The sequence below is a fragment of the Flagellimonas oceani genome, from assembly GCF_011068285.1.
In the GTDB taxonomy this organism is placed as follows: domain Bacteria; phylum Bacteroidota; class Bacteroidia; order Flavobacteriales; family Flavobacteriaceae; genus Flagellimonas; species Flagellimonas oceani.
The window spans coordinates 1296886-1527571 of the sequence record NZ_CP049616.1 but is presented as its reverse complement, the minus strand read 5'-3'; the positions used below and the strand labels follow the sequence as shown (position 1 = coordinate 1527571).

225 protein-coding genes and 2 tRNA genes (2 of these 227 running past the window's edge) are annotated in these 230686 nt (G+C 42.3%); 110 read left to right on the top strand and 117 right to left on the bottom strand.

Annotated elements, in window-relative coordinates; all coding sequences use genetic code 11:
• On the top strand, window positions 1-155 hold the 3' portion of the coding sequence (locus tag GVT53_RS07070) for a TonB-dependent receptor (protein WP_166247984.1). It extends 1297 nt beyond the left edge of the window; 155 of the gene's 1452 nt are visible here — the last part of the coding sequence; the start codon falls outside the window, past its left edge; it ends in the stop codon at window positions 153-155.
• 33 nt (window positions 156-188) lie between these two features.
• On the opposite strand, the gene bcp is transcribed toward GVT53_RS07070, so the two are convergent.
• Window positions 189-641 carry a thioredoxin-dependent thiol peroxidase gene (gene bcp / locus GVT53_RS07065; protein ID WP_166247983.1) on the bottom strand — a complete coding sequence of 151 codons (453 nt, stop codon included), beginning with the start codon at window positions 639-641 and terminating at the stop codon, window positions 189-191.
• A 55-nt stretch (window positions 642-696) separates the two neighbouring features.
• On the opposite strand from bcp, the gene GVT53_RS07060 reads away from it, so the two are divergent.
• Complete coding sequence (locus GVT53_RS07060) at window positions 697-1359, top strand: endonuclease III domain-containing protein (RefSeq protein WP_166247982.1); 663 nt, start codon at window positions 697-699, stop codon at window positions 1357-1359.
• A gap of 253 nt (window positions 1360-1612) precedes the next feature.
• Here GVT53_RS07060 and GVT53_RS07055 read toward each other — a convergent pair whose 3' ends face one another.
• Window positions 1613-2197 (bottom strand): RNA polymerase sigma factor, encoded by a 585-nt coding sequence (locus tag GVT53_RS07055; protein WP_166247981.1) that lies wholly within the window; start codon window positions 2195-2197, stop codon window positions 1613-1615.
• A gap of 253 nt (window positions 2198-2450) precedes the next feature.
• Here GVT53_RS07055 and uvrA point away from each other — a divergent pair, with 253 nt between their 5' ends.
• From uvrA to GVT53_RS07015, 8 genes are all read left to right on the top strand, one after another.
• The gene (gene uvrA, locus GVT53_RS07050) at window positions 2451-5228 is read left to right on the top strand and encodes an excinuclease ABC subunit UvrA (protein WP_166247980.1); all 2778 of its coding nucleotides are present in this window, start codon (window positions 2451-2453) and stop codon (window positions 5226-5228) included.
• A gap of 188 nt (window positions 5229-5416) precedes the next feature.
• Entirely contained in the window at window positions 5417-12877 is a 7461-nt protein-coding gene (locus tag GVT53_RS07045; protein ID WP_166247979.1) for a gliding motility-associated C-terminal domain-containing protein, read from the top strand.
• A 21-nt stretch (window positions 12878-12898) separates the two neighbouring features.
• Window positions 12899-13861: a PorP/SprF family type IX secretion system membrane protein gene (locus GVT53_RS07040; protein WP_166247978.1), complete on the top strand. Its 963-nt coding sequence runs from the start codon at window positions 12899-12901 to the stop codon at window positions 13859-13861.
• An 11-nt stretch (window positions 13862-13872) separates the two neighbouring features.
• On the top strand, window positions 13873-15810 hold the full coding sequence (locus GVT53_RS07035; protein ID WP_166247977.1) for an OmpA family protein: 1938 nt from the start codon (window positions 13873-13875) through the stop codon (window positions 15808-15810).
• Window positions 15811-16290: 480 nt separating this feature from the next.
• A complete protein-coding gene (locus GVT53_RS07030; protein ID WP_166247976.1) occupies window positions 16291-18360 on the top strand; it encodes a gliding motility-associated C-terminal domain-containing protein in 2070 nt (689 codons plus the stop codon).
• A 58-nt stretch (window positions 18361-18418) separates the two neighbouring features.
• Window positions 18419-19360 carry a PorP/SprF family type IX secretion system membrane protein gene (locus GVT53_RS07025; RefSeq protein ID WP_240905219.1) on the top strand — a complete coding sequence of 314 codons (942 nt, stop codon included), beginning with the start codon at window positions 18419-18421 and terminating at the stop codon, window positions 19358-19360.
• Window positions 19361-19370: 10 nt separating this feature from the next.
• Window positions 19371-21284 carry an OmpA family protein gene (locus GVT53_RS07020; RefSeq protein WP_166247975.1) on the top strand — a complete coding sequence of 638 codons (1914 nt, stop codon included), beginning with the start codon at window positions 19371-19373 and terminating at the stop codon, window positions 21282-21284.
• Between the two features lie 116 nt (window positions 21285-21400).
• On the top strand, window positions 21401-22615 hold the full coding sequence (locus tag GVT53_RS07015) for a hypothetical protein (RefSeq protein WP_166247974.1): 1215 nt from the start codon (window positions 21401-21403) through the stop codon (window positions 22613-22615).
• Window positions 22616-22666: 51 nt separating this feature from the next.
• On the opposite strand, the gene GVT53_RS07010 is transcribed toward GVT53_RS07015, so the two are convergent.
• Genes GVT53_RS07010 through GVT53_RS06995 form a run of 4 tightly spaced genes read right to left on the bottom strand, consistent with a single transcriptional unit; the run spans window position 22667 to window position 28112 of the window.
• Complete coding sequence (locus GVT53_RS07010) at window positions 22667-24127, bottom strand: lipopolysaccharide biosynthesis protein (protein ID WP_166247973.1); 1461 nt, start codon at window positions 24125-24127, stop codon at window positions 22667-22669.
• Complete coding sequence (locus tag GVT53_RS07005) at window positions 24127-25395, bottom strand: glycosyltransferase (RefSeq protein ID WP_166247972.1); 1269 nt, start codon at window positions 25393-25395, stop codon at window positions 24127-24129. Before GVT53_RS07005 ends, GVT53_RS07010 begins: the two co-directional genes overlap by 1 nt.
• A complete protein-coding gene (locus GVT53_RS07000; RefSeq protein ID WP_166247971.1) occupies window positions 25395-27827 on the bottom strand; it encodes a YfhO family protein in 2433 nt (810 codons plus the stop codon). Before GVT53_RS07000 ends, GVT53_RS07005 begins: the two co-directional genes overlap by 1 nt.
• Before the next feature lie 24 nt (window positions 27828-27851).
• Window positions 27852-28112: a DUF4834 family protein gene (locus GVT53_RS06995; RefSeq protein ID WP_166247970.1), complete on the bottom strand. Its 261-nt coding sequence runs from the start codon at window positions 28110-28112 to the stop codon at window positions 27852-27854.
• A gap of 100 nt (window positions 28113-28212) precedes the next feature.
• Here GVT53_RS06995 and GVT53_RS06990 point away from each other — a divergent pair, with 100 nt between their 5' ends.
• The 15 genes from GVT53_RS06990 to GVT53_RS06920 all read left to right on the top strand — a co-directional run bounded on the left by GVT53_RS06990 (window position 28213) and on the right by GVT53_RS06920 (window position 39390).
• Window positions 28213-29181 (top strand): transporter, encoded by a 969-nt coding sequence (locus GVT53_RS06990; RefSeq protein ID WP_166247969.1) that lies wholly within the window; start codon window positions 28213-28215, stop codon window positions 29179-29181.
• Between the two features lie 66 nt (window positions 29182-29247).
• On the top strand, window positions 29248-30366 hold the full coding sequence (locus GVT53_RS06985) for a GNAT family N-acetyltransferase (RefSeq protein ID WP_166247968.1): 1119 nt from the start codon (window positions 29248-29250) through the stop codon (window positions 30364-30366).
• A gap of 243 nt (window positions 30367-30609) precedes the next feature.
• Window positions 30610-31404, top strand: coding sequence for a hypothetical protein (locus GVT53_RS06980; RefSeq protein ID WP_166247967.1), 795 nt, complete (start codon window positions 30610-30612; stop codon window positions 31402-31404).
• Between the two features lie 196 nt (window positions 31405-31600).
• On the top strand, window positions 31601-32095 hold the full coding sequence (locus tag GVT53_RS06975; RefSeq protein WP_166247966.1) for a hypothetical protein: 495 nt from the start codon (window positions 31601-31603) through the stop codon (window positions 32093-32095).
• A 147-nt stretch (window positions 32096-32242) separates the two neighbouring features.
• Window positions 32243-32710 (top strand): nuclear transport factor 2 family protein, encoded by a 468-nt coding sequence (locus GVT53_RS06970; protein ID WP_166247965.1) that lies wholly within the window; start codon window positions 32243-32245, stop codon window positions 32708-32710.
• Window positions 32711-32879: 169 nt separating this feature from the next.
• The gene (locus tag GVT53_RS06965) at window positions 32880-33563 is read left to right on the top strand and encodes an aspartate/glutamate racemase family protein (RefSeq protein WP_166247964.1); all 684 of its coding nucleotides are present in this window, start codon (window positions 32880-32882) and stop codon (window positions 33561-33563) included.
• 138 nt (window positions 33564-33701) lie between these two features.
• Window positions 33702-34034 (top strand): nuclear transport factor 2 family protein, encoded by a 333-nt coding sequence (locus GVT53_RS06960; RefSeq protein WP_240905173.1) that lies wholly within the window; start codon window positions 33702-33704, stop codon window positions 34032-34034.
• An 11-nt stretch (window positions 34035-34045) separates the two neighbouring features.
• The gene (locus GVT53_RS06955; protein ID WP_166247962.1) at window positions 34046-34438 is read left to right on the top strand and encodes a DUF1801 domain-containing protein; all 393 of its coding nucleotides are present in this window, start codon (window positions 34046-34048) and stop codon (window positions 34436-34438) included.
• Window position 34439: 1 nt separating this feature from the next.
• Complete coding sequence (locus tag GVT53_RS06950; RefSeq protein WP_166247961.1) at window positions 34440-34808, top strand: DUF2200 domain-containing protein; 369 nt, start codon at window positions 34440-34442, stop codon at window positions 34806-34808.
• Between the two features lie 48 nt (window positions 34809-34856).
• On the top strand, window positions 34857-35480 hold the full coding sequence (locus GVT53_RS06945) for a hypothetical protein (RefSeq protein WP_166247960.1): 624 nt from the start codon (window positions 34857-34859) through the stop codon (window positions 35478-35480).
• Between the two features lie 223 nt (window positions 35481-35703).
• Window positions 35704-35916 (top strand): hypothetical protein, encoded by a 213-nt coding sequence (locus tag GVT53_RS06940; RefSeq protein ID WP_166247959.1) that lies wholly within the window; start codon window positions 35704-35706, stop codon window positions 35914-35916.
• 9 nt (window positions 35917-35925) lie between these two features.
• A complete protein-coding gene (locus GVT53_RS06935) occupies window positions 35926-36537 on the top strand; it encodes a Crp/Fnr family transcriptional regulator (protein ID WP_240905172.1) in 612 nt (203 codons plus the stop codon).
• A 74-nt stretch (window positions 36538-36611) separates the two neighbouring features.
• Entirely contained in the window at window positions 36612-37907 is a 1296-nt protein-coding gene (locus GVT53_RS06930) for a M20 metallopeptidase family protein (RefSeq protein WP_166247958.1), read from the top strand.
• Between the two features lie 52 nt (window positions 37908-37959).
• A complete protein-coding gene (locus tag GVT53_RS06925) occupies window positions 37960-38451 on the top strand; it encodes a hypothetical protein (protein ID WP_166247957.1) in 492 nt (163 codons plus the stop codon).
• Window positions 38452-38562: 111 nt separating this feature from the next.
• Window positions 38563-39390, top strand: a complete 828-nt coding sequence (locus GVT53_RS06920; RefSeq protein ID WP_166247956.1) for a hypothetical protein — start codon at window positions 38563-38565, stop codon at window positions 39388-39390.
• Window positions 39391-39416: 26 nt separating this feature from the next.
• Here GVT53_RS06920 and GVT53_RS06915 read toward each other — a convergent pair whose 3' ends face one another.
• From GVT53_RS06915 to GVT53_RS06905, 3 genes are all read right to left on the bottom strand, one after another.
• Window positions 39417-40676 (bottom strand): cysteate-C-fatty acyltransferase, encoded by a 1260-nt coding sequence (locus GVT53_RS06915; protein ID WP_166247955.1) that lies wholly within the window; start codon window positions 40674-40676, stop codon window positions 39417-39419.
• Between the two features lie 124 nt (window positions 40677-40800).
• Window positions 40801-41841: a cysteate synthase gene (locus GVT53_RS06910; RefSeq protein WP_166247954.1), complete on the bottom strand. Its 1041-nt coding sequence runs from the start codon at window positions 41839-41841 to the stop codon at window positions 40801-40803.
• Between the two features lie 72 nt (window positions 41842-41913).
• On the bottom strand, window positions 41914-44052 hold the full coding sequence (locus tag GVT53_RS06905; protein WP_166247953.1) for a S9 family peptidase: 2139 nt from the start codon (window positions 44050-44052) through the stop codon (window positions 41914-41916).
• 103 nt (window positions 44053-44155) lie between these two features.
• On the opposite strand from GVT53_RS06905, the gene GVT53_RS06900 reads away from it, so the two are divergent.
• On the top strand, window positions 44156-44482 hold the full coding sequence (locus GVT53_RS06900) for a YbaB/EbfC family nucleoid-associated protein (RefSeq protein ID WP_166247952.1): 327 nt from the start codon (window positions 44156-44158) through the stop codon (window positions 44480-44482).
• A gap of 53 nt (window positions 44483-44535) precedes the next feature.
• Here GVT53_RS06900 and GVT53_RS06895 read toward each other — a convergent pair whose 3' ends face one another.
• Complete coding sequence (locus GVT53_RS06895; RefSeq protein ID WP_166247951.1) at window positions 44536-45561, bottom strand: threonine aldolase family protein; 1026 nt, start codon at window positions 45559-45561, stop codon at window positions 44536-44538.
• A gap of 8 nt (window positions 45562-45569) precedes the next feature.
• Window positions 45570-47972, bottom strand: a complete 2403-nt coding sequence (locus tag GVT53_RS06890; RefSeq protein ID WP_166247950.1) for a zinc-dependent metalloprotease — start codon at window positions 47970-47972, stop codon at window positions 45570-45572.
• A gap of 212 nt (window positions 47973-48184) precedes the next feature.
• Between GVT53_RS06890 and prfB the strand changes: the two genes are divergently transcribed.
• The 4 genes from prfB (at window position 48185) to GVT53_RS06870 (ending at window position 52808) form a co-directional block, all read left to right on the top strand.
• A protein-coding gene (gene prfB / locus GVT53_RS06885) for a peptide chain release factor 2 (RefSeq protein ID WP_166247949.1) occupies window positions 48185-49286 on the top strand; the annotation gives its coding sequence in 2 pieces (ribosomal slippage) (window positions 48185-48247 and window positions 48249-49286; 1101 coding nt in all).
• A gap of 10 nt (window positions 49287-49296) precedes the next feature.
• Complete coding sequence (arsC, locus tag GVT53_RS06880) at window positions 49297-49638, top strand: arsenate reductase (glutaredoxin) (RefSeq protein ID WP_166247948.1); 342 nt, start codon at window positions 49297-49299, stop codon at window positions 49636-49638.
• Window positions 49639-49707: 69 nt separating this feature from the next.
• Window positions 49708-50190: a hypothetical protein gene (locus GVT53_RS06875; RefSeq protein WP_166247947.1), complete on the top strand. Its 483-nt coding sequence runs from the start codon at window positions 49708-49710 to the stop codon at window positions 50188-50190.
• A gap of 101 nt (window positions 50191-50291) precedes the next feature.
• A complete protein-coding gene (locus tag GVT53_RS06870; protein ID WP_166247946.1) occupies window positions 50292-52808 on the top strand; it encodes a TonB-dependent receptor in 2517 nt (838 codons plus the stop codon).
• 186 nt (window positions 52809-52994) lie between these two features.
• Here the strand turns inward: GVT53_RS06870 and GVT53_RS06865 are convergent, their stop codons facing one another.
• Window positions 52995-53168 (bottom strand): hypothetical protein, encoded by a 174-nt coding sequence (locus tag GVT53_RS06865; RefSeq protein WP_166247945.1) that lies wholly within the window; start codon window positions 53166-53168, stop codon window positions 52995-52997.
• A 140-nt stretch (window positions 53169-53308) separates the two neighbouring features.
• Between GVT53_RS06865 and fumC the strand changes: the two genes are divergently transcribed.
• Window positions 53309-54706: a class II fumarate hydratase gene (gene fumC, locus GVT53_RS06860; protein WP_166247944.1), complete on the top strand. Its 1398-nt coding sequence runs from the start codon at window positions 53309-53311 to the stop codon at window positions 54704-54706.
• A gap of 250 nt (window positions 54707-54956) precedes the next feature.
• Here fumC and GVT53_RS06855 read toward each other — a convergent pair whose 3' ends face one another.
• Window positions 54957-55847, bottom strand: a complete 891-nt coding sequence (locus GVT53_RS06855; protein WP_166247943.1) for a hypothetical protein — start codon at window positions 55845-55847, stop codon at window positions 54957-54959.
• Between the two features lie 168 nt (window positions 55848-56015).
• Between GVT53_RS06855 and GVT53_RS06850 the strand changes: the two genes are divergently transcribed.
• Both GVT53_RS06850 and GVT53_RS06845 read left to right on the top strand, forming a co-directional pair.
• Window positions 56016-56813 (top strand): MBL fold metallo-hydrolase, encoded by a 798-nt coding sequence (locus tag GVT53_RS06850; RefSeq protein ID WP_166247942.1) that lies wholly within the window; start codon window positions 56016-56018, stop codon window positions 56811-56813.
• A 69-nt stretch (window positions 56814-56882) separates the two neighbouring features.
• Window positions 56883-57560 (top strand): hypothetical protein, encoded by a 678-nt coding sequence (locus tag GVT53_RS06845; protein ID WP_166247941.1) that lies wholly within the window; start codon window positions 56883-56885, stop codon window positions 57558-57560.
• 14 nt (window positions 57561-57574) lie between these two features.
• Here GVT53_RS06845 and ettA read toward each other — a convergent pair whose 3' ends face one another.
• The 3 genes from ettA to GVT53_RS06830 form a co-directional block, all read right to left on the bottom strand.
• Window positions 57575-59266, bottom strand: a complete 1692-nt coding sequence (ettA, locus tag GVT53_RS06840) for an energy-dependent translational throttle protein EttA (protein ID WP_166247940.1) — start codon at window positions 59264-59266, stop codon at window positions 57575-57577.
• A gap of 33 nt (window positions 59267-59299) precedes the next feature.
• Window positions 59300-59482, bottom strand: coding sequence for a CAL67264 family membrane protein (locus tag GVT53_RS06835; RefSeq protein ID WP_166247939.1), 183 nt, complete (start codon window positions 59480-59482; stop codon window positions 59300-59302).
• A gap of 66 nt (window positions 59483-59548) precedes the next feature.
• The gene (locus GVT53_RS06830; protein WP_166247938.1) at window positions 59549-60532 is read right to left on the bottom strand and encodes a Gfo/Idh/MocA family protein; all 984 of its coding nucleotides are present in this window, start codon (window positions 60530-60532) and stop codon (window positions 59549-59551) included.
• Between the two features lie 62 nt (window positions 60533-60594).
• On the opposite strand from GVT53_RS06830, the gene GVT53_RS06825 reads away from it, so the two are divergent.
• The gene (locus tag GVT53_RS06825; protein WP_166247937.1) at window positions 60595-62223 is read left to right on the top strand and encodes an acyl-CoA carboxylase subunit beta; all 1629 of its coding nucleotides are present in this window, start codon (window positions 60595-60597) and stop codon (window positions 62221-62223) included.
• A 4-nt stretch (window positions 62224-62227) separates the two neighbouring features.
• Here the strand turns inward: GVT53_RS06825 and GVT53_RS06820 are convergent, their stop codons facing one another.
• From GVT53_RS06820 to GVT53_RS06760, 13 genes are all read right to left on the bottom strand, one after another.
• A complete protein-coding gene (locus GVT53_RS06820; RefSeq protein WP_166247936.1) occupies window positions 62228-63574 on the bottom strand; it encodes a M24 family metallopeptidase in 1347 nt (448 codons plus the stop codon).
• A 32-nt stretch (window positions 63575-63606) separates the two neighbouring features.
• Window positions 63607-64680: an AMP-binding protein gene (locus GVT53_RS06815; protein ID WP_166247935.1), complete on the bottom strand. Its 1074-nt coding sequence runs from the start codon at window positions 64678-64680 to the stop codon at window positions 63607-63609.
• A complete protein-coding gene (locus tag GVT53_RS06810) occupies window positions 64658-65620 on the bottom strand; it encodes a CPBP family intramembrane glutamic endopeptidase (protein ID WP_166247934.1) in 963 nt (320 codons plus the stop codon). Before GVT53_RS06810 ends, GVT53_RS06815 begins: the two co-directional genes overlap by 23 nt.
• Window positions 65611-66663 (bottom strand): o-succinylbenzoate synthase, encoded by a 1053-nt coding sequence (locus tag GVT53_RS06805; RefSeq protein WP_166247933.1) that lies wholly within the window; start codon window positions 66661-66663, stop codon window positions 65611-65613. Before GVT53_RS06805 ends, GVT53_RS06810 begins: the two co-directional genes overlap by 10 nt.
• A gap of 56 nt (window positions 66664-66719) precedes the next feature.
• Window positions 66720-68681, bottom strand: coding sequence for a sensor histidine kinase (locus GVT53_RS06800; protein WP_166247932.1), 1962 nt, complete (start codon window positions 68679-68681; stop codon window positions 66720-66722).
• 554 nt (window positions 68682-69235) lie between these two features.
• Complete coding sequence (locus tag GVT53_RS06795) at window positions 69236-69991, bottom strand: LytR/AlgR family response regulator transcription factor (protein WP_166247931.1); 756 nt, start codon at window positions 69989-69991, stop codon at window positions 69236-69238.
• Window positions 69992-70023: 32 nt separating this feature from the next.
• A complete protein-coding gene (gene menA, locus GVT53_RS06790; protein ID WP_166247930.1) occupies window positions 70024-70932 on the bottom strand; it encodes a 1,4-dihydroxy-2-naphthoate octaprenyltransferase in 909 nt (302 codons plus the stop codon).
• Window positions 70933-70934: 2 nt separating this feature from the next.
• A complete protein-coding gene (locus GVT53_RS06785) occupies window positions 70935-71534 on the bottom strand; it encodes an SPOR domain-containing protein (RefSeq protein WP_166247929.1) in 600 nt (199 codons plus the stop codon).
• A gap of 146 nt (window positions 71535-71680) precedes the next feature.
• Complete coding sequence (locus GVT53_RS06780) at window positions 71681-72514, bottom strand: CvfB family protein (protein WP_166247928.1); 834 nt, start codon at window positions 72512-72514, stop codon at window positions 71681-71683.
• A 78-nt stretch (window positions 72515-72592) separates the two neighbouring features.
• A complete protein-coding gene (locus GVT53_RS06775; protein ID WP_166247927.1) occupies window positions 72593-72934 on the bottom strand; it encodes a DUF2853 family protein in 342 nt (113 codons plus the stop codon).
• A 38-nt stretch (window positions 72935-72972) separates the two neighbouring features.
• The gene (gene menD, locus GVT53_RS06770) at window positions 72973-74709 is read right to left on the bottom strand and encodes a 2-succinyl-5-enolpyruvyl-6-hydroxy-3-cyclohexene-1-carboxylic-acid synthase (RefSeq protein WP_166247926.1); all 1737 of its coding nucleotides are present in this window, start codon (window positions 74707-74709) and stop codon (window positions 72973-72975) included.
• Window positions 74710-74764: 55 nt separating this feature from the next.
• Window positions 74765-75826, bottom strand: a complete 1062-nt coding sequence (locus GVT53_RS06765) for a chorismate-binding protein (protein ID WP_240905170.1) — start codon at window positions 75824-75826, stop codon at window positions 74765-74767.
• Window positions 75807-76229 (bottom strand): PaaI family thioesterase, encoded by a 423-nt coding sequence (locus GVT53_RS06760; RefSeq protein WP_166247925.1) that lies wholly within the window; start codon window positions 76227-76229, stop codon window positions 75807-75809. The genes GVT53_RS06765 and GVT53_RS06760 overlap by 20 nt, the downstream gene beginning before the upstream one ends.
• A gap of 62 nt (window positions 76230-76291) precedes the next feature.
• Here GVT53_RS06760 and GVT53_RS06755 point away from each other — a divergent pair, with 62 nt between their 5' ends.
• On the top strand, window positions 76292-76936 hold the full coding sequence (locus tag GVT53_RS06755) for an alpha/beta hydrolase (protein WP_166247924.1): 645 nt from the start codon (window positions 76292-76294) through the stop codon (window positions 76934-76936).
• Between the two features lies 1 nt (window position 76937).
• Here GVT53_RS06755 and GVT53_RS06750 read toward each other — a convergent pair whose 3' ends face one another.
• Both GVT53_RS06750 and GVT53_RS06745 read right to left on the bottom strand, forming a co-directional pair.
• Complete coding sequence (locus GVT53_RS06750) at window positions 76938-77870, bottom strand: hypothetical protein (protein WP_166247923.1); 933 nt, start codon at window positions 77868-77870, stop codon at window positions 76938-76940.
• Between the two features lie 77 nt (window positions 77871-77947).
• Entirely contained in the window at window positions 77948-79204 is a 1257-nt protein-coding gene (locus tag GVT53_RS06745; RefSeq protein WP_166247922.1) for an NAD(P)/FAD-dependent oxidoreductase, read from the bottom strand.
• Window positions 79205-79334: 130 nt separating this feature from the next.
• Between GVT53_RS06745 and GVT53_RS06740 the strand changes: the two genes are divergently transcribed.
• Window positions 79335-80885 (top strand): M28 family peptidase, encoded by a 1551-nt coding sequence (locus tag GVT53_RS06740; RefSeq protein WP_166247921.1) that lies wholly within the window; start codon window positions 79335-79337, stop codon window positions 80883-80885.
• A 103-nt stretch (window positions 80886-80988) separates the two neighbouring features.
• On the opposite strand, the gene GVT53_RS06735 is transcribed toward GVT53_RS06740, so the two are convergent.
• Window positions 80989-81064: transfer RNA gene (locus tag GVT53_RS06735), tRNA-His, on the bottom strand.
• Window positions 81065-81326: 262 nt separating this feature from the next.
• Here GVT53_RS06735 and GVT53_RS06730 point away from each other — a divergent pair.
• A complete protein-coding gene (locus tag GVT53_RS06730) occupies window positions 81327-83420 on the top strand; it encodes a tetratricopeptide repeat-containing sensor histidine kinase (protein ID WP_166247920.1) in 2094 nt (697 codons plus the stop codon).
• Here the strand turns inward: GVT53_RS06730 and bshB1 are convergent.
• Genes bshB1 through GVT53_RS06705 form a run of 5 tightly spaced genes read right to left on the bottom strand, consistent with a single transcriptional unit; the run spans window position 83417 to window position 87314 of the window.
• Entirely contained in the window at window positions 83417-84139 is a 723-nt protein-coding gene (gene bshB1, locus GVT53_RS06725; RefSeq protein ID WP_166247919.1) for a bacillithiol biosynthesis deacetylase BshB1, read from the bottom strand. The two genes, GVT53_RS06730 and bshB1, sit on opposite strands and share 4 nt — an antisense overlap.
• A 6-nt stretch (window positions 84140-84145) precedes the next feature.
• Window positions 84146-85315 carry a trans-sulfuration enzyme family protein gene (locus tag GVT53_RS06720; RefSeq protein WP_166247918.1) on the bottom strand — a complete coding sequence of 390 codons (1170 nt, stop codon included), beginning with the start codon at window positions 85313-85315 and terminating at the stop codon, window positions 84146-84148.
• 18 nt (window positions 85316-85333) lie between these two features.
• The gene (locus GVT53_RS06715) at window positions 85334-85636 is read right to left on the bottom strand and encodes a type II toxin-antitoxin system RelE/ParE family toxin (RefSeq protein ID WP_166247917.1); all 303 of its coding nucleotides are present in this window, start codon (window positions 85634-85636) and stop codon (window positions 85334-85336) included.
• On the bottom strand, window positions 85620-85853 hold the full coding sequence (locus GVT53_RS06710) for a hypothetical protein (RefSeq protein ID WP_166247916.1): 234 nt from the start codon (window positions 85851-85853) through the stop codon (window positions 85620-85622). Before GVT53_RS06710 ends, GVT53_RS06715 begins: the two co-directional genes overlap by 17 nt.
• Before the next feature lie 51 nt (window positions 85854-85904).
• Entirely contained in the window at window positions 85905-87314 is a 1410-nt protein-coding gene (locus tag GVT53_RS06705) for an MATE family efflux transporter (protein WP_166247915.1), read from the bottom strand.
• A 247-nt stretch (window positions 87315-87561) separates the two neighbouring features.
• Here GVT53_RS06705 and GVT53_RS06700 point away from each other — a divergent pair, with 247 nt between their 5' ends.
• A complete protein-coding gene (locus GVT53_RS06700) occupies window positions 87562-88842 on the top strand; it encodes a M14 family metallopeptidase (protein WP_240905168.1) in 1281 nt (426 codons plus the stop codon).
• A 1-nt stretch (window position 88843) separates the two neighbouring features.
• Here the strand turns inward: GVT53_RS06700 and GVT53_RS06695 are convergent, their stop codons facing one another.
• Entirely contained in the window at window positions 88844-92008 is a 3165-nt protein-coding gene (locus tag GVT53_RS06695) for a cytochrome c biogenesis protein (RefSeq protein ID WP_166247913.1), read from the bottom strand.
• 133 nt (window positions 92009-92141) lie between these two features.
• Between GVT53_RS06695 and GVT53_RS06690 the strand changes: the two genes are divergently transcribed.
• From GVT53_RS06690 to GVT53_RS06665, 6 genes are all read left to right on the top strand, one after another.
• Window positions 92142-92903, top strand: coding sequence for a Rossmann-like and DUF2520 domain-containing protein (locus GVT53_RS06690; protein WP_166247912.1), 762 nt, complete (start codon window positions 92142-92144; stop codon window positions 92901-92903).
• Window positions 92887-93414: a KdsC family phosphatase gene (locus GVT53_RS06685; RefSeq protein WP_166247911.1), complete on the top strand. Its 528-nt coding sequence runs from the start codon at window positions 92887-92889 to the stop codon at window positions 93412-93414. The genes GVT53_RS06690 and GVT53_RS06685 overlap by 17 nt, the downstream gene beginning before the upstream one ends.
• Window positions 93407-94006 (top strand): Maf family nucleotide pyrophosphatase, encoded by a 600-nt coding sequence (locus GVT53_RS06680; protein WP_166247910.1) that lies wholly within the window; start codon window positions 93407-93409, stop codon window positions 94004-94006. The genes GVT53_RS06685 and GVT53_RS06680 overlap by 8 nt, the downstream gene beginning before the upstream one ends.
• Window positions 94007-94041: 35 nt before the next feature.
• Window positions 94042-94986 carry a septum formation inhibitor Maf gene (locus tag GVT53_RS06675; protein ID WP_166247909.1) on the top strand — a complete coding sequence of 315 codons (945 nt, stop codon included), beginning with the start codon at window positions 94042-94044 and terminating at the stop codon, window positions 94984-94986.
• Between the two features lie 99 nt (window positions 94987-95085).
• Window positions 95086-97617, top strand: coding sequence for a PIG-L family deacetylase (locus tag GVT53_RS06670; RefSeq protein WP_166247908.1), 2532 nt, complete (start codon window positions 95086-95088; stop codon window positions 97615-97617).
• A 111-nt stretch (window positions 97618-97728) separates the two neighbouring features.
• Window positions 97729-99435, top strand: coding sequence for a sodium:solute symporter family transporter (locus tag GVT53_RS06665; protein WP_166247907.1), 1707 nt, complete (start codon window positions 97729-97731; stop codon window positions 99433-99435).
• Between the two features lie 51 nt (window positions 99436-99486).
• On the opposite strand, the gene GVT53_RS06660 is transcribed toward GVT53_RS06665, so the two are convergent.
• Window positions 99487-100341 (bottom strand): DUF2911 domain-containing protein, encoded by an 855-nt coding sequence (locus GVT53_RS06660; RefSeq protein ID WP_166247906.1) that lies wholly within the window; start codon window positions 100339-100341, stop codon window positions 99487-99489.
• Window positions 100342-100515: 174 nt separating this feature from the next.
• On the opposite strand from GVT53_RS06660, the gene GVT53_RS06655 reads away from it, so the two are divergent.
• From GVT53_RS06655 to GVT53_RS06635, 5 genes are all read left to right on the top strand, one after another.
• The gene (locus GVT53_RS06655; RefSeq protein ID WP_166247905.1) at window positions 100516-101013 is read left to right on the top strand and encodes an SRPBCC family protein; all 498 of its coding nucleotides are present in this window, start codon (window positions 100516-100518) and stop codon (window positions 101011-101013) included.
• Between the two features lies 1 nt (window position 101014).
• Entirely contained in the window at window positions 101015-101710 is a 696-nt protein-coding gene (locus tag GVT53_RS06650) for an SDR family NAD(P)-dependent oxidoreductase (RefSeq protein WP_166247904.1), read from the top strand.
• Entirely contained in the window at window positions 101707-103020 is a 1314-nt protein-coding gene (locus GVT53_RS06645; protein ID WP_166247903.1) for a cryptochrome/photolyase family protein, read from the top strand. The genes GVT53_RS06650 and GVT53_RS06645 overlap by 4 nt, the downstream gene beginning before the upstream one ends.
• A 96-nt stretch (window positions 103021-103116) precedes the next feature.
• Complete coding sequence (locus tag GVT53_RS06640) at window positions 103117-104544, top strand: amidohydrolase (protein ID WP_166247902.1); 1428 nt, start codon at window positions 103117-103119, stop codon at window positions 104542-104544.
• A 67-nt stretch (window positions 104545-104611) separates the two neighbouring features.
• Complete coding sequence (locus tag GVT53_RS06635) at window positions 104612-105616, top strand: pirin family protein (protein ID WP_166247901.1); 1005 nt, start codon at window positions 104612-104614, stop codon at window positions 105614-105616.
• 6 nt (window positions 105617-105622) lie between these two features.
• On the opposite strand, the gene murA is transcribed toward GVT53_RS06635, so the two are convergent.
• From murA to GVT53_RS06620, 3 genes are all read right to left on the bottom strand, one after another.
• Window positions 105623-106930 (bottom strand): UDP-N-acetylglucosamine 1-carboxyvinyltransferase, encoded by a 1308-nt coding sequence (gene murA / locus GVT53_RS06630; protein ID WP_166247900.1) that lies wholly within the window; start codon window positions 106928-106930, stop codon window positions 105623-105625.
• A 15-nt stretch (window positions 106931-106945) separates the two neighbouring features.
• Complete coding sequence (locus GVT53_RS06625) at window positions 106946-107593, bottom strand: DUF4290 domain-containing protein (RefSeq protein ID WP_166247899.1); 648 nt, start codon at window positions 107591-107593, stop codon at window positions 106946-106948.
• An 81-nt stretch (window positions 107594-107674) separates the two neighbouring features.
• The gene (locus tag GVT53_RS06620; protein ID WP_166247898.1) at window positions 107675-107962 is read right to left on the bottom strand and encodes a DUF493 family protein; all 288 of its coding nucleotides are present in this window, start codon (window positions 107960-107962) and stop codon (window positions 107675-107677) included.
• A gap of 87 nt (window positions 107963-108049) precedes the next feature.
• Here GVT53_RS06620 and GVT53_RS06615 point away from each other — a divergent pair, with 87 nt between their 5' ends.
• The 5 genes from GVT53_RS06615 (at window position 108050) to GVT53_RS06595 (ending at window position 112578) form a co-directional block, all read left to right on the top strand.
• Window positions 108050-108613 (top strand): AAA family ATPase, encoded by a 564-nt coding sequence (locus GVT53_RS06615; protein ID WP_166247897.1) that lies wholly within the window; start codon window positions 108050-108052, stop codon window positions 108611-108613.
• The gene (locus tag GVT53_RS06610; protein ID WP_166247896.1) at window positions 108613-110505 is read left to right on the top strand and encodes a RecQ family ATP-dependent DNA helicase; all 1893 of its coding nucleotides are present in this window, start codon (window positions 108613-108615) and stop codon (window positions 110503-110505) included. The genes GVT53_RS06615 and GVT53_RS06610 overlap by 1 nt, the downstream gene beginning before the upstream one ends.
• Entirely contained in the window at window positions 110486-111448 is a 963-nt protein-coding gene (fmt, locus tag GVT53_RS06605) for a methionyl-tRNA formyltransferase (RefSeq protein ID WP_166247895.1), read from the top strand. The genes GVT53_RS06610 and fmt overlap by 20 nt, the downstream gene beginning before the upstream one ends.
• A gap of 176 nt (window positions 111449-111624) precedes the next feature.
• The gene (locus tag GVT53_RS06600; protein ID WP_014034238.1) at window positions 111625-111897 is read left to right on the top strand and encodes an HU family DNA-binding protein; all 273 of its coding nucleotides are present in this window, start codon (window positions 111625-111627) and stop codon (window positions 111895-111897) included.
• A gap of 120 nt (window positions 111898-112017) precedes the next feature.
• Window positions 112018-112578, top strand: coding sequence for a YqgE/AlgH family protein (locus GVT53_RS06595; RefSeq protein ID WP_166247894.1), 561 nt, complete (start codon window positions 112018-112020; stop codon window positions 112576-112578).
• Here GVT53_RS06595 and GVT53_RS06590 read toward each other — a convergent pair.
• Both GVT53_RS06590 and GVT53_RS06585 read right to left on the bottom strand, forming a co-directional pair.
• A complete protein-coding gene (locus tag GVT53_RS06590; protein WP_166247893.1) occupies window positions 112575-113420 on the bottom strand; it encodes an aminotransferase class IV in 846 nt (281 codons plus the stop codon). The two genes, GVT53_RS06595 and GVT53_RS06590, sit on opposite strands and share 4 nt — an antisense overlap.
• 54 nt (window positions 113421-113474) lie before the next feature.
• Entirely contained in the window at window positions 113475-113858 is a 384-nt protein-coding gene (locus tag GVT53_RS06585; protein ID WP_166247892.1) for an START-like domain-containing protein, read from the bottom strand.
• A 209-nt stretch (window positions 113859-114067) separates the two neighbouring features.
• On the opposite strand from GVT53_RS06585, the gene GVT53_RS06580 reads away from it, so the two are divergent.
• Window positions 114068-114141: transfer RNA gene (locus GVT53_RS06580), tRNA-Met, on the top strand.
• Window positions 114142-114227: 86 nt separating this feature from the next.
• On the opposite strand, the gene GVT53_RS06575 is transcribed toward GVT53_RS06580, so the two are convergent.
• The 8 genes from GVT53_RS06575 to GVT53_RS06540 are packed head-to-tail and all read right to left on the bottom strand — an operon-like array spanning window position 114228 to window position 118764.
• Complete coding sequence (locus GVT53_RS06575; protein WP_116183674.1) at window positions 114228-114479, bottom strand: hypothetical protein; 252 nt, start codon at window positions 114477-114479, stop codon at window positions 114228-114230.
• A complete protein-coding gene (locus tag GVT53_RS06570; protein ID WP_116183675.1) occupies window positions 114476-114802 on the bottom strand; it encodes a hypothetical protein in 327 nt (108 codons plus the stop codon). Before GVT53_RS06570 ends, GVT53_RS06575 begins: the two co-directional genes overlap by 4 nt.
• A 5-nt stretch (window positions 114803-114807) precedes the next feature.
• Window positions 114808-115461, bottom strand: a complete 654-nt coding sequence (locus tag GVT53_RS06565) for a hypothetical protein (protein ID WP_116183676.1) — start codon at window positions 115459-115461, stop codon at window positions 114808-114810.
• Between the two features lie 37 nt (window positions 115462-115498).
• Window positions 115499-116278 (bottom strand): PRTRC system ThiF family protein, encoded by a 780-nt coding sequence (locus tag GVT53_RS06560; protein WP_116183677.1) that lies wholly within the window; start codon window positions 116276-116278, stop codon window positions 115499-115501.
• On the bottom strand, window positions 116268-116975 hold the full coding sequence (locus GVT53_RS06555) for a hypothetical protein (RefSeq protein ID WP_116183678.1): 708 nt from the start codon (window positions 116973-116975) through the stop codon (window positions 116268-116270). The genes GVT53_RS06560 and GVT53_RS06555 overlap by 11 nt, the downstream gene beginning before the upstream one ends.
• Window positions 116976-116977: 2 nt before the next feature.
• On the bottom strand, window positions 116978-118021 hold the full coding sequence (locus tag GVT53_RS06550) for a hypothetical protein (protein WP_116183679.1): 1044 nt from the start codon (window positions 118019-118021) through the stop codon (window positions 116978-116980).
• 36 nt (window positions 118022-118057) lie between these two features.
• Entirely contained in the window at window positions 118058-118279 is a 222-nt protein-coding gene (locus tag GVT53_RS06545; protein WP_116183680.1) for a PRTRC system protein C, read from the bottom strand.
• Entirely contained in the window at window positions 118276-118764 is a 489-nt protein-coding gene (locus GVT53_RS06540; RefSeq protein WP_116183681.1) for a PRTRC system protein E, read from the bottom strand. Before GVT53_RS06540 ends, GVT53_RS06545 begins: the two co-directional genes overlap by 4 nt.
• Window positions 118765-119079: 315 nt before the next feature.
• Between GVT53_RS06540 and GVT53_RS06535 the strand changes: the two genes are divergently transcribed.
• The 3 genes from GVT53_RS06535 to GVT53_RS06525 are packed head-to-tail and all read left to right on the top strand — an operon-like array spanning window position 119080 to window position 121605.
• Window positions 119080-119964 carry a DUF488 domain-containing protein gene (locus GVT53_RS06535; protein WP_116183682.1) on the top strand — a complete coding sequence of 295 codons (885 nt, stop codon included), beginning with the start codon at window positions 119080-119082 and terminating at the stop codon, window positions 119962-119964.
• Between the two features lie 4 nt (window positions 119965-119968).
• A complete protein-coding gene (locus GVT53_RS06530; RefSeq protein WP_067030397.1) occupies window positions 119969-120790 on the top strand; it encodes a hypothetical protein in 822 nt (273 codons plus the stop codon).
• An 11-nt stretch (window positions 120791-120801) separates the two neighbouring features.
• Window positions 120802-121605 (top strand): HNH endonuclease, encoded by an 804-nt coding sequence (locus GVT53_RS06525; protein WP_116183683.1) that lies wholly within the window; start codon window positions 120802-120804, stop codon window positions 121603-121605.
• A 152-nt stretch (window positions 121606-121757) separates the two neighbouring features.
• Here the strand turns inward: GVT53_RS06525 and GVT53_RS06520 are convergent, their stop codons facing one another.
• From GVT53_RS06520 to GVT53_RS06505, 4 genes are read right to left on the bottom strand one after another with little or no spacing between them, the layout of a single operon-like run.
• Window positions 121758-126662, bottom strand: a complete 4905-nt coding sequence (locus tag GVT53_RS06520) for a helicase-related protein (RefSeq protein WP_067030391.1) — start codon at window positions 126660-126662, stop codon at window positions 121758-121760.
• Between the two features lie 40 nt (window positions 126663-126702).
• On the bottom strand, window positions 126703-127152 hold the full coding sequence (locus GVT53_RS06515) for a hypothetical protein (RefSeq protein WP_141673213.1): 450 nt from the start codon (window positions 127150-127152) through the stop codon (window positions 126703-126705).
• 1 nt (window position 127153) lies between these two features.
• Window positions 127154-128428 carry a hypothetical protein gene (locus GVT53_RS06510; RefSeq protein ID WP_116183684.1) on the bottom strand — a complete coding sequence of 425 codons (1275 nt, stop codon included), beginning with the start codon at window positions 128426-128428 and terminating at the stop codon, window positions 127154-127156.
• Window positions 128415-129254, bottom strand: a complete 840-nt coding sequence (locus GVT53_RS06505) for a M23 family metallopeptidase (protein WP_067030381.1) — start codon at window positions 129252-129254, stop codon at window positions 128415-128417. The genes GVT53_RS06510 and GVT53_RS06505 overlap by 14 nt, the downstream gene beginning before the upstream one ends.
• 60 nt (window positions 129255-129314) lie before the next feature.
• On the opposite strand from GVT53_RS06505, the gene GVT53_RS06500 reads away from it, so the two are divergent.
• The 9 genes from GVT53_RS06500 to GVT53_RS06460 all read left to right on the top strand — a co-directional run bounded on the left by GVT53_RS06500 (window position 129315) and on the right by GVT53_RS06460 (window position 137941).
• On the top strand, window positions 129315-130541 hold the full coding sequence (locus GVT53_RS06500) for a hypothetical protein (RefSeq protein WP_147296615.1): 1227 nt from the start codon (window positions 129315-129317) through the stop codon (window positions 130539-130541).
• 123 nt (window positions 130542-130664) lie between these two features.
• Window positions 130665-131486 carry a hypothetical protein gene (locus GVT53_RS06495; protein ID WP_166247891.1) on the top strand — a complete coding sequence of 274 codons (822 nt, stop codon included), beginning with the start codon at window positions 130665-130667 and terminating at the stop codon, window positions 131484-131486.
• Window positions 131487-131561: 75 nt separating this feature from the next.
• On the top strand, window positions 131562-133118 hold the full coding sequence (locus tag GVT53_RS06490) for a hypothetical protein (RefSeq protein ID WP_067030373.1): 1557 nt from the start codon (window positions 131562-131564) through the stop codon (window positions 133116-133118).
• Window positions 133115-133372, top strand: a complete 258-nt coding sequence (locus GVT53_RS06485) for a hypothetical protein (protein ID WP_067030369.1) — start codon at window positions 133115-133117, stop codon at window positions 133370-133372. Before GVT53_RS06490 ends, GVT53_RS06485 begins: the two co-directional genes overlap by 4 nt.
• A 35-nt stretch (window positions 133373-133407) precedes the next feature.
• Window positions 133408-135939: a type IV secretory system conjugative DNA transfer family protein gene (locus tag GVT53_RS06480; RefSeq protein ID WP_166247890.1), complete on the top strand. Its 2532-nt coding sequence runs from the start codon at window positions 133408-133410 to the stop codon at window positions 135937-135939.
• An 85-nt stretch (window positions 135940-136024) separates the two neighbouring features.
• A complete protein-coding gene (locus GVT53_RS06475) occupies window positions 136025-136423 on the top strand; it encodes a helix-turn-helix domain-containing protein (RefSeq protein ID WP_067030363.1) in 399 nt (132 codons plus the stop codon).
• 42 nt (window positions 136424-136465) lie between these two features.
• Window positions 136466-136963: an ORF6N domain-containing protein gene (locus GVT53_RS06470; protein WP_067030360.1), complete on the top strand. Its 498-nt coding sequence runs from the start codon at window positions 136466-136468 to the stop codon at window positions 136961-136963.
• A gap of 101 nt (window positions 136964-137064) precedes the next feature.
• Entirely contained in the window at window positions 137065-137472 is a 408-nt protein-coding gene (locus GVT53_RS06465; protein WP_141673212.1) for a hypothetical protein, read from the top strand.
• Between the two features lie 181 nt (window positions 137473-137653).
• Window positions 137654-137941, top strand: coding sequence for a hypothetical protein (locus GVT53_RS06460; RefSeq protein WP_067030354.1), 288 nt, complete (start codon window positions 137654-137656; stop codon window positions 137939-137941).
• A gap of 43 nt (window positions 137942-137984) precedes the next feature.
• Here GVT53_RS06460 and GVT53_RS06455 read toward each other — a convergent pair whose 3' ends face one another.
• Entirely contained in the window at window positions 137985-140282 is a 2298-nt protein-coding gene (locus GVT53_RS06455) for a relaxase/mobilization nuclease domain-containing protein (RefSeq protein WP_067030351.1), read from the bottom strand.
• On the bottom strand, window positions 140283-140669 hold the full coding sequence (locus tag GVT53_RS06450; protein ID WP_116183697.1) for a plasmid mobilization relaxosome protein MobC: 387 nt from the start codon (window positions 140667-140669) through the stop codon (window positions 140283-140285).
• A gap of 260 nt (window positions 140670-140929) precedes the next feature.
• Here GVT53_RS06450 and GVT53_RS06445 point away from each other — a divergent pair, with 260 nt between their 5' ends.
• From GVT53_RS06445 to GVT53_RS06380, 14 genes are all read left to right on the top strand, one after another.
• Window positions 140930-141136, top strand: a complete 207-nt coding sequence (locus tag GVT53_RS06445) for a hypothetical protein (RefSeq protein WP_116183698.1) — start codon at window positions 140930-140932, stop codon at window positions 141134-141136.
• Window positions 141137-141482: 346 nt separating this feature from the next.
• Window positions 141483-142163, top strand: a complete 681-nt coding sequence (locus tag GVT53_RS06440; RefSeq protein WP_067030418.1) for a ParA family protein — start codon at window positions 141483-141485, stop codon at window positions 142161-142163.
• A 9-nt stretch (window positions 142164-142172) separates the two neighbouring features.
• Window positions 142173-142637, top strand: a complete 465-nt coding sequence (locus tag GVT53_RS06435; protein WP_067030415.1) for a hypothetical protein — start codon at window positions 142173-142175, stop codon at window positions 142635-142637.
• A 6-nt stretch (window positions 142638-142643) separates the two neighbouring features.
• Window positions 142644-142994 (top strand): hypothetical protein, encoded by a 351-nt coding sequence (locus tag GVT53_RS06430; RefSeq protein WP_147296617.1) that lies wholly within the window; start codon window positions 142644-142646, stop codon window positions 142992-142994.
• Window positions 142927-143286 (top strand): hypothetical protein, encoded by a 360-nt coding sequence (locus GVT53_RS06425; RefSeq protein ID WP_166247889.1) that lies wholly within the window; start codon window positions 142927-142929, stop codon window positions 143284-143286. The genes GVT53_RS06430 and GVT53_RS06425 overlap by 68 nt, the downstream gene beginning before the upstream one ends.
• Before the next feature lie 13 nt (window positions 143287-143299).
• Entirely contained in the window at window positions 143300-143623 is a 324-nt protein-coding gene (locus tag GVT53_RS06420; protein WP_116183701.1) for a DUF4133 domain-containing protein, read from the top strand.
• Window positions 143608-146142 (top strand): TraG family conjugative transposon ATPase, encoded by a 2535-nt coding sequence (locus GVT53_RS06415; RefSeq protein WP_116183702.1) that lies wholly within the window; start codon window positions 143608-143610, stop codon window positions 146140-146142. The genes GVT53_RS06420 and GVT53_RS06415 overlap by 16 nt, the downstream gene beginning before the upstream one ends.
• A 10-nt stretch (window positions 146143-146152) precedes the next feature.
• Complete coding sequence (locus tag GVT53_RS06410) at window positions 146153-146770, top strand: hypothetical protein (protein ID WP_116183703.1); 618 nt, start codon at window positions 146153-146155, stop codon at window positions 146768-146770.
• Between the two features lie 9 nt (window positions 146771-146779).
• Window positions 146780-147691: a TraJ family protein gene (locus GVT53_RS06405; protein WP_116183704.1), complete on the top strand. Its 912-nt coding sequence runs from the start codon at window positions 146780-146782 to the stop codon at window positions 147689-147691.
• A gap of 46 nt (window positions 147692-147737) precedes the next feature.
• Window positions 147738-148355 carry a hypothetical protein gene (locus GVT53_RS06400; RefSeq protein ID WP_067037738.1) on the top strand — a complete coding sequence of 206 codons (618 nt, stop codon included), beginning with the start codon at window positions 147738-147740 and terminating at the stop codon, window positions 148353-148355.
• 10 nt (window positions 148356-148365) lie between these two features.
• On the top strand, window positions 148366-149370 hold the full coding sequence (gene traM / locus GVT53_RS06395; protein ID WP_067037736.1) for a conjugative transposon protein TraM: 1005 nt from the start codon (window positions 148366-148368) through the stop codon (window positions 149368-149370).
• A gap of 4 nt (window positions 149371-149374) precedes the next feature.
• A complete protein-coding gene (locus tag GVT53_RS06390; RefSeq protein ID WP_067037734.1) occupies window positions 149375-150337 on the top strand; it encodes a DUF4138 domain-containing protein in 963 nt (320 codons plus the stop codon).
• 2 nt (window positions 150338-150339) lie between these two features.
• Window positions 150340-150879 carry a conjugal transfer protein TraO gene (locus GVT53_RS06385; protein ID WP_067037733.1) on the top strand — a complete coding sequence of 180 codons (540 nt, stop codon included), beginning with the start codon at window positions 150340-150342 and terminating at the stop codon, window positions 150877-150879.
• Between the two features lie 12 nt (window positions 150880-150891).
• Window positions 150892-153933: a TraQ conjugal transfer family protein gene (locus GVT53_RS06380; protein WP_067037730.1), complete on the top strand. Its 3042-nt coding sequence runs from the start codon at window positions 150892-150894 to the stop codon at window positions 153931-153933.
• A 40-nt stretch (window positions 153934-153973) separates the two neighbouring features.
• Here the strand turns inward: GVT53_RS06380 and GVT53_RS06375 are convergent, their stop codons facing one another.
• Window positions 153974-154459 (bottom strand): hypothetical protein, encoded by a 486-nt coding sequence (locus GVT53_RS06375; RefSeq protein WP_067037728.1) that lies wholly within the window; start codon window positions 154457-154459, stop codon window positions 153974-153976.
• Window positions 154460-154896: 437 nt separating this feature from the next.
• Here GVT53_RS06375 and GVT53_RS06370 point away from each other — a divergent pair, with 437 nt between their 5' ends.
• Complete coding sequence (locus GVT53_RS06370) at window positions 154897-156435, top strand: Fic family protein (protein ID WP_067037726.1); 1539 nt, start codon at window positions 154897-154899, stop codon at window positions 156433-156435.
• Window positions 156436-156557: 122 nt separating this feature from the next.
• Here the strand turns inward: GVT53_RS06370 and GVT53_RS06365 are convergent, their stop codons facing one another.
• The 32 genes from GVT53_RS06365 to GVT53_RS06210 all read right to left on the bottom strand — a co-directional run bounded on the left by GVT53_RS06365 (window position 156558) and on the right by GVT53_RS06210 (window position 188390).
• Window positions 156558-157313: a M90 family metallopeptidase gene (locus tag GVT53_RS06365; RefSeq protein ID WP_404828015.1), complete on the bottom strand. Its 756-nt coding sequence runs from the start codon at window positions 157311-157313 to the stop codon at window positions 156558-156560.
• Between the two features lie 109 nt (window positions 157314-157422).
• Window positions 157423-158067 (bottom strand): GNAT family N-acetyltransferase, encoded by a 645-nt coding sequence (locus GVT53_RS06360; RefSeq protein ID WP_116183705.1) that lies wholly within the window; start codon window positions 158065-158067, stop codon window positions 157423-157425.
• Window positions 158068-158149: 82 nt separating this feature from the next.
• The gene (locus GVT53_RS06355; RefSeq protein WP_067037721.1) at window positions 158150-158368 is read right to left on the bottom strand and encodes a heavy-metal-associated domain-containing protein; all 219 of its coding nucleotides are present in this window, start codon (window positions 158366-158368) and stop codon (window positions 158150-158152) included.
• A gap of 24 nt (window positions 158369-158392) precedes the next feature.
• Entirely contained in the window at window positions 158393-160651 is a 2259-nt protein-coding gene (locus tag GVT53_RS06350; RefSeq protein WP_116183706.1) for a heavy metal translocating P-type ATPase, read from the bottom strand.
• A 101-nt stretch (window positions 160652-160752) separates the two neighbouring features.
• Window positions 160753-161913 (bottom strand): hypothetical protein, encoded by a 1161-nt coding sequence (locus GVT53_RS06345; protein WP_116183707.1) that lies wholly within the window; start codon window positions 161911-161913, stop codon window positions 160753-160755.
• A 44-nt stretch (window positions 161914-161957) separates the two neighbouring features.
• Window positions 161958-163247, bottom strand: coding sequence for a PQQ-dependent sugar dehydrogenase (locus tag GVT53_RS06340; RefSeq protein WP_067032977.1), 1290 nt, complete (start codon window positions 163245-163247; stop codon window positions 161958-161960).
• A gap of 54 nt (window positions 163248-163301) precedes the next feature.
• Window positions 163302-164639: an MBL fold metallo-hydrolase gene (locus GVT53_RS06335; RefSeq protein WP_067032972.1), complete on the bottom strand. Its 1338-nt coding sequence runs from the start codon at window positions 164637-164639 to the stop codon at window positions 163302-163304.
• A gap of 119 nt (window positions 164640-164758) precedes the next feature.
• Window positions 164759-165319 (bottom strand): DUF305 domain-containing protein, encoded by a 561-nt coding sequence (locus tag GVT53_RS06330; RefSeq protein WP_067032975.1) that lies wholly within the window; start codon window positions 165317-165319, stop codon window positions 164759-164761.
• A gap of 97 nt (window positions 165320-165416) precedes the next feature.
• Window positions 165417-165632 carry a heavy-metal-associated domain-containing protein gene (locus tag GVT53_RS06325; protein WP_067033717.1) on the bottom strand — a complete coding sequence of 72 codons (216 nt, stop codon included), beginning with the start codon at window positions 165630-165632 and terminating at the stop codon, window positions 165417-165419.
• 373 nt (window positions 165633-166005) lie between these two features.
• Window positions 166006-166572: a helix-turn-helix domain-containing protein gene (locus GVT53_RS06320; protein ID WP_067033721.1), complete on the bottom strand. Its 567-nt coding sequence runs from the start codon at window positions 166570-166572 to the stop codon at window positions 166006-166008.
• Window positions 166573-166868: 296 nt separating this feature from the next.
• A complete protein-coding gene (locus GVT53_RS06315; RefSeq protein ID WP_067033724.1) occupies window positions 166869-168689 on the bottom strand; it encodes an efflux RND transporter periplasmic adaptor subunit in 1821 nt (606 codons plus the stop codon).
• 37 nt (window positions 168690-168726) lie between these two features.
• Complete coding sequence (locus GVT53_RS06310) at window positions 168727-168870, bottom strand: hypothetical protein (RefSeq protein ID WP_162987835.1); 144 nt, start codon at window positions 168868-168870, stop codon at window positions 168727-168729.
• Window positions 168871-168900: 30 nt separating this feature from the next.
• A complete protein-coding gene (locus GVT53_RS06305; protein ID WP_067033727.1) occupies window positions 168901-169605 on the bottom strand; it encodes a PepSY domain-containing protein in 705 nt (234 codons plus the stop codon).
• A 25-nt stretch (window positions 169606-169630) separates the two neighbouring features.
• Window positions 169631-170857 (bottom strand): permease, encoded by a 1227-nt coding sequence (locus tag GVT53_RS06300; RefSeq protein ID WP_067033730.1) that lies wholly within the window; start codon window positions 170855-170857, stop codon window positions 169631-169633.
• Window positions 170858-170942: 85 nt separating this feature from the next.
• Window positions 170943-171521, bottom strand: coding sequence for a DUF2911 domain-containing protein (locus GVT53_RS06295; RefSeq protein ID WP_166247887.1), 579 nt, complete (start codon window positions 171519-171521; stop codon window positions 170943-170945).
• A gap of 6 nt (window positions 171522-171527) precedes the next feature.
• Window positions 171528-172004, bottom strand: coding sequence for a YybH family protein (locus GVT53_RS06290; protein WP_067033736.1), 477 nt, complete (start codon window positions 172002-172004; stop codon window positions 171528-171530).
• An 18-nt stretch (window positions 172005-172022) separates the two neighbouring features.
• On the bottom strand, window positions 172023-172571 hold the full coding sequence (locus GVT53_RS06285) for an ion channel (RefSeq protein ID WP_067033738.1): 549 nt from the start codon (window positions 172569-172571) through the stop codon (window positions 172023-172025).
• Between the two features lie 2 nt (window positions 172572-172573).
• Window positions 172574-174073: an FMN-binding glutamate synthase family protein gene (locus tag GVT53_RS06280; RefSeq protein WP_067033740.1), complete on the bottom strand. Its 1500-nt coding sequence runs from the start codon at window positions 174071-174073 to the stop codon at window positions 172574-172576.
• Window positions 174074-174083: 10 nt separating this feature from the next.
• Complete coding sequence (locus GVT53_RS06275; protein ID WP_067033778.1) at window positions 174084-174758, bottom strand: DUF2231 domain-containing protein; 675 nt, start codon at window positions 174756-174758, stop codon at window positions 174084-174086.
• A 321-nt stretch (window positions 174759-175079) separates the two neighbouring features.
• Window positions 175080-175619 carry a hypothetical protein gene (locus tag GVT53_RS06270; protein ID WP_067033742.1) on the bottom strand — a complete coding sequence of 180 codons (540 nt, stop codon included), beginning with the start codon at window positions 175617-175619 and terminating at the stop codon, window positions 175080-175082.
• 147 nt (window positions 175620-175766) lie between these two features.
• Window positions 175767-176288 (bottom strand): DUF3347 domain-containing protein, encoded by a 522-nt coding sequence (locus GVT53_RS06265; protein ID WP_067033744.1) that lies wholly within the window; start codon window positions 176286-176288, stop codon window positions 175767-175769.
• A gap of 16 nt (window positions 176289-176304) precedes the next feature.
• Window positions 176305-176760, bottom strand: coding sequence for a heme-binding domain-containing protein (locus GVT53_RS06260; protein ID WP_067033748.1), 456 nt, complete (start codon window positions 176758-176760; stop codon window positions 176305-176307).
• Window positions 176761-177390, bottom strand: coding sequence for a DUF3347 domain-containing protein (locus GVT53_RS06255; RefSeq protein ID WP_067033751.1), 630 nt, complete (start codon window positions 177388-177390; stop codon window positions 176761-176763).
• A 21-nt stretch (window positions 177391-177411) separates the two neighbouring features.
• Window positions 177412-177885 carry a DUF302 domain-containing protein gene (locus GVT53_RS06250; protein ID WP_067033754.1) on the bottom strand — a complete coding sequence of 158 codons (474 nt, stop codon included), beginning with the start codon at window positions 177883-177885 and terminating at the stop codon, window positions 177412-177414.
• Window positions 177886-177896: 11 nt separating this feature from the next.
• Window positions 177897-178283: a DUF302 domain-containing protein gene (locus GVT53_RS06245; protein WP_067033756.1), complete on the bottom strand. Its 387-nt coding sequence runs from the start codon at window positions 178281-178283 to the stop codon at window positions 177897-177899.
• Window positions 178284-178287: 4 nt separating this feature from the next.
• The gene (locus GVT53_RS21030) at window positions 178288-178377 is read right to left on the bottom strand and encodes an SHOCT domain-containing protein (protein WP_240905217.1); all 90 of its coding nucleotides are present in this window, start codon (window positions 178375-178377) and stop codon (window positions 178288-178290) included.
• Window positions 178378-178536: 159 nt separating this feature from the next.
• The gene (locus tag GVT53_RS06235; RefSeq protein WP_232520874.1) at window positions 178537-179094 is read right to left on the bottom strand and encodes a DUF4175 domain-containing protein; all 558 of its coding nucleotides are present in this window, start codon (window positions 179092-179094) and stop codon (window positions 178537-178539) included.
• A gap of 19 nt (window positions 179095-179113) precedes the next feature.
• On the bottom strand, window positions 179114-180439 hold the full coding sequence (locus GVT53_RS06230) for an APC family permease (protein WP_067033762.1): 1326 nt from the start codon (window positions 180437-180439) through the stop codon (window positions 179114-179116).
• Between the two features lie 3 nt (window positions 180440-180442).
• A complete protein-coding gene (locus GVT53_RS06225; RefSeq protein WP_067033765.1) occupies window positions 180443-182818 on the bottom strand; it encodes a multicopper oxidase domain-containing protein in 2376 nt (791 codons plus the stop codon).
• 72 nt (window positions 182819-182890) lie between these two features.
• Window positions 182891-184108 (bottom strand): TolC family protein, encoded by a 1218-nt coding sequence (locus tag GVT53_RS06220; protein WP_067033769.1) that lies wholly within the window; start codon window positions 184106-184108, stop codon window positions 182891-182893.
• Window positions 184105-187869 carry an efflux RND transporter permease subunit gene (locus tag GVT53_RS06215; protein ID WP_067033771.1) on the bottom strand — a complete coding sequence of 1255 codons (3765 nt, stop codon included), beginning with the start codon at window positions 187867-187869 and terminating at the stop codon, window positions 184105-184107. The genes GVT53_RS06220 and GVT53_RS06215 overlap by 4 nt, the downstream gene beginning before the upstream one ends.
• Before the next feature lie 104 nt (window positions 187870-187973).
• Window positions 187974-188390: an HYC_CC_PP family protein gene (locus GVT53_RS06210; RefSeq protein ID WP_067033774.1), complete on the bottom strand. Its 417-nt coding sequence runs from the start codon at window positions 188388-188390 to the stop codon at window positions 187974-187976.
• Between the two features lie 274 nt (window positions 188391-188664).
• Here GVT53_RS06210 and GVT53_RS06205 point away from each other — a divergent pair, with 274 nt between their 5' ends.
• From GVT53_RS06205 to GVT53_RS06070, 28 genes are all read left to right on the top strand, one after another.
• Complete coding sequence (locus GVT53_RS06205) at window positions 188665-189084, top strand: HYC_CC_PP family protein (protein ID WP_067030421.1); 420 nt, start codon at window positions 188665-188667, stop codon at window positions 189082-189084.
• Window positions 189085-189250: 166 nt separating this feature from the next.
• Window positions 189251-189832, top strand: coding sequence for a helix-turn-helix domain-containing protein (locus tag GVT53_RS06200; protein ID WP_067030424.1), 582 nt, complete (start codon window positions 189251-189253; stop codon window positions 189830-189832).
• A gap of 264 nt (window positions 189833-190096) precedes the next feature.
• Entirely contained in the window at window positions 190097-190501 is a 405-nt protein-coding gene (locus GVT53_RS06195; RefSeq protein ID WP_309474604.1) for a hypothetical protein, read from the top strand.
• Window positions 190502-190525: 24 nt separating this feature from the next.
• On the top strand, window positions 190526-190768 hold the full coding sequence (locus GVT53_RS20930; protein ID WP_067035924.1) for a hypothetical protein: 243 nt from the start codon (window positions 190526-190528) through the stop codon (window positions 190766-190768).
• Window positions 190769-190782: 14 nt separating this feature from the next.
• Window positions 190783-190998: a heavy-metal-associated domain-containing protein gene (locus tag GVT53_RS06185; protein WP_067035921.1), complete on the top strand. Its 216-nt coding sequence runs from the start codon at window positions 190783-190785 to the stop codon at window positions 190996-190998.
• 25 nt (window positions 190999-191023) lie between these two features.
• Entirely contained in the window at window positions 191024-191242 is a 219-nt protein-coding gene (locus tag GVT53_RS06180) for an SHOCT domain-containing protein (protein ID WP_067035918.1), read from the top strand.
• Window positions 191243-191257: 15 nt separating this feature from the next.
• Window positions 191258-191530, top strand: coding sequence for a DUF5676 family membrane protein (locus GVT53_RS06175; RefSeq protein ID WP_067035915.1), 273 nt, complete (start codon window positions 191258-191260; stop codon window positions 191528-191530).
• On the top strand, window positions 191531-192235 hold the full coding sequence (locus GVT53_RS06170; RefSeq protein WP_067035912.1) for a lycopene cyclase domain-containing protein: 705 nt from the start codon (window positions 191531-191533) through the stop codon (window positions 192233-192235). It abuts the gene before it with no gap.
• Window positions 192236-192288: 53 nt separating this feature from the next.
• Window positions 192289-192765 (top strand): universal stress protein, encoded by a 477-nt coding sequence (locus tag GVT53_RS06165; RefSeq protein WP_067035909.1) that lies wholly within the window; start codon window positions 192289-192291, stop codon window positions 192763-192765.
• Window positions 192766-192787: 22 nt separating this feature from the next.
• Window positions 192788-194140: an NAD(P)/FAD-dependent oxidoreductase gene (locus GVT53_RS06160; protein WP_067035907.1), complete on the top strand. Its 1353-nt coding sequence runs from the start codon at window positions 192788-192790 to the stop codon at window positions 194138-194140.
• Between the two features lie 27 nt (window positions 194141-194167).
• Window positions 194168-195184, top strand: a complete 1017-nt coding sequence (locus GVT53_RS06155) for a type II glyceraldehyde-3-phosphate dehydrogenase (RefSeq protein WP_067035904.1) — start codon at window positions 194168-194170, stop codon at window positions 195182-195184.
• A gap of 8 nt (window positions 195185-195192) precedes the next feature.
• Window positions 195193-196254 carry a class I fructose-bisphosphate aldolase gene (locus GVT53_RS06150; protein WP_067035901.1) on the top strand — a complete coding sequence of 354 codons (1062 nt, stop codon included), beginning with the start codon at window positions 195193-195195 and terminating at the stop codon, window positions 196252-196254.
• 13 nt (window positions 196255-196267) lie between these two features.
• Window positions 196268-197617 (top strand): dicarboxylate/amino acid:cation symporter, encoded by a 1350-nt coding sequence (locus tag GVT53_RS06145; RefSeq protein ID WP_067035898.1) that lies wholly within the window; start codon window positions 196268-196270, stop codon window positions 197615-197617.
• Window positions 197614-198585 carry an ATP-dependent 6-phosphofructokinase gene (locus GVT53_RS06140; RefSeq protein WP_067035894.1) on the top strand — a complete coding sequence of 324 codons (972 nt, stop codon included), beginning with the start codon at window positions 197614-197616 and terminating at the stop codon, window positions 198583-198585. Before GVT53_RS06145 ends, GVT53_RS06140 begins: the two co-directional genes overlap by 4 nt.
• A gap of 13 nt (window positions 198586-198598) precedes the next feature.
• The gene (locus tag GVT53_RS06135; protein WP_067035891.1) at window positions 198599-199594 is read left to right on the top strand and encodes a 2-hydroxyacid dehydrogenase; all 996 of its coding nucleotides are present in this window, start codon (window positions 198599-198601) and stop codon (window positions 199592-199594) included.
• 58 nt (window positions 199595-199652) lie between these two features.
• On the top strand, window positions 199653-200483 hold the full coding sequence (locus GVT53_RS06130; protein ID WP_067035888.1) for a universal stress protein: 831 nt from the start codon (window positions 199653-199655) through the stop codon (window positions 200481-200483).
• Between the two features lie 3 nt (window positions 200484-200486).
• Window positions 200487-201329, top strand: a complete 843-nt coding sequence (locus GVT53_RS06125; RefSeq protein ID WP_067035885.1) for an ATP cone domain-containing protein — start codon at window positions 200487-200489, stop codon at window positions 201327-201329.
• 36 nt (window positions 201330-201365) lie between these two features.
• On the top strand, window positions 201366-201620 hold the full coding sequence (locus GVT53_RS06120; protein WP_067035882.1) for a hypothetical protein: 255 nt from the start codon (window positions 201366-201368) through the stop codon (window positions 201618-201620).
• Window positions 201621-201633: 13 nt separating this feature from the next.
• The gene (locus GVT53_RS06115) at window positions 201634-203025 is read left to right on the top strand and encodes an MBL fold metallo-hydrolase RNA specificity domain-containing protein (RefSeq protein ID WP_067035879.1); all 1392 of its coding nucleotides are present in this window, start codon (window positions 201634-201636) and stop codon (window positions 203023-203025) included.
• A gap of 69 nt (window positions 203026-203094) precedes the next feature.
• Entirely contained in the window at window positions 203095-204597 is a 1503-nt protein-coding gene (locus GVT53_RS06110) for a thymidine phosphorylase family protein (protein ID WP_067035877.1), read from the top strand.
• 11 nt (window positions 204598-204608) lie between these two features.
• Window positions 204609-205502: a ribose-phosphate pyrophosphokinase gene (locus GVT53_RS06105; protein WP_067035874.1), complete on the top strand. Its 894-nt coding sequence runs from the start codon at window positions 204609-204611 to the stop codon at window positions 205500-205502.
• Between the two features lie 32 nt (window positions 205503-205534).
• Window positions 205535-206152 carry a hypothetical protein gene (locus GVT53_RS06100; RefSeq protein ID WP_237685876.1) on the top strand — a complete coding sequence of 206 codons (618 nt, stop codon included), beginning with the start codon at window positions 205535-205537 and terminating at the stop codon, window positions 206150-206152.
• A 3-nt stretch (window positions 206153-206155) separates the two neighbouring features.
• Complete coding sequence (locus GVT53_RS06095) at window positions 206156-206449, top strand: phosphoribosylpyrophosphate synthetase (protein ID WP_067035869.1); 294 nt, start codon at window positions 206156-206158, stop codon at window positions 206447-206449.
• Window positions 206450-206466: 17 nt separating this feature from the next.
• Complete coding sequence (locus tag GVT53_RS06090) at window positions 206467-208617, top strand: copper-translocating P-type ATPase (protein ID WP_176712428.1); 2151 nt, start codon at window positions 206467-206469, stop codon at window positions 208615-208617.
• Window positions 208617-209876 carry an MFS transporter gene (locus GVT53_RS06085; protein ID WP_067035866.1) on the top strand — a complete coding sequence of 420 codons (1260 nt, stop codon included), beginning with the start codon at window positions 208617-208619 and terminating at the stop codon, window positions 209874-209876. The genes GVT53_RS06090 and GVT53_RS06085 overlap by 1 nt, the downstream gene beginning before the upstream one ends.
• A gap of 2 nt (window positions 209877-209878) precedes the next feature.
• Entirely contained in the window at window positions 209879-211072 is a 1194-nt protein-coding gene (locus GVT53_RS06080; protein WP_067035864.1) for a phospholipase D-like domain-containing protein, read from the top strand.
• 174 nt (window positions 211073-211246) lie between these two features.
• A complete protein-coding gene (locus GVT53_RS06075) occupies window positions 211247-211699 on the top strand; it encodes a pyridoxamine 5'-phosphate oxidase family protein (protein ID WP_067035861.1) in 453 nt (150 codons plus the stop codon).
• A 199-nt stretch (window positions 211700-211898) separates the two neighbouring features.
• Window positions 211899-212405, top strand: a complete 507-nt coding sequence (locus GVT53_RS06070) for a hypothetical protein (RefSeq protein WP_116183710.1) — start codon at window positions 211899-211901, stop codon at window positions 212403-212405.
• Between the two features lie 25 nt (window positions 212406-212430).
• Here GVT53_RS06070 and GVT53_RS06065 read toward each other — a convergent pair whose 3' ends face one another.
• The 26 genes from GVT53_RS06065 to GVT53_RS05945 all read right to left on the bottom strand — a co-directional run.
• The gene (locus tag GVT53_RS06065) at window positions 212431-213249 is read right to left on the bottom strand and encodes an NHL repeat-containing protein (protein WP_067028995.1); all 819 of its coding nucleotides are present in this window, start codon (window positions 213247-213249) and stop codon (window positions 212431-212433) included.
• Window positions 213239-213580 carry a mercuric transporter MerT family protein gene (locus GVT53_RS06060; RefSeq protein ID WP_166247886.1) on the bottom strand — a complete coding sequence of 114 codons (342 nt, stop codon included), beginning with the start codon at window positions 213578-213580 and terminating at the stop codon, window positions 213239-213241. The genes GVT53_RS06065 and GVT53_RS06060 overlap by 11 nt, the downstream gene beginning before the upstream one ends.
• A 5-nt stretch (window positions 213581-213585) precedes the next feature.
• The gene (locus GVT53_RS06055; RefSeq protein WP_067028999.1) at window positions 213586-214071 is read right to left on the bottom strand and encodes a heavy-metal-associated domain-containing protein; all 486 of its coding nucleotides are present in this window, start codon (window positions 214069-214071) and stop codon (window positions 213586-213588) included.
• Window positions 214072-214096: 25 nt separating this feature from the next.
• Window positions 214097-214966 (bottom strand): hypothetical protein, encoded by an 870-nt coding sequence (locus GVT53_RS06050; RefSeq protein ID WP_083157918.1) that lies wholly within the window; start codon window positions 214964-214966, stop codon window positions 214097-214099.
• A gap of 17 nt (window positions 214967-214983) precedes the next feature.
• Window positions 214984-215253 (bottom strand): thioredoxin family protein, encoded by a 270-nt coding sequence (locus GVT53_RS06045; protein WP_116183711.1) that lies wholly within the window; start codon window positions 215251-215253, stop codon window positions 214984-214986.
• Between the two features lie 154 nt (window positions 215254-215407).
• Window positions 215408-215770, bottom strand: coding sequence for a metal-sensitive transcriptional regulator (locus tag GVT53_RS06040; protein ID WP_067036917.1), 363 nt, complete (start codon window positions 215768-215770; stop codon window positions 215408-215410).
• Between the two features lie 66 nt (window positions 215771-215836).
• Window positions 215837-216052, bottom strand: coding sequence for a GDCCVxC domain-containing (seleno)protein (locus GVT53_RS21025; RefSeq protein ID WP_083158132.1), 216 nt, complete (start codon window positions 216050-216052; stop codon window positions 215837-215839).
• A 1-nt stretch (window position 216053) separates the two neighbouring features.
• On the bottom strand, window positions 216054-216677 hold the full coding sequence (locus GVT53_RS06030; protein ID WP_067036919.1) for a class I SAM-dependent methyltransferase: 624 nt from the start codon (window positions 216675-216677) through the stop codon (window positions 216054-216056).
• 16 nt (window positions 216678-216693) lie between these two features.
• Window positions 216694-218040 carry a dihydrolipoyl dehydrogenase family protein gene (locus GVT53_RS06025; protein WP_067036921.1) on the bottom strand — a complete coding sequence of 449 codons (1347 nt, stop codon included), beginning with the start codon at window positions 218038-218040 and terminating at the stop codon, window positions 216694-216696.
• Window positions 218041-218664 carry a mercuric transport protein MerTP gene (gene merTP / locus GVT53_RS06020; RefSeq protein WP_067036923.1) on the bottom strand — a complete coding sequence of 208 codons (624 nt, stop codon included), beginning with the start codon at window positions 218662-218664 and terminating at the stop codon, window positions 218041-218043.
• Window position 218665: 1 nt separating this feature from the next.
• Window positions 218666-219037: an ArsR/SmtB family transcription factor gene (locus tag GVT53_RS06015; RefSeq protein ID WP_067036925.1), complete on the bottom strand. Its 372-nt coding sequence runs from the start codon at window positions 219035-219037 to the stop codon at window positions 218666-218668.
• Window positions 219038-219183: 146 nt separating this feature from the next.
• Window positions 219184-220416: a hypothetical protein gene (locus GVT53_RS06010; protein WP_116183712.1), complete on the bottom strand. Its 1233-nt coding sequence runs from the start codon at window positions 220414-220416 to the stop codon at window positions 219184-219186.
• Entirely contained in the window at window positions 220388-220828 is a 441-nt protein-coding gene (locus GVT53_RS06005) for a QcrA and Rieske domain-containing protein (protein ID WP_067036929.1), read from the bottom strand. Before GVT53_RS06005 ends, GVT53_RS06010 begins: the two co-directional genes overlap by 29 nt.
• Window positions 220829-222028, bottom strand: coding sequence for a di-heme oxidoredictase family protein (locus GVT53_RS06000; protein ID WP_083158133.1), 1200 nt, complete (start codon window positions 222026-222028; stop codon window positions 220829-220831).
• Window positions 222029-222390: 362 nt separating this feature from the next.
• A complete protein-coding gene (locus tag GVT53_RS05995) occupies window positions 222391-223233 on the bottom strand; it encodes a universal stress protein (protein WP_067036932.1) in 843 nt (280 codons plus the stop codon).
• Window positions 223234-223508: 275 nt separating this feature from the next.
• Window positions 223509-223685 (bottom strand): hypothetical protein, encoded by a 177-nt coding sequence (locus tag GVT53_RS05990; RefSeq protein WP_162987829.1) that lies wholly within the window; start codon window positions 223683-223685, stop codon window positions 223509-223511.
• Between the two features lie 14 nt (window positions 223686-223699).
• A complete protein-coding gene (locus GVT53_RS05985) occupies window positions 223700-223873 on the bottom strand; it encodes a hypothetical protein (protein ID WP_166247885.1) in 174 nt (57 codons plus the stop codon).
• Window positions 223870-224874 carry a sodium:calcium antiporter gene (locus GVT53_RS05980; RefSeq protein WP_067036935.1) on the bottom strand — a complete coding sequence of 335 codons (1005 nt, stop codon included), beginning with the start codon at window positions 224872-224874 and terminating at the stop codon, window positions 223870-223872. Before GVT53_RS05980 ends, GVT53_RS05985 begins: the two co-directional genes overlap by 4 nt.
• Entirely contained in the window at window positions 224871-225782 is a 912-nt protein-coding gene (locus tag GVT53_RS05975; RefSeq protein WP_083158134.1) for a cation diffusion facilitator family transporter, read from the bottom strand. Before GVT53_RS05975 ends, GVT53_RS05980 begins: the two co-directional genes overlap by 4 nt.
• 36 nt (window positions 225783-225818) lie before the next feature.
• Window positions 225819-226619: a cation efflux transmembrane domain-containing protein gene (locus GVT53_RS05970; protein WP_067036940.1), complete on the bottom strand. Its 801-nt coding sequence runs from the start codon at window positions 226617-226619 to the stop codon at window positions 225819-225821.
• A gap of 43 nt (window positions 226620-226662) precedes the next feature.
• Entirely contained in the window at window positions 226663-226875 is a 213-nt protein-coding gene (locus GVT53_RS05965) for a hypothetical protein (RefSeq protein ID WP_229702480.1), read from the bottom strand.
• A gap of 34 nt (window positions 226876-226909) precedes the next feature.
• Window positions 226910-227038 (bottom strand): hypothetical protein, encoded by a 129-nt coding sequence (locus GVT53_RS21150; RefSeq protein WP_258537667.1) that lies wholly within the window; start codon window positions 227036-227038, stop codon window positions 226910-226912.
• A 124-nt stretch (window positions 227039-227162) separates the two neighbouring features.
• Window positions 227163-227546: a Fur family transcriptional regulator gene (locus GVT53_RS05960; protein ID WP_470299724.1), complete on the bottom strand. Its 384-nt coding sequence runs from the start codon at window positions 227544-227546 to the stop codon at window positions 227163-227165.
• Between the two features lie 89 nt (window positions 227547-227635).
• Window positions 227636-229624, bottom strand: coding sequence for a heavy metal translocating P-type ATPase (locus tag GVT53_RS05955; RefSeq protein ID WP_067035970.1), 1989 nt, complete (start codon window positions 229622-229624; stop codon window positions 227636-227638).
• Window positions 229625-229650: 26 nt separating this feature from the next.
• Entirely contained in the window at window positions 229651-230007 is a 357-nt protein-coding gene (locus GVT53_RS05950) for a SpoIIAA family protein (RefSeq protein ID WP_067035997.1), read from the bottom strand.
• A gap of 90 nt (window positions 230008-230097) precedes the next feature.
• Window positions 230098-230686, bottom strand: the 3' portion of a protein-coding gene (locus GVT53_RS05945; RefSeq protein ID WP_067035972.1) for an AlbA family DNA-binding domain-containing protein. Its footprint extends 182 nt past the window's final position; only the last 589 of its 771 coding nucleotides appear in the window; the start codon falls outside the window, past its right edge — the gene reads right to left on this strand; it ends in the stop codon at window positions 230098-230100.

Below are 230686 nucleotides of genomic sequence, written 5' to 3'. Positions count from 1 at the left end.
ATGATCCGGATGTATTGCATATCTTCTCAAGGGATGTGCTCAAGAAAATCATCAATAAAGATGAAGGTTGGGAAAAGGAATTGCCCGAGGGTATCGCAGAAACTATAAAAGAGAAGAACTTGTTCACCAGAAAAGTTCTGGAAGAGAAAGAATAAAAAAAGGCGCTACATCAGCGCCTTTTTTAGTTTTTATGCCAGTATCTGTGCAGCGTGATCTTTGGTCTTTACTTTTTCGATGACATTTTCCACTTTTCCCTCTTCATCAATAACAAAAGTGGTTCGGTGGATGCCATCATATTCCCTGCCCATAAATTTTTTGGGTCCCCATACCCCAAAGGTGTTGATCACCGTATGGTCTTCATCCGCCAATAACGGAAAAGGAAATTCATATTTGTTCTTAAAATTGGATTGTTTCTTCTCGGAATCAGCACTAACGCCCAAAAGTTCATAACCTTCACCTTGCAACTCCTTATAATTGTCCCTTAAGTTACAAGCTTCAGCGGTGCAACCCGGTGTATTTGCTTTGGGATAGAAAAATACGACCAACTTTTTTCCTTTGTAGTCACTTAGATTAATTGTGTTGCCGTCTTGGTCTTTTGCTGAAAAATCAGGTACTTTATCACCTACTTTTAACATATTCATGTGCGTTGCTCTTGAATTAATTGTTTAATATTTACTTTATCAAAGTTAAACAACTATGACCAAACAAGAAAAGGTTGAATTCACCATCAAAACCTTGGATGAACTCTATCCAACCATTCCTATACCGCTGGACCACAAAGATCCGTACACGCTATTGATCGCAGTGTTGCTATCGGCCCAGAGTACCGATGTCAGGGTCAATCAAATCACACCTTTATTATTTGAAAAGGCCGACAATCCCTTTGATATGGTAAAACTTACGGAAGAGGAAATTCGGGAAATCATCAAGCCAGTAGGCCTGTCCCCTATGAAATCCAAAGGAATTTATGGACTTTCAAAAATTTTGATAGAAAAATATAATGGCGAAGTTCCGAGAAACATCTCCTTGTTGGAAGAATTGCCCGCTGTGGGACATAAAACTGCCAGTGTTGTGGTTTCCCAAGCCTTTGGAATCCCTGCCTTTCCTGTGGACACCCATATTCATCGGTTGATGTACCGTTGGGGGTTCAGTAATGGAAAAAATGTGATCCAAACGGAACGTGATGCCAAACGCTTGTTTCCAGAGGATATTTGGAACCGACTGCACCTTCAAATTATCTGGTATGGCCGGGAATATTCGCCGGCAAGGGGCTGGGACTTGGAAAAGGACGTTATTACCAAGACGATAGGTAGAAAAACCGTGATCAATGACTATTATAAAAACAAAAAGAGCCGCTAATTGCGGCTCTTTTCGTCAGTTTGATCCTTAAATTAATTCAATGTTACTTCAAACTGGTGCTTTTTGTAGTCAACTACATTAATCGATTTTGAAAAGCTAAGCAAGAAATCAACAGTTTTCTGGCTCGCTTTTACCGTTTTTACGGATTTTTGTTCTTCAGAGTAAATGTTTTCCATATTCTAGCGTAAGTAATTGTTTCCATAGTATAACGGCGCTAGATTGGAAATATTGCAGGCTTCGACGTAATGCTCGATTAATTCGTTAAAACGATATTCTTGCGCTCAACAATTTTTCTAAGATTGATAAGGGCATATCGCATTCTTCCCAAAGCCGTGTTGATGCTAACATTAGTGTTTTCGGATATTTCCTTAAAGCTCATATCCTTGTAGATTCGCATGATCAATACTTCTCTCTGGTCGTCCGGCAACTCATCGATCAAAAGGGTAAGATCGCTTTCTATTTGATCTTTGATGATCTGCTTTTCGGCATTCAGCTTTTCGTCGTGGATAACGGAAAAGATGTTGAAGTCGTCGCTGCCCTCGAACTTGGGCATTCTTTTGTTCTTACGGAAATGGTCTATCACCAAGTTGTGTGCAATACGCATCACCCATGGTAAAAATTTACCTTCTTCGCTATACCTTCCTTTTTTCAGGGTTTTGATGACCTTGATAAAAGTGTCCTGGAAGATGTCCTCTGCAACATCTCTGTCCAAAACTTTGCTATAAATAAAGCTGGTGATTCTTTGGTTGTGCCTGTTGATCAGGATTTCAAGAGCCTTTTCGTCTCCGTCAATGTAATTCCTTACTAAAATCGAATCATTAATCTGTAGTTGTTCCATACAAATTACTTTTTTTGGGTTAAAATCACAGTCCTCCCCTTAAAAAGGAAAACCTTAGTTATTCAGTTTTTAATCTTTAAAAAAGTAATTATTCTGTATAGGCCTATCAGGATTTTAATTACACTTCAAATATAGATAAATAGCTAGGCGATCTAAAAATCTATGTTGTGAGTTGACGATTTTTATATGTTAACTGATGCAATATACGTATTAAGTGTGGCGTATCGTATCTTTGAGACCCTAATTTTAACAGATGGCAATCAATATAAACGTAGATCCCAAGCAGAATATTATCATAAAAGGTGCCAAACTACATAACCTTAAAAACATAGATGTGGTCATCCCAAGGAATAAATTGGTGGTTATCACCGGTTTATCGGGTTCCGGGAAGTCCAGCTTGGCTTTTGACACATTGTACGCCGAAGGTCAGCGCAGGTATGTGGAGAGCCTATCCTCCTACGCACGACAATTTTTAGGGAAACTGGACAAACCCAAAGTGGACTATATAAAAGGTATAGCGCCCGCGATTGCCATAGAACAAAAGGTAAATTCCACCAATCCACGATCTACAGTCGGGACCACCACCGAAATCTACGACTACCTAAAGTTGTTGTATGCGAGAATCGGGAAGACCCTTTCCCCTATTTCGGGCAAAGAAGTAAAGAAGCATACCGTAACCGATGTCATCAACCACATAAAAGGACTGAACGAAAGGGACAAACTCTTATTGTTGGCCCCTATAACCATTAGTGAAGAACGTGAACCGTTGAAATCCTTGGAACTTTTCTCCAAGCAAGGGTATGCTCGTATTAAATATAAGGGAGAAGTCATTCGGATTGACCAAGCTCCCGAAAATATTGGAAGGGAATTTGACTTGGTCGTAGATCGTATCATTGTAAAGGATGATGAGGATTTTTATAACCGTTTGGCCAATGCGGTTGACAATGCTTTTTTTGAAGGCAAAGGCCAATGCGCCATTGAAAACCTTCAAACCAACGAGATAAAGACTTTTAGCAACCAGTTTGAATTGGATGGTATGAAGTTTTTGGAACCCAACGTGCATCTGTTCAGTTTTAACAACCCCTACGGAGCCTGTCCCAAATGTGAGGGCTATGGCGATGTTATCGGTATTGATGAAGATTTGGTGATTCCCAACACGGCCCTATCCGTTTACGAAAATGCAGTTTTTCCATGGCGAGGCGAAAGTATGAGCTGGTACCGTGACCAATTGGTCAACTCTGCCTACAAGTTTGATTTTCCCATACACAAACCTTGGTTTGAGTTGTCCGAAGAACAAAAACAACTGGTCTGGGACGGGAACGAACATTTTATCGGCATCCATAAGTTTTTTGAGCAGCTGGAAGAAAAAAGCTATAAAATCCAAAACAGGGTGATGCTGTCCCGTTACCGTGGAAAAACCCGATGCTCCGTTTGTAAAGGAAAGCGATTGCGGAAAGAAGCGGATTACGTGAAAGTGGGCGGTAAATCCATCTCGGATTTGATCGAGCTGCCCATCAACAAGTTGATGCCATTTTTTGAATCATTGCAACTTTCCGAGCACGACACTGCCATAGCAAACAGACTGCTCAAGGAAATCACTACGCGTTTGGACTTTTTGGACAAAGTTGGTTTAAGCTATCTTACGTTGAACAGAAAATCCAATACCCTTTCCGGCGGAGAAAGCCAACGCATCAATCTGGCCACATCTTTGGGAAGTAGCTTGGTCGGTTCCATGTATATTTTGGACGAACCCAGTATTGGTTTGCACCCAAGGGATACCGAGAATTTGATTGAAGTGCTCAAATCGCTTCGAGATTTGGGCAATACCGTTATCGTGGTCGAGCACGATGAAGATATTATGAAAGCTGCCGACGAAATCATAGACATTGGTCCGGAAGCGGGAACGCTGGGCGGTAAAGTCGTGGCCACGGGAGATTGGGAGACCATCCTTAAATCCGACTCCTTGACGGCATCCTATCTTAACGGTACCATGGAAATTCCCGTTCCCAAAGAGCGTAGGAATTCCAAACACTACATTCAAATAAAGGGGGCTCGTGAAAACAATCTTAAAAATATCGATGTCACCTTTCCATTGAATGTGTTGACCGTGGTTACGGGCGTATCAGGAAGTGGAAAAAGCACGCTGGTCAGGAAAATATTGTATCCTTCCATATTAAAGGAAACGGGGGGATATGGCGAAAAGGCCGGTCAGTTTTCGGCGATGGAAGGAAAATATGCACACATCAAACATGTGGAGTTTGTTGACCAGAACCCCATTGGCCGTTCCTCACGGTCCAACCCGGTTACCTATATCAAGGCCTACGATGACATTCGAAGTCTGTTTGCGTCCCAAAAATTGAGCAAGCTTCGGGGATACCAGGCCAAGCACTTTTCTTTTAATGTAGATGGTGGCCGCTGCGAAAAATGTAAGGGCGAAGGCGAGATTACGGTAGAAATGCAATTTATGGCCGATGTGCATTTGGAATGTGATGTCTGTGATGGGAAACGTTTTAAAAAGGATGTGTTGGAAGTGCAATTTGAAGGAAAAAACATCGACGACATCCTGAATATGACCATTGATGATGCCGTTGAACACTTTTCCACACACAAGCAAGATAAAATAGTGACCAAACTGAAGCCCCTGCAAGATGTTGGTCTGGGATACGTAGCTTTGGGACAGTCCTCCTCCACCCTTTCCGGTGGTGAGGCGCAACGAATCAAACTTGCTTCGTTCTTGGTAAAAGGACACACCAAGGAAAAAGCCCTCTTCATCTTTGATGAACCCACAACAGGGCTTCACTTCCACGATATCAAAAAACTGCTGAAATCCTTTGATGAGCTTATTGACAAAGGACATTCCGTAATCGTTATCGAGCACAATATGGAATTGGTAAAATGTGCCGACTATATCATAGACCTTGGTTTGGAAGGTGGACAAAATGGCGGTAATCTAGTGGTCGAGGGCACTCCCGAGGAAATCGTGAAGAACACAGAATCCTACACTGGAAAATATGTAAGGGAAAAATTATAACATCACTTTTTTTCTTCAATCCAGTCATATTTTTTTAATCGAAAAAACCAGTTTTATACCAAGGCGTATAAAAATCGGTGAACTCATAACATACATCCGTCAATTCATTTGGGGCATTCGTCAATTGGTACCATAAAAAAATAGGGCGATTTACTAATATCGTTGGTTAGAACTTAACTTATATAACCATGCTCTTTTCCAAATCGTCCCCTCTAAAAAAGCAAGATCTCCTGTTTCTTTTCTTGATCTTGATTGGTATTGTCTCTGTTTTGTTTGATAATGCCCCCCATAAAAACAATTTCCAACAAACACCCAATAGCATTGCGAGCATAGCTGATGAAGATGTATTGGATAAAACGGCACATCCCTTTAAAGAAGAAAACCTTTTTGTCCCGGGGATAGCAGTAACATTGGAAGGTAACACGTTGACCCCAAACAACGAATCCCCCGGTTGTACCACCATAAGGTATGCAATACGAGTGTTCAACACAAGTACCAATAATGAATCCTTTGATGGAAACAGCATTGTGATAGACATGGGGCCGGATATTACCGTTGGAGCATTGGTAAGTGGCGATACCAATAATAACAATGAACTAAATGAAGGGGAAGTATGGTTATATGAAGCATTTAAGCCAATTACTGAAGCGGATAAACTCGCCGCGGAATATATCGCTCAAGCACATATAGAAGCCACCGTTATCGGCCTTGGCACCATTGTAAGTGATGATTCGCATCCCACAGAAATAACGCTGGACTCACCCACTATCACCAAAATTAGTTGCCGATCGGGCGTTAGTATGATTTTGAACGGTGTTCCCAAGGCCATGAACGGAATAGATTCAGGGTGCGAGCACGTAGAACTTACCTATGAGGTTCACTACAATAGTTCAATACCCGGAGAGACCTTTGAAAGTATCGTCGTTTATGGAATGAACGGAGAGGAATTGATCGCCCCGGATTCTGGGGATAATTCGCCTTTTGGTATTTTGGATGAAGGAGAAGTGTGGATCTATTCACAAAAATATACCCCAACCGTGGAAGAAGTGGCCGCAGGCCAAGTAGAGGTTCAGGCATACGTGGAAGCCCTCTCGGTACAAGATTCCAATGCTTTGGTAACAGATTTGTCCGACCCCGTCGATTTGAACGCAGATAACGTTACCATCATAAACTTTTCAAATTGTTCCCCTCGAATAAGTCTTATCAAAACGGGAGCAGTGGTCCCCGGTTGCGAAAAAATAGAATACACATTTACCGTAACCAATGAAGGAAGCGCCACAACTGCTCCACTAAAGGAAATCAATGTTGAAGACTTGACCTTTCCATTGATGACCATCAACGGTCCGCAATCCGATGCCAACAATGATGGAGTCATGAGCCCCGGCGAAGTTTGGATTTTTACCGCTACCTATGAAATAACCACTGCGGATATTTTGGCAGGAGAGGTTACCAATCAGGCACGGGTTACCGGATCAATGGATCATGAGGGCGTTGGTATCGAAATTGAAGATGATTCAGATTTTGAAGATACCAAGTTAAATCGACCTACCGTGCTGGACATTTCCGGATGCATGCCAAGTATTGCCCTTATAAAACAGGGCATAGTAAATCCAGACTGTTTGACCATTGACTATACATTTACGGTGACAAATCAAGGAGGCACAGGCCTCATGTTCAATAATGTGGTATTGACCGATGAAAGCTTGCCACTTATCATTAATGGTCCATTTGGAGACAATGGGGATGATGTATTGGAAGCCTCAGAAGTTTGGACTTATACCGCTATCCATAATGTAACCGCGGATGATATCAACATTGGTAAAGTCGATAACCAAGCAAAAGTTACAGCAGATGTTATGAGTTTTCCAGGGCTCAGCGTAGAAGACGACTCAGATGACGATAATATTCTGGAAAATGAGATAACGACGGTTGATTTATCAAGTTGTCAGGCACCCGCCATACAGGTCACCAAACAGGGGGTCGCCGATGTGGACGCCGACAGCAACGGATGCATCGACGGCATCACCTATACCTTTACCGTGGCCAACATTGGCAACGTGGACCTGCACACCATCGTGCTCAACGATGACAAGATTGGCGGACAGGTCCCGGGGCCGCTGGTCAACGAGGACGAAGGTGGGGACGACATCCTGTCCGTCGGCGAGGACTGGGTGTTCCAGGCCACCTATACCTTGGTGCAGGCAGATATCGATAACGGCTCCGTGGACAATCAGGCGGATGTATCGGCACTATCCGTGGGCGACGACACCCCCGTCAACGATGGCGACAACATCACTACCCCACTGCCGGTCAACCTTTGCGCACCCGCACCGGCCGTACAGGTCACCAAACAGGGGGTCGCCGATGTGGACGGCGACAGCGATGGATGCATCGATGGCATCACCTATACCTTTACCGTGACCAACATTGGCAACGTGGACCTGCACACCATCGTGCTCAACGACGACAAGATTGGCGGACAGGTCCCAGGACCGCTGGTCAACGAGGACGAAGGTGGGGACGGCATCCTATCAGTCGGTGAGGACTGGGTGTTCCAAGCAACGTATTCCCTGCAACAAGTGGACATAGACCAAGGCTCCGTGGACAATCAGGCCAGTGTGACGGCGCTCTCCGTGGGCGACGACACACCCGTCAACGATAGCGACAACATCACTACTCTACTGCCCGCCAACTTGTGCGCACCCGCACCCGCCGTACAGGTCACCAAACAGGGGGTCGCCGACGTGGACGCCGACAGCGACGGATGCATCGACGGCATCACCTATACCTTTACCGTGGCCAATACCGGCAACGTGGATTTGTACAACATTGTCCTTACCGATGACAAGGTGGACAACCCGTTGATGCTGGCCCAGCCATTGCCCGGTGAGGACCAAGGGAACGATGGAGTGCTGTCCGTCGGGGAGGACTGGGTCTTCTTGGCCACCTATACCTTGGTGCAGGCAGATATCGACAACGGCTCCGTGGACAACCAAGCCAGTGTATCGGCGCTATCCGTGGGAGACGACACACCCGTCAACGATAGCGACAACATCACTACCCTACTGCCCGCGAACCTTTGCGCACCCGCACCGGCCGTAGAGGTCACCAAACAAGGGGTCGCTGACGTGGACACCGACAGCGACGGCTGCATCGACGGCATCACCTATACCTTTACCGTGGCCAATACCGGCAACGTGGATTTGTACAACATTGTCCTTACCGATGACAAGGTGGACAATCCGTTGATGCTGGCCCAGCCATTGCCCGGTGAGGACCAAGGGAACGATGGAGTGCTGTCCGTCGGCGAGGACTGGGTGTTCCAGGCCACCTATACACTGGTGCAGGCAGATATCGACAACGGCTCCGTAGACAATCAGGCGGATGTATCGGCACTATCCGTGGGCGACGACACACCCGTCAACGATAGCGACAACATCACTACCCCACTGCCGGTCAACCTTTGCGCACCCGCACCGGCCGTACAGGTCACCAAACAGGGGATCGCCGATGTGGACGCCGACAGCGATGGTTGCATCGATGGCATCACCTATACCTTTACCGTGGCCAACATTGGCAACGTGGACCTGCACACCATCGTGCTCAACGATGACAAGATCGGCGGACAGGTCCCGGGGCCGCTGGTCAACGAGGACGAAGGTGGGGACGGCATCCTGTCCGTCGGCGAGGACTGGGTGTTCCAGGCCACCTATACCTTGGTGCAGGCAGATATCGATAACGGCTCCGTGGACAATCAGGCGGATGTATCGGCACTATCCGTGGGCGACGACACCCCCGTCAACGATGGCGACAACATCACTACCCCACTGCCGGTCAACCTTTGCGCACCCGCACCGGCCGTACAGGTCACCAAACAGGGGGTCGCCGATGTGGACGGCGACAGCGATGGATGCATCGATGGCATCACCTATACCTTTACCGTGGCCAACATTGGCAACGTGGATTTGTACAACATTGCCCTTACCGATGACAAGGTGGACAACCCGTTGATGCTGGCCCAGCCATTGCCCGGTGAGGACCAAGGGAACGATGGAGTGCTGTCCGTCGGTGAGGACTGGGTCTTCTTGGCCACCTATACATTGGAACAGGCAGATATCGACAACGGCTCCGTAGACAATCAGGCGGATGTATCGGCACTATCCGTGGGCGACGACACACCCGTCAACGATAGCGACAACATCACTACCCCACTGCCGGTCAACCTTTGCGCACCCGCACCGGCCGTACAGGTCACCAAACAGGGGATCGCCGATGTGGACGCCGACAGCGATGGTTGCATCGATGGCATCACCTATACCTTTACCGTGGCCAACATTGGCAACGTGGACCTGCACACCATCGTGCTCAACGATGACAAGATCGGCGGACAGGTCCCGGGGCCGCTGGTCAACGAGGACGAAGGTGGGGACGGCATCCTGTCCGTCGGCGAGGACTGGGTGTTCCAGGCCACCTATACCTTGGTGCAGGCAGACATAGACCAAGGCTCCGTGGACAACGACGCTGATGTGGACGCACTCTCCGTGGGCGACGACACCCCCGTCAACGATGCCGATAACATTACTACCCCACTGCCGGTCAACCTCTGCGCACCCGCACCCGCCGTAGAGGTCACCAAACAGGGGGTCGCCGATGTGGACGCCGACAGCGATGGCTGCATCGACGGCATCACCTATACCTTTACCGTGGCCAACATTGGCAACGTGGACCTGCATACCATCGTGCTCAACGATGACAAGATCGGCGGACAGGTCCCGGGGCCGCTGGCCAACGAGGACGAAGGTGGGGACGGCATCCTGTCCGTCGGCGAGGACTGGGTGTTCCAGGCCACCTACACCATGGTGCAGGCGGATATCGATAACGGCTCCGTGGACAACCAGGCCAGTGTGACGGCGCTCTCCGTGGGCGACGACACACCCGTCAACGATAGCGACAACATCAGCACGGCATTGCCCGCCAACCTCTGCGCACCCGCACCCGCCGTAGAGGTCACCAAACAGGGGGTCGCCGATGTGGACGCCGACAGCGACGGCTGTATCGACGGCATCACCTATACCTTTACCGTGGCCAACATTGGCAACGTGGACCTGCACACCATCGTGCTCAACGATGACAAGATCGGCGGACAGGTCCCGGGGCCGCTGGTCAACGAGGACGAAGGTGGGGACGGCATCCTGTCCGTCGGCGAGGACTGGGTGTTCCAGGCCACCTATACCTTGGTGCAGGCAGATATCGATAACGGCTCCGTGGACAATCAGGCGGATGTATCGGCACTCTCCGTGGGCGACGACACCCCCGTCAACGATGGCGACAACATCACTACCCCACTGCCGGTCAACCTTTGCGCACCCGCACCGGCCGTAGAGGTCACCAAACAGGGGGTCGCCGATGTGGACGGCGACAGCGATGGATGCATCGATGGCATCACCTATACCTTTACCGTGGCCAACATTGGCAACGTGGACCTGCACACCATCGTGCTCAACGATGACAAGATCGGCGGACAGGTCCCGGGGCCGCTGGCCAACGAGGACGAAGGTGGGGACGGCATCCTGTCCGTCGGCGAGGACTGGGTGTTCCAGGCCACCTATACCTTGGTGCAGGCCGACATAGACCAAGGCTCCGTGGACAACCAGGCCGATTTATCGGCACTATCAGTGGGCGACGACACACCCGTCAACGATGCCGATAACATCACTACCCTACTGCCCGCCAACCTGTGCGCACCCGCACCCGCCATACAGGTCACCAAACAGGGGGTCGCCGATGTGGACGCCGACAGCGATGGCTGTATCGACGGCATCACCTATACCTTTACCGTGGCCAACATTGGCAACGTGGACCTGCATACCATCGTACTGAACGATGACAAGATTGGCGGACAGGTCCCAGGGCCGCTGGTCAACGAGGACGAAGGTGGGGACGACATCCTGTCCGTCGGTGAGGACTGGGTCTTCTTGGCCACTTATACATTGGAACAGGCAGATATCGACAACGGCTCCGTGGACAACCAGGCCAGTGTATCGGCGCTCTCCGTGGGGGACGACACACCCGTCAACGATGCCGATAACATCACAACCCTACTGCCCGTCAACCTGTGCGCACCGGCACCGGCCGTAGAGGTCACCAAACAGGGGGTTGCCGATGTGGACGCCGACAGTGACGGCTGCATCGACGGCATCACCTATACCTTTACCGTGGCCAATACCGGCAACGTGGACCTGCACACCATCGTGCTCAACGATGACAAGATCGGCGGACAGGTGCCCGGGCCATTGGCCAACGAGGACGACAACAACGACGGGATACTTTCCGTGGGCGAGGACTGGGTCTTCCAGGCCACCTACACCTTGGTGCAGGCGGATATCGATAACGGCTCCGTGGACAACCAGGCCAGTGTATCGGCACTATCCGTGGGCGACGACACACCCGTCAACGATAGCGACAACATTACTACCCCACTGCCGGCAAATCTATGTGAGCTGGTACCTATACCATCAATAGGGCTTATCAAAATCGGCACTTTAGTGGATATTAATGAAGATAGTTGTGTTGAGACCATCCAATATTCCTTTTCCGTAATCAATACGGGTAACGTAGACCTCCAATCAATTGAGTTGGTGGATAACCAACTGGGAGGTACAATTTCAGGGCCAATCAATTCAAGTGATGTAGGTGGTGACAACATACTATCCGTAGGTGAAAGTTGGACGTATGAAGCTTACAAAGAAATTTCTCAAATCGATATCGATATGGGATCATTCAACAATCAAGCGACCGTAACCGGGTTTACAGTTGGCAATAATGAGGAGGTCATGGATTTCTCCGACGACAATAGTGCCTCCGAAGATGATTCTACCAATACTATAATCCCAATTGATGCATGTACCGACGGGGGACCATCTTTAGGCTTGATCATGCTAGGAATCCTAACCGATACTGATGGCGATGAATGTCCTGATGGCATTAGATATGTATTCACCGCCACAAATACAGGTTATGTAAATCTAGAGCAACTGATCATTACGGATGAAAAATTATTGGAAACTGAGATCATAGGCCCCATGGAAAGCTCGGACGTTAACGGTGACGGAATACTTTCCGTAGGCGAGTCTTGGACCTATGAAGCAATCTATACCATTACAGAGGAAGATACAGTGAATGGATACGTAACCAATCAAGCAAACATTACAGCCACAACGGTTGGTACTGGAATCCAAGTTTTTGACCAATCCGACGATGATAGTTTGTTGGAAAATGAGACCACCAGTACAAACATACCGGAGTTCTTCTGTGATAATAATGGTTCTGGACCGGATAATCCAGAGTTCAAAATCTTTACAGGAATCACTCCCAACGGTGATGGTGTAAACGATTACTTCAGAATCAGCAACATTGAAAGCTACCCTAACAACGTATTAAAGATTTTCAATAGATGGGGGGCACTGGTATACGAAACCGAAAATTATGGATTGAGCGAAAATTTATTTAGAGGTATTTCCGAAGGAAAAGCTACAATTTCCAAGGATAGGGCACTTCCAAGTGGTACGTATTTCTATACACTTTTCTTTAGAAGTGCAAACCCGGGCGAGGAAAGTTACTCAGGATACATCTACATAAATAGGGATTAACAGAAGTATTTAAAAAATATAATGAACTTGAATATTAAATCAATTGCTTATTGGGCAGTAACAATGCTCATAATTGTCTGCATTGAAACCATAAATGCGCAACAAGACCCACAATACACACAATACCTGTACAACACCCAAATTGTGAATCCGGGTTACACAGGGTCCAGAGAGGTATTGAGTTTTGGGGTCTTGGGACGCGTACAATGGGTGAATGTAGAGGGAAGTCCACGAACGGGAACATTTACCGTTAGTTCACCTTTGGGCCCCGAAAAAAATATGGGGCTGGGCTTATCCATTGTATATGACCAAATAGGCCCGGCAACAGAGTCGAACGCCAATATAGATTACTCCTATTCCATTCAACTGGATAGGCACGATATTAGTAAACTTTCCTTTGGCTTGAAAGCTGGAATGGATGTGTTGGATGTGGACTATACCAAACTGACCATCTTTGAAAATTATGACCCGCTTTTTCAGAATACGGTGGACAATAAAATACAGCCACAAATTGGTGCCGGAATATACTACAACACCCAAAAGTTTTATGCTGGTTTTTCGGTCCCCAACTTTCTAAACTCCAAACATTTTGATGAATCTTCCCTGGAAGATGAAGACCTGGAGAGTATCGCCATAGAACGTTTGCATTACTTTTTCATTACAGGCTATGTATTTGAGTTAGGACCAAACCTTAAATTCAAACCAGCGGCACTGACCAAATTTGTTAGCGGTGCCCCCTTACAATGGGACGGTTCCGCCAATTTTTTGATCAATGAAAAAATTACGCTTGGCGCTTCTTATCGGTGGAATTCATCCATTAGTGCCCTGGCAGGTTTTCAAATATCGCAATCCTTGTTCATTGGGTTGGCCTACGATCATGATACAACCACTATAAAGGATTATAGCAATGGATCATACGAAGCTATCATCCGTTTTGACATTTTTAATAGACTGGACAAAGTCCTAACCCCAAGATTCTTCTAAATCAAACTTTCATGTACCTAAAAACTATTGCAAAGATTTTAATGGGTTTTTTGTTGATCTCCTCGCTAAATGCCCAAAAAAGTAATATTAATAAAGCGAACGAAGTTTTCGAGGCCTACTCTTACATTGATGCCCGTGAAATATATCTCAACGTGGTAAAGGAAGGCTTTGAATCCCCACAAGTATTTCAAAAATTGGGCGACACCTACTATTTTAACAGTGAATATTCCGATGCTTTGGTATGGTACCAGAAGCTAATGGAGAAATATCCCAATGGTGTGCCTCCGGTTTATTACTACAGAACGGCCCAAAGTTTAAAGAGTACCGGGAAGTATCAAGAATCCAAAAAAATGATGGGACAATTTGCAAGTCTTTCCGCCGATACGGAACTGGCAAAAAACTTTATGAACGATTACCCTACATTGGACAGTCTGGTGGACTTCAAATCCAAAGAGTTTGAAGTATACAATGTGACCGAACTATTGACGAATTCAGATTTTGGACCATCCTTTTATGGGGAGGACAAATTGGTATATGCATCCGCTTCGGGGAACACCATAGGCGACCAGACACATGACTGGTCCGGACTCCCCTACCTCGATCTATATGAGGCACAATTGGACAAAGAATGGCGGTTGACTAAGCCCAAACCCTTGGAAGGGGAAATAAACACGCCCTATCATGAAGCGAGCGCTACGTTTACAAAAGATGGCAAGACCGTTTATTTTACCCGAAATAACTATAAGAATGGTCGGAAAAGAAAAAATAAGGACAAATTGACCAACCTAAAAGTTTATAAAGCTATTAAGTTGGATGATGGTAGTTGGGGCAATGTCGAGGAGCTTCCTTTCAACGATAACTCATCATCCATAGCCCACCCCGCATTGAGCCACGATGAAAAACGACTCTATTTTTCTTCGAACATGGAAGGAACAATCGGGGAATCGGATATCTGGTATGTGGATATTTTGGGAGATGGAAACTACGGAGCCCCCACCAATCTTGGCACAAAAATAAATACAGAGGCCAGGGAAGCCTTTCCATTTTTATCGGAGAGCAACAACCTCTATTTTTCCAGCGATGGCCATTTAGGTCTGGGCGGGCTTGACATTTTCGTAATATCCTTGAATGAGGATGGGGCATACAAAGAGGTGACCAACCTAAAACAGCCCATAAATTCCAATAAGGATGATTTTGGGTTTATTATAAAGGAGGAAAAGAAAATGGGGTTTATGTCATCTAACCGTGATGGTAACGAGGGTAGCATCTCCGATGATATCTATAGAATTTGGGAAATCTGTGGAGAAATTGTCATACAAGGTGTAATTTCCAATGCAAAAACGGGTGAAGCCATCAAAAATGCTACCGTGCAATTGCTCAACAAAAATGAGCGCGTTGTATCCGAGACCAAAACAGATGAACAAGGAAATTACAGGTTTGGTGATTTTTTGAACTGTACCGAAAAATATACCATCAACGCAACTTACCGGGACTACGGGTCCAACCAAAAATCATTGACCACCCCAAGGGGCTCCGATGTGGTGCAAACCGATCTGGAACTTACCCCACCAGAATGCCCTGTTGATGATTTGGGGTGCAGGTTGACACTACAGCCCATTTATTTTGATTATGGCAAGCACAATATCCGACCCGATGCAGAGGTGGAATTGGCCAAGATATTACAGGCCCTAAAGGAATATCCGGAATTAAAAATACACATCGAGTCACATACCGACTCTAGATCTAGTTCCAGTTTTAACCTTGGCCTTTCCGAAAGAAGGGCTAGAGCAACAATGCAATGGTTTATAGAAAAAGGTATTGCACGAAACAGATTAACAGCCAAGGGCTACGGTGAATCCATGCTATTGAACCATTGTGCTAATGGGGTGCAATGTAGCGATGACGAACATGAATTGAACCGTAGGTCCATGTTCATTATTAAAAATTGACCTTAAACATTATAGTTGAACACAGTCTCGACAATTTGAAACTGTTGAGAATACAGGGGGCAAATGCCCCCATTTTTTTATGGATATGTGTTCCGAAGATAAACATAGACAAACCACTAGTTCGCCATTATTGTTTGGCTGTTACTCTTTCTGTTTTAATCAACATATGGAAGCAATATATAGGCAACTTACTTTTTTTGAAGGTTTTTTCTTTCTGATAATCAACTTTTTAAGCGTAATATTTTTGCGCATTTGATTCATATTACAAAGTCTGTTTTTTCACATATCAATTCAAAACGCCCATTCATAAACCCAAATGGGGGTATCGTCAATTGGTGCTCCAAACTATGCTCCAGATACATTTCTTTTGCGTTGGAAATGGGGATTTCAACCTACTTCAATCAAAAACTGTATTGATGCGGTCTACCCAACTCCTGTAATATTTAATTCGTTCCACAATATGACCATAAAGCTTTCCAAATGAAAAAAAATGACTCCCCAAAAAAACAGGTAAAACCAATACCGCATTGTCGACAAAAAATTCTTGTAATGTTGTTCGCCTTGGGTATAAGTATCCATGGTTCGGCCAATTCCTCCGTAAATGTCCCGCACGAACTGGTTCCATCCATTACTTTGGAACAATCAGGTATTGCCATCGAAGATATTGATGCTGGTCCAGGTTGTAATTATATTCTTTACACTTTTGCTATTACCAACACCAGCACTAATGGAGAGGTTTTTACAAATGTAAATCTAAATCATTCCCTACCTGTATTAGGTGATTTAATAAGCTTTAATGGTGGAGACGATAACAATAACAACTTATTGGATGTTGATGAAGTCTGGGAATATTCAGCACTCTATACTATCCAATCTGCAGACATCAATAGTGGACAAGTAGCCAGTGAGGCCGATGTAACCGCTGAGGTTCAAGGACAACCGGGCGTTACTGTATCAGACTTGGACACGAGCGAAATAGATTTAACTTTTTGCCAAGGCGGAATAGCTGTCGTAAAACAAGGATTTGCCACTAATGATCTAGATCAAGGTGGACTGGGGTGTGTATACATATTTTACAATTTTATAGTTACCAATCAAGGACAACAAGTATTAGAAAATCCAATCTTGACAGACCCTCTTTTGGGCGGTGAAATAGTTGGGCCAGAAGAAGGTGATAGTAATACCAATGGCAAGCTGGATTTAAACGAAACTTGGGTCTATCAATACGTTTATGAGATACAACCAGAAGATATAGCCAATGGAATAGTGGAAAACCAAGCAGAGGTTACGGCCAATGTAGACGGAAAACCCGATGTAACGGTAAGCGACCTATCCCACTTTGATGATCCTTTGGACGATGCCCCGACCGTGATCAGTCTTCTCCACTGCCAAACCCCGGACATGGGACTTATAAAAGAAGGTGTGGTCGTGGATGCCAACGGCGATGGATGTTTGGAAAGTATTCTTTATACATTCACCTTGACCAATACGGGGAATGCCGATTTGGATGGCATTATCTTGGAAGATGAGCTTTTAGGCGGCGAAATTCCCGGGCCTTTGGCCGTATCGGATGATGGCAATGATGGAATCCTTTCCGTTGGCGAGACATGGACCTACTTCGCTTTGTATGCTATAACCCAAGAGGATATCGATAACAGTTCGGTCGTTAACCAGGCAGAAGTATCCGGGTTTGCCCCCGACGATAGCTTGGTGGAAGATCTTTCGGATGATGACAGCTTGTTTGAAGACGAATTCACAAGAACTCCGGTTCCCGAAGATTCCTGCACAGATGGGAGTCCCGATCCGGAATCTGGTTTGGGACTTATAAAACAAGGGGCACTTATTGACAACGATAATAATGAATGCGCCGAAAGTATACTTTACAACTTTAGCATTATCAACCTTACCGATATTGACATGGTAAATGTGGTGCTTACCGACGAATTGTTGGGTGGTGTGATTGCGGGACCCATTAGCGATGAAAACAACGATGGGGTTCTCTCCCCTGACGAGGTCTGGACCTATCAAGCCACCTACGACATTCAACAAGTTGATATTGATGCAGGTTCCTTTGTAAACCAAGCCAGTGCTACTTCGTCCCTTTTTGGTTTGGATATTCAGTATGACGATTTATCGGATAACGATAGCTATACCGAAGACGAACCTACCGTAATAAATATTCCGGTCGATGCATGCCCAGGTGGAGATAATCCTGGAGGCCCCGGTGAACCTGGTGAACCAATTGGCTTTGAGATATTTAATGGGATTACACCCAATGAGGATGGATTGAACGACTTTTTCTTTATCCAAGGCATAGAAATCTATCCGCAAAACAAACTGCAGATATTCAACAGATGGGGTGTAATGGTCTATGAAAAGGAAGGCTATGGACAGGGCAATGATCTATTCTACGGAATTTCCGATGGTAGAGTCACGGTAAGAAAGAACGAAGAACTACCAAGTGGTACCTACTTCTACATTCTAACCTTTACCGGGAACAACCCGGGCGAAGCAGAATATACAGGGTACCTATACATTAATCGAGGATAAAAAATAGCAATCAATATAAATGAAGAATCAAGTAGAAAAGTTGATGAAGCCCATTAAAATGCCAGTAATACCATACATCTGCATTCTTATGTTGCTCTTGACCACAGTTGGCATAAATGCCCAACAAGACCCGCAATACACCCAGTACATGTACAACACCCAAGTGGTGAACCCGGCCTATGCAGGTTCAAGGGAGGTATTGAGCTTTGGCCTGTTGGGAAGAACACAATGGGTAGGCTTTGAAGGAGCGCCACAAACCGCAACCTTCACGGTAAACTCCCCGATCGGACTTTATAAAAATATGGGGCTTGGCCTATCTATAGTTCACGATAGGATCGATCCCCTTGTGGAATCCAATGTTGTGGTGGATTACGCCTACCGGATAAATGTTGGATTGGAAACCAAACTATCTATGGGGCTAAAAGCTGGATTGGACATGCTGAACGTAGATTATTCGCTGCTCAATATTTATGCGGAAAACGATCAGTTCTTTCAAAGTAATGTGGACAATACGCTAATCCCGCAGGTTGGAGCTGGAATCTATCTGAACAACGAAAAATTTTATGCAGGTATTTCGGTGCCCAACTTTTTGAACTCCAAACATTTTGATGATAGTAATTTGGAAAACGCCGATACAGAGGACATTGCCATAGAGCGCCTGCACTATTTTCTTATTGCCGGTTACGTCTTCGACCTGAACCAAAATCTTAAGTTTAAACCCGCGACACTTGTAAAATACGTGAGCGGTGCACCTTTGCAGTGGGATTTATCGGCAAATTTCCTGATTCATGAAAAGTTAACGCTCGGTGCATCCTACCGTTGGAGCGCTTCCATTAGCGGCCTTGCAGGATTCCAAATTACCGATAACTTTTTTGCGGGATTTGCATACGATTACCAATCCACCGAGATAGAACAGTTCAGCAATGGATCTTACGAAGTGTTCCTTCGCTTCGACCTGTTCAATAAATCAGACCGTGTAGTAACCCCTAGATTCTTCTAATACCATAGCTATGACCACAAAAAAAATCATTCAAATCCTTACCATTATATGTATAGCGCAGGTTGGCCTTGCACAAGAAAACAAGATTAAAAAGGCGAACGAAGAATTTTTTAATTATGACTATATCGATGCCCGAAAAATATATTTGAGCGTCGTCGAGGACGGTTATACCTCTGCACAGATCTTTAAAAAATTGGGCGACACCTATTACTTTAATAGTGAATATGGCGAAGCTGCTGTTTGGTATGTCAAATTGGTAGAAACCTATCCAGATGAGGTCGGCGCCGATTACTATTACAGAGCCGCACAGAGCTTAAAAAGTATTGGTAAAATGGAAGAGTCCAGATCCTTGATGCAGAAATATACAGCATCTTCCGGGGAGTCCTCCTATAATTGGGAATCTTTTCAAGAATTGGCCAATACAAGCAGTAATCAATACCAAGTCATAAACATTACGGAGGGTATGGATGGGTCGGATTTTGGGCCTTCCTACTTTGGAAGCAAGATCGTATTTGCTTCTTCTTCCATAAATACCGAAGGCAGTAAAATACACGATTGGAACGGACTACCCTACCTAGATCTGTTTGAAGCAGAACTGGGCGAGGACGGTAAATTGATCCAAATAAAAAAATTGGAAGGCGACGTAAATTCCCCCTATCACGAATCCTCTGCAGTGTTCACCAAAGATGGCAAAACCATTTACTTTACCCGGAACAATTACATTAACGGTAAAAAGAAACGGGGCAAGCAACGATTGGTGAGCCTTAAGATCTACAAGGCCACATTAAAGGAGGATAACACTTGGGGCAATGTGGTGGAACTTCCCTTTAACAACCATTCCTATTCAACTGCCCATCCTGCGCTAAACCCAGAAGAAAACCGTTTATATTTTTCTTCCAACAGAGAAGGGGGGCTTGGGTCTTCCGACCTTTGGTATGTGGATATTCTGGCAAATGGAACTTATGGAGCGCCCGTAAATCTGGGACCACAGATCAATACATCGGAGAGGGAGACTTTTCCTTTTGTCAGCGACGACAATAAACTCTTTTTTTCCAGTGATGGTCATTTGGGGCTGGGTGGTTTGGATATATTCATGGTGCCGCTGGGTCAAATAAATAAGGAGTCCATCAAAAATCTGGGACAGCCTATAAATTCAAACCAAGATGATTTTGGGTTTATTATAAACGAAAAAGCAAAAGTGGGATATCTTTCCTCAAATCGGGACGGCCAAGGAGGCAGCAGTTTCGATGATATTTATCTTGTTGCCGAAAACTGTAACCCTGTTTTTTATGGGGCCATTACCGATGCCAAAACCGGAGAACCACTTCAAGGTTCCACCGTATACTTATTGGACAAGGACAACAAGGTAGTATCCCAGCAGGTTACCGAAGCTAACGGCAACTATAAATTTGAAGAGGACATAGATTGCAATAATCAATACGTAGTAAGGGCATCCAATGACGAGAAAGAATACTTGCCACAAGAAAAAGTGGTCACAACTCCGGAAGGTGCTATGATGCTGCAAGTAAACATCGCCCTTACCCCACCCGATTGCCCTGTCAACGATTTGGGATGCAGATTAGATCTACAGCCCATCTACTTTGATTTTGACAAGCATAACATCCGTCCGGATGCAGAGGTGGAATTGGCCAAAATATTACAGGCCATGAAGCAATATCCACAATTGAACATCCATATAGAATCCCACACCGATTCCAGAGGGGACGACAATTACAATATGCAGCTATCCGAAAGAAGGGCCAAATCTACCCTTGAATGGCTTGTTGAAAAAGGAATTGACCGTAAAAGATTGACTTCTAAAGGCTATGGAGAATCACAATTGATCAACAACTGTTCCAATGGTGAAAAATGCTCGGAAGAAGCCCATCAATTGAACCGTAGATCGATGTTTATAATTAAATAAGTATCTTTTTTAAGTTTTTTTAGATTGAAAATCAGCGTGTTATATTTTTTGGCACGCTGATTGCTTTATACAGGGTGGATGTAAATAGTTGCATCTAGAACTTAAAACCTTGTATTATGAAAAAGTTAGTACTCATTATAACAGCGGTTCTTTTTGGAATACCAAGTATCCAAGCAGAAATAACGAACACAGCGGCCACTGCCACCAATTACAGATATGGAAATTCTTTCATTTTTGTGGAAGATGGCGTAACCTTCTCGGTGTATCCAGATGGTGAGTTCGACTTTTACATAGATAATAGGGTCAATGTAGGCGTTGGAGCGCAAATTGGAAATGTTGGGATCACCTTTAATTCGGGATACAACTACAATCCATTTGTTCAGTATGACGACTATGGCGCCGTGATCCAAGTAGAAAACACACCCATTTTTTATGACTATTACGGTCGTGTTTCTCAAATTGGTAACGTGGATATATGGTACAACAATGGTAGGGTTCGTAGAATCGGTGGCTTGCACGTTTATTATAACGGAGGTGTTTTTAGCCACTATACAGGGTACATTAATATCTACAACAGAGGATACGTATACAGACCGTTCCATAGATATTTTGCAAGACCTGCCGTAGGATTCTGTAATGTGTACGCAAGACCCTATAGAAGGTATTACAGACCCGTTAGATATACGTATTATGCGCCTTATAGACATAACACCAGACGTGCCTATGCCAGATTGGGCAAGGTGTACAGAAACAACAATACCTATAGAAGGGAAAATATCTATAGAAATGATAGAAGGGTTGCCGTTAGGGACAACACCATTAGAAGAGGCGATTATGGCAGAAGCAATGCCACAGTTTCCAACAATGCTTCGCGTAGAGGAAACACAACGGTGAACCGTTCAAGCAATACTGTTAAAAGGCAGACAGTAGCCACAAGGGACTCTAGAAGCAATGTAAACAGAAATTCAAATAATGTAACAAGATCTAGTAGAACCACGGCTTCCAATAATAAAGCCACCAGAGCATCCAATAGTAGGAGCTCCGATGTTAGAAAAGCAGCACCCCGTACCAGTAGCAGAACGGTAAAACGTTCTGCACAGAGTACCTACAGAAAGCCCCAGACCACAGCGAGAACACCAAGTAGGTCTACGGTTAGCAGAGGGAGCTCTACTTCAAGGAAAGCCGTTTCCAGAAGCTCTAGCCCCAGTGTTAGAAAAAGCACTGTAAGCAGAAAGAGCAGTTCTAGGCCAAGTGTGAGCAGAAGTACAACTGCAAGAAAAAGCAGTGCCAGAACAAGTAGCTCCAGAGGTTCTTCTAGAAGAAATAATTAAAAATAAGTTTTTAGGTTGGTTAGTTGTTTACCCCGTAGTTGGATTTATCCGCTACGGGGTATTTTTTTTGAACCATTTGGAAAGGAATCCAGTAACATCTTCCGATATATTGAAACGATACAGAATACCAACATACATCACCACCACAAGCAAAGATTTAAGTCCAATATTTATGATGGGGTGAAACTGAAATTGCAAAAGGTCGAACAGCACGGCCAATAGCACCAACGTGGTAAAAACCTTAAACGTGGCCGAGGTAAATGGCATAATGCCAAACTTCATCTTTACAAAAACGACCTTCACCAAATTGAATATAAAAATGGATACAAAACTTGCTAAAGCAGCCCCTTCCAAGCCCAACCTTGGAATCAGCAAATAGTTGAGGAGAATGGTCAAAGCAGCTAAGCACACCCCAAATACAAGTACCGTTTTGTAGTAATCAGAATTGTACAAAATAGAATTAATGTTCCCCAAAACGGAATCCATCACCTTGGCCAACCCAATCAAAAACACAATGGTAAAACCGTTTCTATAATTCTCGGGCAACATCAAATACAAATCGTTCAGGTTGAGAATGATCAATACAAACAAGATGCCCGAAGCAATAAACAAGGTCAATGAGCTTTTTTTGTACAACTTATCCAATTCCACAATATCTCCAACATTCAAAAGTTCGGCAGTAAGCGGATAGGTTATCTGGTGCATCGCCCGTGAAGGGACAATGATCACCGTGGCAATATAGACCGAGACCCCGTAATACGCCACATTCTCGATACTGATAAATTGGTTCAGCATTACTTTGTCGATTTCTAGCAGTATCAAAGCGGCAGAACCGCCCAAAATAATCAAGAAGGAATAAGAAAGAATTTCTCTGGTATAGGGTGGAAACTTAAAATCCAGTTTGGGCATCCGAAGGGTAAACGCATAAATTTTGATGATGACCGTTCGCAATACATACAACCCCACCAAACATTTAAAAAAACTATCCAGCGAAATCACGTCAAAATAAAAAAGGATCAGCAAAATGGATACCCCCACCCTTGCGAAAACCTCCTTCATAAAATTGCCAAAAACCGATTTAAGGTATACCCGGCACCATGCATAGAACACCTCAAAATAGGCCATGGCCAATCCTACAAAGAATACATACCAAAGGTAGTCCTTCACCATAGGGTTCACTTGTGATACCCAATCCCCGATGGGGTCGTACCAAATCAAACCGACCAAAGCTACGGGCAATATTCCCAATAAGGGAATCAACAACATCAAAGTAAAAAAACCGTCCTTTTCCACCTCTTGATGATTGCTATAGAATTTCACCAAGGTATTGTGCACCCCAAAGGCCATCAATGGCATTAAAATGGCGCCCGAGGCCAAAATAAAAGTTACAAGTCCGTAGTATTGATCAGGGAGAATTTTGATGTAAAGAAAAAGCGTATTGATGGCCCCAAAAAGGAACCCCAGATACGTTACCACCGTATTTTGTATGGATTGTTTTAAAACAACGCCCATTAGATAAATTTAGCCAATGATTCCGTTAATGCCTTTCTATGATACTGTTCCACCCCTTCGGAAGTACATGCCAATATACCATTTTGATATTGTTGGAACGCTTCCAAAAGTACCTTTTTTAACGTTGTCACATCAGAATGCAAACACATATGTCCTGCTTGATGCCGTTCCACCATTGCACCGGCCTCCCACCCTTTTGGGCCAATCGCCAAAATGGGCCGCTTGGCGTTCAAATATTCAAATAATTTTCCGGGGATGATACCTTTAGTCTCTTCCGAGTCAATTTCCAACAACAACAGCAATTGCGATTTTTGCTGGGCTTCCAAGACCTTATTGTGCGGGAGATAGCCTAGCTGTTCCACATAATCTGTAAGACCAAAGTCTTTGATGGATTGCAACACTTCCTCCCCCACTACTCCGGCCAATTGTACTTTTACGGACTTTTTAAAATTATCATTCTCCGAAATCAATTCCTGTAAAGCTTGCCAAAATCCCAATGGGTTTCTTCCTGTCAACAACGACCCAATATGCGAAATGGTAAACTTGGAATCAAGTTCCATTGGCTGTAGTTCATCATCAAAACCATTGGTAATTACCTTTATCGGTTTCGGGGTGATGCCCTCAAATTCCATTTTTGTGGTGTTGCTTGTCACCACAATTTTATCCGCCTTCAACAATACTCCCTTTTCCAAAGCTTTGTGCTTTGCTTGAGATGATTTTGTCAGCCGTAATTTTTTATGATAGCCGATCGATGTCCAAGGATCCCGAAAATCGGCAATCCATTGCACGTTGTATTTGTTCTTTAGACCCAGGCCGATCAGATGTAAACTATGCGGAGGGCCTGTGGTTACTATGGTTTGAATACCCTCATCCGCAATGACCTTTGCCAAATAGGATATAGAAGGCTTCACCCACAACTTCCGAGCATCGGGGATAAAAAAATTGCCACGGATCCAAAGCAATACCTTTTCAATTATTGATGGATCTTTTTCCTTGATGATGCCCGAACTAATGGTCTTAGTCTTTTTTTTGGAAAGCAATGAGGCCCAAGCATACGGTTCCTTGATCGGTTGTTTCAATATTTTGATTGCCGTTGGGACTTCCTCCATCAATTTTTCATCCACAATGGGATAACTGGGATTTTCGGGAACATAAACAATCGGTTCAATACCGAAATCGGGCAAATATTTTACAAACTTTAGCCAACGCTGTACCCCTGGTCCCCCGGCCGGAGGCCAATAGTACGCTATGACCAGGATTTTTCGCATTAGGATGCTTCCTTTTTACTTCGGAACAAGGTAAAACCAAGTCCACCAACAATGATCAATCCCAGAAGAATATTGGCGGCCAAGGTAATTTGGCTGCCCGTTTCCACCACTTCGGGTTCGAATTTGAACTCGATTTCGTGCTGGCCGGCGGGAACCTTCATTCCGCGAAGTGCATAATCCACTTTATAGTGTACGGCAGGCTTACCATCAATAAAAGCGTTCCAACCGTATGGATAGTGCATTTCGGAGAAAACCGCAAAACCATCGTTCGCATTGTTGTAACTGTATTTTAAATAGTCGGGGCGATACTCCACCAAATCAATGCGTGCTGTAGAATCCACCGTGTACCGAAGCTTGGTCAATTCTGGATACTCCTTGGTGTTTACCACTGCCTGGTTTTTGGAATTGAAATCTCCCAACTTTTTTATTTCCTCATCGGCAGAGGAAACAGGCACCAACTGATCCACAAACCAAGCATTGCCATTGGCATCGGGGTTAACGGCAGGGTAACTGTTTCCTTCCTCATCTTGTTGAACAATGTACTTTACGTTCAACATATTCAACACCTGAAGATTGTTCCGGTACAAATGGTACTCGAACAAATTCTGTAGCGCCCTTGGTTTCGCCGCATGATACCCACCAATGGATTTATGGAAATAGGACGTCCGTGCCCCATTGATTCCCTCTTGAGGGTCGAAAACCCGATAGATGGAATCGTCCTGTTGGATCATTTGATCTATTTGGTTCTCTTGGAACGGCTCGTTTACCTGACGCTGACGCACAAAATCATCCTCGTTCACATACCTAAGGTTCACCCCTATCAAATCAAACAGGATTAGGGCGCCCAAGGCAAAGACCAATAGGTTCTTGTTGATTTTGTCCTTGATAAAGAACCAGAGCGCTGCGGCGGCCAAAGCAACGTAAATCAGGGAACGGATGGTATCGTTCACGTAGACGGCTTCACGATCTCGCTGAATCATTGTCATCAATTCATCTCCAAAATAGCCACGATAGGTTTCGTCTCGCATCCCTTCAAAATCGAAGAAGCCCTTCAATAATAAAATTACAATACCAAGTCCCACCGAAACAAAAAAGCTCAGCTTCAATGCTTTCAATTTTTCCTTTTGCTCCACGGAAGATTTGAACAATTCCCGAATCCCCAGAACCCCCAACACAGGCAAACACAGTTCCAACACTACTTGAATGGACGAAACGGCCCTAAATTTGTTGTATAATGGGAAGTAATCGATCATAAAATTGGTGAGCACCGGAAAGTTTTTCCCCCAAGAAAGCAATAGGGATAAAATGGCACCCGATAACAACCACCATTTCTTTTTGCCATCCACCAGAAAAACGCCCAACATGAACAAGAAGAACACAATGGCCCCCACGTAGGCAGGTGCGGCCACTATGGGCTGGTCTCCCCAATACAAAGGCAAACTGCTCGAAAACTCGGCGGCCTTGGTCGGTGTTAGGCCCTGCTCTGTCAAATATTCGTAGGCTTTGGAATCCTTGCCCAAATCCTCACCACCCGAACCTCCGAACAATCGGGGCGCAAATAGATTGAGCGACTCGGCGATTCCGTAGCTGTATTGCGTAATATATTCCTTGTCCAACCCTGTGGAGAGTTCCTTCTCGCTCCCATCCGGGTTTATGGTGAGCTCCGATTTGCCACGCGTACTCCAATCCGCATATTCCTTGGTGGCCATCAGGCTGGTGGCATTGGTAAAAATGGAAAGCGCTACGGCCAAGATCAAAATACCTACCGAAGCAAAGTAGTGCTTCAACTCTTTTTCCTTGATGGCATAAATAAGATACACCAATCCCATCACCAGTACCAAGAGCATAAAATAGTACGTCATTTGGTAGTGATTGGCATTGATTTCCAAGGCCATGGCCAATGCGGTCAGTATAAATCCTATGATATATTTTTTTCGAAAAACGAGCACGATTCCCCCCAGAACCATCGGAATGTAGCCCAATGCATGTGCCTTTGCATTGTGTCCCACACCAAGAATAATGATCATATAGGTGGAAAATCCAAAGGCAATGGCACCCAAGGCCGCCAACCTAAAATCGACCTTTAAGCATAACAGCAGAATGTAAAAACCTATCAAATACAGAAAAAGATAATCGGCAGGTCTTGGCAAAAACCGAATCAAACGGTCCAGTTCCTTTACGTAATTGTGCGGATAATTGGCCCCCAATTGATAGGTGGGCATACCACCAAACGCACTGTTCGTCCAATAGGATTCCTCGCCCGTTACATCCTTATAAGCGTCCCGTTCCTGGGCCATGCCCTTGTACTGGGCGATATCGGATTGATAAATGGCCTTACCCTGCAAAACCGGGTAAAAGTAGACCAGCGAGGCAAGGATGAATAAAGCGATAACACAAATGTGGGTGATAATGGCCTTTGGAGAAAAGTTCATGGATAGGTTTTGATAGCGCAAATATTAATCAATTTCCTCAAAATCTATGTATTCTCCAACTTTTTTTGAGGGATTGGACCTGCGGGGCGGCTTTTTGGAAACAACGGTCTCCCCTTCGTTGTGTTGGCGACCATCAAAATCTTGGGCATTGCCAAATTGTTGCCCAAAACGTTCGCTCGTCTTTTTAACTGCATAATTTAACAGCTTCGGGGCCAACCACTTTAAAAGTAATTTGAATCCGTAGTATACTAATATGACAATTAAAATCGTTTGTAATAAAACCATATAACCTTAGTTATTGTATCAAATTTACACTGTTAGTCCCGTAAACCCATCAAACGTATCTTAAAATAGTATTAAAAACCCAGTTATAAGGACATTTTCCATGATCAAAAAGTTATTGTTTCTTTTCGTTCTATTTCCCTCTTTTACTTTCGCGCAATATACCGATGTCATCAATTCCAACCGGCCTGGAAGGGCTGCCAGTGCCTATGCCGTTGGGAAAAATGTGGTACAGGCGGAAATCGGGATGCTGTACGAGCAGCAGGACAATGCCGATTTAAATTCGGATTCCAATATTTTTGGTGCCGATTATGCTTTTAGGTATGGGTTACTTTTTGAAGAACTGGAAGTAATAGCGGAGGGCTCTTTTATCACCCAGAACATAACTTACCCCGATCTGGGGATCGAAGGCAACTTGACGAATTTTTCCAGGAATCGGGTCGGCTTAAAGTATTTGGTGTTCGACCCTTATAAAAACCCTGAACGTAGCAAACCCAATCTTTACAGTTGGAGGGCAAATAATTTGTTCCAATGGAAAAATTTGATTCCTGCCGTATCCGTTTATGGAGGCGCCAATTTTGTGGTCGGGGACAATCCATTTTACCCTGGGGAACCCACCGTTTCGTATCGAGGGGGCATCCAGACACAAAGCCGACTTTCTCCACGATTTGTGTTGATTTCCAACATTGCGTACGATCGCATAACCACCGATTTTCCGGAATGGCGCTACGCCCTATCCGTAACACATGCGTTCCGTGACCCACGTTGGAGCGTATTTTTTGAAGGGCAGGGAATTTCCGGGGACCGCTATTCCGATATAATTTTGCGAACTGGTGTGGCCCGATTGATCAATCCCAATTTTCAGGCTGATTTTCATTTAGGCTCCAACTTTAAGAGCGATCCTTCTCGCATTTTCGTTGTACTCGGTTTTTCGTACCGTTTGGATTTTCACAAGGATGAACTCATCCCGATCAACGAACAGCAATCGGGCATGAACGGAAAAATCAAGAAGAATGCCAACAAAAAATCAAAAAGGCGCAACAAAAAGAATGGTGGCGGCATAGATTTTTAAGTTTTCCCACAACTTCATTTTTCTACTGTAAACAATATTCATAATATTGGGGATTAATTTGCACCTATGGTTTCCGTAAAACAGGTTCAGTCCAAATCCGACCTTAAGCGTTTTGTAAAATTTCCTTTTTCACTCTATAAGGATTCCCCTTATTGGGTGCCCCCCATTATCAAGGATGAAATGGCCTCTTTTGACAAGGATGAAAACCCTGTTTTTAAGACGGCGGATGCGCAGTTCTTTTTGGCTTACAGGGACAACAAGATAGTGGGGCGCGTAGCGGCCATCATTAATTGGCTAGAAGTCAAGGAACAGGGGCTGAAGAAAATGCGTTTTGGCTGGTTCGATTTTGTGGATGACCTTGAGGTGTCCAAAGCCTTGCTGGACAAAGTCCGGGAAATAGGCCAAGAAAACCAGCTCGATTATATGGAAGGCCCCGTAGGGTTTTCGAATTTGGACAAGGTGGGCGTACTTACCGAAGGTTTTGACCATATTGGCAGTATGATCACGTGGTACAATCATCCATATTATCAATCGCATTACGAGAAACATGGTTTTACCGTGGAAAAAAAGTACAGCGAGAGCAAATTTTTGGCGGCAAACGCCGACCCAAAATTGTTCGCCAAGGCCAATATATTGATCAAAAAGCGGTATGGCCTTCGGGAACTGAACTTTGAGAAAAGTTCGGAGATCATGCCCTGGGTGGACAAAATGTTCGACCTTTTTAACGATTCCTACGCCAAGCTTTCTTCCTTTGTAAAGATTACGGACATCCAAAAGGAATACTTCAAGAAAAAGTACATCAGTTTTATAAATCCGGAATACATCAAATTTGTGGTGGACGAGGAGGATAACTTGGTGGCCTTTGCCATTGTGATGCCCTCCTTTTCGGAAGCTTTGCAGAAAGCGAACGGCAAGCTGTTCCCCTTTGGCGTTTTCCATTTACTGAGCGCCCGTAAAAACAGTAAGGATGCCATTTTCTACTTGATCGGTATTCATCCCAAATACCAGAACAAAGGGGTGACTTCCATAATTTTTAACGAGTACTACCATACGTTTAAAAAACGTGGGGTGGTCAACTGCATCCGTACCCCGGAGCTGGAGGACAACGTTGCCATACACCAAATGTGGAAGCATTTTGACCCCAAGGTGATCAAGCGTAGGCGCACCTATGTAAAGGATTTGTAATTCCCCGCATCATTTAAATTTTGATTTAACTATTGGTTTTTAGGGCATAGCGGCCCCATAAAAACTATGCTTTGCGCTCTATTCGATGAGTTATAATTATGTTTATATTGCATTGTAAGAAAATTAAACATGCAACTATACCGAACGAATATTGCCAAAACCTATGCATAGCCAACCAAATTGGCTGTATATACTCAATAAAGTTCAGCATATAATCAAGTTGTGCGTCATTAAAGAAAAACCTTGGGAAAGAAGAAAATAATAAAGATAGATACATTTAACCCCTATGAAAACAGATTTCCGAACAGAAAACTGATTACAAGGGATACTTTACTTCTTGTTAAGCATTTACGTTCTGAAGGTTACGAAGTAGTAATTGAACCCGATAATGGACTTCCTGTTCAATATCTTTATAAAAAAGGAATTGCGGAATTTTTTGCCGACCCGATTAACATAACCTTAATTAATATTCCAATAACAATATTAACCAACATTATTTCAAATCAAATTCAAAAACTTTTAGATAAGAAAGAAAAAGTAAATAAAGAGAATATAAATATTAAGATTGATAACTCAACTCGAACTTATAATTATTTGGGAGAACCTCAAGACACCAATAATCATAAACTCGTTGACAAAAAGAGAAAAGAATTAAAAGATGGATTTGATAGATGTTTTGAAATCAAATCACCTTATGAAGATTTACCAACACCAGTCTTTTTAGAACATAAACCGAAAATTGTAGGTTGGTGCTGGCTTTGGAGTGATGATGAAGGACTAAAATCAAAAATGATTATAAATGATAAAGTTGTTAAAAGAAGGATTTCTCAAAATCGACTAAATGGACTTAGTGTTACCGGAATTGCGACCAAAACCGAATGTTCAATTTGTAAATCTGACTTTGTTGAATGCAAGCATATTCCAGCAAAAAAATATAAGGGGAAAAAGTGTTTTAATACGATAATGGAAACTGACTATGTTGAAACAAGTATTGTAAAAGAACCTATAAATTCTCAATGTTTAATTAACTATAAATAACGAACGCACAACAATGGCTATAAGTAATTGCTTGTTCTCGCCTACTTCTGAAAATCCTCTTGGATTTTCAGTTTGGTGTGTACCTGCCTGCCCGCCGGCTTGCAAAGTTAAGTGCCAAACCACGCAATTACTCATAACCGAGAACGTCGCTGCGTTTAAGAGGGCGTTGGCAACAATGCAAAAAATAAAAAATCTAATGAAAAAACAACTACATTTATTAATGTTTTTTGTCAGTTTACCATTACTTAATAGTTGTTCCGATGATGATTCACAACAACCTTGCCCTGAAACCGAAATAGCGTCTATGGAAATTAATGACGAACTAAAACAGTTTGACATAAACGGAAGGGGAATTGATATAGATAATGATGGAACAGGTCATACATTAAGTTTATGGTTAATGACAGGAGTCCTTCAACCACAGCAAGACACATATGCAATAACAATTAAACTTCCTTATAAACAAACTGGTATTAATATAATTGAGGAATTTAATTATTTCAGAGTTCAAAATGGCACTTCTTCAGAAATAGATTTTATTGCCCAAGGCAAATTAGAAAGTAATGTAAAAGTAAATACAAATTCATGTTTTAGCGCAACATTTTCTGGAAGTGTAGTGCTAAATGGAAATGAAATTATTATCACAGAGGGAATCGTAGAACATGTTTATGACGACCCTTTTGATCAATAAGCACAGTTGCCAAGAATGGCTATAAGTAATTGCTTCTACTCGCCTACTCTGAAAATCCTAGCGGATTTTCAGTTTGGTACGGACTTGCAAAGTTTACCACTAAACCACGCAACTAATCATATACGAACCGTTGTAAAACATTTGAAAATGCAAAAACTAATTTACATATCAAGTATCATATTGCTAATTGGATGTCAATCTGAAAAGCAATCGGATTCTGAAATTGAGCAACAGATTATCGAAATAACAGATGATTACCATAAGGTTTGGGAAACCGTAAATATGGATTCTGTCGCTAAATATCACGCTGATGATATTAGATATTACTGGCACGGATTTAAAGCGGCATCTTCCAACGATGAATTCTTAAAATTATTTAAGGAATGGATGTCATCTACAGCGGTATGGGAAATGGAAGTTGAAAATTATGATGTTCAGGTTGTGGCACAAGATATTGCAATAATTGGGTATAATACTAAAAGTACTACCACAATATTGACCAATGGCGAATCGTACGACTATGGAAATGGTGCTTTATCCTATGTTTGGAAAAAGATTAACGGAGATTGGAAAATCATTCATATTCACGAATCAGCATTGGATAATAAAAAATAAATACGTGTTACAACAACGTGTATAATTAATTGCTTTGGCAAGTGCTTGTTTTGAAAATTCCTTCGAAATTTTAGAAGGTCCGAGTTTGTTTATCAAATTAGGTGTTGCCACCGCAACGAAACCATGGCCAGACCCTTTTACAAAAACCGAAAAAACAACCTGTACCAAAATGAAAAAAATAGGATTGGTCGGTGGAATAAGCTGGACCTCCACTTTGGACTATTATAAATATATAAATCAAGGCATCAACGAAAAATTAGGAGGCCTAAATTCTGCCGAATGTATAATATATTCACTGAATTTTGCCGATGTCCAAGATAGGGGCTGGACAAACTCCTACAATATTCTTTTCGATGCCTGCACCAGTTTAATCTCCAACAATGTTGATTCCATTGTCCTCTGTGCCAATACTGCCCACCTATTTGCCGACGAAATACAATCAAAGATTGATGTTCCCATTATTCATATTGCATCTGCCACAGCAGAAGAAATACAACTACAAAAACTGCATAAAGTCGGTTTGTTGGGCACAAAGTTTACAATGGAAATGGATTTTTATCGAAAAAAACTGAGGGAATATAATATTGAAACCATCGTTCCATCAGAAAAAACGGATATTGAGGAAATACACCATATTGTAAAAAATGAAGTTGGAAAAGGAATTATAACCAAGGAATCCAAAAAAAAGTTTATACGGTACACCAACGAATTAAGGGAAAGGGGAGCTGAAGGACTTATCTTGGGATGCACGGAGATACCTCTGTTGATTGGACAAACCGATTTTGATTTTCCCGTGTTCGACACGACAAAAATTCATGTTGAAAGTATTGTAAATTTTGCCCTGAATCAATAAAGTCCTATAAACAAAAAACATTGCCCATACGGTATTTCGACTTTCTTACTAACTTTAATTCAATAGCTTAACCCTGAAAATCGTAAAAGTAGTATGACCAAAATCATTTCAGCACCAAATTGTGGAAATTCTCCAAAAATGGAATTTTTAAAGGAGTTCAACATTGCATTTGCCAAAGGAAATACAGCATTTCTTATAGCAAGTGTTACGGATGATGTGGTTTGGGACATTATAGGCGATAAAAAGATAGAAGGCAAGCAAAGTTTTGTTGGGCAACTGGAAAAAATGAAGACCGATAAGACCTCCGAACTCATTCTTCATCAAATACTGTCCCATGGCAAAGAAGGGGCCGCAAATGGTATCCTTACCATGGAAAACGGAAAAAAATACGCATTTTCAGATTTTTACCTGTTCAAAGGAGCAAAAGGCACAAAAATAAAATCCATAACTTCATACGTAATTGGTCTCTAACAAAAAAAGCAATGAAAGAAGAGATACTGGCATATCACAATAGGCTGTCCCCTTCGGATAAAGCTATTTGTGACCTTCTCGCAACTACCATTGACAATGAACTTTCCAGTGCAGAAAATAAAATTTGGCATGCCCATCCTGTGTGGTTTTTGGATGGCAATCCCATTGTTGGTTACAGTAAACAGAAAAAGGGAATCCGTTTAATGTTCTGGAGCGGAGCGGACTTTAACGAAGATGATTTGTCCGTTCGGGGAGAAAAGTTCAAAGATGCTTCCATATTCTATAATGCTGTTTCCGAAATAAATACCGACGACCTTGAGCGTTGGTTGTTGAAATCCAAGGACATACAATGGGACTATAAAAATATTGTGAAACGCAAGGGAAAACTGGAAAGGCTTAAATAATATGAAAACAACACCGGAACATAACCAGAGAGTTGCAAAAATTACCTTCGCATCGGTATATCCACATTACATTACCAAAGTGGTAAAAAAAGGACGGACCGTGGAAGAGCTGGATCAGGTGATAAGTTGGCTGACCGGTTTTGACAAGAAAAAGATGGAAGAATTGATCGCCGAAAAAGCCACATTTGAACACTTCTTTCATTCGGCCGAACTAAATCCCAATGCCGACCTGATCAAAGGTGTGATCTGTGGCTATCGCATCGAGGAAATCGAAAACCCCATCACCAGACAAGTGCGCTATCTGGACAAATTGGTGGACGAACTGGCCAAGGGCAAAAAAATGGAGAAAATTCTAAGGACCAATAACTGATTGACACATAAATTCTACAACAAAACCAAAAAGGAGCAAAACTGGATCTTGTTTCGGATACTTTTGGCAGCACTGCTCGTTAGTATTTTAATTTGTTGGTTGGCCTGGGCCACCCAATTCTATTTCTTGGCCGTAATCGCAATTTTGGCCATACTTACCCTAGTGGCACCCTTTATCGATGTCCCGACCATGAAAAAAAGTGGTAAACTTCGTTATCATTCATTGTTGATGCTCTCGGAAAAACCCAAGGACGGTGTCATTAAGATTCATGGGGGAACCTTGTTCGATTATGTTTTTGTGATTGACAAAAAAATGGGCGGAAACCAACGTAGGAGCTTTATCATTCAACAATATCTGGAAGGTTTGTTGCATCTTTTGGAACATACGGATTTGGAACCCGACACCACGATACGGGGAACAAGTTATATCATCAATAAAAGAACGGCAAAGCGGTTGGGGTTTACGGTAGTGCCAACGGATTTTCTCCAAAAAATGATTCTTGCCTATAATTACCTAAATGTACTGGTCACCTACTCCATGGCCAAGGGAAAACTTTCGTTCCCAAAAATAAGCAAGACCATAACGTTCGAGGCCACTCTTAAGGATATTGGGCAAAAGAAAGAATTTTTGATTAACTTGAATGAAAAGTTGAGAAGTGAAGAAATATTTTAAACAGCCTTATATCCATTTCTGGTTCTCCATTCCCATATTACTTCTAATTGGGTTTCTAAACTCCACCAAAGTTGTTTCCCTTAATTTACACGATACTTATTTTATATTCAGTTTCTTCCCTCTTACAGTTTTGATCGCTCTATTGTTTGGTTTGATAGGGCTAGGATATTGGATAATGCACGCAAAGGGGAAAAGGCTTTCGGCGTGGCTAAATTTCTCGCACATGGCCATTACCATCTTTGGACTTTTTATCGCTTGGGTGTTATCGCTTTTTATAAAGGATGAAATAGCCGAAACCCCAATGGAAACTTTTGATCATAATATGTTGTTACAGTCTATCATACTGGCTATTCTACTCATTGTTATACTTGGGCAACTGGTATATTTTTTCAACTTATTACGTGGATTTATATCGAATCAAAAGAAACAATTTTAAAATCAATTTTTGGAACAAACCCTATACTCCTTGGAAGAATCCCATCAAAAATACCTCGAAGCCTTCCTTCAATTATTTTCACTTTTATCGCCCGATGAACTGAACCTTTTTAGCTCCCAATTGTCCATAAAAGAGTACGCCAAAAAAGATTTCTTTTTTGAGAGCGGGGAAACCCAGAAAAAAATGGGATTTGTCTGCAAGGGGCTATTAAGGCGCTACTACATCAACGAAAAAGGAAAGGGCATTACCACGGGTTTTGTGAAGGAAAACGAATACGCAACGGACTATCCGGCCTTTATACGCCAACGCCCAAGCAAGTACTATATGGAATGTCTGGAACCGTGCACCATCATAGAGATCGACTATGATCATATCCAGGAAGGATATACCAATTTTAAGAGCAATGAAAGATATGGTAGGCTGATTGCCGAAAAAGTGCTCACTATACAAACGGACCGTGTGGAGAGTTTCCTTTTTGATACCGCAGAAGAACGGTACTTAAATTTTGTAAGGGATAATCCAGGCTTGGTCAACCGGATAAGTTTAACACATCTATCCTCTTTTTTGGGGATAGAAAGACAATCATTGAGCAGAATACGAAGCAAAATCGCCAAAAACTGAATTTGTCACATATGTGTCAGGCATTGCCGAACATTCCTCTGCATCTTTGTTCCATCAAACAAAATAAATATAAAATGATGACAAGGAGCTTATTCAACACATTGACCATATTCTTTTTTACCCTCGTCTCCATATCGGCCTTTGCCCAAGACCAAACGGAAAGTATACATCAAGAGATCCAAAATCGAACCGAACAAATATTTGACAGTTTGGTTAAAATTAGAAGAGATTTTCACATGTACCCCGAGGTAGGTGGAGACGAAAAACGGACATCGACAAAAATTGCCGAATACCTCACTAAACTTGGCCTTGAAGTGAAAACAGGCATTGGCGGCTATGGCGTGGTGGGCATCTTGGAAGGTGCGAAACCCGGTAAAAAAATAGCGTGGCGGGCCGATATTGACGCCATGCCGTACAAAGCTACGGATGTGGTCGACTTTGCATCCAAACACGAAGGAGTCAGACATATTTGCGGACACGATGTGCACACAGCGGTCGCCCTAGGTATTGCCAATGTTCTGGAAAAGCAAAAGGAAAGCTTGGAAGGGACCATATATTTTGTATTTCAACCATCCGAAGAAAACATCAAGGGAGCTCTGGCCATGATAGATGATGGACTTTTTGATATGATTCAGCCTGAGGAAATGTACGCCATGCACGTTACCCCTTTCCCTGCAGGTACGATTGCTGTTAAACCAGAGGAGATGTTCTCGGATTATAAAAGGGTCGACATTCATTTCAATAAAAATAACAATAGTGATGCTTTGTTCGACTTTACCAAGCAAGCAGTTCTGTCCCTTGAAAATATTTCCCCTGAAAGCAAATTCTGGAATATGCAGAACATGGGCGACCCGGAAATAGGGATTGCCAGTCCAAAATCCATCTACAAAAATTTTACCAAGGTTGATAAGAACAACTTCTCGATAAAGAAAACCGAAGATGGTATTAAGATCAGCGGTTATGTAAGTTTCAGCGACAAAAAGCAACGGGATGCCGCCATTCCTTCATTAAAAAAGATAATTGCAGATTCTAAATTTGCGGAAGATTTTAGTGCCGCCGAACTTGTTAACGTATTCCCTACCCTTGACAACAATGAACGATTGGTCAATGAAAGTTTGGACCAGCTCTCGGGAATTTACGGAAAAGAACGCGTGCTTCGAATGTACGGTGTTGTCGCCGATGGCCGAAGCGATGATTTTGCCTTTTTTCAGCCCAAGGTGCCCAGTGTTTATTTTTTTATGGGTGCCTCCAATTACGAAAAAGGCATCATTGCACAGACACACTCACCCAACTTTGCGGTGGATGAAAGCTGTATAAAAACAGGCGTGAATCTGTTCTCTTCACTTATAGTGGAACGGCTAGACCAGTAAAATAATTATCACCTTATTTAATTAGGTGTTAGCAACAATAAATAAACACGATATGAAATATTTTCTTTGCATTACAATTTTTTTCACCATTTCAATGAGTTCTCTAGCTCAGGAAAAAACTGATGCCTCGGTTAAATCCATTAATGGAATCATTGATGAACTACTCAATCAAATAACCATAGAAAAGGGGGAGAAAATGGACACTACAGCAATTAGAAATTTGTTTCATCCATCAGCTATATTCACGGTTGCTGACTCCACAAATGCTGAAACTGTATCACTTGACGACTTCCTTACCCTTCTGAAAGATCCTTACTATGAAGAAGGGTATCTTGAAAAAGAAATTCATAAAGTTGTTGATGAATACAATGGAATTGCCCAAGTATTCCAGACTTTTTACGGCAAGGACTCCGAGAGAATTGAGGAAAAAGGAATAAACAGCTATCAATTAACTCATTATGGCGGCCGATGGTGGATAGTCAGTCTCTTATGGACCATAGAATCCAAAAGTGTTGCAATACCTGCAAAATATGGTGGAAAATAAATAAAAAAAGGTCGCGCCTTGCACAACTGCTCATGGCGAAGAGTGCCAAACATCTAATTTTATTGCGGGTCAGCCTTCTTTTTGATAGCTTTATTGTATCAACCATTAGCTATGAAAAAAAATACACTGTCCCTTATTATTGCCGTTTTATCGATTTGTAGTTGTTTCGGACAAAGTTCAGACTTTGTCGGAACCTTTGTGAACAGTTCCAATAGTATTTCCATACAATTCAAAAGAGTTGGCGATGAGTATCACGGCATGCTTGCGGCCGTTGGGGCCAGTTTTGCCATTAGGGCGACCGGGTCGTTCAATAATATGAATGGTGAAATTTATGGTTTGGATGGCCCTGTAGATTTTGAAGCCACTTTAAACGGGCTTAATATGAGTGTTCGTTCTACAGGATACAATGAACCATTTTACAAATATTCCGATTTGCACAATCTTGGTAATTTTGATTTGAGTCAATACATGAAGGACAATAGTGGAGTTGCTGGCAACAATACAATTTCACCACCTACAAGTCCCCCATCGGTACAAAACAACAATAGTGAGTATCCCGAATTGAACAACCAAGGGTTACTGAACATTATTTCTGGAAGTCAATTGGTTTTCTACCAAAGAACCTCGTATGTCAACGATAGCATGGCCAGTTCCATTACCTATGTAAATTTCTGTTCCAATGGGACTTTTTCCATGAACATGGATGGGTCGTTCAGTGTAGCGGGCGATTATGGCGGAAATGCCCAAGGAGCTTCTTATGGCAATAATTCAGGGACTTGGCAATTGGTTTCCTACCAAGGTGAACCTGCAGTATATCTACAATATTATAATGGTGACACCAGCTTAAACCCGTTTAATGAAAACGAGGTAAGACAAGGTAGGTGGAGACGAGGCAACACCCAATACGCATTGCAGCGGAACAAAGTCCGCTGCAACTAATATTTAACCTTTATGTTTTAATGGAATTATTCCCCCATGGCTGCAGCTACAGCAGCGGAAAGTCTTTTGTAAGTTCCATTTTGTAAACGCTCCCTGATTGCCGAGAAAGCATCAAGTGTCTCCTCAATATCTTTCAAGGTATGGGTCGCAGTTGGAATCAATCGGAGTAATATCAATCCTTTTGGAATTACGGGATATACCACGATGGAACAGAAAATTCCGTGGTTTTCACGTAAGTCCTTCACCAAGGCCATCGCTTCTGGAATACTACCGTTTAGATAAACAGGAGTCACACAACTGGTGGTGGTCCCTATATCAAAACCTCTTTCCTTCAATCCATTTTGAAGCGCGTTCACATTTTCCCATAGCTTAGCCTTAAGCTCTGGCATGGTACGCAACATATCCAGTCTTTTCAAAGCACCTTTAACGTAAACCATGGGCAACGATTTGGCGAACATTTGAGACCTTAGGTTGTATTTTAAATACTCGATAATCTCTTTATCAGCGGCCACAAAGGCTCCAATACTGGCCATAGATTTGGCAAATGTGGCCAAATACACATCGATTTCGTCCTGGACGCCTTGCTCCTCTCCTGCTCCTGCTCCTGTTTTACCAAGGGTTCCGAATCCGTGGGCATCATCTACCAACAGTCTAAACTGGAATTTTTTCTTGAGCGCAACGATTTCTTTTAAAATTCCTTGCTCGCCGCGCATACCGAATACACCTTCGGAAATCACCAAGATTCCTCCTCCGGTTTCATTGGCCAATTTAGTGGCACGCTCCAAGTTTTTTTCCAAACTGTCGGGATCATTGTGCTTAAAGGTAAAACGTTTGCCCATATGCAAACGAACACCATCTATAATACAAGCATGGCAATCCACGTCATAAACAATAATATCATCTTTGGACACCAAGGCGTCGATTACCGACATAAAACCTTGATAGCCAAAATTCAATAAGTAAGCGGCGTCTTTGTGAACAAATTCTGCCAATTCGTTCTGTAATTGTTCGTGGAAATCGGTGTGACCGCTCATCATACGGGCGCCCATTGGGTAAGCCGCTCCATGTTCCATGGCTGCTTCTCCATCCACTTTTTTGATTTCGGGCAAGTTAGCGAGACCCAGATAGTCATTGATACTCCACGTTATTACGTCCTTTCCTTGGAATTTCATTCTGTTGGAAATAGGTCCTTCCAATTTCGGAAAAACAAAATAGCCTTCTGCCTGTGAAGCCCATTTTCCCAAAGGTCCTTTGTTCTCAATGATTCTATCGAATAAATCTCTCATCTACCTTAATATTAATTCATCTGCAAAAGTATATATTTTTATGAACCTTGCATAAAGAATTATGAACATAAAAAAACGGCAATGGAATACATTGCCGTCGTTGAGGTGTTTATAGGGTACTGGTTTATTTAATGTACTTGATTTCTTCTGGAACCTCGGCGTTTTGAATGTCGAAAAATCCTTGGTTTTCCATCCATTCGTTGCTATATACCTTGCTCATATATCTTGAGCCATGGTCTGGGAACACAACAACTACGTTGCTGTCCTCGGTAAATTCCCCTTCGGTATTCAATTGGTACAATGCCTGAGTGGCGGCACCACTGGTATACCCTGCAAAAATACCTTCGGTATGGGCCAATTTACGGGCCATATGGGCGCTTTCGCCATCGGTTACCTTTACATATCTATCAATGGCGTTGAAATCGGTAGCCGCCGGAATCAAATTCTTGCCCAAACCTTCAATTCGGTATGGGTACACTTCATTGTGATCGAACTCTCCGGTTTCATGATATTTTTTTAAAACGGAACCATACGCATCAACCCCCAAAATCTTGATGTTCGGGTTTTGCTCCTTAAGATAACGAGCAATACCTGAGATTGTTCCACCTGTTCCGCTACAAGCCACTAAATGGGTAATCTGACCGTTGGTCTGTTCCCAAATTTCCGGTCCCGTGCTGGAATAATGTGCATCTATGTTCAACTCGTTAAAATATTGGTTGATGTAGATGGAATTTGGTGTTTCGCTGTGTAAACGCTTGGCCACTTCGTAATAGGAACGCGGGTCGTCCGCACTGACATGCGCTGGACAAACATATACGTTCGCCCCCATGGAACGCAACATATCTATTTTATCAGGGGATGATTTTGAACTAACGGCCAAAATACATTTATATCCCTTTACAATACTGACCATGGCTATACTAAAGCCAGTGTTGCCCGATGTGGTCTCGATAATGGTGCTACCCGGTTTAAGAATACCTTTACGCTCGGCCTCCTCTATAATATGAATCGCAATTCTATCTTTTGAAGAGTGTCCAGGATTAAAGCATTCCAGTTTAGCATAAAAATTTCCAGTAAGTGGGGCGGTAATTCTGTTTAGCTTGACTAAGGGGGTACTTCCAATTAAGTCTAGAATATTGCTGTGCGCATTTATCTGTTTCTTCATAACTGGTATTAGGTAAGGAACAATTTCCCTAAAAATAAAAAAATTGTTCCGTGCAAATGTAACATTTTATTTTTAAAGGGCTTTTCCTTCAAGGTCCAAAATAAAGGCATATTCCTTTGCGGTTTCCTTCAAAGCCTCAAATCGGCCCGATGCTCCACCGTGTCCGGCATCCATATTGGTGTCCAAAAACATGAGGTTGTCATCGGTTTTGTACTCGCGCAACTTGGCGACCCACTTGGCGGGCTCCCAATACTGTACTTGCGAATCGTGAAGGCCGGTAGACACATAAAGGTGCGGATAGTCCTTCGCTTCCACATTGTCATACGGGGAATAGGATTTAATGTAATCGTAATATTCCTTATCATTTGGATTGCCCCATTCGTCGTACTCCCCTGTTGTCAAAGGAATGGTATCATCGAGCATAGTCGTAACCACATCAACAAAAGGTACGGCCGCAATTACACCATGGTACAATGCTGGCTCCATATTTATAACGGCTCCCATCAACAGTCCACCGGCGGACCCTCCCATGGCATATAAATGTTCCGAACTGGTATATTTCTGGTCTATCAGATATTTGGATACATCGATAAAATCGGTGAAGGTGTTCTTTTTGTTCAACAATTTACCATCCTCGTACCAAGGTCTTCCCAAATATTCACCACCTCGAATGTGTGCAATGGCATAGATAAACCCTCTGTCCAACAAACTCAATCGGATTGATGAAAAGTAAGGGTCGATCGTTGCCCCGTACGAACCATAACCGTATTGCAGCAACGGACTAGTACCGTCCAACGGGGTATCTTTGTGATAGATGATGGAAATTGGCACTTTTTTGCCATCCCTTGCCGTGGCCCACAAACGTTCAGTTTTGTAGTTGTCCTTATCGAACTTTCCGCCCAAAACCTCTTGTTCCTTCATCACCGTTTTGGTCTGCGTTTCCATGTCAAAATCGATAATGGCAAACGGAGAGCCCATTTCGTTGTAATAGTAACGGAGCACTTTGGTATCAAAATCCAAATTAACGGAAGGACCGGCAACATAGGTCTCACTATCAAACGGCAGGTAATAACTGTCGGAACCATCCCATTTGGCAATTTTCATTTGGTTGAGGCCATTCTTACGTTCGGTAACCACGTAATAGTCCCTGAAAATCTCTACATCTTCCAACAGAACATCCTCTTGGTGGGGAATAAATTCTTCCCAATGCTCCGATGATGTATTGCTTTCGCCCGTTTTCATCAACTTAAAGTTGGTCGCCTTGTCCTTGTTGGTCAACACATAAAAATCCCCATCAAAATGAGAGATGGAATACTCCACTCCTTTTTCTCGCGGGGAGAACACCTTAAATTCACCTTCTGCATCGTCTGCCGGCAAAATTCTGTATTCTGATGTAAGCGTGCTGCTAGATCCGATAACAATGTATTCTCTGGATTTGGTCTTGTATACAAATGTGTTATAGGTGGAATCCTTTTCGTGGAAAACCAATTCGTCCTCCTCTTGGGAAGTTCCCAAAACATGTTTGAAAATTTTATCTGACCGCAGGGTCACAGGGTCTTTTTTAGTGTAGAAAACCGTCTTGTTATCGTTGGCCCAAACAGAGCTTCCCGTTGTGTTTTCAATAATATCCGGATAAATTTCACCTGATTCTAGGTTTTTGATCTGGATGTTATACTGTCTTCTGGAAATGGTATCGGTTCCAAAAGCGGCCATGGTATTGTCCGGACTGATGGAGACACCTCTTAAATTGAAATACTCATGGTCCTTGGCCATTTCGTTACAATCGAACAACAGCTCTTCTTCGGCCTCCAAGGTTTCTTTCTTTCTGGAATATATCGGGTACTCCTTGCCCTCCTCGTATCGGGTAATGTACCAGTAGCCATCCAGTTTATAGGGAACAGACGAATCATCCTCCTTGATCCTGCCCTTCATTTCCTTAAAAAGTTCTTCTTGCAGCTTTTTGGTGTGGGCGGTCATCTTTTGGAAATACTCGTTTTCGGCGTTCAAATAGTCAAGAACTTGCTGGTCTTCCCTATTGTTCATCCAATAATAATCATCAATTCTAACATCACCGTGCTTTTCAAGTTTGGTTGGATGTTTAGGTGCCACAGGTGGAGCTATACTCATGGATTCTTCTTTGTTGTTTTTGCAAGCGGTCGCAAAAATAAGGTATAAAACCAGAATAGAAGTTCTTGAAATAATTTGTTTCATTAGTTTGAGTTTTGACCAATTTACTACTTTTGAACATACGTTTTATAAATATTAATGTTTTGCTAGGTCTGACGGTGATTGGACAAGCCTAAAATTTGAAGATATGTTTGGAGATCTAATGGGAATGATGGGTAAAATAAAAGAAACCCAGAAAAAAGTTGAAGAAACTAAAGAACGTTTGAACACCGTGATGATCGATGAGGCATCCTCGGATGGACTTCTCAAAGTGACCTTGACGGCCAATCGAGAAATAAAATCAATCGCCATAGACGATTCCCTTTTAGAAGATAAAGAGCAGTTGGAGGATTATTTGGTACTGACCTTGAACAAGGCCATTGAAAAAGCCACCAAGGTCAACGAGGCCGAATTGGCGGCCGTGGCCAAAGAAGGAATGCCCAATATTCCCGGTATGGATGGGTTGATGAAGTAAAACACCTTGATCATGGTCAGTTCGAGTGCGAAGCGTATCAAGAACTGCATGTATTACCCAATACTTTTCAAGACTTTTAAAAAATGTTCGTGCATCGCATCGGTATAATCCAAATGGGTCACGATGCGCAATTTTCTCTGTCCCATCCCAATAATGGATACTTGGTTTTTGGACAATTGTTCCAAAAATGCGTCCGATGACATCTTGGCTTCATTGATTTCAAAAATGATGATATTGGTCTCTATCGGTTCCACTTTTTTGATGAAATCCAACGATTGAAGCACCACTCCTATTTCTGCTGCTTTTTTATGGTCTTCGGCTAATCGATTTACATTATTTTCCAGAGCATAAATACCTGCTGCGGCCAAAAAACCGGATTGACGCATTCCGCCGCCGAACACTTTTCGGATTCGTATGGCCTTATCTATATCGGCTTTGCTCCCCACTAAAACGGAACCTACGGGGCATCCCATACCCTTGCTGAAACATACGCTGATAGTATCGAACAACTTCCCGTATGTTTTTGGGTCTTCACCTTTTTTCACCAGAGCGTTCCAAAGTCGGGCACCGTCCAAGTGATATTTTAGATTGTGGGCATCACAAACTTTTCGAATCTTTTTCAATTCCTCAAAATCCCAACAGGCGCCACCACCTTTGTTCGTGGTGTTTTCTATACAGACCAATGTGGTCAAAGGACTGTGATAAAAATCTGGTGGGTTTATGGAGGCTTCCACCTGTTCAGCGGTCATCATGCCACGGTTACCGTCCACCAATCGGCAGGACACCCCACTGTTAAAACTTACACCACCGCCTTCGTAATTATAGATATGGGCATATTTATCACAAATCAGCTGGTCTCCGGGCTGGGTATGGATTTTTATCGCCGTTTGGTTGGTCATGGTGCCGCTGGGAAAAAATAGCGCCGCTTCCATTCCAAAATAGTCGGCGACTTTTGTTTCCAATTCATTTACCGTAGGGTCGTTTTTAAATACATCATCCCCTACCTTGGCGTTCATCATCGCCTCCAACATTCCCGCTGAAGGCCTTGTGACGGTGTCACTTATCAAATTTATCTCCATAAAATAATTTAGTCCATACAGTCCATTCCAATGGGCGAACCATCTGGAATTGTGGAAACTGGAATAAGTTCGAATTCGGATGGCTTCTTCATAAATGCATCAATTCTTTTTACCATTTCCGAAGAGATTGCATTTTTACCATCTGTCAACAATTGGGTTTTTAAATCGTTCAAAGTTTCATTTGCAATAGCATTTACCTGCGGATGTACTTCATCGTGGGCGGCTAGGTTCATGATGTGATAGAGCACCCTAAAGTTGATGGTATTCTGAACTTCTGCTTCGTAATCATCACGATGGGAAAGGTCAAATGTGCCTTTTATGGTTTCATCCAGTACTTCTTTTAACCCCATTTGGTTCTTATCCAAGCTTTTTTGCTGGATCAAACGGGAAGCTCGCTCAGGATGAAGCAATAGTTCCAAGGTCATGTCCGCTGCGGTTTCGGCTACGGAAAGTGCATCAAAACTCACTCCTGTTCTTCCTTTAAAGGATTCCCTGGAACGACCAAAACCAATGGCTCTTGGCGGAAAAAGGTTCAATTTATCCTTTGGAACGGCGATTGTTTCGGCATCCAATGTCCTTAGTATGGATTGCATTGCTGCCTCCTGAACCACCTCATTTACTGGTTTAACGGGGGTTTGACCACCATCCTTAACCGCGTAATTATAATCCAATCCGCCGATGACCTTGGAAACGGCTTCTGTCTGGTATCTATGGAAGAAGTAAATAGGTACAAATACATCTTCCAGAACGGAATAGGCTTCGCCCGTTTTAATATTGTCCACCGAAAAGTTTTTGATGGCTTTCTCTCTTATTTTCAGCATCGCTTCCAACTCTTGGCTGGCGCTCTTGCCATTGTCCCAAAGATGAGCCAAAACATGTGCTCCACCTTTAGGGCGTGCATCGCTATCGGATATGTAGCGAAGACCATCGTCCTGGGCTTTCTTTAGGATAGCGTTCAATGCCTCTTTTTCGTTTGTCCCGTTCGGAAAGTCTGAATAGGCATAGGCAACTATTACTTTGTCCCATTCCCCGATTCCTGTATCGTAAGCATTGTCAAAACTGATTTTACCTCCGTCTAACTCAAATTGTGGGTGCGGGTAATCCATTACGGAGGCCCTGTCATTGGTGCTGGCGGCAAAGTTGTGTGTAAATCCGAGGGTGTGTCCGATTTCGTGCGCGGAAAGTTGGCGTATCCTGGCCAATGCCAGTTGCAACATGGGCTCGTAGTTATCGTCCCTTTCTTCAAATGGTTTGTTCATCAAGGCTTGGGCGATCATAAAATCTTGACGGATGCGCAAACTGCCCAAACTCACATGGCCCTTAAGGATTTCTCCCGTCCTTGGATCCACTACACTTGCCCCGTAGCTCCATCCACGAGTGGAACGGTGTACCCATTGCACTACATTATACCTGATGTCCAACGGGTCTGCATCATCGGGCAATATCCTCATTTGAAAGGCATTCTTGAAGCCTGCCGCTTCAAAGGCCTGGTTCCACCATTTGCCACCTTCCATTAATGCGGAACGGATGGGCTCCGGAGTCCCGTTGTCCAAGTAATATACAATGGGCTCAACTGCTTCGCTCACCTCTGCGTTCGGGTCTTTCTTTTTTAGCCGGTGCCTTCTTATAAAACGTTTCACCAGCGATTCCTGAACAGGTGTCGCATAGTCGTAGTAGGAGAATGGGTATCCCCCACTTCTTGGGTCATAAAGCCTTTTTTCAAAATTATCGTCCGGTAATTCTATAAATGAATGATGCTGTGCCACTGTGACCAAACTCGGTGTGGGTGTAACGGAGCGAATCCAAGCGCCCTGCGGGTCACCTTTGAACGTTAGCGTCACATCGAACTCAATATTTTTGGGGAATGCTTTGGTACGGTCGAAAGCCCAGGCACTTTTGGATTTATCCAAACTGTAGGAGCCTTGTTTTCCTCTTTTTAAACGATCGGACACCCCATGGGCATCCCTCATCAAAAAATCGGTGATGTCTATAAGGTAGCTTCCTTTGGATTCTTCCGCAATTTCAAAACCTTCCAAAATGGATTTGGCAAAGGCTTGTTCCACGGATTTACGCTCCAATTCGTTATCGGTGATGGCCCTAAATTCCAAATTCGGCTGTACCAACAGCAGTTTTTTTCCTGCTTTGCGAAAAAACACTACTTGTTCGTTGCCCAACTGTCCACGATCTAATCCGATGTCGTTGCTCCCGATTCCACTGCTCAGCGAATAGACATATAAAAAGTCCTTTTCCAAATCATCAACTTGGAGGTACATTTTATCGGTTGAATCATCATAGAAAAAATTGAAATAGCCACTGAATTTTTGAAAATCCTTCGTTTTTTCGAACGTTTGTGCCCCTACACAAGAGCACACAAAGTAAAATAAGGCAATGAGCGTAGTTGTGTTCTTCATAATCTGGTTGATATATTGTCCTTAAAAGTATGGAAATCATTTTTAAAAATCATTCCCCTAATTCCATAAGTAATGGTAAAACTAAAATTGACAAAATGGAACGGGGGATTTTGCATATTTCTATTTTTCCGCCGTCTTTTCAGGTTAAAATTTTAACCATTGTATTCCTTAATACTTAAAAAGAAACTTATTTTTACCCCAAAATATATTACATGGTAACTACAGATCAGCAGAAAGATCTTATTGAGCGCCTTGGTGCGTTAAGGAGGTATCTTTGACATTGATGCCAAACTTATTGAAATAGAGAACGAGGAAGAAAAAACGCTTGCTCCCGGTTTTTGGAACAATCCACAAGAGGCCCAATTACAAATGCAGTCCATCAAATCCAAAAAGAAATGGGTAGAGGATTTTGAAGAGGCCAAAACGTTGGTCGGCGACCTTGAAGTCCTTATGGAGTTTCAGCAAGCTGGTGAGGTATCGGAAGATGAAGTCTCCAAACAGTTCAACAAAGCCCAACTTGCCATCGAAAAGTTGGAGTTCCGCAATATGCTATCGGACGAAGGCGATGAGCTTACGGCCGTGCTACAGATAACCGCTGGTGCCGGTGGTACTGAAAGTTGTGACTGGGCATCCATGCTGATGCGCATGTACATGATGTGGGCCGAAAAAAATGGCTACAAAATCAAGGAACTCAATTACCAAGAAGGTGATGTGGCCGGAATCAAAACCGTTACGTTGGAAATTGAAGGGGAATATGCCTTTGGATGGCTCAAAGGTGAGAACGGGGTGCATCGTTTGGTACGCATCTCCCCTTTTGATAGCAATGCCAAAAGGCATACATCATTTGCCTCGGTCTATGTATATCCATTGGTGGACGATAGTATCGAGATAGAGGTAAATCCTTCGGAAATAGAGATCACCACCGCACGTTCCAGTGGCGCTGGCGGACAAAATGTGAACAAGGTGGAGACCAAGGTACAATTGGTTCACAAACCTACCGGCATTCAAATTTCGTGTTCGGATTCGCGCTCACAGCACGATAACAGGGCCACGGCCATGAAAATGTTGAAATCCCAACTGTACGAAATTGAACTTCGTAAAAAACAAGAGGCCCGTGCCGAAATAGAATCTTCCAAAATGAAGATCGAATGGGGTTCACAAATCCGTAACTACGTGATGCATCCCTATAAATTGGTAAAAGATGTACGCACAGGTGAGGAAACGGGCAACGTTGATGCCGTAATGGACGGTGACCTTGATGCATTTTTAAAGGCCTATCTGATGATGATGGGGCAAAAGGAAGAACAAGATTAAATAGACAATCATGATTAAGATATACCATAACCCACGATGCAGAAAATCCCGAGAGGGATTTGCCATCTTGGAAAAATCTGGAAAGGAATTCGAAGTGGTAAAATACTTGGACGAGGTGCCCAGCAAGGAAGAATTGAAAACTTTGGTCCAATATTTGGGGATTGCTCCTATAGATTTGGTTCGAAAGACCGAGGCCATCTGGAAAGAAAAGTTCAAGGGTAAAACCTTGACCGACGATGAAGTGATTGCCGCAATGGCCGAAAACCCCAAATTAATAGAACGGCCTATTGTTGTCAACGGGAAAAAAGCAGTTGTGGGAAGGCCTCCGGAGAACATTTCGAGCCTGCTATAATTCTGATAACCAATTACATTTAACATAGGTTGCACTATTAAATTCAACCTAAATAGTATCTTTACCCCCATGAAAAGCAAACAAACACTCTTCCTAATAACCTTATTTATTGGCTTATTGGCCATGAACGATGTGGTTGCCCAGTACGGCTACGGCTCCCCTTACGGTTATGGCAGATATGGTAGAGGACGTAGTTATGTGCCCCAAGCGGGCCCTGTTGAAAGTCAAAAGGAGGAAACGCCCCCTACGGCCGAAGAACTTGTGGACGAACAAATGCCATCCATTACCGAGGCCATTGATTTAGATCCTTTTGAGCAGGCGGTCGTACGTACCTCATTGGTGACCTCTGTTCAACAACGGATAGAACTTCAAATTCTTGGCTTGGAACCCCTAAAGATGAAAGAAGAGGTCGAAAAAATAAAGCGACGCCAGGATGCCGAACTAAAAGCAGGCCTTCCCGAAGACAAGTTTGAAGCCTTTATGGAACTACAAGAAAACCACTTCAAGGCCAAAAAGAAAAAGAAGAAAAAGAAGAAAAAAGACAAGGGTTAACAATTCTTTAAGGTCATTCGCAGGTTCAATTACGTTGTTGGGGGATTTATATTTCGCATCCACTTTTTTTCCTTCAATTTTTGCAGCGTAAAAATCAAACTATGCAAAGGATATTAATCCCGTTGCTGCTAATCGTACTGACCACATTTCAAGGATTAGCCCAGCAAAACCAAAATTCCATTACAATTTCAGGAAAGGTAGTCGATTCAGAATCCGGACAACCTTTGGAATACGCAACCTTTGTGTTGCAAAGTGCAGAGAGTCCAGACCAGGTTACAGGTGGCATAACTGACATCGATGGTAATTTTGAAATCGAGACCGCTCCCGGAACTTACAACATAAGGGTCGAATTTATTTCTTACAAGACCTATTCCAAACAAGGCCAAACCTATAATTTGGACACCAATCTGGGTTCCATCACTTTATCCCCGGACGTGGCCCAACTTGCGGAAGTTGAAGTAGTCGGTGAAAAAACCACCGTTGAGGTAAGATTGGACAAGAAAATTTACAATATCGGTAAAGACCTTACCACAAGCGGCGCTACAATTAGTGACGCGCTTAGCAACGTGCCTTCCGTAAATGTGGATATCGATGGTGCCATCAGTCTTCGTGGAAACGAAAACGTTCGTATTCTGATCAATGGCAAACCCTCTGCACTTGCCGGTTTTGGATCTACCGAAGCCCTACAACAATTGCCAGCAGATGCCATAGAAAAAGTGGAGGTTATCACCAGTCCTTCCGCTAGGTATGATGCCGAAGGCACTGCTGGTATTTTAAATATTGTTCTAAAAAGAGAAAAAACACTCGGGTTCAATGGATCCGTCAATTTGTATGGAGGCCACCCGACCAATGGTGGTATAACGGCCAATGCCAACCTAAGAACGGACAAGTTCAATTTTTTTACCACAGTTGGCTACCGATATAGGGAAGGGCCTGGTAACGGTTTTTTTGATACCAGATATTTTGACCCAAGGCAGGATGCTTTTTTGGACAGTATTGCTTACGATAGAAATATAGAGGATAGGGATATCGACAGAATCAATCGTGGGGTCAATCTGAATTTTGGAATGGAGTATTTCTTCAGTGAACAATCGTCCATAACAGGTTCTTATTTCTACAGGACAGGAAGCGATGAGGATCTTACCACAAACGTAAACGATTATTTTTTAAACAATGATCCACAGGTAGGTACCACAAGAAGTGAACTGGAGACTGAAAAAGATAATACCCATCAAATTTCGTTAAATTATATCAATAGACTTGATGAAGATGGACAGGTTTTGACTGCCGATGTGCAATTCTCGGTAGACGAAGAAAGTCAAAACGGATACATAGCCGAACCTGTTCGTTACAACAATACAGACAATACCGATATCGCTATTCCAATGGAAGAGACCTCTTCCCTACAGGATCAAACAGAATATTTGGTTCAGAGTGATTATGTGCTCCCGTTTGGTGAAGGTTCTCAGTTTGAAGCTGGATATCGTGGAACATTTGAAAATGAAGTTACAGATTACCGTCTGCTTCAGGAAAACGCGAACGGTATGCTGGAAGTAAATGTGAATCAGACCAATGTTTTTGATTTCACCCAGAATGTCCACGCGCTATATTCCCAGTATGGCTCAAAATTTGGCGACTTCAACTTTCTTTTGGGGCTTCGGATGGAGAGCACCCAATTAAAGGGTAAAATTGAGTCCGAACTTACCGAAGAGGAGCTACAGGAAGAATTTTCATTTCCTATAGATACAGATTTTGATAACAACTATACAGGTCTCTTCCCAACGGTCAACCTAATCTACGAGTTTACGGAAAGAGAGAATGTTTCTTTGGGATACAATAGAAGGATCAATCGTCCTTGGAGCTGGTTTTTGAATCCGTTCCCATCCAGAAGCAGTAGAACGAATATTTTTCAAGGTAACCCCAACCTTCGCCCAGCATTTTCAAATGCATTCGATTTGGGCTATTTAAAGCGATGGGATAAACTTACCTTGACTTCATCCGTGTACTATCAAAGAGAGACCGATGCATTTCAAAGAGTCCAGGAACAGGTGTTCATTACCGGACCGGGAGGATCGCAAGTTGAGGTGATCAGGAACATTCCTTTTAACTTGGCAACAAACGATAGAACAGGTGCTGAAGTGGGCATGCTTTACAATCCTACAAAGTGGCTCCGACTTAACGGTAGTGTCAATTTCTTTAGGTTCAGTCTTGATGGTGAATTCAATGGTGTCGATTATAGCCAATCCAACAATAGCTGGTTTGGGCGCTTTAGCTCCAAAGTGGAACTGCCGTGGAAAATCGACTGGCAAACCAATGCATTCTACCGAGGCGCATCCGATGATATCCAAGGGCGTTCCGATGGTATTTTGTCAATTGACCTAGCGTTCAGCAAAGATCTTTTAAACGATAATGCCACTATTTCCTTGAACGTGCAAGATCTTTTGAACTCAAGAAAAAGAAGCTCGTTCACCACCACGGATTTTTTCGAGCAAGACAGTGACTTTCAATGGAGGCAGCGCCAGTTAAGGGTTTCGTTCATCTATCGTATCAACGAGCAGAAAAAGCGAGGCAGACAAGAAAGACAAGATGGTGGCGAATTCGAAGAAGGCCAATTTTAAAAAAACGAATAGGTTCCCCCGAAACTTAAATAAAAAAGCAGCCCATTTGGCTGCTTTTTTTATGGTTTAATGTTGAATTTCAACATATCGCATATGGTCAAAAAAAAAATAGCCCTTAATGGATTAAAGGCTATTTTTAAATTAGGTTAAAATAAAAAAGAAGCCAAATGCTTCTTTTCGTATATCTTATTCTTCGAGCTGGGCGCGTTTGGCCTCTTTTCTTTCTTTATACATTTCCCTTAGGTTACCGATCAACCAGTAAGGTACTACAAAGGTCAACAAGAATATCATCAACCAAAAACCGATTGTCAAAATTGTTAGAAAAGCTAAAAAACCTAAATATTGGTCAAATTCGAACATCTTTACTCCTTTTGTTTTAACAAAGATACTTTCTTCTTATCAAAAAAAGCAAATAGATGTACAAAAAAAAGTGTATTTATCTCGATGAACTACCATATAAATACCCTATATCCTACCTTTGTAGGACAAAATTTTAAACTATGAGTTTCAGGATTGAAAAAGATACCATGGGCGAGGTAAAAGTACCCGCCGATAAATATTGGGGCGCCCAAACCGAACGTTCCCGAAACAACTTTAAAATTGGTGCTCCTGCTTCCATGCCCTTGGATGTGGTGTACGGATTTGCTTATTTAAAAAAGGCGGCGGCCTACACCAATCACAAACTTGGAGTGCTGAGCCAAGAAAAAAGAGATCTTATTGCCCAAGTCTGTGATGAAATTCTTGATGGCAAGCACGATGACCAATTTCCTTTGGTCATATGGCAAACCGGTTCGGGTACCCAGAGCAACATGAACGTGAACGAGGTAATTGCCAACCGCGCGCACGAAATTGCCGGTAAAAAAATCGGAGAGGGCGAAAAAACCATTCAGCCCAACGATGATGTGAACAAGAGTCAGTCCTCCAACGATACTTTCCCAACGGGAATGCACATTGCGGCCTACAAAAAAATTGTGGAGGTCACCATTCCCGGTGTGGAGCAACTTAGGGATACCTTGGAGAAAAAATCCAAAGAATTCAAGGATGTGGTCAAGATTGGCAGAACCCATTTAATGGATGCCACTCCCCTAACCTTGGGCCAGGAATTTTCAGGCTACGTTTCACAATTGAACCATGGGTTGAAAGCGTTAAAAAATACATTGCCCCACTTGAGTGAACTTGCTCTTGGCGGAACCGCCGTGGGTACTGGTTTGAATACACCAAAAGGCTACGATGTGCTTGTAGCCAAATACATTGCCGAGTTTACCGGGAAACCTTTTGTTACTGCGGAGAACAAGTTCGAAGCACTTGCCGCACACGATGCCATTGTGGAAAGTCATGGTGCATTGAAACAATTAGCGGTTTCTTTGAACAAAATCGCGAACGATATCCGTATGATGGCCTCAGGGCCACGTTCCGGAATCGGTGAAATCATAATCCCTGCCAACGAACCGGGAAGCTCCATAATGCCGGGTAAAGTAAACCCTACCCAATGTGAGGCCATTACCATGGTTTGCGCACAGGTTATGGGCAACGATGTGGCCATTAGCGTTGGTGGCACACAGGGGCATTACGAACTAAATGTGTTCAAACCTGTTATGGCAGCAAATATTTTACAATCCGCCCAACTTATTGGGGATGCCTGTGTAAGTTTTGATGAAAACTGTGCTGCTGGAATTGAACCAAACCACGAGATCATTAAAACTTTGCTGAACAATTCGTTGATGTTGGTTACCGCTTTGAATACCAAAATCGGCTACTACAAAGCCGCCGAGATTGCCAATACGGCCCATAAAAATGGTACTACTTTAAGGGAAGAGGCCATTAATCTAGGGTATGTTACTGCTGAAGAATATGATGAGTGGGTAAAACCGGAAGATATGGTGGGCAGTCTTAAATAAGCGAATGAAACTTGGAAACTCGAATTCGATTATTGGAAAGTTGTGATTTTAAATCGCCTGTTTGAGAGCCGGCAGGTAGATCAAAAACAACGATTTCCAGTCCTAAAATGCCACTTCTCGATACGCTTCGCACTCGAAGTGACGCGGCATTTTCAAGGTCAAAAATAATAATCGAACTCAGGTTGAAAACATAAAAAATGCCCGTCCAAAATTGGACGGGCATTTTTAGTTATGGTGATAGTGTGTGTTACTATTTCAATTCAAAGCTGGAAGTACCCAACAATTTCAATTTGTTGTCATAAACATTTACCATGTAGTTTCCATCTTGGAAATCGCCACTAGGCTTGTTTATATAGTCGCAAACATCCAGCGCATCGTTTTCGTAATAGAAGTTGGTTCCTTTACTGTAAGTAAGTGAGCTACCATCTTCCGTAGTTTTTGTCAAACCTTCACCCAATACGTTACCTTGTGGTCCAAGAACTTCGATATAGAATTCTCTGTCACCAGCTTCGGCGATTACGTTATCGGCAATGGTAAAACAAACTTTGAATTTATCTGTGGCTCTAGCTCTAGAGGTAGAAACCAATTTACCACTGTTTCTTTCCTTGATGGCATCAACACTAATAGTACTAAGGTTAAGTGCAGAACCTTTTTCAACGGCATCGGCCAATTGAGTGTTCTGGATGATCAAAGAATCGTTGAATACGGTTTGTTGCTCCAACTCAGCAAAAGTGCTGTCCCTTTGCATGGCCAACAAACTGTTGGATTGTGTCAAGGAATCCACTTGCTTCAATAATTCCTCCCTTTCGGCCTTAAGAACGCTTACTTGTCTTCTGTAACGGGAAAGTGTAGCGATATCAGCTTTCATGCTGCTCACGGAATCAATATACTTTGCGATATTGTCTCTAGCTGCAACCAACTCTTCGTTAGTGGCATTGCTTTCCAAAATAGCTTTGTCATACTCGGACTTCAAATTGTTCAAATCCTCTACAACCAATTCTTTTTCTTGAGTAAGTGCTTCTGCTGTAGCTTTTTTATCTTGATAAAGACTAACCGTGTAAATAATGGTTCCCAAAAGAACTACGCCTAACAGACCTGCTATTACCTTCAATCCGTTATTGTTATTTTTTGTTTCAGTCATAACTTTTTGTTTTAATTGATTCTACGTTTAAGGTTTTTTAATCAATCGTGTTTGGTTTATATACGCATGGGATTTGTATTTGGATTATTTGGATGAAAATAATCTTCACAAAAAATTATAATTCTACCCATAATCCCTTATTTTTAAAAGGATAAAAATGAATTCATTATGAAAAAAAATATCACCACAACCATTGGGGCACTCTTACTTTTGATGGTTTCCTGCAAGCAAAAGGAAAAGAAACAGGAAGAAACAGCGGATGTTGAAAAAACAGCTGTTGAGGTCGAAGCGCCTGCTGCAGCCAACATTATTCCGATAGAACATGCCACCGCGGTAATCGAATGGGACGACCATACCATATATATAGACCCTGTTGGTGGAAAGGCCGCTTTTGAAGGTCAAAAATCACCAGATATTATTTTTATTACCGATATACACGGAGACCATTTTAATCCAGAGACCTTAAACGAATTGGATTTGGAAGGGGTTCAGATCATCGCTCCCGATGCCGTTGTTTTACAAATGGAGGAAAATCTTTCCTCAAAAACAACCACTATGAAAAATGGTGAAAGCAAAGACATTGCTGGTTTTACGGTAAAGGCCATCCCCATGTACAACTTACGGGAAGAAGCTAAAGATTTTCATGTAAAAGGAAGAGGAAATGGCTATGTGTTCACCTTTGGTGACGAACGCATCTATTTTTCGGGGGATACCGAGGACATCCCGGAAATGCGTGCTTTGGAAAATATTGATAAAGCATTCATCTGTATGAACCTACCCTACACCATGACGGTGGAAAGTGCGGCCGATGCCGTTTTGGAATTTAAGCCCGATCAAGTCTATCCTTACCATTATAGAGGCAGACCGGACGTAAGCGATGTTGGGCAGTTCAAGACCTTGGTGAACAACGGTGATTCCAATATTGAAGTGGTGCAATGGGATTGGTATCCAACAGAAGATTTTTAGAATATTGAAATAAAATTGTAGTTTAGCCGTTAGACAAACAAACTTAGTAACCTAATCAAATACTCGAATATGGCTCCCAAATCCCATGTTTTTGTAGTGATGGCGTTTCTTTTTGCCATACAAGCTACCTACTCCAATCAATGTGATAATTTTTACGCTAAAGTTACCTATGCGCTAAGTCATGGCAAAAAAGCCATGGAAGCCACCAACTTTGAGCACCAAATGTACTACGCCGAACGTGCTTTGACCGCTTTGGAAAGCGGACAAAGTTTTATGGAAGAATGTAGTTGTGACAAGGCCAGGAACAAGACCTTGGATGCCATGGAAACTTTGGACAAGGCCATTGAGCCTGCCGATTGGGAAGCTGGAAGGTTCTTTACCAAAAAGGCCATCGGTGAAATCAACGAGCTCATTACCATTATTGATGAATGTACTCTTGGAACTTCAACAACGGTAGCTTCGGTAGAAACTTACAGTGATGATGAAACCGCGGAAGAAAGTTCCGAAACCGCTTCCGTACAATCCATGGAACTGGAAATGATCAAGGTTTTTGAAAAACATGCCGGTGACAAACTCCAATCCGCGGAACAGGCCATTCAACAATTGGTGGAGCTTTCCAACTCAATTGGTTCCACGTCTGGAAACAGTCAAGATGCAAACAGCTTGGCTGCCCACCAAAAAGCATATTTGGAAAAAGCGAAAAAATTATTGGAGGAAGGAATCAAAAATCTCGGCGGAGAAGAATAATTCCTCCCCTCTTATCAACGAATCAATTTTTTGTACTTGATACGCTTGGGCATGATATCCGTTCCCAAGCGTTTCTTTTTGTTCTCCTCATAATCTGAGAACGAACCTTCGAAAAAGTATACCTGAGAGTCGCCCTCGAATGCCAAAATGTGTGTACAGATTCTGTCCAAGAACCATCTGTCGTGCGAGATTATCACAGCACAACCGGCAAAGTTTTCCAGACCTTCTTCCAACGCACGTAGTGTGTTTACATCCAAATCGTTGGTAGGCTCATCCAATAGCAGCACGTTGCCCTCCTCTTTTAAGGTCATGGCCAAATGCAGTCGGTTCCGTTCACCTCCGGAAAGCATGTTCACCTTTTTGTTCTGCTCGCTTCCCGAAAAATTAAAACGGCTCAAATAGGCACGGGAATTTACCTGCTTTCCTCCCATCATGATCAACTCTTGGCTATCGCTGAAGTTTTCCCAAATGGATTTATCGGGGTCGATGTTTGAATGGGATTGGTCCACATAGGCAAGTTTTGCCGTATCCCCAACAATGAATTCTCCTTTATCGGGAGTTTCCTCTCCCATGATCATCTTGAATATAGTGGTCTTACCGGCACCGTTTGGACCGATTATACCAACGATACCTGCTTGTGGCAGGTTAAAGTTCAAGTTTTCGTACAATAATTTATCGCCAAAAGCTTTGCTTACCCCTTTGGCCTCGATTACATTGGTGCCCAATCGAGGTCCATTTGGAATGTAGATCTCCAACTTTTCCTCCATTTGTTTTTGATCTTGGCTGAGGAGCTTATCGTAATTCTTTAAACGTGCCTTTTGTTTGGCCTGTCTTCCTTTGGCACCTTGGCGCACCCAATCCAGCTCTCGTTCCAACGTTTTTTGACGCTTGGAGGCCTGTTTGCTCTCTTGTTCCAGTCTTTTGGCCTTTTGGTCCAACCAGCTGGAATAATTCCCTTTCCATGGAATTCCCTCACCGCGGTCCAATTCCAAAATCCAACCCGCTACATTGTCCAAGAAATAACGGTCGTGCGTTACGGCGATCACGGTTCCTTTATATTGTGCCAAATGGTGCTCCAACCAGTGTACCGATTCGGCATCCAAGTGGTTGGTGGGCTCATCCAATAACAACACATCGGGTTCCTTCAAAAGCAGTCGGCAGAGGGCAACCCTTCTGCGCTCACCACCGGAAAGCACACTTATTTTTTTATCGGATTCAGGAGTACGTAGCGCATCCATCGCAATCTCTAATTTGGTATCGAGCTCCCAAGCATTTGCAGCATCTATTTGATCTTGAAGCGCGGCTTGTTTGTCCATCAGCTTCTGCATCTTATCGGCATCCTCGTACACTTCGGGCAGACCGAACATGTCGTTGATCTTGTTGTACTCGTCCAAAATGGCAACGGTTTCGGCAACACCTTCCTTCACCACCTCAAGGACGGTCTTATTCTCGTCCAGCTGTGGTTCTTGCTCCAAATAACCAACCGAATATCCCGGGGAAAACACCACATCTCCTTGATAATTCTTATCAACCCCTGCAATAATCTTAAGCAAGGTGGACTTACCGGATCCGTTTAGACCCAAGATTCCGATTTTGGCTCCGTAGAAAAAGCTTAAATATATATTTTTAAGTACCGGGGTGTTGGCCGTTTTATAGGTCTTGGTAACCCCAGACATTGAAAAAATGACTTTTTTATCGTCTGACATTTAGTGATAAATTAAATTGTTAAGAAAAAGAGCTTACACTCTACCTTTTAGGGCATTGAACACCCAAGCTACGGCAAAAAAACCGATTCCAACAGCAGCAAAGCCCCAGCCCGCCACTTCATCATATTTAAAAGCTCCAAGTGCGATCATACCGATTCCCACAAAAATCATAATCCATGTGGCCCAGGCCAGCACTGTGTTTTTATTCATTCCCATTCTATTAATTTCTGAAGAATTTCAAATATCGTAAAAATAGGTATAATGTAAAGCTATTATCAAGGATTATGTTTCAAAAGGGAAGCTCACCCCGCATTTTTTCCTGACACTGTCCAATAACTCTGACAAATCCAAGCTGTTTTGGTGCGACCATAGATCACTTTCAGTTTTATTGCTTCGTAAACATTCATGCACTTCCAGAATTTCGTAGTAGTAACCAATACCTTTCAGGGGTAGACTGAACTTTTTGGTTTCGTCTTCCTTCACCATCGTATATTCGTCCGCTTCGTGCCATCTGGATTTTAAAAACAGTTCGCCCTTTTCCCCGGAAATTTCCGCATCCATTCGGGAGCGACTGGTAAAACCACTATACAACATAGCTTGTGCATCAGGGTAGTCAAAAATCATGCTGGTCTGGAGCTCGGTACCGTTGTCATGAAACTTGGAACTTGCCATAATGTGCTCTGGCATGCCCAACAACAAATAAGAAAGGAAAATGGGGTAAATACCAATATCCAAAATAGTGCCCGAAGCTAGATTGGGATTTAGCAATCGAGAATCTTCATCCCTATCCAATGCATAAAATGCAAAATCCGCATAAAGATATTTTAGGTCCCCTATCTCCCCAGCATCCACCAATTCCTTTACTTTTTTGATGGACGGATTAAAACGGGACCACATGGCCTCCATTAAAAATGCGTTATGTTTTTTTGATGCATTGACCTGTTCCGCTACTTCTGCCCTATTAACGCCCATTGGTTTTTCGCACAAAACCCCTATGCCGTTTTCAAGTGCCTTTATGGACAGCTCTTTATGGAAATTATGTGGTGTGGCGATATAAACAATATCCACGGTTCCCGATTGGAACAATTCATCATAACTGCCAAAAGTATGCTCTACATTGTATTCTTCGGCAAATTCCTTTGCCCTTTCCATTGACCTTGATGCTACGGCAGTGACTTCAGCATCATCCACCAGCAAAAGGTCCGAAACAAATTTTCTCGCTATTTTTCCGGGACCAACAATGCCCCAACGTATTTTGGTTTCCATATAGTTCAAAAGTAATGATTATAACTCCTTATCTTTAACCAGCTAAATGAATTTATAGTAGAATGGACATAAACTTCAACAAGAACGAAGACCATAACAAGTTAAAACTCTCTGACCTAAAACGGAAATTGGCCAAAGTGAAGCTTGGTGGCGGCAAAAACCGTATCGAGAAGCACCATGCCAAAGGTAAAATGACTGCAAGGGAGCGCATTGATTATTTATTGGATGCCGACAGTGAATCCATAGAGATCGGTGCTTTTGCGGGAGAGGATATGTACGAGGAGCACGGGGGATGTCCGTCGGGCGGAGTGGTCGTGAAAGTAGGTTATGTACAAGGCAAACAGTGTGTGGTGGTGGCGAACGATGCCACGGTAAAGGCCGGTGCTTGGTTTCCTATTACCGGGAAGAAAAATCTACGGGCCCAGGAAATATCCATAGAGAACAAATTGCCCATCATCTACTTGGTGGACAGTGCAGGGGTTTATTTGCCCATGCAGGACGAAATATTTCCGGACAAGGAACACTTTGGCCGTATTTTTAGAAACAATGCCGTAATGAGCAGCATGGGCATTACCCAAATTGCCGCGGTGATGGGAAGCTGTGTTGCGGGAGGGGCCTATTTGCCCATTATGAGCGACGAAGCTTTGATCGTTGACAAAACAGGAAGCATATTTTTAGCGGGAAGTTATTTGGTGAAGGCGGCAATCGGCGAAAGCATTGACAATGAAACCTTGGGTGGTGCTACAACCCATTCTGAGATTAGCGGTGTAACCGATTACAAGGCCAAGGACGACAAAGATGCGTTGGACAAAATAAAAAACATCGTAGATAAAATCGGAGATTTTGATAAGGCCGGTTTCAATAGGGTTGAATCGAAAGAACCTACTGAAAATCCAGATGACATTTTTGGCATCTTGCCCGCTTCCCGAAGCGATCAGTACGATATGTTGGAAATCATCAAGCGTTTGGTGGACGATTCCGAGTTTGAACAGTACAAAGAGGGCTACGGACAGACCATATTAACCGGATACGCCCGTATCGATGGTTGGGCCGTGGGCATTGTGGCCAATCAACGTAAAGTGGTAAAGACCAAAAAGGGAGAAATGCAATTTGGCGGGGTCATCTATTCCGATTCCGCGGACAAGGCCACCCGATTTATCGCCAATTGCAACCAAAAGAAGATTCCGTTGGTGTTTTTGCAGGATGTTACCGGGTTTATGGTGGGCAGTAAAAGTGAGCACGGCGGCATAATTAAAGATGGCGCCAAAATGGTAAATGCGGTAAGTAATTCCGTGGTGCCAAAATTTACCATAGTAATTGGCAATAGCTACGGGGCCGGGAATTACGCCATGTGCGGTAAAGCCTATGATCCCAGATTGATCGTTGCGTGGCCAAGTGCCGAACTCGCTGTAATGAGCGGAAACTCTGCCGCAAAGGTGCTGTTACAGATTGAAAAGGCCAGTTTGGAAAAAAGTGGCAAACCTGTGGATGCCGAAAAGGAAAAGCAACTCTTTGATGAAATAAAGCAGCGGTACGATGACCAAATATCACCGTACTACGCAGCAGCTCGACTGTGGACGGATGCCATAATCAATCCGTTGGATACCCGCAAATGGATTTCCATGGGCATTGAGGCCGCCAACCATGCGCCTATTGAGAAAAAGTTTAATATGGGGGTACTTCAGGTTTAGAGCTCTAGTTGCCCAACTGCGGTTTTGGTCTCGGAATCAACAAAAATTCGGTTTGTCTTCCGTTCACATATCGAAACCCGTCTTCACCAAAAAAGCCTGCCTCTTCCAACATAATCCGGATATCCCTGTTCCATTCGGGTATGTTTACGGTGGTGTTCAATTCAATGGCATAAACCGTATTGGGATTCAGCGGATAATTCTCGCCATCATCCTTCATCACCCCGCCCTGAGCGTCCCACATACCAATAGTGGTACCCGCAGAGTGCCCATAGGACCCAAGAGGGTGGGTGTAAATGGAAGGACGGAGCCCAGCGTCTTTTGCATCTTGCAGGGCCTTGGCCAAAATATCGTTTCCTACCCTACCTTTAACCATATTGTCGGTCAAAAAATCCTGTACCCGGTTGCCATCATACAATGCATTTACCAAAAAAGATGGTGCTTCGGTCTCCTCGGGCTTTAGCACATAAGCCAACTCTTGGCAATCGGTGTTCAACCGTAAATAGGTGATTCCAAAATCGCAGTGCAACAAGTCACCCCTTTGGATCACTTCATCGTCCGGTCTACCGGAAAATGAATACAAGTGGCCTACCAGCTCTTCACTGGTTCTTTGCACATCAACAGTGGGATGAAACCAAGTTTCCAATCCCAAATCGGTCACTTTTTGGCGCATCCACCACTCTACTTCGGTGGTCGTGGTAACACCTGGGGTAATCACTTTTTCGGAAAAAGCCTCTGCAATAATATCGTGGGTTATGTCCACCAACTGATTAAAAATCGTCATTTCCCGTGGGGTTCTGGTCTCTATCCAACGTACTGCCAATTGTTCTGCCGAAACCACTTTGGAATGATGCTTCTTTGGTAAATTGGCCATAAACTCGTCGTAATCCGTTTTGTCCAGTCCGTCGGCAATATTGTGGTCTTTGGAGAAGTTGAGACCGATTTTCTTCGGGTTTCGCTCCGAAATCAGCTGCATTAAACGCTTCCACTGGTCGGGCTCTTTATCCTTGTCCCAGGCAGATTTAATGCTCTTTCCTATATCGTAGCGGGCCACGGCCAATTTTTCTATGGTGTTTTTTTCTTTGTTCCTGTAAAATAGAATGATGGTCCTTCGCCTGGCGTTCAACCATGTGGCGGGAAGCATGGTCTTGAGTACCGGGTCCTCGTTGTACTCTCGGGAAATCAATACCCACATATCCAAGCCGGTTTCGTCCATTAACTTTGGCAGAAGGTTATTGAATCGCTCTTCAAGGATTTCATCCACTACCCTAGCGCGTTCCACCTCGGGAAGGATTTGTTGGGATATTGCAATAAATGGTAAAAGTAAAAGTACTAATTTGATGGTCTTTTGCATGGTTGATTTTTAAAATTCTGAATGTACAAAACTTAGCCGATTTGTTCCAAGGTTTTTTTGCGATCTACCTTTTTGGTAGAGGTCTCATCAAAAGTTTTTACAAAGTAAATCGCCTTGGGAACCTCATATTTTGATATTCCTTCCGAACTTTTAATGGTTTGGAGCAATGCGGTTTCGTTCATAGGTTCACCTTCTACCACCAGCACTAATTTTTTTCCCAATACATCGTCTTGTAGGCCGGTCACAAAAAAACGGGGATGGATAAGAGATGAAAGTTTTTCTTCAATCTTTTCCGGAACAAGTTTTATCCCTCCCGAATTGATTATGGAATCATAACGGCCCAACCAATTAAACTGATTTTGACCGATCAATTCCACCAAGTCGTTGGTGATTATTTTTTGATCCGAAATTTTAGGGGCTTCGATCACAAGGCACCCCCTATCATCTTGTGAGATGGATACGTCAGGCAAAGTCTCAAAGGGATTGGCTTGCCCCCTGTCTATTTTTTTTACCGCAATATGGGTAATGGTCTCCGTCATACCATAAGTTTCATAAGCAGAAACGGGTAGTTTTACAAGTTCACTTCGCAAACTTGAATCCACAGGTGCCCCACCAATGATCAACTGTTTTACCCTATCCATTTGAGGTATCGAATTTTGAACCTGCAAGGGCACCATGGCCACAAAGTCGTAGGTTTTATTGTTGTTGGCCAGCGGTGTCGAAGAGGGTTCCACATAGTCTAAATGTAGCCCTAGGACCATGGCTCGGACGAGCATCATTTTGCCTGCGATTCCCGTACAGGGTAAGCATAGGAGGGCTTGTTGCTTGGGGTGCAATCCAAAATATGCTCCGGTGGCCCATGCGGAATTGACCATATGTTGTTTTTTGAGCACTATAGTTTTAGGGTTGCCCGTAGAACCGGATGTCCTTACTGTTAGAGTTGGTGCGTCGGAAATCCAATCCGATAAAAAATCACCGATGGACTTTTGAAATGGTGCTTCTTTTTCAGTCAAAGATTCGGCAAATTTACCAAGTTCTTCGATTGTGTAGGATGCTTGGTTTAATTGAAAATCGGGGTGGATGTTATGCCAAGTCGGATTCTCCATCGGTCAATGCTACAAATTCTTCTTTGGACAATACGCGACCAAAAAGCTTTTCCTTCCAATTGTTCCAACCATATATTTTTGCGAAGATAATCAGCAAAATGGGGTAAATGATAAAAACCGGAACCAAGATATCCCATCCCAAAACTGGTTCGGAAACATCCCTGTACATAGAATTGGTGTTGAATGCCATCCAATCCGCTGTGACCAAAAGTGCCGTGAAAAAGTTGTTGGCGGCGTGAAAACCCAAGGGCAGCTCCAAGCCTTCGTCCATCAAGGTCAAAATGCCCAGGAAAAAGCCTGTACCTATATAAAATACCAAAACTCCATATCCCAATTTTTCCACCTCGGGATTGAAAATATGCAACAGTCCAAAGAGCGAAGAACTTACCAAAAAAGGCAGCCATCTATTCTTGGCCGCAATTCCGATGGACTGCATTAAATAGCCTCGGGTAAAATATTCTTCAAAGCTGGTCTGAATGGGAACAAAAATGATGGAAAGCAACAAAAGAATAAAAAAGGGCACTGCATCAAAGGTGAACTCATAATTTTCAGGGGACAGATAGATGTCCAAAAAAACAAATCCGGAGGATATTGCCCCCCAGAGCACAAAGGAGAAAATGATTCTTTTCCAATCCACCTTTTTACGGGAGGTTGTAAAATTCTTGAACGATAACCTGTGAATGAATTTCACCACTACCCACAAACTGACCATAGCCGCTAAAAATGTCAACATCACCAGAAAAAAGAATAGGTTAAGCCCCAGTGTATTGGCTATGGCTCCATAATCCATGACCCCAGAGCTCAAAAAATCCGACTTCATCAGCATGGCGGCCAGCAGGGGAATCCCCCCAACAATCTGCCATCCCACAAATACGATCAAAAACCCGACCAAATACCTCCATCGCTCTGTAAAACCCTTATACGCTTGTTCTATGTACATATTTCTTGTATTAAATCCGTATCCCAGACATTGGAATGTCTGTAAAAAAGTTGGCCCCCTATAACTTCCAAAGGGCTATTTATATTATTGGTGAACAAACTTCCGGTTCCCAGGCCTTGTGGCATGTTCGTGTTCTGGGAATAGGTGTACTGCGCTATGGCATTTAAGCCTATATTGCTTTCCAGTGCACTGGTGATCCACCAACCTATTTGTTGTTTTTCAGCCAAAGTAATCCATTCGTTGCTGCCTTTGATTCCGCCCACCAAACTCGGTTTTAAGATTATGTATTGTGGTTGTATGGTTTGTAGCAGTTTCTGCTTTTCCGTTACATCAAAAACGCCGATTAATTCCTCGTCCAACGCAATCGGAAGCGGTGTACTTTCGCAAAGGCCTGCCATTTTTTCCCATTGCCCCGCTTTTATGGGCTGTTCAATGGAATGTATTTCAAATTCCGATAATTCCTCTAGCTTTCCCATGGCTTCTTGAGGTTCAAAGGCCCCATTGGCATCCACACGAAGCTCGATTTCTTCCGGTGAAAAGTTATTGCGAATGGATTTAAGAATGGATACTTCCTTTTGAAAATCGATGGCCCCGATTTTCATTTTGATGCATCCGAAGCCCTCCTCTAATTTTTGCTCCAATTGTTTGAGCATATGGGCCGTATCTCCCATCCAAATAAGGCCATTGATCGGAATGGGTGATTCCTTTTGGGTGAAGTTCGAAGGGAACAGCTCAAATGTGTCTTTGGAATGGAACGACAAAAACGCCTGTTCAACTCCAAATTGGATGGATGGAAACTCGTTTAGTTCGCTCAGGAGCTCTTCTTTGCCCAAATGGATATTGCTGCATGTCCAAGCTAATTTTTGCTCGTAATCGGGTCGGTCGTCCACGCTCAAACCACGTAAAATACCGCATTCGCCCAAACCGAAAGAATTCTCATCCTTTAATATAATGTACCACGTTTCTTTTTGGGTCATTACCCCCCGCGAAGTACCGCTGGGAACTTTAAAATTGAGGATATACTTTTTATAGCTTGCTTTCATCGAGTGGATTCAAATTTAGGTTTTTTTTGAATCCTAGAAGACCTGATAAGGCCAAATCAACTAAAGTTGAACCAAAAGCGGACACCTTCCACCTGCTTATCGATATTTAATTTGGATTGTAGTTGGTTGACCAGTCGATTGATCAAGCGAATACCCATGGAGGAGTTTGAGCGTTCATCGGTATCCTCTGGGAGCCCGACCCCATTATCGGTGTACTCAAAATAACCTTGATCGCCGTTCTTGCGCAAATGAATATAGATCTTCCCGTTGTCATCATTTTCCGGGAAGGCATATTTAAAGGAGTTGGAAACGAGTTCGTTCAAGATCAATCCAAACGGAATGGCACGGTCAATATCCAGCTCGGTTCCCTCGGCATCAATGGTTATACTGATATTGTGGCCGCCTTTTTTATAGACGGATTGTACGCTATTGATCAAACTTTCGATGTAACCTTGCATTTCTATCACGGAGAGGTCATCGTTTTGATACAATTTTTGATGAATCAACGCCATCGCCTTTACCCTGCTCTTCCCTTCTTCAAGTGCAACGATTGCGGCTTTGCTTCGGGTGTTTTTGGTTTGCAGACTCAACAGGCTACTTACCATTTGCAGGTTGTTCTTTACCCTATGATGAATTTCTTTCAACAATGAATCCTTCTCAACGAGCGAGGTCTCGATGATATGTTTTTGTTCCGCGATCAAGCGTTGGTTTTTTATACTCTTAAGGTAGGCATAGACCAATCCTGCAAACCCGAGTAAAGTGAAAATCAAGGAAATAAACACCAGGTTGATACGCTCATCCTTGGCTTTCATCTCGCTACGGGCCAGCTCGTTGATACGCTTTTGCTCGTCTATCAAGCGCTGGGAGTTCTCCAGATCTTCGTTGGCCACAATGGTAACCAACTGTTGCTTGATCAATGCCGACTGTTTTTTGGCCAAAGAATCTTTGATCCTCTCGTTACGTTTATAGTAGATGGAAGCGTTCTTGTAATTTTCCACCTTATCATAAAAAGCCGCCAACAGACTGTTCCTTTTTATGATCTGTAATACGTTAATATTGTCGAATTCGGTATCCAAATGCTTCTTGGCTTCGGTAAAGCGCTCCAATTGCAAATTGGCCTCTGCCAAGAACATTGTATTTTCCACAACCTCACTTTGGTCGTTGTTGTCCGGTGACTTTTTTAGGATTTCTATGCTGCTTTCCAATAGTGGTATCGCCTCTTCAAACTCTCCGAGCATTACATGGCATTTGGCAATGTTCCCTTCTATCTCCGCTTTTAATATCTCGCTCTCGAATATGTCCGATTCACTTTTTTGGGTGGAAATATCGTTCATGTAGACTCCTAGGTAGGAGTTGGCCTTTTTTAATTCGCTCAGGGCTGTCGGTGCCGAGTCGTCCAGTCGTAAATAATTGCCGACCTTGCTGTGGTACTGGGCCAGCTTAAAGGTCTCGTTATCCGCGATGGTGGGCTTCACCTCCATTATGTACTGGTTCCTGGCCTTTCTGTATAGACCAAGATTGCTGTAGATATCGTAAAAAGAAACGTTGTTGGTGAATCCGAGTTCTCGCTTTTGCTTTCGTATTTCAATCTGTTTATCGAATAACTGGAGGTTGGCGTAGTTATCATCCAAAACATCCAGAACTATTTTTTGTGATTCGGTATCCAGCGAATCCTTGATATCATAAAGCTCCTTGGCAAGAGCGGTGCTTTTATCGTATTCCCCAAGATCATTGTAAACTTGGGCCTGCATTACCTTGTATAGGTGGGCTGCCGTGGTATCGTTTGTTTTTTGGGCATTTGCCAGATAAATTTTGATGGTGTCCAGCCAATCGTATGCCGAGTTTACATTGTAGCGGTCCAATGAATTGAAAAAGACATTGAAACGTCCCGAAGGTTGATCACTGTCCTCGAACTCTTTTAGTACACTTTGTTCATTATCGCCAATACCCTGCGCTGATGAAGTAAAAAGAAAAACAAAATATACCGCGGTAAATAAAAATCTTACGTAACGTCCCATTAATTAAATTGATACAGCGACTTCTGGAATATACCGTAAGTCCTATATTATTATCGTGCCCTTTTTTCCTTTATTGTACCCGATAACCCAAATCAACCCAAAACATAGAACATTGTGCCGAATAGAAAGGTATGGGGTATATAAAGAACGTTAGTTTGGCAACAAAATTAAATCCCAAGCTATAGAGTTGACCGTTATTGTTGTGAAAGTGTGGTTTTATGTTGTGAAACTAACCAGGGAGTATGTGAAGTGGTATTTTATCGATGTTTTCTGCCTTTCATGGAATATGATAACAAACATGAGGTCTATAAAATTGAAAAAGGCCCTGCTTTTTACAACAAGACCCTTTTACGAGAACACTATATGAAAATGAAAAAATTACTTTCTGAATTATTAACACTGCTAAAGTATGACTGTTCCTCCAAGTTGCGAAAATATTGTTGCGAACACCTAAAAAATTGTGGTCTTTCTCTTTCAAAAGTGTTGTGGGCATAAAAAAAGCGCCCTTGTGGAGCGCTCAAATTTATATTGTGATTCTTATCCGATCGTATAAATCAACTGTTCATCGAAGAAAGGATAAATTCTTTGAAATCCTTGGAAATAGGAATAAGGTTATTGTTGATCATAATATCCTTGGAGTTTATGGCATCTATATGGTCCACGTTCACGATATATGATTTGTGCGCCCTGTAGAACTTGTTCTTGGGCAATTTTTCCAGATAATCCTTGAGCGGTGAACGCACCAAAAACTTTTTATCGGCCGTATTTACTTCCAAATACACATTATCAGCCTTAATAAATTGTATATCAGTAAATTGTATTCTGTAATACAAATGCTGTTTCTTTACAAAAATAGAATCCTTCAGTATGGAATTGGAGGTAATTTCGTCCGCTGCATCATCATCAGCCGCTTTTTGCATCCCTTTTTTTTCGTAATTAAAATTGGAAAGGGCAATCTCTATAGAGGTGTACAGGTCCTGTTGCTCGAAGGGCTTTACCAAGTATCCGTCCGGTTTTACCGTTTTGGCATTTTCTACCGTGGCACGGTCGGAGTTGGATGTTACAAATATGAACGGGATGTTGTACGTATCGCGTATATGCTTTCCTAGATCAATACCAGTTTTGTCCGAGGCCAAAATAATATCTATCAAAACGAGGTCTACATGGTTGTTCTTCAACACATCAACGGCCTGTTCATAAACAATGACATTGTCAACAATCTCATAGCCGATTTCCTCTAACATGGATTGCATGTCATCTGCAATGATGACATTATCCTCTACGATCAAAATTTTTATCGGATGTTCCAAGTTCCTTTACGTTTATTTGGTTGTAATCAAATTTACAAAAAAATATTAACAGAAATTAAGAATAATATCGCCAATAGAAAAGTGCTGAGTGCAACTTTTTTTAATTCCACATCCAAACTCCCGGGATTATGGGTCTGGATCACTTTTCGTAAATGGATCAATAATGGTACGAATGCCAAAAGAAAAAATGATTGTTTCCAGCCAAAATCCTCTACCCATATAAATGCCAAAAAGCAAAAAAACGACGCCAATATCAAAAATGTATGGTACCGTTTCCCTTTATTGAACCCCATCTTCACCACCATGGTTATCTTACCGTGCTTCTTGTCCGATACCACATCCCTCAGATTATTGAGGTTAAGTACGGCAACACATAAAAAACCAATGGCCACGGCGGGCAAAACCGAGCTCCATCCCAACGATTTCGTATATAGGAACATACTCCCAAGAACCCCCAAGAGGCCAAAAAAGAGGAATACGAACAAATCTCCAAGTCCCCTATACCCGTAGGCATTGGCACCGACAGTATACTTTATGGATGCCCAAATACTCAACAATCCCAGCATAAAAAACAATAGGACAAAGGGAAAGTTGTCCATTCCAAAGGCTGAGTAAATCAATGCAAGGGCAATCAACATGCTAACAATAATGGATACAACAATTCCCTTTTTTAGTGCACTTCGGGTAATGGAACCACTTTGAATGGCACGAGCGGGACCGATCCGATCTTCGTTATCGGTTCCCTTTACCCCATCGCCATAATCGTTGGCAAAGTTGGAGGTGACCTGAAAACCTACAGTGGTCAACAAGGCCAAAACAAATATTTTGACATCAAATTCGCCTTCTATAACGGCCAATCCGGTACCAACAATAATTCCGGATAATGATAACGGCAGTGTGCGGAGTCTAGCGGCTTGTATCCAAGCCTTTGTGTTTCCCAAGATTAATACGGATCTTCTATCTTAATTCGTTGACCATCTTTGTAGGATGCCACAAATGCATCCTGAAAGCCCATTTGTACCAGTTGCTGTCTAAATTTTTGAGCTTCTTCCAAGGTTTCAAAATTACCGAGGGAATAGGCGTAAAATGGATTGGTCTTTACAAAAAGTGTGTTGGTCAACGCCTCAGAGGCCAAGGTCACATTGTTTTCCACAAAGGATTTTACCTGTACGGAATAGATTTTTTCCTTGTTCAAAAACTCTTTGGCCAAATAAAATTCCTTCACCAAACTGAGTTCCTGGTTCTGTGATTTTAGATTGTCTATCCGTGCCTTGATTACATCCAAGCTATCCAATGACACCAGAACATTGCTTTGGTTCTCAAAAGATTGTTTGCTGCTAAGCCCGGCAGTAAAGGATGTTATGGCGAGTGTGCCGATCACGAACAAGGCCACAAAACCAAGGAGAATGTTTCGTTGAAGCTTAATTTTACGAAGATCCTTATTTTTAAACTTTATCTGATCGAGCAGTCTCTCGTTGATGATCTGGGCCTTGTCTATATCCTTATGAAGGTCCAACAAATCGCTTTCTTCAATAAAAGGCATATTGTATAGGGAGTTATAATTATGCGCTATGCTAAAAGCATAACAACCAATAAGTTAATCTGAATTGTTACAAAAATAAAATATTTGTCCAAAGAAAAAAACTTTATGGCTCCAAAGCTTGCAATAATCCAATCTCCCGAGATCTTTTATTGTAATAAATGGATACCATCATCCTGAATATTTATTTTACGCTGTCGGTACAAAATCCCCACTCCTTTTTTGAACGCTTTTTTGCTCATGTGCAGGGTATTCATAATGTCATCTGGTGATGATTTATCGTGCAATGGTAAAAATCCTTCGTTTTGTACAAGCTTATCCAAAATCATTTTGGCTGTTGGCTCCAGCACTTTGGCTCCAATGGGCTGCAGTGAAATATCCAATTTTTTATCGTCCCTTACATTCTTTATAAATCCTTTGAGGCTATCCCCTGTGCGCAATGGCTTAAAAATATCGCTGTCAAATATGAGTCCTTTATGTCGTTCGTCCACAATAGCCTCCCAACCCAAAGGTGTTTTACGGTGCACCAAAAGGTCGACTTCATCATTCTGTTCGTATGCTACGTTCTCGTTGGACAAAAATTTATCCACCCTACTGGATCCCGTAAGACGCATACTCTCCTCATCCATATAACAATGAACAATATAACTGTGGCCTTCCTCCATTCGTTGGGACTGTTCCCTAAAGGGTACAAGCAGGTGTTTTTCCAGTCCCCAGTCCATAAAAGCCCCATAAGCGCCCACTTCCACTACTTTTAAATTGGCAAATCCGTTTCGGATAATCTTGGGCCTTAAAGTGGTCGAAATCGGACGTTCCGCATTGTCCAAGTAACAGAACACTTCCATTTCTTGGTCAATTTCAAAATCCTCGGGCACATATTTGTTCGGCAAAAGTATTTCCGTGCCCTCATCATCTCCCAAAAAAAGTCCTATACTGGTGCTCCTGAGCACCTTAAGGGTGTTGTAGTTTCCCAATTCAATCATACGGTAAAGGTAGTTGTAAATTATGGGTATAAAAAAAGCCGCCCTAATTTGGACAGCTTCTTTACACGGGTTGTAATCTTAATTATAAACCGATTCCTTTCCAAAGTGCTTTGTCAACATATAATAAATGACCGCACGATGTTTGTTTTTTTCTGATTTTCCGTAGGCGTCTATTACGCTATTGATGGATTCCATCAAAGCAGGCGTCTCGGCCAAGCCCAATTTTTTGATCAAAAAATTGTTTTTTACCGTTTCCAATTCCTTTTCGTCGGAACCGGAAACCTTGGAAGCATCCAAGTTATAAATGGCAGGCCCCAGACCAATGGCTACTTTAGTCAACAAATCCATATCCGGAGTTTGCCCAAATTTGCTTTTGATGTCGGCTGCGTACTTTTCGATCAATTCGTCTCTTTTGCTCATAATCTGTTAGTGTTCTCGTTTGATTTATAGTTAAGGTTCTAAGATATAAAATCGAAGTACCCAAGCAAAATTTTATTGTTCAAAACCCGTGGTGTGGCGACTTCCATGATTTTTGGTTTTTCCGATTCCGAGTAAAAACTCTCCAATGATGCTTCCATTTCCGCTTCATTTTCTACCACGACATGTTCAAATCCATACATCTCCGCCAAATGCCGTGCAGTTAATTCATGGCTGGTCTCAAAAAAGGTCTCAAATTCTTCGGTATCCTCTTTTCCCGGCAAGATCCTAAAAATACCGCCACCGGAATTGTTGATGAGCACTATCCTGAAATCTGGACGCATATATCTGTTCCACAAAGCATTGCTGTCATAAAAAAAACTCAAATCGCCTGTTAATAAAACTGTGGGCCCCTTACTGTAAATGGAACTGCCCACAGCCGTAGAAGTAGATCCATCGATACCGCTCGTGCCCCTGTTACAAAATACTTTCAAGGATTTATCCATGGCGAAAAGCTGGGCATACCTAACCGTAGAACTATTGGCCAAATGTACCTGATACCCTTTGGGTATGGTTTTTATGATACGATCGAAAGCAGTGAAATCCGAAAAAGGGATTCCCTCCAAATAGGCCATGCGTTTTCTTTCGTAGTTATCTTTTTTCTGCTCCCAAAACGCTTTAAAATCACTCTCGCCCGAACCATTTGTGCCCATCCTTTTAAAAAACTGATTGGGATTGGTCTTGATATGCTTTGTCAAACAATAAAAAGTATCGTTGGCTTTCTTGGTATCAATGTGCCAATGTTGTTTGGGCTTATACTCCCGCAAAAAGGCCTTTATTTTTTTGGAAACGATCAAACCGCCAAAGGTTATCAAAAGTTCAGGTCGCAACTTTTGGAAAAGCTCTTCCTTATTTTCTGATTTTTCAATGGGAGCGATAATACTGTCTATACTCTCAAAAAAATTAGGGTGATGCAGGTTCGATGTGGTCTCGGTAAACAAAACCGTGTTGGGATCGTTGGCCAGCATATCCAACACATCTGCTTCGATGGCATTGGGTTGATTGACGCCGACCAAAACCATTTTTCGAGAACTCTCCTTCCATATTTTTGCCAATCCTTCCCAATCTTCTTCAAGATCAGCCTTACTATTTGGTGTTTCAAAATCTTGAATTTTAACCGTAGGCTCCTCTACCCTTCCATACAAAGGTTCTTCAAAGGGAATATTGATATGTACCGGATATTTTTCATCAAAAGCTACCGAAAGTGCCTTGGCGATTTCCTTTTCATTATAGGCTTGAATTTCATTCTGACTGGACTCCAGCAACGTTTTTCCATATTTTGAAATGGTCTGCGCGGCATGGGAAACGTCCTGCTTCAAATTGGCGGAATAACCAATGTGTTTTTCCAGTACATTCTCCTGTCTAATGGTTTGTCCGTCCCCAATATCTATCCGGTAACCGGGTCTGTCCGCAGATACCACGATCAATGGAATATCGCTATAATAGGCCTCTGCCACTGCGGGATAAAAATTGAGCAAGGCACTGCCCGAAGAACAAAGTACGGCAACGGGTTCCTGTAAATGCTGCGCCATACCCATGGCAAAAAAAGCGGCACATCGCTCATCTACAATACTAAAACAGTTGAAAAACGGATTTTTTGTAAAACTTATGGTCAATGGGGCATTTCTGGACCCCGGAGAGATCACTATATTTTTGACACCCCTAGATTTAAAGTACAAAACCAAGGTCTGTGCAGTGGGTATATCTGAGTACATCATGGACTACAAAAATACATTATCTGGATGGTAAACCGTGCCTTTGCGAAACATCAATTCACAAGATTCCCAACATGGTCCTACTTTTGTTTTGAGTCTCAATCCATTCGCTTTCCGGGTCGGATGCCTCGGTAATTCCCCCTCCCACAAAAATTGAGGCGGTACCATCGTCAAGTTCCATACAGCGTAGATTTACGAAGAGCGACAACTCTCCTTGAGCCTGTAAATTCAACTCGCCCAAAAAACCTGTGTAAAAAGTTCTGCTATAATTTTCATTGGCCTGAATAAACTCATGTGCCTCCGTTGTAGGGATACCGCATACGGCAGGAGTCGGGTGCAGCGCACGGATAACCTGCTCGATCTTTAGGTCGGGAAGCATATCGCCACGGACCTCAGAGCGCAAGTGCCACAGGTTTCCGGCCCGAACGGATTCCGCTTCGTCTATTTCCAAGCGTTCCATGGTGTGTGCCAATTTATCCCCAATATATTCGGATACCATTTGTTGCTCCTCGATTTCTTTGTTGCCCCAGTTTGGCTTTTCATTCTCGATATAAGGCAAAGTTGCCGCCAAGGACATGGTCACCAATTTCTTGTTCGTTACTTTGACCAAGGTTTCAGGGGTTGCGCCGCACCATGTCCCTACTTTGGGATGATGAAAAAGATACCCAAATGCATTTGGATAGGTATTTAAAAGGGTCTTGAATATTTTGATGGGCGACTTTGCATTGGGCACTTGTATTTTTCTGGAGAGCACCACTTTTTGAAGTCTTCCCTTTTCGATTTCTTTGATACCCTTTTTTATCAAATCGATATGCTCGTTTTTGCCCGATTCATCCAAAGAAATAGTTTGTTCCGATCTGGGAGCCGTGGCATTGAACTCCCCTTTGTAAAGCTCATCGGGGTGAATGAGAACGACATCGCTTTTGGCATCGAACGGAGCAAAAACAAATCCTTTTTCTGTGAAATCCATGGAATAGTGCAGCTTTGCATCTGCTTGGAAAACCCCAAAAATTTCATTCTGGTTAGGTTTTCTGTACAACGCAAAAGGCCGGGCTTCTTCGAAACTGGCCTCCACCCTATCCAAAATCTCCTGTAGATTTTTAGTTTCTGGGTAGCGCAATGGTCGTCAGTTTACAGTTGGAGATCAAACGATCCTCCTCATCGGTGATTCGTATCTCCCATAATTGGGTGGTTCTGCCTTTGTGCAAAATGGATGCTTTCGCATACACAAAACCTTCTTTTATGGAACGCACATGGTTGGCAGCAATTTCGATACCACGCACAGAAAAATTCTGTCTGTCCAAGAAAATATAGGATGCCGCACTCCCCACACTTTCGGCAAGTGCAACAGATGCCCCGCCATGCAGAACGCCGTCGGGCTGGTGAACTTTTGGCGTAACGGGCATTTTGGCCAAGAGAAAATTTTCGCCGACATCAATATAGGTTATGTCCAATGTCTCCATCAATGTGCCCTTACAAATTTCATTGCAAACGGACAGAATCTTCTCTTTATGCTCGTTCATCCTTTTACTTTTTTGTAAAATTACGGAAAGCTTTGCCAATATCTAAATCAGCATTTTTAAACATGTCCAACATAGAAAAGACCGTTACCTATTCCACTGAAAATACATACTTGACGCAGAACGAATTAACGGCAAAAACCAAGAAGGTTTGGTTGGTCTTCCATGGAATCGGGTATTTGAGCCGCTATTTTGTGAAGTATTTTGATGGTCTCGATCCCGAAGAAAACTACATTATCGTTCCCCAGGCCCCGTCCAAATATTACTTAAAGAACGAATACAAATATGTTGGGGCCAGTTGGCTGACCAAGGAAAATACGGCAACCGAAATCAAAAATGTAATCAACTATGTTGATGCCGTACTTGAAGCTGAAAACCTCCCTAAAAATGTGGACCTTATTTTATTTGGGTTTTCGCAGGGTGTTTCGGTGGCCACAAGATGGTTGGCCCATCAAAAAATATCGTGCCGACAAATTGTTCTTTATGCTGGCGGTATTCCCAAGGAGTTGACAAAAAAAGACTTTTCTTTTTTGGAATATGGTTCAACAAAAATAACCGTGGTTTATGGCAACAAAGATGAATTCATAACACCCGAAAAACTCGAAAAAGAAAAAATAAAGATAGACGACCTGTTTCAAGGACATGCCGAGATTAAAATGTTTGATGGCGGTCACGAGGTAAAAACCGAACTCATAGAAAATCTGCTGTAAACTATTTTTTATTGGGATTCTTCTCTGTCTTTTCCTCTTCCTTGTAATATTCTATCGCCCTTGTCGTATATGTGTTCGCAGGGGTAACTATTTGCTTTACCCAGTTGCTGGGCGTGTGGTTGTCGAACTGAAAAATATACTTGTCCGTGGATTCAGTGTTCACGGTTTTCTTTACAACTTTGCTCAACTTGCCATCGTTGTAATGATAAAAGCGTTTTTTCTGGGACACAAACTCCTTCTCGGCGACATCGTATAAAAACTCTTCGCTGGTCACCAATTTTCCGTTGCCATTAAAAACTTCTTCCAGGGCGGTGTTGGGCTCACCGTCAATGTACTCTTTGGTGAGGACAACCTCTTGGGTGCCATTCGGTCCTTTTTTGGTCGATGTCCTTACCGCTTTTTGTAAAACGCCATTGGTAAAGGTGCTTACCGTTTCTTCGTTTTTTACTTGTGAATATTGAAAAGTTGTTTCGTCCACCCCTTCACCGTTGGAAGATATGATACGGACCAATTTCCCATCATCGTCGTAATGATATTGTTGTTGTTCCAAGAACTGTTTGTCGTAAGAGATGATTTTTTCGATAATCTTTCTATTGGGAACGGTATCTATTTCATAAAAATTGGCCATGGAAGTAGATTCGTCCAAAACATTTCCCTTGTAGCTTTCCATTCGTTTCTCCACCAATTCGCCATTATTATATTTATAATAGGTAATGTCCTGATCGGTATCGTTATACTGGGTGATGGTCTTTTTCAGAACACCCTCTTTGTTGAACTCGAACAGTTCCTTGCCGTAATCCGTGGTCACCAAGCATGATTTTACAGGGCCCTTAAGGTCGAAATCCGCTACCTTAAAAATCTGTATCTCTTGGGACCAAAGTCCAGCAACAAATAAAAATGAAAAAAATAAAAAGGAGGTGTAGTGTTTTTTCATGCTGTAAAATTAATCGTAAAAAACTCAACTGAAAAATATCAACCGCACATATCCTGCCACAAACAACAAGAAATCACTTAAAATTTACGTTGTGGATCAAATGGGGAAATATCCATGGAGGGTTTGGTTCCCGTAATAATTTCGGTCACTAATTTCCCTGTTGCCGGCCCCATGCTCCATCCCATCATGGCATGTCCGGTGGCGATGGTTAAATTCTTATGGTTTTTTACCTTTCCTATGTAGGGAAGCCCGTCAGGAGATACGGGACGAAGACCGCACATGGCATTCTTCTTAGCTTCTTCGGGAATACGAAGCCCTTTGTAGTACGATTCGGCCCCCTTGGCTATCGCCTCTACCCTTTCCTTGCGAATGGTATGGTTGATCCCGGAAAATTCCATGGTGCCGGCAAAGCGCGTGAATCCCTCCATGGGGGTAATGGCAATCTTTTTCTCCATTAATATCGTAGGCATGGTTATATGGGTGGGCTCCGCAACATCCATACGATACCCTTTACCTGCCTGCAATGGCAAATTTAAATTGATTTTTTTGGATAGTTCCGAGGTCCAAGATCCTGCGGCAAAAACCACTTCGTCCGATTTGTAAGATGCGTTTGCTGTTTTTACCTCGGTTATTTTTCCGTTGGATAAGGATATATCTACAACCGCTTCATTTTTATGAATATCAACCCCTGTCTTTTCCAAATGCTGCACCATTCTTTTCATGATCAACGGTGGTGTGGTATGCCGATCACACTCCCAAAGTATGGCCCCTTCTGCATTAATATCTACATTGGGCTCTATTTTTCTCAATTCCTCTTTTGATAGGTGCTTGCCCACCAAACCCATTTTGGCGGCTTTTTCAACAACTTCCATCTCATGGTCGCGGGCTTTTTCGGTCCGGTACACCATCATTAAACCTTGTTGGCCTATCTGAAAATCTCCCAAGTCGCCCGAAGCCTGTATTGCTTCATATAGTTCCCGACTCAATAGGTTGATATCACCAATAATGGACATGGAGCGGTCCACTTTGGACTGCGTCGATGATTTTTTAAAATACCATGCCCATCGAATAAAATCGGGGTCCAATCTGGGTTTCATATAAAATGGACTGGAGGAATTGAACATATATTTTAACCCCTGTGTGATCATACCTGGTGAGGCCAAGGAAACAATATGGCTCGGGGTAAGATAACCTGCGTTTACAAATGAGGCTCCCGATGTTATGTCCGACTTGTCCAATACGGTGACCCGGTGCCCTTCTTTCTGTAAAAAGTAGGCCGTGGACAATCCCACAATTCCACCACCGACCACAACTACGCTTTTCTTCTCGCCCATAACCACAATTTTGAGGTATTTTAAAATAGATGGGCAAGTTAAATAAAGGCTCCGAGATTGTAAATTCGACAATAAAATTTCTTTCGTAAACTTTTGACTACTTTTGGAAGATTTTGAAAACTAACTACGAATGAAAAAAATATCCTTTTTGATGCTGGGGCTGGCCCTTGCATGCAATTCCTCCCAAAAAACAGTTTCCGATACTCCAAAACCAGCTGTTGATCCCGTTCCCTATGCGGAAACGATTACAGAAGAAGACTTAAAAGAACATTTGTTCACCTATGCTTCCGACGAATTCGAAGGAAGGGAGACCGGTACCCCCGGACAAAAAAAGGCAGTGGAATATATTAAGGCCCACTATCAATCTTTAAATGTTCCCCCGGCACAGGCCAATGGCAACTATTTTCAAAAAGTTCCCTTGGAAGTCTCCAATGTACCCACTGGGGACCTTTCCATTAATGGTACAACGTTTGAACTGGGAACGGATATCGTCACCTTTTCCACAGCCCAAGGAATTTACGATCAAATTGTTTACGCCGGTTATGGTATTGAGGAAGGCGATTATTCCGATTACAACAGTATTGATGTTTCTGGCAAATTGGTGCTCATTAAAGCAGGGGAACCAAAAAAAGCCAACGGGAACTATCTGCTGACAGGCACTTCCGAAAAATCCGTTTGGAGCAACATGTCCGAGGCCATGGGCAAAAAAGCTGCCCTTGCCATGGAAAAAGGGGCCAAGGGCATTTTATATTTTGATGCCCAGAATTTTCCGAGATATAGAGGGTACTTTCAATTTATGCAAGCCAACAATAGTGGGCGGATGCAACTTGCTGGAGATAATGGAGATGAACTTCTTGTGATTTTGGATGAAAAAGCAGCCACTGCCATTAAAAATGATCTTGGGGAAGACGATGTTCCAAAAAATCTGCAAGTGACCATAGAACTTAAAATTACCAGCGGCAACGATAAAATTGATTCCGAAAATGTCGTCGCCTTTATAAAGGGCACCGATAAACCTGATGAGTATGTGGTAATTTCTTCGCACCTTGACCATATTGGTGTTACCGCGGACGGGCAAATTAACAATGGGGCCGATGATGATGGTTCTGGAACGGTGGCACTTTTGGAAATTGCCCAAGCCTTTAAAAAGGCCGCAGACGAGGGGAACGGTCCCAAACGCTCTTTGGTATTTTTGCACGTTACGGGAGAAGAAAAGGGACTCTTGGGCTCGAGATATTATACCGATGTCGACCCTGTTTTTCCCTTGGAAAACACCGTGGCCGACCTTAATATTGATATGATTGGACGCATTGACCCGAATTACAGCGGTGCCCGAAACTATTTATATCTTATCGGTTCTGATAAACTGAGTACGGAGTTGCACAATCTTTCCGAAGAGGTAAACAAAAAGTACACCAATATTGAGTTCGATTATACCTATAATGACGAGAACGACCCTAACCGTTTTTACTATCGGAGCGATCACTACAATTTTGCAAAGAACAATATTCCTATCATATTCTATTTTAACGGTACACACGCAGACTATCACAGACCAAGCGACACTCCTGATAAAATAAATTATGATCTTTTGGAAAACCGTACCCGCTTAATTTTTTATACGGCCTGGGAAATTGCCAACAGAGCGGAAAGATTGGTCGTGGATAAGGCCACGGATTAAAAAACTAGAATCTCACTAAGAACAAGGCCCTCGAAAGAGGGCTTTTTTGTTTTTAAAACAAAAAAATCCCAAGCCGATCGGCTTGGGATTTTTACAAACTCAAGGGTGGAAGACCGGGTTCGAACCGGCGACCTCTGGAACCACAATCCAGCGCTCTAACCAACTGAGCTACAACCACCATTTAAAGCGGATGCAAAAATACTTTTTTGTAATGATTCGACCAAAATATTTTTTAAAATCTATTGATTTATTCTTGACGCACTTCTGGTACTCCAATTTTAACATATTGATTATCTGGGCATCAATATTTAATATGGAATGTATAATTTATCGGTAAAATGCACGTTTTTAAGACAAAACACACATTTTTGGACGTTTCACAACAATTAGTTTCCAAAACCGTGTTACAAAATTAGTTTTGCAAGAAATATATTTAGCTGGGTGTTGTCAGAAAAAAACCTCGTAATCAACTACAAAACCTCACTATTCCCAATAGTGGTATGCGCCCTATTGCTCTTCTCCACATCTTCAATTTCGGCCCAGTCATCCAACGAAAGGGATAGCTTGGCACACAAACTGCAACGGCTTAAATCAACCAACAAGTTCAATCCCAAAGATACCACCCACATCAAATTATTGGTGGATCTGGCTTTTTCCTATCAGTATTTGGATAGCGATAGCTTGTACTCAGTAGCCAACAGGGCTTTGCAGTACAGTAAAAAAATTGATTATTACCATGGTGTTGTTCGGAGTTTCAATGCATTGGGAAACTATCATTACAACAAAGGAAATCGAGAAAAGGCCATGCCCATGTTCAAGGAGGCGTTGGAATTGGCCACCGAGGTGGACGATGTAGATTCCGAATTGGCCATTTTAAACACCTTGGCCCAAAACTATAGTTTTGAGGGCAACTATGCCGAAGCATTGAACCTAAACCTTAGGGGGATTGATCTGGCCAGGGAAATCAATGATCAAAAAACACTTTCCGTACTCAATGAAAATATTGCTGGGCTTTATGCCGACCAAAAGGATTTTAAGAATGCATTGATGTTCTACGACACGGTACAAAAATTCAATAGAAATCTGGGCAACGAGACAGTGGATGCGGAAACGCAGAGCAACATGGCATCGCTTTATAAAGATGCAAAGGATTACAAAAATGCAATGTTCAATATCAATAGGAGCATCAATATATTCGAAAAGCACAAAATTTACGATTGGCTGGCCTACGCCTATCAGGTAAAGGGAGATATTTATTTGGATCAGGAAAAGTACAAATGGGCCCTATATTGGTATGACCAGAGCGATATGCTGTTTAAACACCAAATTGAAGATGACCGTATCCAGATTCAATTGATGAACGGTATGGCCAAAGTATATTTTGGCTTGGAAAACGACAGTCTTTCGCTCGTTTATGCAAAAAAAGGGCTTGCACTCTCCAAAAAAATCAAATCCCTACAAGGCCAAATCGATTGTTCCGAAACCTTGTACAAGGTCCACAAAAAAAAGGGCGACAATCCCGAGGCACTGGCCTATCTTGAGACTTTTAAATCTTTGTCCGATTCCCTGTTCATGGACAAGAACAAGCAAAGCCTATCCTTATTGGAGACCAAATTGGGATACGAACAAGAGAAAAAAGAATTGATCGAGGCCAACGAGGAAGCCCTTGCCAAACAGCGGAACTACATTTATTTCTCCGTAATTATCCTTTTGATTTTGAGCATCATCACTTTTGTGATCCGTAGGAGTGAAAATATCCAGAAAAAACTGAACAAGGAGCTCAAGGACAAATCCCAGGCCGTGATCCAGCGCGAAGCACAATTGCACGAAATCAATAAAACAAACACCAAGCTCTTTTCCATCATTGGCCACGATCTACGCGGGCCCATCGGTGGGTTGCAGGGCATCTTAAAAATGTTCACCGAAGGCGATATCTCCACGAAGGAACTGGTTTCCTTTATCCCAAAACTTAAAACGGACGTGGACAATATTTCCTTTACATTGAACAATTTGCTTTCGTGGGGACTTAACCAGCTCAATGGTGTAGTTACCAAACCCAAGCGGGTATCCCTTTCTTACTTGGTGAACAACAACACAAAATTGCTGTCGGAAATTGCGCAGAGCAAATCCATCAAAATTATAAATCAACTGCCCGAAAATCCACGTATTTGGGCCGATAACAACCAAATTGACATTGTTATCCGAAATATTCTGAGCAATGCCATAAAATTTACGCCCGAAAATGGACTGATCACCATTGAAGCCGAGGAGAAAGGCGATATGTGGCAAATTTCCATTAGGGACACCGGTGTTGGCATGACGGCCGAAATGCAGCGATCTATTTTCAAGGATTCCTCCAACATTACCACCTATGGAACCAATAACGAAAAAGGTACGGGTCTGGGGCTATCCCTATGCAAGGAGATGGTGCAAAAAAACAATGGTGAAATTTGGGTGGAGAGCGTTCCACGCAAGGGAACAACTTTTTATTTTACGGTTCCCAAGGCCCAAAACAGGTACCAAAAAGCTTCCTAAATCAAGTCGTAAAGGCTATCCACGCCCACAAAGCGTTCCACGGTAAAGCCTTCGGCATATTCCACACCTATGATCCTTCCCAAATCCCTAGCACGATAATTTACACTATCGGTAAAGTTTTTACTGCTGATAGGGGTCTCGGGTTCGTCACTATTGGGATCATAGAACTGGGAACCATAGGCCATAATGGCCTCGGTTTTCTTCTCAATAAATCCCGAAACATCCACCACAAAATCAGGTTCCAAGTTTTTCCATTGGATAAAATGATAGACCAATTTTGGTCTCCAGGCCTCTTGCCATGCATCATCATCTTCTATTTTGGTATCGATTTTCATCAAACCGCTCAAAAAGCATGCATCGCTCACCAATTTGCTCCCTTTCGCATGATCTATATGACGGTCTTCGACTGCATTGCAAAGCACGATCTCAGGTCTGTATTTTCTAATTACCTTGATGAGTTCCAACTGATGTTCCTTGTCGTTCACAAAAAAACCGTCGGCAAATTCCATGTTTTCACGAACGGCCACCCCCAAAATTTCGGCAGCCTTGGCCGCTTCCCTGTCCCTGATTTCCGCAGAGCCTCGGGTTCCTAGCTCACCACGGGTCAAATCCACTATGCCCACCTTTTTTCCTTTGGAAACTTCTTTTGCAATGGTGGCGCCTGCACCCAATTCGGCATCATCAGGATGCGCTCCGAATACTAAAATGTCTAATTTCATAAATTCTTAAGCCGTAACGGTCATGGATTTTACCTTGGCGATCGCCTGTTCTATATCCGCTATTAAATCTTCCGTTTCCTCTATTCCAAGCGAAAAACGAATCAATGAATCCTTTATCCCCTGTTTGGCCCTATCCTCCGAGCTCATCAATGCATGGGAGGTTTGTGTGGGCGAAAGCATGGTACTTTCAATTCCCGCCAGACTCATGGAAGGTTTTATCAACTTTAATTCCTTGAAAAACTGCGAAGCATCTATTTCCGGGTTCAGTTCAAAAGAGAGCATTCCCCCATAACCCTTCATTTGTGATTTGGCCAATTCGTGCCCAGGATGATGTTTTAGGCCCGGGTAATACACATTGTCCACATCATTGTTCCGGTAAAGGTATTCGGCCATTTTCATGGCATTTTCATTTTGGGCCTTTACACGGATGGCCATGGTTTTTAAACTACGTTCCAACAGCCATACGGTATAATCGCTCAAACTGCCTCCAAAACAAATTGCGGTTTGCCAAACCTTGTCCATATGCTCCTGCGATGCAGCAACAACGCCTGCACAAATATCGGAGTGTCCCCCCATATATTTTGTGGCACTGTGCACCACAACATCGATTCCAAAATCAACCGGGTTTTGGTTGATGGGACTGGCAAAAGTATTGTCGATCATGGACAAAATTCCTTTCTTTTTTGCCAAATCCGCTACCCCTTTCACATCAGTAATGGTCAATAAAGGGTTTGATGGGGTCTCCAAATACAGTACTTTGGTGTTGGGTTTGATTTCTTTCTCAAAGTCTTCCACCTCCCAACCTGTGGTAAATGAGTATTCAATGCCAAATCGCTCGAATTGACTTACCGCAAAATGATAGGTGCCACCATAAGTGGTCTGCTGCAGCACCACATGGTCGCCTGCCTGCAAGAAAGCCATCAACGCCGTACTGATAGCGGCCATACCACTGCCAAAAATCAAAGCGGCCTCGGTATGCTCCAAGGCCGCCAGTTTTTTGCACAATGCCTCTTGATTGGGCGTGTTGTAATACCTTGGATATCTTTTGATGTCCACATCCTCAAATTGGTAGGATGTGCTCATGTACAATGGGGAAACGGCCCCTTTGAATTGCTTGTCCTCCACTTCCCCAACGTGGGTACAGATGGTATTGAGTCCTTTTTTATCGTTGCTCATTTTGAGTAGTTCTTTTTATTAAACTTTGAGTTTGTCCGGGCTCTGTCTATTGGAAAATAGCGAAAGTATCTCTACCGAATTGGAATTGATCCTGTAATAAAGATTAGTGTATTTGGCAATGACAGCCCTTCGAATGTTGTCTTTCTTTTCTGATGACTGAAAAAATTCAGGATTCTTGGAAATCAGTTCAATGGTATGGTCAAGTTCTTGAGCATAATTTCCCAATTCCTTTTCCGTCCAATTTTCCTGCAAATATTCGATGATTCCTTTCAATTCAACAATTGCATTGTGGGTCCACAGAATTTTATAACCACTTGTCATATAGTTTTCTCACATTGGAATGCGAATCCATATTTCCGGAAGCAGCATCCTTCAAACCATTTTCAATTGATTTTTTTTCCTCTTTGGAAATTTCTTCCCACCAATCTACTTTCTCATTTTCCCGAAGCTTCATTATTTTCTCAATAATGGATTCATCGTTCAAGGTAGAAAGCCATTGAATCAATTCAATCTTTTTATTTTGAATGTTTATGTCCATGGATTTCAATTTACGATTTTGAAACGGATTATTTCAAAGATACGAAACCCGTCATACTTGGACTTTCTTCCACTTTCCTTTTTTAAACCATATCATGGCCAAAACCGCTATGAGTATTTCCGCCGAGGTGATGGCCACAAAAACACCTGTTGCCCCCCAGCCCAGAACCAATGCCGATATATAGGCCAACGGCAATTGGAAGGCCCAAAAAGCAATCAGGTTGATCTTGGTCGGGGTTCCGGTATCGCCTGCTCCATTGAATGCTTGGGTCATGACCATGCCGTAGGCGTAGAAAATATACCCAAGTGCGATCACCTGAAGACAAAGCGCACCACTTTTTACGACTTCGGGTGTTGTATTGAACCAAGATATGATGGTATTGGCAAAAATGAGATAGACCAAAGAAACCGTGCCCATAAAGTAGGCATTGTACTTTCCAGTTTTCCAAACGGATTGCTCTGCCCTGTCCGGTTGTTTGGCGCCAAGGTTTTGACCTACCAATGTAGCCGCCGCATTGCTCATTCCCCAAGACGGCATCAAGGTGAACATCATCACACGAATGGCAATGGTGTATCCTGCCAAAACTTCGCTTCCGAACTCGGACATGATCCGCATTAGAAAAATCCAACTTGAGGTTCCTATCAAAAACTGGGCAATCCCGCCCAATGAGACCTTGATCAAATTGAGCATTACTTTAAAGTTCAAAACCAGGTCCTTGGCCATCAACTTGATCTTGCCCCATCCAAAGAACAAAATTCCCAACTGAAACAATACGGCACTTCCCCTACCAATATTGGTAGCGACCGCCGCACCTTTTACGCCCATTTCTGGAATTGGCCCAAACCCGAAAATGAACATCGGGTCCAAAATGATGTTGAGGCCGTTGGAAAGTACCAAGGCCCACATGGCAATGGATGCATTGCCCGCACCACGGAATATTGCATTGATCAAGAACAACAGTACCACTGTAATATTACCGCCGATCAAGAATTGGGTGTATCCGTAACCCTCTGCAATCAAATCGGGCTCAGCTCCCATCAGGGCCAAAATGTCCTTGGCGAAGATAATTCCAACAATTCCTATTATTATGGAAATCACTACGCCTAAGCTTATGGCCTGCACGGCCGCAATTCGCGCACCATCCACATCTTTTTCGCCAATCCTACGGGCAACAACCGCGGTGGCGGCCATACTGAGTCCAATGGCCAAAGCATAGACCAATGTGATTACGGATTCCGTGAGCCCGATCGTGGCCACGGCATTTACGCTTACTTTGGATACATAGGCAATATCGACCAGAGCAAAAATCGATTCCATGAGCATTTCCAAGATCATGGGAATGGAAAGCATAAAAATGGCCTTTCGGATACTTCCCGTGGTAAACTCCGTTTCCTTTCCAGAGATAGCTATCCAGAAATAGTGGATAAATTTTTTAAATGAGTTTGTATGTTGATGTGTCATTATCTAAGAATTATGTGTGAAAAAAGTAAGTCAATGTCGGGTTAGCCGAAGGAGATTCGGTTACTTGATTGGCCCTTGGCCAACGGTGACATTTATCGTGTACATAATTCTTATAGCTTCATGATGATGCAAATATGCAAAAAATTCCAACATATTATTACATTTTTTTTATTTACCACTCCGCTCATAGTAGGTACCTTCGTAAACAAACCAACCCAAAAGAATAAAAACCATGCGTATCAAAAGTATGTTAGCTGTAGGAATAGTAGTTTCCACAGTACTTATCTCCTCATGTAAAAAAAATGCACAAACCGTTACAACCGAAGAAAAAACCGGTTACCAAGGACAAGGTAAAAGTCCGGTCGTGCCCACGGTCGATAAACCCATCCAAAAGCAATGGCGAGGTGTTTGGGCCTTTAACGACAGTACCACTTTCTTTTCAAATAAATTTGATGGTGCCCGTTTGAACGGTGTTGCCTATGATGGCGACGACCATTATACCATTTGGGTGACCGCAGAAAATACCCCCATCAATGTGAGCCCTTGGTATGCTTTTCAGGTTTGGTCCAATAAGCCTCGAAACATTACGGTGCAGTTGAATTATCAAGATTCAAGAAGTAGGTATTACCCAAAAATAAGTGTCGATGGAAAAAATTTTAAACCCATTGACAGTACAAATTTTAAGGCCATCAATCCGGGTGAGGGCGAATTTGGGATAAAAGCAGCGCCAGAATCCGCGGAATTGACCATAAGCGTGACCAAAGAACCAACATGGATAAGCGCACAAGAGCTTTACACATCTACAGTGGTTCAGGAATGGGTGGATTCCTTGAGCCAAAAACCATTTATTGAGAATTATCCCATCGGTCTTTCCAAGGAAAAAAGGACGATGTATTTGATGGAAATCAACCAAAACAAGGATGCGAAAAAAGGACTGATGATCATTTCCAGACAACATCCACCCGAAGTAACAGGGTTTTTGGCGATGAAATCCTTTATCGAAACCATTTCCGGCGATTCGGAACTGGCCAAGGAGTTTAGAAAGGAGCATGCGGTTTTTGCGGTGCCATTGATGAATCCCGATGGAGTCGACAACGGGCATTGGAGACACAACATGGGCGGCATCGATTTAAATAGGGACTGGCAAAACTTTAACCAGCCAGAAACCAGAAACGTTCGGGATTTTCTGGTAGAAAAAGATAAAGACTACGATTTTGTGTTCGGAGCAGACTTCCACAGTACTTGGGACGACATCTACTACCCTATTGATACGACGGTGACAGGGAAAAAAGGAAAAATCATATTTGATTGGATCGAGAACATTAGCGAAAGGTTACCTCAAAAGAAAACCAATGTGAGTGCCTCCGATGAATTGGACCCAACCATGGTATCCAGTAAGTATTTATACGTAAACCACGGAATGCCGGCCATTGTTTTTGAACTTGGAGATAACACCTCCAGGCCTTTCCTAAAGGAAAAGGGCAAGGTTGCCGCAGAAGAAATCATGAAGCTTTTAATGGAGCAATAACCTATTTTTTTGCGTAATGCACCTTGTAACGCCAAAAACTGATTCCACCTAAAATAAAGACCCCAAGTACGGTATACCATACAAAACTTGGGGTTATTACTTGGTCCCCGCTGGCATAACTGTGCAATCCGACCAGATAAAAATTAACTCCAAAATAGGTCATCATAATACTGGCATAGGCCACAATACTGGCAAAATTATAGATCCATTTGCCCCGAAGACCGGGAACCAATCGCATGTGCAGCACAAATGCATAGATCATAATAGAGACCAATGCCCAAGTTTCCTTGGGATCCCAGCCCCAATAACGGCCCCAACTCTCATTGGCCCACTGGCCGCCCAAAAAGTTACCTATGGTCAACATTATCAAACCTGTGGTAAGTGCCAGTTCGTTGATCACGGTAAGCTCTTTTATATTGATGTCCATTCGCTTTTTATTCTTTTTGGTGGTAAGGATCATCAACAACAAGGCTACCACGCCCAATATCATCCCGACGGTCAACGGGCCATAACTGCCCACAATTACGGCTACGTGGATCATCAACCAATAACTGTCCAATACAGGAACCAGATTTGCAATTGCGGGATCTACCCAACTTTGATGCGCCACCCACAACAACATACAGGTCACAAAAGCACTGGAGGCAATGGTAAGTTCACTCTTTCGGCCCAATGCCAAACCTATGCCCATGGTTGCCCATGATACGTAGAGAATACTTTCGTAAGCATCGCTCCAAGGGGCATGACCGGAAATGTACCATCGTAGAATCAAACCGATGGTGTGCCATATAAAAAATATGATAATGGTACCCTTTAATACATAAGCGACCGCATCAAGGATTTTACGTTCCTTAAAAATCTTGGCTATCAGCACAAAAAACAAGAGCAACCCGACCATTGCATAGTATCTGTACAAGCGGTTGAAGAGGTCCAGTTTATTGTAGATGATCTCGGTCTTTATTTTGTTTTCCGATGGCAGTATTTCCTCGCCATGGTTCTTTTGATTTTGCCGGAACGCCTCCAACAATCTATCGGGCTGGGAATAGTCGCCGCTAACAATCGACTGTTGTAAGGAATTCAGATAATAGGGCATTGCATTTTTGATGAAATTCGCATAGAGCGAATCCTGAACCTGATATTCTCCACCACGATATTCCACGGCAGATATCCATTTGTTGTTCTCATCGTTCAGCAATGGGAATATCTTCACCATTTGACCGCTCAGGGCAACATCCAATAGACTTAAGCGCTCCCCTACTTTCTTAAAATCCTTTTCGAATTTGTTAGGGTTTGCCTTGGAGGTCGCCTTCTCCAAAAAAGGCCTGAGTTTATAGCTTCCCTTGGCATCAAAGAAATCTGTTGCCTTAACAAATTTTGTTTCTTCAGGAACACCGATAACCTTACGAATACTGTCATTTCCCTTATCTCCCAATGCAATAATGTCGGTAGTGTACCAAACGCCAGGGTTCAGCATCATGGAAAGGAAAACTTGATTGGCTGAAAGGTCTTGATATTTGTCGTCCCCACTTAATTTTCGCAAAAGTTCGGAAGCGAAAGTGTTCACGGGCTTCATTCGTCCATTTTCATCCTGTATGATCAATGCGCCAAATTTTTCGGCATGCTCTTCGGCCACTGTGGTAGCAGTGATCACAGAGTCAATTTGTTTTTGGGTAGGTACCGACGAATGCTCATGTGCATCCTGCGCATTTGCATTGATCGCAACAAATAAAAGAGCTATCGTAGTCAACGCAGCCTTCTTTTCCTTTATTTTTTTGAGCATGATCTGTAAATCCCTAAAACGTGTTTTACCAAAAAACATAATGCCCATTAACCCGATGTAAAGCAGAAAATATCCAATATAGGTTATCCAGGTACCCCACCAATCATGGTTTACGGAAAGACCGGTACCTTTTTCATCTGGATCAAAATTCGCCTGAAAAAAACGGTATCCCTTATGGTCCAAAACGTGGTTCATATAAATATCGTAATCAAAAGGGCGATCATCGTGTACCGTAACCTTGCTCATAAAAGAAGCATAGCCCGCTTCTGTCCCGGGATATTTTTCCGCGATGAAATCGTTCAATTCAATGGAGAAAGGAAGTTCGTATACTTTTGATCCATAGCTCAATGAAAAATCCAAGCCTCCAACGTTTATCTTATCGGAGAAGTTGGCACTCCCCTTGCCTCCCAATAATTTCACCTCTTGGGTATCCCCATTTGCAGAGATGGATACCACCAATGCGTCTTGTGTTGCAGGGGAAATTTCTTCCTCGGGAACTTCGACGACCCCGTACCTACCTTTGATCAAGGGCTCGGGCACCACAAACTGCATCCCCCCCATGTTGTAGAGCGAACGTAGTTGAAGCGGCTGAATGCTGTCACTGGTAACTGCTCCCTTAAACTGGTCGGCCATACGCATAAAATCCCCTTCAAAAGGTGATTTGATACGATAACCGTTCTCCTCATCATAAAAAATGTTGATGGCACCGTCGGTTTCATTGTTCAGGGCAAAAAGAATATTGTGGACACTGGCTATTTTCCCATTTTCCAAATAATGTTCATGTCTTTGTCCATCGCCCGCTTCCACAATTTGTAAATATTCAGCTCCATTTTCATCTGGCACCAACCCTTCTTCCGCTCCCTTAATAAAATCAACATAGGAGATGGAAAATGGTTGCCCATTAAAATCGGATTTCCATGGTAGACTGGTACGTTTCCCTTCAGGCGTTACCAAGATATCGTCCTCCAGCACCCTTCTTTTGGTTTCTCCATTGATCTCACCATCAACAAACGCCGTTAAAAAGGTCTTGTCCGAATAAAAAACTTTTTCAGTAGCACCTTCCCTAATGGGCATCATACCCTCGTAACTGATGTAACGGGTCACAAAAGCACCAATAATGATCAGAATCCACGAAAGGTGAAGAACAAGTACTGGCCATTTTTTCCACTGCAATAACCGATATCTGTAAATATTTCCGAAAAAATTGATTACAAAAAATACCATAATGGCCTCGAACCAAGTAGCATTGTAGATGTAAATTCGTGCGGTTTCGGTACTGTACCAAGTTTCCACAAAAGTTCCCATGGCCAATGCAGCAGCAAAAACCAAAAATAGAACAGCCATAAGTCTTGTGGAAAAAAGCGTTTTTTTAAGAATATCAATCATGGAAATTCGGTCTACTTTCGGCTTGCAAAAATACGGCCTTTTTAGAACTTCCTTACTGCTCAGAAGGATAAAAATCGTACATATTTGTTAATTCTCAGTATAATCCATCAACCCTAAATTTGTAGTTTTGGGCATGCTAAAGATTGTGATTTTTGGTACCGGAAACCTCGCCAAACACCTCTACACTGCTTTTTTAAAAGCCGATGATGTCGATGTGGTGCAGGTTATAGGCCGTAATGTGAAAGAATTACAGCACTTTTCGGAATATTCCAATATTTCCAATGATTTTGATGCTATAACTGATGCCGATGTCTACGTGATAGCGGTAAAGGACGATGCCATTGGCGAAGTCTCTAAATATCTATCAAACAAAAAGGGAATCGTGGCCCACACTTCGGGGGCCATCGATATGAATACTTTACAGTCCGTGAAAAAAGGGGTTTTTTATCCCTTACAGACTTTTACCAAGGATAAAGAAGTGGATTTTTCAAACATTCCGATCTGTATCGAAGCTGATCATGAAAAATCCTTGAATACCTTGAAGAGTTTGGCGATGTCCATTTCCAAAAACGTGCATCAGATTGACTCAGAACAGCGAAAAAAATTGCATCTTGCGGCCGTTTTTGTGAACAACTTCACCAATTGCCTGTACAGCATTGGCGAAGAACTTTGTTTGGAAGAAGGCCTTTCTTTTGATTTATTGAAACCTTTGATCATGGAAACGGCCCATAAAATTCAGACCATGTCACCCCAGGAGGCGCAGACTGGTCCAGCTCGCCGAAATGATATCAAGAGTATGGAAGGCCACCTAGAACTCCTGAACAAGAAAGAACACATTACACTCTATAAATTATTGAGCCAAGCCATAAAACAAGCCCATGAAAAAGAATTATAAAGAGCTATTGAGCAACATTACCACCTTTGTATTTGACGTTGACGGTGTTTTTACCGATGGAACGGTTTTAATCACCACCGATGGGGAACTGCTTCGTAAAATGAGCGTTAAAGACGGGTATGCCCTCAAAACCGCCATTCAGAAAGGATATAACGTTTGTATTATTACCGGCGGGACCAATCAAGGTGTAAAAGATCGCTTAAAAGGACTTGGGGTGACGGATTTTTATATGGGTGCCCATCACAAACAAGAACCTTTGGAAGAGTATTTGGAAATTCATGGTATAGACCCACAAACCGTGGTATATATGGGAGATGATGTCCCGGACATCCCCCCGATGAAAATGGTGGCCCTGGCCACTTCCCCGCAAAATGCCGTGCCGGAGGTAAAGGCGATTTCTGATTATGTTTCCCATAAAAATGGCGGCGATGGCTGTGTTCGCGATATTATTGAGCAGGTATTAAAGGTTCGCGGGGACTGGAACGATAATTTTAGCGCCAAGAATGACTAAAAATCCACTCAAAGAAAAACTCAAGGACAAAAAAATAATTCTGGGCTCCGGTTCCCCAAGGCGTAAAATGTTTTTGGAGGAATTGGGACTTGACTTCGAAGTGCGGCCCAAATCCGTGGAAGAAGTTTATCCTGATGCATTGCAGGGCCAAGAGATATCCGAATATCTGGCCAAATTGAAAGCCACACCTTTTCTAAAGGATTTGGAGGCCAATCAAATCGTGATCACTTCGGATACCGTGGTATGGCACAACGGTGCTTCTTTGGCGAAAGCTGCCGACCATGATGAGGCATTTAGAATGCTGCGCACCCTCTCTGGCGATTGGCACGAAGTGATTACATCGGTCTGTTTTACCACAAAAGATGCACAAGAATCCGTGAGCAGTATCACCAAAGTAAAAATGAAGGATTTATCGGATGAAGAAATCCACTACTATATTGAAACTTGCCGACCATTTGATAAAGCAGGAGCCTATGGCATTCAAGAATGGATCGGAATGATCGGTATCTCAGAAATTCAAGGTTCGTACAACAATGTAGTGGGACTCCCTACCGATTTGGTCTATCAAACTTTAAATGATCTGGTTTCTTGAGTTTGGATGCGTAACTTTACGTAAATCCAATTCCCATGAAATCGTTACATAAAATCAGGGCGGTCATCGTTATATTGGTTCTCTCCATATTCGCATCCTGCAAGGATAAGGGTAAAACAACCGAAAACGCAGAAACTGCAACTCCACCAAAACAAGAGGCTTCTAAACCAAAGCGACCCCTTTCGGATGAGTTCAAGGAGTATTGGTATGCCGGTGAGGCTGAAATCACTTCCTATAAATTGGAACAAGCCAGATATGGTGAACCCAGGGATGGAAATGCCGTTTTAATCTATGTCACCGAGCCCTTTTTGCCCGAGGCACAGGTTAAAGCCAACAATAGCGATCCAGAAAATGTTTCGGTATTAAAATTGAATGCCACTAAAAAGTTTTTGACGGGTATCTATCCCTATTCCATAATGCACAGTACGTTCTATCCCGTTCATGATAATCAACATGCCATAAAAACAAGTTTGTCCGTTCAAGAATGGTGCGGGCACGTGTACTCGCAGCTCAACAATCGGGAACAATTTGAATTTACCTCCCATTCCTATTTTGAAGGAGAGGCCGACGAGGTGTTCTCGATGGAGAAAAATATTCTGGAAAATGAAATCTGGAACAAAATCCGAATCGATCCCGACAACCTTCCACAAGGTGAAGTTGCTATGATACCATCTTTGGAGTTTCTTCGTTTGAAGCATCAAGAAGTGAAAGCGTACAAGGCCATGGCCCAACTTTCATCAAAAGAGGGCATTACAACTTATACCATTTCCTATCCGGAATTGGAACGAAATTTGATGATAAATTTCACGACAAACTTCCCATATTCCATAGAAAGTTGGGAGGAAGAATTTAAAAGTGGATTTGGTTCCAATGCCAAAACATTGACCACGTCCGCAACCAAAATCAAAACATTGAAAACGGCCTATTGGAAACAAAATGAAAACAAAAATCTAGTTTTAAGGGATAGTTTGGGGCTATGAGTCCTACCATAACCCACCGATAGCGTTAAAACTCTTCTAAACAAACCAATAACTGAACACAAACTAACTATATTTGAATTAACCGCTAAACGACCAACAATGAAGCATTTTTGGGTACTCCTTTCCGTAACCATACTAATATTCACGAACTCTTTTGCCCAAAAACCGGACAAGCTTACCTCTGCGGAGCTATTCCACGAAATCCAAAAACTGAACTTTTTGGGGACGGCCCTTTACGTAGCGGCGCACCCCGACGATGAAAATACAAGCCTTATCTCTTATTTGGCGAACCATGAAAAGGCAAGAACCGTGTATATCTCGTTGACCCGTGGGGATGGAGGTCAAAATTTGATAGGTCCGGAACTACGGGAACTTTTGGGCGTATTGCGTACACAGGAACTTTTGGCCGCCAGGCATATCGATGGTGGGGAGCAGCGTTTTTCCCGCGCCAACGATTTTGGTTTCTCCAAGCATCCGAAAGAGACCTTTAAAATTTGGGACAGGGACAAAGTTTTGGCCGATGTGGTTTGGGCCATTCGCAACATTAAACCCGATGTGATCATCAACCGATTTGACCATAGAACTCCGGGCACGACCCATGGTCACCATACCGCATCGGCAGTTTTGAGCATGGAAGCCTATGACCTTGCCAATAACCCCCAAGCTTACACGGACCAACTAAAATCCACTATGACTTGGCAACCTAAGCGAATATTCTACAATACATCGTGGTGGCAATATGGTAGCCAAGAAGCCTTTGAAAAAGTAGATAAATCCGGAATGGTAAAATTGGATGTGGGCACCTATTATGCCGAACTCGGACTTTCCAACAACGAAATTGCCGCAATGTCGCGTAGCCAGCATTTATGCCAAGGATTCGGGAGGCTGACCGACAGGGGCTCCGATATAGAGTACATTGAACTCTTAAAGGGCGACATGCCCAAGAACGACGACGTTTTTGATGGTATCAACACCACATGGTCCCGTGTTAAAGGTGGTGAGGCCGTGGGCAATATTTTAAATAAAGTCGAGGAAAATTTCGATTTTCAAAATCCATCAAAACATGTTCCCGAACTCGTAAAAGCCTATGAATTGCTTCAAAAAGTGGAAGATGAGCATTGGAGAAGTCTTAAATCCGAAGCGTTGAAGAACATTATTTTGGCCACGGCCGGGCTATATCTGGAAGCCAGTTCCGCAAGTGCATCCGCCACTCCGGGCAGTAAAGCCACCATCAACATAGAGGCCATCAACAGGACATCTCCCATTGTTACCTTAAAAAGCATTGAAATAGTAGGTGCAACTGCAAAACTGACCCCTAACAAAGTGCTGGGCGACAATCAAAAAGAGACTTTTAGCATGGATTTTACAGTGCCGGAAAACACTGCGTACACCAGCCCGTATTGGTTGAACGAACCGGGAACTCTGGGCATGTACACGGTCAGTAATCAAACTTTGATAGGAAAACCCGAAACACCAAGTGCATTCAGTGCAATTTTTAACTTGGAAATAGATGGTGTAACGATTCCGGTCGAAAAATCCGTGGTGTACAGATACTCCAAGCCAGATAAAGGTGAAGTTTATGAACCGTTTGCCATATTACCAGAAGTCACTTCAAAAATCGATGAAAAAGTATTGATTTTTGCCAATTCGGATACTAAAGAAGTGCAAGTAAAAATCAGAGCTGGAAAAAATGATGTATCAGGTAGTGTTTCCTTGAACCATCCATCGGGTTGGAAAGTATCCCCTGGCAGCATTCCATTTTCCATTGCCCAAAAAGGAGAGGAAATTTCGGTGGCCTTTAAAGTTACCCCTCCAGATAGCGAAAGTGAGGGTAAAATTGAGCCAAAAATCAGTATCGGCAACAAAATATATGGCAATGAACTTATAGAAATCAATTACGATCATATACCAAAACAATCCGTACTGCTCCCATCCGAAGCGAAAGTAGTACGAATGGACATCAAAAAATCCGGTGAGCACATTGCATACATTATGGGTGCTGGCGACAATGTTCCTGAAAGTTTGGAGCAGATTGGTTATCAAGTACATATTTTGGAGCCCAATGATATTCAAAGTGGGGATTTGGACAAGTATGATGCTGTGGTAGTGGGCATAAGGGCCTACAATGTGGTAGATGCATTAAAATTTAAGCAGCCCGTGCTTTTCGATTACGTTAAAAATGGCGGCACCATGATCGTACAGTACAATACCGCCGGAAGATGGGCAAAACAATTCGAAAATATCGCACCCTACGATGTCACGCTTTCGCGGGACAGGGTGACCGACGAAAACGCTGAAGTTGAAATCCTGGCACCAAACCATCCCTTGGTCAACTTCCCCAACCCCATCACAAAAAAGGATTTTGATGGATGGGTACAGGAACGCGGACTGTACTTTCCCACTGCTTGGAGCCCGGAGTTTACGCCCATCCTATCCATGAAGGATGAGGGGGAAACCGATAAACAGGGAAGTTTAATTGTGGCACCTTACGGAGAAGGTCACTATATTTACACAGGTCTAAGCTTTTTCAGGGAACTGCCTGTTGGGGTTTCGGGAGCATATAAATTGTTCGCAAACATGCTTTCTGTGGGAAAAAGTGAGGTAAAAAAACAGAACGATGTCAAAGGTTGATATGAACATCAAATTTGAGTGGAAAAAGGAATACACCATAGTAATCCTTTTAAATGCCATTTATATATTAGCTTTCTACCTCATTATGATACTAAACAATTAGAATCCTGAATGGCAATACTCGATTGGATTATCCTTGGTAGCACCCTGCTCTTTATTGTGGCATATGGCGTTTGGAAAACGCGAGGCAACAATAATGTGGACGATTATGTGCGCGGAGGGGACGATGTAAAATGGTGGACCATAGGTCTCTCCGTTATGGCCACCCAAGCGAGTGCCATTACTTTTTTATCCACTCCCGGCCAAGCCTTCCACGATGGTCTGGGCTTTGTGCAGTTTTATTTTGGACTGCCACTGGCCATGATCGTCATCTGTTTGGTGTTTATTCCCATTTACAAAAAACTCAAGGTTTTTACCGCCTACGAAATGCTCGAAGGCCGTTTCGACCTAAAAACCAGGACCCTCACGGCATTGCTCTTCTTGGTACAACGTGGATTGGCAGCCGGAATCACCATTTTTGCACCGTCCATCATACTCTCGGCCGTTTTGGGATGGGATTTGCGCACTTTGAACGTTATTATTGGTATTCTGGTAATTATCTATACAGTTTCCGGAGGTACCAAAGCGGTAAGTGTGACACAAAAGCAACAGATGTTCATCATTATGTTGGGAATGTTCTTTGCATTTTTCTTTATCATGGGAGCGCTACCTACCGATATTTCTTTTGATAAGGCATTAAAAATAGCCGGGGCGAACAACAAGCTCAACATTCTTGATTTTTCTCTTGACACCGATAACCGTTATACATTTTGGAGCGGTATCACCGGTGGATTTTTCTTGGCCTTGGCCTATTTCGGAACAGACCAAAGCCAAGTTCAACGTTATTTATCAGGACGGTCCGTTAAAGAAAGTCAATGGGCATTGATATTCAATGGGATTTTCAAGATTCCCATGCAGTTCTTCATCCTGCTGGTGGGCGCCATGGTCTTTGTTTTTTATCAATATAACTCATCTCCCCTAAATTTTAATCCCGCCGCCACCGAAGCGATAATGCAATCGGAATATGCCAACGACTATCAAGCCCTGGAGAATGATCATAAGGAACTGGAAAAGGAAAAGCGCATGGCGCAACATTCATTCTCTGCGGCACTGGAGCTAAAAGAGTACAACGCTATCGAGCAGGCGAAGCAGGACATTATAAAAATAAACGAAAAGGAAACGGCAAATAGGGAAACCGCTAAAAATTTGATTTCCAAAGCGGATGCTACCGTGGAGACCAACGATAAGGATTACGTGTTCATCCATTTTATACTCAACAATTTGCCCATGGGGCTCATTGGGTTGCTTCTGGCCGTGATTTTATCCGCCGCCATGTCGTCCACCGCTTCCGAGCTAAATGCACTTGGTACCATTACTGCGTTGGATCTGTACAAAAGGAATGTTCAAACGGAACGGGACCCGGCGCATTATCTAAAAGCAACCAAGGCCTTTACCCTACTTTGGGGAATAATTGCCATTATAATCGCTAACGTAGCGAGTCTTTTTGATAATTTGATTCAATTGGTCAATATTATAGGGTCCATTTTTTACGGTAATGTACTGGGAATCTTTTTACTGGCCTTCTTCTTTAAGTTTGTAAAAGGAAATGCAGTTTTTGTTGCTGCAATCGTTACCCAGATTATTGTGATCATCGGCTGGTATTTGGATTGGATGTCCTATTTATGGCTGAATGCTTTTGGGTGCTTACTGGTAATCGTATTGGCAATAATCACACAACTATTCGATAACTTTTTGGGCAGCTCCTCTTTCGAGGAATAAAAAAACCCACTAAAAAGTGGGCTTCTTTATTATTTTTCGAAATAGGCAACACTACATTTTCGCCCATTCTTGCAAGGATTCCTTGTTCATTTTCACATAATCCTGATTACCTGCAGCCTGTGCTGCGGCCAAAGATTTCTTGGCAGCTTCAATGGCAGCTTCTTTATCCCCCATTTTAGCATAGATCAACGATTGTGTACGCATCATCCAATACGTACTGCCATCGCCCATTTCAACAGCTTTGTCCACCCATTCCCTTGCTTGTTGCATATTCATGCCTTCTGCAAAGTAGTAAGAACCAGCAGCAAAATAGTCATTTGCAGTTAGGTCTTCTTTGTTTGCCATGGTTTCTTCAATACTCTTAATGGCCTTTTTTGCGGTAGGAACAATAAAATCAACACCTACATATGTGTTCTCCCACATAATCCCCAAGGTTCCACCATTGTTGTGGAGATCATCTATGGTAATCGTGAAAGTTTCGATGGGCATTGGAATATCAAATGTTTCGACCTTTACCGTAGCGGCCACTTTAGAGGCGTCCCATTCTTGAGGGGTACCCCAGTTCTTGGTATCGGTGTAGAAGAAAACTTCCCAAACTGCCTCGCCAGGTCTGGTATAAATGGCATAAGTACCTGCCTTGAGTTCTTTTCCTTCAACAGTTACATCATCGCTAAATGAAATAGTGGTGTTCTCATTGGCACCAGTTCTCCAAATGGCATCAAAAGGAACTAGGTCTCCAAATATTTTTCTTCCCTTCATTGCTGGGCGGGAATACTTAACGGTAACATCGGTCAATCCCACTTTTTGTTCCAATGTGGAAGCAGGGCTGGGCGCTGGAGTTTGGATCTGTGCCTGTAAAGAACAACACATCGAAATTGCGAATAATAAGAGTGTAAATTTTTTCATAGTTGTTGTATGTTTTAAATGTTTAGCAAAGCAAAATTAAGACAAAGCAGTGCTCTATTTGTTAATTAAACCTTAAAACAAAAATAGAAAATAAATCGTCTGATTTAATTTTTGTTTAACTTTTTAATATTTTTATTAAACATATTACTTTTATCTTTGTGTAAACTGATTTGCATGCAACTCTATCAACTAAAATCGAAACAAGTACTTCCCATTGGCAAAAAGGAAGCTTGGGACTTTTTATCCGACCCAAAAAACCTGGCCGTAATTACCCCTGAGCACATGGGATTCCATATCTTGGCAGGAGCGGATAGACCCATGTTTCAAGGGCAAGTGATTCAATACATCGTGAAACCGTTTCCGTTCCTATCGACCAAATGGGTAACCGAAATCACTCATGTAAAAGAAGGTGAATACTTTGTGGATGAGCAGCGTTTTGGCCCCTATTCCCTTTGGCATCACAAGCACTTTTTAAAAGAAGTCCCCGAAGGTGTGGAAATGGAAGATATTATCGATTATAAATTGCCTTTTGGTTTTTTGGGACAGCTTGCACACCCCATGTTGGTAAAGAAACAGCTGCAAAAGATTTTTGGGTTTAGGGAGAAAAAGCTTGCCGAGCTATTTGGTCAGGTGAACGGAAAAGAGAATTTTTTAAGCATTAGAAAAGTATAACATGGAAAAGAATATTTTATTGATCGGTGGTTCTTATGGAATAGGCTTGGAGATGGCAAAGAAGTTATCCAAAGAAAATCGTGTGTTTGTGGCCAGTAGAAGTAACGAGGAGCTTTCAAATATAGACGTCACCCACATTCCCTTCGATGTATTGAGCGAGGACATTTCCGAAAAATCTATCCCGGAAAAGCTGGACGGTTTTGTTTACTGTCCGGGCAGCATCAATCTAAAACCCTTTAAAACCATGGGGGTCGATACCATTCAAAACGATATGGAAATCAATTTTATCGCTTTGGCCAAAACGGTCAAATCCATCATCAATAGAATGAACGAAGGTTCCAGCATGGTGTTTTTCAGTACTGTTGCGGTCGGAACAGGGATGCCTTTCCATACCAGCGTTTCTGCGGCAAAAGGAGCCATTGAAGGGTTTGCAAGAGCCTTGGCCGCAGAATATGCACCAAAGATCAGAGTGAACGTAATTGCACCCTCATTGGTGGACACTCCCCTATCCGAACGACTGTTGAACAACGATAAGAAAAAAGAAATGATGTCCGAAAGACACCCCATGAAAAGAGTCGGCAACACAGCCGATATTGCGAACATGGCCACGTTTTTGTTGAATCCCGATAACTCATGGATTACAGGACAGGTTATCGGGGTCGATGGCGGAATGTCCAGCTTAAATATAAGCTCATGAAGGATAAAATCAATATTTTTTGGTATAGACGTGACTTGCGGCTGGATGATAATGTTGGACTCTATCAAGCGCTCCAAAATGAGTTTCCAGTGTTGCCAATTTTCATTTTTGATACCGAAATACTGGAAAACCTGCCCAAAGATGATGCTAGGGTAACCTTTATTAATCAACAGTTGCAAAAAATAAACACCCAGCTCACGACCAACCATGATGGTGGAATTGCACAGTTTCATGATACTCCCAAAAAAGTATTCAAACAATTATTGGAAGACCATAACATTCAAGCTGTTTATACCAATCACGACTACGAGCCTTATGCCAAAAAGCGGGATGAAGAAATAAAATCCCTGCTGAAAGAAAACGGCGTCCAGTTCAATACGTTTAAAGATCAGGTGATTTTTGAAAAGGAAGAAGTGGTGAAAGACGATGGTGATCCCTACGTGGTGTACACTCCTTTTATGAAAAAGTGGAAGGAAAATTTTAATCCCTCCATCCATTTGGTGGAATACGATACCTTGAGCGACCTTGGTAAAAATTTATACCAATCCAAAAAACTACCGCAATTTTCACTGGAGGATATGGGGTTTAAGGAATCTTCCATAAAAGTCCCCGATTTTACAGTGACTTCAAATTTGATTCAGGACTACGAGGATACTCGGGACTACCCCGCCAAGGAGAAGGGAACTTCCCGATTGGGTCCACACTTACGATTTGGCACCGTTTCAATCCGAAAAATGATTAAGAAGGCCATTGACGAGAAGAACGAGACCTTTTGGAACGAACTGATTTGGAGGGAGTTCTTTATGCAGATTCTCTGGCATTTTCCGCATACCGTAAATGAGGCATTTAGAGCCAAATACGACAGGATCGAATGGCGGAACAATGAAGAAGAGTTCGAAAAATGGAAAAATGGTAAAACAGGCTATCCTTTGGTAGACGCAGGGATGCGCGAGCTGAATGAAACCGGTTACATGCACAACCGTGTGCGTATGCTCGTGGCCAGTTTTCTCTGCAAACACTTATTGATCGACTGGCGGTGGGGCGAAGCCTATTTTGCCGAAAAACTCCTTGATTATGAAATGGCCAGCAACGTCGGTAATTGGCAGTGGGCAGCGGGCAGCGGTGTGGATGCCGCGCCCTATTTCCGGATATTCAACCCGACCACACAGATCAAGAAATTCGACAAGGACAGGAAATACATCAATAAATGGGTTCCTGACCTTCAGGAATTGAGTTATCCAGACCCTATTGTTGACCATAAAATGGCCCGCGAACGATGTTTAAAAACATATAAAGAAGCGGTAAGTTGAAGCTTTTTCGTTAATTTTAGTTCTCTGTTGAATGATTTTACTTATCGAAAAAGCCAAATCAATTCAATGGAACATAACTAACTCAAAACCTTTATAATGAAAAAACTTTCAACCTTACTCCTTTTGGGCTTGGTATCGCTAAACCTTTCTGCCCAAAAGATGTCCAAGGACAAAAAAGCTGTTGTTGCCTCGGTAGAAAAGCACAAAGAAAACTTGATCAAAATCAGTGATTCCATTTGGGCATTGGCCGAAACCGCCTTTGAGGAATCCATTTCCTCTAAACTTCTAGCGGATTATGCAGAAGAAAACGGAATGACGGTTACCCGTGGTGTGGCCGATATTCCAACCGCTTTCACCGCCACGTACGGTTCGGGCTCTCCCGTAATCAGTGTATTGGGCGAGTTTGATGCCTTGCCTGGACTTTCACAGAACACCGTTCCTACCAAAGACCCTCGAATTGAAGGTGAACCAGGCCATGGATGCGGGCACAACATGTTCGGCGCTGCCAGTTTGGGAGCCGCCATTGCGATTAAGGAACAGATTGAAGCAGGTACGATCAAAGGAACGGTAAAGTTCTTGGGAACTCCTGCCGAAGAAAAATACTTTGGGAAAGTCTGGATGGTAGAGGCCGGATTATGGGATGATGTCGATGTAAATGTCAGTTGGCACCCTTCCGCACAAATAGAGGCCGATGTGCAAAGTGGGCTCTCTTTGATTGACTTCATGATCGAGTTTTATGGTCAAGCAGCGCATGCTTCTTCTGATCCATGGAACGGTCGCAGTGCCTCCGATGCTTTGGAATTGTACACAACGGGCATCAATTACTACAGGGAGCATATCAAACCAACATCCCGAATCCACTACCACATTCAAGATGGTGGGCAAGTAGTCAACGTGGTTCCCGATTATGCACGTTTATGGGTACGGGTACGTGACCCAAAAAGAGAAGTTATGCTTCCCACTTTTGAGCGTGTCAAGGCCATGGCCGAAGGTGCCGCCATTATGGCCAATGTCGAATACAAATACTCATTGATTTCGGGTATTTACGAAACTTTGGTCAACCGTGAAGGCGGTAAAATTATGCAGAACAACTTGGAACTGTTGGGTCCGATCACATACACGGATGAAGAAATTACCTATGGTAAAGCCATCCAGGAAGCTACCGGAAAGCCCCAAGTGGGTATGGACGGAGAAATTCATCCATTAAAAGAAACCGAAGAACTACCAGGCGGAGGTTCCACAGATGTTGGCGATGTCAGCTGGAATGTACCCAATATCAATCTTGGTGTTACCGTTGCCCCAAAAGGCACGCCTTGGCATTCATGGGCCGTGGTAGCCTGTGGTGGCATGAGCATTGGGCACAAAGGAATGATCTATGCTTCCAAAGCCATGGGGATGACCATGCTTGACCTTTTTGATGACCCAAAATTGGTAGAAAAAGTAAAAGAAGAATATAAGACCAGAAAAGGTGATGTAAAATATGAGGCCATGATCGATGGTCCACCACCAATTCCTGGTAAATAAATTAAATTACAATTGGATTGAAAAGCCTGCACCTTGCAGGCTTTTGATCTTAAAAAAAAATTACGCTATGAAAAATCCTGTTATACAAACCTTTCCGTTAAGTTCACCTTGGCAAACCTTGGACCCATTTTTGTTCAGTGTATACCATTTGGACCATTTTCCCAAAGGAAATGGAGAGATGGGGCCAGATGAATCCTTGCTCAAAGGGAGAAGTCTGGGAAGCGATTTTAATCCCAGTGCCAAATGGCGCATGTACCACGGTCAGACGATTCCGGGGTTTCCTTTCCATCCTCACTGTGGTTTTGAAACCATCACCATCGTGAATAAGGGATTTTGCGACCATTCCGATTCCCTAGGTGCCGCTGGTAGATTTGGCAAGGGCGATGTGCAATGGATGACGGCCGGAAGAGGTGTACAGCATTCGGAAATGTTCCCCTTGTTAAAAGATGATGAGGAGAATACGCTGGAGCTGTTTCAAATTTGGTTGAACCTTCCCAAAGTTGGAAAGTTTGTGGACCCACACTTTAAAATGCTCTGGAACGAGGATATTCCGATTATTGAAGAGGGAAACGCGAAAATAAAAGTAGTTGCAGGCACCTACAAAAATGTGAATCCAATTAACCCCGCACCGGATTCATGGGCCGCAAATCCCGAGAACGAGGTAGCGGTTTGGAACATTCATGTGGATGCAGATTCAGAGTACATGTTGCCAAAAGCAAATTCTTCGGAAGTAAATCGCGTGTTATATTTTTATGAAGGGGACGAAATCCGTATCGGGGACAAAAAAATCAATCCAAATTTTGGAATTGTTCTGGACCCGACACAAGATGTAAACATCAAAATAGGTTCGGAAACAGCTCAAATTATGGTGTTACAAGGAAAACCCATTGGTGAACCCGTTGCCAAATACGGACCTTTTGTGATGAACACCCAAGAAGAAATTCAAAAAGTGATGGAAGAATACCGTCTTACACAGTTTGGTGGATGGCCATGGCCACATCCGGACAATGTGCACGATAAGGACAGGGGTCGTTTTGCACTTTACCCTGATGGAAAATTGGTCGAGAAATAATCAGAATTACACCCTTACAATATTGGCCCCGATGGCACGCAAGCGCTCATCGATGTTTTCGTAACCACGATCAATCTGTTCGATATTATGTATGGTGGAAGTTCCCTTGGCGGACAGTGCCGCAATCAAAAGGGACACTCCTGCCCTAATATCGGGGGATACCATGGTAGTTGCCTTTAATGTGGATTGGAAATCATGTCCAATTACGGTGGCCCTGTGTGGGTCGCAGAGAATGATTTTTGCGCCCATATCAATAAGTTTGTCCACAAAGAACAATCGGCTTTCGAACATTTTCTGATGGATAAGGACTTCTCCCCTTGCTTGGGTGGCCACAACCAAAATAATGCTCAACAAATCCGGGGTAAGTCCCGGCCAAGGTGCATCGGCTATGGTGAGAATGGAGCCATCTATAAAATTCTGAATTTCGTAGCCATCTTCGTGTTTTGGGATAAAAATATCATCTCCCTTTCTTTCCACGGTTATTCCCAGCTTACGGAACACATTCGGAATTACGCCCAAATCGTCCCAACTGACATTTTTGATGGTGAGTTCGCTTTGGGTCATGGCAGCCAACCCGATCCAGCTACCGATTTCTATCATATCGGGCAACATGGTGTGCTCGGTACCACCTAACGAGTCAACTCCTTCAATGGTCAACAAATTGGAACCGATTCCTGAGATTTTGGCCCCCATGCGGTTCAACATTTTACATAATTGCTGAAGATAAGGTTCACAGGCCGCATTGTAAATCGTAGTGGTGCCCTCTGCCAAAACAGCGGCCATTACAATATTGGCCGTTCCGGTTACCGATGCTTCGTCCAAAAGCATATAGGTTCCCTTGAGCTTATCGGCTTCAACTCCGTAAAAATAGTCCTCTTTATTGTATCGGAACTGCGCTCCAAGTTTGATAAAACCTTCAAAATGGGTATCCAACCTTCTTCTACCAATCTTATCTCCTCCAGGTTTTGGGATGTATCCTTTTCCGAATCTTGCCAAAAGTGGGCCAACCAACATAATAGATCCCCGTAGCCCTCTGCCATCTTCCTTAAATTTGGCAGATTGAAGGTAATCCAAGTTTACATCATCGGCCTTAAAAGTGTACGACCCCTTGCCTTTCTTCTGGATTTTAACGCCCAAGTCTTCCAATAGGGCGATGAGTTTGTTGACATCTACGATGTCGGGTATGTTGTGTATGGTAATTTTTTCTTCTGAAAGTAAAACGGCACAAAGAATCTGTAGTGCTTCGTTCTTTGCCCCTTGAGGTGTAATTTCACCATGTAATTGGTGTCCACCCTCTATTCGAAATGTACCCATGTATTCCCTTGGAGTTTAATATCTTTTTTTACGGCCTCTCTGCCCTTTCTTTCCTCTGTTGTTGTTATTGTTGGACCTGCTTGGTTTGTTCTTAAGGAACTGTCCACTTTCGGTAAGGCTCTCATCGCTTTTTGCCAAATCTATTTGTCCATCGCTTAGCTCCTTGAGGTGATTGAAGATTACACTATCTTCCACCGTATCCTTGTTCCAAACCAAGTAGCACTTCTTCATGTGGTTGGCGATCGCGTATTCCAAACCTGAACGCATGTCTCCTTTTTCCCAGTTTACGGCCACATCTATCATTCTTTTGATATTGTTTCCGTAAAAACGGTACTTGGGGTGGTTCTGGGGGTAATCCAACGGCTCTGGGCGTTGTTGCAGAACCTCTTGTGATGTAATCGGAAAAGGGGAATCTACATCCAACTTAAAATCCGCCATAATAAACAATTGGTCCCAAAGTTTATGCTGAAAGTCTGGAACATCCCTTAAATGGGGCTGTAAGTTTCCCATTACGCTAATAATGGATTTGGCCACTCTATTGCGTTCGTCGCGGTCTTCAATAGCGACGGCGTGATCCACCATTTTCTGGAAATGCCGGCCATACTCTGGAATAAAGAGTTTTGGACGCTCTGTATTGTATTCTAAATTAAATATTTCGTTCAAAGTAATGTATTTAGAGATTTGAAACTTGGAAAGTAATCCGATAACGTTCGCAAAGTAATAAAATTATAGCAAACAAAGGGGCTACAAAGAAATTACACCCTCAACTACCGAAACTTCCTTATATTTTTCTATCACAGCGTCCGGATCTTTTAAGTTCACTGTAATGGATAAGCTGGTATAATTCCCTTTTTTGGACTTTTTGGATTCGATTACAGCTCCGGTATTGTCAAAAATATCCTGTATCTGTGAAATCCGTTGTTCATCCGTTGGAACTATAAATTTATAAAGGTATGTAGATGGCCAACTAGTGCTTTCCAACAACTGATCTTTTAGCTTTGCGTAAAACTCCTCCGTATCCTTATTATCCATACCTCAATTTTTTACAAATATATGGCTTACCCATCAATTTTTTTTCCTTAAGTCGATTTCATTACTTTGTAACATAAATTAAGGGCTTTGGGAAAGAAGAAAATAGTTATCACGGGAGCGCCGGGCACCGGTAAGACTTCCATAGTTAATGGATTGGAAAGCATGGGTTACCATTGCTTTCATGAGATTATCCGTGATATGACCTCTAAAGCCAAAAATGAGGGGCAAACGGAACATTATATTTCAAATCCCTTGGTTTTTGTGGATGATGCATTGCAGTTCAATAAAGATCTGTTGGAAGGAAGAACGTCCCACTACAGGCAGTCCTTAAAAATAGATGCTCCCATCAGTTTTTTTGACCGTGGCATACCGGATGTATTGGCCTACATGGATTTTTTTGGACAGGAGTACGATGATTTTTTCACTTCAGCTTGCAAGGACCATAGATACGATTCCATTTTTATTGTTCCGCCTTGGAAGGAAATCTATGTTTCCGACAACGAACGTATGGAAACCTTTGAGGAAGCTGAAAGCATTCATGATTCCTTGATGAAGACCTATACACAATTTGGCTATAACCCCATCGAAGTGCCAAAAGATGAAGTCCAAAATCGGATTGATTTTATTTTGGAAACACTTAAAAAATTATAGTGCATAAGGATACCACAGGCATTTTAAAACAATTTTGGGGTTATGATGATTTTAGGGGATCCCAAAAACAAATCATCAACACCGTTCTATCGGGGCAAGATGTTCTCGCATTGATGCCCACCGGTGGAGGAAAATCCATTTGCTATCAGGTGCCCGCATTGGCCAAGGAGGGCATATGCATTGTGGTCTCACCTTTGGTGGCCTTGATCCAAGACCAAGTGTCACAACTAAAAAAAAGGAACATCAAGGCCATCGCTTTAACCGGCGGCATCCCACCAAGCGAATTAAACGACCTTTTGGACAACTGCGTCTATGGCAACTATAAGTTTTTGTACCTGTCCCCTGAGCGGTTGCAACAAACTATTGTACAGGAACGCATCCAACAAATGAACATCAACCTCATTGCCATTGATGAGGCGCACTGCATATCCCAGTGGGGGAACGATTTTAGGCCGGCCTATCTCGGATGTTCCATCTTAAAAGAACTGGTCCCCGATATACCGATGATGGCGTTGACCGCAACAGCTACACCACGCGTGGTAGAGGATATTGTGGAGAATCTGGAATTGGAAAACGTTGAAATTTTCAAGGATTCCTTTTCCCGTTCCAATATCGCGTTTAAAGTAAAACACTCTGAGGACAAGCTATATCAGCTCAAAAAATATATGGATAGAGTTTCTGGGAGCGCCATTGTGTATGTACGTTCCAGGAAAATGTCCATTTCACTGGCCAACTTTTTGATCAAAAATGGTATTTCCGCATCTTTTTTTCATGGAGGGATTCCTAAATCGGATAAAGAAGAAAAACTCAACCTTTGGTTAAGCGGTAAGGTACGGGTGATGGTGGCCACCAACGCTTTTGGCATGGGAGTGGATAAACCGGATGTTCGCCTGGTCATACACTATCAAATTCCCGATAGTTTGGAAAGTTACTTTCAGGAAGCCGGTAGAGCTGGTCGTGACGGAATCGTTTCGACCGCAATCATCATCACTTCCAAAGAAGATGAGAACAAGGCCAAACAACAGTTTTTATCCTCATTGCCCGATGTTGCCTTTGTGAAGCAGGTATATTCCAAGCTCAACAACTACTTCCAAATATCGTATGGCGAATTGGTTTCCGAACCATTGGCCTTTAAATTCAATGCGTTTTGCAAACGCTACGACTTTAATCCCAACATGACCTTTAATGCTATTTGGATATTGGATCAAAACTCAGTTTTATCCTTAGCGGAAAATTTTAAAGAAAAAACCACGCTCCAGTTTACAGCTTCCAAAACCGAGATTTTCAATTATCTGGACAAAAACAGGAAAACGGCACCCATCATCCAGACCATTCTACGTACCTACGGGGGCATTACGGAATACGAGACCAAAATCAACCTGTATATGCTTTCCCAAAAAACCAGCACAGGCGAAGCACGTTTAAAAGAAATACTGCAGCGATTAGCGGATGATAGCATTGTGGAGTATCAAAACAATACGAGTGATTTGGAAATCACTTTTTTGGTTCCGCGGGAAGACGACCATACGATTAACCTATTTGCAAAAAAAATCAAGGATTTTAATCAGGTCAAGCAAAATAATATGGCCGCGATGTTGGGATACGTTTCCAATAAAAAACTATGCCGTAGCCTATACTTACTTAATTATTTTGGTGAAAAGACCAGTGAAAAGTGTGGTACGTGCGATATTTGTACCAAGAAAGCGAGAACTGCATCACCACATGATTTGGAAAACAGGGTGATGGAACTCTTGGAAATCCGGCCCCATACGTCCCGGCAGCTCGAAAAAGCCATTGGAGCAAAGGAAAAAGAACTTTTAAGAACATTGGAGCGACTGCTGGAAGATGAGCGGGTCTCCCTAAACTTTAAGAATGAGTACATCAAAAAATAATCCCCTTCGCATTGTATTTATGGGCACTCCCGACTTTGCCGTGGGAACCTTAAAAAATATATTGGAAGCCGATTTTAACGTAGTCGGTGTAATAACCGCACCCGACAGGCCCGCTGGCCGTGGCCGTAAGGTCCAAGAATCGGCAGTGAAGCAATTTGCGGTAGAGCATAACCTAAAGGTATTGCAGCCCACAAATTTAAAGGACGAGGATTTTCTCGAAGAATTGAAAGCACTTGATGCCAACTTGCAGGTGGTGGTCGCTTTTAGGATGCTGCCCAAAGCGGTTTGGCAAATGCCGGAGTATGGGACGTTTAACCTTCATGCTTCCCTCTTGCCCCAATATCGCGGTGCGGCACCTATCAATTGGGCAATAATCAATGGAGAAACCGAAACGGGCGTCACCACTTTTTTTATTGATGAAAAAATAGACACCGGAAACATTGTCCTTCAAAAAACAGAAAAGATATTGCCCACCGATAGTGTAGGCGACTTGCACGACCGATTGATGGAGATCGGGGCCGACCTTGTAGTGGAAACCTGCAAACAGATTGAAGCTGGTACGGTAACCCGACAACCACAGAACGAAAGCAATACTCTTAAACCTGCTCCAAAAATCCATAAAGATACTTGCCGTATTGACTGGAACGCTTCCATGGAAGCCATTTATAACCATATTCGGGGGTTGAGTCCGTACCCTGGCGCATGGACCATGTTGGTAAACGATGGCAAAGAGGACCAAATGAAAATCTTTAAAACAGAAAAGCTTCAGGAGGACCACGACCATAGCGCAGGGCAAATATTGGTGGATAAAAAATCCTTCAAGGTAGCGGTAGATGGTGGTTATATTTCGCTCTTGGAATTACAGCTTCCGGGTAAACGTAGAATGCAGGTCAACGAGGTTTTAAACGGATTAAATTTGGAAAATGATGCGCTTCTTCGCTAAAGCCTTGCTATGATTGGGCTGCGAAAATTTGTCGTTTTTTTCCCACTTTATCAACAAACGTTTCAAGTTATCAACAAAAACCCTTATTTCCCTTGGTTTTACTTGCGTGAGACGCAAATCCATATAAATTTGTTCAGCATTAAAATTATATTAACAACAATTAATTTAATTCCATTATGAACAAAACAGAATTAATCGATGCTATGGCAGCTGATGCTGGCATCACTAAAGCAGCAGCAAAAAAAGCATTGGAATCTTTCTTGGGAAATGTAGAAGGAACGCTTAAAAAAGGAGACAGAGTTTCCTTGGTAGGTTTTGGTTCTTGGTCAGTTTCCAAAAGAAGCGCTAGAGAAGGTAGAAATCCACAAACAGGAGCTACTATTAAGATTGCCGCTAAGAACGTTGTAAAGTTCAAAGCAGGTGCTGAATTGAGCGGTGCAGTAAACTAATCAATTATTTATTTAATATACGAAAGCACTCCTTTAGGGGGTGCTTTTTTAGTTTATATGCATCGTGTTTTTTGCATATGTAGAATAATATGTTAAATTTAAGTACAAGAAAACATATAAATGGTAAGTCAAAAGCCTAAAAAAGGGAATTTACTTGTTGCGGAACCTTCACTTACCGGTGACGTTTCTTTCAACAGGTCCGTTGTACTTATTGCCGAACACAACCATGAAGGTTCGGTCGGCTTTATTTTAAACAAACCTTTGGACTATACCATTTGCGACCTTGTTTCCGATATTACCATTCCTTTTCAGGTTTTTAATGGCGGTCCCGTAGAACAGGACAACCTTTATTTTATCCACAAGGTCCCAGAACTCATTGAAAACAGCATTGAAATTTCCGATGGTATTTTTTGGGGCGGTAATTTTGAGATGACCGTTGACCTTATCAATAGCGGAACCATTACGGAACAGGACATTCGTTTCTTTTTGGGGTACTCCGGTTGGGGAACCAGCCAATTGGACCAAGAACTTTCCTCCAAATCTTGGGTAGTACTGCCGAATGAATACGAAAGCAGTATTTTGGAAAAAGCGGCCAATGTCTTTTGGAAAGAAAAAATGATGGAGCTCGGCGGAGACTATGTTCTATGGTCCAATGCGCCCGAAAATCCATCGCTCAATTAGCCTATCCGGGCCTTTGCGTTTAATTTTCCCACCAGACTTTTTGCCACTTTTGCCTGGTATTCCTTTTTCCTGTATTTACTGATGGGTTGAATACCCACGATGGAATTGGTAATGAACAGTTCGTCCACTTTTTGAAGCTCAAAGGGAGAAATGGAATCCTCGACCAAATCGTACTCTTCGGAACCTGCGATGATTTTCATCAAGTTTTTACGGATGATGCCGTCCAAACAACCATCGCTCAAGGGTGGTGTTTTTATTTCGTTGCCCTTTACCAAAAATAGGTTGCCATTGATGGCTTCCACCACCTTCTTATCCGTGTTCACCAACAAACAATTGGCATAGTTGTTTTCTTTGGCATAAACCCCTGCCACCACATTCAGTATTTTGTTGGTGGATTTTAGATTGGAGAGCATATCCTTGTTCAGGTAGTAATCTTTGAACAATTCCACTTCGTAATTCCCTTCGTTCAAAATGAAAAAAGGAGATTCCATGGTACGGGTCTCTATAAAGTAGGATACATCATTGGTGGATGGGGTATACAATCCACCTTCGTTTCTAAATACCGATAAACGTACTCGAACGGCGCCACTATCCAATTGATTGGAGGTGATGGTCTTTTTAATTTCCTCCTCTAAAAATTCCATAGTGAATTCCATGGGGATTTCCATACGCAAAATGCGCATGGACGCCATCAATCTAAAATAGTGGTCTTCCCAAAAAAAGAGGGTTCCGTTTACATATCGGACCGACTCAAAAAGGGCATCCCCATATTTGAAAGCCCTATTGTTGCCTGTGAAAATTGCCTTATCCCCTGCTAAAAGTTCTCCATTGTAATTGACCATAAAAAAGTCCCGATTAAAATCGGGACCAAAGATACGGTTTACTTGAGAATAGGACTAGGTTGAGCCAAGAACCTGTTTAAGGTCGGAAACCTGGTTTTCCCAAAGCATCTTTGCTTCGTCCACCTCGTCATCCTCGGCAAAGTCTGTTATAAATAGTGAAACATCTTTTGTTATTTCATCGACTATTATCCGCATTTCAAAAAATGAACCATCCTCATTTTCTTCCCATGCCAGCTTTACGAATTCCTCACTTTTTCGTTTGAGCAGTTTTGCACGTTCTTCTGCACCATCCCAAATAAAGGTGAATATTTCTCCACGGGAATTAACATTATCGGCATACCATTCAGACAGTCCCGAAGGAGTGGAAATATATTGGTAAAGCAACTGAGGTGAAGCTTGGATTACAAACTCCAGTTCAAATTTAACCTTATCACTCATTGTCGTGTTCTTTAATCGTTCTTCAACTTTTGTATAATTTGGGAAGATATAAAAATAAATATCAAATAATAAATTAATAATGAATTTTGATTCAGCGAAAATTTAAGCATATATTTGCACCCGCTTAGCAAAATTCACGGCGAGGTAGCTCAGCTGGTTAGAGCGTCGGATTCATAACCCGGAGACAAAATTGAAATATTGTAGTAAATGGCGAGGTAGCTCAGGTGGTTAGAGCGTTGGATTCATAACCCAGAGGTCGGGGGTTCAAGTCCCCCTCTCGCTACTTTTTGATGATAAAAAACCCAAGACGAAAATCTTGGGTTTTTTTGTTCTGTACAACATATGTACAACATTTTTGGTTTTTCCTTATCATTCCACATAGTCTCTAAAAATAGTGTGCCTACCGTGCTTGACCACCAAATTCGGAAGCTGTTTCAAAGGGCTAATTTTTTCGACTATATCCACACGGTAGAATTTGCCATCAATTTTGAATAATTCTTTTTTTCTTGCCCCAAATGCTGCGGATTGAAAAGACCTTTCCTCAAAATAGGTAAACTCCCAATACAGTTTTTCTGGGTCGATTTTTCTAAAAATCGTGATTAAATGTGCATACATGGTCATTGCAATGGTGCTTTTGATTTGCCAGTATTACCCAAAAGCCGAAGCGCAACGGTCTGCAATTTACACGGAAAGAAAGCTTTTTTTGAAAACCCCGTTCTGATAAAACCTATGAAATCCCTATCGGCATATTCTATAACCTTGACATTATAGAATTTATGGTCAGTCGGAAAATCAAGAGGTTTTCCCTTCCATTGCACCAATCGGTACAAGGCTTCCAACTTTTTACCATATAATCCTGTCCTTTCGTTGTGGTAGACGAAATTGTGAATTGTCCCGTAATGCTGTTCTTTGATGTTAGATCTGTTCTTTTTATTTGTTTTCATTTTTGTTATTTAGAGTAAAAATGAATTTGGCCAATTGATTGCCTATATATTAATGGAACTTGTGACCTGATCCATCTTTTCACTTTAATAGCGTGTTTAACGATCTTTTGCCTTAAGTAATGCTCATCATTTGATTTTGCTTCCCCGATCATATCTTCCTTTCCCAAATCCCCATAATAGCCATAACAACTGTCCAAAGTATTTCCACTGGAATCGGCAATGGAGTAACCGAATACATTACCCGTCAAATAATCATCGTACAACCGAACATTGTCCCTAATCATTTCTTCCAATTCCTTGGCAGTTTTATCCCCTGCCCGTAAACCCCATTGCTTCAACGTAGGAATATCTATAAAGGCAAAACCGATTTGGCTGCTATCCCAACAGCAAATAAAAGGGCTAGTCTTAATAGTAATGCCACCGTGGTCGTACATGAAAACTGACAATATGGCCAAGGGGCAATATTCATCTTCAATAGCTTCTCTTATAGCTTCCCAACTCTCAAATTCATTGGTATCAAAATCGGTGTTATTATGCAAATCATATCGTTTGTGGTTTAGACAAAAAAGTACATGCCCATCCCAATCCCTAAGTGGATTTTGGGGAAAATCATCCCGCTCGATTTTGATTTCATATCCTTTATAATGCAACGTTTCCATGTCTGATATTTTTTAGCGTCAATATTTTAATTCTCAATTAGACCAAAATCGAATTGACCTTCCCACTCTCCAAATTCACAAATGCCCCATGCTTTTGAATCTGCTTGTGGTACAATAACCGAAATAGGCAATCGGAAGCATGGGCGACCAGTACATCGTTGATGAAAAGTGATTGCTCGTTCAGCTTATCGGAATAGGCACATCCCGCACCTTGAAGACGGGGAATGTCATGGGCATCCAAATCGGGAAAAAAATCGATGATGTTTTTGAGTTTGTCCACCATTTCAAAATCTTCCCGTTCCATATTTCGTTCTTCCTCGAACAAAGTTCCTAACACGAATTGCCCACTATCCCTACAGTTGCCAATGTCCAGCCAATAGAACATGCTTTGATATTCAGACCCCTTGAAGGGAAATGCAAGCGATTTTGATAACAGCGTTCTAAATCGGGCATTATCGACACAAGTGATGATGATGTTCGCCCGAATATCCTCGCCATCGGGAAGTGCATCCATGGGAATTCCTTCCCATTGCAGACCAAAGGCAATATTTACCTTATTGACGGCATTGACCACTTTATACTCCCCTACATCACTAAGGGCATAGAGTTGTCTGCCAACATTGTTGTTTTCAACCATATCCGAATCATAGGCGATTATGTGCAAACCTGGGTGTCCGATTTGGCGCAGGGCAAAATCCATCCGTGCCAACCGTGCCAGCATCAGGGAACCTGTACCCCCTACCCCGATCAATGCAATGGTTATGGGATGTGTTGGATTGTAAAAGTAGTTGGGAGCGAAATGAATTCTAGTTTTCATATAAATCCTTTAAGGTCAATTTGTTTTTTTTCAGTAGAGCGTCATCAAAGAATGTTTTCCTGAAATTCCGTTTCATTACATCCACAATGTTCCCTTTCGCAATGTTGTTGTGATGGGTAGCCGTAAAAACGGAACGAAAGAATTGCTGCTCGACAAACCCCATGATGTCCTCGTAATAGTCAAAGCCGTCATAATCCATCGAGGCATTGCCCATACATACATTTCCTTGCCTCCCTACGTTCAATAACGGTGCGTGGTACAATGAAACGGTGTCGGTCAATGTATCCTTTCGATGGAGGGCAAAGACTTTAAGGGTGTTCCCTTCAAGCTTGAAGATCAGTTTTGGCAAGGGATAATTTCCCGAAGCGATACCCGTTCGTGTATCGAAATACAGGGTGTGCTGTTTTGGATGGACGTACCATACCAGTTGGAGATTTCCTTTGAAATCAAAATGAATAAGGTTCTTGGGCAACATTCCCTTAAACCTGAACTTTATCAAATCCCCTTCCAAACACCTAAAGAGGTTTCGGGCGGTATCCTTGGTCAGCGGCATCCCTGCCGTAAGCTTTGCCCCTACGATGTTGTGATATGAAAAGTAGTGCCCCCTGTTGTAATAATCTTCTTCTTGGGAATAACCGATAATGGCAAATTTTGGAAGAAAGTGTTCATCGGGCCGTAAATTGGCAATCTGTTCCATGTTCAAAGCAGTCTTAAAAGTTCGTTGAGATCGGTAAGAAATTCTTCCAATCGATTAAGTTTGTAGGTCGACCCTTCCTCAAAGGGCTGTAGGTTACCTTTTTCGACCGTAGTTAGTTCATAGGCAGAAATAATGTCATATTCGTTGGAACATTCGTTGAGCATTTCGATATAGGAACGGGTAAATTCACTGTCCGCATCGTCAACTATCAGGAAAGATTCCCAATGCTCGAACATACTTTCATAGGCATCCCTTGTTCCGATACGGAACGGCACCCGAAAATCAATGGTATCGGCTTTTGATAACAGTTCCTTGATTCCCTTGTGCAGGGGTTTTCGAGGACGGTATTTTAGTAAAAGGAATTTCCAATCCTGTGGTTCGTATTCGTCGAACAGCTTTTGGTAGCGACCAAAGAACCTGACCGAGTTACAATTACCAAAAACACTCCCGTTTTTCCTATGGTAGGCTTCTTCCTCAAATAGATATTCCCAAAGCCAGTCCACCCTATCCTCTCCCGTATGGAAAAGATTGATATAGGGTAGGCTTTTGATAAAGGACATTAGTATATCAAAAAGCATAGGGTTTTTCCATCGAAGGGGCATAACGGGTCGCAACGGAATGCAATAGACCGTGCTACGATTCCCGATATGGCGTTTCAAGACCAAGCGCAGGTCGGCATCTTCCCGTAAAACTTCGATATGGTCAATTCTTGCCCTTTCTTTCAGCCGATTGGCACATCGCAATATCAAATCATCCAAGCTATCGGATGCCGAAAACCGCCAGTCGTCAATATTTCCCGAAAAGTTACGGGTGGCATCCACCATTAAACTGGCAAGTGCCTTTATATCAACCGATGATCCGTCCTCGATTATCGGCTTGGAAAGAATAGGCAGAACGCTCAGGTCAGAAAGGGAAAAACCTTTGGTTGCAAGACTTTCGGTCTTTGCGTTCCGTACCTGTAATGGGATTGTTGAACCGCCTTGAACAATCGGGCGTGGAACTCTTTGAGTTCTTTCGATAAAAGGGGTGTCGGTTTGTGGGTGCATCTTTCGTGATTTAGAAATTCGTCTACGTTCATCGGTCTATCCCTTTGTTCCTGCCAAGGTCTTGAAATGGATTTCATGATGGCCATTGACTATGCCCTTGTCCATGATATTGGCGTTGGTCAGTTCGGCATAGATCTGCGAATAGTGTTCCATCACTTGCTGATGGGTCAATTGGCTATCCAAATCATCCAACTCAATGGCATTGTTGTTGCCGTCTTGGTAGATGTACTTGCGTTCTATCGTTGCGATTTCCATCATTGAAAAAGTTTTGGGGATTCGTATGCTTTCATATCCTTGATGACCTTTTGCGCTTCCTTGTGGTTCGGGTCTATCTTCAAGATTTCGTTGGCAATGTCCGTTGCCTTCTTATGGTCGCTCATGGGGTTAAAGTCCTTCTCTTTTAGAAGTTGCTTTAACTCGGTGACCTTTTTGGTAGTCGATTCTTTTTTCTTCTTGGCCTGTTGGGTCTTTTGTTCGGTTTCCGCCAAGGCTTTTTCAAAAGCAACGGTGTTTCTGAAAAGTGCCTTGGTCTGCTCCAATGGTTTTTGAAGAACTTGAAAGAATTTCTCGTCCACTTCCGTTACGTTTCCCCGTAGGGTAAGCGGTTTTATGGATTGGAGGGCCTTGTCCTTGGCACTCGATTTGGGCAAAACGGACACGCTGACCGAATCCCCATCAAAAGAGACACTTATGCCATATTGTTCTATACCCGTTTGCCGTAATGTTGAAAAGAAGTCTGTCATAGTAACGGTATTTATAGTTCTTAAAAAAATTTAGTTAAAAGCGGGGCTTGGTTTGCACCGTATTAATTTGCCCCGCTCCTTCCTTAACTCTCTTTCAAGATACGCCCATACCCGTGGGAATCCTCGTAAAAACAGGCTAAAATCCACCCTTTTCTTCCTTCTCCCTGTCCACAAAAAAGCGCCCGATAGGGCGCTGGATTCTACATCCGAAATAACAATCAAAACGCTTATTCTACGTTTGCATTCATGTAGTTCTTTTTCATTAAGGAATTACCTTGATATTTCTGTTTGTTTATTAATAAGTAATTTTACATCATGTTTTATCGAAGAAAGTTGGTTTTTGCTTTACTGGAAAAGTTTGAAGATGGATTGGAAAGCACTCGTCTTCAAAAACTTATGTTTTTGTTGACCCAAATGCAGAAAGAACCCAACTATGATTTCGTTCCTTATCGATATGGGTGCTATTCGTATTCTCTGAAGGCGGATTTGGCGGCTATGGTAAAACATGATTGGTTAGTTGAATCAGAGAAAACCTATAGTCTTAATGTAAAGAAGAAATATTATAAAGAACTTACCCCAGTAGATAAGCAACTTGTCAACGAAACTTTCGAGCTTTACGGAAGCATGAAAACGGATGTCATTACAAAACATACATATATCAATTTTCCGTATTATGCCACCAATAGCATTATAGCAGAGAGAATTCTTCCAGAAAAGTTTTTTGAAAGAGTTGTAACTGCACGTCATAATGATGAATCTACAGTTTTATTTACTATTGGGTATGAAGGTATTTCGCTAGAGGAATACTTAAACAGGTTACTAAAAAACAATGTCCATCTTCTTGTAGACGTCAGAAGAAACCCCTTGAGCCAGAAATACGGTTTTAGCAAAAAGTCTTTAAGTAGTTTTTGTAGTCGATTGGGAATTGAGTACATCCATATTCCGGATGTAGGCATTGATTCTAGTAAAAGGCGAGAATTAAATACGCAAGAAGACTATGATTTGCTTTTCGATGAATATAAGGCGACCGTACTAAAAGAGGCCATTGAAAGTCAAAATTTTATACTCAGTTTGTTGGAAAAACACAGGCGTATTGCCCTTACTTGTTTTGAGGCCGATACCTGTCAATGCCATAGAACCCACCTAGCTGAAAATTTGAAGAAGTCTCCTAATTTTAAATACGATTTGAAGCATATTTAAAAAAATGGCGCTTACAAAAGTACTTATCACTGTAAAAACCTACCCTTCCCTTTCGGCGAAATACGGAGAACTTGTGTGTACGGCAGGTTTTCTAGAAGACGGTTCTTGGATAAGACTATATCCTATACCATTTAGGAAGCTAAAAAAGGACGAGAAGTATACAAAATACCAATGGATTGAATTAGATATTGTAAATAACGACAAGGACTTTAGACCTGAAAGTTTTCGACCGGCCACTATTGACACACCGATTACACTTCTGAATACAATTGATACCAAAGGCAATTGGTATAAACGCAAACAAATTGTTCTTGGAAAAGTTTATACGGATATCAAGGCACTTATAGCCGAAGCACACGATAAGGACATCTGCACATCCCTAGCCGTCTTTAAACCTGCTAAGGTAACCGATTTCAAAGTCGAGAAAGTTTCGGCCGAATGGGATAAGAAAAAATTAGATGAACAAAAAGCGCTACAAGAACAAGGGAATTTATTCGAAATGGAAGAAGAACCCTTCGAGGTTGTGGCAAAACTTCCATATAAATTCTCTTATGTAATTGAAGATGAAAACGGGGTGTCAAGTACAATGATGATTGAAGATTGGGAAATTGGAGCACTATTTAGAAACACACTTGCGGCAGCAGAAGGAAATGAAGCGGTTGCCGTTGAGAAAGTCAGGCAGAAATACTTCGACTATTTTGCTTTGAAAAAAGATTTGCATTTGTATTTGGGCACAACCAAGGCATTTCATTATCGTTCTAAAAATCCATTTATGATAATTGGAACTTTCACACCGGGTATTGAAATACAAACTAGCTTATTTTAATTTTTTGAATTATGCGTTGTATTTTCTGCAAGAAATCGTCCGGCAGGTCTTCAAGTATTCAGCATATCATTCCAGAATCGTTAGGCAATAAAGAATTGATTCTTCGACCTGGTGTGGTATGTGATGAATGTAACCAATATTTTGCCGTGAAAATTGAGAAACCATTATTGGAGATGAAGTATTTCCAAAATGTAAGATTTAGAAACAATATCAAATCTAAAAAAGAGCGTAACATCCCATACAAAACCCTATTTCCGCATAAAGATGGTGGCTGGTTTGATATGTATATGGATGGGGATAGTTTGGGTTTTAGAGGCGATGATACTAAAGTAATAAACTTAATACGCAACAAGAAGGTCAATAAATTAATGTTTGAAGTGGTGGATATGCCTGAAAACAAAAACTACCAAATGTCCCGTTTTCTTGCAAAGACCGCTCTGGAGTTATTTGCTTTAAAAGCAGGTCATAACCAGTCAAATCTGAATGAAGTTATTGATATGTCCGAATTAGACCCATTACGTGAATATGCCCGGTTTGGAAAAGGAGAACAATGGATTTATAGTCAGCGTAGAATTTATTCCGAAGAGGCGCGGTTTGTAGACCCTATATTCAATCCTAAACCCTACGAAGTACTTCACGAATTGGATTTCTTAATCATCGAACCGGGCATATATTATTTCGTTCTTGTAATTATGGGTGTTGAATATGTAATTAACTGTGGAGCTTCTGAGCTGAATTTATTTAATGATTGGTTAGAACGAAATGAAAATCAATCGCCTATAAGGCGTTTTACGGAGAGAATGGTCAAGGAGTAAAAAGCAAGCGTTAGGGATAGCAGCGGCATCGAACGCGGCGGGCCGTTAGGGTTCGTTGCCCAAGAAAGCGACAACGGAGCTCTTTTTGGGCTTACGAAACCTTGGGGCCCGCAAGGGCGATATAGCGGATAGCCCGGGCAACGCCCTAAACCTTACATTGAAATTTCTTGGTTCATGTTTATATTCTGTGACCGTGCACTTTGTGAGTTACATTTCTCTTCTTTTTCCTCCGGTTCGGCATCGTACTTTTCATCAAGGTCGGTATTGATTTCTACGAGCCTTTTCTGAACCAATGCCAGTTTTTCGGTCTTGTCGAATTCAAGTTCCAATACTTTCCGGTTGGCCTTTATGGATTTTTTGTACTCGGCCAGATGTTCCTTTTGTGCCAAGAGGGATTTCGGGATTTTGGATAGGGCATTGTAAACATAGTCGGTCAGGCTTTGCCAGTTGGCCACGATTCTCTTGGAACCATAACCATAGGAGGCATTCGGGGTAAGTACCAATAAGCGGTGGTGCAATTTGTCTTCTACGTCAAGAACCAGTCTTGCATTGGATATAGTCATAATGGTATGCTGGCCAACTTCTTCCCGTTTGGCCTGTAACCTCGAATTAAGTATTTGGCCCAACATATTGGCATCCATGGTATCGGGGCTATCAAGTGCCTTTCCCAATGCACTATAGTAAACGTCCTTTTCTTGCAGCGTGGTCCACAAGGACAGGTCTTTTTCAAGTTTGTCAATATTCTTTGTCGTTCTTGTCAGTTCGGTTTCATAAAAGGCGATATTGTTCTTGGCCTCCAAACGGTTCTTCTTGAAAATGGATCGTTCCAGTTCCAGTTCGTCCAATTCTTTGCCCAATTCCTCTTTTTCCAGATACAACGGGTCGTTCTTTGCGACCGCCAAGAGCGTTTTGTAATCTATGGTGCCCTCATCGTTTACCGCGCCCATATCCAGCCGATTGAACTGTATGGTGCCATTGGTCAATTGCTCGATAAAATTTTTCTTGATGTTGACGTTGTTGAGCATGAGGGCATCGGTACAGTTTTCGACAATGTAAAAGGAAACAACGACCTTGTCCCCAAAATGCTGCTTTGCGCCAATATTGCCTTTACGGACTCCCCTACCGTTTCGTTGGTCGATGTCCGTCGGACGATAGGGAATGTCCACGTGATGGATGCGTACCAATCTTTCTTGGATATTGGTACCGGTCCCCAACTTTTCAGTAGAACCGATGATGACCCTATAAGTGCCTTCGTTCACTTGCTTAAAGCATTCCAGCCGCTTGTTGTCGGTCTTGAAATCATGGATAAATACCACTTCTTCTTTGGGAATATCGAATTCTTCGGTCAGAATGCGTTTGAGTTCATCGTAAATATTAAATGTGTCTTTCGGTACGCCCAGGTCCGAAAAAATGGCCTGTGTACCTTTAAAAGCGTCCGTTTTCCTATAGGTGTCATATACCTCGGAGGCTATTTTCTGCAGTTTGGCATCGCCCGGATCTTCTAGGTTCTGGTTCAACATCCTTGGGTCTATGGAGGCGTTTCTCATGTGGTGCAAGGCAATCAGTGAGAGGGCGCTTTTTTGGTCTTCCGTATAGTCCTTATCCCCATATAATAGGCTGCTGTCCCCCGTTCTTAGAAATTCCTTGATCTGTTCAAAATATTCCAATTGGGCCGCCGTGGGTTTTAGCGTGTGCACATCGAGCTGCATTTTGGGCCTATCGATTTGGTGCGTGGTTCCGTTGACAATTATGGAAATCTCATTGTACAGTGAGGACAACAGTTTCATTTTCTTGAACGAACGAAAGCGTTCGCGAACTTTATAATCCCCCGAGACGGTAGGTTCAAATTCATAGGATTTGTTGGCGAAGACCTGTGCCCATTGGTCGAATGATGTAATGTTCATCTGTTCCATTCTATGCGGGATTAGATATTTGAACAGCACATAGACCTCCGTAATGGAATTGGAAATGGGCGTACCCGATAGAAAAGTGGTCTGAAAATCCCTTGTCTTTGCCCTCTGCAGTGTTCGGATGGCCACCAAAAGGTTTTTACTGCGTTCGGAGCCTTTGTTGGTATTCAGCCCCGCAACCCTGTGGTGCCTTGTTGTGTACATCAGGTTCTTGAACTTGTGGGATTCATCTACCATAATATGTTCAAACCCCATCTGCTCAAAATCGATGGCATCGTTCTGTTTGCTTTTGATCTGGTAATAGACCTGCTCCAAGGTTACGTTCAGGTTTTCCTTTCGTTTCTCCAGACCTTTGAGCACCCTTTTGCCTACATCGTATTTATTTTCGTTGATTACGCTAAGGTCGCGTTCAAGGTTTGCCAGCTCCTCGCTTATGATTTCATGGATGATCTCGGGGGATTGGGGTATGAACTTAAACGTGTCATGACTCATCAGCACGACGTCATGCCGGCCATTTTTTATTTTCTTAAAAAAGGTGTCTCGCTTTGTCTTCCCGTTTACTACCTTATCATGGGCCACCAATAGTTTCATCGTGGGAAATGCATTTAACAACTCCCGTTCCAATTGCACCACGGTGGAGCGAAGACCGATGACCAATGTCTTTTCCGAGAGGTTCAGCTCCTTTAGTTTCTGGGTCGTAAGGGCAATATCCAAGGTTTTTCCAAAACCGACTTCCTTGTTGACCAAAAGGCCTTGGTTTACGATGATTCCCGCAACCGTATCCATTTGGCTTTTGTACGGGGTAAAATATTGCAGCCCTTCAAAATGAAGGTAGTCACCGTCGTATTTCGGATGGACCTGGGCATCGTAGGTATTGTAAAAAATACGCTCCAATTGCGCCTTGATTTCAGGCTTGCCCAAGATGTATGCGGTAAACTCCTTGTAAATAAGGTCGAACTTGATGCGTATTTCCTGCATTTTCGCCTTGTCCGTGCGCTTATATTGTTTCGAGCCTTTTGTGACGTAGGGTATGGTGGAGTTCAATGCGCCTTCCAATATCTCTTTGAAATTGTAATAGCGATGTTCCGTACGCACGCTGAATTTTTTGATATACTCATAATCCGTCTTTTCGATTTTGACCATGTACTTGGAGGTACTCTCGTTATAGGCGATATGTACCAAGGAGCGGTAGGTGTCGAAAATGAAGGCTTGGGTATATTCAATGGGAAACCACGGTTCATGGAGTTTGATATCCAGATCCTCGTAAGGGGTCATCGGTGGCTTTACCTTTTCCAAGGCAACAACAGTACGTTCGATATAGGATTTGTCCACATAGGACTGATATTCCCCAAAATCGTTTTTGCGATAGGCATTCAGTTTTTCGTAAATGGTTCCCGATAAAAACAGGAACTTGGGGGCCAGTTCCCATCCCTGCTCCTTCGGGTCCAAAAACAATAGTTGCAGATCCAAAGCCTTTTTTATGATTTCGTCCTGTTCCATGCCCGTGTTCGAAACCAGGGAATCCAATTTTATTCGATTGAATTTGTTCAGGGAATAATAAATGGCATCTTCCAAGCTGAGCACTTTCTTCGGCTCTTGCGGCTTTTCTTTTGAAATCGACCGGAATGATTTATTGAAAACCTCCGATTTGATAAAGTTTCCGTCTTTCGGTGTTTCCAGCCCCAAAATCAAAGGCCCCTGAATATCCAAGGTCACAAAGGGATAGTTGGCTTTGTCATGGAGCCGCCCGTACTGGAAATTGAAGGCATCGTATTGATAGTCTAGCTCGTCCCTTACCTTGTCGATCTGTTCTTCGGGTGCCCGTAAAAATTTGAAATAGGTATCCCGCAGCGCTATTATTTTTGACAGCCTATCGAACTCCCGGGGCTTTACTTTCAATAACCGTAAACCGTTTTCCTCTTCTACTTTATAGAGTTTTTGTTGCTTGATGGTCAGATTTCCAGGTTTAAGTTCGGGATCGTCAGCACCGGAAATACCGATGGCCGTTTCTTCCGCCTGCGAGGTTTCTTTAGGTTTTGGGGCAATGGCCGGAATTGTGGCCTTTTTTTGCGCCTTTGGTTGCACGGTAAATCCTGCCATCAACGCTTTGATTTCAAGAGCGATATGCGCCAAGCCTTTATCGCTTTTTACGGTGTAGTCCGCATTGTTGTAGAGACCGCCTTCTTCGATAGTTCCAATAATTTGGGAGGTATATTCGGTATAGTAGTCGTTTATCTGAACATTATTTTTCCCTACGGTTTGCTCTGAACTGTTGGCAAACAAGCTGTTTATTTTCTTCTGTTCGTTCGAAGTTTCAATACGCCGGTTATTTTGGAAAACCAGAATATCCGTTACAATAGCCGTGTTCTCTTTGGAAAACGTAGTATCGGGCAGACGCACCCCACCCATAAAATTGTTTCGCTTGATGATATGCTCCCGAATTGGAACGTATTTGGTCCTGTCCATAAAATTCTTGGTGCATATCAAAATGGAAACACCTGAAGGTTTTAGACATTCAAGACTTCTGTAGACAAAATAGGAATGGATATTTCTGGAAATCTTGGTTTGTAACGGATGGCCCATTAGACCGCTGTCGAATATTTTATTGTCCCCAAAGGGCACATTGCTGATGACCAGGTCATAGCTTTTCGCAGCATCGGTCCGGGAAAGGTTTTCAAAGGGAACGCCGAAGATTTTGACCCGCTGCCGGAACCTGAAGTTGTGCTCCAATATTCGTACGGTTAGTATCTCCTTTTCAAAAGCGGTAAACTTCGCGGAGGGATAGCGCCTCAACAATTCCCGAATGAACAGCCCGTTACCGGCGCTTGGCTCAAGAATGGTTTTAGGAGTAAAGGACCCTTGGGTTTTTAAATAGTGGGATATTGCATCGATAATCGGCTCGGGGGTGTAAAAAGAATTAAGCGATCCTTTTTTTAGGCTACCGATAATGGTGTTTGTGTATTCTTCGCCATAATATTTCTCCAATATCCTAATGAGCTGTGCCCGGTAGGCATCATTTTTTAGAATGTCGAAGATATTTCCGAATCCTGGATTGTTGATGAAAAAATGGGATTGATTTTCAGGACTGTGGAGTGCTTCAATCGTCCTGACCAAATAATCCAGGTACTTCTTTTTTGAGTATTTCATTTTGAGTGAGTGAGTTAAGGAACTTGATCGGATGGTTATGTTACATAATTAATCCTTTGTTTTGGTTACTGTTCAGAAGCTTGCGAACTTCTTGCAGATCATTTCTTGAGAGCGTAAAACCCAAGTCCTTTTGTAAAGCCATATTGCATTTGTCCGTTATATTTTCAGACCTGCAAAGAATTCCCTGGAACTCTTTTTCATGTTTGAGAAAATATTCCTTGGCAAGGTCGATTCCGTGTTCTTCGACCATACATTTTCTGGCATATCTGAGCCTTTTACAAATCCATTCGTAATTGTAGTACAAAAGGTTTTCGTACAAATCACGGTTCGCCATATAGTTATCCGAAACCAACTTTTGTGTTTCCCTATCGAATAGAATAACACTGCCGTTATCGTCCCCTTCGCTAAAATCCATGTAGTAGGTAAAATCGATGGTTTCCATTACCTTCTCAAAGGTGTTGCCCTGATGTATAAGCATATTCCGATCCATGCTATTGTTGTTTTATTTGTGCAGTTTGTATGGTTTGATTTTTTTGAAGTTTTGCCAACGCAGTTTGGAAATTAGTACTTCGGGAATAGGTTCGGTTGATGTGTTCCAATACCGAGTCGTCAACCGGTCTGGAATTCATTGCTGACCGATGATGTTTCCCTTCCAAAAAATGCCATTTTCCTGTGCCATAGTGCTTTTTTAGACTGGCCTCATTGGTGTCGGATTTCAAGGAAATGGCATCCGTTTCGACCAAAAAGTTCTTTTTTGAAATGACCTCTTTCGATATATAGTACTTTTCAATGGCCGAGAGCGAACCCGATTGCATCCGGCTTTCAAAATTTTCCCAGCGTAAACGCCCCTTTCCATTTGCCCCGTCATGTTTCCCTATCTGTAACGTTCCATTTTGAACCCCTAGGCGGAGTCCATGTTTAAGATGGGCCAATACTATAATTCCGCTATCGAGAAATCGCTTCTTAAACTCTTGCTTTTCAAAATAAATGGATTCCTGTTTCGGTGCCGTTTCCATAAATGACTGAAAAACAAAATAAAGGTCGGTCGCCTCGGTCAATGTCATTATGGTTTCCTTCCCTTGCGACAAGGACAGATAAAATTGCTGGCCAAAATAGTTTTTGGGGTTCACTAATAGGTCTTCCTTTGGGGAGGAAATACTATTTTGAAAATAGGTGTTGCTATGAAATGTTTGCCGAACGGCATCATTATAGACCCGACAAATCGCCAATTTGTAATCTTGGCCGACTTTCAGAGCACCTATATCGAAAAAAATATGGCTTAATTTAAGTTTATTGCCCATTTCCGGATGCAGTGCACCAAAGTACCGTTCCAATCTTACCGTGTCATAAGGTTTCCATAGGGGAATATTTTCATGATTGCGATAGGCTACGCAGAAAGTTTCGTTAAGGGTGTCAAAGCCCAATTGCATCATGGCCACTAGCTTTTCCCCTTCCATGACCCGAAGATTTCCGAAGGGAACAATCTTGTGGTCTTGTTCTATAAAACGTTCTTTCCGTTTTGCGGCTACCAATTGTAATTTAAGGTTCTTATCTACATATCCCCTTTTTGCAAGCTGGAGTTGTTTCATGAAACCCAATCGTTTCGCATCGTTTACCTCTTCAGGTGTTACTTTGTCGTATTCCAGAAGGCTGAAATCCCTGAAATCGGGGTCTTTAGCGCTCATCCTATAGTTATTTACGGAATGGTACAGCCTTCTTGCCGAACGCAGTACCTTCTGCCAACGTTTTATGCTATTCTTCTCCATCTTTATTTGGATTTATTTGGATTACATGTTCATATATCTTCTTCTTTAAGGCAAGTGAGGGTCTCGGATCGATCTTTACTTGATTTTTGATGGTCTCGTAATGTAAGTGGTAGCCAGTGGAACTTCCCGAACTTCCCACGGTAGCGATGAGTTCATGCTGTTCGACCTTTTGGCCCTTATGGGCCAAAACTTTATCCAGATGCCCATAAAGGGTCTGAAAACCGAATCGGTGCTTGATTATGATATGGGTTCCATAGCCCTTATCGGAATAGAAAATATCGGTAATGATACCGGAGGCCGATGCGTAGACGGGTTTGCCGTTGGATGCGGCCAAATCGATTCCAAAATGTTTTTTTGTCTTTCCGGAAATCGGATGGCTCCGAATACCGTAATCGCTCGAAAGTATATAATCTCCTTTTTCCAAGGGAACGGCGGAAGGGAGTTGCTCCAATAGTACGTGGCGACATTTCAAGTACGTTTCCAGTGAACCTATATAGGAATAATCGGGAATTTGATAGAGATACGTCACGATGCGTTCCTCGATGGCCATCAGTAGTTGTTCCCGCTCTTTTTGAACGGTCAGTGAATCGCCATAATCGGAATTTATATTCAGTTTTAGGCGTTCTTGATACTGGGCCATGGCAACGGTGGCGTCATGCAGTCTCGTTTCCGACATCTTGTGATCTCCCTGTACAAAATACACAAGGCATACAAGCGTCAATAAAAGAAGATAGGCCAACTCCTTTCTTCCCAATTGTTTCAAGCATTCCCAAATGCCCAAGATGATATTTTTTGTTCGAAATGTTGTGAATTCAAAAAAATTCATATATTTGTATTTATAAGCAAATATATTATTTTAATGCAAATACACAAACATTAATAGGATATGATGAACAAATGGCTTGTGGAAGACTATAGGATTCATCTCCCCAAACTTTTTGAACACTTGGGTTTCCAAAGTATTCGAACGGAAAAGACCCATCGCATTTTCGAAAATGCCGGACTGTATTATATAGTCATATATACAGAAGAGGGCTTTTTGTACTATAAGGCCCAACGTCCGAAGGAAAAACTCTCGGCAACAGATCTGATCACCGAACACGTCTCGAAAATTGAGGGCGTACAAAAAGAAATGCTATGGGACAAGGTAGCGGCCTACCATACAAAGGTATTGGAGACTGACGCTTTGACCATATCAAGGGATTGGAAGGGTGAGTTCAAAAAAGTGCCCAAGGATTTCAATCATTTCGATTCTTATAGACTTCCCATCCAAAATAATGGCGAAGGCCTGTACGGTGATGCTGCCGATTTACCCTCTTTTACCGGCCGTATGTTCCTAAACGAAAAAGGGGAGATTCTTTTCCCCCTGTTCAATATGCAGAATACCGTTTGCGGGTATTTCGTCGACGCGGGCAAAAATGTGGCCCCCTACCGGGAATCAGCTGCGAAGCATGCCTTATGGTATTCCAATATACCCAAGAAAATTGACGGACTCTTTCTTTTCAAGAATCCCAAGGAGGCCTTGGCCTTTCATAAAAAATTCCAATTGAAAAACGTGGTGTATATGGCGTTGGGAGAAATAAATTCACAAACAACCGATATTCTTTTTCAAATACGGCAAACCGTTAAAGTGGACAAGATTATGCTTAGTTTTACCGGAGAAAAGAAAATAGAAGGTTATTTACGGGACCTTCATTTCATAACCTTCATAAAGGATTCCGGATTCAAATTGTCGTTGACGGACAGGGATATGGTACTAAGATTCCCTATTGGCGACAAAAAAGCCTTTTCCAGATTTTATGACCATACGAAAAGGTACAATAAGGAACTGGCCCAAAGCTTTTTAAGATATAACAACATACTCGACCAGCATCGATTGAACCGGTACGGAATCTCGGTTTCCAAAAACGAGGAAAGTATCAAGGTGCGATTGCCCTTGGAGACGAACGCCATTAAACTTTTGGTCTGGTCGTACTATAAAAACTATTTGAACAAGGCGATAGATATTCTAAAACCCAAGTCCGGTAATTGGTATTCGGAATGGGAGACCATGGAACATCGATCCAAAAGCGGAAAGGAGGTGCAGTTGAAAGAATATAGAATCGCACTATAAAAAAAATGGAAAAAGGGCGCTCCCGCCCCTTTTCCGTTCCTTAACTAGCAAATCACTCCTGAAATGCTCGTTACTCAAAAGTACTTAATTAAAAATTCCTTAACAATTAAAAATCACTCAAAAATGGAAAAACAAGTAGAAAAAGTGTTCGTAAAACTCAATCAGGCATGGCAGAAAGGCGATGCGGTCGCCGTCAACGACACAACGTACAAAGTGAAGACGGCCGACAATCTGACCTTTGAAATCGATAAGCAGAGCGAATATCTCGAAATGCAAAAGTCTCCTGCGCAGCGATTTGCGTTGGGCGAGGCCAAAGAACGGCTTGAAGGTGCGTATATCAGTTTTGCCAAGCTCCCCGAGAATGTGCAGGATGCCATCGTAAGAGGGGAAGAATACCTCCATAAATCCGCGTATCCAAAAGATGGTGTCATCAAGGAAAGCGTTAAAATGGTGCAAATGGTATACAGCCCCACTTCTGGTTCCCGATTGGATGTTCAAATCAAGCGCAAGGAGGAGGTAACCTTGGCCCAGGCCAAGGCATACAACCACCAGTTTACACAGGCCGAGTTTGACAAAATGGTCAATGAGGGCCGGTTCGTTTCCTTTGAGGGCCGTTCCTCCAATGGAGAATCGTTCACGAAACTGGCCTATTACGAGCCAAAACTGAACGACATCCGTACAAAATCGGCTTTGTCGTCCAGCACCTATCTCTATGGGCAACAATTGACCCAAGAACAGGCGGATTCCTTAAATCAGGGCAAGGAGACGAAAATAACGATCAAGGCAACCAAGAAGGGGCCCTTGACCTATATGGTCAGCTACAGCCCGAGAGCCGAGCGCTTTATTACTAAATCTTTGGAAAAAGCAAAGGTCAAGGATATGGAAACCAAGGATGCGATAACGGTAAGCGGCGAAAAAAAAAGAAACAGCCTAGCAACGCCATAAGTATGTAATCCAATAATTACCAACTCAATGTAATGGCCGACATGCTTGGTGTGTCGGCCATTTTAAAACCTTTCCATGCAAAGTCCAAACTACGGGGATAACCCGCAACACTATAAAAATTTGATTGCCCAGATCAATGAAGAGGCTAATTTTCCGATGTACCTACATCAGAACGGATACAAGTTGGTACAACAAAGTGCCGGGTCTATGGAGTTTCAAAATGACGAGGACCGCATTGTACTGCAGACGATGCGCAAACCCATGACCTACTTCAACCGGAACGATTCCTGCGACAAGGGCCTGTTCTTTAAATACCTTTTGCAACGTAGTGCCAATTTCTACAAAGCCATAGAAAGCGGTTTGGAAATAACCAATCGAACCTACGATCTAGGGAACACCGTTATCAAAATCACAAAATCGAATGCTTTCTTAAAATCGTTGGAAGAAAAATACAATATAGTCCCGTTACGGAATTCAAACTATTTACGGATCCATCGGGGAATCTGCAAAGCTACCATAAACAGTCCGCTCTTTAGGGGCCGCATTTTCAATGCCTATCACATTAGGGACAACGGCGGTAGAATCGCCAACATCGCCTTTCCCAAATATGATTTGGCGGGCGACCCAAAAAACTATATCCTCTATAACAAGCCCTACCGCAGAAGGGCCGACAATAAAGTAAAAAAGTTCCGTCTTGTATTGAATCAAAAAGATCATTTTCTTTTTCATTCCAAAATCATGGCAAGGCCGACCAGAATTATTTTCGGGGAAAGCGGTATAGACCTTCTTTCCTACCAAGAACTTCATGGCAAAAAGGATGATTTCTACGTTTCCTTCGGTGGGAACGTGCACAGGGAAAAACTACAATTCTTCATGCAATTGATTACGCCAATGCTACAAAATAAAGGCCTCGAACTCAAATCCATCATGGACAATGACATATCTGGCCATGAGTATGACCTAAAGATCTTTACGGCCCTGATCAATCAAAACAATACGGACCTCTATGCGGAAGCCTCGTTCAAAAATGGCAATGTCAGTTTGAGCATCCATTATACTGAAAAAGTGCGAAATCGGATTGCATCCCACAAAAATCTCTTGGAGGAAAAATTGACCTCTGACCTCCGTAGGGATAACCATGTTTTTGGTTTGGTTCGATGTGTGGGGTTCTCCGATAAATTGCTTTTGGAATTCTCTTTACAGGAAGTAATCAATACTACCCATATCATACGGCAACAAAATGTATTCAAGACCTTACTCGACGCCATTAACGGCCTGTATCTCCCTTTTACCGCCAACATCCATAAATCAAACGGAAAGGACTGGAACGACGACCTCATGGTTTCGAAAAAAACAAAATTTATAAAAATGGAAAAAGTCGTACCCAAGGAATTGGGGATTGGCGATCAAATCGAATTGAAATCGCCCAAGGGTCCAGAGGGCGCAACGAACAAAGGAACCATCAAGTCCATAAAGCCAAATGGCGTCGAATGTGATTTCGGGTTGACCTATACGTATGCCATCCCCTATTTGGCCATTGTCTCCCATTTTAAGAACACCGCTTTTCTTTCCAGGGAAAGGGAGGATGAAAGAACAAAGAAAAACGATAACTTACAAAACCATATCGCATGAATATCATGGAACCACTATCGGAAGAACTACAGGACAACCAATATTATGTCGCCCTCTTGGACGAACTCGTCGAAGAGAACGATATCGAACTAAAGCACCGTCTGCAAAAAGCGGATACCTATGCCCAATTCATCAACGATCAGGCCGGTCTATTGATGGATAAGACCATAGACTACATAAAGTCGAATGAAGTATCTTTCGTCCTTGCGTCCAACATAGTGGTAGAGCAATGGAAGGAACGTATGTTCAATTAGTCCTTCAATTTCATTCCAACCCTGAAGTTTTCAACATGAAGGACAAGAATCTGGCTTTTTCGGCAATGCTACTATCCGTGCTGGTATTTACGGTAATAGGTTTTACGGGCTACTATCCCATCCTGCAGGACCGGCAGTTGGATTCCAATCTTTCCGAAATAGTTTATCGGTTCTTGATGCGATTTGGACCCTTACAAAGCCCCCTGAAAAGCAGGGGATTGTTGGTGATGTGCATTTTTGGTGCGGTCTTGTTATACAACCCTAAAAAACAGGAAGGCAAATCGCTCTCCGGTGGCCTTTCGTATTTTGGTATGGGCTGTATGCTTCTTTTAATATCTGCATATTTTAAAACGAACCATATCGGTATGTTGTGGTTGTCCGCAGGTCTCTATTTTTTAGGGTTCCTATTTACCGTGTCCGGTACGGTTCATATTTTCCAAACGATGAATTTCGGCAACATGGTCGATGACGACCCTTTCAATGACCGGAACGAGATGTTTCGGCAAACGGAAAAACGTGTGGACACCGAACATTCGGTAAACATACCTTATGAATATAGGTATAAAGGGAGATTAAGAAAGGGCTGGATAAATTTTGTCAACCTTTTTCGCGCTTTGTTGATTATCGGTACGCCAGGTAGCGGAAAGTCCTTTGCCTTGATCGAGGAAATTATCGAGCAAATGATAGAAAAGGATTTTACCATGCTGCTCTATGATTTTAAATTCGACACCCTGAGCAAAATCGCCTACAACTACCTCAGAAGAAAAAGGGAACGGCCCGAAAATGACAAGGTCCCCCGAACCGTAAAAATTCCGGAATTCTACGTCATAAGTTTTGATAACATCGAAAAGTCGAACCGTTGCAATCCCATCGATCCGTATTTGATGAAGAACCAGTCCGATGCTGCGGATGCGGCCACCGTTATCATGAAAAACCTGAACAAGGATTGGATAAAGCGCAGCGATTTCTTCGCGAAGAGCGCCATAAGTTTCGTTTCGGGACTGATTTGGTACTTGAAGAAGAAATCCGAGGAATTGGGCAAGAACATATGTACGCTTCCCCACGCCATTACCTTATCCATGGTCAACATCGAGTACCTGTTGGAAATCATGATGCAGGACCTGGAGGTACGCACCTTGATGATTCCATTTAAGGATGCCATGGAAAGACAAGCGGGCCAGCAATTGGCAGGGCAGACCGCGAGCGCACAAATTTCACTATCGATGTTGGCCAACAAGGAAATCTACTATATCATGACCGGTAACGATTTTCGCCTGGATATCAACAATCCCAAAAAACCTAAAATCGTGTGTATCCAAAACAATCCTGACCGTTCGGAAGTCTACGCGGCCCCTATCGGCCTCTACATCAATAAGACCTTGCAAGTAGTCAATAAACCCGGGGGAAGACCGTTAGGATTGATTTTCGATGAAGTCCCGACTGTCTTTATTATGGGGCTTCGAAAGATAATCGATACCGGAAGGTCGCACTATATCGCTACCATATTGGGCATCCAGAGCGTCACGCAACTGATCGCGGATTACGGTAGAGAACTTGCGGAGGTTATATTCGACAATTGCTCGAACGTTTTCAGTGGGGCCGCCAAAGGAGAAACCGCAAGACGGATAAGTGAAATATTCGGTAGGATACATCAGGAAAAAAAGAGCAAAACGGTTTCCAATAACGACACTACGGTCAATTATAGTACCATTCTCTCCGAACTGCTGCCGAAGAGTAAGATTACGAGCATGTCCACAGGTCATTTTGGGGGAATCGTTGCCGACACCTTTGAAAATCCCATTGAACAAAAACTATGTTTCGGCCAGATAAGACCTAATATGGCCTCGAAGAAAATTCAAGGTAGATACGATATTCCCGTACATACCCATTTTAAATGCAAGAACCATAAAGAGTTGGTCGAAGGAAAGCTACGACTTATTGGGACCCTTGATTTTTTCGATAATGTCCATGCAATCGATTTCCAGCAATTGGACTATATTGATTTTTACAATGTATATCTAAAGGAGTTTGCCCATAAGCACTATTCCAATACCATAAAACGTATGCAGTTCATAGCATTGGTACGTGAACTGAAACTTTTTGACCACCTGCCCCGTTTGGAAGAGCTTTCAAGAAGGAAAACTTCAAAAGAAGATCTAAAGGCTTTCATTTTTAAGTTAGTGGACCGGATGTACATTGACAAGGAAATCGATAATGTGTTGGATATCAATTTTTTGAAAGTCATTAAGGATATCGATACTTTAGTTCAGGAGGAATATTTGATAAGCACGGGAAAGCAACTCGAATCCACCGTTTTCGATAAAAATAAAATGGGTGATCAGATCGGGGAATCCCTAGAGAAGGAAGAGGCCATCGCAGCGCATTTCATGAAAGAATATCGTAAGAAGCCGAGCAGGGAATTGGCAGATGCGTTCTTAAAGGTCCATCAAATCCCGACATTCGAAAAGGTGTCGGCAAGCCAGGAAGTGAATTTGTTCGCCGCTGCCGAACAAGAGGATCTGGAGGCTTTATATTCGAGTTTTCCGGTCGAAACCAAAGAAGAATAATGAATAGCAACTTAGCATAGCCTCAAATTCACCAATCAAGAATGCCGATAGCTGAAGTGTCATATAAACTAGTAAACTAAATAGTATGGAAGATATAGAAAAAATCATGAAAGGGTCAAAGAAGGACTTTGCTTACATCGGGGAGCGTTTGCGTATGATACGCGAAGAACTGGTCAAGAAGGACACCGACAATCAAATTACGAGTCAATTCTCAATGAAAAAACTTGCGGAGCGTTTTGATATGAATCCCATGACCATCGCGAACGTCGAAAGGGGAACCATTTCCCTTACCACTATAAAGCTGGCACTATATTATTATACGTTGGGCTATAATATGATGTGGATCTTTTCGTACGATAACGAGTTTATCGAAAAGCACAATATCGGCGAGAACGTGGTGTACCAAACGGATGTACAGGAGGAATATAAGGAATTGGAGTCCTCTATAGTGGATGCCTTAATGACCTTCAAGAAGAAAATTTAAAGAGGGGTATCACAATTTGTGATACCCCAAAACCGACCAAATATGACAAAGATCGTATCAGAAACCATTGCCGAAACAATCCATTATTTAAGGGGGCACAAGGTAATCTTGGATTTTTATTTGGCAAGATTATACGAAGTGGAAACAAGATCGTTAAAACAGCAGGTCAAACGGAACCTCGACAGGTTTCCGGAGGATTTCATGTTCGAGCTCAGCGTCCCTGAGATAGATGAACTGGTATCACAGAATGTGATACCCAACAGAAGTATTTTAGGTGGGGCCGTTCCCATGGCCTTTACCGAACAAGGGGTGGCTATGCTTTCCAGTGTACTTAGAAGCCAAAAGGCACTTGATGTCAATATCGCTATAATGAGAACCTTTGTCCAACTCAGAAAGCTTTTTCAATCGAACAAGGAGCTGGAGAAACAAATACTGGCTATGGAACGGAAATACGACCAGCAGTTCAAAGTGGTCTTTGACGCGATCAAAAAGCTTATCGTCAAAGAGACCGGGCCCAGAAAACGTATTGGATATAAGTAACCAGGTTACGATGGGAAATTTAAACTCGTGTACCAATTCAATATTTCAATGACTTTATATTTCAAACCAATAAAATGAAGCGTCCCGCAAAAAAGTTTACCATGGAAGAATTACTTGAGTTCGCCGATTGGTGTAGAAATGGATTGACCAATTCGGAATATAAATCCTTATCAAGTTCAGGACTTCTTTACCCAAATTGGCGTAAAAGTAAGGAAAAAGCCAAAGTTGAGGAAAATTTGAAACAGGCCAGACTATGGTTCAATGCAAGACCTGGGGATATTCTAACAGTAATTTCAAAGGACCCTAGATCAAAAATAGAGCTGGGAGAAAAACTCGTAGTCCAAAAGATATGGCACTCAATACGAGAACTAAACGACGAAAGAGCAAATGTCTATGATGTGAGATTAAAACGGACTAGAAAATCCTCGATAAAAAATATAAAAATCTCGGCATGGAGTGATGGAGTTTTGGTTAACTCCAACTGGCTTTTCGAAAAGTCAAGCTCTTAGGGATAATTAAAGAATTTGGGATATTTAGTTGAAAATAAGAGGCGCAAATAATCAATTTTTATTGCGTCCCCAAAATCATGACATTGGCTTCAACTTCTAAATTAACGACACTAGCCATGTTTTTTGAAACACTTTATTAATAAAATTCTCCGTGATACAAGGAGCTTAAAATAAGCAGGGTATGAATTCTGATGGTCTTTTAAATATTTACGAACAATACTACGAAGCTGAATTGAAATATGGGTTCTTCATCAAGGCGAAATCATGGCAATCCATAGGCCAGGTCATGTTCATAGCCGGAATTGACGAAGGGCAGCCCTTGAGAGGGGAACCACCCTATTTCAACAACCCAAAAGTTATCGTAAGACTATTCTATGCCGACAGTGTTTCGCAGATTACCGAGTCGACCACGTCGCGGGTCGTAGCTTTGGTGGATGGTGGTACTTATAGGTACCAGCCTGTTGTCTGAAAAAGTGTTTCGCCAAAACCAAATCCCGATAAGGTGTCTTTTCCTAGATAAATAAAGATTTATATTTCGAGTAGTCAGTAAACTCGTCCTTAAACCCGTTAAAGACGTCTTCTTCTTTATAATCGCCACCTAGAAGTGAACTGAATGCATAAACACTTTTTCGTAGCAATGAGGCCTGTTCGGCACTAACTTTTCGGTTTGACATCTCGATCAATTTTTCCCGTAAGCCGTTTTCCATATGGTACTCCATCGTTTCAGGATGTAAATTGGGTTGAATACCTTCATAGACCATTATGTAGGCAACCTTTCCGTACCACTGCTTTTCCATTAAATAAGAGACCCATAGGTTTTTAAGCTGCCCTCGTCCCTGCTTTTTTATACTATCCATGGCCGTGCGTTGTTCTTTCAGTACATCATCCAAATTTTTCAGGGAACTGAGATATTCATTAGTGTTTTTACGTAATGGAACACTGACCGGATATTTGGAATAGATGGATGCTACATGGATTTTATCTCCCCGTGCTTCAAAAAAGAAACCTCTGGCATTGAAAAGCCTTATATAATCGGTTGGGGATTTTTCAAATAGGATATTGAATCCTTCCATTGCCTTATGAAAGGCCTTTAAACTCTTTTTCTCGTAACCCGTTCGAAACGTTTTGGTCATGCTCCCATATAATTCCGGCATCAATATCGGCAGGAAAAATGATGTTGGATTTAAATCCATGGCTTTTGTGCTATCGTCCGCTGTTAGCATTTCCAACACCTTTTCATTTTGGTTGATGGACCCGGTGGAAATATAGGCTTCATCGGAATTGGAGGGAATTATTCCTTGCAATGTAAGGGGAATGGAATGTGTGCCAGAATTCAAAAAGGTAACGTTGCCGTGATGATATTTTAGACCTAACCCCCGTAGTAGATAAAATGCGATGTTCGTATCGTTGGTTATGTCAAAAACCGATTTTTCCAGCACCTTTTTAATCAACCCCGTCCTTATTTCCAGTTTTTTGATTTCCCTTTTCGATTCGGTCTTCGCGAATTCGGCTCGAATGTCATCAAACCTATTTTTAAGGGTCTTGGGCAACATTTTTCCGTTATTTGCACCTAGATAGTGGTTCAAAAAAGAATAGTGCTCAGTACGTGCTATAAGTGGCAGCAAGTCCTTAAGATTTCTGTTTACAACAAATTCCGACAATAGCTCCTTGCTTTTATTTGTGCCCAGATACGATTTGTAGAAAGCGTTCTTTATCAGTTTTTTGATTTCAAGGCTAAACTGATTACTCCCAATATCAATGTGGGTCTCGGAGGACTGGTCTCCACTCAATCGGGAATTATTGGGCCAATCGTGTTGCAGGCTTATCTCGGATGCCTTAAAAGTATATCCCGACTTATCATATATAATAAAGTCCGCCAATTGCCTATTCCTTCCATATAGTAGCTGACAATCGATGTTCTGATAAGATTTCAGGACATCGGGCAAATCCTCGGTCTTAATATTATTGAAGAGTTTAAATGTGGTCAGCAGTTGCTTTTCCAAACGTTTTTTGTGCATGGGTAAAAGCTTTGATTTGCTGTATTTTTCAAAGATGGTCCTTAGTTTTGGCCCACTCAGTTCAGGATGGACGACATAGCCGTTTATGAACTGGGTATTGTATTGTTTTTGGTTGTCGATGCCGTAGGCCACCCCTACCCTTCCGCTGGCATGGGTCATCGTCCTTACGACGATATGGTAAGGTTTTGCCAATCGCGCCAGCTCTTCAAAACCCCGAACTTTATATTTCTGCAACAGGCCGTTGATTACATCCTGCATATAGAATTTAGTCCCGTTATTTTCATCGACAGAAAGCTGTAGTTCGGGCAAACGGTACTTCGGAAGGTCCCTTTGAACCTTTGTGCCCGGCGAAGGAGAGAGACCGTATTTTTTCTCCAAAAACCTTTGGGTGGCTACATTTCTATGGTAATCGTTGCGCAAATTGATGAGCGTACCGGATTCGTTCACGGTGGTAGATACAAGGTGTACATGCTCATGGATGGTATCGCTATGGCGTACCACGACGTAGGGCTGTTCCCCGTATCCCATTTCATCCATATAATCCTTGGCAACCTTATAGAACGTTTTGTCGTCAAGATGCTCCCCATGGGGCAGGTTGAGGGTAATATGGGCATATCGACTGGCCGAATCATGGCGTTGGCCCTGAAAATGTAATGTATTCGCGAAAAATTTAGGGGTGGTGCCAAATTCCGATATCGTGTTCTGAAAGCCCAAAATGGTACTTCCGTTCTTTCCAAAAACATAGTTCAATACCCCATGTACGGTCTCGCGATATAGAATACGACCGATCATTTATGGTAATTTTTCACTTAACAGTTCCAAAATTTGCATCAATAAGGTATTCGTTTTTTCGATTTCAGCATCCAACTTTGCGGATGGGCTTCTCAAATTTTTGGCATGTGCAGTTGCTGTAAGCTGGTTTATATTGGTGCCGATCCTATTGATTTGATAAATGAGGTTTGCCGAAGGTCCGGGCAGTTTTTTGGTGTCCTCGGCCTGTTGTTTATCAAGTATCAGCCGCCTTAAAAAAGGGGCCACTACTCCCCTTTTGGTAAAATCGAGGTTGTAGGTTCCCATGGTCTCCTTGACCATTTGCAGTTCCGAATCATTAAAGCGGAGCACTATGCCATGTATCCGCTTTTTATTGCCTAAAGGTTTTCTGCCTGTTTTACGTGCCATTTCTCTGGTTTAACGGTATAACCGCATTTTTCACTTCGTTAGAAGTAGTAGTTTTAAGATACTTAAAACATAACTTGCGAAATTCTCTGAATTTCAATATACGAAATTATTACCGAAAGTAAATGGGATATTTAAGGTATAAATGTACCATCAAATTAATTATGGACATTATAACATCTTGGATAACAGCGAACGATTGTTTTTACCATCTTAAGTAGGGTTGTCAAGACAACCTATTGCCCCCATAACGGATTCATTTTATGATATGCACCATCTCAAATGATAATAAACGATACAGCAAACTTAAATACCGTGCCTGGGCAAAAAAAGTGCATGGGACTTTTTTGTCCCATGGGCTTTTGAGCGGTTCCGAGGATGCCAAGGAGGCCGATAGGCATTTCTTGGCTTCCACAGGAACAAGGGCTACACATTCTTTTGATTTTACCCATCGGTCATACTGTGTTTGAACCCAAAAATGCTCTAGATACAGCCATCCTATTTTTTCAAGATCATTATTTAAAAAATCGGTCCTATTTGCATTATTGGACCTTTATACATTTCAAGAAAATCATCGAAATATCATAAAAATAGATTCGTCCTTAAGCCAAATGAAACCACGTTGTGGATCCATTTAGATTCATTTGGCCTCATATGGTTTTAGCCCAAATTATTTTTCATAAACATCTAGTTATTAACAAATTATAATTATATATTTCTCAATAATTATATAATTAATTAGGGATTTAGGTCATTAAACAATGCCTTGATTATTTCATCATTTAACTAATTATTGAAAGAACTAAATAACGGATTATGGATACAAAGATTATTAGTGTGGTAGGCGAAAAAGGTGGTATCGGAAAAACGACATTGAACATTATTCTAGCTTCAAATCTTTTCTATGCAAAGCAGCAAAAAATTGTGCTTTTGGATGCCGATAATCCTCAATACTCCATCTACAAAAAACGGAATCGGGAAATGGAAATGTTGGATGCCGAAGAAAGGGCAGGTTTGGAACTTTATCCTATTGAACCAGTAACCGTTCAGAATCTACAGGATGCCATCCTGAAGTACTATGGCCAAGTGGATTATATAATTCTCGACCTTCCTGGCAGTTTGAATGTAGAGATGGTCAAAGGGCTAATGTATGTGGAACATGTTTTTGTGCCCTTTGACCATGACGAACTGGAAATAGACAGCACTTCACACTTTTATTTCACGTTGAAAAATAATTTCCTTGATAATGAAGAGCGTGTATTAAAGAGCATCCATCTTTTTTTCAACAAGTACAAGCTGGTCAAAAGAAACAAGTTTGCGGTGCTGCGCCAGCAATTTAAAGAGGCGGGTATTCCCATGATGACCAGTGTAGTCAAGGACAAGACCATCTACAAGGAAAGATATCGGAATACACTGTACCCCATACCTGAGCATAAAGAAAGGGGCGAAAAAGATATCAAACATTTCTTTGAGGAAGTAAGCCAACTAACAAAATAGCGCAATACTATGAAAAGAGGAAAAAAAGTAAATACACTAGGTCTGATCCAAAAAATGGCGGAACAGAACAAAGAAACCGTGAATGTGCTGAAGACCTTGAAAAGTGAGCGTTCGATTGAGGAAACGCCGAGTGGGTCCAAACAACATTTTGAGCCTAAAACCGTTAGGAATACGAAAGAAACCGCAGTCATTGAGAATCATAAAGGGATGACATCCAAAAATTCTTCAATGACCGACGAGTACCCGGTTCGACAATTTAAATTGTTCCTACGCACGGAAAACTTTCGCGATAGAAAGGAATCCTTCGTGCTTTCCTTAAGTAAGGACTGCATGGGAAAATATGAAAAATTGGCACAGGGGGCATCCTATAAATTGGACATAAAAACCCATCGCAATGACTTGATAAGAAAGGTTTTGGAAGATTTTATAGATAAAAAGTATAGAAAACTGATAAACATAATAGAACAAAAATAGAAAACTTTGAGCAGCTACTGGTACATATTGATAGGTTTGGCCCTAATCTATTACGGGTATGTTCTGTGGGTGCTGTTCAAGAAGAAAAAAACGTCAAAGAAAAAAGATTCAAAAAATATTGCTTTTTTGCATTTAAATAATATATTTGCATATAAGTCAGATAATGAACAAACTGATTTGGAAGCTGTACTCGACCAGATGACCGAAGTGGAAAACACCTCGGAACTTCTGGAAGCTTTTAAAGAGGGTTCATTGGAAGATGATGCAAATTCCTTAACTCGCAAAAAGCATGAAAAACTCAAAGTTATCCGCAATGAGGATACGGCCGAGAACAATGGGCCGGATTCCGAAACCTGATCCCATTATCCTATTCCTACTTCTGGTCTGCATTCCCATATGTTTCTACGGCCAGTTTGACCAACTCCTGCAAGAGGCGCAAGATTTCAAGAACGACTCCAAAAGCCTTTCCCGTGAAATCATAGATATTATCAAGATTATAGCGGGCACGGCACTTGGTATTATGGCCTTGGCCTATATCTATATCCGTAACCAACAGACGGATCTTGCGGATAAACTTGGAAAGGCCATTATTGGGATAGCCATCTTTTTTGCCATGATCGCCATTGGCGAGGAAATTGCCAACATCTAAATTTCCTTACGTCATGGAGAATAATTTTATCCCGATCAGGAAAGGGCTGCAAAAGGATGTCCTATATCGAGGCCTCAAGGCAAAGTACATTATGTACTGCCTTTATCTTGGCCTGGCAGCGATTATACTGGGACTGGTCCTATCCACTTTTATTCCGATGGTATTGGCCATGTTAGCGATCGTCATCGCAATCGCCATCATATTCCTCGTCCTTCTGTTCTACTCACGAACCTACGGCGCCAATGGGTTTGTCAAAAAAATGGCAGATGCCGCCAAACCCGATTCCATAAAAATATCCAATACATACGAAAACCTATTGCTATGGAAAAACAAGTAGCACTTTGGGACGCGTTCCCTATTTACGGTTATGAGAGAAGGGCATTGATATCCAAAGAGAAGGGTTGTTTGACCGTTCCCCTAAAACTTGAATTACCCGAAGTATATACATTGGATGCTCTGGAATATGGAATGCTTCAAGAGCTGTTTTCCAACATCATCAATGTCTTGGGCCCGAATAGGCTCCTACACCGGCAGGATTTCTTTCTTCAGGAAAATTATACTCCGAATTCCCAAAGGCTACGAGGCGATATGTTGGAACGCGCCAACGAAAAACATTTTGAGGACCGCCCTTATTTGGTCGGCAGCCATTATCTATATATCAGCGTTGTTCCCAAAAATTACATTACCTATGGTTCCAAACGGGCGAACTCGTTCTTGGGCAAAAGGCGGGAATTCTATTTGTCGCATACCGTTCCCGAAGAATTCATCGATAGCGGAATATTGAAGGAGTTCGAAAATCAAGTGGAGAATGTCGACAATTTGATTAATTCGAGCGGTCTGATAAAGTCCGAACTATTGGATTATGACGATTTGTTTTCCCCGGATGGGCTATACCCCAAATATTTTGGCATTTGTGAAGAAAACGCCAATCTAACCGATGTGGATTTCGCCAACAACTCCATAAATATTGGCAGTAAGAAGGGGCAATTTTTCACGCTGGAAAATTTGGATCAGTTCACCAAAGAGCATGTAGGCACCCATGAGCTATATGGAAAGTTCACTACCCGTCATAATCGTTTCCCTATCGGCAATCTGTTTTCTTTGGGTTTCAAGGTGCCCCATGAACATATCATCAATCAATATATCCACATACCGGATCAGGAAAAAGCACTTTCCAGCCTACGGAAAAAAGCGAAAAGCTTCCAGCGCTTCAGTACCGGAAAGAAAGATGACAGTAACGCGATATACGCGGATCAAATATTCGACTATACCAAAGATATCCTTGAAAACCACAAGGAAACGGTCTTTTACCATCTCAATGTATTCGGGTTCGAGGACGACCGGAGCAGGCAAGGGCAAATGGAAAACTCCATTTCTTCCGCCTTTAAAAAATTGAAGATCAATGCAAAGAGGAACAGTATAGATAGGAAGAATCTGTTTTTTGCCGGTGTCCCTGGTAATGCTATTGGCATCCCGTTCGAGCTATACCTACCCATGCCGAGCGATATGGCCTCCTCCCTACTCTATTTTGAAGGCGGCTATAAAGATTCGTCGAAAGCCGTTGATGGGCTGCGTACGGTGGATAGAATCTCCGGCCGGCCGCTTACTGCCAGCTTGTATCGAATACCTGAAGAAAAAGGTTGGATATTCAATCGGGGGATGTTGGTCGCCTCCGGGTCGGGCGGCGGCAAATCCTATTATGTCAACCATTACATCGCTTCCGAACTGAGGCAAGGCGGGGAGGCCGTTATCATCGAGGACGGCAATTCCTACGATAAACTTACCGAGGTATTTGGTGGCATAATCCTGCAGCATGATGATGACCGGCCATTTACCTTCAATCCTTTTCTTCTGGACAATCACGATGTTGTCGAGAACCGCACTCGGAGCAAGACTTTGGCCGAAAGCAAACTGCTGCACCTTGTAACGCTTCTCAAATTGATTACGGGTAACAGTAAGGATGTCACAGGTTTGGAAGTCGCAAATACCGTTATCGAACTTTTGGTTACGGGTTATTACGAGTTAATGTGGCAAAGCGGTAATACAAATTTCAGGTTTGACACTTTCTATGAGTATTGCAGGAATCATATAATAGCATTTATTGGAACCAAAGAAATTCCGAAGGAAAAATTCGATGCCAATGTGTTCCTCTTCCTGCTGGAAAAGTATTACACAGGCGGGCCGAGAGGCGAACTCTTGAACAAACAGGACGATAGGATTACCAGACTAAGCGATGAAAAAGTGGTGTACTTCAAATTGGGCAAACTGATCGATAACGAGCTGCTGTTTCCCATCACTGCGCTGATGATAATGGAGATCTTTAACAAGAAGATGCATGACCTCGCCAAACTGTCCATAAATAAAATATTGGCCGTAGACGAGGCATGGAAGGCCTTGGTAAGGCCCGAACTGGTACACTATTTCAACAGCCAATCAAGAATGGCGCGAAAACTGGGAGGCCAGCCTATTTTTATTTCCCAAAAAGTAAGTGACTTTATCTCCTCCGAAATCATCAAAAATGCCATTGTGGTCAACTCGCACATCAAGGTCTTCCTGGACATGCGGGACTTTGCCCAATCCTTCGATAAGATACAGACCGTTATGGGTTTAAACGAGAAACAAAAACAGCTTATTCTTTCCATCAATAAGGATTTACCGAAGGACAGAAAGTTCCGTGAGGCCGCGTTCTGTTGGATGGACAAGGTAAAGGTCTACGGCTTGGAAACCTCTTTGGAAGAGAAATGCATTTACGAAACCAATCCGACCGAGAGCGGTAAAATTTTGGAACTGTATAAAAAGAATCATAAAAATTGGGAGTTGACCGCAAAGGCCTACGCCTTTGAAAATGCTCCATAAAACTAAGACTATGAAAAGAACATTTGTATTAATGGGTTTGCTTTTTCCATTGGCGATCATTTCCCAAATTCCGGTTACCGATGCCGCGACCAACGCCAGCGTTGGAATGGTAAACAGTCAACTGATGAATATCAACATACAGCTAAAGGCCGTCAACAAAAATCTTTCCCGCCTTATTAACCTGATGGAGAAAAACAACAATGAAACCTTAAAATCGAGAAAGATCCTTAAAGAAGAGCTGGAGGCCAAGAAACAGGCACCGGCCTATGTGACCAAATCGACGGACGTTAGCAGGACCATCGACTTAAAAACCAAGATTTTGGAGGCGTATCGCACTTCCAAACAGACCGTACAACAATTGGAACACTTGAATCGAAAAGAAAGGCAGGAGTTTTTTGGCTTTGCCGCGAACGCTATCCTTGAAACCAAAAACCTTTTTAAACAATGCAACGATATCCTGAAGACCAAGGCGATAATCCTACCCGAGGAACGCCTAAAGAAAGTGAACGGAATCAACAGTGAACTGGAAAGTATTCTCGATAACCTGATAGTCTATAACAACAAACTTTCACGGACCAATGCCTTCAGAAAGTCCAGAAGCACACTGATAAATATGAACAAAGAATAAAAAGAAACCATGCAGATTACGGACAAAGGAATTCGGGAAACGGTCAACGAGCTTTTTGACCAATATATTATTGACGCTTTTGAGGTGGTCGATCCCATTATAGGTATCGGGCAACAATTCGCCTATATCGGTATCGGGCTTATCGCACTGGGCGTGTTTCTGAACGAAGAAAAAAGAGCGAACATTCTTGCTTACCTCAAATGGGTGCCTTTGGCCATATTGCTTTTGAACTACGAAGTGGTTATCCTGACCATATACGAGTTTTATCAAACGGTCGGAACAACTTTTAAAGCCAACGATATTTCGTGGGACGTACTTCAAACGAAGATTTTTATAGCACAGATGGAGGCCCTTGAGTCCGAGGACGGCACATGGAGCTTATTGGCTTTGGATTCGGAAGGACTTGCATCCATCGCCTTGGGATTTGTTACCTCTACGGCCACGTCGATTGCCTCGTTCATATCGGCCGTTGTATTTGTCGGCATCAAAGCCATGTCGGTAATCTACCTTTTCGTCCTGATCATATTTGGCCCGTTGAATATCGGGCTGTCATTCATTCCTGTCTTTTCGGGGATGTGGAAAGCTTGGCTACAGAAGTTTATGAGCGTATGCCTATGGATACCCATGCTATATCTGATCGACAATTTTATGCTCAAGATTCTCGATAATCTTATACAAACTTTGCTATACGACGGAGAAGCCAATTTGGGCCTGGTGCTGACAAGTGCCCTATTGATGTTAATGAACGTATTCGTATACCTCAAGGCACCGGTCTTGTCCAACTTTATTGTGCAGGGCATGAACGTAAGCGCAAGCCAACTAAAAGACAGGACAAAACATTATGCCAAAAAAGCCGCACAGACAGCGGTCGATGCAAAGACGGGCGGAGCTACAAAAGGCGTAAGAACTTTGATACAATAATCCTTTCAACGATCAAAGAAGAATTTAAACGAACACAGAAGAACAGATGGACGGTAAATACAGGATTTTCAACGATTTAAGTAGGATTCGTAGCAATAGCAACAAGGTACTATATGTATCTTTAATTCTTACGTTCGTCTCGACCATCCTCAATATCTACTATACCTACAGAACGAACGAGAGTGCCAGGAACAGTTTCTATCTGCTCGATAAAGGCCAGAAATTGGCCGTAGTCAGAATCAAGGACTACAAGCGGGCGGTAGATATTTTATGCGAAGGCCATATTGCAAATTTCCATGAACTCTTCTTTGCCTTGGAACCTGATTTGCGCCATATCAAAAGAAATATTGAAGGCAGGGCGCTTTATATGGGCGATCATTCGGTACAGCGATTGTACAATAGGTTGATCGATCAAAGTTATTATGAGGATATAGCCAAAAGTGGCTATTCCATCGAAGTGGAAAAGGATTCGATTTTAGTGGATTACTCACGCTATCCCTTTCCATTTCGGTTTGTCGGAAAACAACGAATCTTAAAAGATGGGAATGCGGAATATCGAACCTTGATCACAACGGGGTTTATCGAGGAGACCAAATCGACACCGAACAATTTGAACGGTTTAAAGATCCTCAGGTTCGATGTTTTGAACAATACGGATCTGTAACCACCAACCTATGAACAGTATGATTGAAAAGTTTAACCATTGGATACGGCAGCATAAGCTGTTCGCTATTTCTGCACCCATAATCGTGTTGCTTACGGTATTTTTTATCACGACCAGTATAAGTTCTGTGCGGAACCATGGGAAAAACGATTTGGATAAGGATGGTTACAACAATTTCCTGCCGGACCAAAAGAAGGAACTTAAGGTCGAGGAACCAAACGATATCTATAAAAATGCTCAACAAGATTCTTTGGACGCCCAGAAGAATAATGGACTTTTCAAAAGCATTCTCCACTCAAAAAAAGAAAACGATTCACTGGAACGCCTCTTGGAAGAACTGAACAATTTTTCATTGGACGAAACGGCTTCGCAAGATATCGATGATGAAAACACCCTCGACCAAAACACTACAACCCCCGAATATGTTACAAAAAAGAGCGTAGCCAAAGAAAAACTGGAATACAGGAAGTTACTGATGGAAGCTCGTGACGAACGTCTCTCGCGAAGTCAGGACTATTCCGCACCTTATATGGAATCACCATCTACAGTTACCGTGGAATCAATAAAATTTGATGCGTCAATATATCGCGATCAGTTCATACTGCCCGGTAATCGTGTAGTGCTTATTTTAAGGGAAGATGTGCACTATAATAACAAGCGATTCCCCAAGAACACCTTTGTGTATGCCAAATCGAACTTGCAAGGATCTCGGGTTCTGTTGGAAGTAACCAATATCGACAACGTAAAGATACCGCTAACGGCTATCGACCAAGAAGATGGAATGGTCGGATTACACAACGAAAGGGCAGGTGAACTGCTGAATGAATTTAACGCAGAGATCCGACAACAAGGAGTCAATGAACTTTCCGAAGCGGCAGGAGAAGTTTCTGAAACACCACTCGGTCGAAACCTTGTCCGCTCCTTCGGCAACTTTTTCCAGAAGAAAAAATACAAACAACAGGATAAAATCTTATTGGTCAATGGAGACCGTGTTTTTTTGGTGCCCAAAACCTAAATGAATGGCTAAGAAAATACTACTCATATCAACATTTATTTTCGCTTCGGCATGTGCCGCACAGCGTTATAGCGACACTTTGGAAGTGGCTAGAAACTACAAGACCATTTTGATATTTCCTGAAAATATTTCTGAAAGTATTATCGGGAACGATTTTGGGTTTATAGCAGACCTGCCAAAAGCTGAGGGAAGTAAATTTCATGGAAGGATCTTAAAGCTATATTACGATGAACTTGCCACGGAGGAAAAAAACTTTACGAACCATACCGTAATTACAGAATCGGGCCAAGTCTATGATTTCATTCTTGAACTGACCGAGCGACCAAAACAGTTCACTTGGTACATCAAGCCCGAAATGGCCATTACCAATATTGATGGAACAACAAGAAATGTGCAAAATAACAATAACGCTTCTGAGGGTACTACATCAGAAAACAAAGAGAATGAGGCGGTAGCCATATCAACGGCTAAACCTGCAAAAACTTCCGACAATTCCATAGACAGGGCAACCAAAGAGCTTTACGAAAAAGATCCAATGGAATACTATCGTCTTCGGTGCTATTATATGCAGTTTGACAGGGCCAGAATCAGTCGCTATTTTGCACGGTTGGATAATGTTTTTCTTTGGCTCAAGGGGGTCTATTACAACGAGGACGAACTCTATTTTCAGTTTCGGATCGAGAATAAGGAAGGGCTTGATCTGGACATCAATTTCATCAAGCACCAAATCGCCACAAATTACAGGAACAGTAGCAGCAACCAGCGAATGGAACTAAAGCCCCTTTTTACCTACAAACAGCCCAAAACGGTGGCCGGAAAGAGCGAGAACCATTTCGTGGTGGTCTTTAAAAAATTCGCATTGGACGAAAAAAAAGAGGTGGTCGTGGAATTGGACGAAGAATCGGGCAACCGAAACCTGTCCCTGAAAATCGGGCATGAAATAATCAACAACCCAATACACTTTTGAACATGAAAAATTTATTATTCATAACCGCAATAATAGCTTGCAGTTCAATTCATTCCCAGGAAGGCAATTATGCTTCATCAATCGGGGTCAGCAGCGGATATGCCGAAGACGGTTTTGGCATTATGGCAACCTATAATTACCACTTGAATCGAAATCGGTATGCCCAGTTGAGCGTATTCGCCGCCATAGCGGAAGACCGAGGTACGTTCACGATTCCCTACAACATATTCACGGTACAACCTGGCTATTTCTTTAAAATTCTGGAACAAAGAAACTTTAAACGTTATGCGCTCAATATCGGGGGTGGTGCCATTATCGGTTACGAGGTCATCAACAATGGCAATAGCCTCTTGGAAACGGGTGCGGTCATCGATGCCAAGAGCCAGTTTATCTACGGAGCCTATGTAGGGCTTGAGGGCGAGCTTACCCTGAGCAATGATTTTTCCCTCTTGGTCAAGGCCAACGAGTATTATCATGTAAATAGCGATGTGGGCAATTTCTATCCCTATGCAGGTATCGGCCTTCGTTATTTTCTGTTTTAAAACCAGTCGAAAATGAAAAAGTTAAAAACTACTACAAAAGTGACAATAGGGGTTTTGACCCTCATTTCTATCCTAGTTATTGCCTGTAGCAAGGATTTTGAGGATGTCATTTTGGAAGATTTCGATTTCAGCTTCTCGGTGGAACATCCCGAGGAAAGCTTTGTATTCGAACGTACGAGAACCTCATTTTCCCTGGTTCCGGAAAAGGAAATCTCTACAGTAGATTATTTTCTAAAATACTCGGCAGCCAATGCAAAAGGCTATTTTTTAAACATGGAGGGGGATACGATACGTGAGAACGACACATTGCGCATAACCGATAAAAATTGGGCCTATAATTACGTGGCTATTGATACCGGTATGCATAAGATCAATTTTTTAGCATGGGATTCCAACATGCGAGAGAAGAGATTGGAGCTGTTTCATCGTGCCAAATATGCCAGTTTCAGTTTCTTGCTCAACAAGGGACTTAATGAATTTATCATCAATTCAAAAAACCCGGTCAATCTTACACTTATTCGTGATAAGGAAACTGAAAGTCCAAGTGCAATAGGGAATTTTGAAATAACGTATCAAATCGAGAACGGCTCGGGCAAATTATATTTGGGCGATAAGGTCTTTGATGCGGGGAATCCATTTTTCCTGCCAAAAGGCATTTCCGAACTATCCTACCTACCCGAGAATTTGGGTGAACATAAACTGATCGTTACTGCCAAAGCCCCTGATGGCGCTACCTTGACCCAAGAACTATTATTGACTGTATTAAATCTTGGTTTTACACTCAATACAACGGCTTCCTCTTCACAGGTGGAGCTCGATACGAATCTGGCCATTGCCATAGACCTTGCAACACAGGATGAAAATTCGAATGTGACCTATGAGATAACCCATTCCTTTTCCAGTTCAAGTGAGGGTGGTGGAACCGTAAGGGACCAGAACGGCGGGGTTATGGAACCGGGGCAATTTAGGGCCATTGACCCTGACACTTATAATTTTTCATTTACGAGTACGAATCTGGGAAAGCGTAAAATATATTTTGACGTACGGGACAGTAATGGTCAGCAAAAACGGGACAGCGTCGAAATCGAGGTCGCCAATATTCCGTTCACATTCTCCGGCAACTCGGAAAGTAATTCGGTGTTCATCAATGAAAGGACCCAATTCAACTTCAATATAAAATCCAATGGAAACACGAACAATATAGAATACAGCATCTCCTATGAAATTCTGGAGGGAAATGGTATTGTACGCAACGTGAACGGTACAGAACTCATAAATTCAACGGATTATCCAGTCGCTTTCGGTAATTTTTCACTGTTCTATATCCCAGAGACGGCTGATACCCATAGAGTTTCCTTTGTGGTAACGGATAATTTTGGACAATCCTCTGAACCGGTTATCATCGATCTGGAAATCAAGCAAAATGAATTCGAGGCGACTTTCACCCCATCAAAAACATCTGAATTTACCAATATTCCCGTTTCTGCTATTGTGAATATCGATGAAGAACCTGAAGGCACCAATGACACCTATGAGGCATTTTTTACCTCTGGAAAAAGTGGTGGGGTAAGTATTAACGGAAATTCTTATGGACCTGGGGAGAAATTTAACTTGACCGCAGACATAAACAACATATTTTATACCGGTTTTGAGCCTGGTGAGCATAATTTGGTCTTTAGTGTCGAGTCGGGATCAGGCGTAACCCATGCGACGGAACCTATAACCATAGCATATCAACAAGTTGATTTTTCTTTCACTGGCGGCATCCAAAAATCGGATATTTCTGTTGGGGAGGTGACCTCGGTAAACTTCAATATTTCAGAAAGCGTAGGGTCTTCGGACTATACCATGCGGTTTGCAATGAACGGCAATGCATTGTTGAAGGATACCAATGGAAACGCCGTAAGCCCAGGCAATAGTTACGATGTTCCCAAGGGGAATTTCAATTGGAGTTTGGAGGGCATCAGCGAGGGAACGGTTACTATAACTTTTTATGCCAAAAATGAGACAGGGCTGGAAAAACCTGTTCCCATTACGGTCAATGTCAGCCCGAAAGACTATGTTCTCACTGTAAATGCTACGGGGCCTGGCGCATTTATTGGAGAGGCCATACCCATTAACTTTAATATTACTGAAATCGGCCTGGGGGGAGATACGTATACCATGTACTATTCTACCGGCAATGCTAATAGTACTTTTGAATTTGACGGAAACTCTTATGGCCCAGGAGAGGCATTCCCAGTGCCCGTTGGTTCATTTTCGGGTAACTACACCGGCCTTTCGGAGGGTTTGCACAACATAGTATTCAACACCATATCTTCTTCCAATGTCACCAAAAACGAAAGTGTGGATATTGATTATGAGCGATATGTTGAGCCATTCGATTTAACCATAAGTCAGGCTCCTGGTGAACGCCTTGAGGGAGAGGCATTCAATATAACTGTCATCACCAATGCCATAGGCACCCATGATAATACGGTTTCCTATACGATGACCTTTTCCTTTGAGGGTAATCGAGCGGGTTATTTTCTTCTTTCAGGATCAAGATATGATGAGGGCGAAACCGTTCCATTGAACTATGGGAGCACCAATCTCACATTCTATCCCGACAGTCAGGATACGTTCACCATTGATTTTGAGGTGGAGAACTCAACGGGGGAAACGCAAACCGGAAGCACATTTGTGGATACCTTGAGAAGGCCTGTAGCTTTTGTAAAAGGAGAAAAGTACAATGTCAGTTGTGGCGGTTTGAATGGATGCGATTATCAGGTAAGGATATACACTTGTTATGATATCGGATGTTCCGAGGCCTATGGGGGTGCCACCTTGGACCGAGTAGAGATCAGGATTTACAACAGAAGGGATAATCGATGGGATACCCGGGTATTCAACTATAATGAGGCTGTGGGGAATGGTGTGGACCGATACTTTTTGTTAGAGGAGGAGGCCAGAGAAAGCAGACTACGTTATTTAGACCAAGACTTTGAGGTCAGGGTCAGGGATACCAATGGACAGTGGAGTGAAGTGGCTTTTGGTAAAGTAATAAGGGTATAAGACAAATATCTCTTCGTTTAAAGATTCCTTTTTGAGGCTGTTAACTACGTCTAAATACATAGGTAACAATCACATTGCGGTCATCTAAAAAGTCCTCTTCTTCAACAACTAGTCGGTTTTGGGTAAATTCTATGATCGTCCAATCGCTACGGGTATCAAATCGGATAATCTCGTTATTTATTAATTCATAGGTATCACTTTCCACGTTTTGAAATGCCGGAACATCACCGCAAGAAAGTCCATTTTCATTGATGGTGAAAACATCCTTTTCCCCAGGTCCCCTATCATTGAAAAACGTCAAATTGTCCTTTAGGCACTGCCGAATTTCGTTTGTATTATAAAAGTCATCATTCACTGTGCCATCCCCATTAATATCGACTGCGATGTTGGAACCAATGGCCTCATACTCCCATTGACCAAGCAAGGCTTCTGCCCTATCTGCTTCAGAAACACCATTGTCGTCATTATTACAAGAGTAAATTAATAGCACCAATAAAACTAAAAAGACTTTAGTGTAGATTTTCATTTCGAAATGTTTAGACGCCTTTATAAAGATAAAATTTTTATCCCTAACCTTTTTAACCCTTCCAGTCGATTAAGAAACTATCAATGAGATTAAAACAAGAAATGGAAGATTAAATTGCGTAATTTGACAAGATAAATGCAGGGAGCGCACTTTTACGCCTCCACGTGTTCAGGTGCGGCTCCGAGGAGGTTGATAAATCTGGAACGGAAAGATCTCGATTGTGTCGCGGCGAATTACGTCTGCTCTGGAAATCTTGATGTAGATGATTTGTTAAAATTCAACAGTGGTTGAGTACATATTAAAATAAGGTATCTGTCAAACTCCTTTTAAGCAAAGAGAAACTTATTTTCATGTCTCTTACCCATAAATAACTGTTTTTCATGAAAAGTAACCATTTTTCATATTATATTTGTACTTATATTTCATGAAATGTAACTATGAGTAATCAATTTGCACGAAAAATAAGCACTTTTCACGATAGGGTCTTGCCAGAGGAAGGAATTTTGGTTGGGTATGGTTGGCTTCTACAATTTATCGAGGATACAAGAAATAGACGATTACCTTTACCAGAGCTACTTGCCATTGTAACAGAGAAACAACAGCGGTACAATACCCCACAATGGCAGGTATTTGCAAAACGGTATATCCCCGAGGATAATGCAAGTGGCCATCTCACTTTTGCACTGAAGTACGAAGGTATTGATTTGCTCATTTTAAAAGAGTTTTTTCTGGCAGTGGGTGATGCGCCGGTAATGAGCATGGTGCAGAACGAGCCCACTGGTCAATATTCCAGAAGGATTTGGTTCCTATATGAATGGCTCTTTGGTAAAAAACTGGATATCCCCGATTTAAAAACCGGTAATTATGTTGAAGTTGTAAACCCCAAGCATCAATATGTAGGACCGGTTGAAAATAGTACCAGGCATCGCGTAAAGAATAATCTACCGGGTACCAGAGAATTCTGTCCCATGATACGCAAGACCAAAAAATTAGAGTCTTACGCCGCAACAAAATTTCCTGAAATCATGGAAAAAGGATTAATGGGAAGAAATAAGGACTTGATACGTAGGACGGCCGCATTCCTTTTGCTGAAAGATTCAAAAGCATCCTTTGCCATCGAGGGGGAATATCCTCCGAACATGAGGGCCAGAAATTGGGGCAAGGCCATTGGCCAGGCAGGTAAAAAACCATTGACGATTGAAGAGATTGAGCGACTTCAGGATATTGTAATAGGCACCAAGAAATTGAAGCACATGGGAATTCGCAAAGGCGAAGGATTTATTGGTGAACATGACCGCGAAAGCTTACTTCCAATGCCTGATCATATCTCGGCCAAGGCAAAAGATTTGGAATCATTGCTACGTGGATTGATTGACACTAACAACCTCTTGAAAAACAGTGGCTATAACCCAGTTTTGGCGGCAGCCAGTATCGCTTTTGGTTTTGTGTTCATCCACCCTCTTTCAGACGGAAACGGCAGGATACATCGATATATCATACATCATATTTTGGTTCGCATGGGCTATACCCAGAGGGATATGATCTTTCCGATTTCGGCAGCTATACTGAATCGGATAGGAGAGTATCAAGATATTCTGGAGCACTTCTCATCGCCCAGACTTAATCTAATCGAATGGAAGCCGACCCTTGACCACAACGTTGAAATCTTGAACGACACCATTGACCTCTATCGCTATTTTGACGCCACATTGCAGACAGAGTTTCTTTATGAATGTGTCGAAGAGACCATTGAAAAGATAATACCCGAAGAGTTGGATTTTCTGGAAAAATATGACCAAATGACCCATCAAATCAATGCGTTGGTTAATTTGCCCGATAACAAAGTAGATCTATTAATCAAGCTTCTCAATCAAAACAAGGGAAAGCTGTCAAAAACTAAAAAGGCAAAAGAATTCGAGGAATTATCCCAAGAGGAAATTGAAAATGTCGAAAAAATGTATGCTTCAATCTTTTAACATCCATCAGGTATAACATTAAAAATGGTTCGTAAGGTTCTTCTAGTAATACCAACACCTAAATAAGGAATTACGTTGTGGTGCTTTACTACCCAAAACTAAAAAATCGGTTTCTTGAAACGTTACTTTTCTAAAACTCCTGGTTCCTGCCTAAAGCATTCTACCAGCATTTTGTAGAGTTCTGGATGTTTTCTCTTAAATAAATCGGGACGTTCAAAAAAGTACTCGGCAGCTACGGCAAAAAACTCCGCTTCGTTGGTACCGCCATAGTTTCTTATATCGGATTTATTGGCATTGATAACTTCCATTTCCGCATGGATCAACTTTAACCACGGGATGGTATATTGATGCTCCAACAACCTTTCCGGAATTCCATCCGTGAAATCGTCCAATTTATCAATAAGATGCACAAACTCGTGTATGCCAGTATTGCTTTTGTCGGTTGTGTTTTTGAACCCGTGATGCAATGCTTTTTTCGATAAAATCATTTGCTTTTCAAAACGTCCATTCCCCACAATTCCGCCGATATTACGCGATTTATCTTTGCTGCTAAATTGCATATCCTCATTGAAGTTATCAGGATACAATAGGATTCCGCTTAAATTGGTATAGTGCCATTCGTCAAAACCAAAAACGGGAATTACAGCACTCGCCGCAATTAAAATCTTGTCGAGCTCTTGCAATTCCAGTTGTACCCCATCAATATAGACTTCACTTAAAAATTGCATCATTCGTTGTTGAAAAACTACCTGTTTTGCTTTGGGAAGGTTGCGGTAGAAGAGCACATTTTCCATCAGTAACGGATGCCAATATTTTGGGAACGGTTTTACTTTTTTGCTTCCTATTTTTGAAACAAAATAAACGGCAAGGACAAGCATCAATCCGAATATAATCGTATAAATCATAGTTGATGTAGCGGATAAGGGAATATCATCTGATTTTAGTTTTTCCAAGAATGACCACCATATAATAAATTATCCGGTTTGATTATTTGGAATAGTCCTTCAACAGAAAATTCCAATGGTATCTTTTTAACAATCCTATGTACAAATAGAGTTTCAACTTTTGGGCATTCAATTTTTCATTGACTTTTATTGATGACGTATTGAAGTAGGAGACAATACTGTAAAGTTCTTCTACGCTATAGTTTTCAAGAAGTTCAAAGCAATGATAACGTAAGTAGGTAGCCAAGTTCTTACCTCTATACGCCTGAAACGTGTAAACATTCAAAAGGTAACCTTCCTTATCTTTTATTTTGAAGGAGCGGCCTTTAAACACAAAATCCTGCAAATCAACGAATAATAGGGCGGCAATCTCTTTCCCTCGCTTGAGACCGATACATATCTGCCCCATACTTAAATTCTGCTCTAATTCCTTGGTTGTAAGCCCCATGATGTTATTCATTATCCCAATCTCGTCCAAACCTATATAACATAATTCATAGTCTTTGAAGCTATCTCGAATCTCAGGTTTTTCGGCTCCATTTTTTATTTCCCTATACCAATAGTAGGGTGCGATGTCCAATCCTATCCGGGTCAGAGCATTCCTAAGGGTGAATAAAAATAATCCATGGCGTATTCGGTGCCACAATAACTTCGTTTTATAGAATTTGCTTTTTTCCGCTACCTTCATTTTCTTTTCATTTGACTTAAGTCAGTACTGACAGAACGATATCTTTTAGATTGGATATAAATTTATTATAGGCGTTTGGTGATTAACGAACATCAACACTTTCCGCGCTAAACCCTATTTTCTGCAAAGTAGCTTTTACATCTTCTTCCGAAGCACCATGACTTTCTATAGTCAAGATTTTATCAGGATTAGCGGTATCCACTTCCCAACTTTCAACGCCTTCTTGTTTGTTTAAAAATGGGGTTACTTTAGAGACACAACCACCACAATTGATATTTGTTTTAAATTTTAAAGTTTTCATCGTATTTGAATTTATAATTAATTATTAAAGTTTTGCTCGTTTAAGTCTTAAGCTATTTGCAACCACAGATACGCTACTGAATGCCATTGCTGCTCCCGCAATCATTGGGTCTAATAAGAACCCATTTATGGGATACAAAACGCCCGCCGCAATCGGTATTCCAATGATATTATATATGAATGCCCAAAACAGGTTCTGACGGATTCCCAAAACGGTTCTTTTTGAAAGTTCCAACGCTTTGGGAATGGATTGCAAATCTGAGGTAATCAAGGTCATCTTTGCCATGTCCATAGCGATGTCAGAACCTTTACCCATGGCAATGCTCACATTGGCTTGCGCCAAGGCGTGTGAATCGTTGATGCCATCGCCAACCATAGCTACGATCTTTCCATCAGCTTGCAGTTTTTCTACAAAAGCTGCTTTGTCCGAGGGCATTACTTCTCCTTGATAATTTGTTATTCCTACTTGTTTTGCGACAGCCGATGCGGTTTTATTATTATCTCCAGTAAGCATAAAGACCTCGATGTCTCTTTCTTGAAGTGTTGCTATGGCCTTTTTTGAAGTTTCCTTAATCTTATCCGCAATGGCGAGTATCGCGAGCATTTGTTTTTCATTACCAAAAAATATGACCGTCTTTGCTTGCTCTTCAAGACTCTCTGCTGTTTGCATCAAGGAAGCGTCGATTTGAATATTATTCTCAAGCATTAGTTTATGGTTTCCAACATAGTATTGTGAACCGTCCTTTATTTCAGCTTGAACGCCTTTTCCTGTAATACTTTCAAAAGAAGCAATTTCAGCTTTTTCAATATTTTCATCTTTTAAGTGGTTGACCACCGCTTCCGCCAAAGGGTGTTCTGATTGTGCTTCAATTGCTAAAAGAATTTGTTTGTATTTTTTCGTGTCTTTATTATTCTCAGACCAATGAATATCCGTCACTAATGGTTTTCCTTTGGTAATGGTACCCGTTTTATCAAGAATGACTGCGTTCACTTTGTGTCCTAGTTCTAAACTTTCGGCATCTTTTATTAGGATATTGTTCTCGGCACCTTTGCCAATCCCCACCATTATAGCCGTAGGTGTAGCCAATCCCAATGCACAGGGACAAGCGATAACCAATACTGCTACAGAGGTCAATAAGGCCTGCGAAAATGCATTATCGTCTCCTACCGACATCCAAACAATAAACGTAATGATAGATATCCCCAAAACGATAGGAACAAATATTCCCGCTATTTTATCGACCAGTTTTTGAACGGGTGCCTTGCTTCCCTGGGCTTCCTGAACCATTTTAATGATTTGGGACAGCAAGGTTTCGCCGCCTACTTTTTCAGCGGTAAATTGAAAACTTCCTTTTTGGTTTACCGTACCCGCAAATACTTTTCCACCATCTGATTTTTCTACGGGAACAGGTTCACCTGTAATCATACTTTCATCAACATACGAGTTGCCTTTTGAAACTTCACCATCCACAGGAATTTTCTCACCAGGCCGTACCAAGATGGTCTGCCCAACTTGGACTTCGGAAATCGGAATCTCCATTTCTTCACCGTCCTCAACAATCTTTAACGTTTTGGGCTGTAATCCCATCAGTTTTTTAATGGCCGAAGAAGTGTTCGACTTTGCTTTTTCCTCCAACAATTTCCCAAGGGAAATGAACGTAATAATGACCGTGGCCGCTTCGTAATAGACGTGAGGTTCTATACCACGGCTCAACCAAAATTCGGGAAAGAGCGTATTGAAAACACTGAACACAAAGGCAATCCCCGTACTGAGCGCGACCAAAGTATCCATATTGGCCTTGGCGTACTTTGCTTGCTTAAAGGCATTGATAAAAAAGCTACGCCCGAACCAAAAAAGCACCGGTATGGTCAAGACCAACGAAATCCATTTTCCAGGTATCCATTCCATAAAGAACATCCCAAGAACGAAAATGGGCAACGTTAAAATTGCCGACCAAATGGTACGGTTTTTTATGTCTCGGTAATGTTGCCGCTGAAGTTCTTGTTGCGCTTCGGCTGGGTCTTCGACATCAATAATGATATCATAGCCCACTTCACGCAGCACGTTTTGCAGTTTTTCTTCGGAAACACTTGCATCATAATCTACCCACACGGAATTGCTGGCAAAATTTACGGTGGCCTTGTTTACACCATCGATATGGGAAAGAATCGACTCCATACTACTGGCACAGGCAGCACAGGTCATACCTGTTACCGGAAAGGATTTTTTGATATCTGATTTCTTGGTTTTATCCTTTTGCTCCAAAACAGTTGTGGTTTCCATAGCTTTACCTGAATTGCTTTATGCAAAGTTCAGAATCGTTACCGCCAACCTTGTTACGAAATTTGCTGAAAGAGTTGTAATATTCTCGGGAAAACAACTAGTCAAAGTTGTTTTTCTAGCTCAGCGACTGTTTTCTTAAACTGTTCTAAATCCTTGAAGATATGTGCCCCTATCTCTATGGCTTTGCGATAATAGGGAAGAATGATTTTGGGAAAGCTCCTTTTCTTGTACTCATTTTCCTCTACATCCATTTTGTCTTTACGGACATCCCCAAATTTCAACAGTAATAGTGTTGCTCGTCGTATTTCCTGCGGGTTATTTCGTTCTTTGATTTTATCCACCAAATTGAAAAACTCTAAGTCATTCTTGGTAATGTTAGCTTTTGTTTCGTATCGTCTTAATTGTTCGTCAATCTCTATATCTTCAATTCTGGCTAAGTTCATATTGATATTATGGCCTGCCCAAAAACCATACTCTTCATCGAACCAAATGCCAGAATCGTGCCATTTACCAAAGAAGTTGACGGCATTTTTAATGCGGAAACCTTTCAGTCCTTCCTCAGAACCCAAAATGGTAACCTCGCAAGGATTGGGAAACATTCCCATTACAACCACATCCTTTTTATAAGAATTAAAATATTGAAAATACAATTTCTTGAAAATGTCAAATAAGTCAATAACATTGTTCAACTTGGGATAGAAAAATTCATCTAAATCGAAGGAATGAATCAAAACGCCATCTAAATTGATAGGGTCTGAATCGTGCATAACATACCGACCTTCGTCTATAGAATAGGCGGAATGAAAGAAACTGTTGCGTATTTCTTTAAAATGGTTCTGTTCATAAAAATCGATTAGGTGCTGCTTTTCCGAATCGGCCAAGAGCTCCATCAAGAAATCTTGTTTTTCGCCAATTCCCAAAAGGCGCTCATATTTTTTCGTTTTCCAAAAAAGATATGATGAACCTTTGTACCCCAATTTAATACGGCACAAATTACCTATTATGTTGTAGAAGTCGCTGTTCTCAAAAAAAGTGGAGTAAATCTGTAAACCCATACGGGTTTTCTCTTTTCCTTCTAATTCATTGTACAACCTTTTATAAAACTCGATTGCATCGAACCATTCATGAAGGTTAGAGTTTAAATTAGATGAACTGATTCCCCTATAATTAATCAGGTTAAGTACAAAATCGAATTCGCTTTTAGCCTTGGCTTCTTCAAAAAGATTTCTCAAATCATTTATCGGAGGTTGTGCATCTTCCATAAATAAAAGTACTTATAAAACGGCAAACCCCCACTGAGAATCCCTCACATACCGCGTTTACCGTCCCAACTAATTCTCCAGATCCTATTGGTCACATCATCGGATATCAACATCGATCCATCGGGTAGTATGGCGGCACCCACGGGTCGGCCATAGACCTCATCTTTTTTGCCGTCAACAATAAAACCCGTTAAAAAATCTTCAGGTTTTCCAGTTTGTTCTCCGTTCTCGAAAGGCACGAAAACCACTTTATAGCCTGATAAAACCTGTCTGTTCCAAGAGCCATGCTGTACGACAAAGGCCCCGTTCCGATACTTTTCGGGGAAGGAATCGCCCGTGTAGAACGTCAATCCCAAAGATGCGGTATGGGGGCCAACGTTCACATCGGGCATCAGTGTATTTCCCACTTGGGCCGAAGGCACCCATTTTACCCTAGGATCTTCATTTTGCCCATAATACAAGTAGGGCCAACCGTAAAATCCGTTTTCGCGGACACTGGTCAAATAATCAGGTACGAGGTTGTTGCCCAATCCGTCGCGTTCGTTGACCGCCGTCCATAAGTCTCCGGTAACGGGATTCCAATCCATACCCACGGGGTTTCTTAGTCCTGATGCGAAAATTCTTAGTCCTGCGCCATCGGGATCAATCTCAAGAATGGCCGCCTTCATGAATTCAGCCTCTGCCCCTTTCTCCCCAACATTCGAGCCACTACCGACCGCTATATATATTTTCGAGCCGTCCTTGTTGGCAATAATATTGCGTGTCCAGTGCCGATTGGCCTTTCCTGCGGGTAAGGTGGTAATTTTTTCCGCTTTTCCCGATATTTGCAATTGACCGGGCTTGTAAGGAAAACGTAGCAATCCGTTGGTATTGGCCACATAGAACCAATCATCTAGCACAAGCATTCCGAATGGTTGATCGAGTTCCTTTTCGAGAAATACGGTACGTTCATCGGGAGACCCGTCCTTGTCTACATCGCGGAGCAAGGTTATCAAGTCCGCACTGTTCTTAAAGCTTTTCGACTTTGATGCCCCGATGAACCATGCCCCGATTTTTTTCCAGAGCGGATAATTCGAATTGCTTTGCGCCACAAGTACATCGCCGTTCGGTGTAACGTACATCCACCTTGGATTCTTGAAACCGTCAGCATATTTTGTAACGGTAAAACCGGGCGGGGCTTTGGGGGTCCTTCCATTTTTCCAGCCAATGACATTGCTATAGTTGGAATAGGATTTGGAGGCCGATATCGGCGGTAGCGAATCGACGGTCTGCGCATTTGTAGTTGCCAATACTAAGAGTGAAATGATTAAACCTGTAAAAAAACGTGTTCCCATGACCATTTAAAATTTTGTCTTACATCTTCTGCCAATTAAAACTTAGCATCTTGGTTATTTGAATTTCTCAATAACTTCCCCTAGGTCATATACTTTTACGTCTTGCAATTCATTTGAAAGTATGCTGCTTCCGATCGCGCTTCTATATCCACTGCCACAATGGACAATAATGGGTTTGTCGTTAGGAATGTCCTGAATTGATTCCCTTAGTTCGTGTAGGGGTTGGTTCAGGGCACCGTCAAAAATTTTCTTTTTTCTTACTTCATCCGTATTTCTGACATCGACAATGGTGTAATTATCCAGATTTTGCACAAAATGCTTGAAATCCAATCGCTCGTTTTCGACAAAGCTTTTCTTCGAAAGGGTAATTATCGCCTTGAGTTGATTTTCATATCCAATCTTCGCCACCCGCCGGGCGATGGTCTTTACACTTTTTGGAGAATCGACAACCAGATGAAATTCCTCATTTGGTTGGATTATAGTACCTAACCATGTTTCAAAAGAGGATGCTTCGCCACCCTGCATAATATTGATACTCTGTGGCCAATGACCTTGTTTAAACTCGTTTTCATCACGACTATCGACAATTAAGATATTATCTTTTGGTGTTTCGGCATTAAGATGAATAGGGATTTTAGCGGTAACCATATCAATCGATTCAACTTTCTTTTTGTTCATAGCTACATCATGTTTGAAATAGGCCGGTATGAACGGTTGGTCTTCAAGGAGTTCTTTGACAAACTCGTCTTCATTCTGATGGCCAAATGCCCAGTTATCCTTTCGCTCCCTACCTAATGTGCTAATGCTATCTGCCGACATGCTTTTGCCGCACAGGGATCCCGCCCCGTGGGCGGGGTAAATAATGGCCTCATTCGGTATTTTTTTGAATTTAGTTCGAATTGTGTTGAACATTTCACGGGCCAGTGCTTGCTTTTTTTGCTCTTTGTCATCTTCATTTCCGCGCAGGTCCGGGCGTCCGACATCCCCGATCAATAAGGTGTCCCCCGTAAAAAGTGCAACCTCATTTTCATCTGTGGCAAGAATGGAAATACTATCGTATGAATGCCCAGGAGTATTTATGGCTTCTAGTTTGGTATTGCCCACGAATATGGCACTGTTCCCATCAAAACTTTCGAAAGGGTATTCAGCTTCCAATTTGCTGCTGTTATAAATCGTGACACCTGTTTCTTTGCTAATTTGCCAATGTGAGCTTACAAAGTCTGCATGGGAGTGGGTCAATAGCACAGCTCTAATCACAGCATTTTCTTTATGCGCAAGATTATAATACTGCATCGGGTCGCGATCGGGATCGATTATCGCCATCTCCCCTTCGCTCAGCAGTGCGTATGAATAGTGGGAAAGTGGTTCATATTCAAATTGCTGTATTTTCATAAAAATTTTATGCGTTTATAATTTAACGTCCGAAATGCCTTCGTTTATTCTCCTGTATTTTCGTTTTTTCCTTTCGAAAGTAAAAACTGTTATTACCTCCTGACATTCACTTTTCCGTATCAGTCAAGGTTTGTTGTTTCTTCGGTAAGCGATCCTTCAAATTTGGGAAGCGAACGCTTTTCCTTTTCTTCTTCTGTTTCTACTATCCCATTTTTCTTGATATCGTTGATTAACCATTGCATTTCCATTATTTCCCGACGCTGCGCTTTGATGATCTCATCGGCAAGTTTTCTTACCCTAATATCTTTTATTTGAGATCGTTCACTAGTTAGGATAGCGATGGAATGATGGGGAATCATACCTTCCATATAGTCAACACCGGAAACCGTAACCTGGCTCCTGACCAGCCATATTCCGCCTGCGATCAGCAAAACACCCAAAGCCAAGATGGCAATATTCTTATTGCGGTCTTTGTACATCTGTAGCATATACAGCAGCATGATAATAACCATGGACCCACCCATGATCAACGTCATAAAGAACCTGGTTTCACTATACCAGAAGTGATCGATAATCTGATAGGAGTGTGTGTACATTAAAAAGAACATCGCGACCATTGAGGTACCGATCATTGCGAAGAACTTTAAGTAATTGTTGACTTTCTTTTCTTTATTTTCCATTGTATATACTTTTAATTGGTTAATATGATTTCATTCTTTTTGGCCATCATCAAGATTACTGGACAACTATAAAGGGATTATTTTAGCCATGTTCCACTCAATTTACAGGTTGTATTTTATATTGATTACCAGCATTTTTTAAGGCCTCTTGCAAATTTTCCAAAGGCACTTCAAATTGCGACTCTACCGTTGCTTCGGCATCCTTCAAATCGACAGATACATCGGCCACTCCTGCGACGTTTAAAAGTGCATTTTCAACATGATTTCTACAGCCGTTACAGGTCATTCCTTCTATTTCGTATCTTCTTTTCATATTATGATCAATTTTTATTCTAACAATTTCACCTTTTGAATCAGAAGTGTTGATTCAAATACGTTATCGAAAAATAACATTTACTAAATCTGGGCGTTGTTTGAAAAAAAACAAACCTTGACCCATTCGATTATTTAGGGCTATTTACATCAATTTAAGTATGCGATTACCTAAAAAGTTTTATTGTAATCGAGCTTTTGCCATTAATGACTAAAAATTCAGTGCAATAGGTTTAAGTTCGCCCATCACTATGCACCAAAAAATCTCTAAACATCTTTATTGAAACCTGAACATAAAGAAGATGATAATGAAATTCAATGCATGGGAATCGACTTCTTATCACAAGCCACGAAGAGAAGGTTAAGCTTATAAATTATATGTTATCCAGCGATTTTCTATTTTGAAGGGCACTTTTCTTAAATTGTGTAGGTGCCATACCATTGATTTTTTTGAACTGGTTGCTTAAATACGCGACACTGCTATAGTCTAACTGATGGGCTATTTCCTTTAAGCTTAGCTCGTCATAGATGAGCAATTCCTTAACCCTTTCAATTTTTTGGCTAATGACATACTGTTCAAAAGTGATAATCTCCACGGAAGAGAAAAGGGAACTTAAGTACTTGTAATCCAGACCTATTTCTGAACCAACATAATCGGTCAATTTGACGTTTAATTCTTGTCTTGAATGAAAAATTTTTTCTATTACAAGATTTTTCATACGCTCGATCAATTGAGACTTGCGATTACCGATCAAAGAAAAACCCAGCTTATTCAATTCGGTTTGTAATTGATTTTCTTGTTTTGCGGTCAGTTCTTCCTTCAATGTGACTTGGCCCAGTTGCACATTGGAATAATCAATACCAATCTTTTTCAGAACATTGTATACCGCCGTAACACATCTTGGGCAGACCATGTTTTTTATGTGCAGCATATGGCTCATGATAAAGTTTTAAAATACATTGCGCTCACATTATCCATTATCACAGATGGGACCGATGTTCCCAAATCGCTCTCAACAAAACCAAGACTACCGTGACTATAAACAAGATGATAATCGCCAATGCAGCATAGAATCTTGTTTTTCGGTTAGATTCTATTTTTGTTTTCTTGCTCTCCTTTCTTTGTTGGCTTCTTCTCTCCCTACGTTTTTGACTCATGATGCCAAAATCTTTTCATTTTTCTTTTACTCACACCATTCAATTTTCTCTATTATAATTTTATCGGCCTTATAATTAATTATTGTATCGTTCCCCTAATTTCCCCACAAGTCATCATTGCTTCTCCGTAGTATGGGTTTCGAATCTCCTTTTCCAGGCTTAGCCAATTGGCTCCCTTATTGCTATCTGCCATCGGGCAATAGCTGTTGTACACTTTTTGATTGACTCCAAAAAGCTGAACACCGCTGATCATGTGGGCCGATAAATGTTTAAAGTGGTCCCTTTGCTCCTTGATCTCAGAAGTGCTGGCCACTGCATTTGACGATGCTTTGAGCTCTTTTTGAATGGTCATCCAATGATCATGGGCCTCTTTGTCTTTTAGCAACTTCATATCGACTTTGGCCAAACTTTCTTCCATTTGTTTTGCTTCTTTTTGTGCGGCCGCCCCATCATCATTTACCAAAGCATCCTTAACATCTATATAGGCTTCGAAAACCTGCTTCAACTGACCTTGAAACTCACTTGATACTTCAATCCTTTTTTTCATCTTAGAATGGTCGGTGCCCGTACTTGTTGAGGGTTCCATTTTATCTCCTTCCTGCATACCCAAATGACCCTCATGCCCGGTCATGGTTTTGCCTCCCTCTGCGTTCATCATCGATTTTTTACCCTGTAACTGTGCGGCCGCATCAACGGTAAATGTTCCGTTGGTCACAATTTGATCCCCCTTTTCAAGCCCGCTAATTATTGTATAGGTATCGCCATTGGTACTTCCAAGGGCAACTTCGCGCATTTCAAAGACAGGCTCATTGGGATTGGTCTTTACATAAACCACCGATCGTTCCCCCGTCCACATTACGGCACTGGCCGGTATGATAACGGTATTCTCCATCTGCATTTCGGCAGCTTTGATCGTACCTTCCACGAACATACCCGGCTTCAAGAGATTATCCTTATTGTTAAGTATTGCCCTTACCATGACCGTTCTTGTAGAAGAATTAAGTAACGGGTCTACAAAGGATATTTTTGCCGTAAATTCTTCATTGGGATAGGCATTCGTCGTTATCTTGACCTCCTGACCCTCCTTCAACGATGCTATCTGATTTTCATAGGCATCGAATACCGCCCAAACGGAATTTAAGTTGGCAATTTTGTACAAAGGCTGCCCTTGTTTTACATAATCTCCTTCTTCAACCATGATATCGGTAATCGTTCCTGAAACTGTGGCATAGACTGGAAAGTTTTCCTGCACTTTGCCCACTTCTTCTATCTTATCTATTTGATTGTCAGAAAGCTTCCATAATTTTAATTTATTGCGAACGGCATTGTATAATGCCGGTTGCGATTCCTTCATGGATGCGGCCGTCAACAGCTCTTGTTGTGCGCTTACCAATTCTGGGGAATAGATGGTTGCCAAAAGTTTGCCCTTGGCAACGTTCTCTCCGGTATAATTCACATTTAGCCGTTCAATGCGACCCGCAAAATATGTAGCTTGGGTAGCATTGGCTTCTTCGTTCTCGCGAATCTTTCCTGAGAGTTTAAGTGAACTCCCATCCGAACCACCTGTACCAACGGTAGAGGTGCGTATATTGGCCAAGGCCAAGGCGTTGTCCGTCATTTTTATTTCATTGGCACTAAGCCCCGTCGCTCCGGTTTCAGCAGGAATGAGATCCATACCGCAGATTGGGCAGTCTCCCGGTTCGGGTTGCATAATCTGTGGGTGCATGGAGCAGGTCCACATCTGATTCTCGGATTCTCCGGAATGGTCATGGCTATCGGACATATCCGAAAGATCTTTTATGGCCGATTGATCGGCCTCAGCGTTTGAGAAAATAAAATATCCCCCCAATAAACCGACCGCTAAGGCGGCTACTACAATGTAAATGATGTTCTTGTTCATGATATTGAAGATTGAAATGTTATTGTTTCTTAAAAATTTATACGGATTCACTAATAGTTTTCAAAACCAGTACAATGAGCGTATGTACTATAAAAAGTATGATAATGCCCGCTAAAATATAGGCGCCTTCCTTTTCAAATGGCACTTTTCTAATCTCGCCGTTCGGGTTCTTTTCTTCCATAAATTACGTCTCCATTCATTAAATTACTTTCTAAATCTGTTTTTTTATCTTTCGAATAGATGGCGATGATATATACCATAGGACAAAGCCGCTCAACACGGTTATTAGTCCCAAAAGCGAAAATGACCTTAACAAAAGGGTGTTGAAATTATCTCTTGTGTCATAGTCCATGGTATGGGTCATCCACAGAAAGTCGAACCAGCGCCAATCTCTATGCCGCACCGTTTGAAACGCCCCATTTTCGACAGCCACATAAGCCTTTAAATTTTGTGGTGTTTCATACGAAATCTCATAAGCCGGTAGGGGACGTCCTCGATATTCGTGGTGGTCTCCGACTTCTTCTATCCTTTTTATTGCGGCTATTTTAAGCTCTGGAAGTATATATCTTTGTGCTACCTCTTGGGCTTCTTCTTTAGTGATACCGTCCTTTTCCTCTCCTGTTTTGGCATTATAAAGCTTTGCTTCGTTTATCCAATAGTAAGGTTCTTCTGCTATTTCCAATAATTCAAGCGTTTGGATGGGCTGCGTACTATCTAATTGGCCTGTACCCAATAAATCTGAAAAAGCCGTCTGTTTTGGCTTCTGGTTTTTGAACTGGTCGCCGTGTATTTCATCGATATCCGTCCAGCTAAAATACATCCCGCTAATCGTCCACATCAGGAACTGAATACCTAGGAAGATGCCCAAGTAGCGGTGGGCTTTTCGAATCCATTTTGCTGTTTTTCTGTTGACCATATTTGTTTTATTCTATATCCGAATTTTAGTTCACTAAAAATTTTACAATAAGTCCCCCAGCGAGCCATATATAACAGATGAAGGCTGCATATTTTAAAACACTTTCCAACAATGGACTCTTGGGTGCCATCTCGCTCATTGAATGTTCTACATCTTTTTTTTTGAAAAAACCCAGATAAACGAGATAGGCCGAAATGATGAGAAAAGCAACGTTCAAGAAAAAGGTATAATCAATCTTAAAATGTTCCTTATCCTGAATCTTGACCTGCGAAGGGTCGGGCAATATTCCCAGCAAATCGAAACCATAATGCAAGGTCAAAGAGGTGCCAATCAATGCCGTGAAAAGTAAGAATAGAATAAAGAGTGACATTTTCCAACCATAATACTTTGCATTGATTCTCAGTACTGGAAAAACCACCAAATCGCTAAAAATAAAGGCCATTACGCCCGCAAAACTTACGCCTTTGCTGAATAGTAATGCTGCCAATGGGATGTTACCCATTGAACCGATAAATGTTAAGAATGCGGCAACTGGACCAACAACAATATGTTCCAGAATTTCGAGAAAAGTGAAATCTGTATTGCCTTGACCACTATTTATAAATAAGGTCTGAAAAAACGAATCTGGCACAAAAGCCGCTGTAATACCCGCAACGGTAAAACCTACGGTTACATCCTTCCAGACCATTTGCCATTCCATCTTGTATTTTTTGGCAACGCGCGCCCAACTGTCTTCGTTCTTGATTTGTTTCTTCCAATCTTTGGAACCGTCCATCTCATCATCATCTTCATTTTCGATATTTTTGCGGGCTTTTTCGATGAGTTTTTTAGGATTGATGAGTCGTATCAGAATCCACGAAATACCAATCAAGAGAATACCACCTACATATTCGCCCACCACGAACTGCCAACCTAAAAAGATGGAAATGATAATCCCCAATTCTATGACGAGATTGGTCGATGCCAACAGAAAAGCAATGGAAGACACAAAACTTGCACCTTTCTTAAAGATGGATTTTGTACCTGCCAAAGCAGAAAAACTGCACGAGCTACTTATAAAGCCGAAAAACGTGCCCAACAGCACACTTTTGCCTTCGTTTTCGCCCATTGTTTTTTGCATCCGTTTTTCGGTCACGAAAATCTGTATCATACTACTGATGATATAACCCAAAATGAATGCCCAAAGCGCCATCCAGAAAAATCCGGTAGTCGTATAGGCGGCTTCGCCCCATTGTTTTAAAAATTCGTTCACGGTTTAAACTGTATTAGTTTTTATTCTTTGATGATACACGTTTTTTTAATTTTTTTATCATCGTACCCTTGTTGACCCTATCTTGTTATTTTACTTTGAATGGAATTACTACTTTAACTTTTTCCCAAGCTAATGTTATCTCACCTTCAGTATCACTAATTTTATCGATATTATATTCTAAGTGTTCCTTTAGGCTATCCGCAATAATCGGTGTCACCTTAAATCGTATTACATCATCTTTTTCGTCATATTCATCCTTACCGTGCTGGTTCCAATTGGAATTTAAAATGATGATCCATTCTTCCTTTGAAGGAATGGTAAAAAATCCATATTTACCTGCTTTTAGTTCCTTACCATCTATTTCTATATCCGTATCCGTCTCTATCCACGTAGCCATATGTGCCCCAGCTTGCCAGACTTCGTCATACGCCAGCAAACCACCAAAAATCATCCTGTCCCTAACCCCTGGCGATGAATAATCAATATGGATGTGCGCATTACCAATGGTCGCCATTGCAGAGGTGTGAGGGCTTAACACTTTTTTTGGCGGTTGGTCTGTGATTGCTTCTTTTGACGGTTCTGGCATTGGCTCCGTTTTCTTCTCTTTACAGCTGGTAATAAGAAGAAGACCAAACACTATACTAATTGAAATATATCTACTCATCGGGTGTTACTTAATATTTCTTGAAGATGAATGGGTTTTTATTATTTTCCATTTTCCATCTATTTTTTTAAGGATTGAGGTTGCTACCCCTTTTTTCTTTATAGTCCGGCTATTTCCCTTGTCGTCTGGATTGAGGACAATGGTATATATGTACGTTTCGGTAGTAAAGGCATAGGGTACATCTACCTTTACATCGATTTCATAATCTGAAAATTCGAATTTTTCAAAATGACCTAATTCCGGTCCTAAATGATGTTCTATATAGTGGCTGTACGTACCCTCGACGCCTCCCGATTCAAAAACCTCGGAATCCTCGGTAAATAATTCGAAAGTACCATCGGTCGTTAGGTTTTGTAGGGCATCCTTATAGCTTTTCATTACTGTAAGCACTGCTTCTTTTTCTGTTTTTGCATCTTGACCACATAGTGGACTTGTCGCTATTATGAGCAACATTGTTACTGTAGTTGATTTTAGTGTTTGCATACTTTTAGTTTTTAAAGGTTATTTATTTACTCGTATTCTATTCACATTTGCGATACCAAAGACCAGGACGAAAAACCGCAGTGCCACTTCAAGCGCCACCAAGGTTTTCGCGGGTAAGGAAATTGGGACTATATCACCATATCCTACTGATGAGAATGTTATCAAACTGAAATAGGATAAATCAAAAAATACCGACAGTCCATCTTTGCCAATACTGTTGTTCATTTTAAAATGAATAGCATCCACAAACTGCAACGCTGTGTAATCTATTGCAAACGAGAAAACTATCAACACAATCAGGTATCCGAACAACACCAGTACGTGGCTCAATAGATGGCTCTGACCAATTATCTTCATCAATTGGTTAAAGGACAAGGCTATAATGAATCCTATCTTTAGTAATGTTAAGGCCAGTAGGATAATCATAGCATAAAACCCTTCCATAGTAGGTAGCGCATACAGTTCGATTACTGAAGCAATAAGCATCACCAATAGAACATACTTTGAGCTATTGAAAAGCTGTCCATAAAATGCCCCTGTGGTTTCTATGTCTTTTTCTTTATCCATTCTTATTTGTTATCTATAAAAATTTCATCATAGCCTTTTGCTTTATTCTCACTGATTCTTCTCTTTATATACATTTTGGTGATACCCCTTCTATTTTCAATTCCCATTGATTTAAGCAGCTCCTTAAAGGCTTCCATAGTGTTTTTATGGTAGTTGGCTACTTTGGTCTTTTTATCTTCTACTACCAATGATGCGACCCTTGAAGGTTCCATTGTGGTGATTCCCGTAGGGCAGGTATCCAGATTGCATTTTAAGGATTGTACGCAGCCCAAGGCAAACATCATCCCTCTGGCACTATAGCAAGCATCGGCACCAAGTGCCAACATTCTATAGATATCAAAAGCTGAAATTATTTTTCCTGCTGCCATTACTTTTATTTCATCGCGCAACCCATACTTTTTAAGAATGCCGTTTGCGAAATGCACGGCTTCAATTATTGGCATTCCAGCCCAATGCAGCGATTCCATATGTGCAGCACCGGAACCACCTTCTGCACCGTCTATGGCTATAAAATCCGGATAGTTTTGCTTTTCGGCGAAAATGCGGACCATTCTTTCGAATTCATCCTGCTGTCCGATGCACATTTTAATCCCTATGGGCTTTCCAGCGGAAAGCTTCCGTAATTCTTGGATAAAAGCTACCATTTCCAAATCAGTACCAAATGCAGCGTGATGTGGTGGCGATAGAATTTCGGTTCCTTTTTCTACGTCCCTGTACTTTGCGATTTCCTCGGTATTTTTTTTGGCAGGAAGAATGGCCCCAAAACCGGGTTTTGCACCCTGTGAGACTTTTATTTCAATCATTTTGACCACTTCATTGGATGCGATTTCCACAAATTTTTTAGGGTCGAAATTCCCTTCTTCTGTCCTACACCCAAAATAGCCTGTACCGAACTGAAAGATAATATCAGCTCCATATTCCTGATGGTAGGGCGTAAATCCACCTTCGCCGGTATTTTGCGCAAAGCCAGCAATTTTTGCACCGCCGTTAAGGGCCAGCGTTGCATTTTTACTGATGGAACCATAGCTCATCCCTGCCAGATTTAGAATGCTCGCTGAATAGGGTTTTGAGCATTTTGAACTCCCTATGGCAACCCTAAAATCATCTTTGATTTCCTTAACAGGATACGTGGAATGGGTAAACCATTCGCGACCAACTTCGTCATACGGAATCTGCGTTCCAAAGGGTTGGTTTTTGACCGCGTCCTCGGCACGTTTATAAACAATTTCTTTCTGTATCCAATTGAAAGGTTTTCCCTCTGTTCTATTCAATAAAACCGTTTCTTGAACGACGTGACGTTGTTTTTCCAGAAGCTTCGTAATCCTGCCCAACAACGGATAGGTTCTTTTGATATTATCGGTTTTTTGAAAATAGTCTCTTAAGCCGAGAAGCATAAAAGGTGTGATCAACAGCGCAAGCCACCAGAAATGAGGCTTCCACATTATGAGCCCTGCAAGTACCACTAAAAGCGTTATCGACGATATTAAAAATATTCTTCTCATGCTTTGTTTTTCAATGCGAATGGCTTTCTTCCCCTGCCCTTTCAGTTTCCAAATACTGGCCCTGTGGTCCAACACCCTGAATATAAACGAGCTGAGCGCCATAATGCCCTGCTTGCGAAACGGAGAACGCCGAAAAGGCCATAATAAAGAGAACGGCAATTTCAAAACCTCGATTCAGTTTTATCCAAAAAAGGCTGATAATTTTTAAAACTGCGGCCAAAGCACTTGACCAAATAGTCCAATCTGCATATTTATCATGGTTGTCCAGGATTTTTTGAGCTACATCCGTAAGGCCATGGGTATGCGGGTGTACAAAAGTTCCCGCTACGTAGGCCCCAATAAAACCCGTACCGATAAGAAACAGGATAACCCAGTCCAAGTTCCTTTTAAGGACGAAGAGCTGAATACCTTGGAGCAATGCCGCAAACAACAGGAGTACGATAGGAAAATGCACTACCAACGGATGTAAATTGTCGAATTCATCCAAACCTACCTCTTCTTTGTTTATGGGCTTTTCGGCGTGGGTTTCGGTATGTTGCTGTGGTTTTTCGGACAATTCAACAGTATTAAAGGTTCCTAAACTATTCGCCGAATACCCTGAACTGTTCTCAATGGACTTAGGTGCACTTGCATGAAGCGACATTAGGCTTAGAAGTAATACTAAAAATGAGACCGTTTTTTTCATAATCAATCGTTTTTATGATGCATTATTCGTTAACTGTACAATAAGCGCACCTAATACAATAGCGCCTATAACGATGTAAATGGTATAGTTGAACCACTTTTTCCAACCTTGTTTCCCTGACTTTTCCGGCCCCCTTTTACAACAATCTTTCATTACAACATTATCTATATTGTGCCTGTCAAGGGAAGGGCGTTAAACACTACATCAACGAAGTTCCCCTTCCCATAACAGGACTTTTTCTTCATTAAAACAATCTGGGCGGTCATGAAATACACTAAATAACTAACCAATCAAAAAACACATTCCCGACCAGCCCAGATTTTACTTTTCCAAATTCCCCTTGTTTATATAGTTTTTACCAATCACAAAAATCAAATAGGGCAATACCGCAAATTGTAATAGCGGCGACAACCCCACATTTACCCATGGCACTATAGGCATAGCCCCTGCATAGTTCCAATCGCCTCTTGAGGTATGCCAAATTTCTCCCAATATGGCACCGATCGTTCCGATTGTAACTAGTACCAAAATCTGTTTTGGAGTTAAATCATCTATCCAAAACACATTGCGATACAACAGGCCAAATCCGAAAAGCAGAATAAGCACCATCAACATATCGGCGATGGATGCCAAGGCACAAAACGAAATATGTTGCCAATCGTATTCAAAACCTTCATAGAGCGGACCTTGTGCCAGCTCCCAAATAAAATTGAACGAAAACGCTATTAATGCAATACCGATGATATAGTTCCTATAATTTTTTTTGTTCCGTACCTGTTTGGCAAAATAGATATACATCAGAATGACCAAAGTCAGCGCAACGGTGGGCACAACAAAAATGTCAAGGCTTAATGTTTCCATCTAGATTTTGCGAATGTTATTTTCTTTTTCTACACGTTATTTTTAAAAACTCCTATAACTATACCGAGACAATCAATTGTTACTACCTGAAAAGGGGAAGCATTTTAAACACTAATCATTAACTATATTCAACCTCCCCAATCAGCTTTACTTTTCGATGATGGCTGTCACTTTTCCACAGCTTAGCATTTTTGCTCCATAATATGGGTTGCGGATGTCCTTAATGGCAGATAACCAATAAGCACCTCCGTTCAAGGCCATGGGGCAGAAATCCTTATAGATTTTTCCCGATGTAACGGTTCCTTTCAACAAGGGTTCCATTTCATTGCTCAAATCGGAAAAAGCCTTTCGCTGTCTCTCTAAATTATCGGTAGCAGCGATTTTTTGCGAGGCCGCCAATGCCGCTTCGGAACCCTCGATTTTTTCTAGCGCTTCGTTCAACATAACCGCTCCCTTTTGGGTATCGCCCGGATTGGAACCGACCAAGTCATTTTTAATGTGCTCGTAATGTTCGTAGGCATTGGCGATGTTCTTGTCGTTAAATTCCAACTCGACCACTTTCATCTCCATCTTGCTATGGTCATGGTTCAGTTCTATTTTGTGCTGTGCGTAGCCCATTGTAGTCCCCAACATGAGCAGGGTTACTACACCATGTTTTAAATTCTTCATTTATTGGATTTTTAGTTTATAAACTGTCCTTTAATTTTGAAACCCAATCGAGAACGGTTTTCCTCTTGTCCTCCGAAAGTTTTGCTTCCCTATGAATTAGTGTATAAGACCAAAGGGGCATTTCTCCATTTTCTATCTGACTTATGATCGATTTTAACTTGCTGTTCTTTCTTCTGTTTGAATAATCGGCCCATTCGTTAAAATTCAATTCTTCCTTGCCATGGGTAACATGATCCTCCAAAAACCAGGCAACGGGTTGCACTTTGTTGTACCAAGGATAATCCGTGTTGTTGCTATGGCAATCGTAGCAAGAGGTCTTGATGATGTTCTCCACTTGTTTCGGTACATCGTTCACAAGCATAAAGTCAGTTTTTGGTATTGTGTCGCTTTGGTTTCGGGAAGTGGGAAAAAACTGTATCCCCACAAACCCGACCAAAAACACTAGTGCTATGATTTTTATACTTTTCTTCACTTAGTTGATTTCCCTTTGTACTTTTCCACAAGTGAGCATCTTATCCCCGAAATATGGATTTTTGATTTCTTCATTCATGCTTAGCCAGGCACCTCCTTTGTTGTTATCATACATTGGGCAATATTGTTCATACAAAGTATTTTCTGTACCAGTAATGGCGACCATATCGACTACATCTTTGCTCAAGGTTTTAAAGTGCTCACGTTGATGCCCGATGTCACTTTTCGCGATATGTTCTGCATGTTCGGTGGCATCTTCAATAATGTCTTTCAGCTCATCCTGCTGTTCATCACTGAATTTGCTCGTATCGAAGTTCTTTAGGCTGCCTTCAAGCTTTTCTCCTGCCTTTGCGGCCCCATCTTTGTCATCGGACACAAGAGCATTCTTTAGCGTCAGATAGTCAGCGATGACTTCAGATGACATCATTGCCATTTCGCCATGATTCATGTTGTCATGGTCCATTTGCGAATGGTCTTCCATAGCGCCATCCATATGGCCGCTGTCCTCCATTTGTTCTGTTTGGTGACCTTCTTGGTTTTCCTGCACTTTTTTCTTGTCTTTGCAAGATGTGGCCGATAGGGTTATGATTGCCATGGCCAAAATTCCAGTTGTTACATTTGATTTTCTCATGATTGTTGAATTTGATGTTAATTATAGTTTTACATTTTGCTGTTCAATAGTGTCGAGCAATTTTTTCAAGATGTTCTTTGTGTTTTTGGCCACCTCTATTATTTCTTTCTTCTTTGCGGAAGACCAAGTCGAATCTGTATCTTCTATCGACACTTCGATAATCGTATTATTTTCCACTTCCTTAATGGTTACATTGCACGGAAAAAGAACGCTCATTTGAATATCATTTGAAATCAGTTTTAATGCAGTTTCTTTTTCACATACCATTAGAATGAGGTGCCGAGGCATCTTTTCCATATCTGAACTGAGATACTCGCGCACGTCAAATTCACCAACAAGGTCAAGACCTAACTTTTTAATGCCATTTTTTACGTTTTGTACGGTTTCCTCAAATGTCAAACTACCGTACCTCCGCGTAATGCAATAAGGGGTACTCTGACTTTCTGAATAATTTTGTTGCGAGACCCATTCGCTTTTACCCTTATTATTTTCCATATTTATCCCTTCTAAAGTTTCTCGATCACATTTTCCAATTTGGCGGTAATATCATTTGCGATTTCAGCCAATATTTCATTGTCGACTGCTTGCATTGAAGCCATTGGATTTACCGCCGCCACTTCTACATTCCCTTTCGATACGTCCTGCACGATTACATTGCAAGGCAACATGGTACCTATCTTATCTTCGGCTTCCAGTGCCTTATGGGCATAGGGCGGATTACAGGCACCGAGGATCTTGTACTTTTTAAAATCAACATCCAGTTTCTTTTTCAGGGTTTCCTTGACATCGATTTCGGTCAAGATGCCAAAACCCTCTTTTTTCAGTTCTTCCGTTACTCTCTCGATTACCTTATCAAAGTCTTCGTTAAGGGTCTTGTTGAAATAATATTCCATCGTTTTAATTTTTAGAGTTAATAGTTCGTTTTTGTTCTTCGTATTCTTCTTTGGATAGTTCGCCTTTGGCGAATCGATTGTCTAGAATTTCCATAGGATTTTCCTTGGTCCTGGAACCTCTGCTATTTCGTCCGTTATACATAAAAAAGGCCAACACCAAAATGACCGGTATCAATACCCACCACCACATCATCATAATTGTAGAATTTCAATAGTTATTTTCTGTTTTCAATCCACCTCGGTATTCAAAGGCTTACGCTCCTTTATTTTTCATTTTTTCTTTCATCTTTTTCATCATCTCTGGATTTTTTTCCATCATTTTCTGCATCATTTCTTCCATCATATCAGGATTCTCATCCATCATATTTTTCATTCTTTCCTTCATCTGTTTTTTCATCATTTCGTTTTTGTGCATTTTTTCCATCAACATCTTACGGCCCTTTTCACTCTCCATCATCTTATCGAGCATTTTGGACTGCATCTTTTCCTTCATTTCAGGATTCTTCTCCATCATCTTCTGCATATGGGCCTGCATTTTTTCTTTCATTTCGGGATTTTTGTCCATCATCATTTTCATATCCCCAGATTCCATCTGCTCCATATGGGCTTTCATCAATAATTTTTTGGCCTCTTCATTCTTTCTTGCCTCACTGATAAAATTGGCAAACTGCACCGGATTTGAGATAATCTCTTGATAGATGGCATTTCTATTTTCATCTACCTGCATGGTCTCGGAGGCATTGAAAGTTGATTTACAGCCAACCATCGTTGCTATTAATCCGATTGTCATTAAAATTCCTTTTGTTTTCATTTTTCTAATTTTTATAGATTCATACATCATTTTTAAAATCTTCTTTTTCATCACTATCATTTCTTTTCAAAAACCATTTTTCTCCGAAAAAAATCAAGACCATTAGTAGGACCGCCACTAGTACGACCAATACATCACTGCTTACCTTTATCCAAAGAAAAGCCCCAAGAACCACTACGTCTAGAATAATAGCAGTAATCAAAACGGCAGGATTGGCCTTAACATCCTTACGAAGATTTTTAAACACTCCCCAATGGATTCCTATATCCATAATCAAATAAAATATAGCACCCAATGAAGCGATTCTCGTAAGATCAAATAGAACCGTTAAGGTTATGGCCAGAATTACTGTATACACCAGCATATGTTTTTGAAGCCTGCCCGGCATACCAAAATGCTCATGGGGAATCAATTCCTTTTCGGTCAGCATTGCTGTCATTCTGGATACTGCAAAAATGCTTGCTATCACACCAGAAATTGTCGATATGATGGCGATACCCACTGTGAACCAAAGCCCATACTTGCCAAAAGCGGGGCGGGAAGCTTCTGCCAATGAATAGTCTTTCGCTGCTATGATTTCGTTTATCGAAAGATTGGAAGAGACCGCAAAAGCGACCAATAAATAGACCACCGTACAGATGAGCAAAGAAATGACAATTGAACGCCCAACATTTTTATTGGGTTTGACTATTTCATCGCCACTATTGGTAATTGTAGTGAAACCTTTGTAAGCCAAAATAGATAGAGCTAATGCTCCCAAATAATTAGTGATTGGATATTCCGTCAGACTTTCGGACGGAACTACTTCGGAGAATGAAAAACCTGCGGCCCATAGACCGCCTATGGCAAAAATGGCTATCCCACCTATTTTTAGAATGGCCATGACCAAAGAGGCCTTTCCGATAACTTTGTTGCCCGAAATATTGATAAGAAAGGCGACAATCAGCAGGAATACCCCCAAAATGGGCACCCAAACACTGTTATCATCTACATCGAACAATTGTAGAGTGTACGAGCCGAAGGTACGTGCAACCAAACTCTCGTTGATGACCATTGACAAGGCCATCAACAACGCTCCGGAAGCTGTCAATGCACTTTTACCATATATCTTCTTGAGATACATGGCGATACCGCCCGCAGAGGGATAGGCATTGGACATCTTAACATACGAATAGGCACTAAAACCCGAGATAATGGCCCCCAGCAAAAACGCATAGGGAAACCACTGACCAGACAATTCTGCTACCTGCCCTAACAGCGCGAAGATACCTGCGCCAATCATTACCCCCGTTCCTAGAGATACGGCACCGGTCAAACTCAGGCTATTTTTTTTGTATTGTCCCATGTGTTAAAATCGCATTGAAAGTCCGCCTCCCCAACCGAAACGGTTGTCGTAACTGCCCATTAAGGAAAAATCTCTGCTCAGGACATATTCCAATCCTACTTGCCAGGTCTGCTCTTGTTCAAAATCGGTTCCCGGTTCAAAATCATTGACCCAGCCAAAATCCATTTGATATTCGTATTCGCCAAAAAGGGCGAGTCTCTGAAAGATCATCGTAGCCGTCGAAAATGAAATCGTCGGCCGTAGTTTATTATCGATGCGTAGATCAGAATCTATCAACAATGGCAAGAAGTACCGGATACCCACTACTCCCGTGGTGCCTATTTCATCCATACTATCTTCCATTTCGTTTTCGACATTTACCCCACCGAAAACACGGAAATAACTGTTCAGCCATCGTTCATAGGTAAATTCGGCTTCCAAGTTCTCGTTCCATCCATATTCCGCTCGCAATATGAACTGGTTTCGGATGTTCGTAGTGGTCAGAAAAAACTCGCCCATGTGGCTGGCACCCGTAACCTCACCCCATGTCCACATATGGTCGGCCTCGGTGGTCAGGTTGGATAAGGGATACCCTTTCAATCGTTCATCCCTTGGGGTGTCATAGCTGAATACCCTTGCCATACCACTGTTGATATGGTACAGTACGTGGCAATGAAAGAACCAGTCGCCATATTCATTGGCATCGAATTCGATGACCACTTTTTGCATCGGGGCCACGTTGACCGTATGTTTTAAGGGCGAATATTCGCCGTGTTCGTTCAGTACCCTGAAAAAGTGTCCGTGTAGGTGCATCGGGTGGTGCATCATGGTCAGGTTGTTCAAAGTAATGCGCACTACTTCGCCTTGTTCAATTTTTATTTTATCGGTTTCTGAAAGCGGAACCCCGTTGATGCTCCATACGTAACGGTTCATGTTTCCCGTAAGGTTGAACAGCATTTCCCTAACAGGTTTGTTGTCTTCGTATACCGTTTTTCCGGGTGCTTTGAGATAGTTGTAGTTAAATTCCGGATTGCCCCCGGTTTTCATGGCATCGCCAATGACCTTGTCGGCGGGCAGCACATAGCCCATTTTCATATCCATTTTATCGTCTTTCATCTCCATTTTGGCATGATCCGTCTTATCCTTTGGCATTTTCATCTTACCCCCTTCATCTTCCATCTTTTGGTCATTCTTCTGCATTTGATCTTCTTTTTGCATATCCATTTTGGAATGGTCCATTTTCATACCGCCCATATCCATCGCATATTTTTTCATCACTTTGATGGAATCGTTTTTGGAGGGATTGAATTTGGCCGCGGGTGCACCCATCTTCATGTCCATCGACATCATGTTTTCCATTAGTTTGATAAGGTCGGGTATAGGTACCGTGGGGGCTTCCAAAACATCGCCCGTCCCTAGATAGGCGGAAGCCTGACCAGATCCGTCCTGAGAAGTGGCACGTATTTCAAGTTTTCCGCTTTGTGGTATGGTCACTATAAAATCATAGGTCTCGGCCACACCGATAAGGGTCTTGTTCTGTTTTACCGGCACTACATCAAGGCCGTCGGCAGAGACCAACATAGGGTCATTACCACCAAATGTCAGCCAGAAATAGGAAGCTGCGGCCGCATTTACGAAGCGCAATCGTACCCGTTCGCCGGGATTGAAATCAGGGTATTCATTAGAAGATTTTCCATTTATAAAAAACAGGTCGTAATAATTGTCCAATATGGCCATATCGGGCATACGCTGCCACATCATTTTTAGTTTCGCACCTACCGCACCTTTTGAGATTACCTTGTCCCAACTTTGAACCTGGTCCTTTTTGATTAGGTACCACTCATTGCCTCGTTTAAGGTTTCTCAGTTGTGTCTTGGGATTTTCATCCATCCAATCCGAAAGTATCAGTACCAAATCTTTGTCATACTCAAGATTTGTTTCTTTGGGATTGATCTGGATGGAGCCATAAACACCACGTTGTTCCTGTAAACCCGTATGGGAATGGTACCAATACGTGCCCGACTGTTTCAGCGCAAATTTGTATTGTTGGGTCTCGCCGGGTTCAATTGGTGGCGTTGTAAGGTAAGGTACGCCGTCGTAGAAGTTGGGCAGTATCAACCCATGCCAGTGTACCGAGGTTTCGACATCCATCGTATTGGTTACGTTGATAATGGCAAACTCGCCCTCGTTGAATTCGAGATTGGGTCCAGGAATACCACCATTGATCGTCATGGCCTTCACATCTTTTCCGGTATAGTTGACCGTTTCGTAACCAATGGTCAAATCATAGACCCGTTCAGGCCAATTATCCACATTTTCTTCGCTTTCATTGGATACTAATTGTGCGGCAATGTTGCACGAAATGAGAAGTACCAACAACACTGTAATTTTTCTGATCATGATTCTCATTTTTGTGGTTTATAATATTTTATTTTATTCAGTCGAGATACCTTACTCCTATCGATACGGACATTAACTCCTTAGATAATTGATAATGGCCGACTGCACAAAGTAGCCCTTGATGGATTCAATTCGATTGATTTGAAACCTAAGCTGAAGCTCTTGAATATCGAGCACATCGTTAAAATCGATGGTTCCGGTCTCGTAGCTTTTGATAAGGATTTCCTCCCCGTCCTTGGCCTGTCCGATATTTTTTGTTTGGGTCCTAAAACGAATCCTGGCAGCCATTCTGTTGTTAATGGCCTCGCTCAAAAGTGTTTCGAGCTTGTTTCTTCGTTCTTGCTTTTGGGCGGTTATTTCCTCTTGCCTTAATTTGTTCTGTTGGGAAATGGATTTGTATTTATTGTTGAATATCGGGATGGACACCGATACCATCGGCATCAAGATGTCCTTTCCGTTATCATCGAAAGACATATCAGGCCTTTCGGCAACGGGTACGTAATCCAATCCGAAACCAAGATTCGGTAAGGCTTCTTTTTGGTTCAAGATTTCAGATTGTTCGACCGACTCGTACAACTTGTCATACTTTAAAAGTTCAGGATGCAGGTCAAGGCTTCCTTCTTCCGTTATCGGGTCTTGTTCGGGTACCGTAAGCCCTTCGTAAACTTCGACTTGTGTTTGTTCGTCCCTATTCAATAGATTGTTGAACAGCGTTTGTTCGGCCAAATACTCCTGTTCCAAAACTTCTTTTTGCTGAAGCAGTTCGTTCTGCCGAATCTGCAAGCGCAACACATCTACTGCGGAGGCATTACCAACTTCTACCGAGGTCAAGGCCAATCGTTCATAGGTTTCCAGCAATTCTATATTTTCGTCCAAAACGCTTTGCTTCGCCCTTATCGAGAATAATCGGTAATAGGACTGAGATACCGACAACGCCAATTTTCTTTTGACGATGACCAGCTCTTCGTATTGGGCATCGGCCAATGAACTTGCATAATTTTCACGGGCGGTAATGGTACCGAACCACGGGATCATCTGTTTTGCCGAGAACCGTGCTTTCTGTGCTCCGGTCCGTGTTTCGGGCTCGCTTACGAAAAGTCCGGCACTTACCTCCGTATTGGGCAAAGTATTGACCTCGTTCACTCTTTCGGAGGCAATATTGTACCGCAGCTCAAAAGCCTGGATTTCCGGATTGTTGAGTTCGGCCTGTTGGATAAGGCTTTCCAGTTCCTGTCCGTTCACAGAAGCGATGGATACTATTCCGATCAATATGTATAGGTATTTCTTCATTTGGACATTCTTTTTAATTGAAACTCGGCCTTCCAACTGTACAACACTGGAACAACAAATAGGGTAATCAAGGCGATAAGCATCCCCCCGAAAGAAGGGATCGCCATCGGAATCATAATATCGCTACCACGGCCGGTGGATGTCAATACCGGAAGCAGTGCCAGAATAGTGGTTGCGGTCGTCATCAAACACGGACGGATACGTTTTTCACCAGCTTCGACAACCGAATCCCTAACGGATACAAGGGAATCGGGCTTGTTTCTATCAAAAGTTTGGGTCAGGTAGGTGGCCATGACCACACCATCATCGGTTGCAATACCAAAGAGCGCAATAAACCCAACCCATACGGCAACACTCAGGTTAATGGTATGCATCTGGAAGAGGTCTCGTAGGTTTTCCCCGAAAAAGTTGAAGTTCAGGAACCAATCCTGACCATAGAACCAAATCATCAGAAAACCTCCGGCAAAGGCAACAGCAATCCCGGTAAACACCATCAATGAGGTACCTACTGAACGGAATTGGAAATAAAGAATCAAGAATATGATGGCCAATGCCAGCGGTACTACGACCGATAGCGTCTTTTCGGCACGTAGTTGGTTTTCATAGGTACCGGTAAACAAATAATTGATGCCCTTGGGAACCACCAATTCTCCATTATCTATTTTTTCTTGTATAAGGGCCTGTGCATTCTCGACCACCTCGACTTCGGCAAAACCGTCCAACTTATCGAACAGTACATAACCCACCAAAAAGGTGTCTTCGCTCTTGATGACCTGTGGTCCCTTTTCATATCGAATGGTAACCAACTCGCTCAAAGGAACCGGGCTTCCCTTGGCAACGGGAACATAAATATTCTCTAAGTCCGCTGGATTCTCTCGCAATTCCCTTGGATACCGTACTCGAACTCCATAACGCTCACGGCCTTCAACAGTTTGGGTAAGCACCATGCCGCCAACCGCTACTTGCAACACGCTTTGCACATCTTCAATGGTAATGCCGTATCGTGCCAAACGCTCCCTGTTGATATCTATAAGCAAATAAGGCTTTCCGACAATTCGATCGGCAAACACGGCTTCATCCTTGACCCCCTCGGCCTCCTTTAAAATGTCCTCCAGCTTGAGGCCAAAGGCTTCTATTTCCTTTAAATCTTGCCCTTTTACCTTGATACCCATGGGCGCACGCATGCCGGTCTGCAACATGACCAAGCGGGTTTCAATAGGTTGCAGTTTGGGCGCGGATGTAACGCCTGGAAGTTTCGTTACACGTACAATCTCGTTCCAAATATCATCGGGGGATTCAATTTCAGGCCGCCAGTTTCTAAAATATTCCCCATCATCGTCGGGAATCAAATCCTTTTGTTTAACAGAGAATGCAGAAACTATGGCAGATTCATCGTAATTTCCTTCATCATCTACAACCATGTTCGGATTGGTCACAAAGGTGCCGTCCCTGAGTTCGAAGAGGCCATCTTCATTGACCTTGAACCGTTGGCGCTCCCTGTTCTCGTTCAACATGTATTCTGGCTTGTACTGGATGACGTTCTCATACATCGACAAGGGCGCCGGATCCAATGCGGATTCGGTTCTACCGGATTTGCCGACTATCGTTGCTATTTCAGGAATACTGGCTACAGCCATATCCAGTTGCTGCAATACCCGTTTGTTCTCTTCGACACCGGCGTGCGGAAGGGAGGTAGGCATCAACAAAAACGAACCTTCGTTCAATGAAGGCATAAACTCCTTGCCCGTATTGCGCATAATCATTACTCCGAATACCACAATGGCGGTGGGTATGGAAAGAAATATCAGCTTATTCCGTAATGCCCAGCGAAGTATCCTTGTATAATAGTTCCGGAATATGGTAAAGAAGCCCAGTAGTCCGAAACATATAAGCGAAACAAAAATCAGGTTCCAAAAAATACTCTTATCAAGACCGAGAGGTCTCCAGTATTCCGCCAAAACAAAAACAATTGCAAAGGCCGAAATAATGATATTGATAAGATTGGCTCGTTCTTCGGAAAGCGAAAATCCAGTGGAAATACGTGATGCCAATTCCGGATTTTTTAGCAAGCCTACGATACCGAAGGCAATCAATATAAATCCTAATAAAAAGCCATAAGCAAGGGCTATAATCCCTAGAAGTATCAATATTCCATTAACGGCGTATCCAGTAGTTTTCTTTATGCTTTTTTTTCTAAATAGAAAGGCCGCAAATGGTGGTATCAAAAATAAGGCTACGATAATGGATGCGGTAAGCGCAAAGGTTTTTGTAAAGGCCAAGGGTCTGAAGAGTTTTCCTTCGGCCCCGATCATCGTAAATACCGGAATAAAACTGATGATGGTGGTCATCACGGCGGTCAATATGGCCCCCGACACCTCTGCGGTGGCATTGTAGACAACGGTATTAATGGGTAGGCCCTCTTCATTTTCGTCCAAATGCCGTATGACGTTTTCCGAGAGTATGACCCCTACATCCACCATGGTTCCAATGGCAATGGCTATACCCGAAAGTGCCACGATGTTTGCATCCACATTGAATAGCTTCATCGCAATAAACACCATAAGCACTGCAACCGGTAACAGTCCCGATATCAGGATGGATGCCCTTAAATTGAAGACCATGATAATGATGACCAAAATGGTAATGAATATTTCCAAGGTCAGGGCCTCGTTGAGGGTTCCGAGCGTTTCTTGAATAAGTTCGGTCCTATCATAAAAAGGAACAATGGTAAGTTGGGATGTTCTGCCATCCTCAAGTACTTTTGAGGGCAGTCCGGCACTTAAATCATTGATTTGGTCTTTGACATTATTGATGACTTCCATGGGATTGGCACCATACCGTGCGACCACTACCCCCCCGACAACTTCTGCTCCTTCCTTATCCAATATGCCGCGCCGTGTGGCCGGTCCGTAGGAAACATTTGCAATGTCCTTTAAGCGAATGGACGTGTAATCCTCAGAGGTAACGACTGCATTCTGTAGATCCTCGATGGACTTCACATACCCAAGCCCGCGAATGAGATATTCGGCCTGGTTGATTTCCAAGGTCTGTGCCCCAATATCACGATTACTTTGTTTTACAGCTTTTACCACCTGCTGTAGCCCAATACCATATTGCTTCATCAGTTCGGGATTCACATCTACCTGATATTCGAGTACATAACCCCCTATAGAGGCCACCTCTGAAACACCGCTTGCCGATGATAGGGCATATTTGACATAAAAATCCTGAATACTTCTAAGCTCCTGTAAATCCCAGCCGCCTGTGACATTTCCTTTCTCATCGCGTCCCTCCAAAGTGTACCAGTAGATTTGTCCAAGTCCTGTGGCATCCGGCCCCAATGCAGGGTTGACCCCGTCGGGCAGTAAACCGCTCGGTAAGGAGTTCAATTTTTCAAGGATTCGACTGCGGCTCCAATAGAACTCGATATCCTCTTCAAATATGATATAGATACTTGAAAATCCGAACATGGAGGAGCTACGGATGGTCCTAACCCCTGGTATTCCCAAGAGTGAGGTTGTCAATGGATAGGTAATTTGATCCTCGATATCTTGTGGGGAACGACCGTCCCATTTGGTAAAAACAATCTGCTGGTTTTCCCCGATGTCAGGTATGGCATCTACGGCAACAGGGTTTCTTGGTAATGAGCCAGTGCTCCACTCGAAAGGGGCGTTTACGGTTCCCCAGCCTACAAAAAGGACTAGGAGCAAAACGGCTACCAATTTATTTTCGATAAGGAATTTGATGCTTTTATTCAGCATGGTATTGATGATTAAGTAATTAGAAGTGCTGGCCGGAAACCAACGAAAACAGGATAAGCCCTAAACTGCTATCAGTCGGGCTGTAAAATGCTATTACTTAAAAATCAAATGAGAAAAATCTGATCTAGGATCTGTATATCCTTGACCAAAAGTGGAGGGGGGTAATCACTAAACGGGACTATGTTTTCAGGTAGTCCTTCGTAAAGATTAAGATAGGTGTAGATGAAGCTGGCAACAAACTGTTGTTGTTCAAAGCTTAATTTTTCAAACGATACTTTTAAGTCGTTCTGGCCATCAACGGTAAGGACTTCATCGCTACAGCAATCGGCTTTGACCAAATTGCACTCTGGTAACTCTGCTGTCTCCTGAACTTCCATGCCGCAAGATTCTGCATGGCCCAAGAAAGAGTAATCAACCAGAACATCACCACAATAGTGTTGTGCAACCGAAAAAGAGAAGGTTGATAACAGCACTAATAGTGCCATTGTAAACGATGTTATTTTATGGAAAACACTTTTCATCCGTTCTGCAAAACTACAAAAATTTTAACACTCTTTTTTTGTTTAACAAAATTTTGGAAATCTAATCCCTTGATTTTTCTTTCAAGTCACGTATGAACAAAATCAATTATCGGCGATATGATAAATATCATTTATTTGTTTAAGCCTTTAGTTTACATTTGGTATTAAGGCTATATGTATCACCGAATATATATTTGATTTTCAGATAATTAAGTGAGATTATCAAAAAAATCGATTATTTTTGGGGGTAAACAAAATTTTGTAATTTTAGAATGTGAAGCAGTTTTTTAGCAAAATATTATCCATCTTTTTGACGTTGGCGGTACTCTTTTCGACTACCTCGTTTACGGCGGATATGCATTTTTGCTGTGAAAAACTGGTAGATATTGCCGTGTTCGGTAAAGCAACGCCCTGTGATCAAAAAATCCAAAAGACGGAAAACACTTCAAAAAAATGTTCAATTGGAGTTGGAGACTGTTGTAGTGATGATTCATTTATACAGCAAGGTAATGATAATCTCCAAAAGGTTTCCTTTGAGATTGATTCTCAAAATTTTGTCTTCTTAAAGGCCTTTGTCCACACTTATATAAACCTTTTTGAAGGACTTGAGGAAAATGTAGTTCCCTTCAAAAACTATAAACCTCCGTTGATTCAGAAGGATTTACTAGTTCTTCACGAGACTTTCTTAATTTGATTTATATTTAAGCGGATTGTTTATGCAATAGTCCGCTCTTCGCATTGGCCATACCTCTTAAGTGGCCCCTTTTTGTCGTACCCCATGCCCACGACAGAACATTCAGATTGATTGCCAAACAGGGTTTTACCTGTTGAGATTTATTGTAAACCATAATACGTGCACCATGGATTCCATAAGGGAATATTGGATAAAGAATATGGTTTGTAGGCGTTGCCTAAAGGTCATAAAGCAAGAATTGTATGATTTGGGCATTACCATACTATCCCTTGAACTTGGGAAACTTACGGTAAAGGCTCCAGAAATAGCTATTGTCGAAGCAGACCAAAAAGTGGTGGGCGTCCTCCATTCCAACGGTTTTGAAATAGCCAAAAGCGAAGAGGAGATGATAGTCGAGAAAATCAAGATCGCCTTGATTTCATTGGTCGCAGATATCCCTATCAACATTCGGGGAAAAACCTCGGACTATCTGGCTAACATAGTACATCGAGAGTACAAGGTACTGAGCAAGATTTTTTCAAAAAATGAAAATATCACTATTGAAAAATACTTCATAAAGCTGAAGATAGAAAAGGTAAAAGAGCTCATTCAGTTGCGGCAACATACCTTTTCTGATATCGCTTATTTGCTCGATTACAGCAGTGTCAACCACTTATCCAGGCAGTTTAAGGAAATCATGGGCATGAGCATGACCGACTATAAAAATGATCAAGCCTGGGAACGAAATTTCTTTGACGAAATTATATAAATAATAAAGAGAATTATGCAGACAAAGGCTTTTGGCAATACATAGATTTAACCTTGGAGATTACCAGAAAAACAAGCAAATGTTTAGAATTAAAAAAAGAATTGAAAATGCTACTAAAACAAGACAATTAGAGATAAATACAAAACGAATAACCGAAATAATATTAATTAAAAATCAAATATGATGAGAACGGCAGCAATTATTTTACTGGCAATTGGCTTAGTAAGTCTATCCGGTTGCAACCAGAAAACAAATCCTAACGCAATGCTCGAAAATTCGAAAACGAGAACGGAACTCTTTGAGGCAATTGCCAGTAACCACAGTTACATGACTGAATTCATGGACAACATGCAAGGCAACGACCATGCCATGCAGATGATGCAGGGCAATCAAAAGATGATGGGTACTATGATACAGGGCCAGGGAATACAGATGATGATGAAAGATAGTATGATGATGAAAAACATGATGCAATCCATGATGCAAGATGGAAAAATGATAGGCAATATGATGCAAATGATGCACGAAAAGGGCATGATGAGCGAAGATTGTATGGAGTCTTGTAAGAAGATGATGGGCGACAAGGGAATGGATATGAAAGGAATGGGCATGATGGACGGTTCAAATAAAATGGAACCATCTGAGCAAGACCATTCTGAACACCATTAAGGATTAACTTTTAAATTTTCGATTATGAAAAATCATTGGATATGGATGATACTAGGTTGCGGACTTCCGCTTCTTTTCATCTTTTTTGCACCAGCATTCGGCATTAAAGGCAACCTCACACTGTTTACGTTCATAGTAATCATGTTCGCGGTGCATCTCTTGATGCCTATGAGACATGGTGGCCATACCCATGGGCTAACGGAGGATAACCTTAAAAGAAAAAAGGAAGAAAAGGAAAAGCACGACCAAAAACAGCATCAACACTGAAATCCGCAAAAAAAATGAAAAGAAAATATCAAATAGACGGAATCAGTTGTGGCGGTTGCATAACAAAGGTCAAAAAAGTATTGGAGTCTCATGAAGACATTGAGGAGGCAAAGATTTTTTTAAGTCCGAAAGGAGTCGCCAAGATCAGTATGAAATCGAACCTTTCGGTCGATGATCTGCAGAAACAGTTGAATCGACTTGAAGGTTATACAATTTCAGAATTGAATTAATTACTAACATTTAAAACTTTTAGCTATGCACTATTTCGAAGGACATTGGGGCGGCATGCACATTATATGGTGGATTATCTGGCTCGTACTACTGGTGTGGATTTTCTTTATCCCGTATGACGTACCCTACCAAAAATCGAGCAATGAAGATCCCATGCAAATTCTAAAAAAACGATTTGCAAAAGGAGAAATTACCAAGGAAGAATATGAAGATTCAAAAAAAACCTTGGAAACGGACAAATAACTAAAAACAGAAATCATGAACCGTATAAACATTAAAAAATTCGGATTTGCATTCGGTCTCACTGCCGCCATCCTCTACATTGGCTGTATGGTCGTCATGTTTACGGCCGGCAGGGAAGGTACCATAGATTTTTTCAACAGCCTGCTCCATGGGCTTGACACAACCAGTATTATTCGCATGGATGTTCCTTTTTGGGAAGCTATAATTGGGATGATCCAAACATTCATTATCGGATGGCTGACAGGAGCGCTGATCGCAGCTTTTTACAATGCACAGCTAAAACGATAAATGCAGTACGTCTGGTTCATATGGTCCCTTATTATTCTAGCCCTCTGGGGCGTGGTCTATCTAATGAAGAAAGATTCTCGAAGAGAAATGCTGAAGATGAGTTGGATAACCATGCCCTTTGGGCTTACCGAACCCCTTTTTGTTCCCCAATATTGGCATCCGCCATCGCTTTTCGATTTGGCAATAAAGACAGGGTTCGATATTGAAAGCCTAATCTTCTCTTTTGCCATAGGGGGCATAGGCACGGTAATCTACAATCTTATTTTTAAGCGAAAGTATGTTGAAATACCGCATACCGAACGGAAACATGAAAGGCACCGGTTGCACCTATATATCCTTTTCGTACCGGCAGTAGTGTTTTTGGTATTGGCCCTGTTCACGCCTTTGAATCATATCTACTGTGGAATATTGGCCATGTTTTTGGGTGGAATGGCCACGCTATACTGCCGTCCGGATTTAAAGACCAAAATCTGGATAAGTGGATTTCTGTTCACGGCATTGTACTTTGTTTATTTTGGAAGTATACTCCCGTTCTATCCCAACTATGTAGAACTTTTCTGGAATCTGGAAAACCTTAGTGATATTCTAGTGGCCGGCATTCCAATTGAAGAGCTTTTGTTCGCTTTTACTTTCGGAATGTACTGGTCAGGGCTATACGAGCATTTGTATTGGAAAAAATTGATGAAACCCTTGGCCATAAGTTGATTTGGCAATATGGGAATTAACATAATTAATCATGAACAAATAAATCTACAAAGATGAAAATACTATTGGCAATAGATGGTTCTGACTTTAGTAAAGTCGCCATAGATGAACTTGCGACGCTGCCGTTCCCTGCGGGTACCGAAGTATGTATTTTGAATGTGTTCGAAAATCCCATGTTGGCCGCTCCTGGTGCCCTACCCTTGGGCGGCACGCTTGGAAATTATTATGAAGAAACCGTCTCCAGTGCGAAAAAATCGGCAGAAGATCTTGTTAATGAAGCTTCAAAATCATTAAGGGACAAGAATGACGTATTGTCGATAACAACAGCCGTGGTAGAGGGGCTTCCCAAAAGTGCAATTTTAGAAAAGACCGAAGCCTTTGATACCGATTTGATCATAGTCGGGTCGCAGGGCCATGGCGCATTCTCTAGATTTTTGCTCGGCTCGGTTTCCCAGTCCTTGGCAACACATGCCGACTGTTCCGTCATGATAGTCCGAAAACGCGGTTCAAAAGAGAAAAACAACTATTGAAAAGTTAACAGGCAAGAACCAAATGTTAGACGATAGCAAAAACAATACACGCAAAGTGACGGATGCAATCTGCTTGCCGCATTCCAGGTTCCCAAGAATAGTCATTGTAGGTGGTGGCTTTGCGGGTCTGGCATTGGTGGAAGGGTTGAAAAATAAAGATGTTCAGGTGGTACTTATTGACCGCCATAACTTTCATCAGTTTCAGCCCTTATTTTATCAGGTAGCCACCAGTGGGCTTGAACCCGATAGCATTGTATTCCCTTTTAGAAAACAATTCAAGGGATATAAGAATGTGAGCTTCAGGCTGGCCGAGGTAAAGGAAATTCAAAACTCCATCAATACCGTCATAACGGACAAAGGAAAACTTACCTATGATTATCTGGTCTTGGCAACGGGAACAAAGACCAACTTCTTCGGTATGGAAGAAGTGGAAAGAAATAGTTTGGGGATGAAGGATATCCGGGATTCTCTAAATATCCGCCACATGATGCTGCAAAATTTGGAACAGGCCGCGATCACGTGCGATGATGAGGAACGCGATGCCCTCACGAATTTTGTGATCGTGGGTGGCGGTCCCGCCGGAGTAGAAATGGCAGGTGCTTTGGCGGAGTTTTGCAAGTACATCCTTCCTAAAGACTATCCCGAGTATCCTTCCTCCATCATGAACATCTATTTGGTGGAAGCTATGGACGAAGTGCTCTCTGCCATGTCGGACAAAGCTTCTTCAAAAACGCTGACCTATTTAGAGAATCTGAACGTTAAGGTGATGTTGAAAGAATCCGTTAGTAACTATGATGGCAGGGTGGTCAAAACCAAAAGCGGCAAGACCATTTTAGCCAAGAACTTGATTTGGACAGCAGGGGTAACTGGAGATTTTCCAAAAGGATTCGATGAGACGTCTATTGTCAAGGGCAATCGTCTTAAAACGGACCACCACCTAAAAGTTTATGGAATGGACAATGTCTTTGCCATTGGGGATATCGCCGGGGTAATCACAGATGAGACCCCGAAAGGGTATCCCCAAGTAGCCCAAACCGCCATACAACAAGGCAGACATTTGGCCAAAGTACTGCTCAACACCTTGCTTTCAAAGCCTTCAAAACCCTTTACATATAAAGATAAAGGTTCATTGGCCACTGTCGGCAAGAGAAAAGCGGTCGCTGATTTGGGGAAGTTTCATTTCGGTGGCTATGCCGCTTGGCTTTTATGGTCTGTTGTTCACTTGGTCTCCATCAGTGGGTTTAGGAACAAACTATTGGTGGGCTTCAATTGGGCCATCAGCTATTTTACTTACGAAAAAAGTAATAGGGTAATCATAAGAAGTTTCAAAAGAACAAAGAAAGTTGATGCGCAATACACATCAACCCAAGAATAAATATTGAATCACTAAAAACAATTGAAAATGAAAAATATTGCAGTAGTAGGATACGGGGTCATCGGCAAAAGAGTTGCCGATGCCATAAAGGTACAGGATGACATGAAACTAGTCGGGGTTTGCGACATTATCAGCGATTGGCGCATACAGAACGCTGTAAGAAAGGATTATGATATCTATGCGACAACCACCGAAGCGGAAAAACAAATGAAGGCTTCGGGCATTTCGGTAATGGGCAATATGCAGGACTTATTGGATAAAGTGGAACTTGTGGTGGATTGCACCCCAAAAATGATTGCGGCGAAAAACGTGGAAACCTATAAAACACACAATATCAAATTCATTCTGCACGGTGGGGAAAAGCACGAGACAACAGGCCACTCCTTTAGTGCTGAAAACAATTATAACACGGCGTTGAATATCAATGCAACCCGAGTGGTTTCCTGTAATACCACATCAATCCTGAGAACATTGACCGCTTTAAAAAGGGCCGATTTACTGGATTATGCACGTGGCACACTTTTAAGAAGGGCGACCGACCCTTGGGAAAGTCATTTAGGAGGGATTATGAACACCATGGTACCGGAAAAAGAAATCCCGAGCCACCAAGGTCCCGACGCACAGAGCGTGGATCCTGATTTGGATGTCATTACTTCAGCGGTCAAAGTTCCCCAAACCTTGAGCCATATGCATTACTGGAACGTGAAACTAAAGAAAGAAACATCAAAGGAAGAGGTGTTGAACGCCCTCAAAACCTCAAGTAGAATCAAGTTTATTCACTATGATCAAGGCTTGGTCTCCAACAACACCATCAAGGAAATGTTTTTGGATATGGGCAGGCCTTGGGGCGACATGTACGAGGTAGCCCTATGGGAAGATATGCTAAAAGTGGTGGGCGATGAACTCTTTTATGCCTACGTGGTGGACAATCAAGCGATTGTAATTCCCGAGACCATCGACGCCATTCGGGCACTTACCGGAATCGAGATGGATGGTAATAAATCCATCGCTAAGACCAATAAAAGTCTAGGTATTAATCAATAGTTAAAACAATGAACTCTCACGAAAAAATAATAGAGCAGTTGGGGGACAAAGCGTCCTTCTATTTAGATCATGTTAGCGAAAAGATTACCAAGGATGAACTGCAATTGCCCGATAAAAATTTTGTCTCTAAAGTTTTTGTCAACAGCAATCGTAATCCACAAACGCTTCGAAGTCTTGCCCAATTATACGGGCATGGCAACCTGAAGGATACAGGGTATTTAAGCATACTTCCCGTAGATCAGGGAATCGAACATAGTGCCGCTTTTTCCTTCTATAAAAACCCCGATTATTTTGACCCTGAGAATATTATAAAACTTGCCATTGGCGCAGGTTGTAACGGGGTGGCCTCGACTTTTGGTGTATTAGGTCTGTACGCTCGGAAATACGCGCATAAAATACCGTTCATCGTGAAGATAAACCACAATGAACTACTGTCATATCCCAATGCCTACGACCAAACCTTGTTCGGAAAGGTCAAGGACGCTTGGGATATGGGCGCAGTTGCTATTGGGGCGACCATATATTTTGGATCTAAGGAAAGTAATCGACAGATAGTGGAGATTGCGGAAGCCTTCGCCGAGGCCCATAATCTGGGCATGGCCACGATTTTGTGGTGTTACACCCGTAACGATGCTTTCAAAACGGATAAAGAGGACTATCACACCGCTGCAGATTTAACGGGACAAGCCAACCACCTTGGGGTAACAATACAGGGGGATATCATCAAACAAAAATTACCCACTACAAATTACGGTTTTAAAGACCTTCAATTTGGGAAATATGACGATGCCATGTATGAAACCCTGACCACCGAACACCCCATCGATTTGTGTCGTTTACAGGTTGCCAATTGCTATATGGGCAAAGTAGGACTGATCAGTTCCGGTGGGGGTTCCAGAGGAGCATCCGATTTGACCGAGGCCATTACAACCGCAATCATAAACAAACGGGCAGGAGGCTCGGGTCTGATACTTGGAAGAAAAGCTTTTCAACGACCCATTAAGGAAGGGGTAGAATTATTGCATGCAGTCCAAAGTGTTTATTTGGAGGAGAAAATAACGATAGCCTAAGTGATAAAATACCATGTTCGAAACTGAAATAAAATCTTTAAAATCACTCAACCATTACTTGCAGAGACTGGTAGAGAGCAGGCTATGGCTAAAAGTGATTATCGCTTTGTTTTTGGGTGTAGGTTTCGGGTTGTTATTAAGTCCTCAAAACGGTTGGGTCAGTAAGGCGACTGCCGATATGTTGGGAAATTGGTTGGCCCTACCGGGAATGCTCTTCCTTAAATTGGTGCAGATGATAATGATTCCCTTGATTGTGGCTTCCATCATTACGGGCATAGCCAGTAACGACAAGGAAAATCTAAAAAAGTTGGGGGGTGGTGTGCTCTTATATTTTATATCAACAACAATTATATCAGTAACCATAGGAACGTTGCTAGCCGCACTGTTCAGACCTGGAAAGTATCTGCACCAACAGGCGGAAATGGATCATGCAAATGCATTGGCCGATACTGCCGAAAGTTCGGAACTATCCTTTGGAATAAATGATATTCCGAATGCCATAACGGATCTACTGCCCGAAAACCCATTGGCCTCCATGGTAAGTGGCGAAATGTTGAGCATTGTCATTTTTACCATTATAATAGGGGTAGCCGTTCTGTCGTTACCCAATGATTTGCTCAAACCAGTAAAATTACTTTTGAGTGCCGTACAGGAAATCTGTATGACCGTAGTAAAATGGGCCATGTTGTTGGTGCCGGTGGCAGTATTCGGATTGATGGCCCAGCTTACATCCAGTGTCGGGTTAAGCTCCCTTTCAGGATTGGGTTTTTATGTGCTCGTTGTACTGTTGGGCCTATTTATGTTGATTGTTATCTACCTCTTATTGGTAAGCACACTTGGCCGGACTAATCCTCTTAAATTTTTGAGAAAGATTACGGATGTCCAACTTTTAGCATTCTCGACTACAAGTTCTGCCGCGGTCATGCCCTTATCGCTGAAAACAGCAGAGGAAGAACTGAAAGTAGATAGCTCTATCAGTAATTTCATAATTCCGATCGGGGCTACTGTAAATATGGATGGGACGGCCCTCTATCAGACCATAACCACTTTATTCATAGCACAGGCTTACGGATTAGAAATGGACCTTTTAAATATTATTGTCGTCGTCGTTACGATAGTTGCGGCCTCAATCGGAACCCCGGCCATACCTGGAGGTGGCGTTGTCATACTGGCTTCGGTACTATCGGGGGCCGGAATACCTTCTGAGGGAATTATCATAATAATCGGGGTGGAGCGCTTGCTCGGCATGTTCCGAACTGCAGTGAATGTTACCGGAGACTTAACGGCTTGTATGGTTTTCAATCGGTTTTACGGAAAAATACCCGATCTGATTACCGCTAATCTTAAAACCACTAAATCATGAACACGAATATGAAACATATTGGGGTATTTACCTCGGGAGGGGATTCCCCAGGCATGAATGCAGCTTTATTTGCCATTGCAAAAACTGCCGAAGTGAACAGCATAAAATTAAGTGGTTTTCGTAAAGGTTATGAAGGCCTAATCGATGGGGATTTAGTCGAATTGGATACCCAGGAACTTCAAAAATTAGTGCATCGGGGCGGTACTTTTCTTAAGACCGCACGAAGCGCAAGATTCCTAACTAAAGAGGGAAGACAGCAGGCCCTGGAGAACCTTCGGAAAAATAACATCGATGCACTTATCGCCGTGGGCGGGGATGGTACTTTTAAAGGGCTGCTCGCCTTTTCGGAGATTTGCGAACTACCATTTATCGGTATTCCAGGTACCATAGACAATGACATGGCCGGAACCGACTTCACCTTGGGCTTTGATTCCGCAGTGAATACGGCAATCGAAAACATTGATAAGATCAGGGACACAGCAGAATCACATAACCGAATATTTCTAATTGAGGTAATGGGAAGGGACTGCGGATATATAGCAATGCATTCTGGGTTGGGCGTAGGTGCCGATGCCATTTTAGTGCCGGAAAGTGGACAAGATTTTGTCCGTTTGCTCGAAAAGGCAAGTGTTTATGATAGCGAAGAAGCCTTCATAGCCGTTGTTGCCGAAGGCGATGAACTTGGTGCCGAAATAGCGGCATCAAAGATTAAAGAATTAAATCCGAAGCTAGACCTCCGTATCACAAAACTGGGGCATGTGCAACGCGGTGGAAACCCTTCCGCTGCCGATCGTATGTTGGGGATAAGACTTGGGGCAGCTTCGGTAAAGGCCCTTTTACAAGAAAAAAAGAGCGTTATGGTCGGTATTCTCAACAACGAACTTAGCCTCACGCCTTTTGACCAAGTGGTAAAACAACACCAGGTACAAGACGAGTTGTACGAACTCGTAAAGATTTTTGGTAAATAAAATTAAAACGCAAATGAAAACAACGGTATTCAGCACCCATAAGTTTGAAGAATCCTATTTAACATCCGCCAATGACGGCAAACATGAATTGAGGCTACTAGAGGAACGATTATCCGAGCATACCGTTCCCTTGGCAAAAGGCTCGGAGGCCATCAGTCTATTTACAGGGGATGATGCATCCGCCAACGTACTGGAAAAATTAGGTGCGTTCGGAGTCAAATACATAGCTCTTCGTTCGGCAGGCTACAATCATGTGGATATGGAAAAGGCGGATGAAATGAACATCAAGGTGGCTCGTGTTCCCGCATATTCGCCTTACGCCATCGCAGAACACACGGTCGCACTCATATTGGCTTTGAACAGAAAACTAATTAGGGCCAATAATAGAGTGCGTGAACAAAACTTTTCCTTAAACGGACTCACTGGTTTTGACTTGAACGGCAAAACGGTTGGGGTATTGGGCACCGGAAAGATTGGCGCAGTCTTGGTCAAAATCCTTCATGGGTTTGGCTGTAAAATTCTAGCCTATGATGTCAACAAGGATGAAGACCTAGTAGAAAAATTTGGTGCCCGCTATACCGATTGTAGAACATTATGTGCCGAATCGGATATTATCAGTCTTCACGTGCCTTTGGCTACCGACACGAAACATTTAATAGATGCCGAGCAAATTGGGGTCATGAAAAAAGGTGTTATGCTCATCAATACGAGCAGGGGCGGTCTGGTAGATACCAAAGCGGTCATCGATGGACTAAAAACCGGAAAGGTCGGGTTCTTTGGTATGGATGTCTATGAAGAAGAGGAAGGACTGTTTTTCGAAGACCATTCTGACGAGATTTTACAGGACGATGTAATCGCTCGTTTGATGACCTTCAATAATGTTCTGATAACGAGCCATCAGGCCTTCTTGACCGATACGGCACTGACGAATATTGCCGAAACCACCATACATAATCTGGATTGTTTTGAAAAACAAATCGACTCGGGAAACGAAGTAGCCAGCAAATAAAACGACAAGCTTCCATAGGAAGTACTTAAATCTATATAAACCTAAAAACAATAGCACTATGAAAAATATACTCGTACCCACGGATTTCTCAGAAAACTGCAACAAAGCCGCCGATTTGGGCATTGAAATGGCCAAACTTTATAATGCGGAAATTCATTTTTTCCATTTGTTAAAGACTCCTGTCGATTGGGTCAAATTGGATAAGCAAAAGGAAAAACGGTATCCAGAAACCCTCAAAAAAATTGGAAAAGCGAAAGCCTCGTTACGTGAACTGGAAAAAAAGGCCGAAAAAGAACATCTAAAATGCCAAACCTTTTTACAATTTCATGTAGATCAAGACAACATTCTGAAACATTCGGGTCATTATGACCATGATTTCATCGTTACAGGAAGCAGTGGCACCAAAGGCATAGTTCGTGAACTTCTTGGTAGCAACGTAGAGCGTTTGGTAAGAAAATCCGATGTGCCGGTCGTTGTGGTAAAAGAAGATGATGTAAGGTTTCCTTTCAAGGATATCGTTTTCGTTTCAGATTTTATGGAAGATGTGGGCAGTGCTTTTAGGGCAGTACTCTCCATCGCAGAAAAATGTAATGCGAAAATTCATCTATTACGCATCAACACGGCATCGGACCATAATAGTATCGCCCTTGGCCTAGATCCCATACGAAAGTTTTTGGAGGGTTTTCCAGAACTCAAGAATTTCTCCATGAACGTGTATAACGAAAACCAAGTTGAAACGGGCATCAATACATATTTGAAACACAACAAAGCGGACCTGATCGCCATGTGTACACATGGGAATACAGGATTTTTAAGTTTGTTCTCAAAAAGCATTACAGAAGGGGTCGCCAACCATTCTTCGCTACCAGTGATGACCATTAAAATATAGAGAATGACCCAGCAGGTACAGATAAGAAAATATTCCGGTGAACTTGAGGAATTCGATATCAAAAAGCTCATCAAATCATTGCGCCGTTCAAAGGCTGACGAAACGCTTGTTCAAGAAATTGCCAATGAAATTAGGGACAGGGTATCCCATGGCATGACCACCAAAGAAATATACCGAAGTGCCTTTAGGATGCTAAAGAGCAAGGCCCGTGTGAGCGCTTCGCGGTATAAACTAAAAAAAGCCCTTATGGAACTCGGGCCTTCGGGTTATCCCTTTGAAAAATTTGTTGGGGCCCTATTGAGTCAAGAAGGTTTTGATACAAAAGTCGGGGTAATCGTTCAAGGCAATTGTGTACAGCATGAAGTGGATGTGATAGCTGAAAAAGACAACAAGCATTATATGATTGAATGTAAATACCATAGTGATCAGGGCCGGTTTTGCAATGTGAAAATCCCGCTCTATATCCATTCAAGATTTTTGGATGTGGAAAAACAATGGGAAAAACAGCAAGGCCATAAAACCAAGTTTCATCAAGGGGGTGTTTATACCAATACCCGCTTTACCACCGATGCCATACAATATGGTACCTGTGTTGGGCTGATGCTTACAAGTTGGGATTATCCGAAAGGGAACGGTCTGAAAGAACGCATAGACAGATCCGGCCTACATCCCTTAACCTCTTTAACAACATTGACAAAGGCCGAGAAATCCAAATTATTGGATAAGGGCATTGTGCTCTGCAAGGACATTAGCGAAAACCCATCATTTTTGGGGCAAATAGGTATCGCCAAGCAACGACAAAAAAAAATTCTCGAAGATTCAGAAGAATTATGCACAGCACATTAAACCAATAAACATTGATCAATCCTAAAAAGAAAACAGATGAGAACAGAAACATTACAAAAACAGAACAGTATAGACCTAGAGCCATTTTACCAAGCAATGGAAGATGATCCAAGCTTACTTGAAGAGGCCTTCGAAACATTACTGGAGATGGTAAACTCCGAACCCAAATCCACCAAGAAACTAGCCCTTCTCATCAAAGAGGATTTTCATGATCTCTACAAAGAAATAGCGGAGTTATGCCAACCGGACCAAGATAAAGGGAACACACCTTCCTGCTGTGGGGGACACTAAACGGGTACTATAAATGAAAAACAACAAAATAAACATTCACTTTTTAGGAGCTGCTGGAACCGTTACCGGTTCAAAATATCTCTTGGATACCGGCGAACGCAAAATCTTGATTGATTGTGGTCTTTTTCAAGGGCTAAAAGAACTACGTCTAAAAAACTGGGAGTATCCACCCGTTGAAGTCTCGGAAATTGATGCGGTCTTGCTTACGCATGGGCACATGGACCATACAGGCTATCTGCCCAGATTGGTCAAACAGGGTTTTAAGGGGCCCATTTATGGAACGTACCCCACCCTGGACATTGCCAAAATCATATTGAACGATAGTGCCAAGATTCAAGAACAGGAAGCCGAACGGGCCAATAAGGAAGGTTATTCCAAACACAGCCCCGCCGAACCACTTTATGACTTAAAGGATGTTGAAAAAACCGTTCCCTTTTTTAAGGGAGTACCCCCCGGCCAATGGCTGCCCTTAATGAAAAACATAAAGGCTAGATTTCAGTACAACGGCCATATCCTAGGTGCTACCTACATTGAATTGGATGTTCTCGGAAAACGTTTTGTTTTTTCAGGGGATATCGGCAGAACCAACGATTTATTGCTATATCCACCGCTAAAACCAAAAAAGGCGGATGTTCTTTTTATAGAATCGACCTATGGCGGCAGGTTTCATCCCGAAGAGGCGGAGGCACTTCCCGAAATTGAAAAATTGGTCAACAAAACCATTGAAAGGGGCGGAAGCCTTTTCATACCAAGTTTTTCCGTAGAGCGTGCCCAATTGATGATGCTGATATTTTGGAGGTTGTTAAAACAAAATAAAATTCCCAAAGTACAGATGATTATGGACAGCCCGATGGGGGCCAACGTACTGGAACTGTTCCATCGAACTAGAGACTGGCATAGGTTGGAAGATGCTGAGTGTGACGAAATATGTTCGCACTTTACGGTCGTAAGCAGTTATCGGGAAACAATGGAATTGAGAAGCGATGATACACCTAAAATCGTCATCGCTGGAAGCGGAATGCTCACGGGAGGTAGAATGCTTAATTACTTGGAAACCCAGGCGCAAAAACCAAAAAACACCTTGCTTTTTGTTGGGTATCAAGCAGAAGGTACTCGGGGACGGAAATTGTTGGACGGCGACAGGGAATTGAGAGTGTACGGAAAAACAGTATCCTTTCAAATGGAGGTGGCAGAAATAGAAGGGCTTTCGGCGCATGCCGACCATGCCGAACTATTGGATTGGCTAAGCAAGGTCGAACAGAAACCGGAAAGGATATTTATTGTTCACGGAGAGAAGGAAGGTGCGGAGGCATTGCAAAAAGGCATTAAGGAAACTTATGATTGGGATTCTGAAATTCCCAAATTATATAGCATTGAATCCGTAGAAACTTTTCAAAACAGTTAATGGACTAGATTATAGGAATACTATTGGTGGCATCACCAACACTATTAAAAATAAAATAACGAAAAGGTTATGGAAGAAAAATCGAGTACTTTAAAATATAAACACTTGGGCATTTATACACAGAACGAACATGTGGTTTATATGCGGGAAGATTGCCATGTCTGTGTTTCCGAAGGTTTTGAAGCATTAACCAGAATCCGGGTATCCAATTTCAATACTTCCATCGTTGCCAGTCTTAATGTAATAACGTCGGATGTGCTGCTAGCCGGAGAGATAGGCTTATCGGAAGCGGCGGCGAAAAAATTAAAAGTGTCCGGAAATGAAACACTAAGGGTGTCGCACTTGGAACCTATAGATTCGTTAAGCCATGTAAGGGCCAAAATCTACAATCAAAAACTAGCTTATACGGCCTTCGAAGAAATCATTACAGATATTGTTGAAGGAGATTACTCCAACATTCATCTTTCGGCTTTTATTACGGCCTGTGCCGGAAATAGATTGGATGTCAATGAAATCTCGAATCTCACACAAGCCATGATAGCTTCTGGAAAACAATTGGATTGGAACAAAAAAATCGTAGTCGATAAACATTGTATCGGTGGCTTGCCAGGAAACCGAACAACACCCATCGTTGTAGCCATTGTTGCAGCCTACGGGCTTACCATGCCCAAAACATCATCGAGAGCCATTACTTCCCCGGCAGGAACAGCCGATACCATGGAGGTATTGACCAATGTTACCCTTTCTTTGGAAGAAATCAAAGCAGTTGTTGAAAAAGAAGGCGGATGTTTTGTTTGGGGGGGTACCGCCCAATTAAGTCCGGCAGATGATATGCTCATCAAAATTGAAAAAGCCTTGGATATTGATAGCGAAGGGCAGTTGATTGCATCGGTTCTTTCCAAAAAAGCGGCAGCAGGTTCTACCCATGTGGTCATTGATATTCCTGTCGGCGAAACGGCCAAGGTTCGTACCAATGACGCTGCCATGAAGCTTAAGGAACATCTCGAAGTCGTGGGCAAAGCTGTTGGCCTTACTACAAGAGTAGTTATTACAGATGGCACACAGCCTGTCGGCAGAGGTATTGGTCCAGCCCTTGAAGCAATGGACATCCTTAGTGTACTCAAGAATGAAGTTGATGCACCGAAAGACCTAAGAGAAAGGGCAGTTCTGTTGGCGGGCGAGCTGTTAGAGCTTTCTGGCGAAATCGAATCGGGAAAAGGAAAGCAAACCGCCAGAGGGCTATTGGAATCAGGTAAGGCATATAACAAATTTCTCGCTATCTGTAAAGCCCAAGGTAATTTTAAACAACCTCTCCTAAAACCTTATAAATTCGAAATAAAAGCCAAAAAAACAGGTGTTTTACGGCGTATTGACAATAGAAAGATTGCAAAACTCGCCAAACTTTCAGGTGCGCCCCAATCAAAATCTGCCGGTATTTTACTGAACGTTCATTTGAACGATGAAATAGAAAAAGGCCAGTTGCTGTATACGCTCTTTGCAGAATCGCAAGGTGAGTTGAATTATGCCTTGGAATATTATGAGAACCATGACGATATTATAACAATAGAATAAAAAAAGGACAAATGAAAACTATATTATTCAGTCTTCTGGGAAACCAAGAACTCACGGAATTATTGGCAGAGAAAATGAAAGCGGAAATCGGGGAATGTACCATACGCAAATTTCCGGATGGGGAATCCTACACGCGTATCCTTTCCGATGTAAAAGACAAATGTGTAATCATGGTCTGCACCTTGCACGAACCCGATGAAAAACTATTGCCATTGTATTTTTTAAGCCACACCGCAAAATCTTTGGGCGCGATGTGCACATGCTTGGTGGCTCCCTATTTGGCCTATATGCGGCAAGACAAGGTTTTTCATAAGGGCGAAGGGGTTACTTCTGGGTTTTTCGGAAAATTGATTTCTGGTTTTGCAGATAGCATCACGACCATTGACCCGCATCTACATAGAATACATTCGTTGGGCGAGGTATACAACATTCCGAACAGGGTCATTCATGCAGCGGACGAAATCTCCAAATACATCAAGGAGAACATTCATAATCCGGTACTTATCGGGCCCGATTCCGAAAGTGAGCAATGGGTTTCCGATGTGGCAAAAAAAGCGGGAGTACCCTTCACGGTGTTACAAAAGGTCCGCCATGGCGACCGTGATGTTGAAGTTTCCGTTCCCGATGTAGATAAATATAAGGAAGCGACGCCAGTTTTAGTAGACGACATCATTTCTACGGCCCGGACCATGATAGAAACTACGGAGCATTTGAAAAGTGCGGGAATGAAACCTGCAATATGCATTGGCATTCATGCCGTATTTTCAGGAAATGCCTATCAAGATTTGTGGGACGCTTATGTGGAGGACATCATTACCTGCAACACGATTCCACACCAGTCAAATAAAATTGATTTGAGCGATGTGATCGCCAAGGAAGTAAAAGAGTTGATGCACCACATATGAAAATAGGATTGCACTTAATAGTATACGTTTTTATGATTTTTTCCGCATACCCACAAGATAAAATGTTGATTGGACAATTGTCCGATAGATTGGTGGTACGGGAAAATTTTGATAAAAATGGAGACTTTCTGAACAAGCAAACTTTTAAAGCCGGAAAGCTAAAAGAAGCCAATGGTTACTATGAAATTGTTGTCACAACCGAGCTTTTTGATGAAAAAGGCACCCCGACCGATAAATATACCACCACTTACCGATGCAAACCGGATGAATCCAGTATTATAGTAATGGCCTTCCCTTTTTCAAAGCCAAAATCCAAGGAAACCGAAATCAATACAGTGTCCAAAAATTTCAAGGAACTCTATGACCTTGGGAACTTAGAGAATGTTGAACTCGAAATGAGCTTTGATTCGGGATTGTTGAACTTCTTTGGTTCCAACAGTAAGATTAAAATTTATGACCGCGTGTTGGAATCTAACGGAAATGGGAAAACAATCAAATCCAAAATCAATATTAAGGCCTATGCCATTGGTATACGAATTAAACAATTGGACTATGTTGCAAGTGAAAAACTTACAAGTGAGAACTTGTTATCATTCCAGAAATTTACCGAGAAAGACGGCAGCTATTTTACGATGACATACAAACAATAAATTATGAGAAACTATGACACCCTATCAGAAGCAATTAATGACTTACAGATCAGGGGATATACCTATGATTTCAATTTGGCCCCCGACTGTATAAAATGTGCTTCATTGGAATTGGAAATCCATCCCGAAGAATTTGATGTGGATGAAACCCATCGTTTTGAAGGTATGAGCAGTACGGACGATAACAGTGTTCTTTATGCCATTTCATCAAAAGATGGTATAAAGGGGCTTTTGGTAGATGCCTATGGGGTCTATGCTGAAAATATCTCGGAAGCAATGCGAAAAAAATTACGATAACCCTTAAATAGAATACTATGGACAATCACGAAGAGCAAAAGAACAAAAAAATGGACCATTCTAAAATGAATCACGACAAAGATGACCATTCAAAAATGGATCACTCGAAAATGGAAGACCCAAAATCGGACGACCATAGCAAGATGGATCATAGTAAAATGGATCACGGTTCTGGCGACCATTCAGGTCATAATCCAGGTCACGGTCAAATGGGTCACGACCATCACAAAATGATGATTGCCGATTTTCGAAAACGGTTTTGGGTAACGCTCGTGCTAACCATTCCCATATTGTTCTTCTCGCCAATGATACAGGAGTTTTTCGGATATGAATTTCTCTTACCAGGAAACCCATATATCCTATTTGCACTATCTACCATCGTCTATTTCTATGGAGGTTGGCCTTTCTTAAAAGGTTTTTGGTCAGAGGTCAAAAAGGGTGCACCTGGAATGATGACCCTAATTTCCATGGCCATAAGCGTTGCCTACTTTTATAGTACTGCCACAGTATTCGGACTAAGAGGTGAAGATTTTTTCTGGGAACTTTCAACACTGATCGCAATTATGCTTTTAGGCCATTGGATAGAAATGAAAAGTGTGCTAGGTGCATCAAAAGCCTTACAGCTATTAGTAAGTATGATGCCCGCCGAAGCCCACAGGGTAAAGGGTGATACTATAGAAGATATTCCCTTGGAAGATTTGTTAAAAGACGATGTGATTTTAGTAAAGCCAGGTGAAAAAGTTCCTGCTGATGGGATTATAGTAGATGGTTCGAGTTACTTAAATGAATCAATGCTTACAGGGGAATCCAAGCCAGTGAAAAAAGATGAGAACGACAAAGTAATTGGAGGCTCAGTAAACGGCAATAGCACCTTAAAGGTTAAGGTAGAACATACCGGAAAGGACAGTTATCTCAACAAAGTAATCACAATGGTTGAGGAAGCGCAAAAGACCAAATCTAAAATGCAGAACCTTTCCGATAGGGCGGCAAAATGGTTGACATACATAGCCCTGGCAATTGGTTTTGGCACATTGGCAGTTTGGTTGATTTTAGGCTTCCCTTTTGTATATGCCTTGGAGAGAATGGTAACGGTTATGGTTATCGCTTGCCCACACGCATTAGGACTTGCCATTCCGTTAGTTGTCGCTATATCTACCGCAGTATCCGCCCAAAATGGCTTACTGATAAGAAATCGAACGGCTTTTGAAGAATCCCGAAAAATATCAGCTTTGTTGTTTGATAAAACCGGAACATTGACCAAAGGTGATTTTGGTGTCACAAGAGTTGAATCGGTTAAACAAGAATATTCAACAGAAGAAATCTTAAGGCTTTCAAGTGCCTTGGAACAGAGCTCGGAACATCCTATTGCAGTTGGAATCATAAAAAAGGTCAAAGAAGATAATATTACAATCCCGAAACCAAAAAACTTTAATGCCATTACTGGTAAAGGTGTAGAGGCCAATGTGGAAGGTAAGCAAGTGAAAGTAGTAAGTCCGGGTTATTTAAGGGATGAAAAAATTGCAATTCCTGAAGATGCCTATAGCGATGCCGCTGAAACGGTGGTTTTTGTTCTAATCGATGGAAAATTGGTCGGTTATATTGCCTTAGCGGATGAGATTAGACCGGAATCCGCTGAAGCCATCAAAATTTTCAAAAAGAACAACATCAAAGTCTTGATGGCCACCGGGGACAATGAAAAAACCGCCAAGGCTGTTAGCGATAAATTAGGGTTGGATGGCTATTATGCCGAGGTACTACCCCATCAAAAAGTGGAAATCGTAAAAGAGTTGGAAAGCAAAGGAGAGTTTGTGGCCATGACGGGCGATGGGGTCAATGACGCACCTGCATTGGCACAAGCCAACGTTGGAATAGCTGTGGGCTCCGGCACCGATGTCGCTGCGGAGACTGCCGACATTATTCTAGTAAACAGTAACCCACAGGATATTGCCAATTTGATTTTGTTCGGCAAGGCCACCTACAACAAGATGATCCAGAACTTGATATGGGCCACCGGCTATAACGTGGTCGCCATCCCATTGGCAGCAGGTGTTTTGTACTCATCAGGCTTTGTACTGGGTCCCGCAGTTGGTGCCGTGTTTATGAGTTTGAGCACCATTATTGTAGCCATTAACGCCCAATTGTTGAAAAGAAAAATTGGGAAAAAGTAATGAATAGAAAGGACAAACTTAACAGGATATTTTTAGTGCTGTTAAGTTTATTTGTGGTAATGCTCGGGTACGGTATTTTATTGCCTACCCTGCCCTATTACACGGAAAGACTGGCTCTAAAAGACAATCTGGATACGGACCTTATCAACTTCCATATCGGAATGTTAACCAGTATTTATCCATTGTTCCAGCTCTTGTTCGTTATCGTCTGGGGCAAGCTTTCCGATAAATACGGCCGTAAACCTATAATACTATTGGGGCTTGTAGGTTTTGTCGTGATGAACTTGCTAACGGGTCTTGCCACTTCCCTGTCGATGCTATATATAGCCCGTATCATAGGGGGCATCTTTACGTCTGCGGTTATTCCTGTCAGTAATGCTTATTTAAGTGATATCACTTCAGAAAAGCGAAGGACCAAAATAATGGCCTGGTCTGGGGTCGCTATCAGTTCCGGTGTGATATTTGGCCCTGTTCTGGGGGGATTTCTGTCGCAAACGAACCTACACTATACATACTCTTTTGGAGTGTTCCACTTAGACCGTTTTTCGGTTCCCTTTATTTTGGCAGCTCTTTTGGGCTTTGTGGTATTGCTGATAATCATAAAATGGCTGAAGAATACCGAAATAAAAAATCGTATTGCTTCTGAGGCAGTCAAATTCAGTTTTTCCCTGAGTAACTATTTTATCATTTTGTTGCTCTTGTCCTTTGTGATGCAGTTCGTGGTTACCTTGTTTGAGACCGTGTTTTCAATTTATGGGAAGGATGAGTTGGCCTTTACAACCAATCAGGTGGGTATTGGTTTTATGCTTTGTGGTTCCGTTATGGCAGTTTTACAGCCTGTATTTGCGACCTATGGAGAAAAAATGCTGACCTCGAAACAGCAAATAACATTGGGGTTATTGATTTCCGGTGTTTCGCTAGTTGTCTTCCCTTTTGTGAGCGGTGAACTATACATTTATGTTACTATAATAATTTTCGCAGCAGGGGGAGCCATGGTAACACCAAACCTGCTTTCGGCAGTTTCTTTGATTTCCAAGGAAAACACGGGAAGGAATATATCCATTCAAAGTTCCACGAATAGTATCGGTCAAATTTTGGGTCCGGTATTGGGGACTTGGCTAATAGCGGGAGGGTTTTATTATCCTTTTATTATTGCCGGTACAACCATTTTGGGTGCTATGGGACTGGTTTATTTTTTGAATCGACCAAATAAAGGGATTGACAGGCCATTATTGGCCGACCAGCATAAAAAAGGGTAGCGATGGACCATCGATATGCACTTAGAAAACGTAGTAAAACAGCACTTCAAAATGCTGTTGACAATTCGAAATATGTTGAATTGGTCCGTTCGGGAGAAGACTATTTTTTAAGGCTGGAAATGTTAATCGATAGGGCAGAAAAAGAAATCCATTTACAGACCTACATTTTTGAAAACGATGACACGGGAAACCGTATAGCCTCCTGTTTAAAGAAAGCCGCTCAACGAAAAGTAAAGGTATATGTCTTATTGGATGCCTATGGTAGCGCTGCATTACCCGATAGTTTTGCCCAGGATTTGGTACAGCATGGTATTTTACTTCGTTTTTTTTCGCCTTTATTCTCCTTGAACAATTTTTATATCGGCAGGCGGATGCATCATAAAATTGCGGTCGCCGATGAAAAAATAGCGTTGATAGGCGGAATCAATATTGCCAATAAATACCACGGAACCACAGGTTCGGAACCTTGGTTGGACTATGCCGTTCAGTTGAATTGCCCGGCAGCTGAAAATCTTCAAAAACTGTGTAGCGACTATTTTTTCAAAAAAGGAAGCTCAAAAAAAATACCACCCGTGTTACATTCGGCAGGTAGGGCACTCGTGGGAATTTTACAGAACGACTGGCTACAGCAAAAAACGGAAGTCTGTGATGCCTACACGAACGCCTTCATTCATGCCGAAAAGGAAATAGTTATCATAGGCTCGTATTTTTTGCCTGGAAGCAGAATAGCAAAGGCATTGAAAAAGGCCTGTAAAAGAGGAATAAAAACAACGGTGATCTTAGCGGGCATTAGCGATGTGCCTTTGGTACGTAGGGCTACCGAACATTTGTACTCCTCTTTTCTAGACCACCATATGAGAATCTATGAGTGGAACAAATCCGTGGTACACGGTAAAGCTGCGGTAGTAGATAATAAATGGTCTACCATAGGCTCATTTAACTTGAACAGTCTTAGTTGTTATGGCAGTATTGAAATGAACGTAGAAGTTCACTCGGTCAATTTTGCCAAAATTCTTCGGGCCGACTTTGAAATGGTTATAAGCCAGTGTAGCGAAATTACAAAGGGGAGTCTAAGACAAAGAGCCGGTATATTCAATAAGTTGGGTAATTGGATTTCTTACCAAATGGTACGCACAGCCATGCTTTTTCTAACCTTTCTTCCGCATTTAAGGTTTTTGAAAAATTATAGGTTATAATATGTTGGCAAGTGGTTAAATGGTTTCGCCTCTTTATCTGTCTGTACGGACAAGGCGATAAATCATGAGGCACAACAACTTAAAAAAGGAAATATATAATCGATGATGGAATACAAGTGGAAACTACACTTTGAAAAACACATAAGCAATCAGTAATATTCAAAAACAATAGCAATGACAGATTTAACAACTAGTGCGATTGAGCGCGTCCTCAGAAACAATTACCTCGGCCACTTGGCCTATCTATGGCAAGGGAAGCCTTATTTGATTCCCATCACCTATTATTTTGATCCTGCCGACAATACGATCATTAGCTATACCTCGGATGGCCATAAAATCAATGCGATGCGAAATAACAACTCGGTTACCGTACAGGTAGAAGAAATACAATCGATGTTCAATTGGGAATCGGCCATGGTGCACGGCACATTCGAAGAACTTGAGGGCAATATTGCCAAACAAAAGTTACACCTTTTTACCGAAGGCGTGAAGAGCATTATCCGTAGAAAAGAACGGAGAGAGGTTGAGTTTATCAATGAATTTTCGAGCAAATTATACGAAAGGGGAAATCCGATTGTCTATCAGGTCAAAATACTTGAGATTTCAGGAAAACGACGGGAAACGTAAAGGCAACATCGCTAATTGGATAGACTTTTTTGGCCTTGACAACCCAATAGGTCTAAATTCCAATGCGAGAATCTTATTTGTATTTTGAAATTATATAGTGAATGGCCATTTAAAACAACTTGGAACCTATCTAACTATAGTTCTGTAAAATAGATGTACTAAATGTTAGGATAAGATGTAACTTTATATCAATCAAGTAATGCCAAAACAAACAATTTACATAGTGTCACTTTCCTTGTTGGTTATGTGGTCTTGCAAAAAAGACGACCAAAGTTCACAACAAGTCAACCTTTTGTTTACCGAAAATAATTTAGCAGGAGATTGGAAAAGGATTGCAGAATTTAGAGGGCAACCAAATGATTCATTGGGCATATTGGAGCCCTTGGAAGATTTGTTTGCCCAATTCGAAAATTGCCGAAAAGATGATATTCTCAGATATGTTAAGGGTAACGAGCAAGAAGATAACCGCTATTTCTGGGGAATCGGGGCAATTGCCTGTCATAGCCAGATATCAAAAACTTTCACTGAAATTGGCACTTGGTCTCTCGAAGAATCAGGAAAACTGAGCCATGTTAATTCTAATACAAGTGAATACCATATTGTAATTCAATTAAATGCCCAACAATTACTTGTCAGAAGTGAATCGGATAAAAACGAAAATGGCGAGACTACGTTCGAATTTACGGAGTATGAACGCATAAGATAGCTTTTATAAAAATATCCAATTGATATTACCTGCCATAAAGGGATATAGAATTGTCCTTGAAATTGGCGATGAAAAGCCTTCCCTTGTCAAAGTGAATATCTGTTGGATAGAAAATGCCTTCCTTTAATATTTGCAGCAACTTTCCTTGATAATCAAAAATTAATATCCGGTTATTTTCTTGGTCGGTGATAGCTAATTCATTAGTGCTCAAAGTAATGCCAGAGGCCACGTTTATTTTTTCATTTTGGCCGATCGTAACAATATGATTGCCTTCAAAATCAAAGACCTGAACCCGATGGTTGTACGCATCGGCCACGAATACCTTACCATCCTTTAGTTTTACATCTATTGGATAATACAATTGGCCCTCATTATGGCCTTGCTTTCCAATAGTATAGCTATAATTTGGTGTCTGAACGATGATACGATGGTTATAGAAATCGGCTACCAGAATGGTATCCCCATATACAGAAACACCCGCCGGGGCCTGTGGCCGTTTGTTGATTTTCAACGGACTGGTTTTACCTTTTTTATATTGCCAGATGGTGTCGGTCAAGAATTCGGGTATGTAAAGTGTTTCCTTATCCATATGGATGTTCATCGGCCGTTGTATCCTCGTGATGGAATCCAACACCTTTCCATTCAGGTCGATTTTATACAAGCGGAAATAATCCGGATCTGAAAACCAAATGGCCTCCTCGTCCTTGGCCAAAGCCAAGGGGCGGGCTTCTTTGGGAAGTATAATTTTCCGTTCGAACTGCCATTGTTCTTTCGTTCTTTCACAACCGGATGTGAGAAGAACCAAAGCAAAAACCGAAAAAATGAATAACTTTCTAAAGTTCATACCAGTAGTTTAAAATCATAAGAGCAAGAATCAGCAAGGTAAATGTCCACATAAACCAAGTATTGATGGTACGTTTACTTTTGTCGTTTTGGCAGGATTCCCCTCCACTACATTTTTTTGAACTTTTAAAATTCTTAAAATGGGCAAACCCAAGGGCTCCGACCGAAAATGTGGTCAGAAAGGGTTGGGCAGGATGTACCCATTCAAAACTTCCGCCCAAGAAACCCAATCCCGCGCCGACCGATAGCAGAGCAGGCAAAAAACAGCACATCAAGGGAAGAAGGGCGGCAACCAAGCTGCTTCCCAATACCATTTTGGAAATAGTCTTCATAAAATCTATTCGATTTTGGTTAGTACGATGGACCATTGGCCAGAGAGGTTATCATCTTCCTCATCCTGCACCGTTCCGCTTATGCTTGCTGTTCCAACGGTTAATTTTTGTAACAACGCCGTAGGCGTATCCTGCGATACCGAAAATCGTTCATTAGCGGTCTCAATGTACCATTGGCCATCTTCTTTCGTTGCGTTTCCAATTAGGGTCACTTCAGCTTTTTTTGCCGAAAAACCGTTCTTTTTTACCTCTTCCTGAATGCTACGTAATTTAAGTCCGTTCTCGGCAGCCAATCCCATATATGCCTTTCCGTCATTGAGGCTGACACGCACTTCCTGAAGCCCATCCATCTTTTTCAGTCCCCGCTCTAGGCCATAGGCGCAAGGGGCGCAATCCATTCCATAAACTTCTTGGTCAACTTTGGTAATTTGCCCCGATGCTGTGCCAATTCCGAATAGACCTATCATCATAATTCTAAATATATTTCTCATTTTATACATTTTTAAAATTCTTGCTTTATAACCAATAGCTTAAGTTTATGGCCAATCGATACCTTTCTTTCACTGCCCCAAGTGTCAAGTCCTGTACGACCGGAAACATCGCACCGAACGATATTCCCCAAGCGCCATATAGTCCAAGAAAAGAGGGCCCGACCAGTATTTTTGTACTGCGCGAATCTGTAAAGTCCATTTGCCCCTCAAATTTATTGTCGCCAGGGAATTCGGCCAATGATTCTATGAAAATGCGCCAATCGGGCTTTGGGTAATCGCCCATAAATATATTGGGGCGATACCCCACTACCGCACTGGCGTAGGGCAGGTCGCCCAATTGTTCGCCACCTTTCTCAAAATAATATTGGTATCCGCCACCGATCCATCCATACCAAGTGCGCGAGGCATAGCCCGTTGAAATGGCCGCGTGTACCGAGTTGCCCACATTGGCCTGTCCCCTGACATCATCCGTCGGCGCAGAAACGCCCACGATGGCGGTGGACTCAAAGCGTTTTCCAACCCCAAAGGCGTTCGAGAAAAACCGGTACCAAAGGGAAGCCTCAATATCCCCGTTGGCGGGCATATTGCTGTTGCCCCGTGTCCTCGGTGCATCACCCAACCTTTCTATCATCGTGGGGGTGGTCAGGTTTATCTGCAGGTCTTCCGTAATGCCATAGGAAAACAGATAGCGGAGCATATAGGACGTTTCGGTCTCCGTACTTAGGCTCATTCCCGCCACGTTCAAATCGACCCCACCTTTGGCAAGGGTCGGTGTCTGAAGCCCATAGAGTGGGCCGTGGCCTTGGGCCATCGCCGATCCTGATATGGCCAATAACAATATCAATTTGAGATAGGGAATGTTCAATGATATTTTAGGGAATACTTTGTTAATCATACTCAAACACATTATAATTAGGATTGTCCGATTCCCGCTTCTACCAATTTCACTTCGGTGATAGCCGAATCCTTACAGCATTCCAAGAGCTCACCGTTCACTACCACAGCGGGAACTTTCTTTATGCCATATTCATCCATCTTATCAAGACAGGTCTTGTCTTCACATTGCTTGACCAAATCATATGTGGTTACCTCACATTTATCGCAGGCCATTTCCTTTATCATTTTGACCACTGGGTCACAGACCGGACAATTGGCCGTAAAAACTTCTACTTGACGTTTCATATTTCTGTTTTTTAACTATTTAAAATTTCTTTACGCGTCATTGAATTCAAACAACGAATCAAAGGTAGATTGGTGGGTAGGGTGGTCTCCAAATAAAATTTCAAAAAAATGGCCCGCGTCGTGCAGGCCATCAAATCGGTTGTGATTGCGGGGGTCAAGCATTTTTGTGGTTTTCGAGCTTGGCCTTTAGTGCATCTATCTCCCTCATCTTTTCCGTTAGGCTGTCCAATTCCAAATCTGGAAACTGTTTTCTTATAAATTCGATACGGCCTTCATTGCCACAGTTTCCAGGGCAGGCTTCGACAGTTTCAGATATTTTTATGGCCAAAGCTTTTCGATAAACTTCGTCCAGTAACAGAAAATGAGCTTTATCCAATCCTTTCTGTGCTGCCTTGAACTGTATTAAAATCTTCTCTGGGTCTGTATCTTCATCGAGCATTTTAATGAGGCCACCAATTTGCCCATTGATACTTTGCAACCTCTTTTTTATGTCCTTGCTTAAATCTCGTGGTATCATCGATTTTAAAATTTTGGCAATATATAATTGTACTGGGGGTGCTCTACAAATTTATCCCGAAATTATTCAACAACAACCAGAGCCTTCTTGTATTGGTGGGCAGACTACCGTCCCATAAGAGCAAAAGACACAGCAATCGCCTTCCTTTGGTCTTAATATTTGATTGCAGTTTTCGCATTCATAGAAAAACTGACAGGCCGTTGTTGGCATTTCCTCCTCTTTCGTATGTCCACATTCGGGACAGGTAATGGTTGAATTTAAAAGGATTCTCTCGTAGTCCATATTATTTTTTCTGAAACAGGTTATAAATAAAATTTTGCTCTGTTTTAAAAGGGGTTTTATGAATTTTTTCAAAGGATTCCAATAGGGTGAAATCTACTTTAAACAATTCCTTTAGTTTTTCAGGAGAATATTGGGCAATCTCCAATCCACTACATCTTTTTGGGCCGGTGGTCGAAAAAGTTGCCAGTATAAAATACGCTCCCGTCTTAAGGGAACGACCTAGTATGTCAATATACTTTAAGATATCTTCTTCCCGTGTGAAGAAATGAAAAGTAGCCCGGTCGTGCCATAACTCAAAGTCTTGGGTCGGTTCAAAATTCAATATGTCCGAATTTATCCACTGCACCTTTGTGGCTGACTTGCCTAATTTTGATTTGGTACGCTGAAGTGCATTTTCTGAAATATCAAGAATGGACAGGTTGTTATAGCCATTTTTCAACAAATGACTGATAAGGTTTGAGTTCCCCCCGCCAATATCAATAATTGAACTATCTTTGGGTAAGTCAAGGGAAGCTATAATATCCAATGAAGTCGAGGGTTTCCCTTCAAACCAACTTACTTCTTCATCACTTTTTCCGGTATAAACCTCTTCCCAGTGCTTTTTAGTGTATTCATCACTTTTCATAAATTTTGATATTTTGTTAAAGCATATAGGGAATATCCGAGGATAATGTTGGATAAGAAAAAATCATAGTCCTTAAATCGTTGATCCTCATCTTGGTCTTTATCGCTATTGCGAACAAATTGATGGTTTCCTCGGCGTTGGGACCAATTAAATGTGCTCCCAGTATCGTATGATCTTCTTTATCGACAATAGTCTTAAAGGCATATTCCTTAACATTCAACCGCTCTGCGTTGAACCAATTGCCCACCTCGTTATAATTGACCTGATATTCGATTTTTTGTGATTTGGCCTCTGCCTCGGTCAGACCTACGGCTGCTAATGTTGGCAAAGTGAAAACTACGGAGGGCATAGGTGGATAGCTCACTTTTTTCGTGTTCCCCTTGATGATATTCGAAGCTACAATATGTCCTTCCATAACGGCAACAGGTGTCAGGGGCAGTCCTTTTGAATCTGCCGCATCTCCGGCCGCATAAACATTTGGGTTCGATGCGCTTTGAAGATATTCGTTGACGGCAACCCCTTCTTTTGAAAAGGATATTCCGGACTTGTCCAGCTCCAAATCAAAAATTGCAGGCGGGCGACCGGCCGAATTGAAAACGGTTTCCGTTCTAAATGTCATTTCTTTACCGTCGGTAGTTCCTTTAACTGTATAGTGGTTATCTCTCTTTTCGATTTTAGAAACCTCGGTCGCTAGAACCAGTTTTATTCCCAATTCCTTCGTGGCATTTATCAAGTGTACTACAATATCCTGTTCAAAGTTTTCCAAAGGTCGTTTGCCCCTATGTACAATAGTTACATCGGCACCACAACGGGCGGCGATATGTGCAAATTCAAAGGCGATGTAACCTCCGCCAATAAAGAGCAGGGATTTGGGTAGCTCCTTTAAATTGAGGAAATCGGTACTCGAAAGTGCCAAGTACCCACCTTCAAAATCCAGTACCCTTGGTTTTGCGCCCGTTGCAATCACAATCTTGTCGGCTTCGATAGTATCTGTTCCCAACTGTAGGGTATTTTTGGACAGAAATTTTGCCGAAGAATGATAGGTGTCTATATCATTATGCCTGTATCCTTTTTCTATTTTGGGCGGCATTGCATCCACAAAGGATTGTTTGAAGGCCATAATATCCCGCCAATTGACATTGGGAACCGTATCGATACCCTTATCCTTTAAGCGTATTGCAAAATCCCTTACTTCTGTCGCACCGATGATTACCTTTTTGGGGTCGCAACCTCTTAGCGCGCAGGTTCCACCGTAGGGCAGTTCGTCAGTAATGCCTACCTTAAGGCCTTTGGAAGCACATTTATTGGCAATGGTCATCCCTGCCATCCCGGAACCGATAACAAAAACATCGTACTTTTTCATCTACTCGTTTTCTTTGTTTTCACCATCGATTACTTTATAACCTGTGCTGTTTATCGCTTTTTGGATTGCGGCCAAATCGGTTTTGGTCTTATCATATTCCACTAGGGTATTCGCACCTTCGTAACTGGCCTTGACGGATAATATGCCATCCAATTTGTTGACCTCGCTCTCTACGTGGGCTTCACACCCTGCGCAGGTCATTCCCTCAACATTAAACGTGTGCTTTACAATATTGGATTGCGAGACATAGACAATGTCCTTACTCGGCTGTGCATAAAACATATTGGAGTAATATGGAAACGCCAGCATCAATCCCGCGAAAACCGTAACTATTAAAAGAAAGCTTTTGGATTGCCAAAAGGAGGGTTTTGTATCATCCTCACAGGTACAGTCAATTTCCTCCTGTGTTTTTGGTCGTAGTTTCTGGTACCAGGCAAAGACCAATACGAGTATAGTGCTGCTGATAAGATAAGGCCGAAATGGTTCCACCCAAGAAAACGTGGATGCGATTCCACTGGTTCCTGCAATCAAAGCCAAAACCGGGGTTATACAACATATTGATGCCGCCATGGCCGTCAATATTCCTGCGTAGGCTACCTTGTTCGAGGTTTTTCCTGTTTCCATTTTATGCTACCTTTTTATTTTTCTGAATTTTAATAAACACATTTTCCAATATTTCGTTATGATTCTGGACCAATGAATAATACAGGGTTTGCCCTTCACGTCTCGAAACAATCAGTCCCACATCCTTCATTTTACGTATGTGCTGTGAAATTGCGGGCACGCTCATTTCAAGTATATCGGCAAAATCACAGGGACAAAGCTCACCTTCCTCATATAACAGGAATAATATCTTTAACCGTGTTTCGTTACCGGCCAGCGCGAGTATTTTGCTGATTTCGGAAATTGCCTCTGAGTTTGTTCCTAAGGTTTCGCGACAACGCATTAGTTGCTTTTGGTCGGCCTCGGCGCGTGTACAACTTAATTCAAGTGCCATAGTACTGTTTTTGACAAAGATATATTAATATAATTATTTAAGCAAATACTTAAATAATACTATCCATCGATGCTCTTTTAAAATCACACCTTACTTAAGTACATTCTACCCGGTATGAAATCAAAGCAGCTTTGTAGAATATTTTATTAAAAATAGGTGCTGAATCCAAAATACCATGTAGCGGTTCTTGAGGATGGATTGTTGAGAATATCATGTTGCCACTGGTATCTGTAGTTAATCCTTAGAACGGTCTGTGGTGCGGGCCTAAAGCTTATTGCAGGTGTAATTGCGAATAAATCATCCCCAATATTCGTATTGGTCTGGGCAAACCTGCCAATGTTGTAATCCACATAATCCGTTCTGAGCGATAGATTGAGTATGGCATCTTCCCAGTCCAATACTGCGGTACTTAGTATCGGTTGAACAATGTCCACAAAAAAACCAACTTGCCGATCACCAAATTGCTGCGTAAAAGTGTCCGGAACATCGACCCATATGTAGGCCATCTCACCGATAAACCTTGTCCCCGTTTTTTTAATGGCAGTATTTAAATCCAGGGCAAGAACATCTACCCTTCTTGATTTTGTATCAACCTGAAGCCCATCAACTTCTTTCCTGTTGTATGCCCCGCCCATATAGGAAATGCCCAATTCTCCTAATTTTCTGTGCTTGATGGCGAACTTTCCATTGAGGAGCGCATTGCCGCTAAAATTCTCCTCGAAACGCGAGGAATTCTCCTTGACTGCGGCCAAAAATGTCCTTTCTTCCTCATTATCTATAATGCTTGTATCAAAGCCATTGGTGAGGTATGCTTCATAGCCCAAGGTCCAAGCTCCCTTATATGCCTTTCCATATATACCAAATCCGGCATTGGAGAAAGTGGCGGGCAACAAATTGGTGCTGACATCTGGCCGCTCGACAAACTCCCATTTTGGTCCGTCGTGATTTTGATTAAAGGATCCTATTGGATTCAGTACGATGCCTCCCCTAAGGTTCAACAAGGGGTGCAAGGCAATGTCCATTGAGGCGAATTCAATGGCAATTTCCTCTGTCCCGTTTTCAAATTCCAGTTCGGTCAAGAACTTAATGCGCTTTGAAATGGACGCCGAAACGAAAAGGGTCAATCTTCGGGCCTGAAAAGAAAGCCCCTCCGACAATCCGTCCTCAATACTGTAGATTGAGTTCGCCTCAAGATAACCACCAAGATTGACTGGAAATTTATCGAAAGTCAAAAACGGACGGTCATAAACCGCATCCATATTCATGGATTCCCGAATACTGTCCCTATCGATGGTTTGCGAGCTAAGGGTTAAAACGCAGACGTTCATTAAGACAAAGGCCACATATATTTTACCGGACATGCACATAGATATTCTCATAATCGGTGGTTATTTCAAATGATTCTAGGTTTTCTTCGGCCGGCCCTTCTAAAACCCTGCCTGAACGGTCGAACTCACTGCCATGACATGGACAGTTGAATATGCCGCCGCCAATGTTGAGTTCACAGCCCCTATGGGTACATTGCATCAAACTGGCCAGATAATTACTGTTTTGTGTTTTGAATATTCCGATCGGATATCGCATGGAATCGCTCTGGATGACTACGAAATCACGTTCAATCTGCTTTCCCCCTTTCACCTGTTGAAACTCACCCTTTGAAATTCGTAGCACTCTCCCTTCTTCAACAAAGGAAGCATAATACAGGCCTGCGCAACTACTGAGCAAAGCGGAAGAAGCTGGCAGGACTGCAATCAGATATCCAAATTGTTTAATAAAATCTTTTCTATGCACCTATAGGGAATTAATGAATTTTATCAGTTGTGATTTTTCTTTTGGGGTCAGGGACAAATACCGGGCTTTTGAATTATCGGCCTCACCGCCGTGCAATTCAATTGCCTCTTCAATGCTCGAAGCCCTTCCATCATGTAACAGGAACATTTGCCCGCCTTGGGAATTGGCCGATAAACCGATTCCCCACAGCGGTGGGGTTCTCCATTCAGAAGTCCCGACATTTCCTTCGGTGAATCCATCATCCAATTCAGGCCCCATGTCATGTAACAACAAATCCGTGTAGGGATGAAATTCCTTAAGGGATAACGATTCAATTGGGGAAAATCCTGTGGTCAACGTGGGTGTGTGACAGACAGCACATTGTACAGATTCAAAGAGTTCTTTCCCAGCAATTACATCGGGGTCTGTTTGATTTCTGGGAATTGGTGCTTTTAAGGTTTTAAGGTAGAAAACGACATCGTTCAAGGTCTGGGTGCTTATTTCAGGATCCTCTTCAAGTCCACTGAACGGGTCTATAGGGTCATAAAGGGATGTAATTCCTATGTCCTGGTTATATGCGCTGACGCTTTGGTGCAACAAATCATAACTACCCGCTTTCTTTCCAAACCTGAAGATATAATTGTTTCCCTGGGGAACACTATTATTCCGAATCTTGGTGAATTCAGGAGGAATATTGTAGTGAGGCCTTCCACTAATGCCGTCCTGATTTTCATCAGAAGGGTCTGCGTGAGCCAAAATATCCGCATCAGAGACAGCATCCAACAAACCCAATCCCGTCACCGCCGGAGCGACCAAAATGGAAAATGGGAAGCCTTCCGGCACGGTCTCCGGTTCAAAACCCGGTATGGCTTTATTTTGAATCTGGTTCCTGCCATCACCAAAGGATAACATCGAGGGTATGGTCAAATCATTGTTACCAAACCTAATAAGTTGATTAAATGGGTGACCTTTTCCATCCCCTGAATGGCAACTTGCACAGCTGGTGCCAACAAACAAGGGACCAAGGCCTTTTTCAACGGTAAAAACATCATCGTTAAAGGCAATATCCCCGGCTAAAAAACGCTGTTGCTCACTAACGGACAATCCATCCAACGGCCCATCCAATAACTCAAACTCCATAGGTTCTTCGGGGCCGAAATTTTCACAGCCAAGTAGAGCGATTAAGGACAGACCAATGTAAAATTGAATAATTTTAGGCATTGCTATATTTATATTTTTGTAAATATAAATATATTTTTAGTTTAGTCTAAATTTATTTATAGTAATTTATCAAGAAAGAAGTGTTTACATCTTAAAAGGGTTGTTGATTTAATTATGCAAATCCCGTACTGTGGGAAATTGTGCGTTGGTCAGAATGAAAATTTATATTTCGATACTTACTATTCCTAAGTCCACTTCATCTTCTGCAATCGAACCGCATTGAATATTGCCAATAACGCTACTCCCACATCGGCAAATACGGCCTCCCACATTGTGGCAAGTCCACTAGCTTCCAGAATGAGCACGATAATTTCGCGTAGTAAGCGAAAACTAATATTTACTAGAGCACATAAGTAGAAGGGCTACTTAACTATCAGCAATGGGGCCTTGGAGGCATACAGCATTTTTTTTCTTAGCCCCTTTTTGAAAACTGCCTCAAAAAATCCGTGTTCCCTGTAAAGCAAAACCAATAGGTCTATTGGGGTTTCAGTCAAAAATTCATCGATACCCTCTTCGGGTTTGCCTTCCTCGATAACTGTAAAAGACCATTGATTAGGTACAAGAAGTTTGCCAAATCTTTCACGAATAAATGCTTTCTCCGGCACCCTTTCCTGTTTGTCCGCTATATGTACAAAGTGCAATTGTGCATTATAGTTTTCCAATAATTTGGACAACATTTCAAAATCTATTCTATTATCCATACTATCCGTATCCACTGCGACCCCGATACGCTTATATGCAGTATAGCTGGCATCTTCAGGTACGGCCAGTACTGGACAAGGTGCCTTTTGTGTCACCTTTTCGGTAACGGTTCCAATAAAAATTTCATCAAATCCCGAAGCCGTACCCTTGGTACCCATAACGACAAGACTGGTATTTATTTCCTTAGCTAGGCCAGAAATCACATCGACCGTTGCCCCGAAACCGATCATTGCTTGAAATTCCAACTTGTCCAGTTCAGGAAAGCCTCTTAGAAACTTATCCAATTTTTCTTTATTGATTTTTTCTTGTGATGCTGTGGTATCTGTTACATTGTGTGCCATAGTTGCCATCCCGATGGGCGTACCGGATGGATATGCCACTGAATAGGCGTGGACAAAAACCAGTTTTGATTTCAATTTTTGTGCTAGCCCAATAGCATAGCTCACCGCATTTTCTGAAACCTCTGTGAAATCTACAGGTATTAAAATTCCGTCATCTTTCATATCATTTTGTTTTTATTGATTTGACTTCATTAATCTTTCTTTTTAGGTTTAATTATTCAATTGAAAAGCAGGTAAAAACCATATAGAATTGCATCTAGAAAGGCAATTGTCAGCACCGCAAGGAACATTGCCACAAAAACCAACAGGCAATACGCTTTCTCCTTTCTGGTTCTCACTTTTTTGTTTATTGAATTACCCTTTTTTTCCTCTAGTCTCCGCTTTCTCCTTTCCCGTGACATAATGTACTGTGCTTTACTTAAATTAACGCACCAATGCTATCCCCTAAGGTCATAAAACCATTCTTCTGCACGTTTGATTCCCTCCGTAATGGCCTTCTCACGAGAATACCCATTCTCCTTTACCAATTCTTGCGCAATTTTGAGGGCCTTCTTCCGAACTGACGGCTGTAGGCCATCAAGCTTTGTTTTGAAATCTTCAAATGTCCAGTCCATATTCTATACTTTTTTTAGAGCTTTCGCCCTTCCATCTCTGCTTTTACAATACCGCGTTCAAGGGCTTCCTCCTTGGAGCATTGGTTTGTTATATAGTATTCTTCAGCATACTTTACGGCCAATTTGTGGATGTTTTCATCCAGCATATTGAGCCTCATCGAGCAATCTTTAAAAAGTTCCTTTTTCATCTATCAAAAAGTTTCAACACGAAAAAAACCATGACCAGTAAATAGGCGACATAGGCAGCATCAAACACAAAAATTTGCCAACGAGAGAAACCGTGCAGTTCCTTGCTTTGATGCACAAATAGTGTGTAAAGCAGCGGCATAAGCCCGACAAAGGCCAGGTTGACCCAGAACAGTTCAAAATCCTCAATGGGGGTGGTTACCAACGCCAGCGGAAAAAATGCCACCGTCATCGTTACGGCATTGTCCGCTATAACACTGGTGGTACCCGCAGTCACCTCTCCCCCTTTTACCACGCTCCAGGTCTTGAATATTTCCGGTGCGGTGGTCATTATGCCCGTGATGAAAAGGCCTCCCACGATTTCAGAAATATTTAGGGCAGAAACAATATTTTCGGTCGCCTTCACTATGAAAAATGCTCCGACTGCTATGGCCAAGGCCCCGGCAATCGATAACCAGACCTGTTTTTTGTTCCATTCTACTTTTTTGCCCTTTTCCTTGCCTTTTATGATTGCGTGAGTCAAAAAGGCAGCATAAGCGACCAGCATAATCCACCCGTCTATTGGTTGTAGCCCGCGCCAGGGCTTTGGCAAGGTCAAAATGGCCACAAGGGCGATAATGCCCAAGTATGGAAGGGACAGTACGGAAACCGAACGTTTGTTCAATGCCAGAACGTTTTTATCAAGATGCTCTTGATGTTCCTTGTTGTTCTTGAACTGTTTCCGGGAAGCAAAATAAGCTATGGTCACCATTAAGGGAATGGAAATAATATTGGAACCCAACAAATTTCCCAGGCCAATATTGGAGACTCCCCGAGCTGCACTGGTAATATTTATGGCAACTTCAGGGCTTGCCGTTACAAAGGCAAGAAAAGCGGCTCCAGCGGAAGCGGTAAGGCCCCATTGCTTGCGGAGCAACTTTAAAGGGGTCAACAATCGATCCGCACCCCAGTGTGCTGCCCAGGCCGCTAGGCCCAAAACGAGTACCCATAGCCAACTGTTCATAATTCTGTCATTTTAACATTTCTCTCTTTGCTAGGTTCGATATGGATGTGCACGTCAAGTATCTCGGAATATGACCTGAACAATCTCTCCTTTACTTTGTGTGCAATATCATGGCCCTCGGTCACAGTTAATTCCCCATCGATCCAAATATGCATATCGATATGAAAGGCCGTTCCCATCTTTCGGGAATGGCAGCGCTCTACCCTTACCACTTCAGGAACGGCTTCGGCCTGTCGGATAACCTCATTTCGAAATTCGGGCTCAACAGCTTCGTCCAGCAACTCCCTTACCGATGACCTAGCTATTTTATAGGCATTGAACAGAATAATGCCCGCTGCAATGAGTGCCGCGAAATCATCCGCTATCTCAAACCCTTCGCCACCGATCAATGCTATGGAAATACCTATAAAAGCGGCTATCGACGTAATGGCATCACTCCTATGGTGAAATGCATCGGCCTTGACGGCCGAACTATTGATTTCATCACCTGTTTTCATGACATAACGATACAACGCCTCTTTCGTGAGGACAACAAATACCAGTATGAAGAGTGTGAAGGGTGCAGGAGTTTTGTGGGGTACCAGAATATGGTCGATGCTGTCCCTTATGATTATACCACCTGCAATGGTTAGGGCTATAGCAATACCCACCGCCACCAGGGCCTCTATCTTACCGTGTCCGTAGGGATGGTTTTCATCCGGTGGCCTTGACGACCATTTCAACCCGGCCCATAATAGTGCGGATGTCAGCACATCCGCCCCGGATTCGATCGCATCGGCAATAAGGGCATAAGAATGCCCGAACACCCCGCCCAAACCTTTGATCAATGCCAATAATGCACTGATCAAAATACCTACGAGGGTAGTTTTGAGTCCTATTCGGGATATGGCATTTGGATTCCTTTCCAAAATCTTTCTTTTGCTATTTCTTTTCTTCCCAATACGTTATTTGGACAATTTTAAAATTCTAATGGCTCCTCGCATCACAAAGGCAAATACAATACCGCCTATGACCAAATCGGGCCATTTACTGTCTAAAAAATAAACCAGCACCCCTGCCAGTATTACCCCGCCGTTCACAATAATGTCGTTTGAGGTAAAGATGGCACTTGCCTGCATATGCGCTTCCTTGCTTTTGGCCTTGTTTATCAGCCATAGGGAAACGAGGTTGCCGATAAGGGCGAAAATGGAAACGATTATCATCCATTGGAACAAAGGGGTTTCACTACTGCTCAAAAACCTTCTCAGGACTTCCGAAAATCCCAGCAGGGCCAAGGCCATTTGAAAATAGCCACTGAACTTCGCCACTTTCTTTTTTCTGGAAATAGCGCCGCCTACGGCAAAAAGGCTCAACGCGTACACAATGGAATCGGCTAGCATATCTAGTGAATCCGCAATAAGGCCCATCGAGGAAGAAATCCAACCCGTGGTCATTTCGATAACGAAAAACCCAAAATTGATGTACAAGACCCACCAGAGTATCTTCTTTTGTTTGGTCTCGTCTTCGGCAATAGGTGTTTCCGCCTTTTCTGTTCCCAAAAGTTTTTCCCCCAGCTTTAATGCACCCAATTCCACGTTTATTTCTTGGGCATTCCCCTGATGGTACACATCCAACTTTCTATTCGGAATGTCAAAGTCCAGATATTTGATTTGAGGGTTTGACTCCAGTTTCATCCTTATCATCTGTTCTTCTGAAGGGCAATCCATTTGACTTACCTTAAAAGTGGTTTTGTTTATGGTGGACATTTAAATAATCTGTATTAAATTCTACGTTTGGTCTTTTCACTCTTTACTTATTATGGGATTCCATATATTTTTCCAAAATCGATTTTAAGCTCTCCAAATAATCAGCGAACGATTTAATGGTCGGTTTTGCTTCATCATCTACGGGAATCGTTATGGGGTTCTCATCCAAATACCGATAGAGTTCGGGATATTCGTGTTCAATCCTTACTGTCAATTCGTTGATTTCCTGGGTTAGCTTTTGAATTTTCTTCATCATCTTATATTTTATATGGTATTACTTGCCCCAATATTTATATATGCAATGCCCTATCTTCGGTAGCGGCCAGAAAGGCTTCCTTAAAGGTTTCTGAAAATGTGGGATGCCAATGGGGCATCCGTGCGATATCCTCTGCCGCTGCCCTGAATTCCATTATCGCCAAAACACAAACCAATAATTGTTATATCATATTTTTCTATAGTTGTATTTTTTTGGTTAAATAAGGTGGAAGAACCTTGAACTTGACTCTTGGGCGCAAGGGTTCAAAGTTCTGGAACTCCCACCTGTTATTTTTTCTTACATTTCACGCATATTCCTTTTAATACCAGGTTGACATCGTTTATTTTATAATCAGCTGGTAAACTTTCTTCCGGTATTTTATTTGGCAAACAGATTGTTTTCTTACATTCGGTACAATGAAAGTGCAGATGTAAATCTGAACCGTATTCACCTTTTGCATTTTCACCGGAAATCGCAAATTTTGCCACTCCGGTTCCATCATTTATCTGATGAATAAGTCCTTTATCCTCAAAAATCTTAAGGTTGCGATAAAAGGTCGTTCTGTTTGCTGTCTTATTGGTTTCGCTCTTTTCAGCAAAGACCTTTTTCAAGTCGGAAAAGGACACGGCACTTTGCTTCCTTCTCAGATACCTGTATATCTTGGACCTCATTTGAGTAGGGCGAATACCGTAATTCGACAATATTTTTTCCGTTTTGTTCATTTTTAACCTTGATTCAAAGGCAATCTCCTTTATTGAATTTATTTTTTGTAGGCGAGCAAACGCAATGCATTGACCACCACTACCAACGTAGAGCCCTCGTGAATGGCCACGGCTATCCCTATACTTGCCCAACTCATAATTGTCGCAGGAATTAAAAGGGCAACAACCCCCAAGCTAACCCATAAGTTTTGCTTGATTATCGCCTTCGCTTTTCTGCTTAAACCGATGGCAAAAGGCAAGGTTTCCAGTTTGTCTGCCATTAGTGCTATATCTGCGGTTTCTAAAGCCACGTCGCTTCCCGCCGCACCCATTGCAATACCAACGGTACTGTTTGCCATAGCAGGGGCATCATTGACCCCATCACCTATCATTGCCAGTTTATTTTCCTGTTCCGCAAGTTTTTTGATGGCCTCCACTTTTTCTTCGGGAAGCAGACTTCCGCGAGCTTCGGTCAACCCAATTTCCTCGGCTACGGCATCTGCCACTTTCTGGTTGTCGCCCGTAAGCATTATCATTTTCTTGATGCCTATTTCCTTTAGTTGGGCAAGGGTTTCCTTGGCTTTTTCCCGTGGGGTGTCCATCAGCCCCAGCATCCCTATAAATTCATTGCCCCTTTTTATTAGCATCGTGGTCTTTCCTTCCCCTTCAAGCGCTCTTACCTTTTCTGATACATCGTCGGGTACGCCCTTATCAATATCCTCGAAGAGTTCCAGGTTACCAATGTAAATGGAATTCCCTTGATAGTTTGCCTTTATGCCCTTGCCCTGTACGGCCTCCAAATCATCGGCATCCGGAATCTTTGTGTCCTTCCCGAGCCGTTCCATTCCGTCCCGTACAACTGCCTTTGCCAGGGGGTGGTCGCTCAGTTCCTCAACCGCAATCGCGATTTCCAACAGTTCCTTTTTATCTATACTGCCAAAACTTTCGACGTCGGTAAGCTTTGGTTTTCCTTCGGTAAGCGTTCCTGTCTTGTCAAAGGCCAATGCGGTAAGCACCCCTAAATCTTCCAATGGGCGACCGCCTTTTATCAAGACCCCGCCACGCGCAGCCCTTGCCACACCACTCAATACAGCAGATGGCGTCGAAATGGCGAGCGCGCACGGACTTGCAGCTACCAATACCGCCAAGGAACGGTATAGGCTTTCGCTCCACGGTTCATCGATGACCAAAAAAGCAAAATTCAGTGCAACGACCAGTATAATGACCGCTGGCACATAGTACCGCTCAAACTTGTCGGTCAACAACTGGGTGGGCGATTTCTGGTCTTGAGCCTCCTGAACCATAGTGACCAAGCGGTTGAGGGTAGAATCTTTTGCCTCTTTGATTACCTTTATTTCAAGGGTATTGTTGCCATTGATGGTTCCTGAAAATACACGGTTCTCATTGGGAATATTGCTTTTTGAGGTATACTCTTTGTCCGGATTTTCTATTGGTGTTTTGTCCACCGGAACGCTTTCCCCGGTAATGGGTGCCTGGTCAACACTACTGTTACCTTTTACAATTACACCATCGGCGGATATCTTGCTGTTGGGGCGCACCACGATGATGTCGCCCACCTGTAGTTCTTCAATACCCACTTCAACGGTATCGTCATCTTTCTTGAGAAGGGCTGTTTTTGGGGCGAGGTCGGTCAGTGCCGCAATGGACTTTTTTGCCTTGCCCATTGCATAGTTTTCCAATGCGTGACCCAGACTAAAAAGGAAAAGCAACAAGGCACCTTCTGCCCATTCGCCCAGATAGGCCGCCCCCGCAGCCGCGACCAGCATCAGGAAATCGATTTCAAATTCGCCCTTGGCCACTTTGCTAATAGCTTCCTTCAGGGTAAAATAACCTCCAAAAAAGTAGGCCGCAATATAGAGTCCAAAAGGAATGTTTTCTGAAACCCCTGTAAATTTCTCCAATAGGAAACCTGTTATTAGTGTGACCCCACTTAATATAGCAAAATAGAGTTCGGTGTTTTTGCCGAAGATGCCACCGTGGTCGTGATTGTGGCCATCGTCATTACTATGTTTTTCCTTGTCATTCATATTATTAATCGTTTTGTTATCGTTAATTAAGATTTAATCCACTTTTGGGCTTGTGATTTCTCGGAAATATCGAAATACTTAACTTCCGAGCTAGTGAAAAAATCAGTTGCCTTAGCCACCCACTCCTGCCATTTTTTGTTACCCACAAAGGCTATCTTGCCGTAATCTCCCAAGTGTGCCGAATCAATTTTTAGGTCTTCCCAAAAGCCTTTAAGGGTATAGCCTTCAAAATCTTCCATTTCAATATAGAAATCCACTTTATGGCCTTTTTCTATGATGTTGTGGATGAGCGGATGCATCTTTTCCATATCCTTTTCCGTAAGTTTCCCGCTGATTTTAGCGGCAATAAGATGTTCCTGTTCTAAGTTTATTATCTGTACCATTTTTGTATATTTTTTAATCAATCTAATTAAAACAAACGTGCAACGGAAGTGCCAATAACCCTTCCTGCATGGCCCAATAACCTCCTGTTTCTAGTTGCACTGTGCCTTTTCCTTACCTATATACACCAGGGCTTCGGGCAAATCTAGTTCGCGCGTGGCATTGCCCGTGCGTATATAAAACCGTGACCGTCCCTCAAGGTTCACATATACCGGCATTTGGGCTGGTAAAATCTCGATACAGCACACTTGCTTTTGACCAAACCCAAAAAATGCTACGTTCACTAGCGTACAAAGATGGGTTCCCAGTTTTTGAGCGATCAATTGCATCAAATACTGCTCAAAGCCATCGCTGTCCGGCTTTTTAAGCGTATCGAAATCCTGTTGCAGGCCCAGAATGGTTCCCCCGTCATCGACACCCATGAGCAACTTGCCCCCCTCGGTGTTCATAAACCCGGCAATGGTCTTTGCAATGATAAGCTCAAGTTGTTTGTTTACCTTGCCCTGCCGTACATCCCATCGCAAGCTTGACTTGAATTCCACCCGGCTGCTCTCTCCCTTGTTTATGAGTTCGAGAACGGTTTGCCTGTCCATCCGTTGCCTGTTCAGTTGAAAAATCTTTTTTCTGAAAAAGACCATCAGGGCAAGGCTGCTTCCCATTGTCCCGAACAACAGGTTTCTA

Excerpts from the sequence above, each read along its gene's own strand:
- bcp (WP_166247983.1), bottom strand. The coding sequence starts at position 641 with ATGAATATGTTAAAAGTAGGTGATAAAGTACCTGATTTTTCAGCAAAA.
- GVT53_RS07060 (WP_166247982.1), top strand. The coding sequence starts at position 697 with ATGACCAAACAAGAAAAGGTTGAATTCACCATCAAAACCTTGGATGAA.
- GVT53_RS07055 (WP_166247981.1), bottom strand. The coding sequence starts at position 2,197 with ATGGAACAACTACAGATTAATGATTCGATTTTAGTAAGGAATTACATT.
- uvrA (WP_166247980.1), top strand. The coding sequence starts at position 2,451 with ATGGCAATCAATATAAACGTAGATCCCAAGCAGAATATTATCATAAAA.
- GVT53_RS07045 (WP_166247979.1), top strand. The coding sequence starts at position 5,417 with ATGCTCTTTTCCAAATCGTCCCCTCTAAAAAAGCAAGATCTCCTGTTT.
- GVT53_RS07040 (WP_166247978.1), top strand. The coding sequence starts at position 12,899 with ATGAACTTGAATATTAAATCAATTGCTTATTGGGCAGTAACAATGCTC.
- GVT53_RS07035 (WP_166247977.1), top strand. The coding sequence starts at position 13,873 with ATGTACCTAAAAACTATTGCAAAGATTTTAATGGGTTTTTTGTTGATC.
- GVT53_RS07030 (WP_166247976.1), top strand. The coding sequence starts at position 16,291 with ATGAAAAAAAATGACTCCCCAAAAAAACAGGTAAAACCAATACCGCAT.
- GVT53_RS07025 (WP_240905219.1), top strand. The coding sequence starts at position 18,419 with ATGCCAGTAATACCATACATCTGCATTCTTATGTTGCTCTTGACCACA.
- GVT53_RS07020 (WP_166247975.1), top strand. The coding sequence starts at position 19,371 with ATGACCACAAAAAAAATCATTCAAATCCTTACCATTATATGTATAGCG.
- GVT53_RS07015 (WP_166247974.1), top strand. The coding sequence starts at position 21,401 with ATGAAAAAGTTAGTACTCATTATAACAGCGGTTCTTTTTGGAATACCA.
- GVT53_RS07010 (WP_166247973.1), bottom strand. The coding sequence starts at position 24,127 with ATGGGCGTTGTTTTAAAACAATCCATACAAAATACGGTGGTAACGTAT.
- GVT53_RS07005 (WP_166247972.1), bottom strand. The coding sequence starts at position 25,395 with ATGCGAAAAATCCTGGTCATAGCGTACTATTGGCCTCCGGCCGGGGGA.
- GVT53_RS07000 (WP_166247971.1), bottom strand. The coding sequence starts at position 27,827 with ATGAACTTTTCTCCAAAGGCCATTATCACCCACATTTGTGTTATCGCT.
- GVT53_RS06995 (WP_166247970.1), bottom strand. The coding sequence starts at position 28,112 with ATGGTTTTATTACAAACGATTTTAATTGTCATATTAGTATACTACGGA.
- GVT53_RS06990 (WP_166247969.1), top strand. The coding sequence starts at position 28,213 with ATGATCAAAAAGTTATTGTTTCTTTTCGTTCTATTTCCCTCTTTTACT.
- GVT53_RS06985 (WP_166247968.1), top strand. The coding sequence starts at position 29,248 with ATGGTTTCCGTAAAACAGGTTCAGTCCAAATCCGACCTTAAGCGTTTT.
- GVT53_RS06975 (WP_166247966.1), top strand. The coding sequence starts at position 31,601 with ATGAAAAAACAACTACATTTATTAATGTTTTTTGTCAGTTTACCATTA.
- GVT53_RS06970 (WP_166247965.1), top strand. The coding sequence starts at position 32,243 with ATGCAAAAACTAATTTACATATCAAGTATCATATTGCTAATTGGATGT.
- GVT53_RS06965 (WP_166247964.1), top strand. The coding sequence starts at position 32,880 with ATGAAAAAAATAGGATTGGTCGGTGGAATAAGCTGGACCTCCACTTTG.
- GVT53_RS06960 (WP_240905173.1), top strand. The coding sequence starts at position 33,702 with ATGGAATTTTTAAAGGAGTTCAACATTGCATTTGCCAAAGGAAATACA.
- GVT53_RS06955 (WP_166247962.1), top strand. The coding sequence starts at position 34,046 with ATGAAAGAAGAGATACTGGCATATCACAATAGGCTGTCCCCTTCGGAT.
- GVT53_RS06950 (WP_166247961.1), top strand. The coding sequence starts at position 34,440 with ATGAAAACAACACCGGAACATAACCAGAGAGTTGCAAAAATTACCTTC.
- GVT53_RS06940 (WP_166247959.1), top strand. The coding sequence starts at position 35,704 with ATGGCCATTACCATCTTTGGACTTTTTATCGCTTGGGTGTTATCGCTT.
- GVT53_RS06930 (WP_166247958.1), top strand. The coding sequence starts at position 36,612 with ATGATGACAAGGAGCTTATTCAACACATTGACCATATTCTTTTTTACC.
- GVT53_RS06925 (WP_166247957.1), top strand. The coding sequence starts at position 37,960 with ATGAAATATTTTCTTTGCATTACAATTTTTTTCACCATTTCAATGAGT.
- GVT53_RS06920 (WP_166247956.1), top strand. The coding sequence starts at position 38,563 with ATGAAAAAAAATACACTGTCCCTTATTATTGCCGTTTTATCGATTTGT.
- GVT53_RS06915 (WP_166247955.1), bottom strand. The coding sequence starts at position 40,676 with ATGAGAGATTTATTCGATAGAATCATTGAGAACAAAGGACCTTTGGGA.
- GVT53_RS06910 (WP_166247954.1), bottom strand. The coding sequence starts at position 41,841 with ATGAAGAAACAGATAAATGCGCACAGCAATATTCTAGACTTAATTGGA.
- GVT53_RS06905 (WP_166247953.1), bottom strand. The coding sequence starts at position 44,052 with ATGAAACAAATTATTTCAAGAACTTCTATTCTGGTTTTATACCTTATT.
- GVT53_RS06900 (WP_166247952.1), top strand. The coding sequence starts at position 44,156 with ATGTTTGGAGATCTAATGGGAATGATGGGTAAAATAAAAGAAACCCAG.
- GVT53_RS06895 (WP_166247951.1), bottom strand. The coding sequence starts at position 45,561 with ATGGAGATAAATTTGATAAGTGACACCGTCACAAGGCCTTCAGCGGGA.
- GVT53_RS06890 (WP_166247950.1), bottom strand. The coding sequence starts at position 47,972 with ATGAAGAACACAACTACGCTCATTGCCTTATTTTACTTTGTGTGCTCT.
- arsC (WP_166247948.1), top strand. The coding sequence starts at position 49,297 with ATGATTAAGATATACCATAACCCACGATGCAGAAAATCCCGAGAGGGA.
- GVT53_RS06875 (WP_166247947.1), top strand. The coding sequence starts at position 49,708 with ATGAAAAGCAAACAAACACTCTTCCTAATAACCTTATTTATTGGCTTA.
- GVT53_RS06870 (WP_166247946.1), top strand. The coding sequence starts at position 50,292 with ATGCAAAGGATATTAATCCCGTTGCTGCTAATCGTACTGACCACATTT.
- GVT53_RS06865 (WP_166247945.1), bottom strand. The coding sequence starts at position 53,168 with ATGTTCGAATTTGACCAATATTTAGGTTTTTTAGCTTTTCTAACAATT.
- fumC (WP_166247944.1), top strand. The coding sequence starts at position 53,309 with ATGAGTTTCAGGATTGAAAAAGATACCATGGGCGAGGTAAAAGTACCC.
- GVT53_RS06855 (WP_166247943.1), bottom strand. The coding sequence starts at position 55,847 with ATGACTGAAACAAAAAATAACAATAACGGATTGAAGGTAATAGCAGGT.
- GVT53_RS06850 (WP_166247942.1), top strand. The coding sequence starts at position 56,016 with ATGAAAAAAAATATCACCACAACCATTGGGGCACTCTTACTTTTGATG.
- GVT53_RS06845 (WP_166247941.1), top strand. The coding sequence starts at position 56,883 with ATGGCTCCCAAATCCCATGTTTTTGTAGTGATGGCGTTTCTTTTTGCC.
- ettA (WP_166247940.1), bottom strand. The coding sequence starts at position 59,266 with ATGTCAGACGATAAAAAAGTCATTTTTTCAATGTCTGGGGTTACCAAG.
- GVT53_RS06835 (WP_166247939.1), bottom strand. The coding sequence starts at position 59,482 with ATGGGAATGAATAAAAACACAGTGCTGGCCTGGGCCACATGGATTATG.
- GVT53_RS06830 (WP_166247938.1), bottom strand. The coding sequence starts at position 60,532 with ATGGAAACCAAAATACGTTGGGGCATTGTTGGTCCCGGAAAAATAGCG.
- GVT53_RS06825 (WP_166247937.1), top strand. The coding sequence starts at position 60,595 with ATGGACATAAACTTCAACAAGAACGAAGACCATAACAAGTTAAAACTC.
- GVT53_RS06820 (WP_166247936.1), bottom strand. The coding sequence starts at position 63,574 with ATGCAAAAGACCATCAAATTAGTACTTTTACTTTTACCATTTATTGCA.
- GVT53_RS06815 (WP_166247935.1), bottom strand. The coding sequence starts at position 64,680 with ATGGAGAATCCGACTTGGCATAACATCCACCCCGATTTTCAATTAAAC.
- GVT53_RS06810 (WP_166247934.1), bottom strand. The coding sequence starts at position 65,620 with ATGTACATAGAACAAGCGTATAAGGGTTTTACAGAGCGATGGAGGTAT.
- GVT53_RS06805 (WP_166247933.1), bottom strand. The coding sequence starts at position 66,663 with ATGAAAGCAAGCTATAAAAAGTATATCCTCAATTTTAAAGTTCCCAGC.
- GVT53_RS06800 (WP_166247932.1), bottom strand. The coding sequence starts at position 68,681 with ATGGGACGTTACGTAAGATTTTTATTTACCGCGGTATATTTTGTTTTT.
- GVT53_RS06785 (WP_166247929.1), bottom strand. The coding sequence starts at position 71,534 with ATGCCTTTTATTGAAGAAAGCGATTTGTTGGACCTTCATAAGGATATA.
- GVT53_RS06780 (WP_166247928.1), bottom strand. The coding sequence starts at position 72,514 with ATGATTGAATTGGGAAACTACAACACCCTTAAGGTGCTCAGGAGCACC.
- GVT53_RS06775 (WP_166247927.1), bottom strand. The coding sequence starts at position 72,934 with ATGAGCAAAAGAGACGAATTGATCGAAAAGTACGCAGCCGACATCAAA.
- menD (WP_166247926.1), bottom strand. The coding sequence starts at position 74,709 with ATGATGTACTCAGATATACCCACTGCACAGACCTTGGTTTTGTACTTT.
- GVT53_RS06760 (WP_166247925.1), bottom strand. The coding sequence starts at position 76,229 with ATGAACGAGCATAAAGAGAAGATTCTGTCCGTTTGCAATGAAATTTGT.
- GVT53_RS06755 (WP_166247924.1), top strand. The coding sequence starts at position 76,292 with ATGTCCAACATAGAAAAGACCGTTACCTATTCCACTGAAAATACATAC.
- GVT53_RS06750 (WP_166247923.1), bottom strand. The coding sequence starts at position 77,870 with ATGAAAAAACACTACACCTCCTTTTTATTTTTTTCATTTTTATTTGTT.
- GVT53_RS06745 (WP_166247922.1), bottom strand. The coding sequence starts at position 79,204 with ATGGGCGAGAAGAAAAGCGTAGTTGTGGTCGGTGGTGGAATTGTGGGA.
- GVT53_RS06740 (WP_166247921.1), top strand. The coding sequence starts at position 79,335 with ATGAAAAAAATATCCTTTTTGATGCTGGGGCTGGCCCTTGCATGCAAT.
- bshB1 (WP_166247919.1), bottom strand. The coding sequence starts at position 84,139 with ATGAAATTAGACATTTTAGTATTCGGAGCGCATCCTGATGATGCCGAA.
- GVT53_RS06720 (WP_166247918.1), bottom strand. The coding sequence starts at position 85,315 with ATGAGCAACGATAAAAAAGGACTCAATACCATCTGTACCCACGTTGGG.
- GVT53_RS06715 (WP_166247917.1), bottom strand. The coding sequence starts at position 85,636 with ATGACAAGTGGTTATAAAATTCTGTGGACCCACAATGCAATTGTTGAA.
- GVT53_RS06710 (WP_166247916.1), bottom strand. The coding sequence starts at position 85,853 with ATGGACATAAACATTCAAAATAAAAAGATTGAATTGATTCAATGGCTT.
- GVT53_RS06705 (WP_166247915.1), bottom strand. The coding sequence starts at position 87,314 with ATGACACATCAACATACAAACTCATTTAAAAAATTTATCCACTATTTC.
- GVT53_RS06700 (WP_240905168.1), top strand. The coding sequence starts at position 87,562 with ATGTTAGCTGTAGGAATAGTAGTTTCCACAGTACTTATCTCCTCATGT.
- GVT53_RS06695 (WP_166247913.1), bottom strand. The coding sequence starts at position 92,008 with ATGATTGATATTCTTAAAAAAACGCTTTTTTCCACAAGACTTATGGCT.
- GVT53_RS06690 (WP_166247912.1), top strand. The coding sequence starts at position 92,142 with ATGCTAAAGATTGTGATTTTTGGTACCGGAAACCTCGCCAAACACCTC.
- GVT53_RS06685 (WP_166247911.1), top strand. The coding sequence starts at position 92,887 with ATGAAAAAGAATTATAAAGAGCTATTGAGCAACATTACCACCTTTGTA.
- GVT53_RS06680 (WP_166247910.1), top strand. The coding sequence starts at position 93,407 with ATGACTAAAAATCCACTCAAAGAAAAACTCAAGGACAAAAAAATAATT.
- GVT53_RS06675 (WP_166247909.1), top strand. The coding sequence starts at position 94,042 with ATGAAATCGTTACATAAAATCAGGGCGGTCATCGTTATATTGGTTCTC.
- GVT53_RS06670 (WP_166247908.1), top strand. The coding sequence starts at position 95,086 with ATGAAGCATTTTTGGGTACTCCTTTCCGTAACCATACTAATATTCACG.
- GVT53_RS06665 (WP_166247907.1), top strand. The coding sequence starts at position 97,729 with ATGGCAATACTCGATTGGATTATCCTTGGTAGCACCCTGCTCTTTATT.
- GVT53_RS06660 (WP_166247906.1), bottom strand. The coding sequence starts at position 100,341 with ATGAAAAAATTTACACTCTTATTATTCGCAATTTCGATGTGTTGTTCT.
- GVT53_RS06655 (WP_166247905.1), top strand. The coding sequence starts at position 100,516 with ATGCAACTCTATCAACTAAAATCGAAACAAGTACTTCCCATTGGCAAA.
- GVT53_RS06650 (WP_166247904.1), top strand. The coding sequence starts at position 101,015 with ATGGAAAAGAATATTTTATTGATCGGTGGTTCTTATGGAATAGGCTTG.
- GVT53_RS06645 (WP_166247903.1), top strand. The coding sequence starts at position 101,707 with ATGAAGGATAAAATCAATATTTTTTGGTATAGACGTGACTTGCGGCTG.
- GVT53_RS06640 (WP_166247902.1), top strand. The coding sequence starts at position 103,117 with ATGAAAAAACTTTCAACCTTACTCCTTTTGGGCTTGGTATCGCTAAAC.
- GVT53_RS06635 (WP_166247901.1), top strand. The coding sequence starts at position 104,612 with ATGAAAAATCCTGTTATACAAACCTTTCCGTTAAGTTCACCTTGGCAA.
- murA (WP_166247900.1), bottom strand. The coding sequence starts at position 106,930 with ATGGGTACATTTCGAATAGAGGGTGGACACCAATTACATGGTGAAATT.
- GVT53_RS06620 (WP_166247898.1), bottom strand. The coding sequence starts at position 107,962 with ATGGATAATAAGGATACGGAGGAGTTTTACGCAAAGCTAAAAGATCAG.
- fmt (WP_166247895.1), top strand. The coding sequence starts at position 110,486 with ATGAGTACATCAAAAAATAATCCCCTTCGCATTGTATTTATGGGCACT.
- GVT53_RS06600 (WP_014034238.1), top strand. The coding sequence starts at position 111,625 with ATGAACAAAACAGAATTAATCGATGCTATGGCAGCTGATGCTGGCATC.
- GVT53_RS06595 (WP_166247894.1), top strand. The coding sequence starts at position 112,018 with ATGGTAAGTCAAAAGCCTAAAAAAGGGAATTTACTTGTTGCGGAACCT.
- GVT53_RS06590 (WP_166247893.1), bottom strand. The coding sequence starts at position 113,420 with ATGGTCAATTACAATGGAGAACTTTTAGCAGGGGATAAGGCAATTTTC.
- GVT53_RS06585 (WP_166247892.1), bottom strand. The coding sequence starts at position 113,858 with ATGAGTGATAAGGTTAAATTTGAACTGGAGTTTGTAATCCAAGCTTCA.
- GVT53_RS06575 (WP_116183674.1), bottom strand. The coding sequence starts at position 114,479 with ATGACCATGTATGCACATTTAATCACGATTTTTAGAAAAATCGACCCA.
- GVT53_RS06570 (WP_116183675.1), bottom strand. The coding sequence starts at position 114,802 with ATGAAAACAAATAAAAAGAACAGATCTAACATCAAAGAACAGCATTAC.
- GVT53_RS06565 (WP_116183676.1), bottom strand. The coding sequence starts at position 115,461 with ATGGAAACGTTGCATTATAAAGGATATGAAATCAAAATCGAGCGGGAT.
- GVT53_RS06560 (WP_116183677.1), bottom strand. The coding sequence starts at position 116,278 with ATGAAAACTAGAATTCATTTCGCTCCCAACTACTTTTACAATCCAACA.
- GVT53_RS06555 (WP_116183678.1), bottom strand. The coding sequence starts at position 116,975 with ATGGAACAGATTGCCAATTTACGGCCCGATGAACACTTTCTTCCAAAA.
- GVT53_RS06550 (WP_116183679.1), bottom strand. The coding sequence starts at position 118,021 with ATGCACCCACAAACCGACACCCCTTTTATCGAAAGAACTCAAAGAGTT.
- GVT53_RS06545 (WP_116183680.1), bottom strand. The coding sequence starts at position 118,279 with ATGATGGAAATCGCAACGATAGAACGCAAGTACATCTACCAAGACGGC.
- GVT53_RS06540 (WP_116183681.1), bottom strand. The coding sequence starts at position 118,764 with ATGACAGACTTCTTTTCAACATTACGGCAAACGGGTATAGAACAATAT.
- GVT53_RS06535 (WP_116183682.1), top strand. The coding sequence starts at position 119,080 with ATGTTTTATCGAAGAAAGTTGGTTTTTGCTTTACTGGAAAAGTTTGAA.
- GVT53_RS06530 (WP_067030397.1), top strand. The coding sequence starts at position 119,969 with ATGGCGCTTACAAAAGTACTTATCACTGTAAAAACCTACCCTTCCCTT.
- GVT53_RS06525 (WP_116183683.1), top strand. The coding sequence starts at position 120,802 with ATGCGTTGTATTTTCTGCAAGAAATCGTCCGGCAGGTCTTCAAGTATT.
- GVT53_RS06520 (WP_067030391.1), bottom strand. The coding sequence starts at position 126,662 with ATGAAATACTCAAAAAAGAAGTACCTGGATTATTTGGTCAGGACGATT.
- GVT53_RS06515 (WP_141673213.1), bottom strand. The coding sequence starts at position 127,152 with ATGGATCGGAATATGCTTATACATCAGGGCAACACCTTTGAGAAGGTA.
- GVT53_RS06510 (WP_116183684.1), bottom strand. The coding sequence starts at position 128,428 with ATGGAGAAGAATAGCATAAAACGTTGGCAGAAGGTACTGCGTTCGGCA.
- GVT53_RS06505 (WP_067030381.1), bottom strand. The coding sequence starts at position 129,254 with ATGAATTTTTTTGAATTCACAACATTTCGAACAAAAAATATCATCTTG.
- GVT53_RS06500 (WP_147296615.1), top strand. The coding sequence starts at position 129,315 with ATGATGAACAAATGGCTTGTGGAAGACTATAGGATTCATCTCCCCAAA.
- GVT53_RS06495 (WP_166247891.1), top strand. The coding sequence starts at position 130,665 with ATGGAAAAACAAGTAGAAAAAGTGTTCGTAAAACTCAATCAGGCATGG.
- GVT53_RS06490 (WP_067030373.1), top strand. The coding sequence starts at position 131,562 with ATGCAAAGTCCAAACTACGGGGATAACCCGCAACACTATAAAAATTTG.
- GVT53_RS06485 (WP_067030369.1), top strand. The coding sequence starts at position 133,115 with ATGAATATCATGGAACCACTATCGGAAGAACTACAGGACAACCAATAT.
- GVT53_RS06480 (WP_166247890.1), top strand. The coding sequence starts at position 133,408 with ATGAAGGACAAGAATCTGGCTTTTTCGGCAATGCTACTATCCGTGCTG.
- GVT53_RS06475 (WP_067030363.1), top strand. The coding sequence starts at position 136,025 with ATGGAAGATATAGAAAAAATCATGAAAGGGTCAAAGAAGGACTTTGCT.
- GVT53_RS06470 (WP_067030360.1), top strand. The coding sequence starts at position 136,466 with ATGACAAAGATCGTATCAGAAACCATTGCCGAAACAATCCATTATTTA.
- GVT53_RS06465 (WP_141673212.1), top strand. The coding sequence starts at position 137,065 with ATGGAAGAATTACTTGAGTTCGCCGATTGGTGTAGAAATGGATTGACC.
- GVT53_RS06460 (WP_067030354.1), top strand. The coding sequence starts at position 137,654 with ATGAATTCTGATGGTCTTTTAAATATTTACGAACAATACTACGAAGCT.
- GVT53_RS06455 (WP_067030351.1), bottom strand. The coding sequence starts at position 140,282 with ATGATCGGTCGTATTCTATATCGCGAGACCGTACATGGGGTATTGAAC.
- GVT53_RS06450 (WP_116183697.1), bottom strand. The coding sequence starts at position 140,669 with ATGGCACGTAAAACAGGCAGAAAACCTTTAGGCAATAAAAAGCGGATA.
- GVT53_RS06445 (WP_116183698.1), top strand. The coding sequence starts at position 140,930 with ATGATATGCACCATCTCAAATGATAATAAACGATACAGCAAACTTAAA.
- GVT53_RS06440 (WP_067030418.1), top strand. The coding sequence starts at position 141,483 with ATGGATACAAAGATTATTAGTGTGGTAGGCGAAAAAGGTGGTATCGGA.
- GVT53_RS06435 (WP_067030415.1), top strand. The coding sequence starts at position 142,173 with ATGAAAAGAGGAAAAAAAGTAAATACACTAGGTCTGATCCAAAAAATG.
- GVT53_RS06425 (WP_166247889.1), top strand. The coding sequence starts at position 142,927 with ATGAAAAACTCAAAGTTATCCGCAATGAGGATACGGCCGAGAACAATG.
- GVT53_RS06420 (WP_116183701.1), top strand. The coding sequence starts at position 143,300 with ATGGAGAATAATTTTATCCCGATCAGGAAAGGGCTGCAAAAGGATGTC.
- GVT53_RS06415 (WP_116183702.1), top strand. The coding sequence starts at position 143,608 with ATGGAAAAACAAGTAGCACTTTGGGACGCGTTCCCTATTTACGGTTAT.
- GVT53_RS06410 (WP_116183703.1), top strand. The coding sequence starts at position 146,153 with ATGAAAAGAACATTTGTATTAATGGGTTTGCTTTTTCCATTGGCGATC.
- GVT53_RS06405 (WP_116183704.1), top strand. The coding sequence starts at position 146,780 with ATGCAGATTACGGACAAAGGAATTCGGGAAACGGTCAACGAGCTTTTT.
- GVT53_RS06400 (WP_067037738.1), top strand. The coding sequence starts at position 147,738 with ATGGACGGTAAATACAGGATTTTCAACGATTTAAGTAGGATTCGTAGC.
- traM (WP_067037736.1), top strand. The coding sequence starts at position 148,366 with ATGAACAGTATGATTGAAAAGTTTAACCATTGGATACGGCAGCATAAG.
- GVT53_RS06390 (WP_067037734.1), top strand. The coding sequence starts at position 149,375 with ATGGCTAAGAAAATACTACTCATATCAACATTTATTTTCGCTTCGGCA.
- GVT53_RS06385 (WP_067037733.1), top strand. The coding sequence starts at position 150,340 with ATGAAAAATTTATTATTCATAACCGCAATAATAGCTTGCAGTTCAATT.
- GVT53_RS06380 (WP_067037730.1), top strand. The coding sequence starts at position 150,892 with ATGAAAAAGTTAAAAACTACTACAAAAGTGACAATAGGGGTTTTGACC.
- GVT53_RS06375 (WP_067037728.1), bottom strand. The coding sequence starts at position 154,459 with ATGAAAATCTACACTAAAGTCTTTTTAGTTTTATTGGTGCTATTAATT.
- GVT53_RS06370 (WP_067037726.1), top strand. The coding sequence starts at position 154,897 with ATGAGTAATCAATTTGCACGAAAAATAAGCACTTTTCACGATAGGGTC.
- GVT53_RS06365 (WP_404828015.1), bottom strand. The coding sequence starts at position 157,313 with ATGCTTGTCCTTGCCGTTTATTTTGTTTCAAAAATAGGAAGCAAAAAA.
- GVT53_RS06360 (WP_116183705.1), bottom strand. The coding sequence starts at position 158,067 with ATGAAGGTAGCGGAAAAAAGCAAATTCTATAAAACGAAGTTATTGTGG.
- GVT53_RS06355 (WP_067037721.1), bottom strand. The coding sequence starts at position 158,368 with ATGAAAACTTTAAAATTTAAAACAAATATCAATTGTGGTGGTTGTGTC.
- GVT53_RS06350 (WP_116183706.1), bottom strand. The coding sequence starts at position 160,651 with ATGGAAACCACAACTGTTTTGGAGCAAAAGGATAAAACCAAGAAATCA.
- GVT53_RS06345 (WP_116183707.1), bottom strand. The coding sequence starts at position 161,913 with ATGGAAGATGCACAACCTCCGATAAATGATTTGAGAAATCTTTTTGAA.
- GVT53_RS06340 (WP_067032977.1), bottom strand. The coding sequence starts at position 163,247 with ATGGGAACACGTTTTTTTACAGGTTTAATCATTTCACTCTTAGTATTG.
- GVT53_RS06335 (WP_067032972.1), bottom strand. The coding sequence starts at position 164,639 with ATGAAAATACAGCAATTTGAATATGAACCACTTTCCCACTATTCATAC.
- GVT53_RS06330 (WP_067032975.1), bottom strand. The coding sequence starts at position 165,319 with ATGGAAAATAAAGAAAAGAAAGTCAACAATTACTTAAAGTTCTTCGCA.
- GVT53_RS06325 (WP_067033717.1), bottom strand. The coding sequence starts at position 165,632 with ATGAAAAGAAGATACGAAATAGAAGGAATGACCTGTAACGGCTGTAGA.
- GVT53_RS06320 (WP_067033721.1), bottom strand. The coding sequence starts at position 166,572 with ATGAGCCATATGCTGCACATAAAAAACATGGTCTGCCCAAGATGTGTT.
- GVT53_RS06315 (WP_067033724.1), bottom strand. The coding sequence starts at position 168,689 with ATGAACAAGAACATCATTTACATTGTAGTAGCCGCCTTAGCGGTCGGT.
- GVT53_RS06310 (WP_162987835.1), bottom strand. The coding sequence starts at position 168,870 with ATGGAAGAAAAGAACCCGAACGGCGAGATTAGAAAAGTGCCATTTGAA.
- GVT53_RS06305 (WP_067033727.1), bottom strand. The coding sequence starts at position 169,605 with ATGGTCAACAGAAAAACAGCAAAATGGATTCGAAAAGCCCACCGCTAC.
- GVT53_RS06295 (WP_166247887.1), bottom strand. The coding sequence starts at position 171,521 with ATGAGTAGATATATTTCAATTAGTATAGTGTTTGGTCTTCTTCTTATT.
- GVT53_RS06290 (WP_067033736.1), bottom strand. The coding sequence starts at position 172,004 with ATGCAAACACTAAAATCAACTACAGTAACAATGTTGCTCATAATAGCG.
- GVT53_RS06285 (WP_067033738.1), bottom strand. The coding sequence starts at position 172,571 with ATGGATAAAGAAAAAGACATAGAAACCACAGGGGCATTTTATGGACAG.
- GVT53_RS06280 (WP_067033740.1), bottom strand. The coding sequence starts at position 174,073 with ATGAGAAGAATATTTTTAATATCGTCGATAACGCTTTTAGTGGTACTT.
- GVT53_RS06275 (WP_067033778.1), bottom strand. The coding sequence starts at position 174,758 with ATGAAAAAAACGGTCTCATTTTTAGTATTACTTCTAAGCCTAATGTCG.
- GVT53_RS06270 (WP_067033742.1), bottom strand. The coding sequence starts at position 175,619 with ATGGAAACATTAAGCCTTGACATTTTTGTTGTGCCCACCGTTGCGCTG.
- GVT53_RS06265 (WP_067033744.1), bottom strand. The coding sequence starts at position 176,288 with ATGAAGAATTTAAAACATGGTGTAGTAACCCTGCTCATGTTGGGGACT.
- GVT53_RS06255 (WP_067033751.1), bottom strand. The coding sequence starts at position 177,390 with ATGAGAAAATCAAATGTAACAACTGGAATTTTGGCCATGGCAATCATA.
- GVT53_RS06250 (WP_067033754.1), bottom strand. The coding sequence starts at position 177,885 with ATGGAAAATAATAAGGGTAAAAGCGAATGGGTCTCGCAACAAAATTAT.
- GVT53_RS06245 (WP_067033756.1), bottom strand. The coding sequence starts at position 178,283 with ATGGAATATTATTTCAACAAGACCCTTAACGAAGACTTTGATAAGGTA.
- GVT53_RS21030 (WP_240905217.1), bottom strand. The coding sequence starts at position 178,377 with ATGGAAATTCTAGACAATCGATTCGCCAAAGGCGAACTATCCAAAGAA.
- GVT53_RS06235 (WP_232520874.1), bottom strand. The coding sequence starts at position 179,094 with ATGAAAACAAAAGGAATTTTAATGACAATCGGATTAATAGCAACGATG.
- GVT53_RS06230 (WP_067033762.1), bottom strand. The coding sequence starts at position 180,439 with ATGGGACAATACAAAAAAAATAGCCTGAGTTTGACCGGTGCCGTATCT.
- GVT53_RS06225 (WP_067033765.1), bottom strand. The coding sequence starts at position 182,818 with ATGATCAGAAAAATTACAGTGTTGTTGGTACTTCTCATTTCGTGCAAC.
- GVT53_RS06220 (WP_067033769.1), bottom strand. The coding sequence starts at position 184,108 with ATGAAGAAATACCTATACATATTGATCGGAATAGTATCCATCGCTTCT.
- GVT53_RS06215 (WP_067033771.1), bottom strand. The coding sequence starts at position 187,869 with ATGCTGAATAAAAGCATCAAATTCCTTATCGAAAATAAATTGGTAGCC.
- GVT53_RS06210 (WP_067033774.1), bottom strand. The coding sequence starts at position 188,390 with ATGAAAAGTGTTTTCCATAAAATAACATCGTTTACAATGGCACTATTA.
- GVT53_RS06200 (WP_067030424.1), top strand. The coding sequence starts at position 189,251 with ATGGATTCCATAAGGGAATATTGGATAAAGAATATGGTTTGTAGGCGT.
- GVT53_RS06195 (WP_309474604.1), top strand. The coding sequence starts at position 190,097 with ATGCTCGAAAATTCGAAAACGAGAACGGAACTCTTTGAGGCAATTGCC.
- GVT53_RS20930 (WP_067035924.1), top strand. The coding sequence starts at position 190,526 with ATGAAAAATCATTGGATATGGATGATACTAGGTTGCGGACTTCCGCTT.
- GVT53_RS06185 (WP_067035921.1), top strand. The coding sequence starts at position 190,783 with ATGAAAAGAAAATATCAAATAGACGGAATCAGTTGTGGCGGTTGCATA.
- GVT53_RS06180 (WP_067035918.1), top strand. The coding sequence starts at position 191,024 with ATGCACTATTTCGAAGGACATTGGGGCGGCATGCACATTATATGGTGG.
- GVT53_RS06175 (WP_067035915.1), top strand. The coding sequence starts at position 191,258 with ATGAACCGTATAAACATTAAAAAATTCGGATTTGCATTCGGTCTCACT.
- GVT53_RS06170 (WP_067035912.1), top strand. The coding sequence starts at position 191,531 with ATGCAGTACGTCTGGTTCATATGGTCCCTTATTATTCTAGCCCTCTGG.
- GVT53_RS06165 (WP_067035909.1), top strand. The coding sequence starts at position 192,289 with ATGAAAATACTATTGGCAATAGATGGTTCTGACTTTAGTAAAGTCGCC.
- GVT53_RS06160 (WP_067035907.1), top strand. The coding sequence starts at position 192,788 with ATGTTAGACGATAGCAAAAACAATACACGCAAAGTGACGGATGCAATC.
- GVT53_RS06155 (WP_067035904.1), top strand. The coding sequence starts at position 194,168 with ATGAAAAATATTGCAGTAGTAGGATACGGGGTCATCGGCAAAAGAGTT.
- GVT53_RS06150 (WP_067035901.1), top strand. The coding sequence starts at position 195,193 with ATGAACTCTCACGAAAAAATAATAGAGCAGTTGGGGGACAAAGCGTCC.
- GVT53_RS06145 (WP_067035898.1), top strand. The coding sequence starts at position 196,268 with ATGTTCGAAACTGAAATAAAATCTTTAAAATCACTCAACCATTACTTG.
- GVT53_RS06140 (WP_067035894.1), top strand. The coding sequence starts at position 197,614 with ATGAACACGAATATGAAACATATTGGGGTATTTACCTCGGGAGGGGAT.
- GVT53_RS06135 (WP_067035891.1), top strand. The coding sequence starts at position 198,599 with ATGAAAACAACGGTATTCAGCACCCATAAGTTTGAAGAATCCTATTTA.
- GVT53_RS06130 (WP_067035888.1), top strand. The coding sequence starts at position 199,653 with ATGAAAAATATACTCGTACCCACGGATTTCTCAGAAAACTGCAACAAA.
- GVT53_RS06125 (WP_067035885.1), top strand. The coding sequence starts at position 200,487 with ATGACCCAGCAGGTACAGATAAGAAAATATTCCGGTGAACTTGAGGAA.
- GVT53_RS06120 (WP_067035882.1), top strand. The coding sequence starts at position 201,366 with ATGAGAACAGAAACATTACAAAAACAGAACAGTATAGACCTAGAGCCA.
- GVT53_RS06115 (WP_067035879.1), top strand. The coding sequence starts at position 201,634 with ATGAAAAACAACAAAATAAACATTCACTTTTTAGGAGCTGCTGGAACC.
- GVT53_RS06110 (WP_067035877.1), top strand. The coding sequence starts at position 203,095 with ATGGAAGAAAAATCGAGTACTTTAAAATATAAACACTTGGGCATTTAT.
- GVT53_RS06105 (WP_067035874.1), top strand. The coding sequence starts at position 204,609 with ATGAAAACTATATTATTCAGTCTTCTGGGAAACCAAGAACTCACGGAA.
- GVT53_RS06100 (WP_237685876.1), top strand. The coding sequence starts at position 205,535 with ATGATTTTTTCCGCATACCCACAAGATAAAATGTTGATTGGACAATTG.
- GVT53_RS06095 (WP_067035869.1), top strand. The coding sequence starts at position 206,156 with ATGAGAAACTATGACACCCTATCAGAAGCAATTAATGACTTACAGATC.
- GVT53_RS06090 (WP_176712428.1), top strand. The coding sequence starts at position 206,467 with ATGGACAATCACGAAGAGCAAAAGAACAAAAAAATGGACCATTCTAAA.
- GVT53_RS06085 (WP_067035866.1), top strand. The coding sequence starts at position 208,617 with ATGAATAGAAAGGACAAACTTAACAGGATATTTTTAGTGCTGTTAAGT.
- GVT53_RS06080 (WP_067035864.1), top strand. The coding sequence starts at position 209,879 with ATGGACCATCGATATGCACTTAGAAAACGTAGTAAAACAGCACTTCAA.
- GVT53_RS06075 (WP_067035861.1), top strand. The coding sequence starts at position 211,247 with ATGACAGATTTAACAACTAGTGCGATTGAGCGCGTCCTCAGAAACAAT.
- GVT53_RS06070 (WP_116183710.1), top strand. The coding sequence starts at position 211,899 with ATGCCAAAACAAACAATTTACATAGTGTCACTTTCCTTGTTGGTTATG.
- GVT53_RS06065 (WP_067028995.1), bottom strand. The coding sequence starts at position 213,249 with ATGAACTTTAGAAAGTTATTCATTTTTTCGGTTTTTGCTTTGGTTCTT.
- GVT53_RS06060 (WP_166247886.1), bottom strand. The coding sequence starts at position 213,580 with ATGAAGACTATTTCCAAAATGGTATTGGGAAGCAGCTTGGTTGCCGCC.
- GVT53_RS06055 (WP_067028999.1), bottom strand. The coding sequence starts at position 214,071 with ATGAGAAATATATTTAGAATTATGATGATAGGTCTATTCGGAATTGGC.
- GVT53_RS06050 (WP_083157918.1), bottom strand. The coding sequence starts at position 214,966 with ATGATTAACAAAGTATTCCCTAAAATATCATTGAACATTCCCTATCTC.
- GVT53_RS06045 (WP_116183711.1), bottom strand. The coding sequence starts at position 215,253 with ATGAAACGTCAAGTAGAAGTTTTTACGGCCAATTGTCCGGTCTGTGAC.
- GVT53_RS06040 (WP_067036917.1), bottom strand. The coding sequence starts at position 215,770 with ATGATACCACGAGATTTAAGCAAGGACATAAAAAAGAGGTTGCAAAGT.
- GVT53_RS21025 (WP_083158132.1), bottom strand. The coding sequence starts at position 216,052 with ATGGACTACGAGAGAATCCTTTTAAATTCAACCATTACCTGTCCCGAA.
- GVT53_RS06030 (WP_067036919.1), bottom strand. The coding sequence starts at position 216,677 with ATGAAAAGTGATGAATACACTAAAAAGCACTGGGAAGAGGTTTATACC.
- GVT53_RS06025 (WP_067036921.1), bottom strand. The coding sequence starts at position 218,040 with ATGAAAAAGTACGATGTTTTTGTTATCGGTTCCGGGATGGCAGGGATG.
- merTP (WP_067036923.1), bottom strand. The coding sequence starts at position 218,664 with ATGGAAACAGGAAAAACCTCGAACAAGGTAGCCTACGCAGGAATATTG.
- GVT53_RS06015 (WP_067036925.1), bottom strand. The coding sequence starts at position 219,037 with ATGGCACTTGAATTAAGTTGTACACGCGCCGAGGCCGACCAAAAGCAA.
- GVT53_RS06010 (WP_116183712.1), bottom strand. The coding sequence starts at position 220,416 with ATGAGAATATCTATGTGCATGTCCGGTAAAATATATGTGGCCTTTGTC.
- GVT53_RS06000 (WP_083158133.1), bottom strand. The coding sequence starts at position 222,028 with ATGCCTAAAATTATTCAATTTTACATTGGTCTGTCCTTAATCGCTCTA.
- GVT53_RS05995 (WP_067036932.1), bottom strand. The coding sequence starts at position 223,233 with ATGAAAGATGACGGAATTTTAATACCTGTAGATTTCACAGAGGTTTCA.
- GVT53_RS05990 (WP_162987829.1), bottom strand. The coding sequence starts at position 223,685 with ATGGACTGGACATTTGAAGATTTCAAAACAAAGCTTGATGGCCTACAG.
- GVT53_RS05985 (WP_166247885.1), bottom strand. The coding sequence starts at position 223,873 with ATGAAAAAGGAACTTTTTAAAGATTGCTCGATGAGGCTCAATATGCTG.
- GVT53_RS05980 (WP_067036935.1), bottom strand. The coding sequence starts at position 224,874 with ATGAACAGTTGGCTATGGGTACTCGTTTTGGGCCTAGCGGCCTGGGCA.
- GVT53_RS05970 (WP_067036940.1), bottom strand. The coding sequence starts at position 226,619 with ATGTCCACCATAAACAAAACCACTTTTAAGGTAAGTCAAATGGATTGC.
- GVT53_RS05965 (WP_229702480.1), bottom strand. The coding sequence starts at position 226,875 with ATGATGAAGAAAATTCAAAAGCTAACCCAGGAAATCAACGAATTGACA.
- GVT53_RS05960 (WP_470299724.1), bottom strand. The coding sequence starts at position 227,546 with ATGAGGTCCAAGATATACAGGTATCTGAGAAGGAAGCAAAGTGCCGTG.
- GVT53_RS05955 (WP_067035970.1), bottom strand. The coding sequence starts at position 229,624 with ATGAATGACAAGGAAAAACATAGTAATGACGATGGCCACAATCACGAC.
- GVT53_RS05950 (WP_067035997.1), bottom strand. The coding sequence starts at position 230,007 with ATGGTACAGATAATAAACTTAGAACAGGAACATCTTATTGCCGCTAAA.